This is a genomic window from Curtobacterium sp. MCBA15_012 (genome assembly GCF_001864935.2).
Taxonomy (GTDB): Bacteria; Actinomycetota; Actinomycetes; order Actinomycetales; family Microbacteriaceae; genus Curtobacterium.
On the sequence record NZ_CP126267.1, the window covers coordinates 1 to 230686 of the forward strand.

Sequence of the window (230686 nt, forward strand, 5' to 3'; positions counted from 1 at the left end):
ATGACGATGCCGGCCGATCCCGTCGAGGACCTCTGGTCCTCCGTCCTGGGCCTCCTGTCGGAGGACGACCGCATCACGCCGCAGCTGCACGGCTTCCTCAACCTGGTCGAACCGAAGGGCGTCCTCGCCGGCACCCTCTACCTCGAGGTCCCGAACGACCTGACCCGCGGCATGCTCGAACAGCGGATCCGGATCCCGATCACCGAGGCGGTCTCCCGGGTCGGCGACGACTCGGTCGCGAACTTCGCGATCACGGTCAACCCCGACATGGCCTCCGAGCCGCGGGTCGACCCGGTCGTCTCGTCGCACGTGCCCGAGTACGCCGAGCCCGTGCAGCAGCCCGTCGAGCAGAGCGCGGCACCGCGGCAGTACATCGAGGCGCCGTTCGTCCCGAGCCAGATCGACGCACCGGGCACGAGCGGGCGCCCGGAGTCCCGGCTCAACCCGAAGTACAACTTCGACAACTTCGTCATCGGGTCCTCGAACCGGTTCGCCCACGCCGCAGCCGTCGCGGTCGCCGAGGCCCCGGCCAAGGCCTACAACCCGCTCTTCATCTACGGCGACTCCGGGCTCGGCAAGACGCACCTGCTCCACGCGATCGGCCACTACGCCGAGAGCCTCTACCCGGGGATCCGCGTCCGGTACGTGTCGAGCGAGGAGTTCACCAACGACTTCATCAACTCGATCGCGAACAACCGCGCGAACCAGTTCCAGCAGCGGTACCGCGACATCGACATCCTGCTGATCGACGACATCCAGTTCCTGCAGGGGAAGGACTCCACGCAGGAGGCCTTCTTCCACACGTTCAACACGCTGCACGACCACAACAAGCAGGTCGTCATCACGTCGGACGTCGCGCCGAAGCACCTCACCGGCTTCGAGGACCGGATGCGCTCCCGCTTCGAGTGGGGCCTGATCACCGACGTGCAGGCACCCGACCTCGAGACCCGCATCGCGATCCTCCGCAAGAAGGCGCAGTCCGACCACCTGCAGGTGCCGGACGACATCCTCGAGTTCATGGCCTCGAAGGTGTCGAGCAACATCCGGGAGCTCGAGGGGACGCTCATCCGCGTCACGGCGTTCGCGAGCCTCAACCGGACGGCCGTCGACATGGCCCTGGTGCAGACGGTGCTCAAGGACCTGATCACCCTCGACGACGACAACGTGATCGCGCCGACGGACATCATCAACCACACCGCGGAGTACTTCAAGCTCTCCGTCGACGACCTCTACGGGTCCTCCCGGTCGCAGGCGATCGCCACCGCTCGGCAGATCGCGATGTACCTGTGCCGCGAGATGACGAGCCTGTCCCTGCCGAAGATCGGGCAGCTGTTCGGCAACCGCGACCACACCACGGTCATGTACGCGAACAAGAAGATCACCGAGCTGATGAAGGAGCGGCGGTCGATCTACAACCAGGTCACCGAGCTGACGAGCCGCATCAAGCAGGACCGCCGGTACCGCTGAGCCCGGCTCCACCACCAGGTCACCGAGACCGCACCCATCTCCGGCAGCCGCACCGAGCAGGACCGCGAGCCGCATCAAGCAGGACCGCCGCTCCCGCTGATCCGCGCGACGCGGTCCATCCGCTGCCCCCGGGACGTCCGACGCGCCCCCCGCCGACCCTGCGGGCTCGGTTCCGTCGTCGCGCCCCCAACCCGGCCTGGAGGCACGGATCACCTCCCCGGATCGGCCCGCCTCAGCGCCCATCCACCATCTGAGACGGTTCCATGGGCCGAGATTCCCACAGTGTGGAAAGCCTGTGGATAACTGTGGAGGACACGCGGTCCGGTTGTACACAGATCCACACCCACCTGTGGAGACTGGGGATGGAAGTGGATAGATGACTTTTGCTCATCCAGAAGCCGTCAACACCCCACTCACAACTCACACGTGTGTAGTTCCCTGTGGAGAACTGGGATGCACAGAGTTGTCCACAGTGTGCACAGGCGTTAAGACCATTACTCCTTGTCATCTAGATCACTCCAGGGGCCAACCTTGTGGAGGGCCGAACGACAAGAAATCCGGCGCTCCCTCCGCTGTGCCACAATGGGGCGGCCGGACAGTCAACCGATCGACAGGGGTCCCAGCTGTGAAGTTCGAGGTCAACCGGGACGTCTTCTCCGAAGCCGTCTCCTTCGCGGTGAAGCTCCTCCCACAGCGCACGACCCTCCCGATCCTCTCCGGCGTCCTGATCCACGCAGAGGGCGACCGGCTGACGCTCTCGTCGTTCGACTACGAAGTCTCGGCGCAGACGTCGATCACGGCCCAGGTCGACGAGTCCGGCACGGTGCTCGTCTCCGGCCGGCTCCTGAACGACATCGCCAGCCGCCTGCCGAACGCCCCGGTCACCTTCACGACCGAGGAGTCCCGGATCTCGGTCGCCTGCGGCCCGGCGCACTTCACGCTGCTGTCGATGCCGGTCGAGGAGTACCCGACCCTCCCCGAGATCGGCGAGCAGACCGGTGTCATCCCGGGCGACGCCTTCTCGGAGGCCGTGTCCCAGGTCGCCGTCGCCGCGAGTCGTGAAGACGTCACCCCGGTGATCACGGGCGTGCAGCTCGAGGTCGGCGACAACGACCTGTCGCTCACCGCGACCGACCGCTACCGCGTCGCGATCCGCACGATCGCGTGGGACTCCGGCCGCGTCGGCTCCGAGCCCCTGCACGCACTCGTCCCCGCCCGCACCCTGCAGGAGGTCGGCCGCACCTTCGGCTCGGCGTCCACGGTGTCGGTGTCGATCAGCGGCAGCTCGGACCGCGAGCTCATCGCGTTCCACGCCGACGACAAGACGGTGACGTCGCTGCTCATCAAGGGCAACTACCCGCCGGTCCGCCGGCTCTTCCCCGAGACGGTCCAGGACCACGCGGTGATCAACACCGCGGAACTGGTCGAGGCCGTCCGACGAGTCTCCCTCGTCCTGGAGCGCGAAGCCGCCCTCCGGTTCTCCTTCTCGGTCGACGGGCTCACGCTCGAGGCGATCGGTTCCGAACAAGCGCAGGCGTCAGAGTCGATCAGTGCGTTGCTGACCGGTGAGGAAACGGTGGTCTCGCTGAAGCCCGCCTTCCTCCTGGACGGGTTGAACGCGGTGCACTCCGAGTTCGTCCGGATCTCCTTCACCAAGACGGAGAACCCCAACAAGCCGGGCCCGGTGCTCATCACCGGCCAGACCTCCCAGGAGGCCCCGGCGACGGACGGATACCGGTACCTGCTGCAGCCCAATCTCCTGCTGCGGTAAGCGCAACAGCCGAACACTGCGCTGACGCGCCAACCGTGCATCAGCGCGACGACGAACAGAAGAGGAAATCATGCACATCGGTCTTGTCGGCCTCGGTCGCATGGGCAACAACATGCGTGCCCGTCTCCGCAACGCAGGCATCGAGGTCACCGGGTACGACGCGAACCCCGCCGTCTCCGACGTCGCCGACCTCGGCGCACTCGCCGCCGCACTGCCCGAGGGCAAGAAGCTCGTCTGGGTCATGGTCCCGCACGGCAAGATCACGGACGACGTGATCTCCGACCTGGCCGAGGTCCTCGGCGAGGGCGACCTGGTCATCGACGGCGGCAACTCGAAGTGGCTCGACGACGAGGTGCACGCCAAGCAGCTCGACGCCAAGGGCATCCGCTACATGGACGCCGGCGTCTCGGGCGGTGTCTGGGGCAAGGACAACGGCTACGGCCTCATGGTCGGCGGTGCCGCCGAGGACGTCGAGTTCGCGATGCCGGTCTTCGACGCGCTGCGTCCCGAGGGCCCCCGCGAGGAGGGCTTCTCGCACGCCGGCGGCGTCGGCGCGGGCCACTACGCGAAGATGGTCCACAACGGCATCGAGTACGCGATCATGCAGGCGTACGGCGAGGGCTACGAGCTCCTCGAGGCGAAGGACATCGTCCACGACGTGCCCGCCGTCTTCGCCGGGTGGCAGCGCGGGACGGTCGTCCGTTCCTGGCTGCTCGACCTGCTCGTCCTCGCGATCAACGAGGACCCGAAGCTCGACGAGCTCGAGGGCTACGTCGACGACTCGGGCGAGGGTCGCTGGACCCTCGAAGAGGCGATCGAGCTCGCGGTGCCGATGCCCGCGCTCTCGGCCGCGATGTTCGCCCGCTTCGTCTCGCGTCAGGGCAGCCAGTCCCCGACGATGAAGGCCGTCGCGGCGCTCCGCAACCAGTTCGGCGGCCACGCCGTCAAGAAGGCGTAGCCCGGGTACCCACCCGGACCCTCGGCCCGCGTGCACGTCGACCACCTGCAACTCACCGACTTCCGGAACTACCGGGAGGCGGAGGTGGTCCTCGCACGCGGGCCGAACCTGTTCGTCGGGCGCAACGGGCAGGGCAAGACCAACCTCGTCGAGGCGATCGGCTACCTGTCCACCCTCGGATCGCACCGCGTCCCGACCGATGCGGCACTCGTCCGCCAGGGCTGCGACGCCGCGATCGTCCGCGCACGTCTCGCCCACGACGACCGCAGCATCCTCGCCGAGGTCCAGATCAACCGGACCGGGTCGAACCGTGCGCAGGTGAACCGGGCGGCGATCAAGCCGCGCGAGCTCCCGCGCTACTGCACGAGCGTCCTGTTCGCACCCGAGGACCTCGCGCTGGTCCGCGGCGAACCGGCCGGCCGGCGCCGCATGCTCGACGAGCTGCTCGGCCAGATCGCGCCGCGGATGCAGGGCGTCCTCGCCGACTACGACCGCACGCTCCGCCAGCGGAACACCCTGCTGAAGTCGGCGCGCGCGACCGGGTCCCGCGCTGGCTCCCTCGCGACGCTCGACGTCTGGGACGAGCGACTCGTGGCCTTCGGGTCCGAGGTCATCGCCGCGCGCGACCACCTCACCCGCCGGTTGGCGCCCTTCGTCACCGAGGCGTACGCGACCGTCGCCGGTGAACGGCACGAGGCCACGATCACGGGTGTGCTCAGCGTGCGGGGCGGCGACCCCGAGGACGCCGCGGCGACCGACCCGGTGCTCGGCACCCCGGAGGAACCGGTCTCCGTGGCGGCCGCCGCCGATGCCTTCCGGGCCGCGCTCGAGCGCCGTCGCCGCGACGAGCTCGACCGTGGCCTGACGCTCGTCGGACCCCACCGGGACGACGTGCTCTTCCAGCTGAACGGGTTACCCGCCCGTGGGTACGCGAGTCACGGGGAGTCGTGGTCGTTCGCGCTCGCGGTCAAGCTCGCCAGTGCCGCTGTCCTGCGCGCGGAGTCGACCCTCGGCGACCCGATCATCATCCTCGACGACGTGTTCGCCGAGCTCGACGAGTCCCGCCGGGAACGCCTGGCCGGGGCGGTCGCCGACTACGAGCAGGTCCTCATCACCGCCGCCGTGCACGGGGACGTGCCGGCGCAGCTCGCGGCGCACACCGTGCGGATCGAGGCCGGGACGATCGTGACCGACGAGGCGGACGCGAGCAGCGCCTCCCGTCCGTCCGCCGACCGCGCGACCGGCGCGTCCGAAGCAACTGACCCGACCGACGCGACCGACCTGTCCGGCGAGACCGACCCGTCCGACGCGACCGTCACGGCCGCGGCGGCACCCGCCGCGACGACGACCGGGGCGGACGCCTGATGCCGAAGCCCTGGAAGCCCACCGAGCCGAGCCGGGTCTACCGCCACCTCCGCGCGGTGTACGGCGACCCCTCCCTCCGGACCGTCGACGCCCGTCGCCGTCGTGCCCGCGAACTCGACGCCGACTCGGTGCCGTACGGTCGCGGCCGCGAACCCCGGGGTCTCGGCGACGTCGTCGGCTCCCTCGCCGCCGAGCTCGGCTGGACGGAGCCGCTCGCGCGCTCCGAGCTGTTCGTCGACTGGCCCGCGGTGGTCGGCGAGGAGCTCGCGAAGCACTCGCGACCGATGACGATCGACGACGGTGCACTGGTCATCCGGTGCGACTCGACCGCGTGGGCGACGCAGCTCCGGCTGATGCGCGCCACGGTCACCACGACGATCGCCGAGCGGCACCCAGAGGCCGGGGTCCAGTCCATCCGGGTTTCCGGGCCGGACGTCCCCACCTGGAAACGCGGTCCCAGGACCGTCCAGGGGCGCGGCCCGCGCGACACCTACGGCTAGGCCGACGAAATCGTCCTACCGGACGAAAAAACCCCGTCTGTGGGCCGAACACGGCCTCGGATGCGGGGGTCCCTACGGTAGACTCGGGGTGCAGTGTGCGGCCGTTCCGCGCGCAGGCAGGAGCCACTTCGAGATGACAGCAGAATCTGACGACGACCAGACGATCCCGCAGGGCGAGACCGAGCAGGCCCCGCAGCCGGAACCATCGTACGGCGCAGACCAGATTCAGGTGCTGGAAGGGCTCGAAGCGGTCCGCAAGCGCCCCGGCATGTACATCGGCTCGACCGGTCCGCGCGGGCTCCACCACCTCGTGCAGGAGATCGTCGACAACTCCGTCGACGAAGCCCTCGCCGGCTACTGCGACACCATCGACGTCACCATCCGCGAGGACGGCGGCGTCCGCGTGGTCGACAACGGCCGTGGCATCCCGGTCGACGTGCACGCGGCCGAGGGCGTCTCGACGCTCCAGGTCGTCCTGACCGTCCTGCACGCCGGCGGCAAGTTCGGCGGTGGCGGCTACGCGGTCTCCGGTGGTCTGCACGGCGTCGGTTCCTCCGTCGTGAACGCCCTGAGCTCCGAGCTCGACGTCGAGGTCCGCCGTCAGGGACACGTCTGGCGCCAGAGCTACACCGACGGCGTCCCCGTCGCCCCGGTCGCCAAGGGCGAACCCACCGACGAGACCGGCACGACGATCACGTTCTGGCCGAACGCCGACATCTTCGAGAGCGTCGAGTTCGACTACGAGACCCTGCGCACGCGCTTCCAGCAGATGGCCTTCCTCAACAAGGGCCTGCGGATCACGCTGCGCGACGAGCGGACCCCCGACGAGGGCGAGGAGTCGCGCGGCGACTCCTTCCGCTACGACCGCGGCCTGCCCGACTACGTCGAGTACCTCAACGCGCAGAAGAAGGCCGACCTCGTCCACCCGGACGTCATCGCCATCGAGGCCGAGGACACCGAGCGCAAGATCGCGCTCGAGATCGCGATGCAGTGGAACACCTCGTACCAGGAGAGCGTCCACACCTTCGCGAACACGATCAACACGCACGAGGGCGGCACCCACGAAGAGGGCTTCCGCGCCGCGCTGACCTCCCTGGTGAACAAGTACGCCAAGGACACGAAGGTCCTCAAGGAGAAGGACGACAACCTCACGGGTGACGACATCCGCGAAGGGTTGACGGCCGTCATCTCCGTGAAGCTCGGCGAACCGCAGTTCGAGGGCCAGACGAAGACGAAGCTCGGCAACACCGAGGCGAAGGGCTTCGTGCAGCGCGTCGTCGGCAGCGAGCTCAGCCACTGGTTCGAGAGCAACCCGACGCAGGCGCGCGACGTCATCCGCAAGGCGATCCAGGCGTCGCAGGCCCGTCTCGCCGCCCGCAAGGCCCGCGAGACGACCCGTCGCAAGGGGCTGCTCGAGTCGGGTGGCATGCCCGGCAAGCTCAAGGACTGCCAGTCGAAGGACCCGACGCTCTCCGAGATCTTCATGGTCGAGGGCGACTCCGCCGGTGGCTCCGCCGTGCAGGGCCGCAACCCGATGACGCAGGCGATCCTGCCGCTGCGCGGCAAGATCCTCAACGTCGAGAAGGCCAGGCTCGACCGCGCGCTCGCCAACCAGGAGATCCAGTCGATGATCACGGCGTTCGGCGCCGGCATCGGCGAGGACTTCGACCCGGACAAGGCCCGGTACCACAAGATCGTGCTGATGGCCGATGCCGACGTCGACGGGCAGCACATCACGACCCTGCTCTTGACGCTGTTGTTCCGGTACATGCGCCCGCTCATCGAGCGCGGTTACGTGTACCTCGCACAGCCGCCGCTGTACCGCCTGAAGTGGTCGAACGCCGCACACGAGTACGTGTTCAGCGACCGGGAGCGCGACGCGATGATGACCGCGGGTCTCGCCTCCGGCAAGCGCATCCCGAAGGACAACGGCATCCAGCGCTACAAGGGCCTCGGCGAGATGGACTACAAGGAGCTCTGGGACACCACGATGAACCCGGACACCCGCACGCTCCTGCAGGTCACCCTCGAGGACGCCGCCGCGGTGGACAGCGTCTTCGCGACGCTGATGGGCGAGGACGTCGAGTCCCGTCGCCAGTTCATCCAGCAGAACGCCAAGGACGTCCGGTTCCTCGACATCTAGACCCGGTCTGGAGGCGCGGTGCCAGCCGCGTCGACCAGTCCCGACCACCTGTGGTCGCGCCCGGCGCGACGAACGGAACCCCTGCCTCCAGGCAGTGCAGAAAGGTGACCAGGCCACATGGCTGACGACAACGAGACGAACGACGAGCAGCCCGAGATCGTGCACGGCGACTCCGGCGACATCGTCGTCTCCGGAGACCGCATCTCGCAGGTCGACCTGCAGCTCGAGATGCAGCGCTCCTACCTGGACTACGCGATGTCGGTCATCGTCGGCCGCGCCCTGCCGGAGGTCCGGGACGGGCTGAAGCCGGTGCACCGTCGCGTCATCTACGCGATGTTCGACGGCGGCTACCGCCCGGACCGCGCGTTCTCGAAGTGCTCGCGCGTCGTCGGCGACGTCATGGGGCAGTTCCACCCGCACGGCGACAGCGCGATCTACGACGCACTCGTCCGCCTGGTGCAGCCGTGGTCGCTCCGGTACCCGCTCGCGCTCGGCCAGGGCAACTTCGGTTCGCCCGGCAACGACGGCGCCGCAGCCCCCCGGTACACCGAGACCAAGATGGCGCCGCTCGCCATGGAGATGGTCCGGGACATCGACGAGGACACCGTCGACTTCCAGGACAACTACGACGGCCGCACGCAGGAGCCCGCGATCCTGCCGGCCCGCTTCCCGAACCTGCTCGTGAACGGCTCCGTCGGCATCGCGGTCGGCATGGCGACGAACATCCCGCCGCACAACCTGCGCGAGGTCGCGGCCGGTGCGCAGTGGGCGCTCGAGCACCCGGACGCGACGCGTGAGGAGCTCCTCGGGGCGCTCATGCAGCGGATCAAGGGCCCGGACTTCCCGACCGGTGCGCAGATCCTCGGCACCAAGGGCATCCAGGACGCGTACCGCACGGGCCGCGGGTCGATCACGATGCGTGCCGTCGTGAACGTCGAGGAGATCCAGGGCCGCACGTGCCTGGTCGTCACCGAGCTGCCGTACCAGGTCAACCCGGACAACCTCGCGATCCGCATCGCCGAGGGCGTCAAGGACGGCAAGCTCGCCGGCATCGCGGACATCCGCGACGAGACCTCCGGCCGCACCGGCCAGCGCCTGGTCATCGTGCTGAAGCGCGACGCCGTGGCGAAGGTCGTGCTGAACAACCTGTACAAGCACACGCAGCTGCAGGAGAACTTCGGCGCGAACATGCTCGCGATCGTCGACGGCGTGCCGCGCACGCTCGCGCTCGACGGCTTCATCTCGGCGTGGGTCGACCACCAGATCGACGTCATCGTCCGCCGCACGCAGTACCGGCTGCGCGAGGCCGAGAAGCGCGCGCACATCCTGCGCGGCTACCTCGCGGCACTCGACGCCCTCGACGAGGTCATCGCGCTCATCCGTCGCTCGCCCGACGTGGAAGAAGCGCGCACGGGCCTCATGGACCTGCTCAGCGTCGACGAGATCCAGGCGCGCGCGATCCTCGAGCTGCAGCTCCGTCGCCTGGCCGCCCTCGAGCGGCAGAAGATCCACGACGAGGCCGACGAGCTCGAGCGCAAGATCGCCGACTTCCAGGACATCCTGGGCTCGGAGACCCGGCAGCGCAGCATCATCAGCGACGAGCTCGCCGAGATCGTCGACCGCTTCGGCGACGACCGCCGCAGCGAGATCCTGCTCGGCTACGACGGCGACATGTCCATCGAGGACCTCATCCCCGAGGAGGAGATGGTCGTCACCATCACCCGCGGCGGGTACGTCAAGCGCACGCGCAGCGACAACTACCGCTCGCAGCACCGCGGTGGCCGTGGCGTCAAGGGTGCCCAGCTCCGGGCCGACGACATCGTCGAGCACTTCTTCGTCACGACCACGCACCACTGGCTGCTGTTCCTCACCGACCAGGGCCGGGTCTACCGCGCCAAGGCGTACGAGCTCCAGGAAGCCAGCCGCGACGCCAAGGGCCAGCACGTCGCGAACCTCCTCGCGATGCAGCCCGACGAGCAGATCCAGCAGGTGCTCGACATCCGCGACTACGAGGCCGCACAGTACCTCGTGCTCGCCACCGAGCAGGGTCTCGTCAAGAAGACCGCGCTCACCGAGTACGACACGAACCGCACCGGTGGCATCATCGCGATCAACCTGCGCGAGGGCGACAAGCTCCGCCAGGCCCTGCTCGTCGACGAGACCGACGACCTGCTCCTCGTCTCGAAGCACGGCATGTCGCTGCGCTTCACCGCGACGAACGACAGCCTCCGTCCGATGGGGCGCTCGACCTCCGGCGTGAAGGGCATGTCGTTCCGCGGGGACGACTCGCTGCTCGCGGCGCGGGTCGTGTCCGACGACGGGTACGTCTGGGTGATGACCGAGGGCGGCTACGCCAAGCGGACCTCGGTCGACCAGTACCGGGTGCAGGGCCGTGGTGGTCTCGGCATCAAGGTCGCCAAGTTGGCGGCCGACCGGGGCGACCTCGTGGGAGCGCTCATCGTGGGCGGCGACGACGAGGTGCTCGTCGTGCTGCAATCGGGCAAGGTGGTAAGGTCTGCCGTGTCCGAGGTGCCCGCCAAGGGTCGCGACACGATGGGTGTGGTCTTCGCGAGGTTCGCGGAGAACGACCGGATCATCGCGGTGGCCCGGAACAGTGAGCGGAACCTGGACGACCAGGACGACGCCGAGATCGAGCCCGCAGGCCCGGTGGAGACGGTCAGCCCTGACGAAGCGGCCCCCGAACCGACCGAGCCCGTGGCCGGAGAGGACCAGTCAACCAATGAGTAGTGTCGCCGAGAAGCTCCAGAAGAAGGCGAAGCGGCCCGTCGGCACCCGTCAGGTGCGACTGCGGCTCGTGTACCTCGACTTCTGGTCGATGGTCAAGCTGTCCTTCCTGATCGCCCTGGCCGGCTCGATCGTGATCGTCGTGGCGACCGCCCTGGTGTGGATCATCCTCAACCAGACCGGTGTCTTCACGCAGATCGACGCCCTGCTCAAGGACGTGACCGGGCAGAGCGGGTACTCGATCATGGACCAGTTCTCACTGGGCCAGGTCCTCGGGTTCTCGGTCGTGGTGGGCATCCTCAACGTCGTCGTGGGCACCGTGCTCGGCGCGATCGTGAGCGTGCTCTACAACCTCAGTGTGCGGATCACCGGCGGCTTGCTCGTCGGGTTCACGAACAACTGACACACCCGGGCTGGGTGGGTCGATCCACTCGATTTCGTTCTGCGGGATCGGTGCGGTAGGCTTTCATCCGGTCTGAGGGGCTATAGCTCAGGCGGTTAGAGCGCTTCGCTGATAACGAAGAGGTCCAAGGTTCAAGTCCTTGTAGCCCCACCACGTACGACATCCGGTCGGTACCTCGGTACCGTACGGGGCCTTAGCTCAGTTGGTAGAGCGCCTGCTTTGCAAGCAGGATGTCGGGAGTTCGATTCTCCCAGGCTCCACTCCGAACAGCCCCTGGTCGCCTCTGGCGTCGCAGGGGCTTCGTCGTTCCCGGGTTTTCGTGCGTGTGCGTGTGCGTGTGCGCGTGCGCGGCGTTCGGGGGTGCGCGCCGAGGTGCCGGAATTCCGGCATCTCGCCGGCGCTGGGTGCGGTCCTCGACACCTCGACGTGCTGGGCGCGGGGAGTTCCGACACCTCGACGTGTGGCGCGAGGCGAGTCGTGTCACCTCGGTGTGGCGCACACGCCGGACTGCGGCCGGGCACAACGCGACGATCTACGACGTGACGGAACGGCGGGGCCGTCGCGTGAGCAGGGTGCGCACCGGACGGGAGGCGCGGGGCGGGCTGGCAGCGCGCCTCCAGTCCGCGCTGCCGACCAGCAGTACCGACGCACGCCGCTTGCCGACGGGCGCACGCCGCTTGCCGACGGGCGCACGCCGCTCGCCCATGGGCACGCCGCTTGCCCATGGGCGCGCCGGTCGCCCAGGGTCGCACGCCGCTCGCGCACCCCACCGGCGATCGGGCAGGACGCGCCGCGGGGAGGACGGCGGGTGGGCGGTGTTCGTCGCCGTGGGCCGCCGAGTGTGACTGATCGTGCGCGCTCAACGGGGCCCAGCGCCGTCGACCTCCCGTGCCAGGGACGACGAAGGGCCCCGGCGCAGTGCCGGGGCCCTTCGAACGAACCGGGAGGTCAGGCGGACTTCTTCTCCGCCGAGTCAGCGTCGTCGGCGACCCACAGGTCGTCGTCGGCGCGGAGCGTCTGGTACGCCGCGTAGGCAGCACCGGCGACGGCGACGACACCGACCACGATGAGGGCGACCCCACCGAAGCCGAGGCCCTTCTTCTGGTGACCGGGCGTGTACTTCGCCGCGGCCTTCTTCGCCTTGGCGCCCTTCTTCTGGGCGTCCTTCACGATCTTCTTGACGCGCGGGTCCTTCGCGAGGTCCTTGACGCTCAGGACCGAGCCAGCGGTGGCGACGAGCCCCGGGACGACCTCGGTCTGGAAGCGGTGCGAGGCGTTCTGCGCGGCCGAGGTGGCTGCGTGGACGCTCGTGGCGACAGCGGGACGGATCCCGTTGTCGATCGCGTTCTGCACGCGGGGTGCGATGTCCTTGCGAGCTGCGTCTGCGGCGTGCGAGCGAGCCTCGGCGAGGATCGCGTTCGCGTGCTCCAGGACCTTGCGCTGCTCGCCGAGGAGCGAGGCGGTCTTGCCCTTGAGCTTCTTGATCTGCTTCCGACGCTTGCGCGGGATCTCGATCGTCGTCATCTGGTACCTCCATCGGAACGGCGTGACCCCATCCTGCCACCGGGGCGGCTGACAGGTCACGGAGCCTCAGCTGTGCAATCCGTGTCTGCACCGGGAGTACATGCGAGAATCGGAACATGTCTCTGCACACCGCTGTCGCAACGATCCACACGAACAAGGGCGACGTCCGCGTCAACCTGTTCGGCAACCACGCTCCGAAGACCGTCAAGAACTTCGTCGACCTCGCGACCGGCAAGCAGGAGTGGACCCACCCGGGCACGGGCAAGGTCTCGACCGACAAGCTCTACGACGGCGTGATCTTCCACCGCATCATCAAGGACTTCATGATCCAGGGCGGCGACCCGCTCGGTCAGGGCATCGGTGGTCCGGGCTACCGCTTCGACGACGAGATCTCCCCCGAGCTCACCTTCCAGAAGCCGTACATCTTCGCCATGGCGAACGCCGGCATCCAGGGCGGCCGGGGCACGAACGGTTCGCAGTTCTTCATCACCACGGTCGCCACCCCCTGGCTCCAGGGCAAGCACACCATCTTCGGTGAGGTCGCGGACGACGAGTCGCGCGCGGTCGTCGACGCGATCGAGGCCGTCCCGACCGACGGTCGCGACAAGCCGCTCGAGGACGTCGTCATCCAGAGCATCGACGTCGAGGACGTCTGAGTCCAGGTGACGGACCACGCTGCGAACCCGGGCAACTTCTGCTACCGACACCCGGACCGGCAGAGCTTCATCCTCTGCCAGCGCTGCGGACGGACGATCTGCACCGAGTGCCAGACGCCGGCTGCCGTCGGGGTGCACTGCCCGGAGTGCGTCCGTGAACAGCGGGCACAGTTCGCGGCGAACCGGAAGGCATCCGGAGCGCCGAGCGGCCTGACCGTCGCTCGGCGCCGGTTCGCCATGCTCGACCAGAAGGGCACGTTCGTGCTCGTGGTCGTCTCGGTGGCGATCTGGCTGCTCGACCAGGTGACCGGCCGGTACCTGACGGCACTCCTGGCCTACAACTCGCTGCTGCTGCCCACCCAGCCGTGGCGGATCGTCACGTCGCTGTTCGTGCACTCGGGATTCTTCCACATCGCCTTCAACATGTGGGCGCTGTGGGTGTTCGGGCGCATGCTCGAGAACCTGCTCGGGACGTGGCGCTTCCTGGCGCTGTACTTCATCTCCGGGATCTTCGGCACCCTGGCGGTCACCGTCCTGGCGCCCGGCACCGGTGTGCTCGGTGCCTCGGGGGCGATCTTCGGGCTCTTCGCGGCGTTCTTCGTCATCCAGCGGAGCCTGGGGATCAACGCCGTGCAGCTCCTGGTGATCATCGGCCTCAACCTCGTGATCGGGTTCCTGCCCGGGACGAACATCTCGTGGCAGGCGCACGTCGGCGGCATCGTGGGCGGCTTCCTCACCGGCCTGGTGTTCGCCCAGACGCGGAACATCCGCCGTCGGCCGTTGCAGATCGCCCTGCTCGTGGCCGAAGCCGTCGCGGCGATCGCCCTGATCTACGTCGGGTACGCCGTCACGATCGGCTGATCGCGGCCTGCTTCGTCGGACGCCCCACCGCAGTGCGCGGTGGGGCGTTCGTCGTTCCTGCGCCCTCGGCGCGGATGTGACGGGCCCTCGACGCGGATGTGACGGGCCCTCGGAGCGAATGTGACGGGCCCGCGGAGCGCAGGACGTCGTCGTTCTCCACACCTCTGCACGGAGTTCTCCACAGCTGGGGACAACTCGGTGAGTTACACGCGTGTGATTATCCCCACTGTGGATGCACATGTGGATAACTCCGGGACGAGGGTGTGGATGACGCTGGGGAAAGTGTGGAGAACTGGGGAGAACTCCGCCCGTGGTGTGGAGAGCGGCGCCGACGGCCGGCCGAGCTTGTGGACAGACCGGAGTGCGTTCACGCAACCGAGCACCACGCTGCTCCGGGCAGCTTCGACCCCGGGTACACGACGACGCCCGCCGCACCGAGGGGTGCGACGGGCGTCGGAACAGCGGAGGTGGCTAGCGCCAGCGTGTGGTCATGAGGAAGCCGACGAACATGATGCCGAATCCGATGAGGATGTTCCACGACCCGAGCGACGGCACGGGCAGCGTCGTGTTCGAGATGTAGAAGACGATGACCCACGCCAGCCCGACCAGCATGAAGCCGAACATGACGGGCTTGAACCACACGGGGTTCGGCTGGTCGCCGGCCGTGTCGACCGAGTCGGCTCGGGTCCTCCGGGCGGGCTTGGTGCGGTCCTTGTCCTTGGCCATGGCCGGTATCCTACCGTGACCGCGTGTGCGGCACGGCCCCCAGGAGCCGCACACACCCCCACAGGTACGGTGATGCGACCATGACCAAGATCCTCGTCGTCGACAACTACGACAGCTTCGTCTACACGCTGAACGGGTACGTGCAGCAGCTCGGAGCCGAGACCGACGTCGTCCGCAACGACGCCTTCCCCGAGTCCGAGATCGCCGAGCGCCTCGCCGACTACGACGGCGTGCTGCTCTCCCCCGGCCCGGGGACGCCCGCCGACGCCGGGGTCTCCATCCCGACGGTGCGCGCCGCGATCCAGGCCGAGACGCCGCTGCTCGGGGTGTGCCTCGGCCACCAGGCCATCGCGGAGGCCCTCGGCGCGACCGTCACGCACGCCGAGGAACTCATGCACGGGAAGACCTCGCAGGTCGACCACGACGACAGCGTCCTGTTCACCGGCGTCCCGCACCCCTTCACCGCGACGCGCTACCACTCGCTGGCGATCGTCGACGGCACGGTGCCGGACGAGCTCACCGTCACCGCGCGGACCGGTGGCGGCGTCATCATGGGTGTCCAGCACCGCGACCACCCCGTGTACGGCGTGCAGTTCCACCCGGAGTCCGTCCTCACCGAGGGCGGGTACCGGATGGTCGGCAACTGGCTCGAGACGACCGGCCTGACCGGTGCGGCCGAGCGGGCCGCGGCGCTGAACCCGCTCATCGCCGCACAGCGCGGCTGAATCGACCGCGCGGACTGCCCGCCGCCGGCGGGGCGGCCGCGGGTGGCGGGCTCTGGAGCCAGCAATGTGGCCCGCCGAGCAGTCCGACGGACGTGGGGCGTGCCTCCAGACCGGTGCGAGGCGTCCCCGCGGGTCGCGACCGTCCCGTCGCTGGGGGATGCGCTGAACGCAACCCGACGCGACGCGTCGCGTCCGAACCGGCGAGGGAGTCGCCGGTCGCCCCCAGGCCGTGCCGATCGGGCGCTTGAGGGCCGCCCGCGTCGGCGGTTGCTACTGGCCGGGGGACGGCGGCGTGCCGCCCTGCTGCTGGCCACCGTTCGCCGGCGACGACGGCTGCTGCGTGGGCTTGTCCGAGGCGGCGCAGTAGACCAGCGTGACCGAGCTGCCCTGTGCGATGTCACCCTCCGGTGCGCTCTGCTGCACGACGAGGCCGCCGGTGCAGGAGTTCGAGGCCACGGGGACCACGGTCAGGCCGAGCGAGACGAGGGTCTGGTTCGCGGTCCCGAAGGGCTGCTGCGTGACGTTCGGCAGGCGGACCTTGCCGTTCGAGACCCGCAGGTTAACGACCGAGCCCTTGGTGAGCTGCGTCGTCGCTGCTGGGTCGGAGTCGATGACGGTGCCCTCGGGGATGTCGTTCGAGTAGTCGGAGTTGATCGCACCGACCTGGAAGCCGGCCGTCTTCAGTGCCTGTTGTGCGGCGTCCTGGGTCTGCCCCGCCAGGTCGGGGACCGCCACCTGCTCGGGGCCGAGCGACACGATGACCCGGATGCTCTGCTTGCGCGCGACGTTCGTGCCGGAACCGGGCTCGGTCCGGATGACGGAGTCCTTCGGGACGTCGTCGGAGTTCTCGCCGACCTCGACCGGGCTGAGGTCGCGCTGTTCGAGCGCGGACTTCGCCGAGTCCCACGTGCCGCCGACGACGTTCGGGACGGAGACCGAGGACGACACCGGCGCCTTGCCGGGCTGGAGGTTCGCGACGAAGAAGCCGACGCCGGCGATCACGGCGATGGTCAGGATGATGCCCACCCAGATCCACGCCACCGGCGGGCGGTTCTGGGTCCGCTGCGGGCGGTGCTCGGCGGTGTCGTCGTCGAGCTCGCGGAACGCGACCGCGGGGTTCGACGTCGTGCGCGGGTTGACCCCGAACAGCATCGTCGACGCGTCGTGCGCGGCGTTCTGTTGGAGCTTGCGGGTCGACACCGGCACCTTGCCCGCTGCGGCCTGCTGCAGGTCGGAGCGGAACTCGGCGGCGTTCTGGAAGCGTCGGGTGCGGTCCTTCACGAGCGCGTGCAGCGTCACGGCGTCGAGGGCAGGCGACACCGCGTGGGCGATCGTCGACGGGGCCACCGGCTGCTCGCTCACGTGCTGGTACGCGACCGCGACGGGCGAGTCACCGATGAACGGTGCGCGGCCGGTGAGGAGCTCGAAGAGCACGACGCCCGTGGAGTAGATGTCGGTGCGCGCGTCGACCGTCTCGCCGCGGGCCTGCTCCGGCGAGAAGTACGAGGCGGTCCCGAGGATCGACGTCGTCTGCGCGACGGTCGCCGAGGTGTCGGTGATGGCCCGGGCGATGCCGAAGTCCATGACCTTGACCTGGCCGTTGTGGGCGACCATCACGTTCGCGGGCTTGATGTCGCGGTGGACGACCCCGGCGCGGTGCGAGTACTCGAGCGCGGTGAGGATGCCCTCGGTGATGCGCACGGCCTCGGACGGGTCGAGCGGGCCCTCGGCGACGATGTCCGAGAGCGCACGGCCCTCGACGTACTCCATGACGATGTAGGGCACCTGCACCTCGGCGCCCGAGGTCTCGGTGACGGTCTCCTCGCCGGCGTCGTAGACGCGGACGATGGTGGGGTGCGCCATGCGCGCAGCCGCCTGGGCTTCCTGGCGGAAGCGGATGCGGAACGCAGGGTCGTTGGCGAGGCTCGGCTTGAGCAGCTTCACCGCGACCTTGCGTCCGAGTCTGGTGTCGGTGCCCACGTGCACCGTCGCCATCCCACCGCGACCGATGACGTCGCCGATCTCGTAGCGGTTGGCGAGGAGCGCGATCCCCGCGGTCACACCTTCAGGCACGTACTCCTCCGAATGTCCGTCCGGGACAGTGTACGGCAGCGTTCACTGGCAGCCGGCTGACGGCGGAGGCTCCCGACCAACCGTTACGCAACGGTGTCGGAAGCCCCCGTCCGGGTGACGCTCAGCCGGTCTTCGAGGTACCCGTACCGGTGCCCGTTCCCGCTCCGTTCGCCGGGGGCGTGGAGGTCGGCGAGGGGCTCGACGTCCAGGTGGCCGTGGCGGGGTCCGAGTCCTCGGAGGGCGCGAGCGAGCCGCACGTCACGTTGTAGCTGAACGACACCGGGGTGCCGGCGGCGTCGGCCTGGATCGTCACCGCGGTCGAGCTGGTGTCACCCGAGGTCGCACCGGAGGCGTCCTTCCCACCGGTGACCTTCCACGAGTACTTCGACACCGAGTAGCCGTCCGGGCAGGTGGCGGCCGACCAGCTGAAGGTGACCGACCCCGTGCTCGACACCGACGACGCGTTCGGGGTGTTCGGCTTGTTGGCCGTCGGCGGGGTCGTGTACTGCGTGACCGTGATGGTCGTGCCGTCCATGACGCTGCCCGTGGGGGTCAGGTCGGCGACGGTGTTCGCCTGTGCAGCGGTCGGCGCGGGGCTGCCGTCCTGCACGTCCACCTCGAAGCCGAGCTCCTGGAGGGCGTTGCGGACGTCGTCGGTGGCACGGCCGACGTACTGGCTCTTGTCGATGAACTGCCGGGCCGGCTGCGACGGGGTCGGGGACGGCGTGTTGCTCGGCCGCGCCGAGGCGCTGGGCGACTGGGACGCCGGGGTCTTCCCGCCGTCGCCGTTCCCACCGCCGTTGAGCGCGAACGCGACGACCGCGCCGATGATCGCCAGGAGGGCGACCCCACCGACGACCCACCAGATCCAGGCACGCTTCTTCGGCTCGTCCTCGTCGGGCGAGGCGGGCGATCCCGGCGTGGTCGGCGGACCGGCGAGGGCGCCGGCCTGGGTGCCGATGAGTGCGGTCGCCTGGTCGTCGCCGCGGTCCGCCGGAGGGTTGAACGCGACGGTGCCGGCACCGCCGACGGCGGGGACCGCGACGGTGGCGGCCGCGACGTCGCCACGGCGGAGCGCCTGGGCGGCACGCGCCAGGTTCGCCGCGGTCGCGGGACGGTCGGCGGGCTTCTTCGCGATGCAGGACAGCACGAGTGCGGCCACGGGCTCCGGCACGTCGGACGGCAGCGCGGGGGGCTGCTCGTTGATGTGCGCCATCGCGATCGCGACCTGCGACTCACCCGTGAACGGGCGCCGGCCGGCGAGGGCCTCGTACGCGACGATGCCGAGCGAGTAGACGTCGGTGGACGGCGAGGCCGGGTGACCGCTCGCCTGCTCGGGCGACAGGTACTGGACCGTGCCCATCACCTGCCCGGTCGCCGTGAGCGGCACCTGGTCGGCGATGCGCGCGATCCCGAAGTCGGTGATCTTGACGCGGCCGTCCGGGGTGATGAGCAGGTTGCCCGGCTTGATGTCGCGGTGCACGAGGCCCACGGCGTGCGCGGCCTGCAGTGCGTTCGCGGTCTGCGCGACGATGTCGAGCACCTTGTCGACCGGGAGCGTGTGCTCGCGTTCGATCATGGTCGACAGGGCCTCGCCGGGGACGAGCTCCATCACGAGGTAGGCGCTGCCGTCCTCCTCGCCGTAGTCGAAGACGTTGGCGATGCCCTCGTGGTTGACGAGCGCGGCGTGCCGGGCCTCGGCGCGGAAGCGCTCGAGGAAGCCCGGGTCGCCGAGGTACTCGTCCTTGAGGATCTTGAGTGCGACGGTCCGTCCGATGACGAGGTCGGTGGCCTGCCAGACCTCGCCCATGCCGCCGATCGCGACACGGGAGGAGAGCTGGTACCGCCCACCGAAGGTGAGTCCGCTGGTGGGTCTCATTTGTTCAGCACCGCCTCCATGACTTTCTTCGCGACCGGGGCCGCGACCGTGTTGCCGACGCCGGACTGTCCGCGTCCGCCACCGTTCCCGACGACGACCGCGACGGCCACCTCCGGGTCCTTGGCCGGGGCGAACCCCGTGAACCAGAGCGTGTACGGATCGCCCGTACCGCCTTCCGCCGTGCCGGTCTTGCCGGCGACGTCGACACCGTCGATCTTGGCATTGGTACCGGTGCCGTCGTTGACGACGCTCTGCATCGCCTCGGTCAGGTCGGCCGCCTCGGAGCCGGACAGCGGGTCGCTGTACTGGCGCGGCGAGAACGACTCGACGGTCTTCAGGTCGCTCGTCGTGATCGAGTCGACGAGCGACGGCTGCATGACCTTGCCACCGTTGGCGATACCGGCCGACACCATCGCGATCTGCAGCGGCGACACGCGCACGCTGGCCTGGCCGAAGGCGCTCAGCATGAGCTGGGCGGTCGAGTCGACGTCGGGGTACTGGCTCGCCGTGGCGCGCATCGGCACCTCGATGGCGTCGCCGAACCCGTACCCGTCGGCGACGGACTTGATCTCGTCGTACCCGAGCTTCTGGCCGAGCTCCGCGAACGGGATGTTGCACGAGTACTGGATCGCCGTGCGCAGCTTCACCGTCTCGCCACCGCCGCAGGACCCGCCCTCGGCGTTGTTGATGAACGTGTTCGTGCCGGGGAGCTGGAGCCGGGCCGGGTTCGGGAACTCGGAGTCGAGGTCGTACTTGCCGTCCTTGAGCGCGGCCGACGCGACGACGAGCTTGAAGACCGATCCCGGCGTGTAGAGGTCGCCGCCGATGGCGCGGTTCTGCAAGGGGGTGGGCTTCTGCGCGAGGAGGGCGTCGTACTCGGCCTTGACCTTCGCGGTGTCGTGCGAGGTGAGCGCGTTCGGGTCGTACTCGGGCTTGGACACCATCGCGAGGATCTTGCCGGTCTTCGGCTGGATCGCGACGACGGCGCCGGAGTTCGACCCGAGGGCGTCGTACGCGGCCTGCTGCACGTCGGGGTCGATCGTCAGGTTGACGTTGTCGCCCTGGATGTCCTGCCCGGTGAGGATCGCGTTGAGGTTCTGGAAGAACGAGGCGTCGGAGTTGCCCGACAGGACCGAGTTCTCGGCGCCCTCGATGCCGGTGTTGCCCTGGCCGATCGTGAAGTACCCCGTGACGGCCGAGTAGAGCGCACCGTTCGTGTAGGAGCGCTGGTACTGGTACTGGTCGTCCACCGGGGTCGACTCGGCGATCGGGCTGCCGTTGACGAGGATCGCGCCCCGCTTGGTGGAGTAGCTGTCCAGGATGGTCCGGGAGTTGCGCGAGTCGGCGCGCAGGGAGTCGGACGCGAAGAACTGGATCGAGGTCGTCGACACGAACAGTGCGACGAACATGAGCACGATGACGGTCGAGACACCGCGGAGCTGTCGGTTCACCGGCTGTGCTCCTTCCTGGTCGCGGCCTTCGTGCGCGGAGCCTTCCCGCGCGCGGCCGGGATCGCGCCCTGCTGGACGCGCTGTTCTGCGGGGATCGCGTCGGTCAGTCGCAGCAGCATCGCCGCGATGATCCAGTTGGCGATCAGGGAGGACCCACCGGCCGCCATGAAGGGCGTGGTCAGACCGGTCACCGGGATGATGCGGGTGATGCCGCCGACGACGACGAACACCTGCAGGGCGATCGTGAAGCCGAAGCCGACCCCGAGGAGCTTGCCGAAGTCGTCCTGGGCCATGAAGGCCACCCGCAGGCCGCGGGAGGCCAGCACGATGAACAGTGCCAGGATCGCGAAGACACCGATGAGCCCGAGTTCCTCACCGAGGGACGCGACGATGTAGTCGGCGTTCGCCACCGGGGTGATGTACGGCCGGCCCTGCCCGAGGCCGGTCCCGGTGATGCCGCCGTTCGCGAACCCGAACAGGCCCTGCACGAGCTGGTAGCTGCCCTGCGTCTGTCGCGAGAAGATCGCCTGGTCGAACGGGTCGAGCCACTGCTCGAACCGGCCGCGCACGTACACGAGGGCGGCCTGGGCGACGATCGCACCACCGATGAACAGCGTCAGGCCGATCGCGACCCAGCTGAGCCGTCCCGTGGCGACGTAGATCATCACGAGGAACAGGCCGAAGTACAGCAGCGCCGTGCCGAGGTCGCGCTGGAAGACGAGGACGGCCATCGCGGCGCCCCACATCACCAGGATCGGGCCGAGGTCACGTGCTCGCGGGAACGTCATGCCGAGGAACTTCTTGCCGACGATCGACAGCGAGTCGCGGGCGGTGACGAGGTACCCGGCGAAGAACAGCGCCATGGTGATCTTCGCGAGCTCACCCGGCTGGAACGAGAACGGGCCGATCCGGATCCAGACGCGTGCGCCGCCGATGTTCTCGCCGATCACCGGCAGCATCGGCATGAGGAGCAGGAAGATCGTCAGCGCCATGAAGATGTAGCGGTAGCGCTGCAGGAACCGGTGGTTGCGGACCACCACGACGGTGATCGTCGCGAGCACCATCGCGAGCATCGTCCAGACGATCTGCTTCACGCCGATCGCGTCCCAGCCGGTCAGGCCGTTGTGGACGTCGATGCGGTAGATCTCGGCGATCCCGATGCCGTTGAGCACGAGGGCGACCGGCAGGATGAACGGGTCGGCGTTCTTCGCGACGACCCGGAGCACGCAGTGCATGACGAGCGCGAGCCCGAGGATCCCGCCCCCGACCCACAGCACGCCCGTGTCGAACAGGCGGCCCTTGGTGCCGAGCTGGACGAGCACCATCGCCCCGGCGCAGATGCCGCAAGCGATGACGAGCAGCACGAGCTCGAGGTTGCGGGCGCGCGCGGGTTCGCGGAGCTTGATCGTGATCGCCTGGGTGAAGGACTGTGCGGTGGCGGTGCTCATCACAGCGCCTCCGCCCCGGGCGAGGGCGTTCCCGCTGCCGCCGGTGCCGCCGGTGCTGCCGGCGCCTCGGTCGGGGAGTCGGACGGGGTGGGCGTCGGCGAGGACGACGGGGACCCGTCGCCACCGGTCCCGGCCTGGTCCTGTCCGGTCTCCGCGGCCTTGCGCAGGCGGTCGACGATGTCCCGAGCGTCGGACAACGACGTCGCGTTGATCGTCGAGCGGACGTTCTCGCGGGTGTACTCCGGCAGCGACGCGGTGCTGATGTCGGTGTCCTCGTACACGTCGGACAGCGCGATCGGACCGATCGACTGCTGGACGCCCTTGTAGATCGCGACGGTGCCGCGGTCGGTGCCCACGTAGTAGTGGTCCTGCGTGATCCGCCAGCCCAGGAACACGGCGCCGACGAGCAGCCCGACCGCCGCGACGAGCGCGATCGTCCAACCGATCCGTCGGCGCACCCGGCGACGACGGTCCTCGGCGATGAGCTCGGCGAAGTACTGGTCCGACTCGGGCTCGAAGTGCGAGTCCTCGGGCGCGGCGCTGACCTTGAGGGGGTGCAGCAGGATCGTGGGGAGGCGGATCGGCTTGCGGCCGGTCGACGCCTCGAAGGTCAGGGGTGCTGCGGCGGACCCGACCGTGGTGGCGGCCTCGTCGTCGTCGACCACGTCGCCGTCGGTCACGTCCATCACGACGACGGTGACGTTGTCGGGGGCGCCGTGGTCGAGCGTCTCCTTGACCAGGCGCTGGGTGACCTGGTTGGCGTCCATCGTCGACGCCAGGGCGTGTCGGATGCGCTCCTCGGCGAGGTACGAGGACAGGCCGTCGGAGCACAGGAGCCAGCGGTCGCCGGCCTGGATGTCCATGACGGCGGTGTCGACCTCGGGTGCCGCGTCGACGTCGCCGAGCACCCGCATGAGCACCGAGCGGCGCGGGTGGACCGCTGCTTCCTCCGGTGTGATGCGACCGCTGTCGACGAGCCGCTGCACGAACGTGTGGTCGGACGTGATCTGCTGCAGCTCACCGTCGCGCATCCGGTAGATGCGCGAGTCGCCGATGTGGGCGATGGCGATCTGCTCGCCGACCCGGATGAGCGCGGACACCGTGGTGCCCATGCCGGTGAGTTCCTGGTGCTCGAAGACCGTCTCGGTGATGAGCTGGTTCGCGGCGATGAGGGCCGACTGCAGGGCGAACTCGGCGTCGTGCGCGGAGGGGAACTCGCGGTCCACCTCGCGGATCCGACGGATGGCGATCGCAGAGGCGACGTCGCCGCCCGCGTGGCCGCCCATGCCGTCGGCGACGGCGAAGAGGTGGGTGCCGGCGTAGCCGGAGTCCTGGTTGTTGGCGCGGATGCGCCCCACGTGGGACACAGCGGCGCTCAGCGTGCGAGCGGTCATGTCCGGGTTACCGCCGCAGCTCGAACGTCGTCGTCCCGATCGTGATCGGTGTCCGCTCCGCGATGGTCACGGGGGTGGTCACCTTCTGACCGTCGACGAAGGTGCCGTTCGTGGACTCGAGGTCGGTGAGGACCCACCCCGACGCCCGGAGTTCCAGGCGGGCGTGGTGGGTGGACGTGTAGTCGTCGCGGATCACGACGTTGGACTCGCTGGAGCGGCCGATGGTGATCGGTCCGCCGCCGAGCGGCATCTCGAGGCCCTCACGTGCGCCCTCGGTGATGACGAGCCGCGTCGGGACGCCGCTCGCGGTCTGCTGCGGCGTCGGTCCGGAGGACTGCCCGATCAGCTCGGTGAACGCGCCACCCGACGCGGCCGCCGGAGCCGCCGCAGCGGGGACCACGGGGGTCGTCGGGCCGGACGGTGCGGCCTTCGGATCGGTGGGGATCGTGCGCACGCGCTGGCCGAACAGGTCGCTCCGCAGGGCGAAGACGATCACGAACACGAACAGCCACAGCACCGCGAGGAACGCGAAGCGCAGGACGAGCAGGGTCAGCCCTGTGGTCATCGAGCACCTCCGTCGCTCTCGGGGATCACCCGGAACACCATACGGGTACGACCGATCTCGATCGTCGAGTCCGGCTCCACGATGGCCTGCTGGAAGCGCTGACCGTCGAGTTTCGAGCCGTTCGTGGACCCCAGGTCGTTGGCCTGGGCGTGCTTGCCGTCCCAGATCACCTCGACGTGCTTGCGGCTCGTGCCGGTGTCGGCGACGGTGATGTCGGCGTCCGTCCCGCGGCCGATCACGGTGCGTCCGCGCTGCAGCCGGTGACGCTGGGAGCCGATGTCGAGGACCGCGACCCACGCGACGTCGCGCTGCACGGTGCTCGAGTCCACCTGAAGGATCCCGGTCGAGAGCGTGCCGTCCTGCTGCAACCGGATCGTCACCGGGCCCGAGAACGAGTAGTTCTGCGCCACGGCGTGCTGCTGCACCATCGAGGTCAGCTCGTCGATGAGCGGCCGTCCCACGTCGTTCATGCGCGTGAAGTCCGGCGGTGCGAGCCGGACGGTGAACTCGTTCGGCACGAGGATGCGCTCCCGCGACACCACGGCGGCCTTGGTGTCGAGCTCGCGGCGCAGGGCGCTCGAGATCTCCACGGGCTGCACGCCGGAGCGGAAGGTCTTCGCGAACGCACCGTTGACGGCGCGCTCCAACCCTCGCTCGAAGCTGTCCAAGAGGCCCATGTGTCTCCAGTGTCGTCGGTCACGGACCACTGCATGGTAGTGGGTGGCACCCGGGCCCGTCTGACAGTGGTCACGGGGCCCCTCGGCGCCGTGCTAATGTTGCCGGGCTGGCGCGAGTGGCGGAATTGGTAGACGCGCACGGTTCAGGTCCGTGTGCTGGAAACGGCGTGGGGGTTCAAGTCCCCCCTCGCGCACCAGGTGAGGAACGGCCCCCGGAGGAATCCGGGGGCCGTTCCGCGTTTCCGGGAGTCTGCTGCCCCGGGACGTCCGCTGCCCCGGGACGTCCGCCGCCCCGGCCCGTCCGCTGCCCCGGCCCGTCAGCCCGCGAAGGCGGCGAGGGCGTCGTCGAGCATCCGGTGCCCCTGCTCCTCGAAGCCGGCGTCACCCACCTCGTGTGCCCACACCGCGGTGCCGACGGCCTCGCGGAGCTGGATCCAGCGCCACGCGTCCGGGGTCCGGGGATCGCCCCCGTACCCGTCGATGAAGGCGGTCTCGAGCGCCGGGTCGTGCTGCCAGTGCAGGACGGCGAGCCGTGTGAGGTCCGTCGCGGCCGGACGGAACGCGAAGCGTCCGAGGTCGATCGCGCGGAGGCGGCCGTCATCGACCACCCAGTTGCGGGGCTGCCAGTCGCCGTGCGTCGGCACGACGGTCACCGGGGTCGGACGGAACCGGGCGAGCACGGCGCGGACGGCCTCGACCCGCTCGGCCGGGATCCGGTGCCGCTGGTCGAGCTGACCCGTGGTCCTCGCCTGCTCTCGCTCGGCGTAGGTCGGGTCGGTCCACGCTGTCTGGTCGTGGAGGCGTCGGAGCAGGGCGCCCGCCTGCCGGTGCACCGCGGGGTCGTGTTCGTCCGGGGTGCCGAGCGCGAGACGGCCCGGGACCCGGTCGAGCACGAGGACCCGGGTGTCCTCGTCCGCCGCGACCAGGGCTCCGGCATCGCCGCGCGCGACGAGCACGTCGGTCCACCCGCGGTGCGCCGTGAGCTCGCGGGGGAAGTGGGTGTTCGCCGGTCCGCAGGCCTTGACGACGAGGTCGCGTCCGCCCGACCGCACGTGGAGCACGACGGTGTCGAGCAGCCCCCAGGAGTGGTCGGCGACGAGTTCGACGTCCGGCAGCACCGACCGGACGAACGTCTGCTGCGCCGGGGTCAAGCCGGCGCGCCCCCACGCGTCGGCAGCGACCTGGTGTTCCCCGTCCCCGTCCCCGTCCCCGTTCCCCACCCAGACACGGTAGCCCGGAGGTCGATCAGTGGGCCAGGCCGGTGAGCTCGCCCACGGCGATCGCGGCCGCCAGCGCCACGAAGGGTCCCAGGGCGACGACGCTCACCCACCGGTGCTCCACGAGCAGCGCGACGAACTCGCGCAGGAACGCGCTCGGGACGTAGTAGCGGGCGGTCCGGGAGCCGACGACCTGGGCGTCCGCGCCGAGTCGGCGGGCGAGGGAGGCGGTGCGGAGGACGTGGTAGTCGCTCGTCACGAGCAGCAGCGGTCCGGTCCGACCGGCGTCGCGCAGCAGCTCGACCGAGCGCTCGATGTTCTCGCGGGTCGTGGTCGACCGGTCCTCGGCGAGGACGTCCTCGGCGGGGACGCCCTGGTCGAGCAGGTACTCGCGCATCGCGGTCGCCTCGGCCCGGACCTCGTCCGACCCCTGTCCGCCGGACGGCACGAGGAGCGGGCGGTTGCCCCGCGCCACCTCGGCACGCCACGCCTGGACGCCCCGGTCGAGTCGGCCGCGCAGGAGCGGGGTCACCGTGCCGTCCGCGCGCAGGCCCGCCCCGTGCACGACGACCGCGGTCGGGGCGACGCCGTGGCGCATCCGCCCGTACACCACCGAGTAGAGGGCGAACGAGACGAAGGCGGCACTGGCGTACGCGGAGACGAGGGCGAGCAGTGCCGCGACGGTCACGCCCACGACGCCGAACCGGACGACGAGCACGACGGCGACGACCGGCAGGACGAGCACGGCGACACCGGCGAGCAGGGAGAGCTGGTTGCCGAGGCTCCGCCCTTCCTTGCGGAGCATGGTCACACTGTTGGCGACGAGGGCGACGCCGAACACCACGACGCTGATCGGGAGCGCGAGTGCGAGCAGCCCGAGGGCGACGACCGCGGGCAGCGACCAGTCGGCGGCGACGACCAGTCCGCCGAGCACGCCGAACACGACGGCGGTGGTGAGGAAGACGCCGTTCCGCAGCATCCTCGGGTCGCGACGGCGGCAGACCAGGTAGGCGATGAGGAAGACCGCGGCGACGACGAGCAGGAACACGAGTACAGAATACCGGGCGGTGTGCGCGGCCCGACGGTCAGGTCGCGGACCGGCCGCCCTCGCGGGTCCCGGCGAGTCCGTGGTCGTGGGCGTACACGACGAGCTGGACCCGGTCGCGGAGCGAGAGCTTGCCGAGGATGCTCGAGATCTGCGTCTTCACGGTCGACTCGGTGACGAACTCCTTCGCCGCGATCTCGGCGTTCGACAGCCCGCGCGAAGCCCACCCGAACACGATCCGCTCCCGGTCGGTCAGGGTCTGGAACGCGGCGGGCTGGGGCTTCGGCGCGCGCTCGACGTCGGCGCCGAACAGCTGCGAGACGTCGTTCGGCGCGATCACCGAGCTGCCCTCGTGCACGGCCCGGACCGCGGCGAACAGGAACGGCGGCGTGGTGTCCTTGAGCAGGAATCCGCTCGCGCCCAGGCGGATCGCGGTGGCCGCCGCGGGGTCGAGGCCGAACGTGGTCAGCACGACGACGCGGGGGAGCGGCTCGCCCACGGCACCGGAGTAGAGCTGTCGGACGGTCTCGACGCCGTCCATGCCGGCCATCCGCATGTCGAGCAGCACCACGTCGGGGCGCAGTTCGCGGATGCGGTCGAGGGCCTCGGCGCCGTCCGACGCCTCGCCGACGACCTGCATGTCGGGCTGGGCGTCGAGGACGACCCGCAGGCCGGCGCGGAACAGTGCCTGGTCGTCGGTGAGCAGGATGCGGATCGGGGCAGCGGTGGGGCCGGTCGGCGGCTCGGCACCCCGTTCGGTGCCGGTGTGTGCGCCGCTGTGTGGCTCGGTCATCGGTTCGTCCCCCCTCGGACGTCGTACGGGATGCGCGCGCGTGCGGTGAACACGTCGTCGAGCACGGCGGCGTCGAAGGACCCGCCGATCGTGGTGAGTCGGGTCTGCATGCCGGTGAGTCCGCGGCCGGATCCGCGCGGGTGGGCGGCGAGTTCGTCGATGCCGAGCTCCTCGCCGACCGGGAGCGAGGCGGAGCGCACGGCGTTCTCGACCTCGAGCACGAGGTCCGCCGACCGCCAGGTTTCGCGGACGTCGACGGCACCGCCGGGCACGCCGTGTCGGAGCGCGTTCGTCAGCATCTCCTGCAGCACCCGGCGGGCCGCCGTCCCGTGCACCGGGCCGAGCGGTCGGGAGGCACCCCGGACGGTGTGCTCGACCGTGACACCGGCGTCGCGGATGCCGCGGACGATCTCCTCGAAGGAGGCCGGGTCGACGGTGGCGTCGGACCCGTCGATGTGGCCGAGGACCTGGCGCACCTCGACCAGGGAGCTCCGGGCGGTGCTCGCGATGGTGGCGCTGACCTCGCGGACGCGTGCCTCGTCGTCGAGGAACGGCACGGAGTCGGCCTGCGCGATGATCACGGCGAGGGAGTGGCCGACGACGTCGTGCACGTCGCGGGCGATGTCGGCGCGGATGCGTTCGGACTCGGCTTCGTCCACGGCGCGGGTGGCGACGGCCTCGGCACGGTTCGCGACCGCCTCGGCGCGCGTGGCCGCGGCCTCGGCGTCGATGCGGCGGACGGCCTCGGCGTTCTGGGAGCGGACGGCCCGGGTGGCGAGCCCACCCGCCCAGACCGAGACGAGCGCGAGGGTCGGCGCCGCGAGGACGATCGCGACCTGCTCCGAGGGCCCGTTCAGCAGCAGTGCGTACCGGTAACCGGTCTTGGAGAGGTACAGGGAGGCGAGGACTCCGGCGCCGAGGGAGAGCAGACCGGCGAGGACGACCTCGATCTTCGTGCCGACGATCGCGACGCTGCCGACCACGACGAAGAGCGCGACGTCGACGAGTGAGGGACGCTCCCCGTTCCACACCTGGACGACGCCGAGGGCGACCGCGGCGAGCATCGCCCCGGACGGGCTGAGCCGACGGAGGGCGATCGCGACGGTCGCGGCCGTGACGGCGAGGGCGCTCGCCCGTTCGAGCTCGAGGTCGATCGGTGCGAGGAAGACGAGGCAGGCGAGCGCGGCCCACGTCAGGTCGACGACGAGGGATCGGCGAGGGAGGACCCTGGTGAACCCCTGACCGCCCCTCACGGATCGATCATCGCACGGCGCTCGGGCGTGGCGGGGTTCACGGGATCGGGGACATCGCGATCAGGGCGACCGCAGTGACGGCGATGATCGCGGCGCAGGTCGCGAGGGTTGCGATCACGTGCTTGGTCGAGGTCTCCATGCTGACGAGCCTCGCGGAGGAGGCGGCGCGGGGCATCGGGCGGAGGGACGAGCGCCGTCGTCCGGAAGGACGAACCCGGTCGTCCTGCGGTCCGGAGCCCGGGAGGGTCGGAGCGCCCACGCGGGTGCGCGGATGCGGCAGGATCAGCACGTGTCCCGTACCGAGCCCGCCGGGGGAGCCGGAACCGCCCCCACGGCCCCTGCACCCACCGTGCTCGGGCGCGTGCTGCGGCGCCGCCTGCGCGACCCGGTCTGCCGCGCCTGTGCACACCCGTGGGCGGGGCATCCCGGTGCGCCCTCGGACGGGAGCGGCACCGAGTGTGCCGCCTGCCGGTCCGAGCGGGACCACGCCGGTGCGCCCGAGGGTGCGGACCCGTGCTCCGCGACGGTACCGACCGCGCTCCTGGACCGAGCGACCGTGGTGCCGGACCGTCCGGAGCGCTGGTGGCACCGGGTGGCGGTCTTCCCGCTGCGGGTGATCCTCGTGGTCCTCGACGGACTGGGCTGAGCCGTCACCCTGGTCGTGACCGCGTGACCGCGTGACCGCGTGACCGCGTGACCGCGTGACCGCGTCACCGGACGACGGCCGACCGGTCGGCCCGGATCTCGGCCCGGGCCGGAACGGCTCGCGCACGGCGCACAGCGCGCGGAGACGGTGACCGACCGGCGGCCGGGAGGCGCGTGGCGGCGCCGCCACGCGCCTCCCGGCCGCCCGTCGCTCGCGTCTCAGATCGTGAGCTGCCCGAGCACGCGGTGTGCGATCGAGACGGACTCGCCGCTCACCGCGGACCGCGGTGAGGCGAGGAACGCGACGAGGTCCGCGATCTGCTGCGGGCTCGACTCGCCACCGGCGCCGCGCTGCACCTGCGCTGCCGGCTCGTCCGTCACCGTGCCCGGGTTCACGACGTTCACGGCCACACCGGTGCCCGCGACCTGGTCGGCGAGGTTCTTCGCGATGACGTTCGTCGCGGCGTTCCGGAGCGAGGTCGTGATGTTCCCCGCGAGGTAGGCGTTCTGCCCGCTCACCACGACGACGCGACCGAAGCCGGCGGCGCGCTGCGCGGGGAGCACGGCGTTCGCGACGCGGAGGAAGCCGAGCGCCTTGCCGTCGATCGCGGCGGCGACCTGCTCGGGGTCCGATGCCCGGTCGGGGTCGAGCGTGCCCGCCGCGGGCGCCGCGGTGACCACGAGGACGTCGATGCGTCCGTGCTGGTCGAGCACCCGCGCGACCGCGGCGTCGACCGACTCCTGCGACGCGGTGTCCATGCGGACGTCGTCGGGGCCGCCGGCGGTGCGGGAGGCGACGACGACGTGCGCGCCCTCGCGACGGAGGGTCTCGGCGACGACGCTGCCGATGTACCCGTGACCGCCGACGACGAGGGCGGTCCGGCCGGTGAGTTCGAGGTCCATGCGCGCCACGGTAGGCCGCGGTGCTGCGCGCCGTCCGGTGCGCTGTCCGGCGTGCTGACGGCTGCGGCGTCGGAGCACCGTCCCGCGTGGCCGGGGCGTCTCCCGCGCGATCCGGCCACCCGATCCGCGCGATCCGTCCACCTTGGACGGCTGCCCAGTCCGGCCCGCCGACCATCGCCCACGACGGCCCCGGTGGCGGACCGAACGGACGCCGCGGCCACCGCCGGACGTCGCGGACAGCACACGACGGCACCGGTGGACCGACACCGTCCGGACGACGACAGGGAGCGCGCATGACCGACCAGCAGCAGCCCGACCAGCAGCAGCCCGACCAGCAGCAGCCCGACCAGCAGCGGCCCCCGGGCAGTGACCGGGAGCTCACGCCGACCGCCGACCACGGCGAGCAGTCCTACCGTGGCTCGGGCAAGCTCACCGGGAAGCGCGCGGTGATCACCGGCGGCGACAGCGGCATCGGCAAGGCCGTCGCGATCGCCTTCGCCCGCGAGGGCGCCGACGTGCTCGTCAGCTACCTCCCCGAGGAGGAGGACGACGCGCAGGACACGAAGCGCTGGATCGAGGAGGCCGGTCGGAAGGCCGTCCTGTTCCCCGGCGACGTGAGCGACCCGTCGTACTGCCGGTCCGTCGTCGCGACCGCGGTCGACGAGCTCGGCGGCCTGGACGTCCTCGTGAACAACGCGGCGTACCAGATGACCCACGAGACGATCGAGGAGATCAGCGACGAGGAGTGGGACCACACCCTCGCGACGAACCTCAGCGCCTACTTCCACCTCGTGAAGGCCGCGCTGCCGCACCTCGGCCCGGGGTCGTCGATCATCGGGTCGAGCTCGGTGAACTCCGACAACCCGAAGCCCGACCTGGCGCCGTACGACGTCACGAAGGCCGGCGTCGCGAACCTGTCGGCAGCGCTCGCGCAGCTGCTCGGCCCGCGGGGCATCCGCGTCAACAGCGTCGCGCCCGGCCCGATCTGGACGCCGCTCATCCCCTCGACGATGCCGCCTGAGGAGGTCGAGCAGTTCGGCACGCAGACGCCGCTCGGCCGCGCGGGCCAGCCCGCCGAACTCGCCCCGGTGTACGTGCTGCTCGCCAGCGACGACGGCAGCTACGTCTCCGGTGCCCGGGTCGCCGTCACCGGCGGCACACCCATCCTCTGACCGACCGAACCCAGCACGCGAAGGAGCACGATTTGTACTTCCACAAGCAGGAACTCCAGTTCAAGGCCACCCCGGACAAGCCGGACGCCGTCTACGCGCGCAAGCTCCAGGAGGTGCTCGGCGGCCAGTACGGCGAGATCTCCGTCGCCCTGCAGTACCAGTTCCAGGCGTGGAACATGCACATCCCGGGCAAGTACCGGGACATGGTCTTCGGCATCGGTGCCGAGGAGATGGGGCACGTCGAGATGCTCGCGACGATGATCGCGCAGCTGCTCGAGAAGAGCCCGCTCGGCATCACCGAGGACGCGCTGCAGGACGACCCGACCGTCGCCGCGATCGTGGGCGGCACCGACGTGCAGCACGCCATCGTCGCCGGCGCCGGAGCGCGCCCGGTCGACAGCAACGGCAACCCGTGGCAGGGCTCGTACATCACGGCCTCGGGCAACCTGCTCGCCGACTTCACCGCGAACGAGAACGCCGAGATGCAGGGCCGCGTCCAGGCCGCACGGCTGTACCACATGACCGACGACCACGGCGTGCGGGACCTGCTCTCGTTCCTCATCGCCCGCGACACCATGCACCAGAACATGTGGGCGACCGCCGCGGCCGAGCTGCGCGAGAAGGGCGTGGAGGGCTTCCCCGTGCCGAGCAACTTCCCGCAGGCGAAGGAGGCGTCGGAGTTCAGCTACCAGTACCTCAACTTCTCCGACGGTGCCGCGGCTGCCGACGGGCCGTGGGCGAGCGGCCCCTCGTTCGACGGCAAGGGCGAGTACTCGTACCACGACGGCCCCACCTCGTCGGTGCCGATGCCCCCGCCCACGCACCCGGACGTGCGGCTGTACGGCACGACCGAGCTGCCGAACGTGGTCGAGAAGACCGCGGGGCTCGTGCAGGACACCCTGCACAAGGAGTAGTGGTCACGCCGGTCGCGGACGCGACCGGCAGACGGACGGGAGGCGCGGTGCCGGCTGGCACCGCGCCTCCCGTCCGTCGTCGTCTCAGCCCCGCAGGGTGGTGAGGGTCGTCGTGTCGTCCACCGGCTCGCTGCGCGCCGGTCGCGTGATCCCGGCGTAGGCGCGCGTCGCGCTCCACCCGGCGATCAGGGCGACCGTGCCGACGACGGCCGCGATCCACGGGAGCAGCCACCCGTCGGCCCACGCGCCCGGGGCGACCACCCAGACGAGGAAGTTCCCGACCGTGCCACCGGTCGCGCCGAGGAGCGCGGCGGTGCGGCGGTCGAGGCTCGTGGCCGTCAGGGCCGTGGTGGTGACGGCGACGGCGAACAGGGCGTTGATGAGTGCTGCCACCGTGCCTCCGTCAGGCGCTGGTCGTGCCGGCCGCACCGCTCGTCGTGCCGGCCGCACCGGTCGTGCTGGCTGCACCGGTCGGGCTGGTTGCGCCGGTCGTGCTGGTTGCGCCGGTCGTGCTGGTTGCACCGGTCGTGCTGGTTGCGCCGGTCGTGCTGGTTGCGCCGGTCAGGGCGCTCGTCGCCGAGCTGCCGCCGTCGGCGTCCGTGCCGCGGCCGTCGGAGCCGCCGACCGCGAGCTGCTGGGCGCCGCCGCCGGTGGTGACCGTGACCTTGCGCGGCTTCGACGACTCCTTGACCGGGATCGTGACGCTGAGCACGCCGTTGTCGTAGGCGGCGCTGATGCGTGCCGTGTCCAGGTGGTCGCCGAGGGTGAGCTGCCTGACGAACGTGCCGGGCTGACGCTCCCGGGTGATCCACTGCGATCCCTCGGGGGCGCCGAGCGTGCGCTCCGCGCGCAGGGTGAGGACGGACCCGTCGACGTCGACGTCCACCGACCCCGGGTCGATGCCCGGCAGGTCGACGTCGAGGACGTAGTGGTCGCCGCTGCGGTAGAGGTCCATCGGCATCGACCGGGGTGCGCCCGTGCCGGCTCCGAGCAGGGTGCCGGCGAGTCGGTCGAGCTCGCGGAACGGGTCGTACTGCATCGTCATCGAGATCAACTCCTTCGTGGTCCTCGTCGGGTCCCCGCGACCCGACGACCAGAGTTCTAGCACTCTCGCCTCAGGAGTGCCAAGAGCAGGCTCAGAGGTCGCTGGGAACGATCGGACCGGCCGGTCTCGTCACCTGCGGCCGTCGGGCCGGCCGCGGGGCCGTCAGTCCTCGGGGCGCCCGGCGACCTCGTGGTGCAGGCGTTCGAGGGCCGGGAGCGCCTGCGCGAGGGCGTGCCGGTCGGCGTCGGAGAGCCGGTCGAGGGCGTCGACGAGGACGGAGGTCGCGGCGTCGTCGTAGGTCCGGAGGCGGTCCGTCGCGAGCGGGGTCAGGTGCACGGTGGCACGGCGCCCGTCCCCGCCGACGACCCGGCGCTCGACGAGGCCGGACTGCTCCATCGCCGAGACGAGGTTGCTCACGGTGGGCCGGGCGAGGCCGAGGCGCGCGGCGAGGGCGGAGGGCGCCGTGCCGATCTGCGGGTCGGTGCCGAGCGCGCGGAGGACCTCGATCTGGGCCTCCGGGATGTCCGGCAGACCCGCCACCGCCCGCGAGGTACGGAGGAGTGTGCGCCGGAACGGTCCGACCCGGTCGCTGAGCCGGCGGGCGATGCGCGCCGTGTCGTCGTCCGTACCCGCCATGCTGGGCAACCTATCAGCCAGTTTTGTTTGCAACAAAACCATTCCGGGAGCAGGCTGGGGTCATGACCACCACCACCTCCGTCGAACACCCCGAACCGCCCCAGGACCTCTCCGGCATCGTCGGACACCGGTTCGTCTACACCTACGCCAACGGCTGGCAGTACGAGATGTACGTCAAGAACGCGACGACGATCGACTACCGCATCCACACCGGTCACGTCGGCGGCCGCTGGGTGAAGGACCAGACCGTCGACCTCGTGGCGCTCGCCGCGGGCGTCTACAAGGTGTCGTGGAACGAGCCGACCGGCACGAGCGTCGTCGTCAACGTCCTGCCCGAGCAGCGCGTCCTGCACGGCACGATCTTCTTCCCGCGCTGGATCGAGCTCGACGGGTCGAAGACGGTCCTGTTCCAGAACGACCACCTCGACGAGATGCAGCGCTTCCGCGACGAGGGACCGACCTACCCGATCTACGTCGTCCCCGAGTTCGCGCACATCACGCTGTTCGAGCACGTCGGCGCGGACGACGAGTCGGTGATCGACACCGCCCCGGGCGACCTGCCCGCCGGCTGGGCGGACCGGACCGACTGATGGGCGCCGTGCCGCTGCAGGCCGCCGACCCGCGGGTCTCGCCGACGACGCTCGACCACCACGGACGGACGATCCGCGGGTGGCAGTGGGAGCCGGCTGACCCTGCGTCCGGTGCGTCCGGTGCCGGCGCGTCCGGTGCCGGCGCGTCCGCTGCCGACGCGCCCGTCGTGCTGCTCGTGCACGGGTTCAGCGACAGCGCGACCGGTGGGCGACAGCTCTTCGTGCAGACCGCGCGGCACCTCGTCGCCCGCGGTGCCGTCGTCCGGAGCCACGACCGGCTCGGTCAGGGCGTGAGCGACGGCGAGTTCGCCGACATCACCATCCGCGACGAGGTCGACCAGGTCGTCGCGATGATCCGCGCGGCCGACCGGGGCCAGGGCGTGCACGTCGTCGCGCACAGCCTCGGCGCGGTCGAGTCGGCGCTGGCCGCGGCCCGCGCCCCCGAGCTGGTCCGGACGCTGACCCTGTGGTCGCCGGCCGGTGTGGTCGTGGACGACATCACGGTCGACGACGTCATCCAGGGACAGCCGCTCGCCCCGGTGCGGGAGCGTGGTTGGTTCGACTTCGGCGGCATGGTGCTCGGCGCCGCGTTCATCGAGGACGTCCGCGCCGACCTGGACGTCTACGGGCCGGTCGCCGGGTACACCGGTCCGGTCGACGTGGTGCACGGCACCGAGGACACGATCGTGCCGGTGTCGTACGGGCGCCGGTACGCCGAGCTCCTGCCGGGTGCGACGCTGACCGTCGTCGACGGCGCGGACCACGGCTGGTCGTCGGTGCCGTTCCGGGAGCGGTTGCTCGAGGTGCTCGACGCGAGGCTCGGGCTGGCCTGACGCCGTCAGGTGGGCGGTCGCCTGCAGCGGTACGTCGCCGCGGGCGACCGCCCACCTGCGTCTCGTCGGGTGGCGGTCAGCTCACCTGGCCGGAACGTGCGCCCGACCACAGGTCGACGTCGAGGACGCCGACCGAGTGCTCGTCGATCCGCGCGAGCTCGTCGTCGGTGAACGACAGGTTCCCGAGCGCGGCGACGTTCTGCTCGAGCTGCTCGACGCGTGAGGCACCGATCACGAGCGACGTGACCCGCTCGTCGCGCAGCGCCCACGCCAGGGCGAGCTGCGCCAGGCTCTGGCCGCGCTCCTCGGCGATGCCGTTCAGCGCGCGCAGGTGCTCGACGACCTCGGGGGTCAGGGAGCCGGCGTCGAGGGACTTGCCCGCCGCGGCACGGGAGTCCTCCGGGACGCCGTCGAGGTAGCGCCCGGTCAACAGGCCCTGTGCGAGCGCGGTGAACCCGATGACACCGAACCCGAGGTCGCCGGCCGCGTCGAGCAGCCCCTCGGTCTCGATCCAGCGGTTGAGCATCGAGTACGAGGGCTGGTGGATGAGGAGCGGCGTGCCGAGGTCCTGCAGGATCGCGGCGGCCTGGCGCGCACGGTCGGCGTCGTACGACGAGATCCCCACGTACAGCGCCTTGCCCTGCTGCACCGCGGTGTGCAGTGCGCCCATGGTCTCCTCGAGCGGGGTCGACGCGTCGAGACGGTGCGAGTAGAAGACGTCGACGTAGTCGAGGCCCGTGCGCTCGAGCGACTGGTCGAGCGAGGCGAGGACGTACTTGCGCGACCCGCCGCCCTGCCCGTACGGCCCGGGCCACATGTCCCAGCCCGCCTTGGTCGAGATGACCATCTCGTCGCGGTAGGGCCGGAAGTCCTCGCGCATGAGCCGGCCGAAGTTGACCTCGGCGGCACCGTACGGCGGGCCGTAGTTGTTCGCCAGGTCGTGGTGCGTGATGCCGAGGTCGAACGCGCGGCGGCTGATCGCCCGCTGCGTCTCGAACGGCTTGTCGTCGCCGAAGTTGTGCCAGTAGCCCAGCGAGAGCAGCGGCAGGTCGAGGCCGGAGCGGCCCGTCCGGCGGTAGGGCATCGAGTCGTAGCGGTCGTCCGCAGCGGTGTAGGCCATGGCTCCCATCCTGGCCCGACCCACCCTGGCGCAGCGTCCGGGACGGGCCGGTGCGCGAACCGTACAGAACGCGAACCGTTCGTTGCACGAACTGTTCACGCCGTGGAACAGTTCTGTCGTCCGACCAGGACACCACGACGCAGGAAGGCGGGATCGCTATGCACAGCACGTACACCGGGATGCCGCAGCGAGCGCGGATCGGCGCCTCGCACACCCGCGTGGGACTCACCGACCCGGCGGTCATCGACGCCTACGTCGAGCGCCGCGTCCAGGACCCGTCGCTCCTGTCCCGGCGCAGCGAACCGTCGTACGCTGACTTCTTCACGGCTGCGAGCGTCTGACCCCGACGCCCCGCCGAGCCCGTCGTACAGAGAGACCGTCGTACCCGATGCCGCTGACCGTCGTCCGCCGAGAGCACATGCACCTGTACGCCCGGGAGCCCCGGTCCCGAGCCGCGAAGGCCGCCGTGGACGCCCTCCTCCGACTGCAGCACGTCCAGGAGCAGCAGCTCGAGCAGGCCAGGACCGAGAGCAGCCTGACGAAGAACGAGTTCCTCGCCGTGCGGTACCTGCTCCAGGCGCACCGGGACGGGCGGGCGATGGGGCCGAAGGACCTCGCCGTCATGCTCAACGTGTCGAACGCCTCGGTGACGAAGATCGTCGACGGCCTCGTCGCGAAGGGCGACATCGTGCGGTCGCCGCACCCGACCGACCGACGCGCGCAGGTGCTCGAGCCGACCGTGCAGGCGGCCGAGAAGATCGACTCGTCGTACGCCCGCTTCCACGAGGCCGTGGTCGGGGTGATGGACCACCTGTCCACCGAGGACAACGCCGTGCTCGCGCGGTGCCTCGACCAGGTCACCGAGGCGCTCGTCGGCGGTGCGCCCACGCCCGTCGACGAGTACACGGTCGACCCGGAGGGGGCGTCGGAGCCGATCGACTCCTGATCGCGGGCTCACCGGGGGTGGCGCGAAAACCTTCCAGCGGTAAGTTGGGGGGATGACGAACGTGGTCGACGACGACGCGACCCCACCCCGGCGCGGTGGGTACCGCAAGGGTGCCGAACGCCGGGCGCAGATCCTCGACGAGATGATCCGCATGGTCGCCGCACAGGGGGTCGACGCGTCGTCGCTCCGGTCGGTCGCCGACTCGCTCGGCATCACGCACGCGGCGCTCCGGCACTACTTCCCGAGCCGCGACGAACTGCTGCTCGCCGTGTACCGCGAGCACGAGGTGCGTGAGCAGGGTGCACCGGACCGGATGAAGTCGGCGATCGGGGACATGCGGGAGAGCGCGACGCGCAACCGTGCGGTCCCCGGGCTCGTGCAGCTCTACACGACGCTCGCCGCCGACGCCGTGCAGGAGGGCCACCCGACCACGCGGGACTTCATGCGCGAGCGGTTCACGCGCCTGCGGGCCGACCTCGCCGAGCTCATCACCGCCGACCAGGCCGCCGAGCGCATCCGCGCGGACCTCGACCCGGCCGACCTGGCGAGCCTGTGCATCGCGGCGTCCGACGGTCTGCAGGTGCAGTGGCTGCTCGACCCCGACGCAGTGGACGGCGAGCGGGTCCTGCGGCTGCTCGAGTCGCTCGTCCCGCCGACGGCTTGACCAGAACTGTGAAATTCTGAATATCATGACTGGGTGCTGAGAACCAGACGGCGGACAGAACCACCGCGCATCTCCCGTCTGGACGACGCCGTGCTCGCAGTGGGCACCTTCGTCGTGGTGATGGCCTACTCCTTCGGATGGGGGCCGGACGGTGAACCTCGGATCGCCTACGTCGGCTGGGAGTGGGCTCTCCCGATCTCTGCGGTGCTCGCGCTCGGATTCCTGCGCCGAGCAGCGCCGTGGGCGACCCTGGTCGTCGTCCTCGCACTCGAGTTCGAGAGTCGGCGCACCGCCATCGCCGCCGAACCCTTCACCGCCGCGTTGGCGCTCTTCTCGCTGGCCGACCTCCGCGGTCGGCGGCAGGCGCTGTTCGCGCTCGCGGGGAGTGTTGCCGTGCTGGTGGCGTCCGTCCCCTTCGCCGGACGGACGCGGAGCGGTTTCGCGCTGTGCCTGATCGCGTACGGGCTCGCTACCTGGCTCGGCCTCAGGGCTCGTGGGCAGCGCGAGCGGTTGATCGAACTCGAGGCGCTCAAGACCTTCGAGCGTGATCGCCGCGAGGAGCTTCGGCTGGCAGAGCAGGCACGCGCAGCCGCCGAACACCGGGCCCGGATCGCTGCTGAGGTGCACGACGCACTGACGAACTCGGCGTGCTTGGCCGCTCGACTGTCGGACGCTGCTGGGGTCGCCGTCGACCTGGGCGACCTCGAAGGGGCTCGGCGCGCGATCGAGCAGACCGGGAAGTCCAGTCGTGCGGCACTGCAGGACATCCGGCACCTGCTCCGGACGATCCGAGGCGAAGAGACGTCCGCGCCGTCGATGTCGCTCAATGCTCGGGATCTCCTCGAGGGACTCGTGCGGTCGGGCATCACAGTCCGGTCCGAGATCGACGGCGGTCTGCTCGACCCAGGAGTCGAGCGGACCGTGCTCCGAGTCCTCCGTGAGGCAATCTCGAACATCTTGAAGCACGCCGAGCCCTCGTTGGTGTCCGTCGTACTCGGTCGAGAGGGCGACGACATCGTGCTCCGGATCAAGAACGACGGCATCGTCGACGGTCCCGACGATCGCAGACCCAGCTCGGGTTCGGCTCTCGGCCTGGCGAGCATGCAGACCCTGGTCGAGGAGCATGGAGGAACCTTCCACGCCGGTCTCGACGACGAGCGAGAGGTGTGGGCGCTCGACATCACCATCCCGCACCGGAACGGAGAACCGGATCGTGTCGTCCATCAGCGTGCTCGTCGTCGAGGACCAACCCCTGCTCCGCTCGGCGTTGGTGATGATGCTGCGCTCCGAACCTGACATCGCCGTCGTCGGTGATGCCCACGACGGCGCTTCGGCGATCGAACGGAGCGATCGACTCCGACCCGACGTGGTCCTGATGGACATTCGGATGCCCGGGATCGACGGCGTCGAGGCTACGGCCTCCCTCACCGCGCTCGAGGACGGGCCGAGCGTGATCCTGCTGACCTCCTACGAGACCGAGGAGAACATCGTGCGCGGTCTCGAGGCCGGAGCGAGCGGCTTCCTCGCGAAGGAGGCGGACCGCGACGAGATAGTCCGCGCGGTCCGGCAGGTGCACGCCGGCGGAGCCGTGGCGTCTCCGGCCGCCACGCGACTGCTGTTGTCCCGGATGCGAGAGACGAAAGCACTGCGCGTCGGCGACGACATGCCCTTCCCTGAGGTGTCCCCGCGGGCCCGGGAAGTGGCGCTCCTCGTCGCCGACGGCCTGAGCAACGCGGAGATCGCTCGGGCGCTGTGGATATCGGAGGCGACCGTCAAGACGCACCTGGCCGCGATCCTCCGTGCGTACGGACTTCGGACCCGCGTGCAGATCGCGGTGCTCGCCCATCGGGCTGGGTGGATGAGCGGTGCCACTTCGCGGTGAGTGACGTCTCGCCCGGTTCTGTCCAGGAGACTCGCGAGGCGGGTGCGCGCTTCGCGGCGCGTTCTCGGGTGGCTCCGGAGCGGTCAGACCGGCTGGAGCGGCTGCCGTTCGCCGACGGGCAGCTCGACCGTGATCCGGTCGCCGGCCCGGACGACCCCACCGGTCAGGACGACGCCCATCACGCCGCCCCTGCGCTCGACGCTGCCGTCCTCGGCGCGCCCGAGCACCTGCTTGAGCAGTCCCGGGTCGTGGTCGTTGATCTGCTGACACGGGTTGCGCAGTCCCGTGACCTGCACGCTGGCGTCGGCGCCGAGCCGCAGGACCGTGCCGACCGGCAGGGCCAGGAGGTCGACGCCCCGGGTCGTGACGTTCTCGCCGAGTTCGCCGGGCTCGACGTGGTGCCCGGTCGGCGCGAGCTCGTCGAAGAGCTCGGCGTGCACGAGGTGCACCTGCCGCAGGTTCGGCTGCGACGGGTCCCGCGCGACCCGGGAGCGGTGCTGCACGGTGGTGCCGGCGTGGGCGTCCCCGTCGACGCCCCACCCGGCGACGAGGCGCACCTCGTCCACCACGGGCTTGCTGAAGCGGTGTTCGTCGTCCCTGCTCACCGCGACGACGTGCGGCTGGTCGTGCTGGTCCCCGGTCACGGTCCCATCCTGGTGCACGTCCGCGCGGTCTGGCTCGATTGACGAGACCGGAGCGGAGATATATCGTCGTGTGGAACGTTGGATACGAAGGGGGAATGACGTGAAGTCGATCTCGGTGTTGGCCATCGCTGCGACACTCGTGGGCGGAGGGCTCGTCGCCGTCACGGTGCACGCAGAGCCCGCGGGCGCGGTGCCGTGTGTCAACAGGGTGACCACGTGGCAGGCCTACAACGAGTGCTCGGGCGTCCCGGCGCGCCACTGGGACGCGATCAGGAACGCGGCGTCGAAGTACGGCAACTGGGCCAACGCCCGTCAGTGGTCGAAGCAGTCCGCCTGCTGGGGCAACGTCGTGTCCTACGGCTACTCGCTCAGGGGCTGACGTGGAGCGCACGGTCCGCTCGGTCGTGATCGCGTTCCTCGTGTCCGGATCGGTCGTCGGGTGTTCCGCCACGGCCACACCGACCGACGCGGCCAGGGGAGGGCCCCGCGGTTTCGAGGGCCCGTGGGCAGCGCAGTTCGAGACCGCGTACGCGGGTGCCCACAGCGCGTACGAGCGTGACGTCCTCCGGGACGGCGCGGTGTCCGTCGCCGAGTACGAACAGACACGGTCGCACGTGGCGTCGTGCCTCGCCGATGCTGGGTACACGATCACCTACGACGCGACGGGCGGGTTCGAACTGGGCTCGGAGGACGGCTCGTACCCGGACGACTTCTTCGAGCACTCGGACCCGGTGCTGCAGACCTGCGAACGTCGTTGGGACGGCTCGATCCGCTTCCTGTACGAGCAGGTTCGCCGGAACCCGGAGCAGCTCGACGAAGCCGCCATCGCGGTGCGCTGCCTCCGCGCCGCTGGCCTCGTCGACGGGTCCTACACGGACGACCGTTGGAACGAGGAGAACGCGCGCGACGACTGGTCGTTCGACGCCCTCGACCCCGCGGCCGAGGCGTGCCGACTCGACCCGCTCGGCCGCTGGTACCGACGATGAGGCGCAGCGCGGTGTCGACGCACTGGTCCACCGGTGTGCTCGCCCTCGTGGCGGCCGGAGCGTTCGGGGCGTCGGCCGCGCTGCTGGGTGCCGCGTTGGACGAACCAGAGGCGCTTCGGTCCGCGCGTCCCGTCGATGCGGTGCCGGTCGAGGAACGCAGCGACGACGACGCTCGTCTCCTCCGACTCTCACTCGTCGCAGGCGGGCCACGAACGGTCGCGGCGCCTCGGTCCGGCGTGCTCACGAGCCTCTCGTGCGCCTCCGGAGAGCCCGTGCGCTCCGGGTCGGTCATCGCGACCGTGGACGGCGAGGTGGTCATCGCGCTGGCGACTGACGAGCCCCTGTGGCGCGACCTCGAGGTCGGTACGGAGGGTTCGGACGTCCGGGGCTTCCAACGGTCGCTGAGCGCGCTCGGTTTCCCCGTCGCCGACGACGGGAGGGTCGGGCCTCGGACGGTCCGTGCAGCACAACGCCTGCTCCGGTCAGCGGGCTCTGGTCTCCGGCTCACCGCCGGGGTCCCGCTCGACCGGTTCGCGTGGATCCCGGCGGATGCCGTCCCTGCCAGGGCGTGCGACGGGACGGTCGGCACTCCGACCGAGCGGGGAGCGCCTCTGGTGTCACTACCGGTCGACCTGGTCGGGGCCACGGTCGCGCCGCCGGCAGGTGCAACGCCGGGTGCACGCGAGGTGCGCGTCGGTCAGGTGACCGCGCCAGTCGATCCGGATGGGGTCGTCCGCGACCGCGCTGCGCTCGCTGCGATCGCGTCGACACCCGAGTACGCCTCCGCCACGGTCGAGGACGGGACTGCGAGCATCCCTGCCGACTGGCGTCTCCACGAGCCGGAGACCGTCCTCGTCGTACCACCCGCGGCGCTCTACGACCTCCGCGACGACCAGGCGTGTGTGCAGGTTCCTCGCCGCCGTGAGGCGGTGCTGGTCGCCGTCGTGGGATCCGAGCTCGGTCAGTCGTACGTGCGGGCACCGAGCGGGGGATTCTCCTCGGTCTTGCTGCACCCTGACGCGGGTCGACGGTGCCGGTGACGCTCCGCGGCGTCGGCCACCGGTTCCGCGACGGTCGCTGGCTGTTCCGTGGTGTCGACGCACGCCTGGAACGCGGTGTCGTGCACGCGCTCGTCGGCCCGAGCGGGAGCGGCAAGTCGACGCTCCTCGGCATCATCGCGGGCATGGTCGAGCCCACGTGTGGCCACGTGGAGCGTGACGACGGCATCAGGGTCGGATGGGTGTTCCAGAACCCGCACGGCGTCGCGCGTCGCAGCGTGGTCGACCACGTGGCCCTTCCGTACCTGGCCAGCGGTGCGCGCCGTCCCGAAGCGGAACTCCGAGCGGAGGCGCTCCTGCACCGGTTCGGGTTGGGCAGTCGGGTGGGTGCCCGCTTCCGCGACCTGTCCGGTGGCGAAGCGCAACGACTCATGCTCGCCCGGGCGGTCGCCTCCGCTCCGGACGTGCTCCTGGTCGACGAGCCGACCGCGCAGCTCGACCGCTCGACGGCGTCGCAGGTCGACCGTGCCGTGCGAGAACTCGCCGGGAACGGGTTCGCCGTGGTCGTCGCGACGCACGACCCGTCGACGCGAGCATCGTGCGACACCGTCCACGAGCTCGGTCAGGTGGGCTGAGGTGCGCTTGCGTTCGATCGTGGACGAGGCGTCCCGGGACGTTCGGAGTGGGGCGGGGGCGACGGCCGCAGCGGCCGCGGTGTTCGTCCTTCTCGTCGGTGGGCTCCTCGTCGCTGCTGCTGGGCAGCGGGCTGCTGACGTCCGGCAGGCAGAGCGCTTCGTCGCAGCTGGTGCAGCCACCTCGATCGAGCGATCGGACGGACGGATCGACGGCCGGTCGTGTTCCCGCCTGGTCGAGCTACCCAACGTCGTCGCCGCGGGAGCCGTCCGCCGGACCGAGGCCGAGCTCGTGCCCGCCGTTACCCCTCGGTCGCCGGTCCCGCTCTTCGAGGTGTCCCCGGGCTTCGAGCGCGTGCTCGGCGTCGCACCGGGACGCTCAGGGAGTCCTGGCGTGCTCCTCCCGCGCGGTCTCGCTGGTGCACTCGGGGTCGGCGCGGGCGAAGACCTCGCCACGGCGGATGCACCGGTGCCGGTCGCCGCCGTCTACGACCACCCCGAAGACGGACGTGTGAGTCCCCTGTCCTGGGCCGCGGTCGGCGTGGCGCCGCTCGACGGCCGTCCCTTCGACGAGTGCTGGGCCACGATCTGGCCCGAGGACGAAGCGTCGGTGGCTGCGCTCAGCGCCACACTGCTGCCGAAGGTCGGCGACGGCGAGCCGCCGACGCTCCGTCAACTCAACGGGACGTTCGGGGCCACCTTCTCGGCCACCCGACGAGCGGACGGAGTGGTTCCGTCGTCAGTCGAGTCCTTCGCCGCCGCCGTCGCCGCGGTCCTGGGATGCACGATCGTGCTCCGGCGCCGCCTCGCGCTCGCGAGCGACCGTCACGTCGGAGTGACCCGCAGCGCGCAGCTCGCGACGCAATTGGCACAGGGGGTCACCTGGATCCTCCCAGGCGCGGTGGTCATCGTGCTGGCCACGCTCCTCGTGACCGGTCCGCTGAGCGCGGGAGACCGGTGGCCGATCATCGCGGAGGTGGTCGTGCGGACCGCGGCTGCTGCGGCGGCCGCGCTGGGTGGCATCACCGTGGGGGTCTCGTGCGTGCGTGAGCGCTCGTTGCTGCGCTACTTCAAGGAGCGACGGTGACGGTGACGGTGCAGCACACACGAACGGCCGGCCCCGAGTGGGGCCGGCCGTTCCACGGTGGTGCGGTCGACTACGCGTCGACGCCCGCCGTGAGCACCGCGGCGGCGGGGTCGAAGTCCTCGGGCAGCGGGGCCACGCGCTCGACGGACGACTCGATCGTCACCGCCGAACCGGACTCGGCGGCGTCGCGGATGCCGAGCAGCACGTCGAGGACGTGCAGCGCGACCTCGCCCGAGGCGCGCTCCGGACGGTCCTCGGCGATGGCACGGGCCATCTCGACGACGCCGGTGCCGCGGCCCCAGGTGGACCCGACGGCCTCGAGGGTCTCGGGCTCCTCCTGGCCGTAGCGCCACAGCTGCGACGAGCCCTCGAACGTGTTCGGGTCGGGCAGCGAGATGGTGCCGAGCGTGCCGTTGATCTCGACGAAGCCCATGCGGGGGAGTGCGTGCTGGAACGAGAACGTCGACTGGGCGGACTGCCCGCCGGCGAACTCGATGAGCGCGGCGTGGTGCGTGGGGACCTCGACGGGGAAGGTCTCGCCGGCGCGGTCGCCCGAGGCGATGGTGCGGCGGTCGAGCGACTTCGACGACACGGCCTGTACGCGCGAGGCGGCACCGAACGCGTGGACGAGCGTCGTCACGTAGTACGGACCCATGTCGAACAGCGGGCCGGCACCGGTGGCGAACAGGAAGTCCGGGTTCGGGTGCCACGCCTCGGGCCCGGGCACGTGGAACAGCGTCGTCGCGGTGAGCGGTTCGCCGATGTCCCCGCGGGCGATGGCCCGGAGCGCGGTCTGGATGCCCGCGCCGAGCACGGTGTCCGGCGCCGTCGCGACGCGCAGGCCCTTCGCCTTCGCCGACGCGAGCACCGCGGCGGCCGACTCGTGGTCGGTCGCGATCGGCTTCTCGCTCCAGACGTGCTTGCCGGCGTCGATGATCTGCTGGTCGACCTCGGCGTGTGCGGCGGGGATCGTCAGGTTGATGACGATCGAGATGTCGTCGCGGGCGAGGAGCTCATCGACCGAACCGGACGCCGCGACCCCGTACTCGGCTGCCTGCGCGGCGGCGCGGTCCTGCAGGACGTCGGCGACGAAGCGGACCTCGACGTCGGCGAACTGCGTGAGGTTCGTCAGGTACTGGGTGGAGATGTTGCCGGCACCGATGATGCCGATCCCGACGCGGCTCACGCGGCGCTCCCGGCGGTGTCGTTGGCGCGGAGCCACGCGAGGGACTCGGTGATGCCCTGGAAGACGTCGCCCGAGTAGGCGTCGAACTCGACGACACGGATGGCCTGCGGTGCCGCGGCGAGGATCCCCGCCACGTCGACGTCGCCCTGGCCGGCCGGGGTCTGGTTCTCGAAGGCGCGCTGCAGGGCCTCGGGCACGACGAGGGCGCTCTCCGACGACGGCAGCGCGGTGAGGATGTCACCGTCGACCTTGCCGTCCTTGACGTGGATCGCGACGACGCGGTCACCGAGCGAGCGGAGCACGGCCGGGGCGTCCGCACCGCCGACGGTCGCCCAGAAGGTGTCGACCTCGAGGACGGTCTCGGGGGAGAGCTGCGACACGAAGTGCTCGTAGACGGTCTTGCCGTCCACCTTGTTCGTGAACTCCCACTGGTGGTTGTGGTACCCGAACTGCAGGCCGCGCGCGGCTGCCTCGGCGGTCAGGACGTTGACGCGCTCGGCGATCTTCGCGACGTCGTCGGCGGTCTGCCAGCGGTCGGTCGGGATGAACGGGTCGATGACCGTCCGGATGCCGAGGCGCTCGGCGGCGTCCCAGATCGGCGCGGTGTCCTCGGCGTCGATCACGGCGACGTGACCCGACGGGGCCTGCAGGCCGGTGGCCGCGAAGGCCTTCTCGAGGTCGGCTGCACGCTCGACGAACGCGTACGGTTCGACGTTCTCGTAGCCGATCTCCCGCACGCGGGCGATCGCCTTGTCGAGGTCTTCGGCGATGGCGTCGCGCAGTGAGTACAGCTGCACAGAGGTGGTGGGCATGGCAGAGGCTCCTTCGGTCCTGACTGGGTGTCGCGCCCGTCGAGGAGCGATGCTCCACGGCGAGATCGAAGACGACGCTACCGCAAAAACCACCCGCTGTGTAGTTTTCTGCGCCAGGCGACGTCCCGGCCGTTCCACCGTGCGTCGGGCACCGCTCCACACCACGACATGTGTCGCGCATCCCGGCGATCGATGTAGGCTCCCCACCAGAAACCAAGTACGACAAGGTTTCTGCATCGACTCGAGGAGGCGTCATGAGCACACCCGAACCCGGCGGTCCGGCCCTGCTGAACCCGGAAGAGGGGATCACCCAACCGGTCAGCACCATGCGGGTGGGGGTGGGCTACCAGGTCGCGCTCTTCCTCGGACAGTTCGGCCTCTTCGTGGCGCTCATGGCCCCGGTCTACGTGAGCATGCAGATCAAGGCGCAGGCGCTCGTGGGCGAGGACGCCGCCACCGTGATCGGCTCCGTGCTGCCGATCGGCGCGTTCGGCGCACTGCTCATGAACCCCCTCGCCGGCGCGCTCTCGGACCGGACCCGCACGCGGTGGGGTCGGCGGCGTCCCTGGCTGCTCGGCGGCGTCGTGGTCTTCCTCGTCGCCCTGGCCTGGATCGCCTCCGCACCGGACGTGTTCAACCTGACGCTCGCGTGGCTGCTCGCGCAGGTCGCCGCCAACGCGACGCTCGCGACGCTCCTCGCGAGCTTCGCGGACAACGTCCCGCAGGCACAGCGCGGCCGGTCGTCGAGCATCATCGCGCTCGCGCAGAACACCGCCGTGCTCGCCGGCACCTACCTGTCGGTGTTCTTCGTCGCGAACCTGCCGGTGCTGTTCATCGCCCCCGGCGTCCTGGCCGTGGTGCTCGTCGTCGTGTACGCGGTGGTCGCCCGCGACGACCTGCCGACGTACCCGCTCAAGAAGTTCACGTGGCGCAACCTGGTGTCGTCGTTCTGGACGAACCCGATCAAGAACCCCGACTTCGCGTTCGCGTGGTGGTCGCGCTTCCTCATCATCCTCGCGACCTTCATGTTCACGACCTAACGGCTGCTGTACATGCAGGAGCACCTGGGGATCGAGAAGCTCGCGGACGCCACCAAGGCCGTCGCGTTCGGTGTCCTGCTCTACACGATCGCGCTGCTCGTCAGCGCGGCGGTCTCCGGCTGGGCGTCCGACCGCCTCGGCCGCCGCAAGGTGTTCGTCGGCGGCTCGACCGCGCTGTTCGCCGTCGGTCTCGTCGTGCTCGCCCACGCCGACACCGTGACGGGCTTCTACGTCGCCGAGGTGGTCATGGGCTTCGCCTACGGCATCTACTCGGCGATCGACACCGCCCTGGTCGTCGACGTGCTGCCGAACGCGGACCGGCCGGGCAAGGACCTCGGGGTGATCAACATCGCGAACGCGCTGCCGCAGTCGCTCGCCCCCGCCATCTCGCTGTTCTTCCTGTCCGTCGGCAGCACGCACGCCGACAACTACGAGCTCATGTGCTGGGCCGCCGGAGCGGTCGCCCTGGTGGGCGCCCTGGTGGTCATCCCCATCAAGCGGGTCCGGTAGCGCCCGTCGCGACACGCGACCCGACGACGGACGGGAGGCGCGGTGCCGGCCCGCACCGCGCCTCCCGTCCGTCCCGGGGTCACGTCGGTACCGTGAGCCGGTGCCGACCCCCGCAACCCGTCCCTTCGACACCCCCGCCGGGACGGTCACCGCCGTCGTCGACGGCGCGGTGACCCGCGCCCTCGGCGTCCCGTACGCCCGTGCCGACCGCTTCGCGCCGCCGGAGCCGTACCCGGACTCCGCCGAGCCGTACCCGGCGACCACGCCGGCCCCCGTCGCGCCGCAGCGCACGTCGCCGGCGATGGAGCAGCTGCTGCCGCCGATGGACCTGCAGGTCGACGAGCACTGCCAGCGCCTCACCGTCACGCTGCCGAGCGACGTCCGCCCGGACGAACTCCTGCCCGTGATGGTGTGGGTGCACGGCGGGTCGTACGTCATCGGTGGTGGCGACCTGCCCATCCACGACGCCCGCGACCTGGTGACCGAGCAGCGGGTGGTCGTCGTGTCGGTGACCTACCGGCTCGGCGTCCTGGGGTTCCTCGGCGACGGCAGGACGGTGCCCGCGAACCTCGGGTTGCTCGACCTGCTCGAGGCGCTGCGCTGGGTGCAGCGGAACATCACCGCGTTCGGCGGCGACCCCGACACGGTGACGCTGTTCGGGCAGTCGGCCGGCGGTGATGCGATCGCGCACCTGCTGATCAGCGACGGCGCCCGCGGGCTGTTCCGTCGGGCGATCGTGCAGAGCGCGCCGCTCGGGCTCTCCCGCGGCCGCGCGCGGATGAGCCGCGCGCTGGTCCGGTCGGTCGGCGTGGTGCACCCCGACACGCCGCTCGACGAGGTCCTCGACCGTCAGGAGCGGGCCGAACGGGTCGCCCTCCGGTTCGGACTCGCCGGCGGCATGCCCTTCGGGACCCAGTACGGCCACGCACCGCTCCCCGCTGAGCGCGACACCGACCGGGCCTGGCGCGCCGCGGCACCCGAGGTGGACGTCCTGATCGGGTCGGGGTCCGACGAGACCGGCATGTACGTGCCGATGATCCCCGGGGTCCGGACCCTCGCCCGGTACCGGCCGACCCGGTCGCTCCTGCGCTGGCTCGTCGTGCGGCCGCTCTCCGAGGTGATCTACGGGCGCGACGTCCGCCGGTTCGTCGCGCGGCACCGGGCCGCCGGGGGGAACGCCGTCGGCTACCGGCTGCTGCGCGGGGCGACCGCGGCGCCGACCGGGGCCGTGCACATGAGCGACGTGCCGATGCTGCTCGGTGGGCGGGAGGCCTGGGTCGGCAGTCGCCTCGTGCCCGCGCGGGAGTGGCCGGCGGTCGAGCGGCGGGGGCGGGCGCTCCGTGCGGTGTGGGCGGGGTTCGCGCGGACCGGGCGGGTGTCCGTGCCGGACGACGAGACGATCGTGTTCGACCGGGGGTGAGGCGGGGGCCTCGCGGCCGGGTCCCTCCGGGCATGGGTCTCTCCGGGCCCGGGTCGGGGCCGGGCAGCGTCCGTCGTGGGGTGATGTGCCGTACATACCGAGAGCGTGACCGGAACGTGGAACATCAGTACGTTGCCTCCTGATGTGGACGACACCCTCCGTCGTCCACCGCGACAGGAGGTCCATGGACATGCGCAGGTCACCCATCGCCAGGGCTGCCGCGACGGCATCCGTGTCGTCCGTGGTGCTCGGTTTCGTGCTCGCGACCGCGGCACCCGTCGGTGCGGCGCAGTCCGCGACGGGGTCGGTACCGTCGGCGGCGCCCGGCGGGGCCGTCGACCTCGCCCTCGAGGTCGCCCAGGACGGCAACGGCCCGTTCACCCCGACCGAGGGTCCCGGCGCCGACGCGAGTGCGACGAACGGGATCGTCCGCACCCGCGACGCGATCACGTACCGCGTGACCATGACCTCCACGGGCGGAGCGAGCTCGAACGAGCGCTTCACGCTGACCGCTCCGACGGGGACGAGCTGGGCCGGGGTGCCGGGTCGGTGCACGGGCGCCGGGTCGGCCGTGACCGGTCAGGACCTCACGTGCAACCTCGGCACCGTCGACGAGGGCCGGGCCGTCGTCGTGCCCGTCGTGCTGCAGGTCTCCGCCGAGCGACGGGACGGGGACCGGCTCGAGGTCGCCGCCACCGGTACGGCCGACGCCGCGGCGAACGGGACCGTGACGGCCTCCTCGCCGGCGACGACGGTGTCGGCGGCGGCCCGCTACAACCTGAGCAAGGACGTGCAGGGCTCGGTCCTCCGCACCGGGGTCCCCGGTCCGGACGGCGTGACCCGGGGGATCCAGCTCGTCTACCCGATCGCGGTGGACTGGCAGCCGGTCGTCCCCGGGCAGGGGCTGCTCGGCTTCGCGGCGAGCACGGGTCCGATGACCTTCACGGACGACCTGTCGCAGATCCTCGGTGACCTGCCGTCGCAGGCGGTGCTCTGGAACGGGGGCGCTCCCGCGTGCGGGCCGAACGGCGCGGCGGAACCACGCCTGACCGGACTCCCCGGCGGCGCCGGCGGGGGCGAGCGTGCCGTCGCCGACTCGGGGGAGCTCTCCTGCTCGCAGGCGGGTCCCGGTCGCCCGGTCGACGTCCGCATCGACGGCACGGTCACGGACCCGGACCGCATCCCGACCAGGAACATCGCGGGCGGACCGATCGTCGGCGGCCAGAAGCCGTACGTCGTCAGCGGGTACCTCAGCCTGTGGATGCCGACCCCGCCGGCGGGCACGTCGGTGCAGTCGACCAACACCTACTCGGCGTTGCAGACGACGTCGGTGACCGGTGCCCCGAACTTCCCCGGCAGCACCGAACCGACGGCGGACAACGCCTCGCGCCGGACGATCGTCGAGTACGGCCCCGGCAACGCGTCGAAGCAGCTCTACCGCGTGCGCGACGGCGGCGCGGCGGTCGACATCGGTTCCGCGAAGCGCGGCGATCCGTGGGCGACGCCCGGGACCCTGCTCCGCAGCGATGTCTCCGCGAGCAACGCCGGGCTGACGACCCTCCGCGGTGTGGTGCTCTGCGACACCTTCGACCGTGCGACGCAGCGCCTGACCACGCTCGACCGGGTGACCGCCTGGACCACGCGGCTGGGTGGTGCCCGGGTGCAGTACGCCGCGTTCACCATGTCATCCCCGGAAGCCGGGCGGACAGCGACGTGCGACGACGGCGACGGGCCGTGGTACGACAATCCCGAGGACGTCCCCGGCGGCGCCGGAGCGGTCGGCGCCGTGCGGGCGACGGGTGACGTCCTCGGCGGCGAGCAGGCGTCCCTCCACTCGTACGTCACGACCGAGGACGCGCCGAACGGCACCCGCGCGCGTGACTTCGGGCACGTGTGGTTCGGCGACCGGGCGACGACGTGGGTGCACGACGCCTCGCCGGACCCGGGGCTCGCCGCCGGACCGCTCGCGGACAGCGTCGTCCTCACCGAGGACCTGGCACGGATCACGAAGAAGGTCGTCGACCCCGGGCACGACGCGTCCGACACCCCGGACGAGACGACCTCGACGACCGCCGGTGCCACGGTCGAGTACGCGCTCTACCCGACGTTCACGAACGGCAAGACCACGGGGCAGCCGGCCGAGGTGACGGTCCAGGACGTCCTGCCGCAGCACACCCGCTACGTCGACGGCAGTGCCTCGGCACCGCCCGTGGTGGACACCGTGACCGATGCGGGCGGCGAGGGACACCAGCGCCTGACGTGGACCCTGCCCGCCGTCCGGCCGAACGCCCCGATCGAGCCCCTGACCTACACCGCTGCCGTCGCCGACACGGCGCCGCCCGGCCCGGTCACGAACACAGCCTCGGCGTCCTCGCCCACCGACGCATCGGACGCGCAGTACCGACAGGCGTCGCGAGCGGTGCAGGTCGTGCGCGGCGGTGGCGTCAGCGTGCTGAAGGCCGCCGTCGACCCCGTCGTGGTCGTCGGGGACGACCTCCGGTGGGACCTCGTGTCCACGAACACCGACACCACCCCGGTCGAGGGCGTGGACGTGATCGACGTCCTGCCCCACCGCGGGGACGACCAGGGCTCGGCCTTCCACGGCTCGGTCGCGCTGGCCGGGCCCGTGCCGGTCGACACCGACGGCGGCGAGCAGGTCACCTACACCCGCGCTCGTCCGACGGACGTCGACCTCGACGGTGGCCACCCGTCGAACCGGCCGGGCGGTTCGACCACGTGGTGCGCCGAGACCGCGTTCGGGACCGACGGGTGCCCGGCGACCCTGACCGACGTGACCGCGGTCCGGATCCAGCGCACGGCACCGATCGGGGTCGGGGAGTCCGTCCGGCACCGGGTCGCCGTCCACGGCGTCGGAGCCCACGACGGTGACGCCTACACGAACCGCTTCGGGCTCCGGTCGTCGAGCCTCGCGCTGCCGGTGCGGTCGAACCCCGCGACGGTCCGGGTCGTGTCCGGTGCGGTCGGTGACCGCGTGTGGGACGACCATGACCACGACGGCGTGCAGGACCACGGCGAGCCGGGGGTCGCCGACGTCGCGGTGGCCCTGCGGGGGACCGACGATCGTGGGGCCGAGGTGACCGAGCTGACGACGTCCCGCGCGGACGGCACCTACCGGTTCGACGGTCTGCGCCCGGGCCGCTACACGGTGGTGTTCTCCGCGCCGGACGACTCGGCCTTCACGACACCGCGCGTCGGCGACGACCGGGCGGTCGACTCCGACGCGGGCCCGGACGGGCAGACCGACCCGGTCGAGCTCGGACGCGAGACCGACGCTGCCGGTGCCCTCACCGGGGTCCGTCGCGACGAGACGGTCGACGCGGGGCTGGTCGTCGACGAGCCCGGTGAGCCCGGTGGGCCCGGTGGACCCGACGGACCGGGAGAGCCCGGCGGCCCGGACGGTGGGTCCGGCTCCTCGAGTGGTGGCCGAGGAGCCGACGGCGGGTCCGGCGCTGGCGATCGTGCGGGTGCCGGGACGCCGGGCACCGGGGCGCTCGCCTGGACGGGAGCCGACGTGCGCCTACCGATCGTGCTCGCCGTGGTGCTCCTGGTGGTGGGGACGGCGCTCGCCGCGAGGACCCGGAGGCGGCGCGGTCGGTCCTGAGCGGCCGGGGATCGGTGCCGGCACCCGCGCACGAGGGCGCAGGTGCCGGCACGTCGGTCAGATCGGCCGGTCGCCGGCGACGGGATCAGGACGAGAAGTCGCGCACCAGGTGGTCCGGCGTCGCAGCGAGCACCGCCGCGACGAACCGTCGGCCCCGCCACCACTCCGCGGCCCGGATGTGGAACGAGTCACCCTGCGTGTCGACGATGGTCACGCCCTCGCTGCCGCGTCTGCCGACGACGGCCGCCTGCGCCAGGTCGACTTCGCGGGACTCCTCTCCACGCGGCCGGAGGACCAGGCGGTGGTCGACGATCTCGGCGTGCATCGTCGCCAGTCCGCTCAGGAGCCGGTCGCGGTGCGTGCTCCGGCCGCGTCCGGGGCGCGCCGGGAACCACACACGAGGGGGGACCGGCCTGCCGATCTTCGCGTCGTCGTGCTCCAGACCGTGCCGCCGCGCGAGTGCCGCGAAGTCGACGTCGGCGTCGCGGTCGACGCAGACGAGCAGCGTCGGGAACGCGTCCTCGAGGGCTTCCCGCAGCTGCGCGAGCTCGGCGGGGGAGACGGGGGAGTCGGCGCTCGGGGCCAGGCCGATCCCGCGGAGTCGTCGCAGCATCGTCGCCCAGATCGTCACGTCGGGGCCGGAGGAGGGATACAGCGCGTTGAGCGCTCGGGAGGCGTCGATCCTGGCGATCGTGGCGGCACTCGGTCCGTGCTCCGCCAGACGCCGGAACACCCCGACGACGGCGGCGGTGGTCTCCTCGACGTCGGAGTCGTCCCCGTCGGCCGTCACGGCGACGACGCTCGTGTCCGCGTCCAGGTCGAGCGTGTGCGAGCTGACGTCGTACGCGAGCGCCGCCTCGATGCGGAGCGCGTCGAACACCTCGTGTTCGATCACCGCGTCGGCCAGCGGCGCGACCTCCGCCGGGACGACGACCGAGGCGGCCGTGCCGCCGAGGGCCGACTCGACCAGGGCGCCGCGGCGCATCGGTCCGGTCCACCGCTCGATGCGGGTGCTCGGGCGGCCCGGACGGCCGGCGGGCAGCGGGAGGTCGATCACCTCGGGCGGAGCGGTGCCCCCACGGACGATCACCACCGCGTTCTCGGCGACGAAGCGCTCCGCGACCCAGTTCCGGACCTCCTCGGCGGTGATGCCCGCGACCGCGGCCGATCCCGCTCCCGAGCGACCAGGGCCGGCCGGTCCGAAGCGTGCCGTGTGCACCGAGGCGACCTGCTCGTGGAAGCGCAGCCGGTCTTCCTTCTCGAGCACCCTGCGTTCCCGCACGACCGTGTCGTCGGTGGTCTCGGCGAGGGCCGAGACCGAGGCCGCGAACCGCCCGAGGAGTGCCAATGCCTCGTCGGTGGTCTCGGTGGTGACCTCGAAGAAGGTGACGTGGTCGTGCGTGGTGGCGTTGTGCCACGTGGTGATCGGGAGCGCCCCACGGACCGCGAGGTGCTCCACGAGGTGGGTGATCCCGGCGAGGGTGACCGGCTCGTCACAGGAGCCCACGCCGAACGCCAGCCGTGCCTCGACGACGCCCGGTGCGGAGGCGTGGACGGTCGGGACGGGGCGGAGCTGTTCGGGCACAGGTCATGCTCACACGGAACCCGGCGGCGACCGCGCCCCAGTCCGAGGGCCGGTGAGTGGGCGGCTCGGGTGTCGGCCCGTGCCGGTCAGCGTCCCGGCGGTCCCTCGGTGCGGGACCCGTGCCGCCGCACCACGAGCAGCAGCACCGCCCCGCCGACGAGCCCGACCGCGACCACCACCGGCACGCGGAACGCCAGCGCCGTGACCGCACCGCCGAGCCCGCGCCCGGCCAGCAGCGCCGCGCCGCCGACAGCGACGGACAGCACCACGGCCGCACCGGCGACCACCACGGCGACACGACGCTCACCCGCGCTCGGCGTCCGCTCCGCCCGGGGTGCCGTGCGCCGCCACCACACCACGGCGGCCACGAGCAACGCGAGCAGCCCGAGCGCCGACGACGTGTCCTGCAGGAAGAACGGGAGCGGGTACCCGCCCACCGTGCCCTCGCGGAGCGCCGGCCAGGCCTGGACCACGAACCCGTGGCCGTGCGTGAAGCCGTCCCAGACGACGTGGGTCACGCTGCCGAGCACGCACCCGACCAGGACCGGCAGCACGCGCCGTACCGTGACCAGCAGTGCGCGCCGGATGCGGACCGGCAGTGCGTCGGGGTCCCCGACCCTCCGCGCCTGCGGGGAGCACATCCGGACGGGCCGCGGCGTCGCCCACGACAGCGGGACGCGCGCCCGGACACCCGGGACGACCGGAGCCCACGCCGGACGGACGAGCAGCCACCACACGGCGAGCACGACGAGCGAGACGGCGAGGTCGATCGTCGGGATGCCCCACCAGGAGTGCGCGTCCTCGTACCGGGGCAGGAACGGAGCGAACAGCACGGCGTCCGGGGCCATCGACCCGACGGCGACGGCGGCGACCGGCACGGGGAGTCGCCGCGCGCCGAGGGCGACGACGGCGTGGCTCACGGTGAAGGGCACGGTGTCAGCGCACGAGGTGGGTGCGGCGCATGAACCACTCCACGCCCTCGGCCAGGGCGACGCCGGCGGTGTGCCAGTCGTGCCCGCCGCCCTCGATCATCCGGACGGTCACGTCGGTCCCCGCCGCCCGTGCCGCGACGGCGATGACCGGGACGACCGGCCCGTACCGGCTGTCGTCGGCCCCCGCGGCGATGAAGGCCGCCGAGGACCGGTACGGCGCGTGGTCCTGGAGCAGTCGGACGGGCTGTGCGGCCTCGAACGCTGCCCGGTCACCGCGGAAACCCCGTTGGACGGTCTCATCCTGGTCACCGAGCGTCGGTCCGCGCTGCCCCGAGACGTCGATCCAGGACCCGAAGCGGTGCGGGAACGCGGCGCCGAGCTGCACCGCGCAGGTGCCGCCCTGCGAGAAGCCGCCGATCGCCCACCGGTCGGCGGACTCCGCGGCGTGGAGGTGTCGGTGCACCCACGCGGGGACGTCCTCGGTCAGGTAGGTCGCGCTGTTGCCGAGCGGACCGTCGACGCACATCGGGTTGTTCGTCGCGGCTCCGAGCTGGTCCGGCATCACGACGATCGGGGCGAGCCCGTGGTGTGCCGCCGCCAGGGCGTCGAGTCGTGCGACCATCCGGCCGGCCTCGACGATGTTGGCGGGCGCTGCTCCCGGCCCCTGCCCGGAGAGCATGACGACGACGGGCAGCACGGGGGCGTGCTCGACGAGCGCCGCGGGCGGCAGGTACACGATGGCGGGACGTGCCCGGAAGTGCGAGGTGTCGCCCGGGATCCGGACCGAGCCGTACCGTCCGTGCGTGGGCATGTCCGACGGCGGCTGCCACGCGGCGGCGTCCGCGGCCCGGGTGGACGGGGAGGGATCGTCCGGCAGCGCCAGGGCGGGCACGTGGGACTCACCCAGGGCGTCGGCGACGGTGGGGAACAGACCCGCGTCACGGTTGATCGCGAGCGCGCCGGACAGGACGGCGAGCGGCACGAGGACCGCGGCCACCACGCGGGTGCGCGTCCGTCCGCGCACGAGGCCGACGACCGCCACACCGAGGAGCGCGCAGACGACGCCCGTCCAGATCCGGTCGACCCACGTCGGGGCGATGCCGAGCACGTCGAGGACGTCGCCGAGGAACCAGGAGAGCAGCGCGCCGAGCACCGCACCGGCCACGAGCGCGACCGCGAGCGGTCGCCAGGCCCGCCGGACTGCGAGGACGACGCCGAGGGCCGCCACGACGGTGACCGCGTAGAGCGGGAGCAGGAGGTGGGCGGAGAGCAGGGGGAGGGTCGTCACGAGGGTCCTGGGGGTGTGGTGTCCGCGGAGCGCGGCTTCGGCGTGCTGTTCGGCACCGTAGCGAGCGGAGGTGTCCTGCGGGGGCCGGAACGGCCGTTCCGGGGTGCCTTCCATGCTGATCCTGAGTCATCCCGCACCGAGGTGGCCGGCCGACGGCCGGAGACTGTCCGGTCGGCTGATCGGAAGGGGTCGCGCGGCCGATGCGGCGGCAGGCGGTCGCAGGCGCCGCGCGGAGACCGGACGGGAGGCGCGGTGCGGCGGCAGGGGACGGCGGGCGCGGTGCTGCGGGACGGACGGGAGGCGCGGTGCCGGTCCGGCGGCGCGGCTCGCCTCCGCCCCCTGGTCACGGTGGCAGGGTCGGCGGATGGAGTACACGGACTACGACACCCGGCTCGCCGCCTACGGCGTCGTCACGGACGGCGACCGCGTGCTCCTCGCCCGCCTGCGCATCGCCGAGCGGGGCACGTGGACGCTGCCCGGCGGCGGGGTCGAGTTCGAGGAGAGCGTCGAGCAGGCCGTCGTGCGGGAGATCCGCGAGGAGACCGGCTACGAGGCGACCTGCGGCGCGCTCCTCGGGGTGCGGCACCACATCGTGCCCGTCGAGCGGCGACTGCACGCCACCGGTCGGCCCATGAAGGCCGTCCAGGTCGTGTTCCGGGCGTCGGTCACGGGCGGTTCGCTGCGCCACGAGGCGGACGGCACCACCGACGAGGCCGCCTGGGTCCCGATCGCCGAGCTGCCCCACCGACGGCACGGGCTGCTCGTGCCGATCGCCCTCGGGTGGGCGGGCGTGCTCGGACGCTGAGCCCGGCCCGTGCCGGTCCCGGCCGGTGGCGTCGTCGCTGTGGGGACACCCGGGCACGGACGGAGCGGGAAACCGGGCGGCGTCCACGGTCCGTCGGTAGCGTCGTGCCACGACGTCGAGCGAGAGGAGCGGACGTGCACGGCGAGGCGACCGACCTGTCCGCCCGGCTCTGGGACGAGCGGGCGGTGCTCGCGCAGCTCGTCGACGACGCCGACCGCGCGGACGTCGTCCCGGCGCTGTTCGAGCGGCTCCGTGCGCTGCGCCTGGAGCGGGACGTCCTGGTGCACGCCCTCGCGGCCCGGTGGGGCGCCGCACAGCCCGACCGGCGCGACGCCCTCGGTCACCCCGACGGCACACACCTGCCCGGCAGCGCGCTCGCAGCCGGCGTCACGGAAGCGCCCGGCAGCACCGACGATGCCGACCCGGACGCCCTGGCGGCGCTCGCCGCGTTCGCCCCACCGCCGTGGGACCTGCTCCTCCCCGGACACGTGGCCGCGCTCGACCGCCTCGCGGCCGAGGTGACCGCGGCGCTGCCCCCCGGACCCCTGCGGGACGAGTGGGAGCGCCTCGACGTCACTCCTCGACGACGCTGAGCACGTTGCCCGACGGGTCGGTGAACCACGCGATGAGCGGTCCGCCGTGCCGGTTCACCCCGCGCTCGTCGGTGAGGCCCTCGTAGCGGAGGAACGCGACGCCGGCGGCGGTGAGCTCGTCGACCGCGGCGTCCACGTCCGGCACCGAGAACCCGCTGAACGCCTTCGTCGCGTCGATCACCGCACCAGGCAACCACCGACGGCGCCCCGCCGCACACCGACGGCCCGGCCGCACACCGACCGGCCTCCCGGAGCCGGTCCGGCGGCTGCACGCCACGTCCGCACCGCCCGGTGGTAGGAACGTGCCATGGCAGCTGACGAGCACCGCGGCGACGGGCGCACCGCCGACGGACCGCACCAGAGCCGACGGTCGTTCCTCCGGCGGGCGGGCATCGGAGCCGCCGGTGCCGCGGTCGGTGCGGGTGCGGTCGGCGCGGGGGTCGCGGCGGCACGCGGGTCCGACGAGCGCTACGGCTTCGCGCCGCTCCCCGAACGCGCCGAGCCCGGGTTCGACCACGTCGTCGTGCTCATGTTCGAGAACCGCAGCTTCGACCACGTGTTCGGCCGGCTGTACACCGACGCCGAGCTCCGTCCCGGCCAGTCCTTCGCCGGGCTGCAGCGCGGCACGCACGAGAACACCGCCCCGGACGGCACGGTCGTCGCGGCACACGTCTACGAGGGCAGCACCGACCACGTGATGAGCCAGCCGGACCCCGACCCCGGCGAGTTCTACCCGCACGTCAACACGCAGTGGTTCGGCACGGTCGACCCGCCCGGCAACGCCGATCCCGGCCGGAACGGGTACGCGCCGCCGTACAACGCACCGGCCGACACGAGCCGCCCGACGATGTCCGGCTTCGTCCGGGACTACGTGGTGAACTACCGGCTCGAGCGCGGCGTCGAGCCCACGCGCGACGAGTACGAGCGCGTGATGGGGGGCTTCTCGCCCGCGATGCTCCCGGTCTTCTCGACCCTGGCGAAGTCGTTCGCGGTCTACGACCACTGGTTCTGCGCGGTGCCGTCGCAGACGTTCTGCAACCGGTCGTTCTTCCATGCCGGCACGTCGCACGGCTTCGTCACGAACGGTCAGCCGGACGGACCCGCCAAGTGGCTGGACGCCCCGGACGTCCCGACGCTCTTCACCCGGCTCGAGGAGGCCGGCAAGAGCTGGCGTGTCTACTTCGACGCCGACCAGGTCGTCTCGCTCACCGGCTTCCTGCACGCCCCCTCGATCGAGCGGTACTGGAAGACCAACTTCCGGAGCATGGCGCAGTTCCACGAGGACGCGGCGAACGGGAACCTGCCCGACTACGCGTTCGTCGAGCCCCGGATGATGTTCGACCACAACGACATGCACCCGCCGGTCTCCCGCCCGAAGGTGGTACCGGAGGCCGACGGCGCGACGTTCGACAGCGCGATGAGCGACGTCCGTGCCGCCGAGGCCCTGCTCGCCGAGGTGTACGGCGCGATCCGGGCCAGCCGCTCGACCACGGGCTCGAACGCCGTGAACACGGCGCTGGTCGTGACCTTCGACGAGCACGGCGGGATCTACGACCACGTCCCGCCGCCCACCGCCACCCCGCCGACGGGCACCGCGGAGCCGGGGGAGATGGGCTTCGGGTTCGACCGGCTCGGCGGCCGCGTCCCCACCTTCGTCGTGTCGGCGTACACCGAGCCCGGCACGATCGTGAACACCCCGATGCACCACGGCTCGATCGCGCACACGCTCTGCCAGCAGCACGGCCTCGAGCCGCTCACGCACCGGGACGCCGACGCCGAGGGCATCCACAACGTCCTGAACCGGCGCGTCCCGCGGCAGCCGCAGCTCTGGCCGGAGGTCACCGCGCCCTACGTCCCGACGAACCCCGAGGCCGCCGCCCGCCGCCGTCGTCCCCGCGGTGCCGAGCGCGACCGTCCGGTCACGGCACCGGGGAAGGGGCTGCTCGGCCTGCTCCTGGCCAAGTACGAGCCCGGCGCCCCCGTGCCCGAGACCTTCGGCGACGCCTACGACGTGCTGACCGAGCACGGACTCGGCCTGTTCGGCGACCGCGACTGACTCCGCCCGGGCCGTCCGACACCGCGTCTGCGAGGATGACCGCGTGACCGCCGAGAGCTCGACCGACGACGCCGTCGCCCGTGCCGTGGAGCTCGCCGGTGCCGGTGGCCGTGTCGTGCTCGGCATCGTCGGTGCCCCGGGTGCGGGCAAGTCGACCCTGGCCCGCCGGATCGTCGCCGCGGTCGACGCGCAGCACGGACCGGGCACCGCCGTCCAGGTGCCGATGGACGGGTTCCACCTGGCGAACCGCGCACTCGACGCCCTCGGACGCCGCGACCGCAAGGGTGCGGTGGACACCTTCGACGGCGCCGGCTACGTCGCGCTCGTCCGCCGCCTGGTCGCCGCAGACGAGCCCGTCGTCTGGGCGCCGGACTTCGACCGGACGGTCGACGAGCCGGTCGCCGGCAGCATCGCGGTGCCGCGGGCCACACGCCTGGTCGTCACCGAGGGCAACTACCTGCTCGACGAGGACGAGCCGTGGTCGACGCTGGCGACGCTGTTCACCGAGACGTGGGCGTGCGTCGTCGCCGACGACGTCCGCGTCGACCGACTGGTCGGCCGACACGTCCGGCACGGACGCGACCCGGAGTCGGCCCGTGCCTGGGCGGTCGAGGTCGACGGCGTGAACGCCGCGAGGGTCGTGGCGGGGCTGCACCGCGCCTCCAGGACGGTCCTGACGTGACCGGAACCGGCGCGACCGACCCGACCTGACCTGACCTGATCTGACCCGACCCGACCACCACCGCACCACACGACCGACGGGACCGACCATGACCATCGCCATCACCGGCGCGACCGGCAACATCGGCGGCGCCGTCGCCCGCGCGCTCGCCGCAGCCGGCACGCCCTTCCGGATGCTCGTGCGCGACCCCGCCCGCGCCCCGGAGCTGCCCGGGACCGAGGTCGCCGTCGCGTCGTTCGCCGACGTCGACGCGAGCCGGGCCGCCCTCGAGGGCGTCGACCTGCTGCTCATGGTCTCCGGCGCCGAGGCCGAGGACCGCCTCGCCCAGCACCGCGCCTTCGTCGGGGCCGCGGCGACCGCGGGCGTCCGGCACGTCGTGTACACGTCGTTCGTCGGGGCCGCGCCCGACGCGACCTTCACCCTCGGGCGCGATCACTGGGCGACCGAGGAGGCGATCCGCGCGACCTCGATGGCGCACACGTTCCTGCGGGACTCGTTCTACCTCGACTTCGTCGAGGACCTGGTCGGCGAGGACGGCGTGATCCGCGGTCCGGCTGCGGACGGTGCGATGGCCGCGGTCGCCCGGGCGGACGTCGCACGGGTCGCCACCGAGGTGCTGCTGCACCCGTCGGCGCACCTCGACCGCACGTACGAGCTGACCGGGCCGGCGGCGATCACCCTCGCGCAGGCGGCGGCGATCGTCGCCGAGGTGCGCGGGCGGGAGGTCTCGTACCACCCGGAGACGCTCGAGGAGGCCTACGCCTCCCGGGCGCGGTGGGAACCGGCTCCGTGGCAGGCGGACGCGTGGGTGAGCACGTACACGGCGATCGCCGAGGGCGCGCTCGCCCGGGTGTCGGGCGACGTCGAGCGGGTGACCGGGCGGCGGCCGATGACCCTGCGCGAGGTGCTGGCCGCAGGCTGACGCGGCGTGGGGGACGCGCGCGGGGTCGCCGCGCGTCCGCCGCCGGGCCGGGCACCGCGGATTGAGCAGAAGACGTCGGGTGGCGGGCCCCGACTCGACAGTTGCTGCTCCATCGGCGGCCGGGAGGCGCGGGGTGCGTCCGGCAGGCCGGGTGCGGCCCGCGACGGGGCGGCTGGGAGGCGCGGGGTGCGTCCGGCAGGCCGGGTGCGGTGCGGGTGCGGTCGCGTCGGGCTCAGGGCACCCGGCGGGCGGCCAGGGTCCCCGCGACGCCGAGCATCAGCACCGACGCGAGCACGACGAGCAGCGGCACCGTCCAGTCCCCGGTCGCCCCGTGCAGGGACCCGGCGACGAGCGGTCCCGCGGAGCCGATCAGGTACCCGCCGCCCTGCACGAACGCCGACATCCGGCGGGCGTCGTCGTCGCTCGTGACGATCCGCACGATGATGATGAACACGACCGTGATCCCACCGCCCTGGGCCGCCCCGCCGAGCACCGACCAGAGCAGCCACAGCTGCGGGGCGAACAGCAGCCCGAGCGGCATCGCGAGCCACAGGAACGCGACGAGGGCGATGATCGCCCGCGGCCGCCACCGGGACGCGAGCACCGGGACGCCGAGCGCACCGACGACCGCGAGGATCTGGAACACCGACGAGCTCGCGCCGGAGGACTCCGCCGAGAACCCGATCTCGTCGTGCAGCAGCGTCGGGATCCACGCCGTGAGCGCGTAGTACGAGAACGCCTGGCCACCGAAGGCCAGCGTGAGTCCCCACGTGATGAGCCGTCGGGCCGGCCGCACCGGCTCGGGCGTCGTCGTCCGCGGGGCCCGGGCGTCGACCGTGTGCACGCTCCCCGTGTCGGTCGTCACGGTCGAGAGCAGCTCGACCGGACCGGTCTCGACGACCGGCTCGACCCGCTCCGGACGGCGCCACGCGGCACGCGGTCCGACGGCGAACGACCACGCGACGCCGGCGACGAGCGCGAACCCGGCCCACACCGCGATCGCGACCGGCCAGCCCCACACGGCGGCGATCGGGGCGGTGCCGAGCGACGTCGTCATCGACCCGACGTTGAGCGCGGACGTGTACACCCCGGTGACCAGGCCCACGCGTTCCGGCGAGGTGTCCCGTCGGATCACGACCGGGACCACGACGTTGCCGATCGTGATGCCGATGCCGATCACCGCGGTGCCGACGAGCAGCGCCGTCGCCGAGGGCACCGAGCGCAGCACCGTGCCGACGAGCACGATGACGAGCGACAGCGAGACCGCCCGCTCCGGGTCGGCCTTGGCGATGAGCCAGCTCGCGAACGGCGTCGCGAGCGAGAAGCACAGCACCGGGATCGTCGTCAGCAGCCCCGCGACCGTCGCGGTCAGGCCGAGGTCGAGCCGGATCTCCCCGATCACGGGCGCGGGCGCGACGATCGGCCCGCGGAAGTTCAGGGCGATGAGGACGATCGCGGCGGGGAGTACCCATGCGGCCCCCTGCACCCCTCGACGGACGGCGGTGGTCATCGCGGTGCTCGGTCGTCCGGCAGCAGGATCGGCAGCAGGTCGAGCGGCGTCGCGGCCTGCGCGACGGTGCCGGCGGCCTCCTCCGGGGCGCCGTAGCCCCACGCGGCGAACACGACCGGGACGCCGTGCACCTGCGCGCCCTCGACGTCGTGCATCCGGTCGCCGACGAGCACCGGACGGCTGACGTCGTCGCCGCGGGCGGCCAGGCGGCGGAGGGCCTCCTCGACGACGTCGGCCTTGGCACTGCGCACCTCGTCGTCGCTCGCGCCGGTCACGACGTCGATCCAGGGGAGCAGGCCGTAGTGGTCGAGGATGAGCGTCGCCGGCGTCTCGGGCTTGCTCGTCGCGGTCGAGATCGGCAGGCCGGCCTCGTGCAGGGTGCGGAGGACGACGTCGACGTCCGGGAACATCGCGGAGTCGAGCGCACCGTGCGACAGGTAGTGCTCGCGGTACACGGCCAGCGTGTGGTCCGCCTGCTCCTCGTCCATGCCCATGGCGATGCGGAAGGTGTCCATGATCGGCGGTCCGACGAAGGACATCAGCGTCGCGGTGTCCGGGACGGGCACGCCGACCGTGCGGAAGGTGTGCGTCATGCTCTCGAGGATCCCCGGAGCGGAGTCGCTGATGGTGCCGTCGAGGTCGAACAGGATGGCGGTGTACGGGCGCGTCATGTCCTGCCCACCCTAGTCGCGGCGGTGGACGCGACCCGGAGCCGGGCCGCAGGGCGCGGTCGGAGCCGCGCCGCGCCTCCCGTCCGACCCGGTCGTGAGGCGACGTGCGCCCCTGCGCGGGGTGCGTCGCTCAGAACAGGCGGGTGTGCCCGCCCTCGATGCCGCGCATCGCGTCGTAGTCGAGCACCAGGACGCGGATGCCGCGGTCCTCGGCGAGGGTGCGGGCCTGCGGCGCGACGGTCTGCGCGGCGAGCACGCCCTGGACCGGCCGCAGGTGCGGGTCGCGGTTCATCAGCTCGAGGTAGCGCGTGAGCTGCTCGACGGCGTCGATGTTGGCGTTGCGCTTCATCTCGACCGCGACGCTCGCACCGGCGTCGTCCCGCGCCAGGATGTCGACCGGGCCGATCGCGGTCATGTACTCGCGGCGGACGAGGGTGTGCCCCTCGCCGAGGAGCTCGATCTGCTCGGCCAGGAGCTGCTGCAGGTGCGCCTCGACCCCGTCCTTGACCAGGCCCGGGTCGACGCCGAGGTCGTGGGTCTCGTCGGCGACGACCTCGTACAGGCTCACGATGAGCTGGTCCTGCGTCTTCTTCTGCGTGACGGTCCAGACCTGCGTGATGCCGGCCTCGGCCTGCTCCGCGGAGGGCTCGCCCATCTCGATCGAGCACGGCGGGCTCATCCAGTTGAGCGGCTTGTAGCTGCCGCCGTCGGAGTGCACGAGCAGGGAGCCGTCGGCCTTCAGCATGAGCAGCCGGGTCGCGAGCGGCAGGTGGGCCGAGAGGCGTCCGGCGTAGTCGACGGAGCAGCGGGCGATGACGAGACGCACCCGGTGATCCTAACGGGGGTCGCGCGTCGCGCTCTCCTGCTGCTCGGTCTGGAGGCGCGGCTCGCCCCCGGCGGTGCCCGTCCGGTCCGTCGGCTGGTCCCGCCCGGCACGGCGCTGCCGCATCGTCTCGGCCGCAGCGCCCGTCTCGCGCGCGGCACCCGAGGCCAGCCCCGCGGCGATGATGAACACGAACACCACGAGCAGGGCGCCGAGCAGGCCGACGTGCTCGCCCAGGAAGCCGATCAGCGGCGGGCCCGCGAGGAACGCCACGTACCCGATGGTGGCGACGGCGCTGACCTTGAGCGCGGCCGACCGGGGATCGTCCGCCGCGGCCGACATGCCCATCGGGAAGCCGAGGCTCGCGCCGAGGCCCCAGAGCACGACGCCGACGATCGCGATCGGGATGACGTCGACGAAGATGAGGAGCCCGAGCCCGACGACCGCGACGACGGCGCTGACCCGCAGCACCGGGACGCGGCCGAACCGGTCGATGAGCGGGCTGCCGGCGACGCGGCCGACGGTCATCGCGGCGAGGAACACCGTGAGCACCCCGGCGCCGGCGGCGTTGTCGAGCCCGTGTCCGTCGATCATCGCGAGCGGGAGCCAGTCGTTGGCGGAGCCCTCGGCCAGCGCCATGCCGAGCACGATCACGCCGATGAGCAGCGTGGACGGCTGCGTCCAGACCTGGCGACGGGTGAGCTGCGTCGGGACGGGGCTCGTGTCGGTGGCCTCGTGCTCCGCGAACCGGTGCTCGTCGCCGAAGCGCGACGCCGCGGCGAGCAGGACGAGGGCGACGACCACGCCGAGCACGGCGAAGTGCAGCACGACCGGGACCGCGAACCGTTCGGCGAGGGCGCCGAGGCCCGCACCGGCGAGGGTGCCGACGCTGAACGCGGCGTGGAACAGCGGCATGATGGTGCGCCCGCCGGCCTTCTCGGCCGCGGCCCCGGACACGTTCATCGAGACGTCGCAGAGCCCGTTGCCGAACCCGAAGGCGACCAGGGCGACCCAGATCGCCGCGAAGCCCCAGCCCGCGGTGACCGCGACGCCCGCGAGGACGACCCCGACGGCCAGGCAGACGGCCGCCACCTGGACGCCGCGCCTGGCGCCGACCTTGGCGACGACGTGCCCGGCGAACGTCAGGCCGCCGATCGAGCCGACCGCCATGCCGAGCACGAGCAGGCCCATCTCGAACGTCGACGCCCCGAGCGAGTCCCGCACGCTCGGGATGCGTCCGAGCCAGGTCGCGATCGCGAGCCCGGACACCGTGAAGGCCGCGAACACGGCGACGATCCAGGTCCGGGTCGTCGGGGCGGCGGTGGTCGTCATGGGTGGTTCCGATCGTGCTCGAACAGGCTCGGCGGCCTGCGTGTCGCGGCTGGTCGAATCGATTCGACCACGTTCGGTGGCTACGCTAACGGGCGATGGACGAACCGGCAACAGGAACCGGCGCGTCGCGACCGCCGCTGGCCCGCGGGCGCGACCGCGGTCTCGGCGACCCGGAGCGTCGGGCCGTGCGCCCGACCCTGGCCGCGGTGGCACGTGCCGCCGGGGTGGCGCCGTCCACCGCCTCGCTCGCGTTCAGCGGCGCCGGGCCGGTGTCCGAGGACGCCAAGGCCCGGGTGCTGGCCGCCGCTGCCGAGCTCGGCTACGGCGGACCCGACCCCCGGGCGCGTTCGCTCCGCCGCGGTCGCTCCGGCGTGCTCGGCGTCGTGATGGACGAACGGCTCAGCGACGCCTTCCGCGACCCGGTCAACGTCCTGACGCTGGACGGCATCGCGGCCGTCGCCGGTGAGGCCGGAGCGTCCCTCCTGCTCGTCCGCAGCCCGCTCGACGACGACCGCGGGACCGGGCCGATCGTCGACGCCCCGATGGACGCGGTCGTCCTGGTCGGGTGCAACGTGCGGATCGACCCGGCGGTCGCCGTGCTCCGGCGGCGGCAGATCCCCGTCGTCGCCATCGAGGCGGACGAGATCGAGGGTGCCGTCCCGATCCACCTGGACAACCGCGACGCCTCCCGCCGGGCCGCCGCGTACCTCCGCGACCTCGGGCACACGGCCGTGACCGTCGTCACCCTGCCGCTCGACGCCGCACGCCGTCGCGGCCCGGTCGACGCCGCGCGCGAGGCGGCCGGCGTCGCCCACACGACGCTCGAGCGGCTGCGCGGGGTCCGCGAGGTCTACCCGGATGCTCCCGCCCTCGAGGCCGCCGGGAGCGCGGTCGAGGAGGGCCGCATCGCGGGGGAGTCCCTGTTCGCCGCCGGTGCCGAGGCCCCGACCGCGGTCGTGGCGCAGAGCGACCTGCTCGCCGTCGGGGTGGTCTCGGCCGCGCTCGACGCCGGGCTCCGCGTGCCCGAGGACGTCAGCGTCGTGGGCTTCGACGGCATCACGGTCGACGACAGCCTGCTGCACCGCTCACCGATCCGGCAGCTGACCACCCTGGTGCAGCCGTTCGAGCAGAAGGGGCGGGCCGCTGCGCGCGCGGCGCTCGCGATGCTCGAGGGCGAGGAACCGCGTCCGGCGGCCTTCACCTCGGAGCTGCGCATCGGCGACACGACGGGTCCGGCGCGCTCCGGCTCGACGCCGCTCGACGCGGCACGCTGATCGGGTCGGGTGCGCCGGTGACCCGGGACCGGTCCCGGGCTCAGGCTGACCGGGTCGGGTGACCCGGGACCGTTCCCGGGCTCAGCCCCGCCGCAGTCCGAGCGCGACCACCGCGACCAGGTTCACGGCGCTCCCCACGAGGAACCCCGTCGTCCCGCCGGCGACCCCGACCGTCGGCGCGAGCACCACCATGAGCACCGCACCGACGACGAAGCCCGCGACCGAGGCGAGTGCGACCTGCCGCGACCGACCAGCAGCGAGCAGGAGCGCCGCGGGCACGAGCCCCACCGTGAACACCCACACGCCGACCATCAGGTACCGCAGGTCCGCGACGGCGGCCGCACCCTCGGCGGGGTAGACGAGCGGCAGGAACCACCCGGCGAGCAGCGCGACGAGCCCGAACACCACCGCGGTCGCGGCGGCGAACCCGCCCACGAGCGTCAGGGCCCCGCGCGACCGGAGCGAGCCGCCGTCGGTGCGGTGCGCGAACGCGGGGACGAGCACCTGCCCGAGGGCCTGGCCGAGCATCGACGCCGGCGTCGCCAGGGTGAAGGCCGCGGCGTACACCCCGGCCTCCCGCGCGGACGACGACACCTGCGCCGAGATCATCGTCAGCTGCAGCAGGCCGTTCGACGTGACGACCGCGAGCACGTTCCACGCGGCGAACCCGAGCACCCCGGTCGTGGGCTCGACGGGCTCGGTGAAGCCGTTCCCCCGTGGCCAGCAGGCGATCGCGAACACCGTGTACCCGACGGCGAGCGGCAGCAGCACCAGCGGCTCGAGGTCGCCGACGCAGGCGAGCACGAGCAGGACGAGCGCGAGGATGCTCGTGACGGTGTCCCAGAACGCGACCCGCGGCGCGCGGCCGTAGCCCAGCTGGGCGCCGCGGGCGGTGCAGTACAGGCCGTACCCGACGACCACGGCGACCCCGCCGACGACCGCGCCGGGTCCGTTGCCCCACGCGAGGGCGACCGGCACCGTGACCGCGGCGAGCACGACGCTCGAGACCACCGTGGTCGCGCCGAGCAGCCGGTTCACTGCCGCGTCCGACCGACGGCCGCGCAGGGCGATCGCGAGGTACCGCGAGGCGGTGTTGCCGGCCGCGTTCGGCCAGAGCAGCGCAGCGAAGACGGAGAGCGACAGCAGCGCCGTCACCTGCCCGAGGGTCTCGGTGCCGAACACCCGTCCGACCACGACGGTCACGAGCAGCTTCGCGACGCCCTGCACGCCGATGCCGACCGTGGCGAGCACCGCCGACGACGCGACCCCGGGCGTCGCCGCGCGTTCCTCGGTCCCGCTCACCGCGCCATCGCCTGGTCGACCCAGCCGGCCCGGTGCGCCCGGACCCCGAGCGTCACCGCCCGGATGCCGATGTACCCGAGGGCGAACGCCGCCCAGAGCCCCGCGAGCGTCCCCCCGACCCACCAGAGCAGCGGGAGGTACACGACGAGGTTCACCCCGCCGGCGACCGCGAGGTACCGGGCGTCACCGGCGCCGATGAGCACGCCGTCGAGCACGAAGACGTAGCCGGCGATCGGCATCCCGACCGCGACGAGGACGAGCACGGTGGGGAGCGCGTCCTGCACCGCGGGGGAGTCCGAGAACACCGGGCCGAGCAGCCCGCTGACGCCTGCGGTCAGGAGCCCGAGCAGCACGCCGCCCGCGATCCCGAGCAGCACCAGGCGCCGCGTGACGAGCCGGACCCGGTCGGGGTCCCGCGCGCCGAGGCCGTGCCCGACGAGTGCCTGCCCGGCGATCGCCAGCGCGTCGAGGGCGAAGGCCAGGGTCGAGAACACCGTCAGCCCGACCTGCGTCGTCGCGAGGCCCGTCGTCCCGAGGCCCGTCGCGGTCGCCACCGTCGCGAGCATCGCCACCCGCAGCGAGGCCGTGCGCAGGAACAGCCACGCGCCCGACCGCAGTGCGCGGGCGACCCCGGACGCACCGGGCCGCAGCGGTGCACCGGACGCCCGGGCGGCGCGGACCGCGATGCCGACGTAGACCGCGGCCATCGCCCACTGCACGATCACCGTGCCGGCTGCCGATCCCTCGACACCCCAGCCCGCGCCGTAGATGAGCACGGCGTTGAGCAGACCGTTCGCCACGAACCCGACCGTCGCGACGACGAGCGGGGTCCTGGTGTCCTGCAGCCCGCGGAGCAACCCGGTCGACGCGGTCACGACGAGGATCCCGGGCAGCCCGATCAGCGACACCGTCAGGTACGCGGTCGCCGCCGCCGACACCGCGGGCGAGGCCCCGAAGAGCCCGACGAGCGGTCCGGCGAGCGGCCACCCCACGAGCGCGAGCACGACGCCCAGCACGAGGGCCAGCCACATCCCGTCGATGCCGGCGTGCACCGCGGCGCGACGGTCGCCGCCGCCGAGGGCACGGGCCACCGCGGGCGTCGTCGAGTAGGCCAGGAAGACGAGCAGCCCGGTGACCGTCGTGAGCACGGCGCTCGCGATGCCGACGGCGGCGAGGGCGGTCGCGCCGAGGTGCCCGACGAGCGCGGTGTCGGTGAGCAGGAACAGCGGCTCGACCACCAGTGCGCCGAGCGCGGGGACCGCGAGCCGGACGATGTCCCGGTCGACGGCGCGCTGTTCGGCGCGCACGGGTGACACGGGAGGAGGGGGCACCGCACCATTGTGGCGGCGGTACGCTCCGAGCGTGGACCTGACCGCCCTCGTCCCCGGCGCCGTCGGGATCGCCCTGAGCCCGCTCCCGATCGCCGCGGTCGTGTTCCTGCTCGGGCACCGTCGGGGGTACGGCGCCGCGGTCGCGTGCCTTCTCGGGTGGGCCTCCGCGGTCCTCCTGGCGCTCGTGGCCGCCGTGCTCGTGGGTGAGCGGCTCCCGCTCGAGACCGCCGGCGGCTCGTCCGTCCAGGCGCTCGTGGCGCTCGCCGCCGCCGTGCTGCTCGCCGGCCTCGCGGTCTGGCAGTGGGTGACCCGGCGGCTCCCGGACGGGCGGCCGTCGAGTGTCCGGTGGTCCGAGGCGGTGGAGCGGCTCGGAGCCCGACACGGCTTCGGGCTCGGGGTGCTGCTGTTCTGCAACCCGAAGGCGCTCGTCCTGGCGCTGACAGCCGGGCTCGCGTTCGGCGACGCGGAGCCGTCCCCGGTGGAGGCCGTGCTCGCCGCGACCCTGTTCGTGGCGCTCGCGGCCTCGACGGTCGCGGTGCCCGTGCTGGTTGCGGTGGTCGCCGGCCCGCGGGCCTCCCGACCGCTGGCCGCCCTGCGGACGGGCATCGAGCGGTGGGGGAGTGTGGGACTCGTCGTGGTGCTGGTCGTGCTGGCGGCGGTCCAGCTCGTGGTCGGCCTCGCCGGCCTGCGCTGACGCGCGCCCGCCGCGAAGGATCGTCGCGCCCGCACCGTGGGCCGCGCGCGACGGTGGGGTGACGACGGACGGGAGGCGCGTGGCGGGGCCGCCACGCGCCTCCAGTCCGTCTCCTGGGCGCGTCAGCGCAGCGTCCCGGACGTCGTCTGCTGGCCGCATCGGGTGCGGGTGGTGTGGCTGACCAGCCCAGCGCTACGGTGCAGGCATGTCCCTCGCCCTCTCCGTCCGGATCCTGCGCCGCGCGCTGGACGGACGGGCCACGTTCCGCCGTGGCGAAGCGAGCCGACGGGCGATCGCGCTCTCTCGTTCATGGGATGAGCACTGGGCTGAGGAACCGCTCGGACATGTGCTGCGCGATGTTCACCGGGACCGGTGGGTCCGGTTCTGGAGCCTCCCGGGAGCGAAACGGTACGCCGACACCGAAGCCGAGTACGTCGAGGTCCTCCGCCGGCATTCGACGGTCCTCCGTACCCTCGCCGAGGACACACCCGTGTGGGTGATCGCCGAAGACTGGGACGGGCGCACCATCGAGAGCGGATGGACCCGCGACGCGATCCTCGGACGGTGGCCGTGGCGGCGAAGCCACGACTTCGCGGTCACGGACGAGCTGGCGGCGGTCGGCTCCTTCTACTGGGTCCGATCGTCCCCATTGCAGGACCTCGGCGGCCTGCTCCGCGACGTCGCAGATGGTGGTGCGAACGTCGTCATCGGAGGACACGACCTGTCCTGGGTCTACGCCCCCTACGACGGCGGCGCCGACGTGATCCTCCCGACGCGGGCCGAACGCGACGCCCTGGCCCGCCGCCACCGCCGGTGGAGATCAACACGACGCGACGGCCTCTGACCACCGCCGGCACCTGCAGCGCTCACGACGACGCGTCGTTCGAGTCGCCGTGGGGAGGGCTGCCATCGAGGTCGGCGCACTGCCCGGTCACCGCTGTCCGAGCGTCCGAAGCTGGTACATGCCCATGAGTCGGCAGGCAGAGGGACGTGGACGTCAGTTGATGATCTCGCCGCGTCGTTCGGGAGGGAGGCTCGTGAGGGTCTCGCGCCACCGTTGGAGGGCGTCGGGGGTGAGCCTGGTCCAGTCGGTGATCTCGTCGAGCACGCGGAGTGGCTCGGTGCTGCGGTAGGAGCGGGTCGGGTTGCCGGGGAACTTCTTGTCGGTGACGTTCGGGTCGTCTTCGTAGGCGCCGGTCGGTTCGACGCGGTAGACCCTGGGGGTGCGGCGGTCGGGTGCGAGCTCGGCGGCGAGTTCGGCTGCGAGTCCTGCGCCGTCGCGGAGTGCGGTGAAGTAGATGTGGTTCATGATCACGTCGGGTCGGTAGTTCGACCGGAACCCAGGGGAGAGCAGATCCCCGATGTGGAGGTCTGCGGTCGTGCCGTGGTAGAACGGCCCGGTTTCCTGCGCTGCGTTCACGGGCACAGCATAGGGCGGGCGGGGCGCGACCCCAGCGGGGAGCGGCGGAGCCTGATGCGGTGGTGCCTCGTCTCACCGATGTCCCGTCGGTGTTCCGGTTCGCCAGCGGCTACCGGGCGGTCAGACGTCAGACGCGTCGCCATGGACGCGGGAGGAGCGCGATGGGTGTGATGACGAGCGCGAGTCCTGTCAACGCGACGACGGTCAGCGCCCAATCGGTTTCGGGCAACGTCATGCGTTGGCCAGACGAGCTCGAAAGCGTGCAGTCAGTGCCGAGCGGCCAGTACGACGGGGTCACGCTGACCCGGATGTCCTCGGGGGACGTTGCGCCGACAGCAGTCGGGTTCGTGACACAGTCAGCTCCATCGTCGCCGCCGATGAGGCGCCCCTGGGCTGCGACCACTGCACCACCCAGGAGCGTCAGACCGACGACGAGAAGAACGCCAGCCAAGAACCAGAAGAACGCCCAGCTCCGTGGAGCCAGGCGACCATCGCTTCCACCCATGACGACGAGTCAAACGCATCGGTGGCGCGGTTGCGACAGCAGTTGCCGTCCGATGACCGAACGGCAACCGGTCGGCGCGCTTTCGGTCAGCAGGACGGGCGCCGTGGTGCGAGTAGCAAGACCGATCGTCAGTTCGGTGACGGATCAGGAGTGGCGTACACCCTCTCTCGCAGCAAGCACCGATCCGTACAGGGCCACGTCAGCCCGTTCCGGGCTGATCAGCCGAGCAGGAGTCCGAAGCCGAGGATGAAGGCGAACGGCGACAGCACGAAGAGGAACACGACGAGGGCGATGACGGCGGCCGTGACCGCGGCGACGCTCGTGGTGACGAGGGAGAGGAGGCTGACGAGGCCGACCGCCCGCCGCACGTCGCCGCCGGTCGCGACGGTGGTGGTTGCCTCCTCGAGGAGGTCACGCATCGGGTCGTCGGTCATGGTGCCAGGGTACGGAGAACATGGCGTGTTCCCTGATCCCGACATGGCGCGCAGCCGCGCGGCCTCGAGCGTCCGACAGCCGATGGCTCAGTGGGCAGCTTCGGTGACCGAGTAGCGACGCTGGATGCCGGCAGTGGCTCTGCCCCACGTGCCGGACCTGACGCGCTCCTGGTGGGCGTCGAACGCGACGCGGTCGTCGAATCGTTCCTCGACCGACCACCGCAGGGGATCCTCGGTGGGAACGACCTCGAAGGCGACGCATCCCGGCTCGCTCCGCGTGAGTCGGGTGTGCTCCGGCAGGTGCTCGCGAACTCGTTGCGCTTCCTCCTCGGTCACGCACACCAGCTGGCCCCTCAGACGGATCGCTCCCATCCGCTGACCGTACGGCGTCGGAGGACGTCCCGGTAGCCGCTCGGCCACCGGGCTGCCGGTCGCCGCCACGCGCCTCCCGTCCGTCGCCTGGGTGCGTCAGTCGACGCGCGGCTCTGCCGGGACCGCACCGGTCGCAGCGTGCGCCTCGTCCGACGCCTTCGGGGCGGCGGGCTCCGTGCCGCGTGCCCGTCCGATCAGGTCCATCACGTGGTAGACGACGATGGCCGCGACCGTGCCGACGATGATGCCGCCGAAGGTGGCTCCGCCGAACGCGAAGGTGAAGTCGGCGATGCCCATGATCAGGGCGATGCCGGCGGTGAGCTGGTTCTTCGGCTTGGCGAAGTCGACCTTGTTCTCGACCCAGATCCGGATGCCGATGACCCCGATGAGGCCGTACAGCGCCGTGGTCGCGCCGCCGAGCACCCCGGCGGGCACCGAGGAGATGACCATGCCGACCCTCGGCGACAGGCCGAGCAGGATCGCCACGATGCCGGCGACCCAGTACGCGGCGGTCGAGAAGACGCGCGTCGCGGCCATCACGCCGATGTTCTCGCCGTAGGTCGTCGTCGCGGAGCCGCCGCCGGCACCGGCGAGGACCGTCGAGAGCCCGTCCGCCATGAGGGCGCGTCCGGTCAGCGGGGTGAGGTCGCGTCCGGTGAGCTGCCCGACGCCCTTGACGTGCCCGACGTTCTCGGCGACGAGCGCGAGCACCACGGGGACGAACCCGAGGTAGACGGCGAACTGTCCGGGGTCGAACGACGGCGCCGTGAAGGTCGGCAGCCCGACCCACGGCGCGGCGGCGACGGCGGACAGGTCGACCTCGCCCGAGAGCATCGCCACGAGGTAGCCCACGACGACACCGATCACGATCGACAGCCGACCGACGAGCCCCTTGAACAGGACGGTCACGAGGATGATCGTCGCGAGCGTGATCACCGCGGTGAGGGGCGCCTTCGTGAAGTTGTCACGCGCGGCCGGCGCGAGGTTGAACCCGATGAGCGCCACGATCGCGCCGGACACCACGGGCGGCATGAGCCGGTCGATCCAGCCGGCGCCGGCCAGGTGCACGACCAGGCCGACGAGCGCGAGCAGGGCACCGACCAGGATGATCCCGGACAGCGCGAGCGGGATGCCCCCGATCTTCGTCGCGGCGGCGATCGGGGCGATGAACGCGAACGACGACCCGAGGTAGCTCGGCAGCCGGTTGCCGGTGATCAGCAGGAACAGGATCGTCCCGACACCGCTGAAGAGCAGCGTCGTCGACGGCGGGAACCCGGTCAGCAGCGGGACGAGGAACGTGGCGCCGAACATCGCGACGACGTGCTGCACACCGAGGCCGATCGTACGACCCCAGGTGAGGCGCTCGTCAGGCGCCACGATCGTCGATGCGGAGACGGTCGCGCCGTCCCCGTGCAGCTTCCAGCCCATTCCCATGCGATGACCGTACCGGCTGCGCGCCCTCCGCCACAGGTCGTGCGCGCACCTGTGGACAACCCCTCGACTCGTATATGGTGTGCCACGTACCAGTCAGGAGTCACCATGCCCCCTCGTCGCCCCACCCATCCCCGAGTCCCCGTCGCACGGCTGCGCCGCACCGCCGTCACCGCCCTGGTCGTGTCGGCAGCCGTCGTCGCCCCGGCCGCGGTCGTCGAGTCGGCGTCCGCCGCGCCGCGGTCGCACGGCTCGGCGGAAGTCGCAGCCCGGGCCACCGTCGGGGCTGTGCCCACCGCCGGGGCTGTGCCCACCGCGGGGTTCACAGCCGGCGTCGAGTCGATCAACCACGGCCTGCAGCGCGTGCGGATGGTCGGCACGGGGCCCGTCGGGGGCAGCGTGGCGATCACGGGCGAGGGGGTCGAGCCCACCTGGACCGAAGCCGACGCCTCCGGTACCTGGCGTGCGACCGTGCACGTCCCCCGCGCCGGGACCGTGCTCGTCGCGACCTCGCAGGTGACCGGCCAGCGCATCGAGGTCCCGGTCACGATCGACAACACGAACCTGCAGCCCGTCGGCAAGCTCGACACCGACCGGTTCCGTCGCACCACCCACGTCGAGATCAAGCCCGCGAAGCCCGGCGCGCGGTGGGAGTTCACGCGCGACGGCGAGCCCGCGGGCAGGGCCACGGCGGGAGCCGACGGCGTCGTCGCGTTCGACTTCACCGGGTTGGCCGCGGGGTCGCACCTGTTCACCGGGGCGCAGTACTACGACGGCGAGCACAACGGCTCGTGGTTCGGCGAGCAGACGATCGACGCGACGCCGGAGGTCACCACTGCCACGGCCTCGCGGCAGACCGGCACCGTGCTCCTGAGCGGACGTGCCCCGGTCGACACGACGCTCGCGTTCCGGGACCAGGACGGGCCCGTGACCGACGCCGACGGACGTCCGCTCCGCGTGACGACGGGCGACGACCCGTCCTGGCGCGTGGCGTTCCCGCTCGGCGACCGCGCCGGGACCCTGCCCGTCACGGTGACCGCGCTCGAGGACGACCGACCCGTCGGTTCGACGACCCGGGAGGTGACCGTCGTCGCACCGGTCACGGCCGAGGCGGCCACGTCGGCGGACGGCTCGGTGCGGATCGCCGGGACGGGGCAGACCGGGGGCACGGTTGCGCTGCTCGACGACGACGGCCGCACGCTCACCGACCCGGACGGGACGCCGTACTCGGCGCGGATCGGTCGCGCGTGGGAGCTCGTGGTGCCCCGGTCCGCCCTGCCCGCCGAAGCCGTCGTCGTGCAGCAGCGTGTGGACGACGTCGAGCAGGGTTCTCTGCGGCTGGTCCTGCCGCGCGTCCCCGGCCGGCCGTCGCCCGACCCCGGCGCGGTGGTGCCCGGTGGCCCGACCCCTGGGAAGGTGCACGGCGCGACGGAGCAGCTCCGGCACGGCGGGCGTCCGCTCGACGCCCTCGCGTGGACCGGAGCGGAGCCCGGCGTGCCCACCGCCCTGGCCGCAGCGCTCCTCGCGCTCGGGACCGGCGGACTCGTGGTCGCCCGCGCCCGCCGACGCCGGCCGGGGCGACGCTGACCCCGGCTGGCGGCCGGCCCCGGCGACCGACGCCCACCCCGCCGCCGACTCCGCGACCTCGCGCGGCCACGGCCCCCGGCGAGCGACACCCACCCCGCCGCCGACCCCGCGACCCCGCGCGAGCACGGCTCGCTCCGCACCCGTGGACGCACCGTGACTATCGTGGAACGCATGACCGACGTCGCACGTAGCTCCGGGATCCACACCGACGAACTCGACACCGCGGTCCGCCCGCAGGACGACCTCTACCGCCACGTCAACGGCTCGTGGATCGCCGCGACACCGATCCCCGACGACAAGGCCCGGTACGGCTCGTTCACGGTCCTCGCCGAGGCCGCCGAGGAAGCCGTCCGCGCGATCGTCGAGCGCTCGCAGCAGGCCGCCCCGGGCACCGAGGAGCGCAAGGTCGGCGACCTCTACACGTCCTTCATGGACGAGCACCGCCTCGAGGAGCTCGGCACCGGCCCGATCGACCCGCTGCTCGGCGAGGTCGACGCGGTCGAGACGCCCGACGACGTCATCCGCCTGGTGGGTCGCTTCGAGCGGCTCGGGCTGCCCGGCTTCGTGCAGCTCTTCGTCGACAACGACCCGGGCGACCCCGAGTCGTACGTCGTCTTCCTCGAGCAGTCCGGCCTCGGCCTGCCCGACGAGTCCTACTACCGCGAGGAGCGCTTCGCCGACATCCGCGCGAAGTACCGGGAGTTCGTCGCCGCGATGTTCCCGCTCGCCGGGTTCGCCGACGGCGCGGACCGCACCGACGACGTGATCGCGCTCGAGAAGGCGCTCGCCGCGGTGCACTGGGACAACGTCGCGACCCGGGACAGCCAGAAGACCTACAACAAGCTGCCGTGGCACGACGTCGCGGTGCTCGCCGAGGGCGCCGACCTGCACCTCTGGTGGGAGGCGATCGGCGCCCCGGCCGGCGCGTTCGAGACCGTCGTGGTCCGCGAGCCGTCCTTCGTGACCGGCCTCGCCGAGCTCCTGCGCTCGCAGCCGGTGTCGGCCTGGAAGAACTGGCTGCGCTGGCAGGTGATCCGCGGTTCCGCGGCCTACCTGACGACCGCCCTCTCGGCGACGAACTTCTCGTTCTACGGGACGGCCCTCACCGGCGCCCCGAAGCAGCGCGAGCGGTGGAAGCGCGGCGTCTCGCTCGTCGAGGGCGCGATGGGCGAGGCCGTCGGTCGGATCTACGTGCAGGAGCACTTCGACGAGACCTCGAAGGCGAAGATGGACGACCTCGTCGCCAACCTCGTCGAGGCCTACCGCCAGAGCATCACGGCCCTCGACTGGATGACCGACGAGACCCGTGCCCGTGCGCTCGACAAGCTCGACAAGTTCACGCCGAAGATCGGGTACCCCGTGCGGTGGCGCGACTACTCCGCCCTGACCGTCGACCCGGAGGACCTGCTCGGCAACGTCCGGGCGGTCGCGTCGTTCCAGGTGGACCGCGAGCTCGGCAAGATCGGCAAGCCGATCGACCGCGACGAGTGGTTCATGACGCCGCAGACGATCAACGCGTACTACAACCCGGGCTTCAACGAGATCGTGTTCCCCGCGGCGATCCTGCAGTTCCCGTTCTTCGACGCCGACCGCGACGCCGCCGCGAACTACGGGGCCATCGGTGCGGTCATCGGGCACGAGATCGGCCACGGCTTCGACGACCAGGGCTCGCAGTACGACGGCGACGGCCGGCTCGAGAACTGGTGGACCGAGGCCGACCGCGCCGCGTTCGAGGAGCGCACGAAGGCCCTGATCGCGCAGTACGACGCCCTCGTCCCGACCGAGGTGCCCGACGGTCACGTCAACGGTGCCCTGACGATCGGCGAGAACATCGGCGACCTCGGCGGCCTGTCGATCGCGTGGAAGGCGTACCTGCTCTCGCTCGACGGCCAGGAGCCGCCGGTCGTCGACGGCCTGAGCGGTGCCGAGCGCTTCTTCCTCAGCTGGGCGCAGGCCTGGCGCATGGCGATCCGTCCGGAGGAGGCCGCGCGCCTGCTCTCGATCGACCCGCACTCGCCGACGGAGTTCCGTTGCAACCAGGTCGTCCGCAACATCGACGGCTTCTACGAGGCCTTCGGCGTCACGGAGCAGGACGCGATGTACCTCGACCCCGCCGAGCGCGTCGCCATCTGGTGATGACCGAGCCCGACGGGCCGCCCGCCCCCGAGCACGCCGACGAGCCCGGACACCGGTCCGACCCCTCGGCCGCCCCGGGCCCGGTCGCACCACGCCGTCCGCGTCGCCGACACCAGCTCGGCGACGCGGACGGCGCGCGTGCGCGCGGCGGACGGCACCGCGGCGGCGTGGACGAGCGCTTCGGGGCCACCCTGGAGGCGCTGGGCACGATCGCACGTGAGGGGGCGTCCGTCAGCGCCTCCGTGATCGACACCTCGACGGGCCGCGCGCTGCTGGCGGTCGACGACACGCTCGTGCTGCCGGCGGCGAGCCTGGGCCGCGTGCTGCTGCTCATCGAGACCGCGGCGCAGCTCGAGGACGGCCGCCTGCACGGCGACCGGTTGCAGCGCATGGCCAGGGACACCGCGACCGGCGCCGGTCTGTGGCAGTTCCTGCAGGAGCCGACGATGCAGGTCCCGGACCTGGCGACCCTCGTCGGCGCGACGGCGGACTCGTGGGCGATGAACGCGCTGCTGTCCACCGTCGGCATCGACGCCGTCCGTCGTCGTGCCGAGGCGCTGGGCATCGAGCGGACCGCCCTGATCGACCGGGTCCGCGACCGCCGCGGACCGGACGACGCCCCGGACGCCTCGGTGGCCCCGACCGGTGAGCTGAGCTGGCTGATGCGGGGGCTGGCGCTCGGCGAGGTCGTCGACGAGGCGGTCTCGAACCGGGTGCTCGGGTGGCTGTCCCTCGCGAGCGACCTGTCACTCGTCGCGGGCTCCTTCGGACTCGACCCGCTGGCGCACCGCGCGCTCGACCACGGGCTGCAGGCGGTCGTGGTGACCGGTTCGTCGACCGGTGTCCGGGCGGAGGCGGGCATCCTCCGCGGGCCGGGGTCGTCGGTGAGCTACGCCGTCGCGGTCACGTTCGACGACGCCTCGCTGCAGCGGCGCCTCGCGGTGGTCGAGGCCCTGCGGACGATGGGCACCGAGGTGCTCGAGGCCGTGCACGCCCCGTCGTACCGCTGACGCGCTCCTCGGGACCACGCGGCGCGGGCCCGATGCGCCCACGCGGTGCCGCCCGGTGCGACCCCGTGACGCAGCGATCCGTCCGGCCGCCGGGGCCACCCGGGTCAGTCGGTCGCCTGCCCCTCGGGCACGAGCCCCTGCACCTGCAGCAGGGCCGCCGACGCCGACGCGCACGCCGTGTACCCGCTGGCCGGCACGAACAGCGACGCCGTCGACCCGGGCGGGTACACGCGGAACCCGTCTGCGGCGGTCGGCGTGCACTCCGACGGCGGGTAGTCCTGCGCGTTCGCGATCTTCAGCGGCGCCACGGCCGTCTGCCCGGCCTGCAGGGTGACCGTGGGGTGCGCCGAGGACCGGTCCTGTCCTGCGGCGGCACCGATCTGGGCGCCGTCGCCGTCCCCGACGAAGGAGACGCCCGGCCAGCCCTGCAGGGTGCACGCCGCGGAGCCGGTGTTCCGCAGGGTCAGGTGGATGATCGTGCTGCCCGCGGCCCCGCCGCTGCCCGCCGCGGTCCCGCCGGCGAGCGACGCGGTCGTGCACCGACCGTCCCCGGCGGCGCGGCCCCCGCCCGCCCCGCTCGCGGGCGTCGCGGCCGCGGAGCCCGCGTTCGCCGTGGGGACGGCGGACGACGGGTCACCCGAGGCCGAGGGGCTGCTCGACGGGCTGACCGTGCCGACCGGCGGCGTCGTGTCGGCCGAGCACCCGGCCAGACCGACGACGGCGAGCAGCCCCACGGCTGCGAGGGCGGTGTGCTGGACGATCCCGTGACGCATGGCCCCACGCAACACCCGCCCCGGGGGACACGTCTCGGTGAGCGTCCAGCCGCGCCGAGGATGCTCGCGGGGAACACCAGCCAGCACCACGAGCGACGGAGGTCGGACATGGCAGGCAAGCACGAGCAGGCACGCGGCGACGAGGGCCGGGCGGACGGGGTCGAGACCCACGCCGGCGCCTACACGGACAGCGTCATCCCGGGCGACGAGCACGTCACCTCGACGGAGCCCGCCGGCGAGTTCGTCTCGAGCGACATCCCCGGCGACGACCGTCCCGAGGGTGCGGGCGGCGCCGACGCGGGCGAGTACGTCGAGTCGGACATCCCCGGCGAGGCCGAGCCGACGCCGTCGGGCGAGACCGGCCACTACGTCGACAAGGACCAGTAGCAGCCGGACTCCTCGGACCGAGGAGTTCAGTCCACCAGGCCGGCGGCGACCAGCCGGCGGAGCGTCTCGACGCCCGCCGGCGGGCACCGGTCCGCGTCCGCCGAGGTGACCCACTCCACCTCGTCGACCTCTGCGGAGGCGACGGGCGAGGCGGCGTCGGTCGCGCCTCCGGGCCGGACCAGGAAGAGCGCCATCGCGACCATCGTGCCGGGCGCCTGCCCGTGCGCGGGTTCGGTGACGGTGCCGAACGGCTCGACGTCGGACGGCTCCAGGCGCAGGCCGGTCTCCTCGTGGGCCTCGCGCAGCGCGGCCTGCACGTCGCTCTCGTGCGGCTCCGCCTTGCCGCCGGGCAGGTAGAGCACGTCGCGCGCCCGCGCGCGCACCATGAGCACGCGTCGGTCGCGGACCAGCAGCACCGCGCTCACGCGCAGCGTGGGCGGACCGGCCTGGAGGCTCAGCTCGCGTCCGCCTCGTCGTTACGGTCCGACGCGGCCCGCTCGGGCGCGGTGCGCTCCGCGAGCGGCACGACGGGGGACGGCACCCCCGCCTCGGGCTCGGGGCGCACACCGTAGAGGGCGTCGAGCGCGCCGACGAACTCCTCGCCGCGTCCGGCGCGGCCGAGCTCTCGGGCGCGGACCGAGGGGCGGTGCAGCAGGACGCCGACGAGGTGCCGGAGCGCGCGCTCGGTCTGCTCGAGCGACTCCGGGTCGGTGTCCCGGCGCTTCGCCCGCTCGATCTCGTCGTCGAGGATGTCGAACACGTGCTTGCGGAAGGCCACGAGCGCGGGGGTGGTCGACTGTTCCAGGGCTTGGGCGCGGAAGCGGGACACGGCGTCGTCGACCATCGCGCGGGCCTCGGACTCGGCGTTCAGCTCGGCGATCGGCGCGTGGATGCTGATCGTCTCGAGGTCGAGGAGCTCGACGCCGTCGACGGCCGCGGCGTCGGGGTCGACGTTGCGGGGGAGCCCGAGGTCGATGACGATGCGGCGCACGCCGTCGTCGAGGTCGGCGGGTTCGACGACCGGGACCTCGCTGGACGTGCACGTGATGACGACGTCGCTCGCGGCGATCGCCTGGCGCAGGTCGGTCGCGGCGACGAGGTCGTGCTTCGCGGCGAACCACGGCGCGCGGCCCGACGGCGAGAAGACCTGGATGTGCACGGCGCCGCGGTCGCGCAGGGCGGCGATGGTCGTGGCGGCGTAGCTGCCGGTGCCGACGAGCAGCACCCGGGTGCGCGCCCAGTCGGTGATCCGGGACGAGGCGAGCTCGAGGCCGAGGCGCACGAGCGAGCGCCCGGCGGCACCGATGCGGGTGCGGGTCTTGACGCCCCGGGACGTGTGCGCGGCCTCCTGGAAGAGCCGCTCGAGCTCCGAGGTGGTGGTGCCGTTCGCGCGGGCGTCCTCGAGCGCGCGCCGGACCTGGCCGGAGATCTCGGTCTCGCCGACGACGACCGACTCGAGGCCGCTCGACACCGCGAACAGGTGCTGCACGAGGTCCTTGCCCCCGAGCACCTGGACGGAGCCCGCGACCTCGGCGGGCACGAGGTCGCTGGCGGTGGCGACGGCGTCGACGGTGGCCGACACGGCGGAGTCGCGGTCGTCCCCCGCGATGTCGAGGTAGGCCTCGAAGCGGTTGCAGGTGGCGAGGACGACGGCCCCGTCGAGCACGTCGGAGTCCGTCACGAGACGGCTCGCGGCGGTCGGTGCGCCGATGCTCAGTCGCTCCAGGAGGTCGAAGCTGGCGTTGCGGTGCGACGCCGTGAGACAGATGAGCACGTCTTCCATCGTAACCCGCGATCGCTCCACGGGCTGTTCGCTGACCGCGTGCTCATGGACACCCTCGCCTCCGATGGGAGAATCGTCCGGTGACCGACGCGCCGACCTCCGCCCTGCCCGACACCCACCCGCTCGTGACCGGTCGGACCGCGCAGTCGCCGCTCGTCCGGGCGCTGCGCGGGGACCGGCCGGAGACGCTGCCGGTGTGGTTCATGCGCCAGGCCGGTCGGTCGCTGCCGGAGTACCGCGACCTGCGCGTCGGCACCGCGATGCTCGACGCGTGCCTCGACCCGGCGCTGGCCTCCGAGATCACGCTCCAGCCGGTCCGGCGGCACGGGGTCGACGCGGGCATCTTCTTCAGCGACATCGTCGTGCCGATCAAGCTCGCGGGTGTCGACGTCGAGATCGTCCCCGGCCGCGGTCCGGTGCTCGGCTCCCCGATCCGCACGGCCGCCGACGTGGCCGCCCTCGCACCGCTCGAGCCGGACGCCCTCGCGCCGATCACCGAGGCCGTGCAGCGCACCGTCGAACAGCTCGGCGACACCCCGCTGATCGGCTTCGCGGGCGCGCCCTTCACCCTCGCCGCCTACCTCGTCGAGGGTGGCCCGTCGAAGGACCACATCCGCGCCCGCACGCTCATGCACGCCGACCCGGAGACCTGGGCGCGCCTGCTCGACTGGGCCGCCGGCGTCTCCGGGGCCTTCCTCCGCGCGCAGGTCACCGCCGGCGCCTCGGCCGCGCAGCTGTTCGACTCGTGGGTCGGGTCGCTCTCGCGCGCCGACTACGTCGCGTCGGTCGCCCCGCACTCGGCGACGGCCCTCGGGCACGTTGCCGACCTCGGCGTCCCGCGCATCCACTTCGGCGTCGGCAGCGGCGAGGTCCTGCACGAGATGACCACGCTCGGCGACCCGTCCGACACGGTCGCGGTGGACGCCGTCGGGGTCGACTGGCGCATCCCGCTCGACGACGCCGTCCGCCGCGTCGGCCCGGGCGTCACCCTGCAGGGCAACATCGACCCGGCGATGCTGTCGGCACCGTGGGCGGTGCTCGAGGCCCACGTGCGCGACGTCGTGCGCCGCGGCGGGGCGGCACGAGCGCACGTCGTCAACCTCGGGCACGGTGTGCCCCCGGAGACCGACCCGACCGTGCTCACGCGCGTCGTCGAGTTGCTGCACTCCCTCGGTGACGGCACGGGGCTGGACGACGGCACGGGGCTCGGCACCACGGAGGGGGCCGCAGCGTGACCGACGTCGTGGTGGTCGGCGGCGGGGTCGCCGGCCTCGTGGTCGCGAGGGACCTCGCGAAGGGCGGCGCGCACGTGGTGCTCGTCGAGGCCGGGGACCGGCTCGGCGGGATGCTCCGCCGGCACACCGTCGCGGGGCTCGACCTCGACATGGGCGCGGAGTCGTTCGCGACCCGGACCGACGCCGTCGCGCGGCTCGCGACCGAGCTCGGCCTCGGGAACGACGTCGTGTCGCCGGACCCGCGCGGTGCGTGGCTGATGACCCGCGACGGCCGGACCGCCCCGATCCCGCAGACCGGGTTCCTCGGCATCCCCGGCACCCCGATGGCCGCCGACGTGCTCGCCGTGGTCGGCCAGCGCGGGGGGCTGCGTGCCCAGATGGACGCGCTCCTGCCCTCGCCGGTCGGTGCGAAGGCGTCCTCGCTCGGCGAGCTCGTGCGCCGGCGGATGGGCGACCGCGTGCTCGACGACCTGGTCGTGCCCGTGGCCGGCGGGGTCTACTCGACGCACCCGGACCAGCTCGACCCCGACCGTGTCGCCCCCGGGCTCCGGTCCGCCCTGCAACGCGAGGGGTCGCTCGCCCGCGCCGTCCTCGCCATGCGGGCCAAGGCGACGGCGGGCTCGGCCGTGCAGGGCATCCGCGGCGGCATCGTCCGCCTGGTCGACGAGCTCGTGGCCGACACCGAGACGTACGGCATCGAGGTCCGTCTGCACACCCGGGCGGTCGCCGTCGAGCGGAACGCCGTCGAGGTGGTCGGGCCCGACGGCACCCGCGAGCGCCTCCCCGCGCAGCACGTGCTGTCCTCGACCGCCGACCCCGCGCGCACGGCCGCGCCGGACCGCACCGGGATCGAACTCGTCACGCTCGTGGTCGACCAGCCCGAGCTCGACGCCGGACCGCGCGGCACCGGGATGCTCGTCCACCCCGAGGCCCGCGACGTCGCCGCCAAGGCCCTCACCCACGCGACCGTGAAGTGGCCGTGGCTGGCCGAGGCCGCCGCCGGGCGCCACGTGCTCCGACTCAGCTACGCGACCGCTCCGGAGACCGCACCCGGTGCCCGTGGCGAGGAGACGGCGGGCGGGACCGGCGCGCCCGAGCCGGGGACGAGCCTCCCGGTCGACCCCACGGACGCGACCGGCACCCGCGCCACCCGCGACGCCACCGCCCTGCTCGGCGTGCCCGTCACGCCGGACCGCGTGCTCGGCGCAGCGCGCGTCCGCTGGTACGGACCGGACCTCACCGCGGCGGGCCTCGCCGAGGGGGTCGTCGGCATCGGCGAGACGACCTCCGGCCGCGGGCTCGCGGGCATCGTGCAGGCGGCCCGGGCGTCGGCTGCGCGCCTCCTGGATTCCTGAGCGGACCGGAGACCGGCCGAGGGCTACTGTGGTGGGACGCCGGACGTATTCCGATCGGCGCATGACACCGCACACCGAAACCTCGGAGGAACCGCACATGCGAGGCAAGCTCCTTTTCGTCGCCGGCGCCGCACTCGGGTACGTCCTGGGATCGCGAGCCGGACGGGCGCGGTACGAGCAGATCAAGACCGTCAGCGGCAAGGTCTGGAACAGCGACGGAGTCCAGAAGGGCGTGCACGTCGCCGAGGACTTCATCCAGGACAAGACCCCGGACGTCGCCGAGTTCGTCGGCGAGCAGACCAAGAAGGTCGTCCGCAAGGTCGCCCAGAAGAAGGACAGCAAGACCTCATGACCGACACCCGCGACCGCCGGTCGCGCTCGCTGTTCGGTCTGGTGGGGGACGTCCCGAAGCTGGTCAAGAACCTCGTCAAGGGCGAGATCGACCTGCTCAAGGCCGAGCTCATCGGCAAGGCGAAGATCATCGGGCTCGCAGCGGGTCTGCTCATCGGCGCACTCGTCATCGTCCTGTACGCGATCGGCGTGCTCCTGACCGCCGCCGTGATGGGTCTGGCGACCGTGATGCCCGCGTGGCTGGCGGCGCTGCTGCTCGCCGTCGTGATGCTGATCGTCGCCGGGATCCTCGGCTTCGTCGGCTGGAAGCGGTTCCAGAAGGCGCTGCCCCTGACGCCGAAGCGCACGATCGACAGCGTGAAGGACGACGTCAACGCGGTGAAGGGCCTCGGCAACAAGCCCGCGGCCGCCGACCGCAAGCGGTCCTGACCGCGGACCGCAGGCGCTCCCGCCCGCCGACCGCGACCGCGGTCTCCGACGCCGTCGACCGCACGCGGTCCCGAGCACCCCGACCAGCACCACCGACGGAGGAACCGTGACCGACCACCACGACGACCTGGAGCACCGCGTCGCCGCGACGCGAACCCAGCTCTTCGAGACGCTCGACGCCATCGAGGACAAGCTCAACGTCCCGAAGCAGCTCGGCATCGCCGCGTCGAAGGTCAAGCAGGGCATCGACGAGAAGCCGGTGCCCTACCTGGCCGGGCTCGCAGCCGGGGTGGCGGTGGTCGGGAGTATCGTCGCAGTGGTGCTCCGACGGCGGTAGACCGCCCATCGGTGGTCCTCCGTCCGCGGCAGCCCAGCCACGACCCAGGCAACCGACAGGACGAGGAACCATGAGCTCCGACGTGCACCAGTCGACGCAAGAGACCGCGTCGCACGAACCCGCGCACGAGACCGACCCCGCTTCGGGCATCGACCCGAACCTCCTCACGGCGTACGCCCTCTGGGCGGTGTTCCGCCGGCCGCTCGGTCCGGTGCACCGCGTCGGTGACGACGCCGTGGCCGAGCTGGACGCGGTCGTGGCCCGTGCCGCCGAGCGCGGGGTCACCGTCCGCGGCTTCTACGACGTCTCCGGCTTCCGCGCCGACGCCGACGTCATGGTGTGGCTGCACGGCGACGACGCCCAGGCGATCCAGGCCGTGCTGCGCGAGGTCCGCCGCACGGGGCTGTTCCAGGACGCCGAGCCGGTCTGGCACGTGATGGCCATGCACCGCGAGGCCGAGTTCAACAAGCGCCACACCCCCGCCTTCCTGCGCGGCAAGGACCCCGAGGCCTGGATCACGGTGTACCCGTTCGTCCGGTCCTTCGAGTGGTACCTCCTGCCGGAGGAAGAACGCTCGAAGATGCTCCGCGACCACGGCATCGCCGGCGCGAAGTACCGCCGCGTGCTGACGAACACCATCGCGACCTTCGCCCTGAGCGACTACGAGTGGATCCTGCCGCTCGAGAGCCCCGAACTCGTCGACCTCGTCGACCTCATGCGCGACCTGCGCTACACCGAGGCGCGCCTGCACGTGCGCGAGGAGGTCCCCTTCTTCACCGGTCGTCGCGTGACGACCGCCGAACTGCCGGAGGTGCTGTCGTGACCGACACCAGCCAGATCTCGAACGGGCGGGGCACGGTCCTCGCCGCGACGCCCGCCGCGGCCGACGGACCCGAGCACGTCGAGGTCCCGACCGCGTACGACGCCATCCTGCTCGCCGGCTTCGGCGGACCGGAGGGCCAGGACGACGTCATCCCGTTCCTGCGCAACGTCACCCGCGGCCGGGGCATCCCGGACGAGCGGCTGGAGGAGGTCGCGCACCACTACCGCCACTTCGGCGGCGTCAGCCCGATCAACGCGCAGAACCGTGCGCTGAAGGCGGCGCTCGAGGCCGAGCTGGCGAAGCGCGGCATCGACATGCCGGTGCTGTGGGGCAACCGCAACTGGGCGCCCTACCTCGAGGAGGCCTTCACCGAGGCCGCCGACAAGGGGTACACGAAGCTCGTCGCGATCGCCACGAGCGCGTACTCGTCGTTCTCGAGCTGCCGCCAGTACCGCGAGGACTACGCACGGGTGCTCACCGAGACCGGCCTGATCGACACGATCCAGGTCGACAAGGTCCGGCAGTTCTTCGACCACCCGGGCTTCGTCCGTCCGTTCGTCGACGGCGTGCGCGACGGCATGGCCCGCGCGATCGCCGAGAACGAGGGGCTCGACGTCGCGACCGAGCTCCGCATCCTGTTCTCGACGCACTCGATCCCGTCGACCGACGCCGCGAAGTCCGGCCCGGACCACCGCGGCTTCGACGAGCACGGCGCGTACGAGGCGCAGCACCTCGCGGTGGGCGAGGTCGTCCTCGAGCAGGCGTGGAACGAGCTGCTCGAGCAGCCCGAGCACGCCCACCTGCGCGGCACGTCCAAGCCCGGCTGGAAGCTCGTCTACCAGTCGCGTTCGGGCCCCCCGACGCAGCCGTGGCTCGAGCCGGACATCAACGACTACATGAACGAGGAGCTCAAGGGCGGCCCGACCCGCGCCGTGCTCATCGTCCCGCTCGGCTTCGTGAGCGACCACATGGAGGTCATGTGGGACCTCGACGAGGAAGCCACCGAGACCGCCGGCGAGCTCGGCTTCTGGTCGCTCCGCACCCAGACGCCCGGCGTCGACCCGGCGTACGTGTCGGGGCTCGTCGACCTGGTGCTCGAGCGCGTGAACGGGACGCCGAAGAGCGAGCGCCCGCACCTGACCGACATCGGCCCCTGGTACGACGTGTGCCGTCCGGGCTGCTGCGAGAACGTCCGCGCCGGGTTCAAGCCCGCCGCGGCCGGCGTCGCCCCGTGACGGACCCGGACCGCACAGCGCCCGAGCCCGCCGACGGCCCGGCGTCGGCGGCAGCGCCGACCGACGGCCCGGTGCCGATCCGGCTCGGCACCCGTGCCAGCCGGCTCGCGGTCGCGCAGTCGCAGGACGTCGCCGACCGCCTGGCGAAGGCGGCCGGCCGTCCGGTCGAGCTCGTGACCGTGACGAGCGAGGGCGACGTGAACCGTGCGTCGCTCGCGAGCCTCGGCGGGACGGGCGTGTTCGCCAGTGCCCTGCGCGAGGCGCTCGTCGCGGGCGAGGTCGACGTGCTCGTGCACTCGCTCAAGGACCTCCCGACCGCGCCGTACGACGGGCTGACGATCGCGTCGGTGCCGAAGCGCGCCGACGCCCGTGACGTCCTCGTCGCGCGGAACGCCGGGACGATCGACACGCTCCCCGAGGGCGCGAAGGTCGGCACCGGGTCCCCGCGTCGGGTCGCGCAGCTCAGGGCGAAGCGTCCCGACCTCGACGTCGTCGACATCCGCGGCAACATCGACACCCGGCTCGGTCGGGTGGACGACGACCTCGACGCGGTCGTGCTCGCCGCCGCCGGTCTCGGCCGGATCGACCGGCTCGACGCCGCGACCGAGCTGCTCGACCTGGGCTTCTGGCCGAGCGCCCCCGGTCAGGGCGCGCTCGCGGTCGAGATCCGCAGCGACGAGACCGACAAGGGGCTCCTCGCGGCGCTCCGGAAGCTCGACCACGCCCCGACGCGCCTCACGGTGACGGCCGAGCGCGAGGTCCTCGCCAAGCTCGAGGCGGGCTGCTCCGCTCCGATCGGTGCGACCGCGGTCGTGGACGCCGAGCTCCTGCTCGTCTCCGCGACGGTCTACCGCCCCGACGGCGCCGAGTACCGCACCGCGTCGCACGCCGCGCACCTCGACGGCTCCGCGCAGGACCGCCTCGACGAGGCCCTCGCCGTCGCCGGACGCGTGGCGGCCGAGCTGCTCGAGAACGGCGCCGCCGAGCTCGCGGACCTGGCATCCACGGTGTCCGACGCCCCCGCCGACGGCGAGCACTCGGCGGGCCCCGGCCTGGCGACACCCGCCGAGTAGGGGAGCACCACGGACGACACCGCTCGCGTCGCGGACGAGGCACGGCCACCGGTCGTCCTCGTCCCGCGCGGCGGTGCGTGGGGCGAGTCGGTGGCTCAGGCCGCCCGGTCCCGCGGACTCGAGCCGGTCGTCGTCCCGCTCATCACCGACGCACCGCCCGCCGACCCGGCAGCGCTCGACGCGGCGCTCGCCCGCCTCGGGGCAGTACCGGCCGCGCCCGCTGGCGAGGCCAGCGGACAGCGCGCTGACGGACCGCGCGACGACCCGGCCGGGAGGCGCGACGCGCCACCCACGGACCGCAGCGGACCCGACAGGGTCGCCACCGGTGCCCCCTGGCTCGTGGTGACCAGCGCGACGGCCGTGCGCGTGGTCGCCGGACGCGTGCCGCGCCTCCCGGCCGGGGTCCGCGTGGCCTGCGTCGGCGCGGCGACCGCACGGGCCGCCCGCGCGGCGGGCTGGCCCGTCGACCTGGTGCCCGAGGACGAGTCCGCGGCCGGCCTCGTCGCCGCGTTCCCCGCCGACGCCGGACCCGTCCTGACCCCCCGGTCGGAGATCGCCGCGCCGACGCTCGTCGACGGCCTGCGCGCCCGCGGCCTCGCCGTGTCGGAGGTGGTCGCGTACCGTACCGTGGGGACGGGGGACGACCCGCTCGTCCTCACCCCACCACCGGACGCCGTGCTCGTGACGAGCGGGAGCGTCGCCGACCAGGTCGTCCGCCGGATGACCCCCCTCGACCCGCGCACGCGCATCGCGTGCATCGGACCGTCCACCGCCGACGCCGCGCGTGCCGCCGGACTGCCCGTGCACGTCGTCGCCCGCAGCCGGTCCGCCGAAGCCCTCCTCGACGCCGTCGTCGAGACCCTCCACCCGAACCCCAGAACAGGAAGGTCATCGTGACCGGACGCTTCCCCCAGGTCCGCCCCCGTCGGCTCCGCGCCACCCCCGCCATGCGGCGGCTGGTCGCCGAGACGCGGCTCCACCCCGCGGAGCTCGTGCTGCCGATGTTCATCCGCGAGGGGGCGACCGACGCGATCGACATCTCGAGCATGCCGGGCGTGCAGCAGCACTCCCTCGACTCGTTCCGCCGAGCGCTCACCGAGGCCGCGGAGCAGGGCGTCGGTGGCGTGAACCTGTTCGGCGTGCCCACCGCGAAGGACGCAGTGGGCTCCGGCGCGACCGACCCGGACGGCATCCTCAACGTCGCGATCCGGATCGCGAAGGAAGAGGTCGGCGACGCCCTCGTCGTGCAGTCCGACCTGTGCCTCGACGAGTTCACCGACCACGGCCACTGCGGTGTCCTGGCGGCCGACGGCTCGGTCGACAACGACGGCACGCTCCTGCGCTACCGGGACATGGCCGTCGCCCAGGCCGAGGCCGGCGCCGAGCTCGTCTGCATGAGCGGCATGATGGACGGTCAGATCGCCGCCGCCCGCGACGCCCTCGACACCGCCGGGCACAGCGGCACCGCACTGCTCGCGTACTCCGCCAAGTACGCGTCGGCGTTCTACGGCCCCTTCCGCGAGGCCGTCGCGTCCACGCTGCAGGGCGACCGCCGCACGTACCAGATCGACGCCGCCGACGGACGGCAGGGTCTCCGCGAGGTCCTGCTCGACATCGAGGAGGGCGCCGACATCGTCATGGTGAAGCCCGCGATGAGCTACCTCGACGTGCTCGCCCGCACCGCCGACGTCTCCGAGGTCCCCGTGTGGGCGTACCAGATCTCGGGCGAGTACGCGATGATCACCGCGGCGGCGCAGAACGGCTGGATCGACCGCGACGCCGCGGCGATGGAGGCCCTCGTCGGCATCAAGCGTGCCGGTGCGGACGCGATCCTCACCTACTTCGCGGTGGACATCGCGCGGAAGCTCAACCAGGAGGCCGGCCTGCGCACGTCCGGCAGCACCGCGGCGGTGTCCGGCGTCGCCTCGACCGGGAAGGCCCCCGAATGACCACCAGCACCAGCACCAGCACCGCCACGACGAACGACGAGCTGTTCGGTCGCGCGAAGGCGAGCATCCCCGGGGGCGTGAACTCCCCGGTCCGCGCCTACGGCTCGGTCGGCGGGACCCCGCGGTTCCTCACCGCCGCGAAGGGCGCGTACGTGACCGACGCCGAGGGGCGCGAGTACGTCGACCTCGTCGCCTCGTGGGGCCCCGCGATCCTCGGGCACGCGCACCCGGGCACGGTCGAGGCCGTGCAGCAGGCCGCCGCCCGTGGTCTGTCGTTCGGGGCGTCCACCCCGGGCGAGACCGAGCTCGCCGAGCTCGTGCGGGAGCGCGTGCAGGTCGACGGCGACGGGCCGATCGAGAAGCTCCGCATGGTGTCGACCGGAACCGAGGCGACGATGACCGCGATCCGGCTGGCCCGCGGGTACACCGGTCGCGACCTGCTCGTGAAGTTCGCCGGGCACTACCACGGCCACTCCGACTCCCTGCTGGCCGAGGCCGGCTCGGGCGTCGCGACGCTCGCCCTCCCGGGCAGTGCCGGCATCACCGCCGAGACCGCGGCGCAGACCCTCGTGCTGCCGTACAACGACCTCGACGCCGTCCGTGCCGCGTTCGACGAGCACGCGGAGCGCATCGCCGCGGTGATCGTCGAGTCGGCCGCCGCGAACATGGGCGTGCTCGCGCCGGAGCCCGGCTTCAACCGTGCGCTCGCGGAGATCACGCGTGCGCAGGGTGCGCTGCTCATCGTCGACGAGGTCCTCACCGGCTTCCGCGTCGGCCCGGCCGGGTGGTGGGGGCTCGAGGCCGCCGGCACCGTCCCCGAGGGCACCGGGTGGAAGCCCGACCTCGTCACGTTCGGCAAGGTGATCGGCGGCGGCATGCCCCTCGCCGCGCTCGGCGGTCGCCGCGAGGTGATGGACTTCCTCGCCCCGCTCGGGCCGGTGTACCAGGCGGGCACGCTGTCCGGGAACCCGCTCGCCGTCGCCGCCGGCACCGCGACGCTCCGTGCGGCGACACCCGAGGTGTACGCGCGCCTCGACCGCACGGCGGCGACGATCGCCGAGGCGACCAGCGCAGCGCTGTCCGCCGAGGGGGTCGCCCACACCGTGCAGCACGCCGGGAACCTGTTCTCGTTCGCGTTCCTCGACGAGGCCCCGCGGAACTACGACGACGTCCGGGCGCAGGAGGCGTTCCGGTACGCGCCGTTCTTCCACGCCATGCTCGACGCCGGGGTCACCCTGCCGCCGAGCGTGTTCGAGGCGTGGTTCGTCACCGCGGCGCACGACGACGCGGCCGTGGGACGCGTGCTCGACGCGCTGCCCGCCGCCGCGAAGGCCGCGGCCGCCGCGACGGCGTAGCCCGCAGGCCGGGTCGGCCCGCTCGCCCCGTTCGGGCGGTCGGGCCGCTCGGGCCGCCGGCCCGGTCGGTCCGCGCGTCGCCGCGGCCGGCCCGTCCGTCCCGGTGTCCCCGGGGTCAGGACGAGGGATGGGAGGCGCGGGTCGCCCCCGGCGCCCGGCGTGCGTGCCAGCGCCCACCGACACGGTCGACGGTGAGCGGGAACGCGAAGGCTGCGGACACCGCGGACGACGTGACGACCGCGTCCGCGGGCCCCTGCGCCACGACGGCCCCGTCGCGGAGCAGCAGCGCGTGCGAGGTCGAGGCCGGCAGGTCCTCGAGGTGGTGGGTGACCATCACGCTCGACAGGTCGGGGCGTCGCGTGCGCAGGGCGTCGACGGTCTCGAGCAGGTGCTCCCGCGCGGCGACGTCGAGCCCGGTCGCGGGTTCGTCGAGCAGCAGCAGGTCGGGCTCCGCCACGAGGGCCCGGGCGATGAGTGCCCGTCCGCGTTCCCCCTGCGAGAGGACCGGCCAGCGCGCGTCGGTGCGTGCGACGAGCCCGACGTCGGCCACGAGCCGGTGTGCGGCGTCGAGCTGCTCGGCCGTGGGCTCCCAGCGCAGCATGAGGTCGGTCGTCCCGGTCAGGCCGGTGAGGACGACCTCGAGCACGGTCAGGGGCGAGAGGACCCGGTGCCGTGGGTCCACGTGCCCGATGTGCTCGCGGAGCGCGCGGACGTCGGTCCGGCCGAGTCGCCGACCGAGGACCTCGACGGTGCCCGCCGTCGGGTGGCTCGTGGCGCCGAGGACCGCGAGCATCGTGGACTTCCCGGCGCCGTTCGGGCCGAGCAGGGCCCAGTGCTCCCCGCTGCGGACGGTGAGGTCGACGTCGTGCAGCAGGTCCCGGCCGGAGCGGGTGACGCGGAGTCCGGCGGCGGCGATGCGTGGTTCGGTCACTGCTCCATGCTGCCGGACCCGCGCCCGTTCCCGGGTCAGGCCTTCGCGGCGCGGACCTCGGCGAGGTGCTCGGCCATCGCGCGGGACATGCCGCGGATCACGGCGCCCGCTGCCTCGCCGTCACGGGCCTTCGCGGCCGCACGGAACGAGTCGAGCCCGTGCTTGACGTCCCAGAACACGAACTCGGGCTGGCCGATCCGCACGAACTTCGCGCGGTTGACGATGCCCTCGGCGGTCTTCACGAGCAGTTCGTTCCCGGAGTGCGCGACGAGGAACGCGATCAGCGCGTCGATGTCGTCGTTGAGCTTGCGGTCCTCGGCGTCGGCGTGCGCCCGGGCTCCGTCGAGGAGCTTGCCGAGCTGCTTGAGCGCGGCGTCGTCGAGGGCCGGGACCGCCCAGCGCGCGGCGAGCTCGGCGAACCCGAAGAGCAGCTGGAAGGCGTCGTCGTACTGCTCGCGCGTGGGGGAGGCGACCCGGGTGTAGCGGTTGGCCTCCATCTCGACCAGGCCGAAGTCGACGAGCTTCGCGATCGCCTCGCGGATGGGCGTGCGACTCACCCCGAGCCAGGCGACCAGCTCGTCGTCGTTGAGGCGTTCACCGGCCTGGAGGGTGCCGTCCTGGATCGCGGCGAGCATCTTCTCGAGCACGACGTCGCGCAGCAGCTTGCGGGGCGAGTTCTCGACGGTCGACTTGGGCACGGGCATGCGCTGCTCCTCCAGTGGGTTCCGGGTGGTCCGCCGCCCAACCTAGCGTGAAATACGCAAACGTTTGTGAAAACACCAGTGATGTGAAAGATCAGCGCGGGGGTCGACCCGTGTGCGCGGTCAACGGCGGAGGTCGACCACCGTCCGGCCGTGCACCCGCCCAGCGACGACCTCGGCGCCGACCGTGACCGCGCGCTCGAGGTCCACCGTGCGCGTGACGTCGGCGAGCAGCGCCGGGTCGAGGTCGGTCGCGATGCGGTCCCACGCCCGCTGCCGGAGGGCGAGCGGGGCCTCGACCGAGTTGATGCCGAGCAGGGACACGGCACGCAGGATGAACGGCATCACGGTCGTCGGCAACGCCGAGTCCTGCGCCAGGCCACACGCCGTGACCGCACCGCCCCAGCGCGTCGACGCCAGCACGTTCGCGAGCGTGGCACCGCCGACGCTGTCGACCGCGCCCGCCCAGGTCGCCCGCTGCAGCGGCCTGCCGAGATCGGCGATGGTCGCACGGTCCACCACGTCGGTCGCCCCGAGGGTGCGCAGGGAGCGCTCGTGCTCGCGCCGACCGGTCGACGCGGTCACCCGGTAGCCGCGCGCCGCGAGCAGCGCGATCGCGACCGTGCCGACGCCGCCGGACGCACCCGTGACGAGCACCGGACCGTCGTCGGGCGACACCGACCGCTCGAGGGCCAGGACCGACAGCATCGCGGTGAAGCCCGCCGTGCCGACCGCCGCGGCGAACGAGTCCTGCAGGCCGTCCGGCAACACGACGAGCGACCCGCTCGGGACGACCGCCTGGTCCGCCCAGCCGCCGTGGCGCGTCTCGCCGAGCCCGGCGCCGTTGCACACGACCCGGTCGCCGATCGCCACGTCGTGCACGCCCGGTCCGAGCGCCGAGACGGTGCCGACGACGTCGATGCCCGGCACGAGCGGGTCGACGCGGGCGACGCCGGGGTTGCCGGCCAGGGCCAGGCCGTCCTTGTAGTTGACGCTCGAGCACGTCACGTCGACGAGGACCTCGCCCTCGGCGGGCTCGGGCAGGTCGACCTGCGTGACCGTGGGCGGGGCGGAACGGGAGACGAGGACTGCGCGCGTCATGCGTCGGACGCTACCCGCGCCTCCCGGCCGCCCGTCCACCAGCGGTGGACGACGTCACCACCGGGGGACGACGTGCCTAGCCGAACATGATGGCGGCCTCGTCGAACCGGGCCTGCGGCACGGTCTTCAGCTCGCCCAGCGCGTCCTCGAACGAGACGTGCACGATCTCGGTCCCCTTGAGTGCGACCATCCGGCCCCACCGCCCCTCGACCACCGAGTCGATGGCCGCGAGCCCGAGCCGTGTCGACAGCACCCGGTCGTAGGCGGTCGGGGTGCCGCCCCGCTGGATGTGCCCCAGCGTCGTCGCGCGCGTCTCGATGCCGGTCATCTCCTCGATCAGCGGAGCGAGCCGCTCGCCGATGCCGCCGAGCCGCGGTCGCCCGAACGCGTCGAGCCCCCGCTCCGTGTGCGCGGTGTCCTCGTGGTCCGGGACGAAGCCCTCGGCGACCACGACGAGCGGTGCGCGACCGCGGTCGTAGGCGGCACGCACCCACGTCGCGATCTGCTCCATGCTCGTCTTCTGCTCGGGGATGAGGATCGCGTGCGCGCCCGCAGCCATGCCGGAGTGCAGCGCGATCCAGCCGACGTGCCGGCCCATCACCTCGGCGACCATGCACCGCGAGTGCGACTCCCCGGTCGTGCGGAGGCGGTCCATCGCCTCGGTCGCGATCGCGACGGCGGTGTCGAAGCCGAACGTGTAGTCGGTGGCGCCGAGGTCGTTGTCGACGGTCTTCGGGACGCCGACGATCCGCAGGCCGGCGTCGGTGAGGCGCTTCGCGGCGGCCAGGGTGCCCTCGCCGCCGATCGCGACGATGGCGTCGATGCCGTGCCGCTCGAGGGTCTTCGTGATGTTCTCGACGCCGCCGTTCGGTCCCTCGAAGGGGTTCGTGCGGCTCGTGCCGAGGATCGTCCCGCCCTGCTTGGCGATGCCCTGGATGTCCTTGCGGCCGAGGGGCACGATGTCCCCGTCGACCACCCCGCGCCAGCCGTCCCGGAAGCCGACGAACTCGTGGCCGTGGATCGCGATGCCCTTGAGCACGATGGCGCGGATGACCGCGTTGAGTCCGGGGCAGTCGCCTCCGGAGGTGAGGATGCCGATGCGCACGGAGACTCCAACGTCGTCGGGTTGCGGGGACCTCCCCATCATGTCTGACGGTGATGGGGCATTACCATCCCCGTGTGTCCCTGCCGTCCCCCGTCGCCCCCGGCCCGTCCGACGGGCCCGCCGCGGCCGTGCGGGTCGACACGGTGTACCGGCCGGGAGGCGCGGTGGACGTCCGCGCGACCCTCCGGCCCCTGCAGCGCGGCTCCGGCGACCCCGCCTTCCGGGTGGTCGGGTCCGACACGTGGCTCGCGCTGCGCACGCCGGTCGGGGCGGCCTCGGTGCTCGTCCGCCGCGCGGGCAGCGACGCCGTCGCGGTGTCGGCGTGGGGCGACGGTGCCGCGTGGGCGGTGACCCACGCGCCGGACCTGCTCGGCCGCGGCGACGACTGGTCCGACCTCGACGTGGGCGCCCACGCCTTCCTGGCCGAGGCGCGGCACCGCCAACCGGGGCTGCGCCTGCTCCGGACGAACACCGTCGTGGCGATGCTCGTGCCGGCGATCATGGAGCAGAAGGTGACCTCGCGGCAGGCCTGGCGTGCGTGGCGGTACCTGCTGCGGCGCTTCGGTGAGCCGGCACCCGGTCCGGCACCCGCGGAGATGTTCGTCCCGCCGACCCCCGAGCAGTGGGCACGGATCCCGAGCTGGGAGTGGCACCGGGCCGGCATCGAGCCCGGCCGTTCGGCGACGGTGATGCGGGCGGTGAAGGTCGCGCCCGCACTCGAGCGGACGCTGGGGCTCGGTCGCGGCGGCGCGGTCGTCGCGCAGCGGCTCCAGTCGGTCCCCGGCATCGGGAGGTGGACCGCAGCGGAGACGGCGCAGCGCGCGCACGGCGACCCGGACGCGCCGAGCGTCGGGGACTACCACGTGCCCGCGCTCGTCGGGTGGGCGCTGGCGGGCGGTCCGGTGGACGACGACGGCATGCTCGAGCTGCTCGAGCCGTGGCGCGGGCACCGGGAGCGGGTCGTGCGCCTGATCGGGGGCTCGGGCTTCCGGAAGCCGGCGTTCGGGCCGCGCATGACGATCCAGGACCACCGCTGGCACTGACCCCGGCCGGTCCGTCGACCGGTGCTGTGCGCCTCATCAGGCGTCGACGCGGACAGTCCCGGTCCGCTCCCGTAGCCTTCTGTTGAGAACTGATCTCACGAAGGAGGAACCATGTCGAACCCGGACACCACCCCCGCCGCCGAGGCCGAGGAGCACCGCGTCGCCGAGCACGACGTCGCCGACCACGACCACGAGCAGGACGGCGGCGAGCACGAGACCGTCGAGCACGGCGACCACGTCGACTTCGTGCACGACGGCCACCGGCACGCTCGCCACGAGGACCACTACGACGAGCACTGAGCGTCGCTGAGCCGACCACCCGACGGACGGGAGGCGCGTGGCGGGCCCGCCACGGGCCTCCCGTCCGTCGTCGGGTCGCGCGGGCGCCCTACGGGTGCCGGACGCCCTCGCCGGCCAGCACCGCGCGGTAGCCCTCGCGGAAGGTCGGGTACCGGGGCTCCCACCCGGTCGACCGCAGCAGCGCGTTCGACAGGCGCTTGTCGCCGCCGGCCTGTCGCGCGTCGCCTTCGCCGACCGTCGGCTCCGGGAGTCCGAGCTCGGCGGCGAGGAACCGCAGGACGTCGTCCAGGCGGCTCGGTTCGTCGTCCGTGCCGAGGTACGTGGGCGCCGGATCCGGCACGGACGCCAGGTGCACGATCGCGGCGGCCGCGTCGTCCCGGTGGATCCGGTTCGTGTGCGGCGACGTGCCCGGCGCGAGCCGTGCCGCCCCCTCGCGCACCTGCGTGATCAGCCGCTCCCGCCCGGGCCCGTAGATGCCGGACAGACGGACGAGCACGGCACCGGGTGCGCGCTCGCGCAGGAGCGCCTCGGCCTCGACGAGGACGGCGGCCGTCGGGGTACCACCGCGCGCCGGGGTCGCCTCGGTCACGACGCTGCCGTCGGCGACGTCGTACACCGCCGTGGAGGACACGACGAGCAGGCGCGGGTCGGCGGCCGACGCGGCGATGCCGTCGAGCACGTTGCGGAGCCCGTCGACGTAGGTCGCGCGGTACTCGTCGACGTCGCGGGACCCGGCGGCGAAGGCCACGACGACCACGCCGGTGTCGTCCGGGATGGTCGGGACCTCGCGGCGGAGGTCGACCGCACGGCCGGTCAGCGGGGCGGGGACGCGGTCGGCGCTGCGGCGGAGGCCGACGACCGGGTGACCCTGCGCGGCGAAGCGCAGGCCGGTCTCGGTGCCGAGGTCGCCGCAGCCGGCGATGACGACGGTGGGGAGGGAGTGCACGGGTCGAGCGTGGCACGGGCGGCTGGGGAGGGCTCGAGCGGACGCGGGGCCGCACTCCTGGCCCGGGCATCCGCTGGGAGTACCGGTGCGGCGCGGAGGTAACGTCTGCCGGGCTACCCCGTAGACCCTGCTGCGGGGGCCCGGATCCCTGTTCCCGGGTCGGCCTCGTCCAGACCCTCAGCGTCGAACCCGACGGCGCCGTAGCGCGAGGGCGTCCGTCCCGGACCCGAACCCACGACGGCCGCCCTCGCACCCCCTCGGCTGTACAGGTGCTCACGTCCGGGGGACAGGAAGCGAACCGCGTCTGCGATCCCGGCAGCCACCCGCGCCTAGCGTGAAGTGGTCATGACAGCCGAACACCGCAAGTCCGCCGAGCCCGACGCGGCTCCCACCGTCGCGCACCACGACGCCCACCACGCAGCGGCCGCCGAGGTCGCCGGGCCTGCCCCCGACGCGCACCCGGCTCGCGAGCAGGACGCTCCGCCCGCTCGCGAGCAGCGGGTCGAGCACGGGGGCGACCAGCCCGACCCGAACCGGTGGAAGGCGCTCGTCATCTGCCTGCTCGGCGGGGGGATCGTGCTGCTCGACGTGTCGATCGTGAACGTCGCGCTGCAGTCGATCTCGAGCGGCCTCCCCGGTGCGTCGCCCGAGGCGGTGCAGTGGATCCTGTCCGGCTACGCGCTGTCGTTCGGTCTGCTCCTCGTGCCCGGCGGTCGACTCGGGGACGCCTCCGGCCGGCGCCGGATGTTCGTGATCGGCGTCGGGCTCTTCACGGTCGCGAGTGCGCTGTGCGGCTTCGCGCCGAACGGCATCGTCCTGGTGGTCGCCCGGCTCGTGCAGGGCCTGGCCGGTGGTCTCCTCACCCCGCAGGTGACCGCGCTCATCCAGCAGCTGTTCCGCGGCAAGGAGCGCGGTACCGCGTTCGGCCTCTTCGGCGCGACGGTCGGCATCGCCACGGCGATCGGCCCGCTCGTCGGCGGCCTGCTCATCACGGCGTTCGGCACCGAGAACGGGTGGCGGTTCGTCTTCTTCGTGAACCTGCCCGTCGGACTGGTCACGATCCTCCTGGCCTTCAAGTACCTGCCGCAGGCCGACGGGTCGACCCGAGGCCGGAAGCACGACTTCGACCCGGTGGGCATCGCCCTGCTCGGCGCCGCGGTCGTCGCGCTGCTGCTGCCGTTCGTGCAGTCCGAGCAGTGGAAGAGCAACGCGAAGTGGTGGCTCGTCGTGGCCGCCGTCGTCTTCGCGGTCCTGTTCGTCCTCTGGGAGCGGCGCTACGCCCGCACCAAGGAGCCGGTGATCGACCTCGCGCTCTTCCGCCGCCGGTCGTTCTCGCTCGGCGTCGGCCTCGCCACGGTGTACTTCGCGGGCTTCACGCCGCTGTTCTTCGTCCTGACGCTCGCGCTGCAGTCCGGGCTGCACTACTCGGCGCTGCTCGCGGGCCTGTCCTCGGTGGCGTTCGCGATCGGGTCCGGGGTGGCGTCGACGATCGGCGGGCGGATCGTGCACCGGTTCGGTCGGCAGTTGATCGTGATCGGGACGATCCTCGTGCTCATCGGACTGGGTGGCGTGATCTGGGTCGTCGCGAACCACTACGAGTCGGACCTCGGCTGGTGGCTCGTCGTGCCGCTCCTGGTCGCCGGCGTCGGGTCGGGGCTCACCATCTCGCCGAACCAGACCCTGACGTTGTCCGAGGTCCCGGTCGAGCAGGGTGGTTCGGCCGGCGGGCTGATCCAGGTCGGCGCGCGCGTCGGGTCGGCCATCGGCATCGCCGCGGTCGGCAGCGTCTTCTACTCGGCGCTCGCCGACTCCCGCGGGGACTACTCGACCGGGCTGCCGCTCGCGCTCGGGGTGTCCCTCGGCTTCGTGGCGGTCGCGCTCCTCGCGGGCATCGTCGACGTGGTCGTCGGCAAGGTGCGGGGGACCGAGGCGACGGTCTGACCACCTGGCAGCGGACCACTCCCGGGCCGCCGACGGGTGCCGCTGGCAGGCTGGGTCCGTGGACACGACGCTCGACTCCGCGACCGACATCGTCACCGGCATCCGGTTCCCCGAGGGCAACCGGTGGCACGGCGGACGGCTCTGGTACTCCGACATGCACACGGGCGAGGTCTTCTCGGTGGACCCCGCCTCGTCCGAGGCGCCCCGGGTCGAGGCCGTCGTCGAGGGGCAGTCCTCGGGGCTCGGCTGGCTGTCGGACGGCCGACTCGTCATCAGCTCGATGGAGTCACGGACCCTCGTCGCCGCCGCACCGGACGGCTCGACGTCGGTGTTCGCCGACCTGTCCGCCGTCGAGCCCTCGCTCCTCAACGACCTGGTGGTCGACGAGCAGACCGGCCGGACCTACGTCGGGGCGTTCGGCTACGACCTGTACGGCGGCGAGGAGCTGCGGCCCGGCCCGCTGTACGTCGTCGAGCCGGACGGCTCCGCCCGGCGCGCGGCCGACGGACTGGTCTTCCCGAACAGCGCGAACGTGCTGCCCGGCACGCGGACCCTCGTGGTGAGCGAGACCTGGGGCGGTCGGCTGACGGCGTTCGACATGGAGCCGGACGGCTCGTTGACCGGCCGGCGCGAGTGGGCCGCACTCCCGGAGGGCGTCACCCCCGACGGCAGCACGGTCGACGCCGAGGGTGCGGTCTGGGTCTGCTCGGTGGACACGGGCGAGTTCCTCCGCGTGGTCGAGGGCGGCACGGTCACCGACCGGATCGACGCCCCCGGGCGCTGCGCGATCGACTGCGCGCTCGGCGGGGAGGACGGCCGGACGCTGTACCTCGCCACGGCCGACAGCTACGACCCGGCCACGACCGCGACGACGCGTGCCGGGCGGATCAGCGCCGTCCGCGTCGCCGTTCCCGGCCCCTGAGCGTCCGCGTCACGGTCAGGGCCACCGTCACCGGTCCGTGAGCGCTCGACGCCGTGGTCCCGGCGTACGCCGTGCTCGAGGTCGTACGGCTCGTCGGACGGGTGAGCTGCGCGCCGGTCGTCGGGGTCGAGGTCTCGAGCCCGGGCCGGACGCCGGGCACGCAGCGGGTCGCCGTCCCCGCGGACGTGCGTGCGGGCGACCTGCTCTGCTTCCCCTGCGCGGTCGCCGTCCGGCACCGGGACGTGGTGGAGCCGGTCCGCGCCGCAGTCGGGACCGTCGCCCGCCCGTCCGTGTCCCCCGCGTGCGGGGCGCCGAGCGTGTCTCGACGCGCGGTGATCGGACCCTCGTCCCCCGGGTTTGTCACAGAACGGTAACGACCAGGAATCCGTCCAAACCGTTCGGTGGGGGGTGTCGAATCACCTGCACAAGCCGGGAAACACCCGGAGCGCTCACCAGCCGCAGGTAGCTGGTTCTCCACCCCTGTTCGGGGTGTGTTCGGCGCGCATCCAGGGATTCGCGCCGAGCGCGACAACGAAAGGAACGCAGACATGCGCAAGAGCCTCAAGACCTCCATCACCCTCGCCACCACGGGTGCGCTCGTGCTGGGCGGTGCCGCGTTCGGTGTCTCCGCCGCGCAGGCCGACGGCAGCATCCACACGGTCTCGTCCTCGTCGTCGAAGATCCCCGGCCCGGTCGCTTCGGTGCCCGAGGTCAAGGGTGGCAACACCGCGGTCGCGCTCGACAAGGGCTTCACCGACGCGCTGACCTCGCTGGGCCTGACCCCGGGTGTGTCGGGCAACGCGAAGCTCGAGAACGGGTCGGTGTCGTTCCCGATCACCGCCGGTTCGGTGACGTACTGGTCGCCGGACGGCAACTACCGCCCCTACGTGCAGGGCCTGCTGGACCACGACGACTCGGGGCTGACGCTCTCGGCCGGTGACACGACGGTGACGCTGGAGAACTTCGTCGTGAACCCGGGCTCGTCGAAGCTCTACGGTGACGTGTTGGTCAACGGTCAGGTCGCCGTGTCGAACGCGTACCTGTTCTCGCTGCACGGTGGCACCCTGAAGCCGCTCCAGCTCGAGGGTGACAACGCGATCCTGACCGGCACCACGGTCCACGTCTCCGACGACGCCGCGAAGCTGCTCAACAGCACCTTCAAGACCGACGCCGTCAAGGGTGGCCTGCTCGTCGGGACCGCCACGATCACCGCCCAGATCAAGTAACACCCCGCACCACCAGCACCACCAGCACGACACGCGAACGGCGCCGCCCCCGATCAGGGAGCGGCGCCGTTCCACGTCCACGCGATGCGGCCACGGAACGGCGCCCACCCTGGTCGCGACACGCTCGCGCACCCGCTCGTCGGGACGACGGTGAACGATCCGCCCACCCGTCTCGTCGTCTGGGTATGGGACTCCGCACACGCACGAAGGTCATCATCGGCATCGCCTCCGGTGTCGTCGTCATCGGCGCCGCCGCCGCCATCGCCGGCCCGGTCATCTACGCGAACACCGTCAACGGGCAGGCCGCGGCCGCGCCCACGCTCAGCGCCGCCGCCTCCGGGTCGGCCGGCTCCCTCGCGTCCGACCAGGCGGACGGCACCTGGAAGAGCCAGGGCTCGTCGTACGCCGGCTACCGGGTGCACGAGGTCCTGCAGGGGAATGATGTGAACGTGGTCGGTCGCACGAAGGACGTCGAGGGCACGGCGGAGGTCGCCGGTGGTTCGCTGACCAAGGCGACCGTCACGGTGCAGGTCGGCGAGATCAGCACCCCCGAGGCGGCCCGCGACGCGTACTTCCGCGACAAGGCGCTCGAGACGAGCAAGTTCCCCACCGCCACGTTCACGCTGACGAAGCCCGTCGACGTCTCGAAGGCGCTCGACGGCACCGCGCAGGACGTCACCCTGACCGGGACGATGGACCTGCACGGCGTCCAGCAGCCCGTCACGGCCGACGCGAAGGTCGCCGTCGCGAAGGGCGGGACGGTCCAGGTCGTCGGTTCCGTGCCGATCACCTTCGCCGACTACGGCGTCCAGGCCCCGTCGCTCGGGTTCGTGACCGTGGACGGGAAGGGCTCCGTCGAGTTCTCCCTCGACCTGGCGAAGTGACGATGACGAGCCGTTCCGCGGACGAGCTGCTGGCGACCCTGTACCGGGAGCACGGCGACGCGCTCACCCGGTACGTCCGGCACCTGACGCGGGACGGCTCGATCGTCGAGGACGTCGTCCAGGAGACGATGGTCCGAGCGTGGCAGCGGCCGGCGGTGCTCGAACGGGCGCCCGACAGCGCCCGCGCCTGGCTGTTCACGGTCGCGAGGAACCTCGTCGTCGACGACGCCCGGTCCGCCCGGAACCGCCGCGAGCACGGCACCGAGCACCCGGTCGACCGCGCCGAGGCCGACCGGACGGACGCCGTGCTCGACCGGATCGTGGTCGCGGACGCCCTCGCCTCGCTGACCCCGGACCACCGTCGCGTGGTGGTCGACGCCTACTGGCTGGGACACACCGTCCCCGAGATCGCACGACGGCACGACATCCCCGAGGGCACCGCGAAGTCGCGGCTGCACTACGGGCTGCGAGCACTCCGGCTCGCACTGCAGGAACGAGGAGTGACCCGATGAGCGTGGACCCGACCGCGCACGACCGCTACGCCGAGTGGGACGCCGCCTACGTGCTCGGCTCGCTGCCAGCCGACGAGCGGCTGGAGTACGAGCGGCACCTCGAGACGTGCGTGCGCTGCACCGCCGCCGTCGCCGAGTTGGTCGGCCTGCCCGGCCTCCTCGCCAAGCTCCCCGCCGACCAGGCGGTCGAGATCGCGGAGCCGGACGGGAGGCCCGACCCGCTCCCCGAGAGCAGCCTCGCCGCCGTCGCGCACCGCGTCCGCCACCGTCGGCGCCGTCGCCGGGTCTGGGTCGCCGCGACCGCGGGGCTCGCGGTCGTCGCCGCCGTGCTCGGCGGCCTCGCCGTCGGCACCGCCGGGGACCGCACCGGCTCGGTGCGCGCGGACGCGTCGCCCACCGCGACCGGACCGGGGGACCGGTACACGATGACCGGTTCGCAGGGGCTCGACGTCGACCTCGCGGTGAGCGGGGAGCAGTGGGGCACACGCTTCGACTGGGGCTGCTCGTACGGCGGCAAGGAGTGGTCGGCGGACGGCTCGGTCATGTACGACCTCGTGGTCGTGCGGTCCGACGGGACGACGCAGACCGTGGCGACGTGGTCCGCCGCCGGGGCCGAGGCACGCGGGCTGTCGGCGTCGACCGACATCCCGCGCGACGACATCAGGAGCGTCCAGGTCCGGCTGCGCGGGGAGCAGGGCGCCCTCGCCGGCGTCTCCCTCTGACCCGCGCGGACCGGACTCGCGGGCGGACCGGAGCCGCGCGTGGACCGGACTCGCGCGCGGAGCGCATCCTCGCGCTGACCGGTCGACCGGTCAGCCCGCGACGGCCTCGTGCTCGTCCGGGCCGATCGCGTCCTCGAGGCGCGCACTGACGGACCGCAGCGTGTCCGCGTCCGTCCCCACGGGCCTCCAGAACAGCTCCTCGAGCGCCTCGGTGTGCGCGCGGATGCCGGCGAGCACCGCGCGCCGGCCGTCCGGGGTCATCTCCACCCAGCTGCCGCGACCGTCGTGCGGGCAGTCGGCCCGGACGACGAGCCCGCGCGCGACCATGCGCGTGACCTGGTGGCTCACGCGCGACTTCTCCCAGCCGATGCCGCTCGAGATGTCGCGCACCCGTAGCTTGTGGTCGGGTGCGCGGTGCAGGCCGATCAGGATCTCGAACTCCGGGACCGAGATGCCGGCACCCTCCTGCACGGCGTGGTCGAGCGCCCGGTCGAGTCGTCGCCAAGCATCGTGGTACGCGTCCCAGGTGGCCCAGTCGTGGCCGCCGTTGCCCTCCGTCGACATGCCGTTCAGCGTATCCACCAGCCGAGCGGTGCTCACCAGGATCATCCGCTCGGACGACCCGGACGGCTCGTCCAGGAGCCTCCGAGGTGGGGTCGGAGGGGCGGCATACGATCAGGGGCATGCCGAGCGCGCGACTGCAGGACTGCACCGACGACGCCGTCGCCCTCGCGCGACGGTGGACTGCGGCGTCCGCTGCTCGCAAGACCGACCCGCGTGCCCTGCGCCTGGCCGAGGTCCTGCGTGACGAGCGCGGGCTGCACTTCACGCGGGCGTTCCTCGACCGCGTCGTCCGACCGGAGGACCCCCGGGTCGCCGCCCGGACGCTCGAGCAGCTCAGCCAGGACGTCCCGGAGCCGCTCGCCTGGTACCTGCGCGGTGCGGTGACGCTCGGCGGCGGCTTCGCGACGATGGCGCCGTGGGCCGTGGTGCCGACCGCGCGACGCATCCTCCGGCGTCTCGCGGGACACCTCGTCGTGGACGCGGCTCCCGCCAAGCTCGGGGGCGTGCTCGCGAAGGCAGCCGGGCCCGGTGCGCGACTCGACGTCACACCGCTCGGCGACGCCGTGCTCGGCACCGCGGAGAGCGACCGACGGCTCCAGGCGCTGTCGGAGCTGCTCGCCCGCGACGACGTCGACCAGGTCACCACGGCCGTCCGCGTCGTCGTGCCGCAGCTGTCGGCGTGGGCGTTCGACGAGACCGTGGCCCGCGCCGTCGACCGCCTCGTGCCGCTGTACCGCACCGCCGTGTCCACCACCTCGTCCGGCCGCCCGGGGTCCGGCGTGACGCTCGAGGTCGGCGAACACCGCGACCTCGCCCTCACCGTCGCGGTCTTCCGCGCCGTGCTCGACCGTGACGAGTTCGCCGGGCTCGGCGGGACCCTCGTGCTGCCGACCTCGCTGCCCGACTCGGCGGGCGCGCTCGACGCGGTCACCGCCTGGGCCCAGGGGCGTCGTGCTCGCGGGGGTGCGCCCGTCACCGTGCGGATCGTCCGGGGCGCGGACGGCCCGCGGGAGCACGTCGACGCCGTCCTCCACGACCAGCCGCAGGCGACCTGGAGCAGCGCGCGCGACACCGACGCGGCGTGGCTCCGCCTGGTCGACGCGGCGCTCGACCCCGAGCGGGTCGACGCCGTCCGGATCGGTCTCGGTGCCGACGACCCGCTGCTGACCGCCGCCGCGTGGGTCCTGGCCCAGCGCCGCGGGGTGACCGACGGGGTGCACGTGTCGACCCTCCTCGGCACCCCGGGCCCCGCCGTCGACGCCGTCCGGGCCGACGTCGGGGACGTCGTCGTCTGCGTCCCCGTGGTCGACCCCGAGCGGTTCGACGCCGCGGTCCCGACCCTCGCCCGACGCCTGCGCGACCTCGCGACGGCACCCGACGGTCACGGCGACGCCGACGCCGGTTCCGATGCCGATCGACTCCGGGACCTCGTCGCCGCCGCGGCCGCGACCGTCCCCGCGAGCCACCGGACGCAGGACCGCCGTGCCGACCCCGGGGCGCCCCGGTGGCAGGCGACCTTCGCGAACGTCCCCGACACCGATCCGTCGACCGCGGGCAACCGTGCGTGGGCGGCCGACCTGCTCGCCCGGGTGCCGCGGTCTCCGCTCGGCGTCCAGACGCTCCGCGCGGCCCGCACCGCCGATCGGTCGAAGCTCGAGCGGATCGTCGCCCGCACCGCGCTGGCCGGTGCGAACTGGGGTCGGCAGGACCCGTCCGACCGTGCCGAGCTGCTCGACCTCATCGCCCACGCGCTCGAGTCCCGGCGCACCGCGCTCGTCGAGGTCGCCGTCGCCGAGACCGCGGCCACCCTGGCCGAGGCCGACGCCGACGTCAGCCGCGCGGTCGACCTGGCACACCACCACGCCGACGGTGCCCGACGGCTCGCGGAGCTCGACGGCGACGGCGGACGGTTCGTCCCGCCCCGGCTGACCGTGGTCCTGCCGTCGTGGGAGTCGCCCGTCTCGTCGCCCGCCGGCGGCGTCCTCGCAGCGATCGCCGCGGGCAGCGGGGTCGTCCTCAAGCCGGCACCGCGCGCGGGTCGGACGGGCGCGGTGCTCGCCGACGTGCTGTGGGACGCGGGCGTCCCGCACTCGCTGCTCCAGCTCGTCGCCATCGACGAGGACCAGCTCGGACGCGACCTCGTCGCGCACCCCGCGGTCGACCGTGTGCTCCTCACCGGCACCACCGACACCGCGCGCTCCTTCCGCTGGTGGCGGGCCGGCCTGCCGCTGAGCGCCGAGACCACGGCGACGAGCAGCATCGTCGTCACACCGACGGCCGACCTCGACCAGGCCGTGCAGGACGTCGTCACGTCGGCCTTCGGTCGTGCCGGGCAGCGCCGGACGTCGGCGTCGCTCGTCGTCCTCGTCGGCTCGGTCGGCGACAGCGAGCGCTTCCGTCGTCAGCTCGTCGACGCGACCCGCACGCTCCGCGTGGCCTGGCCGACGGACCCGTCCGCCCAGGTCGGTCCGCTCGTGGCCGAACCCGACGGAGCGGCCCGTCGGCACCTCACCGAGCTCGGCCCGGGGGAGTCCTGGCTCGTCCAGCCCGCCCCGCTCGACGACACCGGGAGGCTCTGGTCGCCCGGCATCCGCGACGGCGTCCGCCCGGGCAGCGACCTGCACCAGACCGCGGCGCCGGTCCCCGTGCTCGGCATCGTGCGCACCGAGACCCTCGCCCAGGCGATCGCGGTGCAGAACGGCACCGACCACGGGCTCGCCGCCGGGCTGCAGGCCCTCGACCCGGACGAGATCGCCGAGTGGACCGCGAACGTCCAGGCCGGCGCGCTGTTCGTCAACCGACCGACCACCGGCGCCAAGGTGCGTCGGCAGCCGCTCGGCGGGTGGAAGGCCTCGGCGGTCGGCCCGGGCACGCCGCCCGACGGCCCCCTCGCCCTCGCCGCCCTCGGCCGGTGGGAGCCGACGCCCCGCACGGTGCACAAGAGCATCCAGCTCACCGGGCTGTCCTCGCGCGTGACGGCCGTCGTCGAGGCCTCCCGGAGCGGCCTGTCCTTCGAGGAGTTCGACCACGTCCGCGCCGGCGCCCGCAGCGACGTGCGCGCCCGCGAGGCCGTCTTCGGGACCTCCCGCGACACCGCCGGGCTGGTGGTGGAGCGCAACGTGATCCGGTGGCGCCCGCAGTCGGTGGTCGTCCGGCACGCCGAGGGGTCGCCGACCGGTGACCTGGTCCGCACGCTCGTGGCCGCGACCGCCGCGCACGCCCACGTCCTGCTGAGCACCGCACGGCCGCTGCCGGGTCCCCTGACGCAGCTGCTCGCCTCGGCGCGCTCACCGCTCGACGTCGTGGACCACCTCGTCGAGTCCGACGACGAGTTCCTGCGCCGCGCCGCGTCCGGTGCCGTGTTCCAGCGCGACTGGGACGGCGACGAGGCACCGCAGGACGCGATCGACCTCGTGCTCGCGTCGGGGCAGGACCGCCCGTCCTCGTCGGCGTTCGGTGGCCCGGGCGCGCGGATCCGGCTCGTCGGCGGTGACCCGCTCCCGCTCGAGGAAGCCCTCGGCGCGAGTGTCGACGTCACCGTGCACGACGGACCCGTGGTGGAGTCGGGCTTCGTCGAGATGCTGCCGTACCTGCGCGAGCAGACGGTGTCGATCACGGCGCACCGCTTCGGCGACCTCGACCCCGACGTCGCGGCGCTGCGGGTCTGACGTGGACCACGACGTGCCCGGCCCCGGCCCGTCGTCCGACCGGACGCGGGACATCGCCGTCGAGGGCCTGGTCAACGCCCGCGACCTCGGCGGGCTGCCCCGCCGCGACGGGTCCACGACGCCCTCGGGCCGCCTGTTCCGCTCGGAGAGCGTCGACCGGGTCACGTCGGACGGATGGCGGGCGGTGCACGACCTCGGCATCCGGACCGTGGTCGACCTGCGCGCGCCGTCCGAGACCGCGAAGGACAGCGGTGCCCGCCCGTCCTGGCTCACGACCGTGACGGTCGACCACGACGGCCTCGACGACGAGCCCGGTTTCTGGGAGCCGTTCTGGGAGTCCGGGATCGTGGGCACCCCGCTGTACTACGGGCAGCACCTGGCGCAGTTGCCCGAGCGGACCGGCGCCGTGCTCCGGGCGATCGTCGAGGCACCACCGGGCGGCGTGCTCTTCCACTGCGCCGGTGGTCGCGACCGCACGGGCATCGTCGCGCTCGTGCTGCTGTCCCTCGCCGACGTCGAGCCGGAGGCGATCGTCGCCGACCACCTCGCCACCGTCGCGAACGCGCCGGCCCTGTGGGCCAGCGTCGGCGTCCCCGACCCGGAGGGGCGCATCGAGGCGCTCTGCGCCGCCCACGGGACCACGGTCGAGGGCGCGTTCCGCGCCGCCCTCGACGGCTTCGACCTGCCTGCGTTCACCGCACGCTGCGGCGTGGACGACGCCGGACTGGAGGCCCTGCGCACGTTCCGTGCGCCGGTGACGTGAGTCGCGCCTCCCGTCCGGCGACCGGCGTCAGTCCTCGGTGGCCGCGCCGTCCTCGTCCTCGACCCCGGTCTCGTCCATGCGGTCGCGGAGGTGGTCGGCCATCGCCGCGGCGCCCTCGCCGCGGTGGTCGTGGTCGACCTGCTCGATGAGTCCGCGCAGCTTCTCGTGGTTCGTCGCCTCGTCGGCACCGTCCATGACGGGGCCGGTCTGGACGTTCTCGTCGTCGTTGCTCATGGCACGGACGCTACGCGGCGGGCGTGGGAGCGGACGGTGCCTGTGCGGTCTGCGCAGTTCCGTCCATCCCGAACCTTCCCACCCGGCGAACGAACCGGACCCCGTCAGTACTGAAGGGCGGCCCCACCTCGAAGTCGATCCAGGGCTACGTCGAAGGATTCGGTGCTGGCGACGGTGACCAGCAGGCGAAGATGCCAGCCTGCTCGACTCGGGTTCACCCGGTCGACTTGCGCTGTGATGATCTCTTCATCGAGCACGGGACCGACGAAGCGGGCGAGCCAGTCGGGCAGGTAACCCACTACGTGGTCGTCCTCGGTGAACACGAGCACTGCGCTCGGGTTGTAGCTGTTGCCGATCTCACGCCTGAGTCGAAGGTGGTCACCGGGCCGGATGCTGGCGAGCACCTTCTCGTGATCGGATGACGAGTACGGGTTCGTTCGCCCTTCTTGGGTCTGAACGGACTTCTTCTCGAAGTACCGCAGGCCGGACAGGAGCGTTCGACACGCCCAACCCTCTGCGGTTTCGTGCGGGATCGGCGTCACCTGGAGAGTGTCGCCCTCAGAACCGCCGCCGGAACGCGAAAGCTGTTCCCAGGGCGTAGCGCTGTCCGGGTCGAGGTCGAGTCCTTCGACGACTCTCCGAAAATCGTCGCGCGCCGGGTCCATCACGCGCTCGTGGAACAGCGGGAACAGTTCGTCACTCTCGTAGTGCTCGTCGAGGTCCCGGAACCCCATCAAGGGCCTGAAGCTCGCCTCGGTCTTCGCTGCGGGCAGATAGTCGAAGAAGTAGCGGTCCGCGTCGTACGAGAGCTTGGCCACCGGCACCATTGCCCTGTTCTCCGGTTTCTGCCAGAGGACGAGGAGCGTCGAAGTCGGAACACCGTCATGTCCACGGAGCATGGCTGATCCTCCCTCTGTTGGTGCTCAATACTGCCGAGGCAAACGTACGAGCTACCTCTGACATGCCGTCCAGGTCCAGAACCCCACTGTCGAGATCCATTGAAGCGATCGAATCGACCATGGCAAGAAGCCGGTCTCGGCCAGTGGAGGAGCAACGATGGGACGCACGGACGGCAAGATCCAGGAGTGTTGTTCTTCGGTCACCGTCGAATCGCCCGGCGCGTCCACGCTCGACGAACCGAGAGATGCCTTCGGGCGCGCTCAGTATCGAAGCTCGGCGCTCGTCGGTGAGCTGGAAACCCATCGATGCGCCGAGGTCGTAGAGGGCAGCCAAGTGATCTCGCCCAGAGGGGTCTCGATTCCTGAGCACGGACCAGTTGTGCTCGTGTCGGTCTGTGTTCCCGATCAACGCGTCGAGGAGCAAGTAGGCGACCATGACGTCCTGCGCTGAACAACCATCCCAGGAGACGGCGCCGGGTGGCACGTCGTACTCGGCGAGCGTCTCGATGACGTTGTCCAAACTGTGCCCTCGGGTTGCAGTCCGGTCGCGGTCGGAGCCCCGCGCAGTGACCCCAAGTGCGTCGAGCATGGCGAGCCGACCGGTGATCATGTCGAAGCCGATGGGCTGGACGTTCCGGACGATGACGCCGTCGACCCGATCACGACGTGCGAGTTCGGTCTCCGCGACGGGGAGGCCGAGATGCGATGCGACGCGCGCTGCGATGACCTCCGTGAAGTCCCCGGCCTGACGCGAACCATCCGCATGGTCGACGACTGCCTTGAAGAGCCAGTCGGATGCGGGATCATTGGAGCTCGCCTCCGGATGGCGGAGCCATTCCTTCTTCGTCGCGCCTCGCGGTTCGACGCGGACGTGCTCCCACCCGCTCACGTCGATGCGCCCCACCATCAGCCCATCATGTCGGATATCTGGGGGTCGGGCATCGATGACGTGGGCGTGCTGCGGCGCATCGCGCCGTTCGGGTCGGGTCAGCGACGCCCGCGACCCACCGCCGCCACCTCGGCGACCGCGAGCACCACGGCGAGCACGGCCTGGCCGACCGCGAAGCGGCGGTACCCGGGAGCGATCGCGAGCGGGACCATCGTCGCGCCGTGCAGCACGTCCACGACCGCGCTGGCGGTGTGGGCCTCGGGCGAGCCGACCCGCGCCACGACCGTCGCCTGGCCGAGCTGCCGGACCGCGAGGACGCCGTGCAGTCCGCGGTGGACGGCGCCGCGTCGCCCGGCCAGCACGAGGTGCACGAGGCCGACGGCGACCCGGACGGCCTCGACCCCGCGGCGGACCGTAGGGGCTGCCCGGCGGCTCACCGGCGTCGTCCCGCGGCGATCGCGACGGCACCGGCAGCACCGAGGACCGCGCCGATGATGCCGTTGCCGAGCCGGCGGTGCTCGACCCACCAGGTCTGCGGGGACCACGCGTGCGCCGAGTCGTCGAAGACGCCGTGCGCGCCGTGGTCGCCCGGCACCGGTTCGTACAGGTTGACGCCGAGCTGTTCGCCGTCCTTCTGCGGGGCCTGCTGGCCGGAGACGAGGGTCTTCGCGGCGTACCAGTCGGCGAAGCGTCCGCTGATCCGGTTGCCGAGGATCGTGTACACCGTGGACTCGCCGACCCAGGTGCGGCGTCGGGGGCGCTCCGCGGTGGCCGCGATCGCCCGGGCGCCGACCTCCGGCTGGTAGATCGGGGCGACGGGCTGCGCCATGTGCGGGAGCGTCGACTGCACCCACTGGAACTGGATCGTGTTGAGCGCCGGCATGTCGACGCGGGAGACCCGCACCTTGCTGCCCTGTTCGAGCAGCTCGGACACCACTGACTCGGTGAACCCGACGATCGCGTGCTTCGCGCCGCAGTAGGCGGCCTGCAGCGGGATGCCGCGGAAGCCGAGGGCCGAACCCACCTGGATCACGTGCCCGGAGTCGCGCGGGACCATGCGGGACAGGGCAGCGCGCGTGCCGTTCACGACGCCGAGGTAGGTGACGTCGAGGGCCCGTTCGAAGTCCTCGGGCGCGGTCTCCATGAACGTGCCGAACACGCCGACCATGACGCCGTTCACCCACAGGTCGATCGGGCCGAGCTCGGCCTCGACCCGGGTCGCCGCGTCCTCGACGGCCTGGCGGTCGGACACGTCGGCGACGAGCGCGAGGCCTCGGCGCCCGGCGGCCTCGACCTCGGCGACCGCGGCCTCGACGCCGTCCCGGCCGCGGGCGAGGACCGCGACGTCCCACCCCCGCGCCGCCAGCTCGCGGACGGTCGCCCGTCCCAGTCCAGCCGATCCACCGGTCACCACAGCCACGCGCGTCATGTCCCCCTTGTACGCACCGCGCGGCGTGCGGTCACCCAGCGGCCGTACCCCGGTCCCCGGGTGCCGTGGCGCGGGTCGCGGTCGCGAGGTGCGACCGGACGCGCAGGAGCGACGGCTGCTCGTCGGGTGCCTGCGGGATCGCCCCGAGGGAGAACGACTCGACGACACCGGGACCGAACAGCACGCAGACGCTCGACCCACCGAACTGGAACCACCCGAGCTCGTCGCCCTTGCCGATCCGGGCACCGGCCTCGACACCGTCGCCGATCACGCACGACGACACGTCGGACATCCCGACGAACACGACCGCCACGGTGCCGATCGCCGGGTCGTCCGCGTCGATCAGCACGATCGCCCGCGTCGCCACGTGCGCGAGGTACCCCTGCGACAGCTGGGGTTCGGCGGCGTCGGTGCCCTGCGAGTCCGCCTCGGAGTAGTAGGTGCCCGGTTCCACCCAGGCGCGCACGACGGTCCCCGCCACGGGGCTGTGCCAGCGGTGGTACTCGAGCGCGCTGAGGAACGCCTGCCACACCGTGCCGTCGACGAACAGGTCGACCGACTCGTCACCGGCGAGCAGGTCCTCGACCGAGTACGGCTCGGCCTTGATCCAGAAGTCGTCGCGGCGGTGCACGCCGCTGGCGATCCGGTACGGGGTCGCCTCGCACGGGCTGACGACCACGGCGTCGTCGTCCGGCGACGCCACGGGGCGCTCGCCGTCGCGGAACTCCCGGGTGAAGAACGCGTTCCACGACGTGAAGCCCCAGTGCTCGGCGTCCGGGTCGTGCACGAACTGGTCCATGCCGACGGCCCGACGTGCGCCGTCGCTCAACCAGCCCGAGGGCTCGTCGACCAGGACCATGAGGGAGTTCTCGCTGTCGAGGAACGTGCACCAGCCCTGCAGGATGCCTCGGATCGCCTCGTTGACCCGGGGGTCGCGGTAGAAGGCGAACCCGGCCGGCGTGGCCTTCGTCCAGTCGAGCACGCCGTCGAGCGGGGTCATCACCATCTGCTCGTCGCTGTACTCGGGGGCGGTCGTGACGACGTCGTCGACGAGCATGAGCAGCTCGTCGAAGCTCCGCAGGTGCCGTTCCTCGTACGCCCGGCCCTGCGGCACCTGCGCGATCATCTCGGCGGCCTGCATCCGCAGCAGGGGATCGCCCTCGACCAGGTCGCGGAGCGCTGCCACGGCGGGGTGCAGGACCCGGTCCGGGTCGCGCTCGTCGAGGCGCTCGCGGCGGCCGCGGAGCCACCCCTCGAGCCCGGACTGGTCCTGCGGGAGCCATCCCGCACGGCGTCGGACGTCCTGCTGGTGCGTGCTGTCGTTCACCGGTCGGACGCTACTCACGCCCGCCGGGCACGCCGCTCAGCGCGAGCGCGAGCGCGATCGCGAATGCTCGCGCCGTGCGCGCCGCGCGCCCGGCACCCGCGTCACCGCCCCCGCCCGAACCGCGTCGTCACCCCGGGTGAGTACAGCACCGAGTCCGGCTCCAGCCCCGCGAGCCCGAACGGCAGGCCCGCCGCGGCCACGAGGTCGTCCCGCAGCGTCCGGAGCGTCGCCCGGTGCAGCGGCCACGCTTCGTGCTCGTTCGGCCAGTACCGGGTCGCCCCCGCCCGACGCACGTGCATGCCCCAGCGCGCCGTCAGGAAGGTCTCGAGGGCGCTCGGCTCGTCGACGGCCGCGCCGACCTCCACCTCGAACGTCGACCGCAGGTGCGTCCCGTGCCGCCGCATCGCGTACCCGACACGGCCTCCGCCCGTGCGCACCTCGGCGTGCGCCCACCAGTAGGGGAGCGCGGTCGCCACCCGGGCGCCGATGGTCGGCAGGAGCTTCCCCGCGTCGAGCGACAGGAAGGCGACCCCGCGTCGACCCTGGTCGTCGCGCGTGTAGACCCGCACGTTCACCTCGACGAAGTCGCCGACGCTGCCGGCCCGGCCGAGCGGACCGAGTGGCGGGAACCGGGTGTCGGTGAACCGGAAGCCGATCAGCCCGACCCACGTCGTCACGCCGTCGTCGGTGCCGTCCGGGGCCATGGTGTCCGGTCGCGCCCCGGCCGGCAGCAGCGGCACGACCGCCGACACGTCGACCCGCCAGTGCACGAACACGACGTCGAGCCAGTCCTGCGAGATCCACGGTCGCCCCCGCAGCGGCGGCGCCACGGCGGCGACGGGCGGGAGGCCCGGCTCGGCCCCGGCGGACCGGCCGGCGGTCACGACGCGCTCCCGTCGTCGAGGTGGGTCGCCGCCGGTGCGTCGTCCCACCCCTGCTGCGGGGTGTCGCAGGTCCCGCGGAACACGTACTGCGACGGGCGCTTCCGTTCGCTCGACGTCCAGTCGATCGCGGGTCGGCGGCGCTCGGGCGGCAGGTACCCGATCCGGTACACGGCCATCAGCTCGAGGTCCTCCGGCACCCGGAGCAGCCCCTCGATCTCGGCCCAGGCGCCGGGGGTCTCCATCGGGAACGACACGAACTGGATGCCGAGCCCGAGCTCGGTGGTCGCGAGCCAGACGTTCTCCATCGCCGCACCCGTGCTGAACACCGAGTAGAAGCCGGACAGCTCCTCCTTGCGGTACTCGTGCCGGTCGAGCATCACGCCGAGCAGCAGCGGCGACCCGGCGACGAGCTTCCGGTTCTCCTCACCGAGGGTCTGCGGCACCCGGAGCGTGTTCATGAGCAGCTGGCCGCGCTTCGTGAACACCTGCTTCGTGAAGGGCTTGAGCGGCCCGGGGAGCTTGTCGAACAGCATCCCGTCGCGCCGCTCGTCCATCTCGGCCTGCGAGAACCGGAAGTACGGCTTGTACCGCTGGAAGAACGTGCCCTCGGCCATCGTCCGCGTCATCGACCGGCCGCTGATCTCGGCGACCCGGTCGATCGTGTCCCGCTCCTCGACGAGCACGAACCGCCACGGCTGGCTGTTCAGCTGCGAGGGCGCGCGACCGGCCAGTTCGACGAGCAAGCGCTGGTGCTCCTCGGAGACCGGGTCGGGCAGGAACGCCCCGTTCGTCGTGCGTCGGCGTCGGATCGCCTCGAACAGCTCCACGGATCACCCTCCTGGTCGCCCGCGTGCGAGCAGCGCCCCCAGGTAGGACGGTGCCGCGGCGACCGCGACTCTCCAGTGTGCTCGCGACCGCGGGTTCGTGCGCGGTGCGACCGCGAGCGGCACGAGCGCGGGGAGCAGGAACAGGGCGGACCGGTCGCGCGACCACACCGGGGTCGTCGCCGCGACGCCGGTCAGCGTCGCGGTCACGACGAACAGCCCGTGGTGCACGACCCGGAGCTTCTTCGTCCGGATGAGCCGCACCGCCACGGCGGTGCCCCAGAGGCAGTTGGCCAGGTAGGCGACGGCCGCTGCGGTGACCAGACGGCGGGCCGCGAGCGGCCGGACGGGAGGCTCCACGCGCCTCCCGGCTGTCGTCCTGCGTCCCACGGACGCGACCCTACGCGGATTCGCGCGAGACGAGCTTCGACAGCACGATCGCACTGCGGGTGTGGTCGACCTGGGGTGCGAGCCGCACCCGGTCGAGCGCGAGCTCGAGTGCGGGCAGGTCCCGCGACCGCATGTGCACGACCGCGTCGGCGCTGCCCGTGACGGTGCCGGCGTCGACCACCTCGGGGACGGTGTCGAGCAGCGCGCGGAGCTCGTCGGGCGAGACGGTGCCGCGGCAGTAGAGCTCGACCCAGGCCTCGGTGCCGCGGTCCTCGACGGCGGGGTCGACCTTGATCGTGAACCCCTGGATGACCCCGTCGGCGACGAGTCGGTCGACCCGGCGCTTGACCGCCGAGGCCGAGAGTCCGACCACCGACCCGATGTCGCCGTACCCGGCGCGGGCGTTCTCCCGGAGTTGGTCCAGGATGCGGTGGTCGAGCGTGTCCATGTACGACCATCGTACGCGCGGTTCCGTGCGAGTCCGATGGGTCCCACGCACGATTCCTGCGTGCCCAGAACGGGTGGCAGGGCGAGGCTCGTGACCGAACCGTTGCTGCACGGGGCGGACGGTTCCGGTCGGGACCGGCGTCGGAGCTCGTGGTGGTGCTGTTCCGCTGCGGGGCGCCCGTGACCGAACCGTTGCTGCGCGGTTGCTGCACTGGGTGGACGGTTCCGGTCGGGACCGGCGTCGGTGCTCGTGGTGGTGCCGTTCCGCTGTCGGGGGCTCGTGACCGAACTGTTGCTGCACGGGGCGGACGGTTCGTGCGAGGATCGAGCCGGCGTCGACCTGGTCCGCTGCGGTGAGTGAGCCTGCGTCTCGCCGGAGTGCTTCACCCGTGGTGGTTCCTGGCAGGCTCGGGCCCCGGTCCCAGGAGGACTGATGTCGAACACCGCAACCGAACCGACCGCAGCACCGGCGCGTGTCGCCACCAAGCGCTCGATCCTGATGTGCAACCCGACGTACTACACGGTGAGCTACCGGATCAACCCGTGGATGCACCCGGAGGAGCCGACCGACACCTCGAAGGCGGTCGAGCAGTGGCAGTCGCTCGTCGACGTCTACGAGCAGCTCGGCTTCGACATCGCGTACATCGAGCCGATCGAGGGCCTGCCGGACATGGTCTACGCGGCGAACGGCGGGTTCGTGCTCGACGGTGTCGCGTACGGCGCGAAGTTCCAGTACCCCGAGCGCCAGCCCGAGGGTCCCGCGTACATGGACTGGTTCCGCCAGGCCGGCCTGACCGTCGCCGAGCCGGAGGAGACCAACGAGGGCGAGGGCGACTTCCTGCTCGTCGGCGACACCATCTTCGCCGGGACCGGCTTCCGCTCCGACAGCACCTCGCACGAGGAGCTCGCGCGCATCACCGGCCGCGAGGTCGTCACCCTCAAGCTCATCAACCCGAGCTTCTACCACCTCGACACCGCGATCGCCGTGCTCGACCCGGAGCCCGCGGCCGACGGCACCTCGAACATCGCATACCTCGAGAGCGCCTTCGACGAGGCGTCGCTGACGATCCTGCGCGAGCGCTTCCCGGACGCGATCATCGCCACCGAGGAGGACGCCGCGATCCTCGGCCTGAACTCCTACTCCGACGGCTACAACGTCGTGATCGCGTCCCGCGCCGTCCGGTTCGCCGAGCAGCTGCGCGAGAAGGGCTACAACCCGATCGGCGTCGACCTGTCCGAGCTCCTGCTCGGCGGCGGCGGCGTGAAGTGCTGCACGCTCGACCTGCACCCCGTCGGCACCGGCACCTCGGTCGCGCGGTCCTGATGACCACCGCGACCGGAGCCGGTGCCCACACGGGAACCGGCGCGTCCGGCGACGCCACCGCCGCCGCGCTCGCCGTCGAGGACCGTTCCCTCGCCCACAACTACAGCCCGCTCCCGGTCGTCATCGCGTCCGGGGACGGTGCCTGGGTGACCGACGTCGAGGGCAAGCGCTACCTCGACGGGCTCGCCGCGTACTCCGCGGTGAACTTCGGCCACGGCAACCCCCGCCTGCTCGACGCCGCGCGTGCCCAGCTCGACCGGGTGACCCTGACGAGCCGCGCGTTCGTCAACGACCGGCTCGGCCCGTTCGCCGCGGCGCTCGCGTCCCTGACGGACACCGACCTCGTGCTCCCGATGAACACCGGTGCCGAGGCCGTCGAGTCCGCGATCAAGGTCTCCCGTGCCTGGGGCTACCGCGTGAAGGGCGTCCCGGCCGGCCGTGCCACGATCGTCGTCGCGTCCGGGAACTTCCACGGCCGCACCACGACGATCGTGTCGTTCTCCGACGACCCCTCCGCCCGCGAGGACTTCGGGCCGTACACGCCGGGCTTCCGCACGGTGCCGTACGGCGACGCCGAGGCCCTGCGCGCCGCGATGGACGACACCGTCGTGGCCGTGCTGCTCGAGCCGATCCAGGGCGAGGGCGGCGTGGTCATCCCGCCCGCCGACTACCTGCCGGCGGTCCGCGCGGTCTGCGACGAGTTCGGCGCGCTGTTCGTCGCCGACGAGATCCAGTCCGGGCTCGGCCGCACCGGCCACACCCTGGCGGTGCAGCGGGTCGGCGTGACGCCGGACCTCGTCACGCTCGGCAAGGCGCTCGGCGGCGGGATCGTCCCCGTCTCGGCCGTCGTCGGTCGTGCGGACGTGCTCGGCGTCCTGCGCCCGGGGGAGCACGGCTCCACGTTCGGCGGCAACCCGCTCGCGGCGGCCGTCGGGTCCGAGGTCGTGGCGATGCTCGCCGAGGGGACCTTCCAGGAGCGCTCCCTCGCCGGGGAGCCACTGCTGCGCGGGCTGCTCGACGGCCTCGTCGGTCGCGGGGTCGTCGCGCACCGCGTGGCCGGGCTCTGGGCGGGGATCGACATCGACCCGGCGCTCGGCACCGGCAAGGAGATCGCGCACGACCTGGCCGACCGGGGCGTGCTCGTGAAGGACACGCACGGGTCGACGATCCGCTTCGCGCCGCCGCTCGTCGTCACCGACGACGAGGTGCGCCTGGCGATCGGGACCCTCGGCGAGGTGCTCGCCGCGCGGTAGTCGCGACCACGGCCGGGAGGCGCGGTGCGGGTCGGACCCGCACCGCGCCTCCCGGCCGTCGCTGCGTGTGGCGGGCGTCGCGTCGCCTCGCCCTGCCCGCCTCGCCCTGCCCGCCTCGCCTCGCCCGCTTCGTCGTGCGTCCCGCACAAGGGAAAGCACGTCGCACCACGTGATTCCGTGGTGCGACGTGCCTCCGGTTGTGCGCGAGCGCGTCGCGCCGGCGCGCGCCGGCGCCCGCCGGCTCCCGCGACCGCACCTCCGCGCGGTGCCCCTGCGCTGCGTCAGCGCACGCGCCACCGCTCGACGAGCTGGTCCATCAGCCCGTCGAGCCGCTCGTCCACGACCTGCCGCGACGGGTCGGCGTCGAAACACGCGACGATCTCCCGCGCGCCCTGCCGGATCGACGTGGTCTGCGCGAACTCCGGCACGAGGGTCTGCACCTTCGTGTTGTCGAACACCGACGTGTTCGCCTTGTCCCCGAGCAGGCTCGCGCCCCACTCCGCGTCGAGGGCGTCGATCGCGTCGCTCGGCACGTGCACGATCTCGAGGTCCTCGACCCCGGCCGCCGCGGCGAGCTCGTGCGCGATCCGGTCCCAGGTCGGCGCCTCGTCGCCCGTGATGTGGAACGCCTCACCGATCGCCTCGGCACGGTCGAGCAGCCCGACGAACCCGACCGCGAAGTCCCGCGCGTGCGTGATCGTCCACAGCGAGCTGCCGTCGCCGCACACCACGACCGGCTTGCCAGCGCGCATCCGCCCGAGCACGGTCCACCCGCCGGAGAACGGCACCAGGGTCTCGTCGTACGTGTGCGAGGGCCGGATGATCGTCATCGGGAAGTCGTCCTCCCGGTAGGCCCGCACGAGCAGGTCCTCGCACGCGATCTTGTCCCGCGAGTACTGCCAGAACGGGTTCTTCAACGGCGTCGACTCGGTGATCGGCAGGTGGGTCGCGGGTGTCTGGTACGCCGAGGCCGACGAGATGAAGACGTACTGCCGCGTCCGTCCGGTGAACACCTCGACGTCGCGCTGCACCTGGTCGGGTGTGAACGCCACGAAGTCGACGACGACGTCCCAGCGTCCGTCCCCGAGCGCGCCTTCCAGCGCGGTCCGGTCCGACACGTCGGCCTGGAGGCGCGTCACGGCCTCCGGGATCGGCCGCTTGTCCGTCTCGCCCCGGTTGAGCACGGTCACGTCGAACCCCTGCTCGACGGCTTCGCGGACGCACGCGGCGCTGATGATGCCGCTGCCGCCGATGAACAGCACGCTCGGTCCCGACATGGATGCTCCTTCGCTCCCGGCGGTGCTCCCGTGCACCGCGCCCCTGCGATCCTGCCCCGCACGGGCTGGGGCCGTCGACAGTGCGCGCAGCCTGCACCCGGGTCGGGGCGGTCATCCCCGAGCGCCCGCGTCCGGGCGGGGCGGTCATCCCCGGCCACCCTCGCCGTCGGTTCCCGAGGCCCGACCGGCTCCGCACAGGTGCGCCACCGCCGTGGAGAGGGCGTCGCGCACCGCCGACTCGTCGACGTCCGATCCGGCCACGGCTGCACGCACGTCCGCTCCGCACCGCGGACTCGACCGTGCCGCCCGGGCCGACGCCAGTCCCGACACCAGCTCGGGGGTGATGCGGTCGAGCACCGGGCGGACCGTGGCACCCAGGTCGGGAGCCGTCGCCGGCGCCCGGTCGGGGTCCCGCGTCCACGACGCGAGCAGCGTGTACTGCGCGACCTTGTTCGCGGCGACCTGGTCGGCGAAGACGGCCTCGACCCAGTCCGGGTCGACCCCGGCCTGCTCGGCGGCCGACCGTGCGGCGTCGAGGACGACCCGCTCGCGTGCGGGATCGTCGACCGCCTGGCCGGAGTGGAACTTCGCCGCGGCGACCTGCGGAGCGGTGCCCAGTCGCTCGACGACCAGGGCGACGACCGACCGGATGGCCGCGGAGCGCGCGGTCCCACTCGGGGCCGACGGGGCGGTGGTGGCCGCGGTGGCCGAGGCGGACGTGTGCGCGGAGTCGCCGGGGCCCGAGCACGCGGTGAGCGACAGGAGCAGTGCGCAGCACGCGACGACGACGGACAACGGGTGGGATCGGTTCGGTGTCTGAGCGCTCATACCCCCTACTGATACACCACGTACCACCGCTGGATCGGCCCGTCCCGAGAACCTGTGGACTACCGTCCCGCTCGGAGCGCACCGCCGCGCTCCACGACAGGAGTGACACGCACATGGAGTACCGCTACCTCGGCGACTCGGGCCTCAAGGTCTCCGAGATCACCTACGGCAACTGGCTGACCCACGCCTCCCAGGTCGAGAACGACGCGGCGATCGCCTGCGTCCGGGCAGCGCTCGACGTCGGCATCTCGACGTTCGACACCGCCGACGTCTACGCGAACACCGGCGCCGAGACCGTCCTCGGCGAAGCCCTCAAGGGGGAGCGTCGGCAGTCGCTCGAGATCGCGACGAAGGTCTTCGGCCCGACCGGGCCGAAGGGCCACAACGACACCGGGCTGTCCCGGAAGCACATCCTCGAGTCGATCGACGGCTCGCTCGAGCGGCTGCAGACCGACTACGTCGACCTGTACCAGGCGCACCGCTACGACCACGAGACGCCCCTCGAGGAGACCATGCAGGCGTTCGCCGACGTGGTGCGTCAGGGCAAGGTCCTGTACGTCGGCGTCTCGGAGTGGACGGCCGACCAGCTCCGCGCCGGTCACGCGCTCGCGAAGGACCTCGGCTTCCAGCTCATCTCGAACCAGCCGCAGTACTCGGCGCTCTGGCGGGTGATCGAGGGTGAGGTCGTGCCGACGTCGCAGGAACTCGGCATCTCGCAGATCGTCTGGTCGCCGATCGCCCAGGGGGTGCTGACCGGCAAGTACAAGCCGGGCCAGCCGCTGCCCGAGGGGTCGCGTGCGACCGACGACAAGGGCGGCGCGGACATGATCAAGCGGTTCATGCGCGACGAGGTGTTGTCCGCCGTGCAGGAGCTCGAGCCGATCGCGAAGGAGCTCGACCTGTCCATGGCGCAGCTCGCCGTGGCGTGGGTGCTGCAGAACCCGAACGTCGCCTCGGCGATCATCGGTGCGTCGCGACCGGAGCAGGTGCACGACAACGCCGGCGCTGCGGGGGTCGCGATCCCCGCCGAGCTGATGTCCCGCATCGACGACGCCCTCGGGTCGGTCGTCGAGCGTGACCCGGCGAAGACGAATGACAGCAGCCCGAAGACCCGCGAGGCCTAGGCGCCCGTCGGGACGGCCGCGGGCTGATCGTCCGCGGCGACGAGCCGTCGTCCCCGACGACCGCGGTTCGCACAACGGGAAGCACCTCGCGCCACGCAACCTCGTGGCGCGAGGTGCTTCCCGTTGTGCGGGGACACGTCACACCACGGAAGCGCCCGGAGCAGGCAGCACCTGCCACACGCCCCGGGAACGGCGACCGCCCCCGGCAACGCAAAAGAGCCCCTCACTCTCGTGAGGGGCTCTTCACCGTGGCTGGACACGGCATCGATCCGTGGACCTTTCGATTTTCAGTCGAACGCTCTACCAACTGAGCTATCCAGCCGTGGCGACCCTGACGGGACTTGAACCCGCGACCTCCGCCGTGACAGGGCGGCACGCTAACCAACTGCGCTACAGGGCCATGTGTTGTTGTGGTTGTGCTGTTTCGGTGGTGCTCGGCTTGCTTGCTCACTCACGTGGAGTGACCCCAACGGGATTCGAACCCGTGCTGCCGCCGTGAAAGGGCGGTGTCCTAGGCCACTAAACGATAGGGCCGCAAGCTGCGCCGTGCGCTACCGGTTGACAAGCATACGGACGGGTGGGCGGTCCTGCAAATCGAGCGCTCGATCCGCGGATCTCCCGGCGTGTCGCACCCGGCGGGAACGCGAGACAGCGCCAGCGACGAAGGCCTTCCGCACCCACGAACCCCCGCATTCGAGCGTGCGCCGGGCCCCGACCCCTCACTCGGGGGTGTCCCGAGTGTTCGGCGTGTTGTTACTGTTGCACCTGTTGTCAGTGTTACTCGCGTGAGCCTCGCCACGCTGTTACGAGATCGAGACACTTTGCCCCACACCCTCCGGTTCGCCCTCCACCGCCGTCGCACCCTCGCCGCGGCGGTCGCCGTCGCCCTCGCGGGCGGGACCCTCGCGGCCCTCGCGCCGGTGACGAGCGCCTCGGCGGAGAGCTACCCGAGCTGGTCCGACGTGCAGCAGGCCAAGGCCTCGCAGGCCGCGCAGCAGGCGAAGGTGACCGAGATCAAGGGCCTGATCGCCGACCTCGGCACGAAGGCTTCCGCGGCCCAGCAGCAGGCCGACGCAGCGGGTGCGGCCTACCAGACGGCACAGACGAAGTACGACGAGGCGACCCTCGCCCAGCAGACGCTGCAGGCGCAGGCGGACGAAGCCGAGAAGACGGCGAAGCGCTCCGAGGCCCAGGCCGGCGCCCTCGCTGCGCAGCTCGGCCGCGCGAGCTCGCAGGACGTGACGACCGACATCCTCACCCACCCGTCGGGCTCGGGCGACCTGCTCTACGAGCTCGGCGCGATGTCGAAGCTCACCGAGCAGGCGGACGGCATCTACGCCGACGCCTCGCAGGACCGCGGGGTCGCCCAGGGCCTCGCGGACAAGGCGCAGTCGGCGAAGCAGGCGCTCGGCGCGCTCGCCCAGCAGGCGCAGTCGTCGATGCAGGCCGCGCAGCGTGCAGCCGACGACGCGCAGTCCGCCGTCCAGGCACAGAACGACAACGAGGCCCGCCTCCAGGCGCAGCTCGTGCTGCTCACCACGAACGAGCAGGGCGTCGAGGCCGACTACGAGAAGGGCGTCGCCGCCGAGAAGGCCCGCCAGGCAGCGGCCGCCGCGGCCGCGGCGAAGGCGGCGCAGGAGGCAGCGCAGGCCGCCGGGAACCAGGGCGGCGGCAACGGGAGCGGCGGCAGCGGTGGCGGTGCCCCGAGCAGCTCCGGGTGGGTCCGCCCCGCCGGCGGGTACCAGACGAGCCCGTTCGGCATGCGTGTCGACCCGTACACGCACCGTGAGGCACTCCACGCGGGTGTCGACCTGGCTCCCGCGTGCTCCGCGCCGATCTACGCAGCCCACGCGGGTCGGGTGACCTTCGCGGCGAACGGCGGCGGCTACGGCAACGAGGTGATCCTCGACAACGGCGGCGGTATCTCGACCGCGTACGGCCACATCGTCAACGGGGGCATCCTCGTGTCGGTCGGCCAGCAGGTCCAGGCCGGGCAGCAGATCGCGATGGTCGGGTCCACCGGCTGGTCGACGGGCTGCCACCTCCACTTCGAGACCCGGGTGAACGGCTCCGCCGTCGACCCGGTCCCCTTCATGGCAGCGCGGGGGATCTCGGTGTGAACGAGCGCGCCGTCGAGAGACACCGAGGAACCATGAAGCCCTCCACCCGGAAGCTGTCCGGCTGCACCGCGATGGTCGCCGTCCTCGGCGTCGGCCTGTCCGTCATGCTCGCCGGACCCGCACAGGCAGCCCCGTCCGCCCCCACGTGGGACGAGGTACGTCAGGCGAAGTCCGACGCCGCCGACGTGCAGCAGACCGTCGACGAGCTCTCGACGCGCATGCAGACGCTGCAGGACGCCGCCGACTCCGCCCAGGTGGCCGAGCTCGAGGCGGGCCAGGACTACGCGATGGCCGCGTCGTTGCAGCAGGAGGCGAAGAGCACGCTCGACGACCTCACGGCGCAGGCGAAGCGGGCACAGCAGCGCGCCGACGAGTCCGCGGCGCAGGTCGCCGGCCTCGTGGTCGAGCTGTCCCGCACGGGCGGCGGCGACCTGTCGACCTCGATGCTCGTCGACGCGTCGGACTCGAAGGACCTGCTCTACCGGGTCGGCACCATGTCGCACCTGTCCTCCCGTTCCGCGACGGTCCTCGCCACGGCCCAGGCCGACCAGAACACGGTCGACTCCCTCGCCGCGCAGCAGTCCGCCGCGACCAAGGCCCTCGCCGAGGCCACCGCGAAGTCCGAGCGTGCCCTCGAGCAGGCGAACGACGTCACCGCCGCTGCCCGCGACCGCGTCGACCGCGAGCAGGCGAAGCAGGCCGAGGTGCTCGAGCAGCTGGCGTTCCTCAAGGACACGAGCGTCGCGATCGAGACCGCCTACTGGAACGACCAGCAGGCCAAGCGTGCCGAGCAGCAGCTCGCCGCCCAGTCGAGCCGCGGCGACAGCACGCCGGCAGCCTCCTCCGGCGGCAACAAGGCATCCGGCAACCAGGCATCCGGCAACCAGGCACCCGCCAACCAGAACAGCTCCGGCGGCAACCAGGGCGGCACCGCACCGAGCACGGGTGGCGGCTCGAACCAGACGCCCGCGCAGTCGAAGCCCTCCACGAGCACCCCGTCGCAGCCCGCAGCCAACCCGGCTCCGGCTCCGGCACCCGCGCCCGCCCCGAAGCCGGCTCCCGCACCGGCACCGGCCCCGGCTCCCGTCCAGAGCAGCCCGTCGAAGGCCGCCGGCGCCATCGCCTTCGCGCGTGCGCAGATCGGGGACGCGTACGTCATGGGCGGCGCCGGCCCGAACACGTGGGACTGCTCCGGCCTGGTGATGATGGCCTACAACTCGCAGGGCATCGCGACCGGCGGGCACAACGTCGTCTGGCAGTACAACTACTTCCAGTCGATCGGCCGACTCGTCCCGATGTCGCAGCGCCAGCCCGGCGACATCCTGTTCTACTCGAAGACCGGCACGGCCAGCGGGGCGTACCACGACGCGATCTACACCGGCGGCGGTCGCATGGTCGAGGCGGCCAACCCGCAGCGCGGCGTGCTCGAGCGCGCGGTCTGGACGCCGGGCGAACTCCTGCCGTACGTCGCCCGCCCGAGCGGCTCGCTCTAGCCGAGCGAGCGGGGCGACGCGCTACGAGGGCGCAGCGCCCACGAGAACGGCGCCCGCCCTCCCCTCGGGGAGCGCGGGCGCCGTCGTGCGTGGTGCTGGCGGTCAGTGACCGGCGGGCACGTACGCTGCCTGGCCGGCCTGCACGATGGCCTCGGCCTCGGCGGCGTCACCCCAGCCCTCGGCCTTGACCCACTTGTTCGGCTCGAGGTCCTTGTAGCGCTCGAAGAAGTGCGCGATCTCGGCCTTCGTCTGGTCGTCGACGTCCGAGATGTCCTGGACGTGGGCCCAGCGCGGGTCCTTCGCCGGGACGACGAGCACCTTCGCGTCGTTGCCGGCCTCGTCGCTCATCTTGAAGACGCCGACCGGGCGGACCTTGACGCCCACGCCCGGGAAGGTCGGGTACTCGAGCAGGAGCAGCGCGTCCACCGGGTCACCGTCGTCGGCCAGGGTCTTCTCGAAGAAGCCGTAGTCGGTCGGGTAGACGAACGACGTGAACAGCACGCGGTCGAGGTAGACGCGACCGGTCTCGTGGTCGACCTCGTACTTGTTGCGGCTGCCCTTGGGGATCTCGACGACGACGTCGTACGCGGCCATGTCTGCACTCCTGGTTTGTCGATCGGGCTGTCGGTGGTTCCGAAAGCGCGGCTAACGTTACCGGGTGAACGCTCCGCGCCCCCGGCTCGACCCCGCCGTCGCCGAGACCCGTCGCGCCGTGCGCGGCCTGCTCGCGCAGGCCCTGGCCGACGCTGTCCTCCGACCGGGGGACCTGGTCACCGTCGCGCTGAGCGGCGGCGCGGACTCGCTCGCGCTCGCCGCAGTGACCGCGTTCGAGGCGCCGAAGCAGGACCTGCGGGCCGGCGCGGTGGTCGTCGACCACGCGCTCCAGTCGGGCAGCGAGGCGGTGGCGGGCCGCGCCTCCCGGCAGGCGTCCGCGCTGGGACTCGACCCGGTGACCGTCCGTCGGGTCGCGGTCGGCTCCGACGGCGGTCCGGAGGCGGCCGCACGGGAGGCGCGTCACGCGGCCGTCGCAGAGGTCGCCGCCGCCACCGGGTCACCCCTGGTGCTGTTCGGGCACACGCTGGACGACCAGGCCGAGACGGTCCTGCTCGGGCTGCTGCGGGGCAGCGGCCCGGACGCGCTGTCCGGCATGACGCCGCTGACGCGGCGGTCGTCGGGACCGGCCTACGGCCGGCCGCTGCTCGGCGTCCGCCGGCACACCACACGGCAGGCGTGCGTCGCCGCCGGGACCGCCCCGTGGGACGACCCGCAGAACGACGACCCGGCGTTCGCCCGCGTCCGGGTGCGCTCCGCGCTGCTGCCCGTGCTCGAGCGCGAGCTCGGTGCGGGGGTGCCCGAGGCGCTCGCCCGGACCGCCGAGCAGTTGCGGGAGGACGCCGAGGCGCTCGACCACTTCGCCGAGGAGCTGGCCGAGGACCTCGCCGAGCACTCGGAGGCCGGCATCTCGCTGTCGGTCGCGGGACTGCTGGCGAACCCGGCGGCCCTCCGGCAGCGGCTCGTCCGACTCGCGGTCGAGGGGGAGTTCGGCGTGACGCTGTCGCGCACCCAGACGCTCGAGGTGTGCCGGCTCGTCACCGACTGGCACGGTCAGGGGCCGATCGACCTGCCGGGCGTGACGGCCTCGCGGGACGGCGACCGGCTGGCGTTCAGCGCCGCGTCGTGACGGTTACCCTGGACCGGTGGAACTCTCCGACGTCCAGGCAGACCTGTCCGAAGTGCTCTTCACGCCCGAGCAGATCGACGAGAAGCTCGCCGACCTCGCCGCGGCGGTCGACCGCGACTACGCGGGCAGGGACCCGCTGCTCGTCGGTGTCCTGAAGGGTGCCGTCATGGTGATGGCCGACTTCTCGCGACACCTCAAGATGCAGGCGCGCATGGACTGGATGGCGGTGTCGTCCTACGGCTCCGGCACGAAGTCGTCGGGCGTGGTGCGGATCCTCAAGGACCTCGACACCGACCTGCACGGGCGCGACGTCATCATCGTCGAGGACATCATCGACTCCGGGCTGACGCTGTCGTGGCTCAAGCAGAACCTCGAGTCCCGCGGTGCCGCGAGCGTCGAGATCGTCGCCCTGCTCCGCAAGCCCGAGGCCGCCAAGGTCGAGGTCGACGTGAAGTACGCCGGCTTCGAGATCCCGGACGCCTTCGTGGTCGGCTACGGCCTGGACTTCGACGAGCGCTACCGCAACCTGCGCGGCATCGGCGTCCTGGCGCCGCACGTCTACTCCTGACGGAGTTCCCGGGACGACCGGCCGGGGGCTCCCGGTCGTCTCCGGGCGCGGGTGGAGTTCGCCCGCAGAGGACACCCATTCTCGCCACAGAGTCCCAGCCGTATGCTGACCCCACGCAACTCCGGCAGAGAAAGGTGTCGGGCCATCGCGCCCGGATCACATGAACTTCAAGCGCATCTTCCGCGGCCCGTACCTCTACGTGCTGATCGCGCTGGCGGGCATCTTCATCGGCTGGAGCGTGATCAGCCAGTCGGGCACGCAGCAGATCGACACCCAGAAGGGCCTCGAACAGCTCGCCGACGGCAAGGTCTCGTCGGTCGTGGTGAACTCGACCGAGCAGCGCGTCGACCTCACCCTCAAGGACGGCAACGCGAAGGAGCAGTTCTACTACTCCACGCCGCGCGGTGAAGAGGTCGTGCAGGCCGTCAACGACGCCAACCTGCCGAAGGGCTACAACGACACCGTCCAGCAGGGGAACTGGTTCCTCTCGCTGCTCAGCATCATCCTGCCGTTCCTCATCATCGGTGGCCTGTTCTGGTTCCTGATGTCGAGCGCCCAGGGCGGCGGCTCGAAGGTCATGCAGTTCGGCAAGTCGCGCGCGAAGATGAACAACAAGGAGAACCCGCAGGTCTCCTTCGCCGACGTCGCCGGCTCGGACGAGGCGATCGAGGAGCTCCACGAGATCAAGGAGTTCCTGCAGGAGCCCGCGAAGTTCCAGGCCGTCGGTGCGAAGATCCCGAAGGGCGTGCTGCTGTACGGCCCTCCCGGCACCGGCAAGACCCTGCTCGCCCGCGCCGTCGCCGGTGAGGCCGGCGTGCCGTTCTACTCGATCTCCGGTTCGGACTTCGTCGAGATGTTCGTCGGGGTCGGTGCGAGCCGTGTCCGCGACCTCTTCGAGCAGGCCAAGCAGAACGCCCCCGCGATCGTCTTCATCGACGAGATCGACGCCGTGGGTCGTCACCGCGGCGCCGGCATCGGTGGCGGCAACGACGAGCGCGAGCAGACGCTGAACCAGCTCCTCGTCGAGATGGACGGCTTCGACGGCAAGACGAACGTCATCCTCATCGCCGCGACGAACCGTCCCGACGTGCTCGACCCCGCGCTCCTGCGTCCGGGCCGCTTCGACCGCCAGATCGGCGTCGACGCCCCGGGCCTGCAGGGCCGCAAGCAGATCCTCGAGGTGCACGCGAAGGGCAAGCCGCTCGCCGCGAGCGTCGACCTCGAACTGCTGGCCCGCAAGACGCCGGGCTTCACCGGCGCGGACCTGGCGAACGTCCTCAACGAGGCCGCACTGCTCACCGCCCGCTCGAACGCACAGCTCATCGACAACCGCGCCCTGGACGAGGCCGTCGACCGCGTGATGGCGGGTCCGCAGCGCCGGACCCGGATCATGTCCGACCAGGAGAAGCTCATCACCGCGTACCACGAGGGCGGCCACGCCCTTGCGGCAGCGGCGATGCGGCACACCGACCCGGTCACGAAGATCACGATCCTGCCGCGCGGCCGCGCCCTCGGCTACACGATGGTGCTCCCGCTCGAGGACAAGTACTCGGTCACGCGCAACGAACTGCTCGACCAGCTCACCTACGCGATGGGTGGCCGCGTCGCCGAGGAGATCGTCTTCCACGACCCGACCACGGGTGCGTCGAACGACATCGAGAAGGCCACGTCGACCGCACGCAAGATGGTCACCGAGTACGGCATGAGCCGTGCGGTGGGGTCCGTCAAGCTCGGGTCGGGCTCGAGCGAGCCGTTCGTCGGCCGTGACATGAGCGGCGGCACCGGGCGCGACTACTCGGAGAACATCGCCGAGACGGTCGACGCCGAGACCCGCGCCCTGCTCGAGTCCGCGCACGACGAGGCCTACCAGGTCCTCAACGCGAACCGCGACATCCTCGACCGGCTGGCCGGCGAGCTCCTCGAGAAGGAGACGCTGGACGCCCCGGAGCTCGTCGAGATCTTCAAGGACGTCCGCAAGCTGCCCGAGCGCCCGCAGTGGCTCTCGAGCGACAAGCGGCCGGTCTCGAACCTGCCGGCGATCGAGTTCCCGGGCAAGGCCGCGTCGACCGCAGCGGAGCAGGGCGACCCCGAGTCGTCGTCGAAGCCCCGTCGTCGTCCGTTCGGCAACCCCGGTATCGCCCCCGCCTAGGCCGGCATGACCGACCTCCCGACGAGGCGCGAACGCCGGCTCGCCGAGGCCGACCGTGCCCGGGCCGCCGAGACCGAGGCCCGCACCGCCGCAGCGGAACCGCCGACGGTCGCGATCGACCTCCGTGCACCAGCACCGGTGCCGGAGATCGTGACCGGCCGCCGGCGTGACCGCTCGCCCGACCAGGGTGCGTCGCCCGAGCGGACCCGCGTGATGGGCATCCTCAACGTCACGCCCGACTCGTTCAGCGACGGCGGCCTGCACCAGGCCCACGACGCCGCGGTCGCGCACGCCCGGGCGCTCGTCGCGGCCGGCGCCGACCTGGTCGACGTCGGTGGCGAGTCCACCCGGCCGGGCGCCGACCGCGTGCCGCTCGCGGTCGAGCAGGAGCGCGTGCTGCCCGTGGTCCGGAGCCTCGTCGCCGAGGGCATCCCGGTGAGCGTCGACACCATGAACGCCGAGACCGCCGAGCGCGCGGTCGAGGCCGGTGCCGTGATCGTCAACGACGTGTCCGGTGGCCTGGCCGACCCGGACATGGCCCGCGTGGTCCGGGACACCGGGGCCGGCTTCGTCGTCATGCACTGGCGCGGGCACAGCGACCGGATGTACCGGAACGCCGAGTACACGCACGCCGTCGACGAGGTCCGCCGTGAGGTCGAGATGCGGGTCGCCGAGCTCATCGTGCTCGGGGTCCGCCAGGAACAGGTCGTCATCGACCCGGGCCTGGGCTTCGCCAAGCAGGGTGCCCAGAACTGGGAGATCCTGGCCGGGTACGAGCGCTTCGCCTCGCTCGGTCTGCCGGTGCTCGTCGCCGCCTCACGCAAGCGGTTCCTGGACGGGGTCGGCAGCGCAGCCGGCGCCCCGCCCGCCGACCGCGACCTCGCCACCGCCGCGATCAGCCTCCTCGCCGCCGAGCGCGGCGCGTGGGGCGTCCGCGTGCACGACCCGGCACCGACGCGTGCCGTGCTCGACGTCTGGGATGCCTGGAGGGCAGCGCGCACATGAACGACACCATCCGACTGACCGGGGTCCGTGCCCGGGGCCACCACGGCGTGTTCGACCACGAGCGCGAGGACGGCCAGGACTTCGTCGTCGACGTCGCGGTCGAGCTCGACGCCCGGACCGCCTCCGGCAGCGACGACCTGGCCGACACCGTGCACTACGGCGTGCTGGCCGAGCAGGTCGTCGCCGAGATCGAGCGGGACCCGGTGGACCTCATCGAGACCGTCGCCGAGCGCATCGCCGCGGCCGTCCTGACCCACCGTGCGGCCCGTGCGACCGAGGTGACCGTGCACAAGCCGCAGGCCCCGATCACGGTGCCGTTCTCCGACGTCTCGATCACGATCCGTCGCACCCGCGGTGCCGCCGCGGTGCACGAGGAAGAAGAGTGAGCCGGGCGGTCGTCGCCCTCGGTGCGAACCTCGGCGACCGGGGGAGCACCCTGCGCGCCGCGGCCCACGCGATCGCCGCGCTCCCCGGCGTGCGCCCGGTGGCGTCGAGCCGCGAGGTCGAGTCGGTCGCCCTGACCCTGGACGGGCTCGACGAGACGAAGCCGCGCTACCGCAACGGTGTCGTCGTCGTGGACACCGACCTGGCGCCGCAGGAGCTGCTCGAAGCGCTGCACGGCATCGAGGACGCCCACGGCCGCACCCGCGAGGTGCGGTGGGGCGACCGGACGCTCGACCTCGACGTCGTGGCGATCGACGACCTGCGGCTCGACACCGCGACCCTGACGGTGCCGCACCCGCGCGCGGGGGAGCGGGCGTTCGTGCTCGCGCCGTGGCTCGATGCCGACCCGGACGCCGTGCTGCCGGGTGCCGGACCGGTGGCCGACCTGCTGGCCGCGCTGGGCGACGACACCGAGCGCGTCGAGGAGCCGCGCCTGTTCGACGGGGTGACCCGCGCCTCCCGACCGGACCCGGAGCCCACCCGGGCGACCGAGCCGACACCGGCGACCGGAACGATCCCGGGGCCGACCCGGACGCTGACCCCGACGACCGGGTCGACCTCGACGAGCGGCCCGACCCCGACGACCGGGCCGACCTCGACGAGCGGCCCGACCCCGACGACCGGGCCGACCTCGTGAAGCCGACCCGCGCCTCCACCCTGGTCAGCGTCGCGTTCGTCGCCGCGGTGGCGGGCTTCGCCCTCGACGCCGTCCTGGCGTCCCGCCAGTCGCCGACGCTGTTCCTCTCCACGCCGCTCGGGGCGACCCTGGCCCTGATCGGCGTCGCGATCGTCGCGATGGCCCGTCCGGTGCGTCGGCACGCGCGGGACGGCGCGACCCGGCAGCGCCCGGTCGACCCGCTCTACGCGACCCGCGTGGTGGTGCTCGCGAAGGCCTCGAGCATCGCGGGGGCGCTGTTCGGTGGGTTCGGCGGGGGCCTGCTCGTGTACCTCCTGACCCGATCCGCCCTGCCGCCGCTAGGCTCGGTCCTGCCGAACGCCGTGGCGCTCGGGGGCGGTGCCGTGCTCGTGGTGTGCGCGATCGTCGCCGAGCGCATGTGCATCGCCCCGCCGCCCGGCGACGACGATGACGACCTGCCGAGGGGTGGCACGTCGGCGACCTGACCGACGACCGCAGGAGGCCGCGATGCCGCTGGAACGACTCGACGAGCCGGGCCTCGGCCTGACCGGGACCACGTGGACGCGGGTGTCGCCGAAGCTCGTCTGGACGGAGCTCGTGACGACCGTCGTGGTCGGCCTCGTCATCACCGCCGGGTGCGTGCTCTTCGCCGTGCTGAACGACGGGACGGGCAGCACCGCCGGCCTCGTCTGGGTCCTCGTGTCCGTCGTGGTGGCCGTCGCCGCGATCGTCACGGCCGTGCTCACCCCGCGTCGGGTGCGGGCGATCGGCTACGCCCTGCGTGACGACGACCTCGTGCTGCGGCGCGGGCTGATGTGGCAGCGGTTCACCGCGGTGCCGTACGGCCGCATGCAGCTCGTCGACGTGAACCGCGGGCCGCTCGACCGGGTCCTCGGGCTCAGCGAGCTGAAGTTCGTGACCGCCGCCGCCTCGACCAACGTGCGCATCCCCGGGATCGTCGCGGCGGACGCCGACGTGCTGCGCGACCGGCTCGTCGAGCTCGCCGAGTCCCGCCGCGCCGGGCTCTAGGGGGGACCGCGTGACGTTCCGCCCCGGACCACCGCCGCCCGCCCCGCCCACGAAGGGCGACGCCGCCGCAGCCGCTCCGCTCACCGACGGCGAGTGGCACCGTCTGCACCCGCTCACGCCGCTGCTCAAGGGCGGCATCGTGCTCATCGTGGTGCTCGGGTACGTGCTCAACAACCTGCGGGACCAGCTCGTCGAGTTCTTCATCCCCGGCACCGGCCCGCAGGACAGCGGCGACCCGGTGCGCTACGTGTGGGAGCACGGCGTGGTCGGCTGGGTGGTGCTCGGCGTGGTCGTGCTGCTCGTCGTGCTCACCGGGCTGTTCTGGCTGTCCTGGCGGATGCACGAGTTCCGCGTGACCGGCGAGATCGTCGAGGTGCGCTCGGGCGTGCTCTTCCGGACCAACCGTCGGGCGCGGCTCGACCGCATCCAGGGCATCAACATCTCGCGGCCCCTCGTCGCCCGGGTGCTCGGGACCGCGAAGCTCGAGATCGCGCAGGCCGGCAACGACGCGAACGTGCAGCTCGCGTACCTCGGGGCGCGTGCCGCCGACGACCTGCGGCAGCGCATCCTCGTGCTCGCGTCCGGCGCGAAGGACGACGACCCCCGTGCCGTGCGCCGGTCCGACGGCGTGCTGCAGGACCGCGTCGACGAGCTGTTCTCGCCCGAGCTCGACCCCGCCGCGGTGCACGCGACCCGGATCGTCAAGGTGCACCCGGGGCGGCTCATCGCCTCCATGCTGCTGTCCGGGACGACGGTGTTCATCCTGCTGGCCATCGCCGCGATGGTGGTCAGCGTGGCGCTCACCGGCGAGTCCGGGATCCTGTTCGGCCTGTTCCCGGCCGTGATCGGTGCCGGCGGCTACTACGTCCGCAAGTTCTCGCGCTCGCTGCAGTACACGATCGCCGACACCCGCGACGGCATCCGGATCGGCTTCGGACTCGTGTCCACGTCGAACGAGACGCTCCCGCCCGGGCGCATCCACGCGGTGAGCGTCGCGCAGCCGCTGCTGTGGCGCCCGTTCGGCTGGTGGGACGTCCGGATCAACCGTGCGACGAACGCCGGCAACGGGGCCTCGAGCAACCAGCAGGTGTCGTCGATCGTGCTGCCCGTCGGTCGCGCCGCCGACGTCCGCGAGGTCCTCGACATCATCCTGCCGGGCCTGGTCGGTTCGGCCGTCGCCGGCCCGGACGCCTCCCGCGAGGAGCTCCGCGAGGGGTCGTCCGAGGCGGTCGACGTGGTCGACGACAGCCTCACCACGACGGGTGACCGCGGCGGCTTCGTGCACTCGCCGGGTCGGGGTGCGTGGCTCCGCCCGCTGTCGTTCCGCCGTAACGGGTACCGCTTCGTGCAGGGGGCCGTGCTGCTGCGCCTCGGCGCGGTCTGGCGGTCGCTCGTCATCGTCCCGCTGCCCCGCGTGCAGAGCGTGCGGGTCGAGCAGGGTCCGGTCGAGCGCTGGCTGCGGGTGGCGTCGGTGCACGTGCACACCGTGTCGGGTCCCGTCTCGGCGCGCATCGGGGCGCTCGACGCGCAGGACGCGCAGCGCCTGTGGTCCGGGACCGCCCGGCGGGCGGTCGAGGCGGCCGCCGCGGACACGTCCCACCGGTGGCGCGAACGGGAGGCCCGGGACGCCGCCGCCACGCAGGCCGCGGTGCCGCAGCCGCTCGGGTCCACGGCGCCGTGCTCGCCGGCAGGTCCGCTCGGTGACGCGACCCGCGGACCGGCGCAGGCGGGTCCGTCCGGTGACGCGACCGGCAGACCGACGCAGGCCGACCCGCTCGGTGACGCGACCCGCGGACCGGCGCAGGCCGACGCGGGGACGCGAGCCGCGCCTCCAGGCCGGTGGCCCGACGTCCCCCCGACCGCCCCGTGGTCCGACGTCCCGCCGCCCGGAGCCGCACGGTGAGGGCGGGACGACTCGGCGTCGGCATCGTCGGCGCCGGACGGGTCGGACCCGTGCTCGGCGCCGCGCTGGCCAACGCGGAGCACGCCGTGGTCGGGGTGACCGCCGTGTCCGAGGCCGGCCGGGACCGAGCCGGCGCGATGCTGCCAGGAGCCCCCGTGCTGACGACGCCGGAGCTCGTCGAGCGGAGCGAACTGGTGCTGCTCGCGGTGCCCGACGACCAGCTCGCCGAACTCGTGCGGGGCCTCGCGGAGGCGGGCATCTGGCAGCCCGGACAGCTCGTCGTGCACACGAGCCCGGACCACGGCGTCGAGGTCCTCGCGCCCGCACGCGCGGCCGGGGCCATCCCGCTCGCGATCCACCCCGCGATGGCGTTCACCGGCACCAGTGTCGACCTGACACGCCTGCGCGACGCCTACTGCGCCGTGACCGCGCCGTCGCCGGTGCTGCCGATCGCGCAGGCGCTCGTCGTCGAGATGGGCGCGGAGCCGTTCGTGGTCGCCGAGGAGGACCGCCCCGCGTACGCCGACGCCGTGCGGGCCGCGGTGTCGTTCTCGACCGCGATCGTCGACCAGTCGGCGGGGACCCTCGCCGGCATCGGGGTCGAGCGGCCGGGGCGGGTGCTCGGTGCGCTCGTGCGCTCGGCGGTCGACAACGCGCTCGCGGCGGCGGACGGGCAGGCGGCGCTGTAGTCGGCGCGGCCACGGGACGTCGTCGGGCGGGCCGTCCCGGCCGGTACCATCGGTGCATCCCCCACGACCCCATCGGAGCCGCACCAGCATGACCGACGAGACCGCACCCGCCACGGAGCCCTCCGCCGCCGAACTCGAGGCCGCCGAGACCAGCGAGCAGCGACAGGTCCGGCTCGACAAGCGGGCGAAGCTCCTCGAGGCCGGGATCGACGCCTACCCCGCCGAGCTCCCGATCACGACGACGATCCCCGCCGTCCGCGCGCAGTACGAGCACCTCGGGACCGGCGAGGAGACCCAGGACGTCGTCGGCATCGCCGGCCGCATCGTGTTCTCGCGCAACACGGGCAAGCTCTGCTTCGCCTCGCTGCAGTCCGGCGACGGCTCCCGCATCCAGGCGATGGTGTCGTTGGCCGAGGTGGGCGACGAGTCGCTCGCCCGCTGGAAGGAGTTCGTCGACCTCGGCGACCACGTCTTCGTGCACGGCCGCGTGATCTCCTCGCGCCGCGGCGAGCTGTCGATCATGGTCGACGACTGGGCGATCGCGGCGAAGGCGATCCTGCCGCTGCCGAACCTGCACAACGAGCTCAACGAGGAGACCCGGGTCCGCCAGCGGTACCTCGACCTCATCGTCCGTGACCAGGCCCGCGCCACCGTCCGTGCCCGCGCGGCCGTGATGGCCTCGCTGCGCAGCACCTTCACCGGGCACGAGTACCTCGAGGTCGAGACCCCGATGCTGCAGACCCAGCACGGCGGCGCCTCGGCCCGTCCCTTCGTGACGCACTCGAACGCGTTCGACACCGAGCTGTACCTCCGCATCGCGCCCGAGCTCTTCCTCAAGCGCGCGGTCGTCGGCGGCATCGACCGCGTGTTCGAGATCAACCGCAACTTCCGGAACGAGGGCGCCGACTCGTCGCACTCGCCCGAGTTCGCGATGGTCGAGGCCTACCAGGCGTACGGCGACTACGAGCAGATGGCCGGCCTGACGCAGGAGCTCGTGCAGAACGCCACGCGCGCCGTGACCGGTGGCTCGCTCGTGGTCACGCTGCCGGACGGCACCGACTACGACCTCGGCGGCGAGTGGGCGCGCATGGACATGTACGAGTCGCTGTCCGAGGCGTCCGGCCACGAGATCACGCCGGAGACCCCGCTGTCCGAGCTGCAGGCGCTCGCCGACGCCGAGGGCGTCGAGGTCGCGCACGCGACGCACGGCAAGTACGTCGAGGAGCTCTGGGAGCACTTCAACTCGGACGAGCTGCACGCCCCGACGTTCGTGATGAACTTCCCGGTCGACACCTCGCCGCTCACCCGCCAGCACCGCACCCGCCCCGGTGTGGTCGAGAAGTGGGACCTGTACGTGCGCGGCTTCGAGCTCGCGACGGCGTACTCGGAGCTCGTCGACCCGGTCGTGCAGCGTGAGCGCTTCGTCGAGCAGGCGAAGCTCGCCGCGGGCGGCGACCCCGAGGCCATGCGGGTCGACGAGGAGTTCCTGCGGGCCCTCGAGCACGCCATGCCGCCGTCGGGCGGCATGGGCATGGGCGTCGACCGCCTGCTCATGGCGATCACCGGGCTCGGCATCCGCGAGACGATCCTGTTCCCGCTCGTCAAGTGACCACCCCGGGAGGCGCGGTGCGGGTCCGACCCGCACCGCGCCTCCCGTCCGTCCCCCGTCGGGACCGGCGGCCTGGAGGCACGGTGTGCGTCCGTCTCGCACCGTGCGTCCCGACGGAGCGAGGTACGATGCTCCGGTGCCTGATGGAGTCGTGACCGGGATCGTCTTCGCCGTGACGCCGACGGTCGTCGTCGGCCTGATCTTCTGGTTCGTGATGCGCGCGATCATGCGTGCCGACCGGACCGAGCGATCGGCGTACGCGAAGGTCGAAGCGGAGGAGCGCGCGCGCTTCGAGCGCGAGCACGGCCGACCCGCCCCCGCGCCGACCTCCGCGGAGTAGCCACCGCCGCAGGTCGCGGCTCCCGCGTCACCGTCCGTTCACCCCGGGCTGGTGGACTCGCCGTCGTGCACGCGCGACCGATCGACCCCGATCCGGCGGAGACCGACCCCGAGGACGCCTTCGGGCACTCCGCGCTGCCCGACCCCGTCCGGGACGCGGTGTGGACGGACGGCGACGAGGACGACCAGGACGTCTGAGCGCCCGGCGACGGTCACCCGCCGTTCACCGTTCCGTCCTCGTGTCGTCGCGCGACCGAGCGAGGGTGGTGCGCATGTCCATCACGAACCTCTTCACCGGCCGCAGCCTCGTCGGTGACATCGAGAGCGAGTACGACGAGTTCGACCGCGACGCCGACCTCGAGACCTCCAAGCGCCGGGAGGGCTGGCTCGAACCGTCCTGGTGACACCCACCTCGTCACCCGCAACGGGGTACGCCGACCGGATCGCGACGATCCGGATCGACGTACCCCGTTCTCGTGTCCAGGGAGCGCGGTCGACCGGGGTACACCCTCGGCGGGGGACCCGAAACACCCGTGAAACACCGGAAACTCGGCGCAATCCCCTTGTGTGCGGGTGTCGGGACGGACAATGCTGGCGACCGGGACGTACCCCACGGGGGACGTCCGGAGGGGTGAAGCACGAAGTCACCTGGGAATCGATCCCGCGGGTTTGTGGGGTACGCATCGTGACCGCTTTACTCATGAACACCCCCCTCACGAGGCCATCACCGTCGAACACAGGGAGCGTCACCATGACGATCACCACAGCAGCACCGAAGACGACGACCAGCGCCACCACCGCGCGCCGCACCAAGAAGCCCGCCTCCCTCAAGACCGTCGACCCGACGGTCGAGACCACCACGCTCGACACCGAGGTCGAAGCCGACGAGCAGCTCGCGGGTGTCCGTGGCGCCTCGGTCGACCAGGTCGGTGACTACCTCCGCCACATCGGTCGGCTGTCCCTCCTCACCGCCGAGGAAGAAGCCGACATCGCCCGCCGCATCGAGGTCGGTCTCTTCGCCGAGGAGAAGCTGAACACCGAGGCCGGGCTCGACAAGACCCTGCAGCGTGAACTCCGCTGGCTCGTCCGCGACGGTGAGCGCGCCAAGGAGCGCATGATCACGTCGAACCTCCGCCTGGTCGTGAGCATCGCGAAGCGCTACTCGCAGCGTGGCCTGCCGTTCATGGACGTCATCCAGGAGGGCAACCTCGGGCTCGTCCGCGCGGTCGAGAAGTTCGACTTCACGCAGGGCTACAAGTTCTCCACCTACGCGACCTGGTGGATCCGCCAGGCCATCTCGCGTGGGCTCGCCGACAAGGCACGCACGATCCGCATCCCGGTGCACACCGTCGAGCTGATCAACAAGATCTCGCGCACCGAGCGCGACCTGACCGTCGACCTCGGCCGTGCGCCGATGCCCGACGAGGTCGCCGCGGAGCTCAGCATGAGCGTCGACGAGCTGACCGACCTCAAGGGCCGTTCGCACGAGCCCGTGTCCATCCACACCGTCGTCGGTGACTCCGACGACAGCGAGCTGGGCGACTTCATCGAGGACGAGGACGCCGCCAGCCCGAACGAGCTGACCGAGACGACGCTGCTCCACCGCGACATCCGCTCCATCGTCGCCGAGCTGCCGAGCGACGAGGCCAACGTCATCCGCATGCGCTACGGCCTCGACGACGACAAGCCGATGACGCTCGACGAGATCTCGAAGATCGTGCACACCACGCGCCAGGCGGTCAGCCGCGTCGAGTCGCGTGCGAAGCTGCGCCTGTTCGCGAAGGCCGTGAGCCAGGACATGCAGCTGTACCTGACCGACTGAGGACAGCAGGCTTCGGCCGACGTGTGAGCGTCGGCACGGGGAACCGGGCCGTTCCGTGGGAAGGCGGTCCGGTGGGGTGATGGGACGGCCCGTCCAGGCACTGCCTGGGCGGGCCACTCGTCTGTCCGGGGCCGGGGCAGGGGCCGGGTCCGCTGCGCGGGTGGTGGTCCGTGCCGGTCGGTCGTCTCGTCGGCCCGGACGGCGGACCGCTCCGGTCAGTCCTCGACGTCGCGGTTCAGGCGCTGCCGCAGGTCGTGCGGGATGAGCTCGATCAGCTGGTCCGGACGGACCGGCAGGTCGAGCAGGCTGAGCTTCACGCGTCCGGTGCGCCCGTGCCGCTCGGCGTCGAGTCGCACCACGCTCCCGGCGTCCTTGCGCAGCCGGACGTCGATCTGCGCCCCGGTCGCGACCTCGCCGACGACGAGCCCGTCGACCTCGAGCGCGGCGCTCCGGGTGCCCTCGGCGATGTCGAGCCGGTAGCGCTCCCGCGCCGCGAGCACCACCGAGCGGTCGATGCCGGCCATCGGGGCGACCGGCGTCACGACGGAGCCCGACAGCGCGGGGGAGAGCACCGGTCCGCCCGCGGCGTAGTTGTACGCGGTGGAGCCCGCCGGCGTCGAGGCCACGATGGCGTCCGCGCGGTAGTAGCCGTAGCCGAGTCCGCCGACGCTGAGGTCCGCCGAGACCTGACCCGCGCCGGGACGCCGCACGACGGTCAGGTCGTTGAACGCGAGGTAGTCGGTGCGGGCCCCGCTCCAGGACAGTCGGGCCTCGAGCGCGTGGTGCGGTTCGAGCTGGTAGTCGCCGGCGGACAGTCGGTCGAGGGCGGCCTCGAGGTCCGGCGGCTCGATCTCCACGAGGAACCCGACGTTGCCGTAGTTCACGCCGAGCACCGGCACCGGGCGCTTCGCCACGAGCCGCATGGCGCCGAGCATCGTGCCGTCGCCGCCGAGTGCCACGACCAGGTCGACCCGCTCGGTGAAGTCGTCGTCGTCGAGCACCTCGACCTCGCCGCCGATGCGCTGCGCGTCCGCACGTCGGGCGATCAGCCGACCCTGCCCGGACCCCTTCCAGCGCTGCAGTGTCCGGACGGACTCCTGCACGTTCTTGGTCGGGTGGACCACGAGGCCGACGACGGGCTGCTCCATGCCCCGAGCGTACCCAGCGGCCGCCGGGAGGACCGGTCTGCGCACGGTGCGAAGCGAGGTCACGCCCACGGCGAACAGGGGCAGCCCTCCGGGGGTGCGCTGGTTAGTCTCGACGTACGTCACCGGGCCTCCACCGGTCCGGCAAGGGAGAGCACATGTTCGAGAGATTCACCGACCGAGCCCGTCGTGTTGTCGTCCTCGCTCAAGAAGAAGCGAAGATGCTCAACCACAACTACATCGGCACCGAGCACATCCTCCTCGGCCTCATCCACGAGGGCGAGGGCGTCGCCGCCAAGGCGCTGGAGTCGCTCGGCATCTCGCTCGATGCCGTCCGCGAGCAGGTCCAGGACATCATCGGGCAGGGGCAGCAGCAGCCGACCGGGCACATCCCGTTCACGCCGCGCGCCAAGAAGGTGCTCGAGCTGTCCCTGCGCGAGGCGCTGCAGCTCGGCCACAACTACATCGGGACCGAGCACATCCTGCTCGGCCTCATCCGCGAGGGCGAGGGCGTCGCCGCACAGGTGCTCGTCAAGCTCGGTGCGGACCTCAACCGCGTCCGCCAGCAGGTCATCCAGCTCCTGTCCGGCTACCAGGGCAAGGAAGCGGTCGCCGTCGGTGGCGAGACGCAGCAGAACGCCCAGCAGGGTTCGCAGGTCCTCGACCAGTTCGGTCGGAACCTCACCCAGGCCGCGCGTGACGGCAAGCTCGACCCGGTCATCGGGCGCGAGAAGGAGATGGAGCGGGTCATGCAGATCCTCTCCCGTCGTTCCAAGAACAACCCCGTCCTGATCGGTGAGCCCGGCGTCGGCAAGACCGCGGTCGTCGAGGGCCTCGCCCAGGCGATCGTCAAGGGCGACGTCCCGGAGACGCTCAAGGACAAGCAGCTCTACTCGCTCGACCTCGGTTCGCTCATCGCCGGTTCCCGCTACCGCGGCGACTTCGAGGAGCGCCTGAAGAAGGTCACGAAGGAGATCCGCACCCGCGGCGACATCATCGTCTTCATCGACGAGATCCACACCCTCGTGGGTGCCGGTGCCGCCGAGGGCGCTATCGACGCGGCCTCGATCCTCAAGCCGCTGCTCGCCCGCGGTGAGCTGCAGACCGTCGGCGCCACCACGCTCGACGAGTACCGCAAGCACTTCGAGAAGGACGCCGCACTCGAGCGCCGCTTCCAGCCGGTGCAGGTCAACGAGCCGTCGCTGCCGCACGCGATCAACATCCTCAAGGGCCTCCGCGACAAGTACGAGGCGTTCCACAAGGTGTCCATCACCGACGGCGCGATCGTCGCCGCGGCGAACCTGGCCGACCGCTACGTGCAGGACCGCTTCCTGCCGGACAAGGCCATCGACCTGATCGACGAGGCCGGCGCACGTCTCCGCCTGTCGATCCTGTCGGCGCCGCCGGAGCTCCGCGAGTTCGACGAGAAGATCTCGACGGTCCGCGGGTCGAAGGAAGCCGCGATCGAGGAGCAGGACTTCGAGAAGGCCGCGAGCCTGCGCGACGAGGAGAAGAAGCTCCTCGGCGAGCGTCTCCGCCTCGAGAAGCAGTGGCGTGCGGGTGACGTCGCCGCGTCCGGCACCGTCGACGAGGGCATCATCGCCGAGGTCCTGGCGCAGGCCACGGGCATCCCGGTCTTCAAGCTCACCGAGGAAGAGACCTCGCGTCTCGTCTTCATGGAGAAGGCCCTGCACGAGCGCGTCATCGGTCAAGAAGAAGCCATCTCGGCGCTCTCCAAGACCATCCGCCGCACCCGCGCCGGCCTGAAGGACCCGAACCGTCCCTCCGGCTCGTTCATCTTCGCCGGCCCCACGGGCGTCGGGAAGACCGAGCTCGCCAAGGCCCTGGCCGAGTTCCTGTTCGACGACGAGGGTGCACTGATCTCCCTCGACATGTCGGAGTTCGGCGAGAAGCACACGGTCTCGCGCCTGTTCGGTGCCCCTCCCGGGTTCGTCGGGTTCGAGGAGGGCGGCCAGCTCACCGAGAAGGTGCGCCGCAAGCCGTTCTCCGTGGTCCTGTTCGACGAGATCGAGAAGGCCCACCCGGACATCTTCAACTCGCTGCTGCAGGTCCTCGAAGAGGGTCGTCTGACCGATGGTCAGGGCCGCGTGGTCGACTTCAAGAACACCGTCATCATCATGACCACGAACCTCGGTTCGCAGGGCATCGCCGGTGGCCCGGTGGGCTTCCAGGTCGAGGGCGACTCGGCCGTCGGCTATGACCGCATGCGCTCGAAGGTGAACGAGGAGCTCAAGAAGCACTTCAAGCCCGAATTCCTGAACCGCGTCGACGACACGATCGTGTTCCCGCAGCTGTCGCAGTCCGAGCTGCTGCAGATCGTGGACCTGTTCGTGAAGCGTCTGGCCGACCGTCTGCTCGACCGCGACATGACCGTCGAGCTCACGCTCCCGGCCAAGGAGCAGCTCATCAAGGTCGGGTTCGACCCGGCACTCGGTGCACGCCCGCTGCGTCGCGCGATGCAGCACGAGGTCGAGGACCAGCTGTCCGAGCACATCCTGCAGGGTGAGCTCACGGCCGGCGACCACGTGAAGGTCGACTTCGCCGACGGTGCGTTCCAGTTCGAGACCGGGCGTCAGCCGGGTCGCGAGGAGGTCCTCGCCGGGGCCCCGTCGCTCGAGAAGGCACCCGAGACCCCGCAGGGCGAGATCGAGTCCTAGGCCCCTCCGGCCCAGGCCGACCCCCGGGTCCGGCACGGAAGGCGCAGCACCCCCGGGTGCTGCGCCTTCCGTCCGTCCGGAGTGCGGATACGGGATGACTTCGCGTCGGAGCCGGACCTGACCCTCGTCCGGGGGTACCGTTGTCCCTGTGCGAGGGGTTCCCCCCAACGCCTCGTACACGATGTCCGGCTGTTCCCCCCAACTGGCTGGACGTCAGTGGCCCCGGTCCCTTCGGATCGGGGCCACTTACGCGTTCGGGGGTCCCCCGCCGTCATGCACGCTCGGGGATGGAGCAGCAGACGTCGGGTCGGCCCGGTCCGGGCGACGTCGTCTGCTCCATCCGTGCGCGGGCCCGGCCCGGCGGCCCGGCGGCCCGGCGGCCCGGCGGCCCGGCGGCCCGGCGGCCCGGCGGGCCCGGTCCGGCGGCCCGGCGGGCCCGGCCCGGCGGCCCGGCCCGGTCCCGTCCAGGCGGGCTCAGGCGGGCTCAGGCGGGCAGGGCAGCGGCGAACGTGCGGACGGCCTGCTCCCAGCGCTCCGGGTCCTCGTTCCACTCGAGCGTGTGCCGCGCCGTGGCGAACGTCACGACCTCGGCCCCGTGCGCACGCCGGGTGGCGACGTCGTCCGGGTCGACGAGCGGGTCGGCCGCCGAGTGCAGCAGCAGGGTCGGCGTGCCCTCGTCCTGCCACCGGGTGACGCTGAGCGGGTACGGCACACCGGCGAGCCGGCTCAGGCCCGAGGTGGTCGCCACACGCACCGCCACGGTCCCGACGGCCGCGGGGAACCGGGACGCGGTCACGGCGCCGCGGAGGGCCGACCGGACGTCGAGCAGCGGTGCGACACCGACGATGCCGTCCACGGGCGTCCGTGCCGCGGCTGCGGACGCCGCGAGGGCCCCGGCGGACCAGCCTTGCAGCACGACCCGGCGGGCGCCCCGTGCCCGGGCAGCGTGTGCGGCGGCGGCGATCCGGTCGACCGCGGTCGGGTCGAGGGACCGCAGCGGCAGCCCCGACGTGTCCACGACCTGGTTCGAGGCGCCGAGCTCCCGCCACACCCGCAGCCCGCGGAGGACCTGCTGCGGCCCGATCGACTGCCCGTGGACGTGCACGACGTGCGTCTCGGCGATGCCGTCCGGTTCGGTGCCCGGGACCTCGTCGGCCGTCGTCCACACGAGCTCGGACTCCGGCGGCGTGAACGGCGCGGGGTGGAGCAGGCGTCGCGCGGCAGCGGCGCCGAGCGCGACGCTCCCCGCGGTGGCGATCGCGGTGCCGGTGAGTGCGGTGCGCAGGAGCTTCATGCCAGCCACTCTGCCAGCGTGCGATGTGCGCGGCGGTGCGGTCGGCGGTCTGCCGCGACCACACGACGGACGGGAGGCGCGGTGCCAGCTGGCACCGCGCCTCCCGTCTGTGGGTCCTTGCTTCAGGACGCCCGGGCGTCAGGCCTGGACGTCGCCGCGCCAACCCGGCTCGGTCGGGGCGTTCTCGACGCGCTCCTTGTAGTTCTGGAGGTCCTTCTTGACGGCGTGGCCGCCGACGCCGACGGCGGAACCGAGCTTCTCGAGGATGCCGGAGGGCTCCCAGTCGATCTGCACGGTGACGCGGGTCTCGGCGTCCGCGAGCTTGTGGAACGTGACGACGCCCGCGTGGTCGGTGTCGCCGTCCTTGACGGTCCACGCGACACGCTCGTCCGGGTGCTGCTCGGTGATGACGGCACGGAACTGACGCTCCTGGCCGGCCACCTTCACGGTCCAGTCGGTGGTGGTGTCGTCGACCTGGACGATCTTCTCGACCTCGTCGAGGAAGTGCGGGAACTCCTCGAACCGGGTCCACTGGTCGTAGGCCTGGCGGACGGGGACGTTGACGTCGACGGTCTCGATGATCTGGGGCACGGCCGCTCCTTCGTTTCGTCGTACTGGGGTGTTCGTGGCGTGTTGCCTGCACCTGGGACGGTAGGCGGGTGTAGCTGGACGGGGTCCAGGGCGGTGTCCCCCTCGGGCGGCGCGGAGCGTGGGTGCTGGCGCGTCGCGGCGGTGCACGCTCCGCCGTCCTATGCTCGGGAGGATGACTGCACACGGGAAGCACGCGTTCGACGAGCGGGACGAACACGGCATCCGCGTGCGACCCGCACTCGCGTCGGACGTGCCGCACATCCAGCGGCTCATCGCCCCGTACGTCGACCGGCGGATCCTGCTCGGCAAGGAGAACGTCGCCCTGTACGGCTCGATCCAGCAGTTCCGGATCGCCGAGGGGCCCGACGGCGTCCCGATCGGCTGCGGTGCGCTCGCGGTGTTCTGGGACGACATCGCCGAGGTGCGCACACTCGCCCTCGACGAGGCGTGGATCCACAAGCGCGTCGGCCACCGCATGCTCGAGGCGCTCGAGCACGACGCCCGCGAGCTCGGGGTCGCCCGGATCTTCTGCCTGACCTTCGAGGTCGACTTCTTCACGAAGCACGGCTACCTCGAGATCGGCGAGCAGGTCGTCGACCCCGACGTCTACGCCGAGCTCGTGCGGTCGTCCGACGAGGGGGTCGCGGAGTTCCTCGACCTCGCCCGGGTCAAGCCGAACACCCTCGGCAACACCCGCATGCTGAAGATCCTCTGACGCTTTCCGCGGTGCCCCGGCGTCGCTCCCCGGGGTGCGGCGCGTTCGCCCTACCCTGTGCGCATGTCCTCCCTGCGCCACCCCGTCGGACCCGAGTCCTCCCGTGTCTACTGGCGCCGCCGGGCGCTCGTGCTCGGGGTCCTGCTCCTCGTGGTCGTGGTGGTCGTGCTGATCGTCGTGGGCCGGGGGAGCGGAGCGACGTCGGCGACCGGTCCGTCGGCGTCACCGTCGGCGTCCGCGTCACCGTCGGCGTCCGCGTCGCCGGCCGCGTCATCGGCGAAGTCCGACGCAGGCGGCGCTGCTGACGCAGCGTCGCCGCCCCCCTCGGCGTCGGCATCGGCCGCGGCCGCCGGCGACGGGGACACCTGCACGAAGGACGACATCGCACTGAAGCCGGTCCTCGACAAGAGCTCGTACGGTCCCACCGAGGACCCGAAGATCGCCATGTCGATCACGAACACCGGATCGACCACGTGCCACATGGACCTCGGGTCGGCGCAGCAGGTGCTCACGATCAGCTCCGGCGACGAGCAGTACTGGTCGTCGAAGGACTGCCAGACCAACGGCACGAACCAGGACGTGACGATCAAGGCGGGGCAGACCCTCACGACGCCGTCGATCACCTGGGACCGGACGCGCTCGTCGACGACCACGTGCGACAGCTCGCGGCCGGCGGTCACCGGTGGCGGGGCGAGCTACCACCTGACCGTGGCGGTGGGGGAACTGCAGTCGGCGAAGGCGGCGCAGTTCGTCCTGAACTAGGGCGCGGGGGCGCGGGGGCGCGGGGGCGCGGGGGCGCGGGGTGCGGGGGCGCGACGTTGCGCTCCGGTCGCTCCCCGCAGACGCAGAACGGGCCCGCCGTCCGAAGACGACGAGCCCGTTCGAGCAGATGCGGTGATCAGCCGATGACGGTGATGTTCTCCGCCTGCGGGCCCTTGCGGCCCTCGGTGATCTCGAACTCCACCTTCTGGTTCTCCTCGAGCGACTTGTAGCCGTTGCCACCGATCGCGGAGAAGTGCGCGAAGACGTCGGCGCTGCCGTCGTCCGGAGCGATGAAGCCGAAGCCCTTTTCGTTGTTGAACCACTTGACGGTGCCAGTTGCCATGATGGCGTTTCCTTACTTTCTTGCCAGGCGAGATATCGCTGCCTGTCTTGCGAGGCGGCACGTACTGCCGCCGATCCACCGACGGATGTCGTAGATCGATGCGCCCCGCGGGCATGGGCCGGCGGAACGGGTTCGGGGCCAGGCGACCTGGGAAGGTCAGTGACCGTTGGCGCTCGAAGGTGCAGAGCACCAGAAGAACGATGGACTCCCGCCGGAGCGGTTGAGACCAACCTACAGTGCCGAGTGGCCTCTGCGGGAGTCCCCTGGCGAGATCCGTCCCGAGAATCTGACTTGCGTACCCTGTCCGACGTGGGAAGTGTGCTGCCGGGAGTGATCGCCTTCGTTGCGGGGACGGCCCTCGCGGTCGCCGCGCTCGTACCCTGGGCGGCGCTCGAGTACCGGCGCCACGGAGTCCTCGGGTTCCGGCGTGGCGTGGTCGCGTTCGGGACGCTCGTGTACGCGCTGGCCCTCGTGACGTACACCCTCCTGCCGCTCCCCGACGACCCCGCATCCCTGTGCCCGAGCCCGTCCCCGCAGCTCGTGCCGTTCACCTTCCTGCACGACATCGCCCGCGAGGGCGGCATCAGCGGCCCGCGGTCCCTGCTCGCCAACCCCGCCGCGGCACAGGTCCTGCTGAACGTGGTCCTGTTCGTGCCGCTCGGCGCGCTCGTCCGCCACGCGGTCCTGCGCCACCGCTGGTTCACCGGTCTCCTGGTCGGCGCCGCCGTCGGGTTCGTCGTGTCGCTGCTCGTCGAGACCACCCAGCTCACCGGCGACTGGTTCCTCTACGAGTGCGCCTACCGGCTGTTCGACGTCGACGACCTGCTCGCGAACACCACCGGAGCCGCCCTCGGGACGTTCGCCGCGCCCCTCGTCGCGGTGCTCGCCGGTTCGGACCGCCCGTCCGACGCGTCCGCGCCCAGACCGGTCACGATCCCCCGGCGTGCGTTCGGCATGCTGGCGGACCTCCTGGCCGTCGTGTTCACGACCGGCCTGCTCTCCTCGGGTGCCGCGATCACACTCGCGCTCCTGGAGGTGGACGAGCGGTCGCTCCTGGCGACCGGCACCGTCACCGCGGCGTCACTCGTCGCGCCCCTCGGCCAGCTCGTGGTCGTGCTGGTCACCGGCAGGACCCTCGGCGAACACGTCGTCCGGCTCCGACCGACCCCGGTGCCCGACCCCGGCCGCCGACTCGCGAGGTGGGCACTCGGATCCGGCGGCTGGTCGTTCGCCGGCGCCGTGACGTTCCCGTTCTCCGGCCTCGTCGGGACGGCCCTGGCCGTCGCCGCCGTCGTCGGCCTGATCGCGACGCGGGACCGCCGCGGCTTCGCGAACGCCGTCACCGGCCTCGGGGTCGAGGACGACCGCCTCCCGGCGCCCGGTCCGGCTGTCCACGCGGACCGGCGAGATCTGGTGGACTAGGGGCGATGGCAGACAAGGAACAGCGCTTCCGGAGCGAGCAGCTCGAGGAGGCCCTCGCGAAGCAGGACGTGGCCGCGGTCGCGTTCGCCCTGCGCAACGACATCGTGATCGTCCCCCGGCTCGTCACGGGGAAGAAGGACATGCAGGTCCGGGTGTTCGGCCGTGAGGGGTCGGACAAGCGCATCCTGCTGCTGTTCTCGTCGGCGGACGCCTACACGGCGATGGTGCCCGACGAGAAGATCCGGCAGGTCATGGTCTACGACGCGCCGCGGCTCGAGGAGTTCCTCGCCGCGCACCTCGATTCGCTCGAGGGTGTGTTCTTCGACATCGCGGGGCCGCACACGATGCAGTCGTCGCCCGCCGAGCTGTTGGCCGCGCTGCGCGCGTAGCCGGCCTGGAGGCGCGGCTCGCCTCCGCCCCGTGCGTCCGGCCCGCCACTGCGCGGATCGGGCCGGTCAGAACGCGCGGTCGAGTTCCCGCTCGCGCGCCGACTGGGTGAGCGAGAACGCGACGCGGAGCGCCTCGCGCAGGTGCTCGGAGCCCGCCCCGAGGACCGTCGTGAACCCGAGCCGAGCGGCCTCGCTCGCGCGTTGCTTCGCGCCGTTCGCGGGACGGATCTCGCCGGCGAGGCTGATCTCTCCGATCGCCGCGAGGGTGTGCGGGTACGGGCGGTCACGTGCCGCGCTGGCCAGCGCGAGGGCGATCGCGAGGTCGGCGCCGGGCTCGGTGAGCTTCATGCCGCCGACCGTCGAGACGTAGACGTCCGCGTCGGACAGCTTCAGGCCCGCACGTCGTTCGAGGACGGCGAGCAGCATCGCGACGCGCGAGGCATCGACACCGTTCACGACCCGGCGCGGCTGCGGCGCCGAGCTCGGCACGACGAGGGCCTGCACCTCGACGGGGAGCGCGCGTCGGCCCTCGAGCGCGACGGTCACGCACGTGCCGGACACGGGCGTGCCGTTGCGCGACATGAACAGCCCGCTGGGGTCGGGCACCTCGTGGATGCCGTCGCCGGCCATGTCGAAGCAGCCGACCTCGTCGGTCGGGCCGAAGCGGTTCTTCAACGCCCGGACGAAGCGGAGGGCGGTCTGCCGGTCACCCTCGAAGTGGCACACGACGTCGACGAGGTGTTCGAGCAGTCGGGGCCCGGCGATCGTGCCGTCCTTCGTCACGTGGCCGACGATTAGGACCGGCAGTCCGCGGTCCTTCGCCACCCGGATGAGCGTCGACGCGACCTCGCGGACCTGGGACGTGCCGCCCGCGATCCCGTCCACCGAACTCGACGAGATCGTCTGTACGGAGTCGGCGATCACGAGGTCGGGCTGTACCTGGTCGATCTGACCGAGGATGACGCCGAGGTCGACCTCGCTCGCGAGGTACAGCTGGTCGTGCATGGCGTTCGTGCGCTCGGCGCGGAGTCGCACCTGGTCGACGGACTCCTCGGCGCTGACGTAGAGGACGCGCTTGCCCGTCGCCGCGGCGCGCGAGGCGACCTCGAGCAGGAGGGTCGACTTGCCCACGCCGGGTTCGCCGGAGAGCAGCACGGCCGCGCCGGGGACGATGCCGCCGCCGAGCACGCGGTCGAACTCGCCGATGCCGGTGTTCCAGCGCTGGACCGCGGTGCCGCGCGCTTGGGTGATCGGACGGGCCGTACGGTCACCGGCGACCACGACCGCCGCCGTACCGCGCGAGCTCGCAGCCGCCGCCGTGGTGTCCTCGACGGTGCCCCACGCCTGGCACTCGCCGCAGCGGCCGACCCACTTGATGCTGGTCCACCCGCACTCGGTGCAGCGGTAGAGGGACTGGGTGCGGGCCATGCGACGAGGCTAGGCGTCCCCGCCGACATCACCGGGACGCCGGACCGTGGTGCTGCCGTCGGCGTCCTCGACGCGGGTCTGTTCGTCGACGTCGGTCTGTTCATCGTCGGTGGGTGCGGGTGCGACACCACCGTGGTGCGGCAGGGGGATCGATCCGGTCATGCGCTGCCGGAACCGTTCGGCACGGGTCGGACGGTCGGCGTGCTCGAGCGCCGCGGCGTGCTCCAACCCCGCCGCGTGCTCGTTGTCCTGGTCCGCGCGGGCGGCGGCGACCGCACCTGCCTCGGCGCCGAGGTCCTCGGCTTCCCGCGCGGAGAGGTAGTGCCGGATCGCTGCCACCGTGTCGACGCGCGCGTCCACCGCCGGCTCGAAGGCGCTCGCCCAGATCTCGTACCCGCGGTCGTTCGGGTGGAACAGGTCCCCGTAGCTGTTGAAGAACGTGCGCCGCAGGCCGACCCGCTTCGTGATCACGTGCAGGGGCGCCACGGTCAACCCGTACTCCGCGGCGACGCGGTGCACGATCTCGTTCGCGACCGCCACCTTGCGCTCCCGGTCCGGCACCCACATGCACGGCAGCTCCGCGACGATGGCGTGCGACGGCACCGCGCCGTAGATCGCCCGGATGTTCCGCTCGAACTTGTCCGGGTGGAAGTCCGCGATGTCGTTCGCGCCGATCGACACGGTGCAGACGTCGGGCGTGTAGTTCCGCAGCTTCGGCAGCTGGTCCCGCTTCGCGCCCCACGTCGTCGACCCGGACACGCTGAGGTTCACGACGCGGACCGACATGCGGGACCGGTGACGGATCCGTCGTGCGAGGAGCCCGACGTAGCCCCGTGCCGGAGCCGTCGCTCCGACTCCCTGGGCGGCGGAGTCACCGATCGCCAGGTAGGTCAGCTGACCCTCGTGCTGCAGCCGCTCGCGCCACCAGTCGGCGTGCACCGGGAGCATGTCGACGACCCGCTGCGAGGCCGCCCGTTGCCCGCGGACGCCCGCCCGCGCACCGAACGCGCCGCCGCCGATGACGACGGCGCCGCCGAGGACCGAGGTGAGCAGTGCGACGAGGGTGCGGTTCTTCATGCCGAGGACGGTACGCGGACCGGCTCGTGCTCGGCCCTGCCGCTGGCGGTCTGTGGAGGAGCGTGCCGACAGCACCACCTGTGGAGGGGAGGCCGAACCGCGGTGGTTCGACGTGCCTCCCGGATCGTGTAAACTCTTTCCCGGTACCGTGTCCGAGCGGCCGAAGGATCATGTCTCGAAAACATGTGTGGGGGCAACTCCACCGTGGGTTCAAATCCCACCGGTACCGCCAGCGGGCCGTTTGTGTTTCTGACCTCAACGGTTTGCGAAACTCGGCTCAAAAGAAGAACCCCCGGCTCCGGCCGGGGGTTCTTCTTGTTCTCGGGGTCTTCTGTCGGACGATAGGGGACGTCGGAGGGGCGGTCTGGGTCGTGTCGTGCCGCCGAAGGGCTCCGCGCTCGAGTTTTCTGGCGCGCTGAAGCACCCCGGGCGCCTCTGGTGCGTTTCTGGGCGCGGTGATGCGTCCGGGGTGCTGGTGGTGCTTGTTCGGTTCGGGGCGGGGTGTCGGCTTACGTGCGCTGCAGTGGGATGAGCTTCACGGGGTCGGGGTTGGCCTTGTAGTTGGAGCGCCCGAGCCGGTCGCGGCGACGCTGCAGGAGCTCGTGCTTCTGCTTGCGACGCTGGGGCGGACGACCTTCCCGGGTGCGCTTGTCGAGGATGTAGAGCTGGTGCTCGAACTCGATGATGCGTTTCATGTTCGTCGCGACCATGAGGAGCGCGAAGGCGAACTGCTGCGCGGCCATGCCGCGCATGGGGCGGTGGGAAGACTTGTCGAGCTCGATGTCGTCCTTGACAGTGTCGTTGAGGCTCTCCATGGTGTTTCGGCCGACCCGGTAGGTCCGCCACCATTCCTTGCTGTGCCAGCGGAGCTTCTGCCGGTTCTTGACGTTGTCGCTCGCCTTCACCGTGATGGTGCTCTGGCAGCAGACCCGGTTCTCCTCCACAAGCTGTGGCATGTCTCGCTTGTAGATGTTCGGCCGGTCGGCTTCCTCGGACGGTTTCGCCTTGGCGTGCAGTTCGCGCAGCGGGCAGTCGACCGTCGGTGACGGTCCCAGAGCAGGGCATGCGAACCGCATCTTCGAACCGTCCTTCGCGCGGTCGTGCAGGTGCAGCTCGTAGTCTTCGCGCTGAGCGAGTTCCTTCCGGTGCTGTTCTTCGGTGATGGTTCCTTCGTCGAAGTTCTTCCCGGTCTCGAGCAGGTTCTTCGGGGTGCCGGCGCAGAAGAAACGGTCGTCCGCGAAGGGCGCACCGCCGACGCCGTTGCTGATGCCGAGCTGCGAGCCGTGCTTGCCGCCCTTGTAGTCCTTGACGACGTCGATGTTGCGGTCGGCGAGGGGCTGGTGGAACTGCTCGGTCGTGAGCTGGCTGTAGCCACGGTCGAAGACGAGCCGGGTGATGTCGTACCCACGGTCGAGGAGTGAGTCGACGAGGGCGATCGTGTGCTCACCGATTCGCTTGTTCGGGGTGCTGAGGCTCGCCGCGCGGATGAGGGGCGGTGGAGCGCCTTCCTTGTCCGCGTCGGGGTCTTCGTGGACGTCCATGATGATGTTCCCCATGAACACCATCTCCCAGTCCGAAGCTTTGATGGTGTCGCCTTCGGCTGCGGGGTCGCGATTCTTCCGGCTCTTCTTCCGTGGGAAGAGGTCCGCTTCCAGTTCGAGGACTGGCCTGTCGACTTCCTTGCCGGTGTACTGGTTCTGCATCGGCAGTTCTTGCTTGGTGTAGCGGTCGCGTGCCCACCGGGACTGCTGGCTGCCGGCTCGCATGGTCGTCTGGTCGACGGAGAGCGCGGTCCGCTTCCGACGCCACTTCCGCGGCTGCTGCATGAGCGTCATCTCGATGAGCGCGTTGGTGAACCACTCGCCGCGGGCACGCATCTTGTCGACGTGGTCCAGGTCGAGGTTCTTCTCCCACTCGGTGCGCTCGGCGTACGTCATCGATGCCCAGTGCTTGCGGTTCCACCCGTCGAACGTGTCGATGAGGCGGTGCAGTGCGCGGAACGCCAGGAAGTACCAGTCGCGGTACTTGCCGTCATAGAGGTGGCTGATACCGAGTGCTTCGCGGGCTTCTGGGGTGAGACGCGACTCGAGCACGCGGCCCATGTCGCGGACACGGACGGTGGAGTTCTCGATGACGAGGATGAGTGCGATGGTGAGGATGACGGTGTCGTCGATGTGTGCTTTGCGCCCCCCGGGGGCGGCCCCGGAGGCGGCACGGTCTCCAGCACGCCATCCTTGGATGCGCGGAACCACCTTCGACATGTGCACCCGGCTGAGCCAGGTCAGCACCAAGTCCGCGTCGATGAGGGATTGCGCACCCGCACCGGCTTTCACCTCCCGGTCCGTGACCGAGTCGCCGGTGGATACCCGCTGCGGAGGCAAGCTCGCTGCGACCTGCGTGTCCCAAGCGTTCCCAGATTCGTAGGCGCTCATCGGGAGTCGCCTGCACTGCTGGTGGCCGACTGCGTGGTGTGGGTGCGCGCGCGGGCCGGTGACGTGTTCGATTCGGGTGTGTGGGTGGAGGCGTCTTGGGGTGGCGTGCGGAGGGCCGTCTCGTACTCGCCGACGTTGTCGAGGGACACCGCGTCGAGGTAGCGCTGCAGCGAACTGAGACCACCACCGGCGACAGCCAGAACGATGGGGAGAGGGAACCGGTTGATGACGTCCATCAGCCACGAGTCGCGGAGCCGCTGGAGGTTCGGTGCGGGGTGCCCTCCCATGTAGACGGTTTTGAAGGCGCTCGGGCGGCCTTTGCCGGTATTCGTCGGGTAGAGCAACAGTTCGTCGTCGGGGAACATGTGGACGTACTCGTCGAGGTAATGCGTCCAGTCGGCTCGGACGGGCACCGTCCGTTGGTGGGGCCCACTGGCGACGCGAACGGTGATGCCGCCTGCCACCTGGAGGACGTCTGCTCCGTGAAGGTTGAGGAGTTCACCCGTGGTCAGTCCGGCGCCTCCGGCGAAGGCGAGCGTGATGTGGGCTGCGCGCCGCTTCTGCGCGTTTCGAACGGTGCGTGCCCAGGACTCCAGTTCCGCGAGTTCCCGATGCGAATAGGGGGCGAGCTGCGTAGTGGGACGGCCACCCACACCACCGCGGTGACGTTCGACACCGGCGACAGCGTTCGCAACACGGTAGAGCCGCGAACGCAGCATCGTTCGCGTGCTCTCCGCGCCGGTTCGGCTGCGGATGAAGCGGTTCATCATCGACGGGTAGAACAGGTCATTTCTATCTAACGGAGCGTGCTGCTCGTTCGTCGCCCAGAGCACGTACTGTCCGACGGTAGAGACGAGCTCGATAGCGATGCGAGCATCGGTAGGGCCGTACGTGAGGACCGCGTCGATGACGAACTGCCGGACGGCGAGCCAGTCCGCGGGCGCGACGTGGACGGGGCGATATCGCATCAGAGCCTCCCACACCCGCGTGTCATGCTCGTTTCTTGGAGCAGAGTGTGCTACAGAAGTGGGCGCAAGGGAAGGGCTTGCTGCTGAGGTATCGGTCGGGTTCTGCATGACCGTTGTATGCGCGGACGTCGGAACCGGCTGGATCTTACGAAAGAAATGCCAGATCAGAGATCACTTCGGGGCATGCGGCTCGGGCGTGTCGTGTTGACGCGTGTCGTACCAACCTCTGACCTGACAGACCGGGATCCCCCACCTTTTCCGGCATGCGCGAGCGATCGATACGGCGGCGGCGTGCGCGCGTGGCAGACGTCGATGTCGGCACCGACGCTCAGCATCGTGTCCTTGGCGGGGTCAGGTCCCAGCGCCGTAGAGTCGTGGCCATGCAGAAGAAGTGCGGAATCCCCACCGCCACGGGTCCGTGCCGTAACGGTGTCCTCTGTCCAGTTCACCCTGGCAAGCAAGAGAACGCCGAGAGCTTGTGGCCTCCAGCGCTCCGGCCCGCGGAGTAGCGTCTTCGCCGCATATCGGTCGGTATGACCACACTGAGTCCTGTTGACGTGTCGCGCACATCGTGGCTGCGTACCAACGGCAACGAACTCATTGTCCAGCGCCGCCGATACGCGCATCCGAGCGGTGCCTCAATCGCGGTTCATGCAATTCCGGCGGTCGCGCCGGGAGGCGTCTGGTACGACCTCTGGCGACAGGTCTGCCGGGGTGCCGCTGGTCGTCCGGTCGCTGTCGCACTCGATGCCCGCGAGCCCGGGCCGGGGACGCTTTCGGCCGTACTGAGCAAAGTCCTCGAGCGTCGGTTGACGAGTGTGGGCTGGTACCGCGACTGGGCGATGGTTCCGGACCTGTTTGGCTCGGAGTTCATCCTTCCCACTGGCACCTGCACTCGTCTCGGCCTCCGAGAATTCCGGGCGTATCGAGATGTGCTTCGAGCGTGGGACTTCGGGCGCGACGGAGATCCGCTCGTGGCAGCGGGCCCCGTCCTCACGTCAAGCACGACCAACGCAGATTGGGCAGAGGACGTTCGATGGAGTTTCTACGGAGCTGTGATGGCTTCGCCGCGTCGAGCCGAGCAGATCCACGATCACCTGACGGGGTTGGGTTTCTCTTCTGACAGCTCGGACCATCTTGCCGTCGGGGGATGGCCCGGGGTCCCGCAGCTGGACGATCAACGAACGGCGTGATGCCAAAGTGTTGATCGTGGCTTCCAATCGATGACCAGAAGACGCCGGCGGTGAGGGTGGACGAGGCCTGACGCGCCGTAGGGTGTCGAAGGTCGCCGTACTTCGCGATCCATCTTGGCTCGCTTCGAACCCCCTGGGCGATGGGGAGTTCCATGACCGTGCCTCATCGTCTGTCACGGAAGACTTCGATCGCAGTGTGTTCCGGATACAGGACGATTGTCGCGTGTTGCAGTGTTCCCAATACGCCACAACAGTAGTACTCAACACGCGAGTAGAGACACTCCCATCCCGATGGACGTGCTTCGCGGTACTCGTCGACGGCGATGGGCGCGCTGTTTGGCAGGAGCTCCGGAATGAACTGGCACTGCTGCTTCGCTCACTCCTCCACGAACGGAAGCACTCGATCGAGTGCTTCCGCGGATCGTAGTCCGGCGACGCGGAGCAGTCGTTTCAGGGGCGTTCCGGCTTCGAGGTGGTGCGCGAGCCACGTCGCGCGCATCCGTCGCGCCTGGAGCTGGACCGTCGGGCCTTTCCGGGAGACGAAGTCGGTGATGAGGTTGGTGTTCCCACCTCGTTGTTCCGCGCGGAACACCCACCCGTCGGAGCCGATGAAGTCCGTCCGTTCCCGCATGCGGGTGGTCCACTCGTGGAGCAACGGCACGGTCCGCGAAGCGGCGCCGTGCACGCTGACGCTCGTCCCATCATCAGTGATGTCGGACGTGCGCGCTGCGATGATCTCCGCTCCGGTCAATCCGGCGCCGAGCCCTAACGCGAGCAGTGCACCCGCCGAGGTGCGCCGCTCCATCGTCCGCTGCTGCCATGCCCATGCGTCGAGGACGGCGAGTTCTGCCCGGACATACGGCCTGGAGGCGTCAGCCTTCCCGAGCGCCTTGAACTTTCCTGCGGCGCCGTCGCCGAGGAGCGTTTCGGAGACGCGACGGAGCCGTGCGCGGATGGTGTTCCGACTCGCCCGGTTGTAGGACGCAAGGTGGTGGTTGATGAACCGGCCGATGTGTACCGGGTCGAACACGACGTCGTCTTCGACCGGGGCTGATGAGGTGCGAGTGAAGTGCACGAGTTGTGTGACCGCCGGATACAGCTCTCGCGCGGAGTAAACGACCTCCGGTTCGACGCGGTGGATGACGCTGCGCACGTACTCCTCGATCGCTGCCCAGTCATCGGCGGGCAGCTTCGGCCGGTAGGCGGTCGCGGAGACTTCTCTCACCATCGCCGCTCCGTTTTGCAGGCCGTGACCTCATCGCACGAGCGGGAACGACGTGTCGTGGCGGTGGCGCCCAATACGCTGGGTCTATGGGACGTCCGATGCGGCAACTGCCGGTAGAGCTCGCCGGCGAGCCCTGGCCGGAAGTCCCCGCGACCGACCCACTCGCTGAGGTGGCGCGGCAGTTCGTCGTCAACCTCCGCGCGGCGATGAACGGCCGGAGCGTTCGGTCTGTCGCCGCCGAGGTCGGCATGGGTAACGTAACCCTGCTCACGGTGCTCGCGGGGAAGGCGTGGCCGGACCTGGCGACCATTGCGCGGCTCGAAGCTGGCCTGGACGCCGAACTGTGGCCGGGACGCGAGGCTCATTAGAGCCCCCAAACGACGGTGAGGAAGGCGCGGTTCACCCTGCGGATCTCCTCCGGCGTTCCGCCCAACGCTTCCGGCAACGACCAACGGGCAGCGGTCGTCGCGGCGAGTATCTGCATCGGGGACCACGTGGCAAGGTCGTTCGGATCCATCCGGGCCACAGGCTGCATCGACTGCCGACGCCGCGACGCATCGCGCAAGCGGTCCCGGGCAAGCTCCTCGAGAAGTCGATCGAGAGCGCCTCGCTCGACGAGGTCGCCGAAGAAGTCCGAAACGGATTCCCACGTCTTGAGGTCGACCACCCGAAACGCTGATGCACCAGGCCCGCGTCCGCTGATGGTCAACCGTCCGGCGTGCTCTCGCGCCCAGACTGAAACACCGGAGGGGATGGCTACGCTCGTCGGCCAAGAGACCCCTGCTGCGGAGCTTGCGTCTGTCCGTCTCGGGCCCGATCCCCGATTGCTCATAACAACGAGCATAGCCCCTCGGTCGGTTCAACGGCACCGGCTCGATGACCGGCGCCGGTCTCTCCGGTGCGAGAGATGCCCTCAGAGTGCGCAAGACCGGACGGTGAGCGGGAGTCCGCGTCCCACGCAGGAGCCGCTCCTTCACTGTGCGAAGGAGCGGCTCGAGAGCGCGGCATCCAATCAGATGCCGGGCATCTAGCAGAGCTTTCCGTCCATGATCGGCCAAGCGAACATCCTCGCGGTGGCCGAGCCGCCCGCTGTCACGCCGAGGTTGCGCAGGGCGTCGGAGGGCGGCCTTGATTGCCGCTCCGAACTGACCGTCGACAGTCATGTTGTGCACACTCTCGCGGCCAGTTTTGAGTTCCTGCTACAGCTGGGTCACGGCTCGGCTCTGTTTCCCACCTCGAGACGGCAGCCCCCTCCCCTGTGACCGGTGCCATGTACTTCTCAGAGGCCGGTGCTTTCTCGTCTGCCGCCGGTGTCAAAGTCTGTGATCCGCCCCGATATCTAAACTTCACCGGTGAGTGTGCCGTGTGCGCTTGGACCGAGGCTGATCAGACGGCGTCGACCATTCCGACGGAGTCGTCATCGGTAGCGGGCTTCGCGGCGTGGTTCGACGTGAGTCGCGCGCCTTCGACGTCCACGTCCGGCAGCAACCGACCGAACCACCGAGGGCACCACCATGCTGCGCGGCCGAGGAGGACAAGGACTGCGGGTACGAACACCATTCGTACGACGAACACGTCCAGGAGCACCCCGAGCGCGAGAGCGAATGCGATGGCCTGACTCGTCGGGTCGGTGTCGAACGCGCTCGAGCCGAACACTGTGATCATGATCGCGCCGGCTGCGATGACGACCCCAGCGGCGCTGGTGAATCCAGTGGTGAGCGCCGCCCTCGGTGCAGCACCGTGCCTGACCTCCTCGCGCATACCTGAGACGAGGAACATCTCGTAGTCCATGGAGAGTCCGAACAGGACCCCCGTCACGATGACGGGGAGGAAGCTCAGCAGCGGTCCGGGAGTGAGGTGAAAGAACGATCCGAGCCAGCCCCATTGGAACACCGCGGTGACCCCGCCAAGTGTCGCCACGAGGCTGAGAAGGAAGCCGACGGTGGCTTTCAAGGGGACGAGGATCGAGCGGAACACGAGCGTCAGGAGGACGAACGCGAAGGCGGCGATCAGGGCAAGGTAGGTGGGGAAGGCAGCGGAGACATGGTCAGAAATGTCGATGTCCACGGCCGTGAGCCCAGTGATGCGCAGGAGTGGGTCACCGGAGAGCCCTGATGCGGTCTCCGTACCGCGGAGGGTCGTGACGAGCTTTGCCGTTGCCTCGTCGCCCGGTCCCGATCGGGGGAGGATGGTGATCAGCGCATCGTGGCCGTGTTCGCCGGACGGAATGGCGGCCTCGACCGCGTTGACTGCGGTCAGACGGTCCGTCAGGGCGGTGATTTCCGCAGCGGAGGGTGTGCCGGGGAACGTTGCGAGCACTTCGATGGGCGCGTTGATGCCCTTGCCGAAGCCTTCGGCCTTCATATCGAATGCCTGTCTGGCTGCCGTCGACGTGGAGTACTCCCCGTCGTTTGGCAGCGTGGTTCGCATGCTGAGCGCGGGGGCAGCGATGATGCCGAGGACGACGACGGAGGCGATGACGAAGAACACAGGCCGCGCCGAGACGACGCCGATCCATCGCGATGCTATGCGGTTGCGTGGGCGGTTGTTCGTTGCCGTGAGCCGCTTTCGTGCCCGTCGACTGAGAACCCGTGGGCCGATGAGTCGCAGGAGCGCCGGAGTGAGGGTGAGTGACATGAGCAACGCGATGAGCACCGCGAAGGCTCCTGCCAGCCCCATTTGCGTCAGGAAGCCGATCCGGATGACCGCCAAACCGGCGAGGGCGATGATCACCGTGAGCGCCGCGGAGAGGACCGCCGATCCCGCGGTACCGGTGGCGACGCTGATCGAGTCTCGGACGTCCATACCGGCCTGCACCTGACGTCGATGGCGGTTGACAATGAACAGCGCGTAGTCGATGCCGACAGCTAGCCCGAGCAGCGTCGCGAGGACGGTCGCGATCGAGTTCAGCGACACCATGGACGTCACCAGGTAGACCGCTTCCAGGCTCACTCCGAGGCCGATGATCGCGGTGATCAGGGGGAGCCCTGCGGCGAGGAGGGAGCCGAACGTGATGAACAGGACCACGAAGCCGATGGCGAGCGCGATCCCCTCCGTGCTGGCCGTGCTGGGGACAGGCACGAGGTCCGCCGCGGCCGCGATGCGCAGATGAGGGTCTAGGCGATGTGTCGCGTCGATAGCCGACTGCACGTCGGCCGATGTCGTCTCTGTAGGTGCTTCGGTGCGGAGACTGACGGTGATGTACCCGACGCGCCCGTCTGGTGAGATCGTCGGCGTGCCGCTTCGGAACGGGTCTGCAGCGCTCGAGACGTCACGGATGTTGGAAAGCCTCGCGGCAAGATCGTGGACCGCGCGCTCGTCGGCGCCAGTCAGTTTCTTTCCGGCTGGTGCCGCGAAGACGATTTCACCGGCGTTGCCGGAGCTTCCGAACTCACGGTCCGCGGTCGACAACGTGGACAGTGAGGCGAGTCCCTTTACCGAGTAGGAGTTCGTTAGGGGTTTCGAGAAGGCATTCGCGCCGACCACTGCCGCCACGAGGATGAGGACCCAGGCGACGATCACGACCCAGGGGTGTTGGCTGCTCGAACGACCGATACCGCTCAACCATTTGGCCATTGATTTCCTTCTTTCTGCTGCTCGGCGCACCGATGAGCGCCATCGACAATCGTCGCCAGACTGAGAGCAGAGCAACACCACCCTGGGTGGGGTACTGGGTGGTGAATGCAAACAGTGGGGTGCCCCGACTCGCCACACGCGTCTCAAGCCGTGGATGGAGTCGCAACCACTCGCACTGAGCGTGAAGCGGCGGCAACAGGGTTCGTGATGAACCAGTGCAAGACGAACCTGAGCACCGATTGTGAGCGTGGCCACAAAGGTTCACCCGCACGGGAGGAACATGCGCAGCTCGATTGGCGCGCCGTCTTCACAGCCGTTCCTGTGGCCTGCACAAAATTCTCAATGCAGGCTCGCCTGACCGAAAACCCCCGTCAGGCCGGCAATTCCAAGATGGCCCTGGAGTCACCGCGCACTTATCGCTGACCAGCCTGCGCTACGGGGCCAGCCGATGAACGCACGAGAGACCGAAGGCCAGCAGCATCGGTGAGTGCCATGAGTATTGAACGTGCTCGTCGCTTGTCGTAGCTGCTCACTGTCGGGACGCCCTAGACGCAGGAAAGCGCGACATTGTGCTGAGCGTCAATTCGTCACCGACCAGTCATCGTCCGGAGAATGCAGGTCTGGAAACGTGCCAATTACATTCAGATAGGCTCGGCAGATATCCGCCAAGCGAACATGCAATATTGCAGTAGTTGACCTCTCGAAGCGCGCTTGCGGTGACGTAGCTTTCGCGTCGCTCCCGAATGTTGTCGCGGGCGAGGCGGGAATGTGACCACAAGCACCTGCGCCGCCCACTCAGAGGCCCTGCCCTGGAACCGCGGTCGCTTCGGCCTTACCGCACTCCGCAACAGCGACAACAAGAACATCTCCGTTCCGGAGATCGCAAATCTTTCTTTGCTTAGCCCGGGGTTTGATCAGCCGGGGGTCACGGACGGGAGGCGCGGTGCCAGCTGGCACCGCGCCTCCCGTCCGTGAGTGGTGACCGTCTCAGGCCGTGATGGGCGCCGCGTCGTCCTGCGCGTGACGGAGGTTGGACCGATTCAGTTCAAGCTGAGTGCGCAGCTGCGCCGGCACGCGGTGGCCGAATCGGTCGAATAGCCGGTCCAGCTGGTCGCACTCCTCGAGCCACGATGTCGGGTCGATCTCGAACAGCTGCTCAAGCTGTCGCCGTGAGACGTCGATGCCGTCGGTGTCGATCTGGTCCGGACGCGGCAGCAGGCCGATGGCGTCTACGACGCCGGCAACCTTCCCCTCGAGGCGTCGGATGATCCACTCGATGACCCGCGAGTTTTCGGCGAAGCCCGGCCATAGGAACTTGCCGCGCGCGTCCTTCCGGAACCAATTCACCTGGAAGACCTCGGGTGTGTTCCCGTTCAGGACATCCCGCATCTCGATCCAGTGCGCCCAGTAGTCGGCCATGTTGTACCCGCAGAACGGCAGCATCGCGAACGGGTCGTGGCGGAGCTCTCCGACCGTGCCCTCTGCGGCGGCGGTCTGCTCCGATGAGATCGTCGCACCCATGAAGACGCCGTGGTCCCAATCGCGGGCCTGCATTACGAGCGGCACGTTCGTTGCCCGACGCCCGCCGAAGAGGATCGCATCGACGGGCACGCCGTCTGCCGCGTCCCAGTCGTTCGTGATCGAGGGGCACTGGTCGGCTGCGACAGTGAACCGTGCGTTGGGGTGCGCCGCGGGGCGACCGGCGTTCGGCGTCCAGTCGTTGCCCTGCCAGTCGATCAGGTGCGCGGGCGCCTCATCGGTGAGACCCTCCCACCAGATGTCGCCGTCGTCTGTGAGTGCCACGTTGGTGAAGATCGCGTTCCCCCAGAGCGTGTGCACCGCGGTCGGGTTCGTGGTGTATCCGGTGCCGGGTGCGACGCCGAAGAATCCTCGTTCCGGGTTGATGGCGCGGAGGCGGCCGTCGGTTCCGGGACGCATCCACGCGATGTCGTCGCCGATGGTTTCGACCTTCCAGCCGGGGATCGACGGGGTCATCATCGCGAGGTTCGTCTTGCCGCAGGCGGACGGGAACGCTGCGGCGACGTGGAACACCGCGTCCTCGGGAGTGGTCACCTTGATCAGGAGCATGTGCTCGGCGAGCCAGCCGTCGTCGCGTGCCATCGCCGACGCGATGCGCAATGAGAAGCATTTCTTGCCGAGCAGCGCGTTCCCGCCGTACCCGGATCCGAACGACCAGATCTCGCGCGTCTCCGGGAAGTGCGAGATGTACTTCACCGGGTTGTGCGGCCAGGCGACGTCCGATCGGGCGATGCCACCTTCGGTCTCGAGCGGGTAGCCGACGCTGTGCAGGGCCGGGACCCACTCGGTGTCGTGGCCGATCGCCTCGAGCGCTTCGGATCCGGCGCGCGTCATCAGCGCCATACTGAGCACCGCGTATGGGGAGTCGGTGATTTGGATCCCGATCTGCGAGATCGCTCCCCCGACGGGGCCCATGGAGAACGGCACGACCCACATGGTCCGACCGCGCATGCTGCCGTCGAACAGGCTGCGGAGCTCGTCCTTCATCGCCGCGGGGGCTCGCCAGTTGTTCGTCGGGCCTGCGTCGTCCCGGTCCAAGGAGCAGATGAATGTCCGTTCCTCGACCCGTGCGACGTCCTCCGGTGCAGAGCGTGCGAGGAAGCTGTTCGGGCGGAGGTCCTCGTTCAGCCGGATGAGGGTGCCGGCGGCGACCATCTCGTCGGCGATAGCGGCTCGCTGCTGGTCGGAACCGTCGAACCATCGGATCTCGCTCGGCTGGGTGAGGCCCGCGACTTCGTTGACCCAGTCGGCGATATCGGCGCGGACGTCTGCCGGGGTGACGGTGTCGGAGGGCGGGGTGATGGTCATGGGGCAGTCCTTCCGTTACGGTGCCAGACCGGAGTGAGCTTGAGCGTGTCAGCGGTGGTGGCGATGGAGGCTTCGGCGCGAGCGGGGTCGGTGGTGAGGTCGTGGCGGTGCGAGGGGATGAGGGCGTCGAGTGTCGGCTGCCAGCCGTCCCAGCGCCCGGGGAAGCACCGTCGGAGCAGGTCGAGCATGATCGCGACTGCGGTCGACGCTCCAGGTGAGGCACCGAGCAGGCCGGCGATGCTGCCATTGCCGCCAACGACGACTTCGGTGCCGAATTGAAGGGATCCGCGGCCGCGTGAGTCGGGCTTGATGACTTGGACGCGTTGACCGGCGGTGATCAGCTCCCAGTCGTCGGCCTGCAGGTTCGGGACGAAGTCGCGGAGGGCACCGTCGCGTTTGCGCCGGCTGGCGAGGATCTCTCCTACGAGGTACTTGAGGAGGCCGGGGTTGCCGGCAGCGACGGAGAGCAGGGGGCCGAGGTTGTGTCCCCTGATCGAGCCGGGTAGGTCGGTGACGCGGCCGCCGATGAGGAACTTGGGACTGAATCCGGCGTACGGGCCGAACAGCAGGGAACGCTGGCCGTTGACGACGCGGGTGTCGAGGTGGGGAACGGACATCGGCGGGGCACCGACCGCGGCCTTGCCGTACACCTTCGCGTGGTGCTGTTCGACGATGGCGGGCGCCGTGGTCTTCAGGAACAGGCCTGAGATGGGGAATCCGCCGTACCCCCGGATCTCGGGAATTCCGGATTGCTGCAGAAGGCTGAGCGATGCCCCGCCCGCGCCGACGAACACGAACCGTGCTGAGACGCTCCGTGTGGCCTCGCCCGCCGCGCGGACCGTCACCGACCAGGGACCGTGCTGCGATCGCCGTAGACCGACAATTTTCGCGTTGGTTCGGACGACGCCGCCGCGGTGCTCGATGTCGGTCACGAGAGCCTCTGTGAGCCTCCCGAAGTCGACGTCCGTGCCGGCGGTCGACCGGGTCGCGGCGATCGGTTCGGTACCACGTTCTTGGGTGAGCAGCGGCGCCCACTCGGCGATCTGCGCGGTGTCGGTGGTGTGCTCCATCTCCGCGAAGAGTGGACGCGTCCGCAAGATCTCGAAGCGCCGGCGCAGGTAGTCGACGTCGTCGTCGCCGCGCACGAAGGTCATGTGGGGCACGGAGTTGATGAACGTGTGGGGTTCCGGCAGCGTCGCGTCCCGGACCAAGGTGGACCAGAACTCACGGCTCAGCTGGAACTCGGCGTTGATGGTGGTCGCCTTCGTGCCGTCGAGCTCGCCGTGCGGCCCCTCGGGCATGTAGTTGAGTTCGCAGAGGCCGCTGTGTCCTGTCCCGGCGTTCCGCCACGGTCCGCTGCTCTCCAGTGCGAGCTTCGGGCCGCTCTCGTAGATATGGATGGTCCAGGTCGGCTCGAGCCGACTCAGCATCGCGCCGAGGGTGGCGCTCATCACTCCGCCGCCGATCAGGACGACGTCTGCTGTCTCGCTCACGGGTGTTCCCTTTGTTGATGCCCTGGCCGGGTGGGTCACGACCCGGCCAGGGCGGTCGGTGCTCCCGGTCAGAAAGCCTTGAGCACGGTGCTGACGTGCTCGACCCGGGGCGGTTCTGCGAAGAAGGTGTGGACGAGTGCGCGCCACGCGGCGAATCCCTCGGACTGACGGAAGTCGATCGTGTGCGCCTCGACGCTGTCCCAGCCGACGAACAACCGATACCGGTTGGGGTGTTCGACCGATCGACGCAGCTCGAACGTGCGGCATCCTGGCGCGGACTGGAAGTGCGCGGCGGCTTCCGCAGCCGCGGCCTCGAATCGGTTCGTGGTGCCGTCGAGGATGTTGATCTCGGCGATCTCGGTGACACTCATGCTGACCGTCCCTCCGTGTCGAAGGCCTGCTCCGCATCGATCCGTCCGGTCTCGCCGGAAGCGATCAGCGTCCGGGTCGCGTCCAAGGAGGCGTAGGTCCAGAGGATCCGCATCCGGTTCGTGTCCGACGCGTTTTTGAACCGGTGGGGGATGTTCGCGGGAACGAACGTGGTGTCGTGCAACGTCAACGGCGCCTCCTCGCCGTTGATGTCAACGATTGCGTCACCCTCGATGATCATTACCGACTCCACACAGTTGTGCGTGTGCAGCCCGATGGTGGCGCCGGGCTCGAACGTCGTGACCCCGTTCAGGAACCCGGTGCCACCGCGTGCCGAGGTGACCATGGGCGTGGTGCGTGCACCGTTGCCGCGGTCGATGGTCGGGAGCTCGTCCGGTCGGAAGATGACCGGCTCCCACGAGCTGATCGACGTTGTGTCTCGCATGTCCATCACTCCGTGGCCTCGGTGACCGCAGCTGTGACCGGCTTCGGCGCTGCGGTCGTGCCGATCGACAAGGTCTTCACGTTGACGAACTCGCGGATGCCGTTGACGCCGAGTTCACGGCCGTACCCGGAACGCTTGATACCGCCGAACGGCAGACGCGGGTCCGACGCGACGACGCTGTTGACGAACACGGCGCCGGCGTCGATCTGCCGAGCCAGGTCCTCCGCCTTGGAGAGGTCGGCCGACCAGACCGCCGCGCCGAGCCCGAACTCGGTGTCGTTCGCCAGCTCGACGGCCTCGGTCGCGTCCTTCGCGCGGATGACGGCGGCGACCGGCCCGAAGGTCTCCTCCACGAATGCTGCGTGCTTCGGGGTGACGTGGTCGATGATCGTCGCCGGGTAGTAGAACCCGGGGCCCTCCACCGGTACGCCACCGGTGATGAGGACACCGCCTGCGTCGAGGGTGCGCGTGACCTGGTCGTGCAACTCGTCACGGAGGTTCCCCCGCGCCATCGGCCCGATGTTGGTGTCGCGTTCGAACGGGTCGCCGAGCTTGAGCGCCTCGACGTTCGCCTTGAACTCCGCAACGAACTCGTCCGCAATGGACTCCTCGACGATGAACCGCTTCGCGTTCACGCACGACTGCCCGTTGTTGGTGTAGCGCGCCTTCACCGCCGCCTTCGCAGCTGCGGGGACGTCCGCGTCGGCGAGGACGATGAACGGGTCCGAGCCGCCCAGCTCGAGTACCTGCTTCTTCAGCGCGGTCCCCGCCTGGCTGGCGACGATCGCCCCGACCTCGGTGGAACCGGTGAGCGTGACCGCCGCGATCCGGTCGTCAGCGATGAGTCCTGCGACCTCGGACGAGTTGATCAGCACGCTCTTGAAGAGTCCGGCGGGGGCGCCCGCCTCGCGAATGACCTCCTCGACCGCGAGCGCTGCGGCGGGGACGTTGTTGGCGTGCTTGAGGATCGCGCCGTTACCGGCGGCGAGTGCGGGAGCGATGAAGCGGAAGAACTGCCAGAACGGGTAGTTCCACGGCATGATCGCCAGCACCACTCCGAGCGGCTCGTAGAGCACGCGACTGTCCGCTGCGGACGACGCGACGGGGGTGTCGGCGAGGAACTCCGCCGCGTGGTCGGCGTAGAAGTCGAGAGTGAGCGCGCACTTCTCGATCTCCGCCTCCGCCTCGACGATCGGCTTGCCCATCTCCGCGGTGATGGTGTGGGCGAAGCGCGGCACGCCCGCACGGAGCACTGCCGCCGCGCGACGCAGCAGCGCGGACCGCTCGCCGATGGGGGTTCGTCGCCAAGCGCGCTGCGCGGTGACCGCGTCATCGAGGATGGTGTCGACCTCCGTCGCCGGAGTGTTGTCGTACGTGGCGAGCTGGGCCCCGTTGCGGGGATCCACCGAGGTGATCATGGTTCTCCTTCTAGTTCTCTGCGGACGCAGCCGTCAGAAGAGTGGGTAGGCGAGGGTCAGACCGCCGACGAGGAGCATCACGCCGGCGACGATGGCGCCGCGCCAGATGACCTTCTTGAAGTGGTCGGCGAGGTTGACGTTGGCGAGGCCGATGAGCAGCAGGAACGAGGCGACGAGAGGGCTGGACTGGTGCAGCGCCTGCCCGACCAGCGATGCGCGGGCCATCTCGACGCCGCCGATCCCGAAGTGTTCCGCGGTCTGGGCGAGGATCGGCAGGACGCCGAAGTAGAACGCGTCGTTCGTCATGATGAAGGTCAGCGGGACGGAGAGCGCGCCGGCGATGAGTGCCATGAACGGCCCCATCTGGTCGGGCACGATGCCTACGAGCCACTTCGCCATCGCGTCGACCATGCCGGTACCGTCAAGGACGCCGGTGAGCACGGATGCGGCGAAGACCATGCCGACGACGCTGATGACGCTGTCGGCGTGTGCTTTGAGCTGCTCGGACTGTTGCTTGATGCGCGGGAAGTTGATCACCAGCGCTACCGACGCGGCGATCATGAAGATCACGACCGGCTCGGTGACGTCGACCACGAGGGTAACCATGACGGCGAGCGTCAGGATCAGGTTGAACCAGATCAGCTTCGGCCGAGCGTTCGGGCGGTCGAGGATGCCCTTGACGCCGTCGAGCTCAGCGGCGAAGTTGTTGCTGATGACCACCGAGGAGCCAGTCCGCGGGGTGCCGATAGACCCGGTGGCGGTGCGCTCCGAGTAGACGGCACGGGTGAAACTGCGACCGTTGTCGGCGCCGATGATCTCCGGCTCACCGACGCGCGCCTTCCGGAGGAAGCCGGGAGAGGCCTGCAGTTCCAGCTTGCCGAGACGGTTCCGCTCCTGGATGCCCATGAAGTAGCCGAGCACGAGGACCGTCAGTAGACCAGCCGCGATGGCCGGCACCATCGGCACGAAGATGTCGATCGGCGAGACGTTCAGCGCCGCCGACGCGCGGGCGGTCGATCCGCCCCATGGGACGGTGTTGAGGACACCGTTCGACATCGCCGCGACCACCGTCAGGGTGACCGGGTTCATCCCAAGTCGCATGTAGATCGGCAGCAGCGCGGAGGTGACGATGATGAACGTCGTCGAACCGTCACCGTCCAGCGACACGATCGTGGTCAGCAGCGCCGTCCCGACGACCAGGCGCACCGGGTCGTCCTTGACGAACCGGAGGATGAGACGGATCAGCGGGTCGAACAGCCCAACATCGATCATGGTGCCGAAGAAGATGATGGCGAAGAACAGCAGACCGGCGGTCGGCGCCAGCTTCAGCAGCGACTCGATGACCATGTCACCCATGTCGAGGCCGTGGCCGGCGAAGAGTCCGAAGATGATCGGAACGATGATGAGCGCCGCGATTGGCGTCATCCGTTTGGCCATCACCAGGACCATGAAGACGGCGATCATGCAGAAGCCGAGTATCACGAGCATCGTTGCTCCCTTGCTCAGGACGAACCAGAACGCCGCCATGCGCGACGTGTGAACAGTATGCACACAGGTATACCTGACCGCAAACGTAGACTGTTGGTATGAGCGACATGCAGATGGTTCCGGCATCGCAAGCCGTCGAGTTGAACGGCGTCCGGATGGGCAAGACCGAGCGGGTCTACGAGCAGCTCAAGCACGACATCCAGAACGGCACCTTCCGACCCGGGCAGATCCTGCCCGAGGTGATGCTCGTGGAACACACGGGCATGTCGCGGACGCCGGTACGGGAGGCACTCCGACGCCTCGCCGCGGACGGCCTCGTCGAGATCCAGCCACGTCGCGCCCCGATGGTGACCAGGCTCTCGCTGGCGGGCGCACGGGCGCTGTTCGACTTCCGGCGGATCCTCGAACCGGCGGCGATGCGCGAGGTCGTAGGGCGTGCAACACGCGAGCCCCGCATCGGACATCTCTTCGCCGGCATCGCCGCGGACTTCGAGGACCTCAGCATCCAGGAGTACTCCGAGGCCTTCGCGGACCGGTTCTCGGAACTGACGGCACGGTTCGACGACAACGTGGTGGAGCTGACGCCGAACGAGTACCTCTCGCAGGCGATCCACGAACTTCGCCCGCACACCGCACGCCTGCGGCACATCGCGCATCAGGACATCGGCCGGCTGTCGGAGTCGATCCGGGAACACATCGAGATGTGCAGGGCGATTGAGTCGGGCGACGCCGAACGGGCGGCCGCCGCATGCACCCACCACCTCTTCCACGTCGACCAAGCCATCTTCAACGCGCTCCTGGCATCCTCTCGGATGGACCAAGCGATCGTCGACCTCTGACCTGAGCAACCAGCCGATCGGCCAGTCTTCGGTGGCGCCGGCGTCGGCGCTACCGCTCCGCGACGATCCGTGGGCCACGCGTGACGATCTGCGTGCCGGGGGCGATTGTCTCGTCGACCGCGCGTCGCCACGCGGCGTAGTGCGGCGCCGACCGATGCGCGACCGTGAACGCCTCCTCGTCGTCGTACACCTCGTAAAAGCCGTAGCGACGACCAGGCTCCAGCTCGACGACGTCGAACGACGAGCACCCGGGTTCGTCAGCAACGGTCGCGGCGGCGTTCGCCTTGATCGCCTCCAAGAACGCGTTCTCTCGCCCCGGAACGACCTCGACGGTGACCCAAACGCTGTACATACTTCCTCCTTAGTCCGAACGGGTATACCCTAAGGTGTACAGGACCGAGCGACGTCGCTCGTGATCGAAAGGCTTACACCCATGGTTGGACCAACCATCACCCGGAATCGTGTCAGCGCAGACGTACTCGAGGCGTTCGCGGCTGACGTCCTTCGCCGCTCCGACGTCGCAGCGGCCGACGCGGCGCTCATCGCGAACAGCTTGCTCCAGGCCGACCTGTGGGGGCACCAGTCGCACGGGCTGCTGCGCCTGCCGTGGTACGTGGCGCGGATCCGCTCCGGCGCGATGCGTGCCGACGCCCGACCGGAGACGCTGATCGACACGGGCTCCTTGCTCCTCCTCGACGGGCACGACGGCATCGGCCAGGTGCTCACGGAGCATGCTCGGGTCGAAGCCGTGCAGCGCGCTCGTGAGCACGGGATCGGCGCGGTCGGGGTGCGGAACTCGAACCACTTCGGTACCGCGATGTACTACACCCGCCGCGCCGCAGCGGACGGATGCGTCTCGATCCTCACCACGAATGCTTCCCCGGCGATGGCGCCGTGGGGTGGCCGCGAGAAGGCCGTGGGCACGAACCCGTGGTCGATCGCCGCCCCATGGGAGGACAAGGTCGTCGCGTTGGACATCGCGAACACCGCGGTCGCCCGCGGGAAGATCTACCTCGCCCGGCAGAAGGAGCAGCCGATCCCCGAGAACTGGGCGCTGACCGAGGACGGCCACTCCACGACGGACGCCGCCGAGGCCGTCCACGGTGTGATCCTGCCGATGGCCGGACACAAAGGGTATGCGATCAGCTTCATGATGGACGTCTTGTCCGGGGCGCTCACTGGATCGGCGGTCGGGAAGAGCGTCCACGGGCCGTATGAACCGACCGCTCGCAGTGGTGCCGGCCACCTGTTCCTCGCCATCGACGTGAACGCGCTCGGCGACGCCGATGGCTTCGCGGAGCGCGTTGGGCAGATGATCGACGAGGTCAAATCGACGCCGCTCGCAGTCGGGTACGACGAGATTTTCTATCCCGGCGAGATCGAGGATCGCACTGCGGCCGCGAACATCGCCGCCGGCGGTGTCGAGCTCCCGGAGAACACGTGGGAAGACCTCGAGAAGCTCGCGGCGGAGACCGGCGCCGCGCTGCCCTGACCCGACCTGTCGCGGCAACAGACGTTCAAAGGAGAACACAGTGAGCACCCAGGACCCAGGTCTGCACACCCGCCATTGGCGACGCGCGGAAGCCCTCGCCGAAAGCCTGATCCCGACGATCGGCGCGCTACACCGCGACCAGGGCGTGGTGCTGAACGTTCACGGCCGGTCGCTCGTGCACAAGTCCGCGATCGACATCCTCAAGGCGCACCGCTTCGCCCGTCACACCGACGAGCGTGTGCTGGCGCTGGCGGAGTCGATGCCGATCATCACCGCCGTCGCACAGCTGAAGCCCCGCCAGGTGTCGGTGGACGTCGGCCAGCTTGCTTACGACTACTACCGCCACCGCGCCGGCGGCGGCAAGAAGACCGCCGCCGAGTTCCTCCGCGACGACACCGACCTGCTGGCCGCACACGCCGAGGGGGGCGCCCGCGACATCGTCCTCTACGGCTTCGGTCGCATCGGTCGGCTCGTCGCGAGGCTGCTCATCGAGCACGACTCCGGCGCCCGTGGCTCCCGCTTACGTGCGATCGTGCTGCGCCCCGGCTCGGCCGGTGACCTCCGCAAGCGCGCCAGTCTGCTCCGTCGTGACTCCGTGCACGGCGCCTTCGATGGCACGATCTCGATCGACGAGGACGCGCAGACGATCACCGCCAACGGCACCGTCATCCAGGTGATCTACGCCAGCGACCCGGCGGAGATCGACTACACGGTGTTCGGCATCGACCGTGCGATCGTCATCGACAACACGGGGAAGTGGCGAGACCGGGACGGCCTCGAACAGCACCTCCGCGCGCAGGGCGTCGACCGTGTGATCCTCACCGCGCCCGGCAAGGGAGACCTGCAGAACGTCGTCTTCGGTATCAATCACCACGTCATCACCGACGGCGACCGGATTGTCACGGCTGCCTCGTGCACGACGAACGCCATCACCCCGGTCCTCAAGGTGCTCCACGACGAGTACGGGGTCGTGTCGGGTCACGTCGAGACGGTGCATTCGTTCACCAACGACCAGAACCTCACAGACAACTTCCACAAGGGCGACCGCCGTGGTCGAGCGGCGACGCTGAACATGGTGCTCACCGCGACCGGTGCCGCGAGCGCGGTCGCGAAGGCACTCCCAGAACTCGCCGGCAGACTGACCGGCAATGCCATCCGCGTGCCGACGCCCGATGTCTCCCTCGCGGTGCTGAACCTGCAGTTCGATCGGGACGTCACGCGCACGGCACTCAACCACCACCTTCGCATGGCCTCACTCGCGTCTCCGCTGCGCCGTCAGATCGACTACGTCGAGTCGCCGGAAGCCGTGTCTACCGACATGCTGGGCTCGCGGCACGCTGGCGTCGTCGACGGGCTGGCGACGATAGCCCCCGGCGGCCGCTCCGCCGTCGTGTACGTCTGGTACGACAACGAGTTCGGCTACAGCGCTCAGGTCGTCCGACTGGCCGAGTACATCGCCGGTTCGAACTTGCGCTCGGTCACCGTCAGCGTCGCTGCGGAGCCCGAAGTGGAGCTCACCACCGCGTGAGCGCGCGAGGTCAACACGAAGGCCGCGCGGGAACCGTGCGGCCTTCGCTAGGTCTTGTCAGTTGTGGCGGATCATGCTGTTCCGGACGTGACGTAGCACCCGCTGGGCCTTGACGATGTCTGACGCCGCCAACAGGCGTGCCGGGCGACCGACGGACGGGAGGCGCTGGTCGGGCCGGACCTTTTCCTCCCGTCCGCTGCATCTCTGGTATCCGCCGTCCTCGGACCGCGCCAGCAGGCGCTGACAGAGCGCGTCAGATGAAGCTGCCGGCAACTCGGATGGGTGTGGTGTTCACCGTATCGCTGTGCGACTCGGTGAAGTAGAGCGTTCCGGGGTCCGGCCGGTAGGCGACGCGTGTGGTGTGGTGATTTTGAGGACGAGATCGCCGAGCTTGTCGAAGATCCAGACGCAGACGCAGACGCAGACGCAGACGCAGACGTCGTGCGCTGGACGAGGCTGCCTCTGAGTTGAGGGTGATGCCGTCCGGGCCGCTCCCGCTCGTCATCTGCACGAACAGTCCCACCTTCGGCGCCCTGCGGTCCCGGTTGAACGGCGTTCGCCAGATCGCGTTCGCGCGGGTCGCCGATTTTCTCCGAGCTGTCTGTCAAGCCCTTTGAACCGAGTTCACTCGTTGCTTGCAGCGTGCCCGGTGCGAGCTCGGAATGCTGCGACCTTGGTTCGGTTCTGGCAGCTGACGGAGCAATAGCGTTGAGTGTGGTTGCGTGTTTCGTCCACCAGGACGCGATCGCACTGGTGTGCCGCGCAGCTCCGAAGCCGGTCGGTCATCCTTGTTCCGAACAGGCTTGCCACCGCGACGACGAGTTCAGCCGACCATTCCCGCCCTGGACCGCTCCCTGGAGGGGCGAAGTGGAGATGCCAGGGCTGCGTTCCATGCTGGGTCAAGTGAGGCTGGGTCGAGACTCTCGAGAGCATCTCGTTGACAAGTCCAGCCGCCGCGGGAAGGTCGCCTGCGGCCGCGATGAACATGGCACGCCAGAGGTGCTGGCCCGTACTGAGCAGTTGCTCGACGTCGGCGGGCGCCAGAGCGTGCTGGCTGGCGGGGATAAGGGCCAAGGCGTTCCCGACTGCTTTCTGCGCTGGCTTGCCCGTCGGCGCGCGGTGGGGGCGGCCCCAAGCCGATTCGGGACCAGCGGCGTTGGCGAGGTCGATGGCCGCGGCGACCAAACCGCCGAAGTGACCAGGTTCATCCACATCGATAGTGTCCCATAGCTTCGTAACTGTCTATCGGTATAACTTCAGTTACATGACTCCCTTCCGAGACCCTGTCTTCGTGCGGTTGTGGCTGGGCAACACGGCGGCCAGTACCGCGACGGCTGCGCTCCCGGTGCTTCTTGCGCTTGCTGTACTTGGTCGCGGTGGATCTGTGACGTTGCTCGGCTTGGCCATCGCGGCGCGCACCGTGGGATACGTCGCCCTGACGCCAGTCGCGGGCGTACTCGCCGACCGCCTACCACGACGACGAATGATCCAGGCGGCTTCGATGGCCGCGGCGACGGGCACGTTCGTTCTTGCTGTGACCGTCGACGGCGCCAGCTCGCTCGTGCTTGCTGCTGCACTCTTAGCTGGCGCCGGGCAGGGCTCATACCGGCCGACGTACCAAGCTGCACTCGCCGACGTCGTCGCGGAGGGTCAGCACCAGGCAGCAAATGCGCTCTCGACGCTCGGCGCACGCGGAAGCGCCGTTCTGGCACCCGCTATCGCCGCAGGCTTGACGGCTTGGATCGGTGCTCGACCAGTACTCGCCGCGAGCTCTGCCCTCTGGCTCATTGCTCTCGCTGCCCCCGCCATGACGCCCCCTGCCCTGACCGACCGACCGGAGGCCACCGTGCGACGGACCCGAATGTTCTCGGACTTCATCCTCGGAGTGCGAGAGGCACGGCGGCACCGCTGGTTCTTCCCGGTCCTTGCGGTGCTGGCCACGCAGCTCGCCACCGGCTATGCCGCAACGTCCGTACTGCTGCCGCTGATCAGCCGAGACCGATTCGGCGGTACCGGAATGCTTGCGACTGCGCTCACATCGTTCACTGTCGGTGCCCTCCTTGGAGCACTGCTCCTGGCCAAGTGGCGCCCTCGCCATCCCGGCTTGATCGCCATGCTCGGTCTGGCGCTATACGCCGGTGTGCCGCTGGCACTTGCGGTGTCGACTGAGCGTTTCCCAGTACTCGCCGCCTACGTGCTGGCCGGCATCGGCGTCGAACTGTTCAACGTCCCCTGGTACACGGCGATCCAACGAGAGGTCCCGCCACCACTTCGAGCACGTGTGTCCTCCCTCGACTTCTTGGTCTCGTACGGTCTGGCCCCGGTCGGGATCGCGCTGATCGGTCCAGCTGCCGAAGCAGTGGGACGAACACCGGTGCTCATCAGCTGCGCGGTTGTCTGCCTCGTCGGCCCGCTGGTCGCCGTCACCGACCGGAGGATCCGAAACTTTCGACGCAGCCCTCCCTCCAGACCCACGAGTCCGGATGGTGACAGGTTCTGAACTGCAGCCGCCCGCCTGCTGATCAGGGGCCAACGGCGAGGGGCGACGTCAAAGTCCCCCACAGGCATCGAGCCCACTTATCTGTCAGGGAATGTAAGTCAGCGACGAGAGGTCGATTTTGAGCAGTGCCGCTTCCCGGGCTGGCCGTGGTCACCGCCGGCCTTCATGCGGACAAGAGTCCGATGGGGCCCATTGCGGTCTCCAGCCAGCTCCTCTGCCTTCTCGAGGAGAGCGTCGATGGGCCCCTGCGGGCACGGCCACCTGCCAGACGTATCAAAGTCCACGCCGTGGTCGACGAGCTCGCGAAGGGGCACCGAAGAGCGGCGGCATCATCGCGGCTTCCTTCGCCTCAGCGGGTGCTTCCTGGTTTGTCGGCACACCCACCAGCTCCTAATGCCCTCCGTAGGAGCGGAGTCGGAGACTGTTCGAGACGACCAGCGTTGAGGACAGCGCCATCGCGGCGGCGGCGATGAGGGGGTTGAGAAGGCCAGCCGCGGCGAGTGGGATGGCGGCGATGTTGTAGCCGAACGCCCACACGAGGTTCATCCGGATAGTACGCAGGGTCGCACGGGAGAGCTGGACTGCGTCGACGACGGCGCGAAGGTCCTCGCGGACGATGATGACGTCGGCGGCTTTCATGGCGATGTCGGTGCCCTGCACGACGGCGACGCCGAGGGTGGCGGTCGCCAGCGCGGCGGAGTCGTTGACACCGTCGCCGACCATCGCGACGTGGTGTCCGGCTGCTTGGAGCTGGGCGATCCTTTCGGCCTTCTCGTCGGGCAGGACGCGGGCGATGACCTCGTCGACGCCGACTTCCGTACCGATTGCAGTGGCCGCGGACTCTGAGTCCCCGGAGAGCAGGACGGTGCGGAGACCGAGGGCGCGCAGCTGCGCGACTGCTTCGATCGCGCCGGGACGCAGCGTGTCCTGGACGGTGAGCACTGCGCCGACTTCCCCGTCAATGGCGAGCAGCACCACGGTCGCACCGAACGCTTCGCGCTGCTCGATGACCGCGGCCACACGCTCGTCAACGGCAACGCCTGATTGCTTGAGGAGCTCGCGGCGGCCGATCACACAGCGGCGGCGGCCGATCATGCCGGCGGCGCCGAGACCGGTGTGTGCGGTGAAGTCCGACACCCGTTCCAGCGAGCCGAACCGGGTGTGGGCTGCGGTGGTGATCGCCGTGCCGATTGGATGCTCAGACGCTGCTTCGAGGGCGCCAGCGAGTGTCAGGGCGGTGTCGGCGTCGGTGGTGAAGGTGTCGATGGCGGTGAGGGTCATCCGCCCAGTGGTGAGGGTGCCGGTCTTGTCGAGGACGACGGTGTCGATGCGGCCGCTTGCTTCGAGTGCGTCGGGTCCCTTGATGAGGACACCGAGCTGACCGCCGCGACCGACGCCGACCACGAGCGCTGTCGGAGTCGCCAAGCCGAGGGCGCAGGGACAGGCGATGATGAGCACGGCGACACCGTTCGCGATCGCGGTGCCTGCGGCGGCGCCGCTGATGAGCCAGACCGCGGCGACGAGGATCGCGACGCCGATCACGACAGGCACGAAGACGCTGGTAACGCGGTCGACGGTTCGCTGCACCGCGGCCTTGCGGCGTTGGGCGTCGTCGGCGACCGCGGCCATCTGCGCCAAGCGCGTGCGGGTGCCCACGGCGTCAGCGCGGATGATGAGCCGACCGCCCTGGACGAGGGTGCCGCCGATGACGGCGGCTCCAGCGGTGGCCTCGACGGGGACGGACTCTCCGGTCATCGCGGACATGTCGAGCGTGGCGGCGCCGTCGGTGACGGTGCCGTCGACGGGGATTCGGCCGCCGGGGCGGACGACGACAACGTTTCCGACGCGGACGGAACTGAGCGGAACAGTGCGCTCGGTACCGTCGGTGACGATCTGCGCTTCGGTGACGCCGAGGTCGCCGATGGCCTCGAGGACGTCGGCGGCGCGGCGCCGGCTGCGGCTTTCGAAGTAGCGTCCGGCGAGCTGGAAGGTGACCATGCCAGCGGCGACGTCGAGGTAGATCGAGTCCGCCCCGGCGGGGGTCTTTCCGAAGCCGAGCCAGTACCCGGGGGCGGTGGCGGGATCGACGAGAAGTGTCCAGAGCGCCCATCCGAAGGACACGACGACGCCGAGGGAGACGAGGGTGTCCATGCTGGTGCTGCGGTGTCGCAGCCCGCGGAGCGTGGCCTTGTGGAACGGCCACGCTGCCCAGGTGACGATGGGGAAGGCGAGGAGGACGCAGAGCGCCTGCCAGCCGGGGAACCGCCAGGCAGGAACAAGCGCCAGGATGATGGTGATGTCGCACAGCGGGATCGTGAGCAGTGCCGCGACGGCGAGGCGGCGGCGGAGGGTCGTGGTGCGGGTCTCGGCGGCGCGGGCACTCCAAGCATCATCGCCTGGAGTGTGGACGGCGGCAGTGTAGCCGGCTCGTTCGACCTGAGCGATGGCGGTCTCGGCGTCATCGGGTCCGAGACCTGCGACGGTGGCGCGTTCCGTGGCGAAGTTCACCGACGCGGTGACGCCGTCGAGCTTGCCGAGCTTGCGCTCGATGGCGTTCGCGCAGGCGGAACACGTCATCCCGCCGATGTCGAGCTCAAGCCGCTGCTCGAGCTGCGGCGTCGTGCGAGACGGTGTGGTGGTGGTCACAGTTGCTTCCGATGATCGGTGACGGTCAGGGTCGGCCGGTCGCCCACGCCTGCCCGATCGGTGGTCTGGTGCTCGCCCGGCGCGGATACTTCGCGCGGCTGCGCGATGGCCGTACCGGTGTCGCGGGTGGTGAGTTTGCCGAGCATGGCGTTGTACTGCTCGTAGTCGTCGTCGAGGCCCCGGTCTGCGTGCCGGTCGATGCGCTTCGCCTGACGGGAGTCCTGCTTCGCCCACTGGGTGACGAGGGCGATGACGACGACGATCAACGGCAGCTCTCCGGCGGCCCACGCGACGCCGCCGGCAACGTACTGGTCGTGTGCGAGGCTGCCGATCCACGGGATGTCGAGGTACTGGAAGTAGGTGCCCGCAAGCAGGTCGGTACTGGTCATGACGACGACGCCGAAGAACGCGTGGAAGGGCATCGCTGCGAGCACCAGCCCGAGCTTGCCGATGTGCGGCAACGGACGCGGCGGCGCATCGACGCCGATGATGAGGGCGTAGAAGACGTATCCGATGGCGAGGTAGTGCAGCGTCATCGCCTGGTGCGCCCAGTGGTACCGCATCGCCCAGTCGAAGAACGGAGTGAGGTAGATCGCGTAGTACGAACCCACGAACACGGCGAGGACGTACATCGGGTTATAGGTGACGCGCAACAGCTTCGAGTGGGTCAGCGCGGCAAGCCACTCATGGGGGCCAGCGAACCCGTCGCGGCGGTGCGCGGTGGTGGCGCGGAGGAACAGGGTGAGGGGACCACCGAGCACGAGCAGCAGCGGGCACAGCATGTTCAGGCTCATGTGCAGGCCCATGTGGACAGCGAACGACGCCGACGAGTACGGGCCGACCCCGGATGAGGTGGTGATGATCACGGAAGCCCAGCCGAGCATCCACGCGCTGGTGCGGCCGTTCGACCAGTGGTCTCCGCGTATCCGGAGCCGGACGACGGCAGCCGCGTACGAGGCGATCCCGGCGATCGCGATGACGAGGAACAGGATGTTCACCCGGCCCGCGGTCCAGAGGGTGATCGGGGTGAGTGGGGTGTTGACCTGGTAGCCGAGGAAGAGCTGCTGCCCGTCGGTGGGGACGAAGTACACCGGCGGCGGGATTCGGGCCATCACAACACCGATCCCTGCCGCGATCAGGAGCACTGACAGGAGCACAGACGGTGCAGTGCGGGTGGCGAACCAAGGCCGGCGGAGCAGGATCGGTCCAGCGACTGCGGCGACGAGGAGGATCTGAACGGCGAACAGGATCCCCGTCGGCGCTGCCCACAGCGTCGTGCCGGCGAGTTCAACGGCGGCGATGATGACCGACCCAAGGGTCCATGTGATCCAGGCAGCGAGCGCGAGAACGCGGTGCCGGCGGATGGTGGTGATGCCGGGCCGGCTTGCCCGCCACCGTCGGGCGAGGGCTGCGGTGGCGCCGATCCAGATGCCGAGGGCGGGGGTGGCGAATATGGCGGCGTCGCCGCCGAAGTCGTGGTTCGGGCCGACGAGGACCTGCGTCACCAGAACCGGTGCGAGTAGCCCGATGACGCCGATGCCAGCGAGGAGCAGCGTGCTGACCCAGCTGCGCACGAGGTAGGCGGCGACGAGGATCGTCACCGCGACACAGGAGACGACGATCCACGCACCGGGAAGGTAGCTGGCCTGCACCAGGTAGCCGATCGCGCCCGGGGTGAGGAGCTTCGTCAACGGCTGTCCATTGGCGTCGGCAGCGTCAACCGGGATGAGCAGCACCGCGGCGATCAGCCAAGCGGTGGCGGCGGGGCGGACGATGCTGAGGTCGCGGCGGTTGTCGATGAGTGTGCGGGAGCGGCGCGGCGTCAGGAATGCGGCGGCGGCAAGGCCACCGACGGTGAGGCCGCCGGTGATGTCGGCGGTGAGTCGGAGCAGGGCGCTCAGCATCGAGGTGAGCATGCCCGGGTAGCCGCGGCTCAGCCGGTCGTACGAGGAAGCGCCTAGCATCTCGACCGCGACCACGACGATGACGACTGCGACGACAGCGCCCGCCCACGGAAGCGCGCGCACCACTGCGCCCGAACGTTCCGCAGCGACAACTACTGCCGGCCGGTCGAGGGTGGCCCGGGTGGTGTCAGGCACTGGCGAGCTCGTAGCCTGCCTCGTCGACGGCTTCGGGGACCGCGGCCGCATCCGGCTGGGTCGGTGAGGTGATGATGACGAGGCCGGTTGCGGCGTCCGCGGTGACGGATTCGACGCCCGCGATCGCTTCGAGTTCACCCGTGACGCGGCGTTCGCAGTGCTCGCAGGTCATCCCGACGACGTGGTACTCGAATCGCTCCATACCCGCATTCTACAAAACGTAGAAGGAGATGCGAGCCATGCCGGAGAGGCTTGGTCAGCGGGACCGCAGGATCGGGGCCAGGTGGCGTCGGTGCGGCCAGCTCTTCACGGGAGAGGACGCCAGTCGCGCGGCTCGGAGCTCGAGGGCAGGGTTCGGGTCAACGTGGTCCATCAGGGTCAATGCATTGCAGACGGTTGCGGGCCCGCAAACGCGGGCGGCTGCGTCGTCTGCGACGAGCTCGATCAGCAGTGCGACCGTTCGGCGGAACTCCCGGGCGGTCCGAAGCCGCGGGAATGCAGCAGCGTTCAGTGCCGCGACGCGGCCGATGAAATCGTGCCGTCCGAGCACGTGCGCTCGTTCGTGCTCGATCACCGCCCGGACGCAGGCTGGCGGCATCGCGTCTTCGACGCCGGTCGAGATCAGCACACGACCGTCGGCGGTAGAGCAGGCAATGGGGTCCGCTGTCTGCAGATAGGCGACCTCTTGGCCGCCGATGTGTTCTGTCCGGGCGGTGGAGCGGGCGACAAGCAGTGTCACCGCGACGTCGGTGCGTCGCTTCGCGGCCGAGATCGGTTCCGCGTTTGCGGCGAGGAGCGCGGCGACACCGCCTGCGATGCCGAGCCCGCACCAGGCGAAGAGGCCGGCAGCGGGAGATCCGATCCCGTGCGCGTGCGTGTTCGTTGCGACGATGACTGCAGCGATGCCGACGCTCAGCAGCAGTGAGATCGCAGCGATCGTCAGCGCGCTGAGCCACAAGCGGAGGGCGAGCTGTGGGCGGTGCAGCCACCAGGTGCCGCGGGTGAGGATGACTGGCGCGAGCAGCGTGACGACGACCGCGAGCGCCACGAGGGCGAGAACGGTGATCACGCCACCGATTCTCCCGTCGTGCGGTCGATCCCGGACTCGTTGTTCCCGGAGCCGTCGAGGGCGGCGCGCAGCACGTGCAGGTCCTCCGCGCGGAGCGCGCCGGTGAAACGCTGCAGTACCGCCCTGCGATCGCTGGATCTACCGAGGACCTCCGCCATCGAATCGGCTGTCTCGGCAGGGTCGGCTTTCGTGGCGCAGTACGCCCTAGATACCGGGTCCCGCTCGACGAGGCCCTTTTTCTCGAGCCGGGCGAGGACGGTCAGCACTGTCGTGGAGGCCAGCGGGTCGCCGTTGTCGGCGAGGGCGTCGCGGATCTGTCGCCCGTTTTGCGCAGCGTCGCGCGCCCAGAGGAGTTGCAGCACGTTCGCCTCGAGGGACCCGTGCGCACGGCGCGGACTCATCGGCGTCCTCCGACTGTGTCGACCATGCGCTGACTCTACATCAAGTAGAAACCTGCTTCTACAACTTGTAGAGTGGCGCCGCCCGACCCGTTCTCGACGAGAGGTTCCCTTCGTGTCACACAGCCTGACGCTGTCCGTTCTCCTCACAGTGCTGTTCACCGTGACGGCCGCGGGGTACCTCGGCTTCGCGTTTCGACCCGGCAGCGACGGAGTGTCTCGGGTGAGTGATGTCTTTCATGTGCTGATGAGCGTCGCAATGCTGGCGATGCCGTGGGCCTGGGGGATGACCCTCGCGCCGCCGACGCTGCAGATCATCGTGTTCGCCGTCGCGACGCTGTTCTACCTCGTCCTCACGCTCGGTAGCGGTCGGTACGGCGGCCACGCGCACCACGGACCTGGCGGCTCCGGCCGGCTGGTGCTGGGCTACCACGTGGTGATGATGGCGGCGATGGTCGTCATGGGCGTGATGATGCTGCCGATGGCTGGTGGGGCTTCGATGTCGATGCCGGGGATGAACATGACCGGCAGCGGACACAGCATGCACGCCTCCTGGTCCGGGTGGACGTCAATCTCCTGGATCCTCGTCGTCGTGTTCGCGGCCGCGACCGTCTGGATGCTGGGGCGGCTGATCGCCTCCGCTCACGTCCGGCAACACCCCGTGGCGCGCCTGGATGGCGTGCTCCTGCTGCTGATGAGTGCCGGCATGGCGCTCGCATTCATTCCCACGAGCTGAGGGCCACCGTCATGACCGCAACCGACAACCGCCCCACCACTGCGCCCGCGGCCCAGCCGGCGACGGCACGGCCGCCGCGGAACACACAGCGTGGCTGGTTCGGACAGTTCCTGCTGCGACTGCACTTCTACGCCGGGCTCTTCATCGGACCGTTCATCCTCATCGCCGCGCTCTCCGGCGCCGTGTACGCGCTTGGTCCAACGATCGAGCAGGGCATGTACCGGCACGAACTCACCGCACCGTCCACCGCGGCCGCGAAGCCGTTGGCCGAGCAGATCGACGCCGCCCAGGCCTACGTGGACCAGCACCACCCCGAAGACACCCTCGCCGCCGTCCGCCCCGCACCCGAGCAGGGCTCCACGACACGGGTGATGTACTCCGAGGCTGGGCGGATGGAGTCGCAGAACCGTGCGGTGTTCATCGATCCTGGCACCGCCCAGGTCCGCGGCGACCTGCTCGTCTACGGCACGTCCGGGGCGCTGCCGTTCCGCACCTGGGTGGACACGTTCCACCGGTCCCTGTTCCTCGGCGACATCGGCCGGCTCTACAGTGAAACCGCTGCGTCCTGGCTCGGCGTCGTCGCACTCGCCGGTCTTGGCCTGTGGGTGATCCGGATCAGGAAGGCCCGTGCGAAGCGCGACATGGTCCGCCCCGCACGTGGCGTTCGCGGCTACCGGCGGATCTTCTCCTGGCACGCCTCCACCGGGGTGTGGCTGCTCCTCGGCGCGTTGTTCCTTTCCGCGACCGGAATCACCTGGTCCCATTACGGCGGCGGCAACGTCGACCAGCTGCGCTCCGCCCTCAGCTGGGGCACCCCCGCACTCGCCACCACCCTCACCGGCCCCGATGCCGCTCCTGACGGCGGCGAGCATGCTCTCCACCACGGGAGCCCCGCACCAGGGACCGATGCGGAACCAGCGACCATCACGCCTGCGCTGTTTGACGAAGTTCTCGGCGCGGCAAAGGCTGCGAACATCCACTCGTCGGAGCTGCAGATCAGCCCACCGGCGGCCGCGGATCAGGCCTGGACGGTCGCGGAGATCAAGCGGTCCTACCCGACGGCAGTGAACTCCGTCGCGATCGACCCACGTGACATGAGCGTGCTGTCCGAGACGAACTTCGACACCTTCTCGATCCCCGCCAAGCTCGCCCAATGGGGCATTGACACCCACATGGGCACGATGTGGGGGCTACCGAACCAGATCCTGCTCTTCATCACCGCGCTCGGGATCGCCGCAATGGTCGTCTTCGGCTATGCCATGTGGTGGAAGCGCCGCCCGACCGGCAAGCGCTTCGGGAAGTCACCGGCCGCAGGCGCGCTGACGCGCGCGCCGTGGTGGGGGTCCGGGCTCGTCGCGGTCGGCGCGATCGTCATTGGCGCGTTCCTGCCCGCGCTCGGCGTTTCCCTCCTCGCGTTCGTCGTCATCGACGTCCTCATCACCAATCGCACGGCCACACCGCACCCCCCGGCTCCACGCAGCAAGTAGGCCCCGCTCACGTCGTCGGCGTCTTGTCGGCGGCAGCATCACCACCTGTGAAGGACCGCCGCATACGGCAGATCGCCGGACGTCTCCTCTCCGGTACCGGAGCACAGGCTCGACCGTTTCAATGTCCGGCGCGCTTTGTTTCATCGACGCCGACTGCCCTGTCCTCGGCGACTCGTTCCGCACTCGTGGCATCGAGGCGCAGTGGCCGAAGACTCTCGTGAAGCTGCTCGCCGGGGCGGACCGGCGGTCAATGTCACAGCAACCGCTGCTTCGAACGCTGGCCACTTCCCGCCCGTCGGACACTCGGCTCAGCGGCACCCGAACAACCTGCTGAGGAACGAGCGTGGCTGATCGTTCGCTTCAGCCGCCGCTACCAGCGGCGCCGGTTGCACCGAGATCTCGACGTGGAGAGCTCGTTCCCTCAGATCAGGCATCGTTGTCGTCGGCCAGTGGACAGGGCTGAGGTACTCGGGGATGACCTAGGCCACCTGCGACGACGACCGTCCCTGCATGATCAATGGTCACTGTCTACACGAGCAGGGCAGGGTGACGTCGCTACCACGGGTGCGCGCGGACCATCACTTGAACGTGTCCAATGCGCCTGGTCCGCATGAAACCAAGTTCGTATTCAAGCCGGAGCTTCGGTCACCGTTCAGGCGACGAGAGCGGCGTAACGTCAATGCCGTGACTGATCTGCAACTAGCGGCCAATGGCGATGTCGAGCATCCTGCGATGCCGAAGACCGCCGAGGAGATCGCAGCAGACGCGGCGGCCTGTGTCGAGGCCGGGGCGACTCTGCTGCACCTGCATGCGTTCGACGAGCATGGTGAGGAGACTCTCGAAGCTGGGCCGGTGGGCCGTATGCTCACGGCGGTCCGCGCGGCGTGTCCGGGCGTCCCGATCAACGTGACGACCTTCGCTTCCATCATTTCCGACCCCGTTCATCGTCTTCGCCTCGTCGACGGATGGACGGTGCTGCCGGATCTCATCGCTGCGAATCAGGGGGAGGAGGGCATCGACGATGTGAGCGCGTTGCTCTCGGGGCGAGGCGTCGGGATCGAGGCGTGTGTCCTGAGCGTCGACGATGTCCGCACGTTTCTGCGCCGCGGGTCCTGGTCGCGCTTCGCTCGGCTGGTGGTCGAACCGCTGGAACCCGTCGCGGAAGACGCGGTGGCCCTCGCGGAACAGATGGAATCCGAACTCCGAGCGGCGGAAGTGCGCCTGCCCGAGCTGCATCACGGTGTCGGACTCGCGTCGTGGACGATCATGCGACGTGCGGTGAGCAATGGGCACAGCATCAGGACTGGACTTGAGGACACCCTCGTGCTCGAGGATGGTTCACCGGCGGCGTCCAATGCGCAGCTCGTCGCCGCCGCGTCCGCGATCGTCCACCCTTCGGACCGGTAGGGGAGCGATTGAGGAGGCGACGGGCCGGGAAGTGATGATGCGTTCGGATCACCAAGGAACGGACGGGAGAGAACTGAGCCCCGCTGTTGTCTGTGACGCTGAAAGTGGGTACGGCTGTCGATGAAGATGAGCGCGTCGCCCATGACGGGGTTCATGAACTCGTCGGAGACCCTCATCCGAGTGTCGGCCGGCAGCGCCACCAGCTTTCCCACTGAGCGATCGCTCGTCGCATTTTCAGACCTCAGGGCATCGGTGGTTCTCGCCATCGCCTGATAAGTGTTGCGGTCTACAGGCATCGGGGTTTCCGCTGGCTGCGCGACGCGACTCAGTGACCTGATCTGGAACCGCTCGTACTGGCAAGGCATCCGACAGGAGGATCTCGCTTGGGGGAGCGGCGGCGGTAGGGCGTCCTGGGGCGTGGCGAGAGGGTCAGGCAACGGCTCCTGGCATCTCGAGCGTGATGGGGTTTGCCGACTGAGCTCGATCTGAGGATGGAATTTCTCACCGGCCTGGGTTTGGCGTGGTAGACGCGCATCGATCGCGCACTACCACGAGGTCTTCTGTCGGTGGCGGAAGGACGTGACGTCTTTGGGTTCGATACCGGATTGAAGCCTCGGTCAGAGCTGCGTCGGAGCTCGTCGGGAAGAGATGACGAGGCAGGCAGCGATGATCACCGCGATGACGATCAGGATTGCGGACGTCGGCGCGATGACCGACGTCGAGGCGATGACGGTGGGGAGCACAAAGCCGCTGTACGCCAAGGAGTAGTAGACGCCGGTCAGCCCACCGAGGTCGTCCCCGTTCGCGAGCGACTGTATCCGGCTGAGGCCCGAGACCATCAAGATGCCGTAACCGATGCCGAGCACGGTCGCGGCGAAGGCGCCGAGCGCCACCGACGGCCGGGCGGCGACGAGTGCCGCGAGGAGCGTGCCGATGATGGTCACGGAGAGTCCCACGGTGGACTGATGACCGTGAGTCCACACGGCGAGACGGGGAACGACGGTTTGCGCGATCGCTCCGGAACCGAGCGTGATCACGGTCAGCGCTCCGGCGTACAAGATCGCGTCGGAGCCGACCTCGGCTTCAACGGTCGACGGGATCACCGCGTACGCGATTGCGGCTGCTCCGAAGACCCACGGAGCGACTGGCACGATCGAGCGCCAGAAGACGCGACGGCTCACGGCTGGGATGCGAAGGTCGGCGATCAGAGAACGGACCCCTGCGTCGTATGGCCGTGAGCGTGGCGCTCGGAGCAGCACTACGCTGGCGACGAGTGTGACCGCCAGGTGGGCGACGTACGGAAGAACCGAGGGGAGCGGCGCCCACTGCGCAAGCGCTGCCGACACCCCCGCTCCGACTCCAAGGCCGACGGTCAGCGTGAGTGTGGCTCGGCGGGCTGCGAGCCCGGGGGTGCCGGTCTCAGGTGACAGCTCCTTGATCCAGCTCGTCCCGACCACCATCGCGATCGCGACGCTGACACCGGCGAGGAAACGTCCGACAGCCATCAGAGCGAGGCTGCTCGGGAACGTCATCAGCACCAAGCTCGCCGCTGCACCGCACCCAAGGCCGAACGCGATGAGTCGCTTCCGGCCGTATCGGTCGGACACCGGGCCGGCGACGAGGAACCCCGGTATGAGCCCGAGCACGTACACGGCGAGCATCTCGTCCACAGCCTCAGCCGAATAGCCGAACTGGCGTTCGTACATCGGGAGCAACGGCGTGAAGTGGTTGCCTCCCCACGCCATCACCGCGATTGCGGGAACGCCAGAGCGCCATGTTCGAAGCGGTCGCGCGAGCGAATGCCGGCGCGCACCGTGGACTGTGATCGTGCGGCTCACCGGTGCGAGGCGGTGTCGCCCGCCATCAGCAGCCTCGGCGCGCGGTGCTCGTACACGGCGGAGATACCGGAGTCGTCGAGGAGCGTCCACCCCACAGCGCCGTCAGGCTGGTCGCCGATCAGGATGTGGGAGGGGCGTCGGCCGTCGATGGTCGGGATCCGCAGGACCCGGTCGTTCCCGAGGCTGCCGTTCCGCAGGATGGCGACGCAGTCTGCTTCGGAGCGGGCCGCAGTCCGGTCGTCGGACTGTGCAACCGCCTCGGCAGTACTCAGCATCAACTCGTCGTAGGAGAGCTTGGTGGTCGTCATGATGGTTCCTTCCGAGATGAGATTGTAGGATACAACTTGTATCCGAGTTGTTCAAGAGGTTCTGGGAAGATGGCCACGGAGGTGCTGCGGATGGACGAGTTCGCCGGGAAGGCCGAGAGTGCGGCTGATCGCGCTCATCGGGGAATCAGAGCTGCCATCGCGGGTGGCGAGTTCGAAGCAGGTGCGATGCTGAGTGAGTCAGACCTCGCGACGCGCCTGGCGATGAGTCGCACGCCTATTCGCACTGCACTTTCGCGCTTGCAGGACGAAGGCTGGATCACGGTGTACCCGAAGCGGGGAGCCCTGGTTCGAGAGATCGGAGCAAGAGAGGCGGAAGACTTGGCTGACGCTCGGCACGCGTTGGAAGCACTCGGAGCCCGACGGGCGGTCGATCTCCGCAGGCTGGCGGACAGCCTTGAGCCGGTGCTAGCTAATCAACGTGAAGCAGCTCTGACCGGTGACGTGGCGGCCTTCGTCGAATCGGACATCGCGTTTCACCGTGGCTTCGTCGATGCGGCCGGCAACCCCTTGCTGACAGGGTTCTACGACCGTCTTCGCGACCGGCAAGCGTTGCTCATCACTCGTGGTGTCGTTGCGGTCGCTGAACGCCTCGACGAGATCCTGAAGGAGCACGATGGACTCCTCGTCCTCCTGCGCAATGAGGACGCCGACAGCTTTGACACCGCCCTTCAGGCGCATCTGCAACGCTCTACTGAAGCCATGAGGAGCTGAGGTGCAGGGTCAGAGCGACAGTGCCGCCGCGGACGAGGAACGTCTTCAGACCGCTGCAGTCAGGTTGGTCGCCGAGCGTTGATGGCGGCGAGGCGCGATTCAGGGCGCAACAGGCGTGCGGTGAGCAATCGGCTACCGGCACGCACCGATGAAGGCCGTGCCGGTCGGCCGCTGACTGCGGGTAGTCAGTAAAGTCGTTCCGCTGCCCCGCCAGTGCGGCCTGTCAGATGCTCGACGTGTTCGGCCGACCTTCGGAAGCGCTTCGTGCCTGTTTTCTGAACTACCGGCACTGCTCTCGCTGTTCACTCTCGTTGCCCTCCGTCGCATGGGGAAGGGCATGGAGGTGACCGCATGAAGCGCAGCGAGCGTCGAACCCTGGTCCTCAATGCAAGCTACGAACCAATGGCGGTCGTCTCGTCTCGGCGAGCTCTTCTCCTGGTCCTCAACGAGAAGGCGTCTGTCCTCGTCGAGAGCGATCGGATCGTGCACAGCGTGGTGGGCAAGTACGCAGAGCCCGAGTTTGTGCTTCTGCGGCAGTTCATCCGGGTGCCTCGTCGATCCGTGCCGATGACCCGGCGCGCTGTGCTCGAGATGTACGACTACACGTGTGCCTACTGCTTCAAGCACGGCAACACCATCGACCACGTCATCCCTCGTGCTCGAGGAGGTACGAACACCTGGCCAGCTCGCTCTTCACGCTCGACGGGCGGCGAGGAGAAATGGGGTCTTGGCTCAGCTGATCTCCGCGATGTCCGCCACGAGGCCGACCAAGCCGTAAGCGGCGGGCAAGGCGATGTCGGGATAGCCGAAAGTCCGAGCGCCGCGACGTTCCGATCCTGGGATCAATAGAATTCGTTCCATCATTTCCGCCATGCGCAAATCTACTTCGAGGTCTATCGAAGCAGGAAAGGCAAGCTGGCTGGTCAGGTCGACGGATGCCAGAGCTTTCGGTACCGCGTCTTCGATGAGCGAACACGCCACTTCCGGATGGACGCTGTCCGCTGCCCTGACCCCGAGTGCTCGCTTCACCGTCACCGTTACCACACCAGGCAGAACGTCCGCGGCCTCCCTTGCTGCTCCGTCGTCGCCGGTCACGAGCGCCGTCGGCGCACCATACGATCTCGCCACTGCCGCGCTCAGCCCGATCTCACCCAGGACCATTCCGTTAATCCGAACAGAATCGATGGTGCGGCCGCTGAGGGTGTGCGGAAGTACGGCGTCCGTCAGGCCTGCTCGGCCGTGATATCCCAGCAGGAGCAGTGCGTCGAAACCACGATCCACGCCTGCGACCATGTCTAAGGGGCGAGGGGTGCCGCGAATCAGACGCGCACGCGGGTCCAGCCTTCCCGGAAGGATGTTCAATCCTTTTGCGTGAGAATCACACACCGTGACCTCGGCCCCACCGCCTTCAGCGAACACTCCACGCACTGCGGCAGATGCTTCGTCTGTCATGAATTCGCGTGCGCGTTCCCACCCGGGAGTGCCCGGGGTGATATCCGACCGGTCGACAACCCCGGCGGTACCTTCCATGTCGACTGATACCAATACCCGCATCCCTTCACCCTACCGGTCCGCGGAGGCGGCCCGGCGGTCGTTCTCACCGTCCGTCAAGTGGCTTCTGCGCGACTCGTCGACGCTGAGCTTCTCCACCGGCGATTTCGACGTGCGCCAGCCCGCCATCCCGGCCACGTTCGCGACTGCCGCGTTCCCTGGCACGACAGGAACCGAGGCGACGCTCTCGGTGAACAGGGGATCGGCTCATGAGACAGAGCCCGGTGGAGCGCCCCCAACGGCCCTAGCTGGACCCTGCCGTGACGTAGCAGCTGTGCAGTCGGCGTGGACACCACTGTCGCGAGGCGAGTTGCCGGACAGGCGCAAGACGCTCGGCACGGTGAGAACGGCCGCGCGAGACCGGCCATTCCTCTCAGGCGCAGCTCTCGAGGCATGGCGAGACCCCGTCCGACCAGCGTCGTCGACGGACAGATTCACCCCGTCAATCTGATCGGCGACGGAGTCCGCGAATGAACCATGCGCGGTCAGTCACAAGATCGACTGACACACACACCGTTCCTTTTCCACGGCGGCACCCTTTGAGCACGAAAGCAGCAAGAGGATCGTTACCCCGGCTCGGAGTATCGGAAGTAATGGCGGGGTCAGCGTTCGTGGGCGACCTTGTGCAGGACGTCGAGCGCGGCATCGATGGCGGCTTCTAGGGGCCAGGGTGATCTCTCCGGCTGGCTCAAGATGAGACCCCCTTGGAGGGCGGCGAGGATGGCGACGGCGATCCGTTGCGGGTCGGCATCGGATTCGACCTCGCCGGCGCTCTGCATCTTGGCAACCCCCGAGGCGAGCGACAGCCGCCAGTTCGTCATGCTGTCCGTGATGATCTGAGCCAATTCGGGATCTGTCATGGCTGCCTGTGTCGCCATTGAACCGATCGGGCAGGCCCACCGGCCAAGCCCGATGTAGTAATCGACCAAGGCATCGCGCCAGGCGTGCCACGACTCCCAGCTCGAGAGGTCGTCGATGTACGGCTTCTGGGCGGCCAGGAGCTCGCCGCCCTCCCAGATGGCGACTTCACGGACGAGTTCGGCCTTGCCGCCGGGGAAGTAATGGAAGAGCTGGCTCTTGCTCGTGAGCGTCGCCGCACGGACGGTGTCAAGAGTGGTGCCGCCGATGCCGGAAGCGAGGATCTCCCGACCCGTCGCCTCGATGATGCGCTGGCGAGTAGCTCGACCGCGTTCCGTGATGTTGGCCCCTTGCATGAGTTCAGCGTACGCCGCTGGACCATGCGGTCCAGTCCGTGGTAGGACTGGGCCATGCAGTCCAACGAAGAAGAACTCGTCTCTCTGGTATCCGATGACCGACTCTCCGGTCAGACCGCACTCGTCACCGGCTCGAGCAGCGGTATCGGGGAGGCGACCGCCCGAGTACTCGCCGCGTCCGGTGCCCATGTCATCGTCAACGGTCGCGATGCCGAGCGCACGCATGCTGTCGTCACCACGATCGAACGTGCGGGCGGCAAAGCGTCACCGCTCGTCGCCGATCTCGGTACATCGGCCTCCGATGTCCGCCGGTTCGCCGCTGAAGCCTCGGCCCTCGCCGGTGGCCAGATCGACATCCTGGTGAACAACGCCGGGATCTACCCGGCGACCGCCACCGCCGATCTCGCTGACGACGACCTCGACGCGGTCCTCGCCATCAACATCCGTGCCCCACACGTCCTCGTGGCGGCCCTCGCGCCAGCCATGGCGGAGCGCGGCCGCGGATCGATCGTCAACATCGGATCGTGGATGGCCCGAGTCGGCCTGCCCTTCGGAGCCATGTACACCGGGTCGAAGGCGGCACTCGAGCAGATGACGCGCACATGGGCGGCCGAATACGGGCCTCAAGGGGTTCACGTGAACACGATCGCTCCCGGGGCCACGAGCACTCCCGGCAACGCTGAGAGCGAAGACGTTCTCGCGGCGATGACTGCCGTGACAGTCGCAGGGCGCCCGGTACGGCCCGTCGATATCGCCTACGCCGTCCGGTTCGCTGTCTCGGACGAGGCCTCGTTCCTCCACGGCACGATCATCGACGTCGACGGCGGAATCGCCAACACGCGGCTCGGCTGATGCCCGACCTGCGAGAACCGTTCGGAGCCGAGTCGACCGCACTCGAAGTCATCGACGGAATCGACCTTCACCACAGAACAGCAGTCGTAACCGGTGCAGGATCCGGCATCGGTATTGAAACGGCCCGTGCCCTGGCTGCGGCCGGTGCAGCGGTCACCCTCGCCGTCCGCGACGTCGCGACAGGGGACCGAGTCGCGGCAGACATCCGTGCGAGCACTGGCAACGACGCCGTCCGTGCTGCGTTCGTCGACTTGGCCGATGTTGGATCCGTCCGATCGTTCGCGAGCTCGTGGTCGGGACCACTCCACCTGCTGGTGAACAACGCCGGCGTCATGGACCTACCCGAGCAGCGGACCCCCGAGGGCTGGGAGATGCATTTCGCCGTAAATCACCTCGGCCATTTCGCCCTCGCGCAAGGTCTGCACCCGGCGATGCGCTCGGCCGGTGGTGCGAAGATCGTGTCGCTGAGTTCCAGTGGACACGCATCCTCGGGCATCCGATTCGACGATCTGTTCTTCGACAGAGACCCCTACGACCCGGGTCTCGCCTACGGGCAATCCAAGACAGCGAATGTGCTCTTCGCCCTGGAGGCGACCCGACGGTGGGAGGGCGACGGAATCGCAGGATCAGCGGTCATGCCCGGCGGCATCTGGACCAACCTGCAACGCCACTGGGACCCTGCCGTGCTTGCAGGCATGAAGCGGCGGTACCGCACCAAAACCGTCCAGCAAGGTGCTGCGACGAGCGTCTACGTCGCAACGCGCGCTGAACTGGGGCCAGGGACTCCCGCCTACTACGAGGACTGCCATCCGGCCAAGGTCGTCGCAGCGATCCAGGGAGGAGTCCACGGAGTTCTCCCGCACGCACTGGACCCCGTTGCAGCAGATTGGCTCTGGGACGCATCGGAACGGCTGCTCGCACAGTCGCGGTAGCTGCCGAGGAATCGGCGGTTCCAAGGGGTCGTTGGAACGGGTAGTTGGTTCGAGTCCGAGAGCAACCGTTCGAAAGCTTCTGCCGGGGTCTGGCGGGCAGTGCGGTGCGGAGTAGTCCGTCGAGTTTCGGTCGGAGTGGTCGATCTGGGCCACGTTCACCGCGCGGCTGCGCCCGCATTCATCCGCTGCCGGGTCGCACGGCGGCGGCTCCGGCCCCCACGCGTGAGCGCTGGAGGACCGGAGCCGCCGGGAGTCGAATCAGGTCAGAACCCGCTGTTGCCGGACCCTCGCACCAGCGTGTACCCGGTTTCGTTCAGGAGCCCACCGGAGGTCGCACCAGTGACGCTGGTGTTCGACACTGCAGCGCTGCCGGCCGCGTTCAGGTCGAACCCGTACGTGCCCGCACCACTGATCGTGACCTTGTCGAAGGACAGGTTCGAAATCGTCTTCTGATAGCTGAGCAGCACCGCTTGGTAGGTGCTGTCGGTGATCGTCATGTCCGTCACGACGATAGGGGTGGTGATCTCCGCGGTGTCGGCGTAGATCCAGAGCGCGCCGAGGTTTGTGGCCCAGTTCGGTTCGCGGCTGCCGGTCCGGACGAGGGTGTTGCGGGCGATGGTGGTCGTGCCAGCGAGCGGCACCGGGTTGAATCGTGTGCCGACGGCGATGCCCGAGGCGCTCGTCACGGTGTCGCTGACGATCGAGTCCGTCGCCGAGTTCCGCGTGCCGCCGTAGATGCCGATGCCGTTGGCGAGCACGGGGACCTGGACGGTGTCGAACCGGAAGGCCGAGTCGGTGACGGGCGTTCCGTCGGAGAACATCGCGAGTGCGTCGTCGCCGGTGTTCCGGACGACGGTCTGCTCGACGACGGCGTTCACGACATTGGCGTGCAGGTTGACGCCGTCCGCGAAGGTGTCGCGGATGCGCAGTCCGACGACGTCGAGACCGTTCGTGCCCGAGTCTGCCCAGAGTCCGACCTTGGTGTGCTCGATCCAGATGTCCTGCAGGAGCGAGCCGGTTCCGAAGTTGCCTTCGAGGGCGGCGTCGAAGGCCGCGTCGTCGCGGTACCGGACGTCTCCGAGGATCGAGAGGTTCGCGATCGTGACGTTGCTGCCCGTGGCGAAGAACCCGCCCTTGCCGCTGGTGCCCTGAACGTTGGAGTACCACTCGCCTGCGCCAAGGATCGTGACGCCCTGAACGTTGATGCGCGAGGTGATCCGGAAGGTGCCAGCCGGGATCCACACTGGCATGCCCTGCGCCTTGGCAGCGGCGACGGCGTTCGTGATCGCGGTGGTCGAGTCTGATCCGTCCGACTTCGCGCCGTAGCTCGTGATGCTCAGGGCACCGGTCGGGGCGGTCAGCGCGTCGGGCACGGTCTCGGCGTCGATGAGGTCGATCGTGTACGAGGCGGCCGTGGATGACGCGTCTTTCTGCAGGGTGAGGACGGTGCCCTTCGGGAACGATCCGATCTGGACGCGGGTGTCGTCGTAGAAGCGGTGCGCTCCGCCGCCGGACGGGTTGTTGTTGTACGGGTAGGCGCCGTAGACCCAGCTGTAGACGGAGCTGAGGGTCACGTCCTTGACTTTGGTGCCGTTGGCGTAGAGGGCGAGCGGCGCGGTCTGTCCGGCGCCGTTAGCGGTGTCCGGGATCGAGGCGCGGATCGTGAGCGCGTTCGCCGGCTGCGTCAGGGTCACGGAGACCTTCTGCCCGGTCTGGTCGAGGCGCACTGCGCGACGGCCACTCGACTCGGCCTGGATGGTGCCGAACGTGCGATCGGCGGCGAGGACGGTACCGGTCGTGGTCCCAGCCTCCGCTTCGTACTCGGTGTACGGAATGGTGGCTCCGCGGACCGCGAGCGTACCGACTCCGGCGACGTCGAGGCTGTCGATCGCGACGTCGCTGCCGGCGGTGGTCGCGGCGAGCTGGACGGTGTTGATCCCGGCCGTGAACGGCAGGCTCGCGGTTGCGGTCCGCCATCCAGAGCCGGAGGTGAGGGCGATCGTGCCCGCCGCTCGGCCATTGACGGTCAGCGCGAGGGTACGTGTCGTGCCGCTGGTGTTCTGGAAACGGAGGGTGGTTGTGGCTGTCCCGGCCGTGGGCATCGTCAGGGTGCGGATGATCCGGGCGCCGGCGGTTCCGAAGCCGTTCACGGCGCCGGTGCCGGTGTACCCAGTGGTACTCGTGGTGACGGTGGCGCCGCCCGAGCGGAAGGCCGACTCGGCGTCGGCGGGCGACGCGGCCGACCCGCCAGATCCGGGTGAACCCGGATCTGTCGGCGTCGAGGTCGTCGCGACGGTGAGCGCGTCGATGTTCACATTCCCGGTGTCGGCGGTGCCGAAACGGTAGGCGATCGTGTGGTTGCCGGCCGCGAGTGACACGGCCGTGGTGATGGTGCCCCATGTGTTCCAGTCGGTCGTGGCGGGGAGGCTGATCTGCTGTGCGGCGCCTCCGTCAACGACGAGCGAGAGCGTCTTCGCGGACCCGGTGCCATTCGCGTACCGGAGCGTCAAATCCGTGCTCCCCGCGCCCGCCCTGGACACCGCGAACGCGACCTGCGCGGCGCCCTTGTTGCCGTCGGTGAACCCGCTGGCGAACCCGGAGCCGGTGAACCCGGTGTGGTCCGTGCCGACGACCACACCCCCGGTGAGCGTGGCGGACTCCGCCTCGAACTGCGGTCCGGTGGAAGAACCTGCGCCGGTCGTCGCCGGGGTGAGGTCGAGGGCGTCGAGGTTGACGTTGCCGGTGTCGCCGGACCCGAACGAGACCGTGATGGTGTGCGTCCCAGCGGTGAGCGTGCTCGTGAGCGTGGCTGCGGCCCAGGTGTTCCAGTTGGCGGTGGCAGGCAGGGACACCTGCTGCACGGCGCCGGAGTCAATCCGGAACGACAGGGTCTTTGCCGACCCATTGCCGTTCGCGTAGCGGATCGCGAACGTCTCGCTGCCCGCTGCTGCTGCAGTGACCCGGAATGCCGTGGCGGCGGAGCCCTTGTTGTCGTCGGTGTACCCACCAACGAACCCGGCACCGCTGTACCCGGTGTGGTCTGAGGTGGAGACGGCGCCGCCGGAAAGGCTCGCAGACTCGGCTTCGTAGCGAGTGGTGGTGGCGGCTGCCGCGGGGGCTGCGACGCCGAGACTCAGGGCCAACGCTGAGGCAGCGGCGACGGCTCCGGCGAGCGATCCGGCGAGTGCTCGGCCGACTGTGGTGGTGGGGGGTCTGCGCACGGTGCTTTTCCGTTCAATCAGGACCGCGTCGTTGCGGTTGAGCGCTAAACTAAACGGGCTGGAACCATTTCCGCAAGACCCACGCCAGAGCAGACCGCAGGGTCGGCAGCAACGCCCCGGATGTCAGGGCCGAGCGGTCGACTCTCGCACCACGAGCTCGACGGGGATCACGACCGGGTCTCCCGGGGCGCCGCCGCCGCGCACCTCGTCGAGCAGCATGCTCGCTGCGATCGACCCCTTGGCCGCGACGTCCTGCCGCACAGTGGTGAGCTTCGGCGTGACGTAGTGCGCCACGTCGATGTCGTCGAACCCGACAACCGAGACATCCCCCGGGACCGATCGTCCGCTCTGACGGATACCTTCCATGAACCCCACGGCCAGGATGTCCGCGGTCGCGAACACCGCTGTGACAGCCGGGTGCGACGTCGCGAGCGAGCGCCCGCCCTCGACCCCGAACTCCCACGTCGGGTCGACGGCGATCCGGTCGGCCGGGCCCCATTCCACGCCGGCGTCGGCGTGCGCCTGCAGGAACCCCTCGAAGCGCTGCCGGACCAGGCCGACGTCGGAGAACTTCGGGCCCGCGAACGCGATCCGCCGGTGCCCGAGCGACAGCAGGTGGGCGGCGGCCAGGCGTCCGCCCTCATGGTCGTCCGAGCGCACCCCGGTGGTCCGTGGGTTCGACGAGTAGCTGTCGAGCGCGAGGATCGGCGTGCCGTCGGTCGGCCGGAAATCGTCGACCTCCTCGTCGAGGAAACCGAGCACCACGGCGCCGTCGAGGTTCCAGGACCGGAGGGCGACGTCGACCTCCGCCTTCTCGCTCACCCCGCGGAACAGCAGGTGGTACCCGCGATCGCGCAGCTGACGCTCGAGGAACCCGAACACTGCGACGTTGTGCGGACTGAGTACGAGGATGTCGTGCTCGGACGACGGCACGAGCAGACCGATGAGCCGCGAGGACTTGGCGGCGAGGCTCCGTGCGGACGCGTTCGTCACGTATCCGCGGCGGTCAACAATTGCTCGAATACGTTCGATGGTGCCGGTGGACACCTTGTCGTGGTTGCCGTTGACGACGTTCGAGACCGTCATGAGGCTGACGCCGGCCTCGGCGGCGATGTCCTTCAGGGTGACGGGCACGGGCAGTTCGATCCTGTTTCGGGTGGGAGTTGACATCGAAGATCGGAGCACCATATTGTCACTCCAGCGCCAAGTATAGCGCTAAACCAAATCCGGTCGAGGCGACGTCGCCCGACCGTCGGAAGGACCGGACGATGACGCTCAGCCCGACCCGTGACTCCGAGGTCACGCCCGGTGGACCCGCCGCGGCCCGCACTGGCCTGGAGGCACGAGCCGCCTCCACGCCGGTCACGGACCGAGAGTGGTGGCGTACCGCTGCGATCTACCAGGTCTACGTCCGCAGCTTCGCCGATGGCAACGGCGACGGCATCGGTGATCTCGCCGGCGTCCGGTCCCGCCTCGGATACCTCGCGAGTCTCGGGATCGACGCGATCTGGTTCACCCCGTGGTACCGGTCGCCCCTTGCAGATGGAGGGTACGACGTCGAGGACTACCGTGCGATCCACCCCGACTTCGGGACGGTCGCCGAGGCCGAGGCGCTGATCAGCGAGGCCGCGGCGCTCGGCATCAGGTCCATCGTCGACGTCGTGCCGAACCACGTCTCCGACCAGCACGCGTGGTTCCGCGAGGCCCTCGCCAGCGAACCCGGCAGCGACGCTCGGGCGCGGTTCTGGTTCCGCGACGGCAAGGGGCCGAACGGTGACCTCCCCCCGGGGAACTGGCCGTCGAGCTTCTCGGGCAGCACGTGGACGCGCACCATGAACCCCGACGGGACTCCGGGGCAGTGGTACCTGCACCTCTTCACACCCGAGCAGCCCGACCTGAACTGGGGCCATCCCGATGTCCGCCGGGAACACGAGGACGTCCTGCGCTTCTGGTTCGACCGCGGCGTCGCCGGTGTCCGGATCGACTCGGCTGCCCTCGTGGCGAAGGACCCGGAGCTCCCGGAGATCGACGGTGAGTACGCCGCAGGGCAGCACCCGAACCTCGACCGCGACGACCTGCACGAGATCTACCGCGGGTGGCGCACCATCGCCGAGGACTACAGCGGTGTGCTCGTCGGGGAGATCTGGCTCGCGGACCTCGAGCGGTTCGCACTGTACCTCCGGCCCGACGAGATCCACATGGCGTTCAACTTCGACTTCATGTCGCGTCCCTGGGGCGCCGATGGGTTCCGTGCCGCGATCGCGGAGACGCTCGCCGCGCACGAGCCGGTCGGGGCCCCGGCGACCTGGGTTCTCTCGAACCATGACGTCACCCGCCCGGTGACCCGGTTCGGGCGGGCGGACAGCGCCTTCGCGTTCGATGCGAAGCGGTTCGGAACACTGAGCGACCTCGTCGTGGGCGCCCGCCGTGCACGTGCTGCTGCGATGCTCGTCGCCGCACTCCCTGGTGCGCTGTACGTCTACCAGGGGGACGAGCTCGGCCTGCCCGAAGTCGAGGACATTCCGCTCGACCGCCTCGAGGACCCGATGCACTTCCGGTCCGGCGGTGTCGACCCCGGCCGTGATGGCTGCCGGGTCCCGATTCCGTGGACGAACGATGCCGCCAATGCAGGGTTCAGCCCTGACGGAACAGATGCCGCGCCCTGGCTCCCGCAGCCCGCGGACTGGGCGAGGTACTCGGTGACCGCGCAGCAGGACGACCCGACGTCAACGCTCACGCTGTACCGCCGGATGCTCGAACTCCGCCGGGGCGACGACCTCCAGCACGGCGCGTTCTCTTGGCAGGATGACACGTCCGACGTGATCGCGTTCCGCCGGGGCGCACTGCTCCACCTCACGAACTGCGGGACGACCAATGTGCCGCTGCCCGACGACGCCGACGTCGTGCTCGCCAGCGGCCTCCTCACCGACCACACCCTCCCCCCGGACACGAGCGTCTGGCTCGCCGTCCACTCCGTCTGAACCCGAACACCCCGACACAAGAGGACCCGACGATGAAGTCACGTAGCAGGATCGCGTTTGCCGCGATCGCCACCACCGCAGCCATTGGCCTGCTCGCCGGGTGCAGCACCGGCTCGGACGCCAGCTCCGACGGGAAGACGAAGATCGTCGTCGCCGTCGACGCTGGCCTCGAGAAGCCCGCCAAGGTCGCCTTCCAAAACCAGGTGAAGGCGTTCGAGAAGGCGAACCCGAAGATCACGGTGACGAGCCGTGAGTACACGTGGACTGGTACGACGTTCGCCGCCGAGCTCGCCGGCGGCACTCTGCCGGACGTGTTCACTATCCCGTTCACGGACGGTAAGTCGCTCATCCAGCAGAACCAGATCGCGGACATCTCCGGCCTGGTCTCGAAGCTGCCGTACGCGGAGAAGTTCAACCCGAATGTCGTGAAGAACGGCGAGAACGCGGACGGCGACATCGAAGCCCTCCCGATCGCGGCGTACGGCCAGGCGCTGCACTACAACCGCGACCTGTTCACCCAGGCCGGACTGGACCCTGACTCCCCGCCGACCACGTGGGCCGAGGTGCGCGCCGACGCGAAGCAGATCGCGGACAAGACCGGCAAAGCCGGCTACGCGACGATGACGCAGGGCAACACGGGCGGCTGGATCCTCACGTCCCTCGCCTATGCGATGGGCGGCCGTGCGGAGACCGGAACCGGTGCGAAGACGAAGGCGACGGTGGACAGCGCAGCGTACGAGAAGGCCCTGACGCTGATGAAGGACATGCGGTGGAAGGACGACTCCATGGGCGGCAACTTCCTCTACGACTGGAACGCCATCAACCAGGCCTTCGCCTCCGGTCAGGTCGGCATGTACGTCTCCGGCGGCGGCAACTACGGCTCGCTCATCTCGCAGAACCAGATCGACCCCAAGTCGTACGGTGAGACGGTCGTGCCGCTCAGCGGGAAGGACGCCGGAGCCCTCGGCGGCGGGACCCTTGCCGCGGTCAGCGCCAAGTCGACCGCCGAGCAGCAGATGGCAGCGGTCAAGTGGATCGACTTCTACTACATGCAGAAGCTCTTCACGAAGGCTGACGCCCAGCGCGACGCGAAGACCCTCGCCGCCTCCGATCAGCCGGTCGGCGCCCCGCAGGTGCCGGTGTTCGACAAGGCGACCTACGACAAGACCCTCGAGTGGACGAAGGAGTGGATCAACGTCCCGCTCGACCAGATGAAGCCGTACACCGAGCAGCAGTTCGACCAGACGATCGTCCCGGAGCCGGCGAAGAACACGCAGGAGCTCTACGGCCTGCTCGACCCGGTGGTCCAGGCTGTCCTCACGGACAATTCCGCGGACCCGGCCAAGCTGCTGTCGGACGCGCAGACGCAGATCCAGGCCAAGCTCGATTCGGCCAAGTGAGATGACGACCAACGCAACCGGGTTGCGGGACCCGGGCCGAGCCTCCCGTCCGGACCGTGACGGTCCTCGGGACCGGCGGCGCACTCCTGCGACCTGGTTGCGTCGGGGTGGGCTCTCGACGCTCGTCTTCGCCCTCCCGCTGATCCTCGTCTTCGGACTGTTCTCATGGTGGCCCATCGTCCGCGCGACGGTGATGTCCTTCCAGCAGACGAACCTGGTGACCGCGCCGACGTTCGTCGGTTGGGACAACTTCGTCAACGTTTTGCACGACCCGCTTCTGCCGACGGCCATGGGCAACACCGTGTGGTTCGCGGTGCTGGCCCTGGTGTTCGGCTACCCGCTGCCGCTCGTGATGGCGGTGCTCATGAGCGAGCTCCGCCGGGCCAAGGGCTTCTTCAGCGCCCTGGTGTACCTGCCGGTGGTCGTGCCGCCGGTGGTCGCGGTGTTGCTCTGGAAGTTCTTCTATGACGGCTCCGCGACCGGGGTGTTCAACACGATCCTGGGGTTCGTCGGCATCCCGCCGCAGCCGTGGCTGCAGAACGCCGGGACGGCGATGCCGTCTTTGGTGCTCGAGGCGACGTGGGCAGCGGCTGGCGGCACCGTGATCATCTACTTGGCGGCGCTGCTGTCGGTACCGCCGGAGCTCTACGACGCCGCCGAGGTGGACGGCGCCCGTGTCTGGCGGAAGATCTGGCACGTCACGCTGCCGCAGTTGCGCGGCGTGTTGTTCGTGACGCTCATCCTGCAGGTGATCGGGACCGCGCAGGTGTTCCTTGAGCCTTACCTGTTCACTGGAGGCGGGCCGAACAACTCCACCACCACGATCCTGCTGATGATTTACGACTACGCGTTCGCCAACTCGACCGGCGGCGACTACGGTTCGGCGACGGCGCTCAGCATCATGCTCGCGGTCGTGCTCGCGGCGCTCAGCATCCTGTACTTCCGACTCACGAAGAAGTGGAGCGTCTGATGACCTCGACGGTTCCCTCCGCCCCGGTCCTCGGCTCCGACGACCCCGCCGGCGCGAGCGTCGCACCAGTGCGACGGAGCCCCCGGCGGCCCGTTCGCCTCTCGTCCGGGCAGATGGACAGCACAACGCGCGGGATCGTCGCCCGTGCCGACCGCGGTCGACGGTCGGTTCGGGCGTCGCTGTTCTCGCTGAACGGGCTCCTGCTCATCGGCCTGGTCGGTCTCGGACTCGGGCCGATGCTCTGGCTCGCGAAGTCCGCGATCACGCCGACCCAGGACACGCTCCGGACGCCGCTCGCGCTGTTCCCGAACGGGGTTGACTGGGCGAACGTCTCCGCGGCGTGGAACGACGTCCACATCAGCCTGTACTTCGGGAACACGCTCGTTCTGGCGGTCGGGGCCTGGGTGATGCAGATCCTGGTCGCCACGACCGGCGGCTACGTGCTCTCGATCCTGCGGCCGGCGTACTCCCGCGTGCTCGAGGGCATGGTGCTCTCAACCCTGTTCATCCCGTCCGTGGTGCTCCTGGTCCCCCTCTACCTGACGATCCTGCACCCGCCGGTGATCGGAACGTCGCTGATCAACACGTACTGGGCGGTCTGGCTGCCGGCCGGGGCGAACGCCTTCAACATCTTGCTCGTCAAGCGGTTCTTCGACGCCCTCCCGCGTGAGGTCTTCGAGGCCGCGTCGACCGACGGCGCCGGACCCTTCCGGATGTTCTGGTCGATGGTGCTCCCGATGTCGAAGCCGATCCTCGGAGTGGTGTCCGTATTCGCGGTCATCAACTCGTGGAAGGACTTCCTCTGGCCGTTGCTCGTCCTACCGAACCCGGCAATGCAGCCGCTGTCGGTGCGGTTGCCGAGCATCCAGTCCACGACCGAGCTCGACGTCTTCCTGGCGGCGCTGGCGATCTCAACGCTCATCCCGGTGGTGCTGTTCCTCGGGTTCCAGCGGATGTTCCTCAACTCGGCAGGGCTCGGCGGGGCGGTCAAGGGCTGACGCGACCGCCGAGCGTCGGATGCGGCCCGGTGACGGGCTGGAGGCGCGCAGCGGCGGGTTCCGCGCCTCCACGGTGGAACGAGGCGACCTTGGGGTCGCTGACGCCATCGATTGCTGACATGTGGACCGCCGCCGGTTCCTCACGTGCTGATAGCGGCACAAGCGGCACTGCAGCCGAGCTCAGGTTTCGTCTTTCGAGCGCTGGAAGGTCTCGGGGTGCGGTCAGGAGTGAGCGTCCGCGCGGGGACAAGTCGGGGCGGCCGGAGCGGAGCAATCCGCTCCGGCGCGCCAGGTCAGTATCTGTTTTTGGGTCAGGAGTGGGCGGTACCGAGAGCGATGTCGCGCGCGTCTCGGAGGACGGCGGCGCTGTGATGGAGTCCGGCGAGCTCCTCGTCGGTGAACCGGGGCAGGATCGTCCGCACAACGCCTCCGGCGCCGAGGATCGAGGGCAGTGCCAACGTGACGTCGTAGTCGGACTGGTAGGAAGCGACGGGGAAGACCGCGTTCTCGTCCGTGACGATCGCTTCGGCGAGGCGCCCAACGACGGCGCCGATGCCGTGTTGGCTCGCGCCGATGCCCTCGATGATGGTGATGTTGCCGAAACGGACATCGGACTCGATCTGGTTCTGGATCGCTTTCGGCACGCCCCCGAGCCGGCGGAATTCGTCCAAGACAGGTGCGCCGCCGACGGTTGCGGTGGACCACAGCACCACGCTTGAGGTGCCGTGCTCTCCCACGACGCTTGCCTGCACGTCCCGGGCATGTACCCCGAGGTGCAACGCGATGTGATGACGAAGGCGCAACGAGTCGATGACGGTTCCCGCAGACACGATGTTCGTCGTCGGCGCCAACGCCCGGGCAAGATCCGCCAGCGGGTCGGGCGGATCTGTCACGACGAGCAGCGTCGCCTCCGGGGCCGCATGCGTCGCGGCCGGGATCATTTCCCGATACGCCTTCGCGTTCACTGGAATCAGATTGAGCCGTCCCTTCGGGTCGTTGCGATCCGTCGCGCCCCCGTTCTTCTCGTTCACTCCTGCGGTCACGATCACCAGAGACGCACCCTCAAGTTGGTCGTAGCCGCCTGCCCGGACGCTCGACAGAGACGACAACGCTGCAACATAGGTCATGTCCTCCGCCAGACCCGCAGCTTTCTTCTCGTCCCGGTCGACGATCACGACGTCGGGGCTGACCCCGCCTGTTCGGACCAGAGCCGAGATGGTAGCGGCACCGACAGAGCCAGCCCCAATGACACCAATTTTCATCAAAATCTCCTCAACGCCTCGATGTTTCAAAAGATACGCGAATGCTGTTGCGCTGGTTCCTCCCGTGGTTCGGATGGTCGACCGGGAACGTCGTTGAGGCGGGGCACTTGCTCGGGGTGCACCGAGAGACGTGCTGTTCGAGAGAGGCCGGCGCCAGCCTGAACGTGTACACAAGCACCCGCTTCCAGACACTTGTTTGGGCCGGGAAGTGGTGGGTGGGGTGTACTTACGCAGCAGTCCGGCGGCAGGGGCGCGAACCAGGCCCGCTGCAGCCGCTGAACTAGGCGTAAAAGTACGCATGCTGGGCGCAGCTAGAGACGACGTTACCGGACGGACGTTGTCTGGTGGAAGCGCTTCAAGCCGCGGGTGTCGACGTTCCCGGCATCGACCACGCCAGCTCTCCAAGGCGTACTGCGCTCGTCACGGTTCACGGTTCACGGTTCACGGTTCACGGTTCACGGTAGAGGAGACGATCAGTTCGCCCTCGGCGCGAGCGCAAGCAACAATGTTGGATTCGACTTCTCATTCCCCATTCTCAGTTCGGCAGATTCCATCGGAGGTCGTACCCGGTGTCGGCCAAGAACCACAGCTGGCTCCGGACTTCTTCCAGCGCTTTCGTGTCGTCGTCGTTGCGCATGTCGGCGCGGAGGAGCGTGTTGGCGGTGATGATGTCGTCGGTTCGGTCGCTGTAGCCGGCGTGGGTGGCTGTGAGGCTGATGGTGGGGTCGGCGGGGAGGATCAGTTCGGTGCCGGAGTAGCCGACGGTGTCGGGTTCGAACCCGAGGGTCGCCATGTCGAGTTCGTGTTCGGTGAAGGCGACGAGCCGATACGGCATGTCCCGCTTGGTGATGAGCGGGTAGCCGGGCAGTTCCGAGATGGCGCGTCCGGAGATACGGCACCCGGCACTGATGAGCCGCTCTGCCTGTTCAGGAAGTGGCAGGTCGGATGTCCACTGGGTGCGGACGCCGCCTGGTCCGGGGTAGCAGGCGATGGCGAAGTCGACGAGGCCGCCGACCTTCCGTGATTCCCATCCGATGTCTGTGCGGTGAACGCGTTTCCCGAGGCGTGCGAGCGCGTCATCGACCTGCCCCGCGGTGAGTCCGGCGCGAACCATCTTGTCGAACGTGGCGCCGTTGACGGCGAGTATTCGTGCGACCGCGAAGGTGACGTAGATCGGCGCGGCGTCCTTCCACCGCTCGAGCACACCCAGGACCTGCTTTCCGTCGACCCACACCCGCCGCCGGTCCACGTCGACGAGCAGCACGGTCTCGGTCTGCTCCGCGAGAGCGATCTGCGTCGTCGTCACCGTCCGTGGCGCCAGCAGCAGCAATTCCACGGCTGCTTCTGCCTCGGCGCGTGGTCGTTGCGTCAGCGTTGGGAAACGTGCGCGGCGACCGTCGGCGAGGCGGATCGTGTCCTGCGACTCCACGACCGCGGGCAGGCCAGCAAGCTTCAGGACCGCGAGAGCGCCAGTGAGGTCGGTGGTGTCGCCGAGCCCGTACGGCATCGTGATCTGCGGCCGGCCGGCGTAGGCGGCAGTGACCCATTCGAGAGCGGGCCCCATCAGCTGCGTTCCTCCCGCGTGTCGGGTCGGATGAGCGCCATCAACCAACTGGCTTCGGTGAGGAACGGTTCCCACCCGTCCCGAGGGTCCCCGTGCGCGGGTTCGACCCGGTACGTGGCGGCGTCGCCTGAGCCGGACACGATGACCCGTCGCAGTTCAGCCTCGGATGTGTCGCGGAAAAAGAGATGCCCGTGGACGCCGTGCATGTCGAAGGCGACGCTGATGAGGAACAGGTCCGGCCGGCGGGTCACTGCCGCCACCGCCGTCCGCGGAACAGGGCGACGATCGTCGCGAGCGGCCGGCCCTGCAACATCCAGGTCAACGGTGTCAGCGGCTCATCCTCGATGGTGAGGAAGCGGCGGGGTGTGGTCATGAACTCGGTCATCGCCGCCGCGTCGAGCAGCGGCTGCGGTGCCGCCGCGTAGAGGACGTCGAGGCCTGGCAGCAGCGATGACGGGTCGCCGAACTCGGGGAGCACGGGCTTGACGAGTTGCCAGTCGGGGATGCGTTCTTCGCCCCCGAGGTCGAAGCTCGTCAGCCGGTTCGCCTCGAACAGCTCACCGACCTCCTCAATGCTCACCTGCAGCGCGGCGGCGACTTCTGGCTCGGTGAGAGTTGTGTTGAGGAGGTTCCGGCGGATGCGGGCCCGCGTGGTCTGCCACCAGTCCTCAGACACGTCCGCCGGACCAACAGCGCTGTGGTCGGGTTGGCGGGGGATCTGTCGGCCTTCGTCGGCGTACGCGGACAGCTGTTCGCGGGTGACTTCACCGCGGGCGTACATCCACAACTGCGACTGCCACGGCATGTCGTCCGGGAACCCTTCCAAGTAGCCGGAGTGGATCACCGCCCGGACGGCTTTCTCCCGCTTCGCGATCTCGGATGCGGGGATGAGGAGGGTCTGCACGATACGGTTCGCTTCCCGCACCGCCGGCACGTTTAGGTCCGACAGGACCGTGTTGGTTTTGTCGTAGAGCTCGTACCCGGGCTCGACGTCGATGGGGCGGACGAGGATCTGCGCCAGGTGCGCGTCCGGGTTCTCGGTGTCCTCGAGGAGCACGTGCCCCCAGAGGATCCGGTCGTTTGACAGGTGCATGGACACCAGACGCATCATCAGCAACTACCTCCAAAGGTCGGGCGTGAGCAGAGCGGATCAGAGCTGCGGAAAGTCAGTGGACGTGCGGCCGATACGTTCCGGTGTGTAGCGGAGGAGGAACCGCATGATCCGGTCCGCTTCGACCATCGCCGGCCACGTCGGGTCCTGACCGTCCGGGTCGACGTTGGTGAGCCGGAACCAGGGCGGCTCGTCGGCATGATCGATGAGCACCGTGGACGGTGGCGCGTCGGGGTGGTCGGGGTCGGTGAACATGACGGAGCCGAAGAACCGGGTGTCGTCGTACGCCAACGTCAGCGACAGCAGCTGCAGCATCAGCCCACCCCGCCCTTACCGCTACCGCTGCCGTTATCGCTGCCGGGGTGCCAGCGGAGGTCGTGGGCGAGGTCGGATCGGAAGTGCAGCAGCTGCCGCAGCCCGGTGACCGCGTCCGTGTTCGCGGTCACCCAGCTGTCCTCGTAGAGGACGTGCGCGGTGATGAAGTCGTCTGTGCAGCATCCCTCCGCGCCGGTGAGGATCGTGGTGTCCTGCGGGATGACGACCGACACCGTTGCGTCGTCTACTGTCGCGGGCTCATACCCGAGCGCGGCCATGTCGGGGTGCTGGGCGAAGAACGCGGTCAACCGGTCCGGCGGGACGAGGACGCCGGACTGCTGCGCCGCCCACCGGTCCGACATCACCCCACCCACCCCGATCAGCTGGTCAGCCTGCGCGTCGATGGTGTCGTCACGCCGCCAGCAGGTCCGGACCCCGCCATACCCCGGATACGCCGCGAGTGCCCAGTCGACCAGCGCGGGCCCATCCGTGGCTTCCCATCCGATGGGCGTATCGAACACGTGCGAACCGAGGGTCGGCAGCGCGGTGCGGACCTCGCCCATTGAGATGCCGGTGCGGTCCGCGATAGCGCGCGTGCCGCCGCCGTGCATGACGATGCTGCGGGCGATCGCGAACACAGTCTTCCAACCTGGGGTCGCTTCCCGCTGCATCGACGTGCCGTGCACCTGCCGGCCGTCCGCCCAGACCCACCCCCGTTTGCCGTTCACCACCACCAGGTCCGGGTATCGGCGCACCAGCGACAGCACTCCACCCTCGGACCCGCCAGGCAGCAGGATCACATCGTCAACACGCCCGCCAGCACCGCCGTCAATGACGGTGGTGGTCGGGTCCGGGGTGGCGAGGAACGCCGTCCGGCCGTCGTCGAATCGGAGCCGGTCGAACGCTTCGATGCGGGCCGGCATACCGGCAGCAGCGAGAGCTGTGAGCGTCTGGGTGACGTCAATCGTGTAGGCAAGCCCGAACGGCAACGACAGGATCGTCTGCTCGTGGCGGATGTTCTGCACCCATCGCCGGTCAGACATCAGCCGGCCCAACCGCTTCCGGTCCACGGCCCACGGCGCGCAGCTCGGAAAGCACCGCGAGCACCTGCGTCGCTGCTTCCAGGAGTGGGTCCGTAGGGTCCGTCAACGGTGCTCCGTTGAGCAGCGTGAACGCCGACCCGTCCTCTGTTGTGCGGACGTTGACGGTCCGTTGCAGGATCTCTGGTCCGGTGGAGTTCGTGAACGTCATCCCCGCCAACGTGGGCCAGATGACAGCGTCGAACTGCGCCGACAACGACAGCAGCCGCAACGGCACCGGCTCGAACTGCGGCGCCCCACGCTCACCCATCGCCAGCCAACTGTGGGTCGTCCTCCGACAGCCGCTCCAGCCCGAGCCCGGATGCGTCGAGGATCGCGTTCTCAGACTCCTCGGTAGCGACGAACGAACCGATCTGCGCATTGACCGCGACAAGAGTCCCTATCCGACTCCGCGCATCCAACGCCACCGCGGCGACCTCCTCAGCAGTGCAGTCGGACGTCAGCTCCGGCTTCGACGGGTGCAGCGCGGGGAACTCGAGCTGCTGCACGGGCGGATGCCACTTCACCCCGACGCGGAGGACTCGGCCGTCGGTGTTGTTGCGGTAGAACATTGATCCGAAGGGATGACCCTGGTCGAGAGTGAGGTCCGCGCCGTAGAGCGTCCAACCGTCGGCCGCATACGACGGGTCCCACCGCTGCACCGTGAGAGCGCCGACCCCCATCTTCAGACCTGCGATGAATGCTTCGTCGGCTTGGACCTCGACGAAGAATTCCCGAAGGTGCGGCGGAACTTCGTGCCGGAAAGATGACAGTGGCACGCGCTGGACTGTTCGTCCCGAGGTTCTCTGGCTCTCGGCGCCGGCAGGGTCAGCTTCATCGGTCATCGAAACGCCTCCTAACCACGAAGCGGCTGCGCCCACTGCATCTCGCCGCCAGACGCTCATAGTAACGAGCGCTCACGGGGGTGTCTAGAGGGAGTTGCGCGATTCTCGCCGTCGTCTCCAAGCCCCAGCGTCTTCCACTGAAACCGGATCGATCCGCGCATACGGTCGACGCCGCCGCACCCTGCTCCGGCAGAACGGACCGATGATGAACTCGACACGCTTTGCTTCCGCCGCGGACGAAACGGAGATCGCAACGATCACCGACGACCTCGAAGTGCGCATCAACGAACGACCCACCGTCACCATCGTCAGCTGCACCGGGACCGCCACACTCGACTACGACGACACCGTCGACGTTGTCGCCGCGCTCACCGAAGCGCTCACCATCCTCCATGATCGCGGAGCAGGCACGGCGTATCCGGACGATGAGACGCGACAGTAGACGCGGATCGCCACTGCCGTCCGCCGCATATGAATGAACCGTGACAAATCATCTCGCCCTCTTCGACGAGCGTCCCTCAACGCCCGACGCTGACCCGAGAGAACATGCGGCGCGCCTTCCAGCTCGTGATGCCAGGCCGCGCGCCGGTCGGTGCGCGGCGAGGGATCCCGGCTCGGCGCTGGTGGTGATGTGCGCGGTTCTGGTATCCCTGGCTCCGCTGGCCGCCATCGAAGCGATGCTTGCGGGGCTGCTTGTCGGCTCAGCCCGCGATCCGGAACTCGTTTGGTCTGCGATGCCGCTGACGTTCCTGCCCTGCGTCGCGGGGGCAGTCGCTCTCCGTTCCGGAGCCGGCGGATTGCGCTGGTGGTGGGTGCTGCCCTCGGTGATTCTAGGAGCGCTCGGGCTCACTTTGCTTTCACGGACGTTCTTCGGCTGACACAAGAGCGCCGCATCCTTTGAAAAGGCGGACGAAATCGGCTGGCTCTGCTTCCCCGACCGCTACCACATCGGTGCGCAAGCGAGGATCACCGTCGGGCGCGGAAGGGCGCCGCGAAACCCGGAGTGGAGGTCCTCGCCTGCGAGATCCAGCCGGCGCCCGCTGCGAGTCCGCCGAAGACAACTTGGTCGTGGTGATTCGAGGCCGACCTGTTAGGCCGCGCCGGCGCCACGGTCGTAGATGCGTTTGTCACGCAGGGCGCGCTGCACGTCCGAATCGGTCAGCGGGAGCAGGCCGTGATCCTTCGGCGCCTGCGATGAGCCCGGTTCCGGGCGCAGGCACAAGTAGATTTCTCGTATCTCGGGCCAGTCAGCTACTAACCCAAGCCGTGCTGCGCGGTGCAGCACGTGCAGCGTGCCCCTCGGTTTGAATCCGTGCTGACGAGCAAGGAGCTGACCTCCTCCGTCGTCGATGAGGACGATCACCCGCTCCCCGCGATTCCGCCGCGCCAGAGCGTGAGCGACGACCATCCGTTCGCCGATGTCCTTCGCGCGGGCTGGCTGGCGTTCGTGAGGCATTCCGAGGATCGCGGAGACGTAGCGGTCCACGTCAGGATCGACCCCTGAACGAGAGTCTAGTTCTGCGATGTGCCCGTTTCTCAGCGCCCAATCGAGTGCCCGATCCAACCCGCGGAATCGTCCGTCCTCCTCGGTTTTGTCCCGAATCTCCTGGACGACATCTGCCGGCATGGCCAGAGAAGCGGTGACGCTGCGCAACGTGTCCAGCACGTCGGCGGCCGCCTCGGAACGACGTTCTCCCACTCCGACGGCCTCGCCCTCTGGGAGAAAGCGCCCAACGCCAAGAACTTCCACGTCATCGACGGGGCGGGGCACTACGAGATGTACGACGAGCCCAAGTACGTCAACGAAGCCGTCGAGACCCTCGACGTCTTCTTCCGGGAGCACCTCGCCAGCTGAATCTCTCGACAGTGTGCGCTGTCGCTCATGACTCTCGTTAAGTAGCCGATCCGCTACCGGGCGGCGTCGTTCAGGAGGCGCGATCCAGTGCGGCCATGCTCGCTCGGTCAAGGACGACGTCGCTCACGGCGAGGTTTGCTTCGAGATGTGCGGGGTTCGCTGTGCCAGAGATCACGAAGGTGTTGGGTGCGTGATGCAGAAGCCACGCCAGGCCGATCTGAGCGGGTGACCATCCCGACGCCTCTGCGATAGCCCGTACAACCTGCTGGTCGGTGACTCGCGGTTGGCCTGGGTGGCGATTTCCGAGCGGGAAAAACGGCACCCATGCGACGCCTTCGTCGCGACAGAGTTCGAGCATCGGCTCGTCCCTACGTTCGAGCAGGCTGTAGGAGTTCTGAACGCAAGCAATACCGAGAGGGAGGGCGTGCTGCAACTCGTCGAACGTGACGTTGCTCAGTCCGATCGCACCGATCTTGCCAGCGTCCCGGAGATCGCGCAGTGCAGCAAGCTGCGCATCGAGATCCACTCGTTGTTCCGCGGGGACCTCCGGATTGACCCCAGGTCGGCGGAGGTTCATCACACCGATCTGCTCGACTCCCAACGTGGTGAGTTGTGTCTCCACGCTGGCCGTGATCTGGTTCGGCTGCTGCGCCAGCACCATTCCACCGGCGGGGTTCGGGTCGGCGCCGATCTTGCTGGCGATAAGGACACCGTCGGACGGACGGATGGCGTCGTGCAGGATCTGGTTCACGGCTCCGCCGCCGTAGAACTCCGCGGTGTCGACATGGTCGACGCCCAGCTCGATCGCACGCCGAACGAGCGCGACACCCTGGGCGCGATCTTCTGTAAGCCGGGCGAGTTCCATCGCGCCGTAACCGATCCGAGCAACAGCGCGGCCACCGAGGCTGCCGACCCCTCCCGGCCGCTTCGTTGCATCGCTGCGTGAGGGTGTGTTCGTGCCAGTCATGAAACGCCGCCTTCATCTACCATAGGGTTATCGGAGGGCACTCCGGTAACACGACCGTAGCACTACCGGAGGGACCTCCGTTATGGCCTTGTCACGTCCAGTCCGACGCCCTGTTGGTGGGTTGCCGGTGCGAGCGCACGCCATCCAGAACAGGGCACGGTTGATCACTGTCGCGCGGGCAGCCTTCACGGCAGGAGAGGTGGTGTCACTTGAGCGGATCGCCCGCGAGGCGAACGTCGGAATCGGCACGCTGTACCGACACTTTCCAACTCGGGAGGCTCTCGTCGTCGCTGTTTACAGCGAGGAACTGGACGCGGTCACCAGCTCAGCGGCCGGCCTCCTCGAGAAGAGTTCCGCCGCGGATGCTCTTGTGGCGTGGGCGCGACGATATGCCGATCTCGTCTTCGCCAAGAGGGAGATTCGGGACGTCCTCGTGGTCGCGGCGACCACTGAGGCTGGTGGCGTGCCGTCAGCGAGAGAACGAGTCACCGCCGTAATCGACGCCATCCTCACAGCAGGACGGGTCGACGGGACGCTCCGCGATGACGTTGACACCAGTGACGTCGTTGCGCTGCTGCTTGGCGCGGTACTCGCCTCAGCGGCGATTAGCTCTCCAGAACCCCTGCATCGGCGGTTCGTCCTGATTTGCGAAGCCGTCACAATCCATCGCGCATCGAGCGCCACCTCAGCACCCTGAAGCCCGCGCACCGCGGAGAGGGCCAGTCTCGATAGACGAACGTCTATCGAGACGTCCAAGAACACCGGGCGGCGCCTGTGATCTGCTCGGCCCATGGCCGAGCCCTCACCGGTCGCTCGGTTGAACGACGCGGGCGAGGGGCCTGTTCTGGATTGCTCTAGTGCCGATCGGCCGATGGGCGGACGGCGAGGTTGGAGGTGGTGTGCCCTCCGTCGACAGCCAGTGTCTGCCCGGTGATGAACGCGGCGGCCGAGCTCAGGAGGAACACCACTGCGTCGCCGACCTCGTCGCCGGTCCCGGTGCGGCCCAGGGGAACCGTTGCTCGGTACGTCTCGAACAGGACGCCGTCGCTGTGGGCGATTTCGGTCGCCTCGGTGCGGGTCAGACCGGGCCGGACACCGTTCACACGGATGTTGCGGGGGCCGAGCTCTGCTGCCAACGCGCGAGTGGCCGCGTCGAGTGCTCCCTTGGCTGCCGCGTAGAGCGCCGTTGCCGGGCTGCCGACAGCAGACAGTGTCGACGAGACGTTGACGATGCTCCCGCCGTCACGCATTACCGGCGCGGCCGCGCCGGACAGCAGCAGCGGTGCGCGGACGTCGAGTGACATCGTCGCGTCGATGTCACTCGCGCTGATCCGCTCGATCGGTGCGAAGTGCGCGGTGCCCGCGTTGTTGACCAACCCGTCGACCCGTCCGTGGCGTTCCAGGGTCTGTGCGAGGACCTCGGTCGGTGCCGCCGGGTCGTTCAGGTCTGCCTGGATCCAGCTGGCAGCCCGGCCCAGCGTCGCGGCGTGCTCACGCAGTGCCTGACCATTGCGGCCGACGAGGACGACGCGGGCTCCTGCTGCCGCGCAGTTGGCGCTGATCGCCGCGCCGAGGCCCTTGGAGCCTCCGGTGATGATGATGACCTGGTCGGTCAGCGGAGCGGCGGGAGACGAGTGGTGGGTGTGCATGCGTATGGCTGCTTCCTGTGCTTGGAACGCACGCCAGCCACCTCTCGCGAGGGTCAGTCGACGCAGAGTCAACGGGGCTGGATGCGAGGGTTTCCAGCCCCGGACCGCCCTTGCAGGACGACCGCTTCACGAAGGTGAACGCGTCGATCGTATCGCTGACGAAGTGGTCTCCAGGTGAGGCGGCCGGGTCGGATGTGGGATATTGTGGCGCTCTGACCGATTCCCATCGGTGTGGTCGACCTCGTGCATCAGCACAGGCGATCCGGGGCTGAAAACCTCCGGCGTTCCCAATCGAAGCCCGGAGGTCTTCCCATGTCGACGTCGTCGCGGACCGCGCTCAGCACATCCGCTTCTCCCCAGCGTTGGTGGGCGCTCGTCGTCCTTGCGCTCACCCAACTCGTCGTGGTGCTCGATGGCACGATCGTCACCATCGCGCTGCCGCAGGCGCAGCAGGAACTCGGCCTCACTGACCTGGAACGTCAGTGGGTCGTGACTGCCTACGCCCTGGCGTTCGGTGCCCTGTTGCTCCTGGGCGGTCGAGTCGCTGACTACTGGGGGCGCAAGCGCACCTTCTTGGTCGGCATGCTCGGCTTCGGTGCGGCCTCCGCGTTCGGCGGCCTCGCCCAGAACGGCACCGAGCTGATCGTCGCTCGCGGTCTGCAGGGTGTGTTCGCCGCGTTGCTGGCCCCGGCGGCACTGGCGCTGCTGACCGTGACGTTCCCGAGCGGCCGCGAGCGGAACACCGCCTTCGCGGTCTTCGGGGCGGTCGCAGGGGCTGGTGCCGCTGTGGGACTCGTGCTCGGAGGTGTGTTGACCGAGTTCGCCGACTGGCGGTGGTGCTTGCTCGTGAACGTGTTCTTCGTGGTCGTGGGACTCATCGGCGGGCTGCTGCTGGTGCAGGAGTCCAAGGCCGAGGGCAACAACCGCTACGACCTGGTCGGGGCTGTCACTGTCACGCTCGGACTGGGTTCGCTGGTGTACGGGTTCAGCCTCGCCGAGCACGGCTGGGGCCAGATCCAGACGGTCGGGTTCCTCGCACTCGGCGCCGGTCTGCTGGTGCTCTTCGTGGTGGTCGAGAGCCGCGTGGCGCAGCCGTTGCTGCCGCTCCGGGTCGTCACCGACCGGGTTCGAGGAGCAGCCTTCCTGGTCCAGATGATCGTCGGCAGCGTCATGATCGGGGCCATGCTCTACGTGTCGTTCCACCTGCAGATCGTGCTGGGGATGGACCCGCTGCTCGCCGGCTTGGCGACGCTGCCGATCACGCTGAGCATCATGGTCATGGTGCCGGTCGCGACGAAGCTGCTGTCAACGATCGGCCCGCGTCCCATGATGATCGGCGGACCCCTGGTCTCCGCGATCGGCCTGGCCTACCTCAGCCGCGTCACTGCCGATGGCTCGTACCTGGTGCAGGTGCTGCCGGCGTTGATCGTGCTGGGGCTCGGCATGGCGTTCGTGTTCGTCCCACTGCAGAACCTCGCGCTGACGGGTGTCGCGCCGCACGACGCCGGGGCGGCCTCGGCCACGCTGAACTCGGCGTTGCAGATCGGCGGGTCGATCGGTCTGTCGGTCTTCACCGCCCTCTACGCCGCACGCGTGGCCGACTTCGGCGCCGGCGGGTCACAACTTGACGCGTTCACCAGCGGGTACTCCGTCGCGTTCCTCGCTGCGGCGATCGGACTGGTGCTCGCATCGATCATCGCGGCCGTGTTCATCCGTGGTTCGAAGTCCGAGCTGCTGCCCCAGGTGTCCGACACCGAGGCAGCGGTGTACGTGCACTGAGCGCCGTGTCGCGACTCGAGACGGTCCACGACGTCGTCGGGCCCTGGTCGCTCGCCACCAGCAGGCGGTTCTGGGAGGGCTTCACCCCCGGCAGGCTCGCGTCCCAGACGCAGGCAGCGGGCATCCAGACCACCTTCCTGTGCGACACCGACTGGCAGCGGGTGGACGCCGTCATCACCCAAGACGGGCCGTCCGTCCGCATCGTGGTCGATGGCACCGGGGATCTGGATGCCGCGACCGACCAGGTCCGCCGGCTGCTGTCGATCGACATCGACGGACGCAGCTGGCCCGACGTCGCGATGCGCGACGGGGTCATCGCGGAGGCGCAGGCGCAGCTCCGTGGCTTCCGTCCGTGCGGCTTCTTCTCGCCCTACGAGGCCGCCGTCTGGTCGGTGCTGTCGCAACGCCTGCAAATCCGGCAGGCGGCCGCGATCAAGACACGGCTCACACAGCAGCTCGGCGACGACGGAGCCTTCCCGTCTCCTGCCGCGCTGTTCGCGGAATCACTGGTCCTGCCCGGACGCAAGGCGGAGTACCTGCACGCGATCGCCGAGGCCGCGCTCGACGGCAGACTCTCCGGCTCGTTCCTCCGATCGATGCCGTCGGCTGAGGCGTTCGTGCAGGTGCAGGGCATCCTGGGGATGGGACCGTTCTCGGCCGAGCTCGTGGTGATCCGCGGCGCGAACTTCCCCGACGTGCTGCCACACCACGAAGGCAAGCTGAGCGACGAAATCACGAGACGATACGGAACCGATCGCTCCTTCGATGAGATCACCGAGGCGTGGAAGCCGTATCGCTCCTGGGCCACGGTGCACCTGCGCGCGCTGCGAGCTGCAGAGGGCAGATGATCCTTCCGCTTAACCGCATCGGGATCGGCTACCGGACTGCTGACAGAGCCGCGATGTGTTTGACCAGACCGACCGCGTGAGCAGGCATCGCTTCAAAGAATCGGTAGAGAGTCTCGGATCGATCAACAGGACCTACGGCCCAGCACCGCTTGCCCAGGCCGAACGCAATCCCTGCTTCAGTATGCGCCGCTGCGCCAGCCGGAAGCACGAGCACAAAGTGCTCAGCCGCTCGAAGCGCGGCGAGGTCTTGCTCGAAGAGCTTCCGTACCTCCGTCGAGTCCAGCGCAGCGTTATCTGCTCCTCCTGGAGCGGCCAGTGCTGCCGCGTCCTCGTCGTACTCAGTCCGAACGAAGGAGTAGGACGACACCCCGATGCTCTCCAAGGCTTCCACGACGGTGAGGACCGCTGCTCGATTCCGCCAGCTGCCTGCGACGAAGAACTCGCTCATGATGCGACGCTAAACCACAAGGGTACTCATCGCGGAGGCGTTCCTCGAAGACTTGGCCCAGCGGCAGGATGCTCTTGCCAAGCGATTCGCGTTGCTCTTCAATCTGCGGAGGTCATGGGACCATGTGCGACGTGACCAGTCGAACACGCGCAGTCGCGCACACTCGACGGTTTAGCGACCGTCGGTCAGCGCCGCTCGGGATCGTCGTCGCTCTGTCTTGGCTGGCCGCGACGGTCCTGGGTAATCTCCTGCTCGTTCGCTACTGGCCCACGGAACAAGCATCCTGGTCGAACGCGGCTACACGAACTGCGTTCGCTTACTTCGGGTGGGGCTGGTTCGTGACGTTCGCGATCCTGATTGCCATCAGTCTTGCGGCGTGTCTTCTCCTGCATTGGTCGCGCCCGCCGGCGGCATGGCTGCCGTGGGCCCTCCCCCTGACTGCGTTACTCGTCACACTCTCGCTGGACATCTGCTTCAGGCTGTTCACCCGGACGCAGTACGTGACTGCTGCAGGTACTGCAGAAGCTGCGCGCCAGGCAAACGTCGCATCCCTCATGACACTCACGCTGGCCGTCCTCATCACCGCGCCGCTCGGCCTTCTTCTACGGAAGAAGGACTCCACACCGCATACGTGAGCACATATCCGGAGGGGCGTCCCGGTTGGGGGCCCAAGGATCGCCTACCGGACGGTGGCGGCCGCGATTGCCTCGGCGGTGGTTGCGATGGTCGCTGGGTCGCTCCTGGAAGTCGCGTCGATGACGAACGGGTCTTGCTCCACCGGTGCCTCGAAGCTCGCGCTGCGTTCTGCGAGCACCGCGTCTGTGACGTCGGGCCGCACCTGCTGTGCCCTGTTGGCTAGGACTCGTTGCTACCGCCTTCACCCACGCCAAGCGCCAGACCTCTCGGAGGCGAGCGGGCTGGAACGGAGCGATCTTCTCATGCACGGCAACGACCGTACCGATTACGACGCGAGTAGTTCGCACAACTCACCCCCGCTACCGCGCATAGGGCAGGTACCTCACATCAGAAGGAGCACCCGCCCATGCCCACCCACTCCCGGGACGTCCGTCTTCAAGCCTTCCTCGACGCTGCAACTGTCAGGCATGACGGAAGGTACGACTACGAGCAGGTGCCCGCCATGTTCGTCAACGCGCACACGAAGGTCACCATCGGCTGCCCCGACCACGGCGACTTCGACCAGGAGCCCAACGAGCACAAGCGCGGGCAGCGCTGCCCCGACTGCTCCGGCCGCCGCAACTCAAAGGCGACGGTGCGCGGTGCACGGTTCGAGACTCAAGCCGCCGCAATGCACGGCGACCGGTACGACTACTCGGCAGTCGAGTTCGTAGACCAGCACACGGAGGTCACCATCCTCTGCCGAACGCACGGCGCGTTCGCACAGCGGCCCACGAACCACCTCGACATGGGCAGCCCGAGCGGCTGCCCGGACTGCGCCAATCAATCGCGGCGGAGAGCGCTCAAGGACGCCTGGACCAGACGTACCCGTACTCAGCGGCGAAACGCCGACACGGGGGAGTACCTCGCAGCGTGAAAGAGAAACGACCGGGACGCCTTGGGGGGAGGCGACCCGGTCGTTCGGCTCGAGTATGGCGAGCCGGAACTCAGCGTAGCGGCGGCGGTCAGTTTGCCGCGGCGTACGCGTCGCGGACCTGCTGGCTGATGCGGCCGCGGGCGGCGACCTCGTGGCCGTTCGCTGCAGCCCACTCGCGGATCTTCGCCAGCTCGTCCGGGTTGCTGCGGTCCTTCGCGGACGTCGAACGGCCGCTTCGGCCGGTGACCTTGCGCGCCGCGGCGATGTAGTCGGAGAACGCCTCGCGGAGGTTATCGGCGTTGTCGTCGGTGAGATCGATTTCGTAATTGCTGCCGTCGAAAGCAAACTGGACAGTGCTTCCCTTGCCGGGTTCGATGACGTCGCCGGAGAGATCGTCGACGAGGTGGGTGGTGACCTTCTGTGCCATGATGGCTCCAATCTGTTGGGGACTCCTCCCAGCGTGGCATACGATGGCCTTCGTTGTCTTAACGAAGCACCCGCAGGGTGCGCGATCCTGGACCGGCGCTTCGGCAGTTATCGGAGATTCTCGAGGGTGTCGAGTGACGGCGCCTGCTGCTCCTTGTATTTGTGACACCAGCAGCTATTCTCCACGGCACCCGGCGCGCCGATCCGGGCAGGACCCGTACCGATCGTCGACTGGTGACCGAGCGGTCGATTCGTCTAATCAACTTGCCCATATCGGCCGCCGGTAGGAGCAGGGCCCACGTGCACGCGTTCTTACGCGACCAATCGAAAGGTCGCCGCCGGCTGTGATAGCCGGTGTTCAATCCGTCTCGCGCCGATAGCGGATGTTGGTGCGGCGTATGCAAGCGCTCGGAGGCTCGCTGGGAACGTTGGCGAGTTGACTAGGTGTTCGACGTTCTTTGCGCGCTTCCGGAGCTGCTCAAGCGCGCGATCATGCGCAATCTGAGGTGAGAGTTCGGCGAAAAGGTGTTGCATCTCATCCCACCCGTGACCCTGATGTGGGTTCGGAGTGTATCCGTGGGTGATGCGCAGTGCGTCTTGCCGTTCGGGGGTCCGCAAGAGCTCGAAGAGGTGCTGCGGAACTAAGCGCCCAATATTGGACGATGCTTGACGAATCGTGCTGAGGTTGCCCCGTCGACGTAGCGCGAGCACACCAACATCGTCCGGCGCGATGGCTGCTGCTTCTGCGGCCCTCCCAACGGATGTCACGACGTACACGTGCTCCGCTCGGGAGCGGTAGTCCCGCAACTGAGCCGGGAGTCGAGTGAAATCGTCGAGGTCAGTCTTCACCTCGTAAACAGTGGTCGTGCCATTGAGCACGACAACATCCGCGATGGAAGCCCCCATGGGCTGTTCGATCAGCGCCGAAGCTGTTCGAGGACTGTGCCTACCGAACACAGCGCGGGATACTATGTCGTTTTTGAACACGTACTCGCTGCGGTAGCCACGAGCAAGAAGGTCCCGCGCTGCGTCGAAGGCCTCAGCTAGCGTAGCTTCCGGACGCGACCGAACGAGTTCACCTAGGATTGCCAACCTTCGGGCGTGACCTCCGAATTGCTCACGGCTGAGTTCTCGCAGGGTGACCGGTGAGAACACGGACGCCAGGAGGGCACCCTGCGTTCGATTCGGAGTCCCATCCACGTCCGGGAGTGTAGTCGTGTAGCGAAGTTCGTTCATCAACCGCTGCTATGCGGCGATGGACACGACGGCCGCCGAGATGCTCGGGACGGTGCACTCGGCGAGCATCTCGGCGGCCGGATGGCTTAAGCGGATGCATGCAGCAAGCCGCAAGAGCCACGCGTCAGGGTGTCATGTTCGCGGCGACGCCCTCCACGTGGTGACCGATCTGCTGCCGCTTGCTGGTTCCAGGACTTGTGTAGGCTCCGCCGGCCTGGCCGAGGAACGCTCGAAGGCCCGCGGTGTCCTCAAACATGGTGGGATTTGTGGACACAACGGCCTGCAGATCTGGGAGGACGACAGCCCACTTTGGCGCATTTTGGCCGCGCGCTCCGGCGCCGGAAACGAAGTGTCGGACTCGCATCTGCTGCCCATCCATATAGGAGAGATGGATAGCGAGGGCCAATGCCGGACCGCCCGACGATGCGAACGACTCGGGCGGTAGGACCGTGAAGTCTGAGAAACCGGCCCAGCCAGCGCCTCGCCAAGTGATGAGTTCGTCGCTGAAGTACTCGTCGAGCGTCGCCGTGTAGTCGATGTTTCGCGTTCGACCCGGGAAGTTGTTGCTGATCACGATGCTTCGCCCTGCTGGTATCGAAGCGTTGTACGGCGCCGGGTCCATCTCCGGAGCGAAGAAAACAAGGTAGTCACTGCTGGCGAGCGCCGTTGCGAGCGCCGCGGGGGCGATGGCGTTGGACGTCAGCACGATGCCTACCGGTCGGTTCGGGTACTGGGTGAGGAACACCGCGAGTTCCGGGATTCCTTGCCCCGGGCTCTCTCGGAACACTGGACGCACGTGCGCGGCGTCTGCGAGATCCGGTGCAAGGCTTGTAAGGACTGCAGCAGCAGCGGCTGGGTTGGCAAGATCTCCGCGGGTCGGGTTCGCCACGATCATCATTTCAGCACCGACCCCGCGCGACTCCGCGATCTTTGAGTGCAGGAGCGACCGGTTCTCCGTGGGCTCAATCATCGGGATCACTCGGCCGTGTTGTGCCAATCCCGGCGCGAGGTCTGCCAATGCTCGGAGTTCCTCTTGGCGGCCATACAGATAGGGGACGTACATGGTGCCTCTTTCAGGGTTGCGAATAGTTGTGGGTGGTGCAGGAGGAGCGCGACGCTCTGAGCGAACTGTTTCCACGAAGAGGGCCCGTTCCGATGTTCCGGCGGGCGCCTCGACGTTCACCGTTCATGCCGACCCTTCCGGTCTGGTCCGGGTCGTGCTGCGATGCGTGACGAAGAGCGGTTGGTCAGTGCTCAGACCAGCTCGAGGGAAGGGGCTTTGCACGGGTGGGTCCTGCAACGCCTTGCGCTTCGAGCGCACCTGTCGCGTTCGAGGCCATCGCGCCGTCGGCGCTTGGCGATGCGGCCTCCCCCCCCCGACGCCAGTCCATCGCGGCCTTCCTTCGTCAGAGCATAGTTGTGTGAACGACCAACTTATGACGAAGCGTGTAGAGCGGGGCAACGGGAGGGCCAAGCGTGGAGTGAAGGGCGAATTTGGGTGCGTCTGGCTTGTCGTGAACTCTGGCCAGTGAGGCCTCCAGCTCGTGGCGGTCTTCTCGCAGAGGTGGCGAGGTGGTATCTCGCCGCCGTCTGCAGCTGTCTGTACGTCGGCATGCGACGTCGTGCGTGACGATCGTGAACAGACCCGTCTCGGAGGCGATAGAGCCGCGGTTATCCGACCGCGCCATGGCGTCCCGCTCGGCCTAGCGCGACGAATGACGGCATCGGAGGGGGGGTGCCCGCCCCGAGTCGCCGCGCTTGCCACAGCACCCTCGTCGCAAGTCCCATTCCTGGGTGTTTAACCAAGTTTAGAGCTGCCCTAAATTCAGGTGGTCGACCAACTAACGCTTGATCACCTGAAAGGCGCTCCCTTGTCACTTTTTGAATCCACGGTTCAGCACGTCGATGAGCCTCAGCGGGGGTTTGACGCCTACCTCGGTGCGGCTCATAACAGGTACCTGGGAAGCGGGCACCGTCGCGTGGCGCTTCAGATGTCCGAGCCCGCCCAGGAGCGAGCACTTGAGTTCACATGCACGGCGCGAATGACTTACCCCGAGGACTGGTCGCAGAAGGCGGGCGTTGAACGCACTCCGCACCTCAGTACTGTCGACGCGATCCGGATCGCCGGGAAGGTTCGCGCGTCTCTCACGAGGCACGGGTCGTTTGCGGAGTTCGCCGACGAACGGTCGCTGACAGTGCGTGCGGGTGCTCGGCCTTGGGAGCAGCTTGGCGCTGTCCCGGTGCACACGGCGGTCGCGCTCGATCCTGAGCACGACGAGCTTGTCCTGCAGCACAGTGTTGGGACGCTCAAGGTTGAGTCGCGGCTCGCGCGGGCGTCCGACGTGCCCATCGTTGACGAAGGTTGGGCGCCAGGCGAAGCCTCTGACATCCGTTTTGACGCGGACCGCCGAGTGCAGTGCACATACGACCGGCGCGCGACGGAGCCTTCGCTGATGTCGTTTCTCGAGGCGATGATGCTCGCGGCGCAGATGTCGCAAGTTGCGCTCTACGGTGGTGACCCGAAAGCGCGTGACCGCAGCGGCAACATGTGGATGCGCCGCGCACGGTTCGTCCGACACACTGCACGCCCACAGTCAGCCAGCGTCGTTGATTTGCAGTTGCAGAATCGCCGAAACGTCATGGTTGGTGGCCGCGCGATCGACACTGCAGATGTTCTTGCTGATGACGTCTTCGGAGTTCAGGTCTCCGCGTCCTTGGCTACCGAGTCATGAATACCGCTCGCAGCGCTGAAGGTTTCTCGAACGACAGCGTTGAGCCGGTCCTGGCTCGACGCCGCTGCAAGTCCATGCACCAAGACGGTCCACATCGTCTCCAGCGAGCTCATCAGATCTCGTCGCTCGGTGCGGACGTTCGATACCAGCTGCACGCCGGTAAAGGTTGCGACGACATTCGCACCGAGCCGCTCAGGAGAGAGAGCGGTATCCAACTCCCCGGCAGCATCGGCGGCAGCGAACGCATCAATGACGCCCTGAATCCACTGGTCGTAGAAGTCAGAAGTCGGATCGGCGAAGATTCCCTGCTCCAGCGACAACCTGATGCCGGCTCGGACGATGGCATCGTCCAGAAGCAACTGCCCGATGCCGCGCGACGCGCGGACCAGCATCGACAGTGGCGACTCGGCATCAGCATGCTCACGCATCACGGCGAAGGTTCGGGCGTTCTGCTCTTCGATGACGGCCAGCGCGATCGCTTCCTTGGTTCGGAAGTAAAAGTAGATCAGACCCTGACCGACGCGTGCATCATTAGCGATCTGGGACAAGCTGGCCGTGCCATAACCGACCCGGTCAAAAACCGACGCAGCAGAGTCCAGAATCGCGGCGCGACGCGCCAACGAGCGCTCCTGTTGCGGGGCTCGTTCGTCTGGCATCCGTGCATCCTTCCGCTGAACCGTTGTAGCGAGCGTATCGGTCCCACCGTCGTGGCCGCTGGGCTGCGCGCATGAGGGCACTTCTCACCGGCGCCAGCGGCTTCATCGGTGCACAGCTGCTTACTGCCCTTGAAGCGGCGGGACACGAAGTTACGCCGGTGCTCCGAAGGCGAAATCGGGCCATCCCGTCGGCTGTCGTCGCCGACCTCCGACACGATGATCTCAGGGGTCTCGAAGGGTACGAGGTCGTTGTGCACGCCGCGTCGACGACGGCGGGCTCGCTCGAGTCGCTGTGGGATGGCAACGTCCGTGCGACGCATCGGCTGACAGCGGCGGCGAACCGAACCGAGACGCCGGTTGTCTACATCAGCACCACCGGTGTGTACGGCCAAGCATCTGGAAGGTTCGGCAACCCGAACCGGATGACGCGAAACCCATCTTCGGCGTTGTCCGTCGCTCGGGCCGCCGCCGAGGACGTCGTCCTTGAGGCTGGCGGGACCGTCATTCGACCGCACGTGATTCACGGGCCGGGTGACCGGTGGGTTGTTCCACCGCTTGTGCAGTTCATGCTCGCGGAGAACGCCTGGCTTGGCGGCCCAGACATTGCCGTCGCTGCAATCAGCGTGCAGCGATTAGCGGTGGGGGTGACGGACCTCATCGGCAGGGGGCACCGGCCAGGTGTCGTCCACGCGGCTGAGATCGACCCCGAACCTGTTCTGAACCTCGTGCGGCAGCCCTTTCGTGCAGCGAGCCGGCCGCTCCCGACAGCGGTCAGGACCGTCGAGCAAGCATACGAGACACTCAAGTACAGAGGAGTGTCGCGAAACGCGCTCAGCATGCTTGGCGTCTCTAGCAGCATGGACACCGCCGACTTCTGGGGAATCGGTATCTCAAAGCAACCCGCGGCGCCGCGGAGTGGATCCATCCGGGCATGATTCCCGAACCCTTCGTAAGGCGCCTATTTTTGTCCTCGGTGCCGCCGGCGTCGAAACAGAGTCGACGGGGCGCTCCGCGCGGTGCTATTTGAGGATCGGCCCTGCGGCCGGTGCGAACTCATAGCGTTGCAGACGGCGGCGCGGTGAATGTCTGCTCGCGGGCAGCACAACCGACGCGCAACACTCGACACTCCGCCGTACCTGCGGCCACCGCGAACGTCGTCACGTAACTCCCGCTGCCGCACATTCATGGCCGGCTTCTCCGAAGCGGCCTTCTCGCAGCACACCGTCGAGCCCTTCTACCTGTCTGGCTGGGTGCGGATGCAAGCCGCTCCCTGAGGGTGACCGCGTTCCTCCGCTGACGTCAGACGGGTGTGTCGACCAGCCGCTCGCTCAGCGGAGGAAGGGGGCTGCTCACGTTCGGTCTCTCACGTGGTTGACACCTCGCGGAAGGATCACCAGACTGCTGTTGGGTGTTCGCCCAACTTTGGAACCAGAGGGGATTTCACATGGTCAAGACTCGAAATGTGCTTGCAGGGGTAGCGCTGGCAGGGATCCTTGTCGCGGGGGGTGCGACCGCGGCATCAGCTTCCACGTCGCAGACCGCGTTCGGCGGCATCATGAACTCGTATCAGCAGTCGCGGTACTTCGCGACGCAGACGAAGGCCAATACGGGTGCCAACGCGTCGATTCGCTTCAGTGGTCTGGGTGGCGGCTCGAGCGCCAACGTCAAGGCCCAGAACGTGACGACGGGCACGCAGTACACGGAAAAGAAGGGCCTCGGCGAGGACTACACCTACGCCATCGAGGACAAGACCAAGTCGGGACAGCGGACCCGGCTGATCGTCACGAACAACGCCTGGGTTGTCGTGGATGTCGCTATCTCCGGTTGGTTCAAGACCAACTGAGTCACCTTCACCGGGCCGCGACGCAGGATCGTCGCGGCCCGGTCTTGCCCAGGAGGCATGTCATGAGAAATGTTCTTGCCGCAGTCCTTGTCGCAGTGGTCATACTCGGTCTCACCCTTTGGAGTGGCGCGACAAGTATCGCCTCCAGCCAGGTGAGTAGCTTCGCCGGGCTCTATGGCCAGTTTGCCAACGGCCCCACTCGTCTTCTGCTTCCGATCGCAGCCTCCCTTCTTGGAGGGGGGCAAGTTGCTGCTGAGCTGCACGACCGTTGGATCGTGTCAAGCAGAACCCGACGATCAATCCGAACTCATCTTGCTCACCGTGCGCTCAGCGGTATCGGCGCCGCTGCGCTCGCGTTCTTCATCGTCGGCATCGTCTGGTTCGTCGTCGCTGAGTACGTCGCGCCGTCCGCCTGGCCACACGCAGTTGACCCGTCGGGATTCGGCCGTTCCACTGCGGAGGTGCAGACAGCGGTCCAGGCTTCGGACCCGCTCGCTCGTTTCCTCAGCAGCGGCCACTGGGTATTCGGCATGGCCGCCGCTTCGTGGCTTGCCATCAACGGTGCCGTCTTCGCCGCTTTGGCCTTCGTTAGCGTGTTATTGATCCGCCGCCGCGTGATTGCCCTGATGGTGCCGGTGGCGTTGTACCTCGGTCAGAGCGTTGTCGCGCAGATCGCTGGCCAATCACAGTATTCGTTCTTGGTGACCGCGGTGTACCCCACCGGACTTCAGCACCTCCCAATCGTTGCTGCATCCGCCGCGACCGTCGTTCTGGCGATCGGTGCGGTGGCGGCTGGGACAGTCCTCATAGCTCGATCGCCCACGAATCAACGGTTCGCATGATGCAGTCGTTCGGGAGGGCTCTGCTCTCCCCGGCCGTAGTCGGGCTAACAGGCGTTGCCGTGCTCATCGGGCTCGCAGGCGCAGCCGTGCGACCTCCCTCGCGTGGCACGAACATGTGGGACCTGTATTTCGTGGAAGCGTCGAACACGCAGATTGTCGGCATGGCGACGCTCGTTGTCTGGACCGTTGTCCTCCTTCGAGGATCTGCGACCGTTCGTCAGCCAGACGCACTGATGCGGTATGGGTCGCATGCTGCTGGAGCAGCGGCCCACCTGCGAGAGGTTGGGGGTGCGGCTGCCGCGGCGATCTTGCTTGCCAACATCGCCTACGTGGTGATCGCACTTCCCTCCGGAGTCAGCTGGTCGTGGAGTGCAGCGACTCTGCGGACCACGCTGCACGCAGAATCAATCCTCGTCATCGGCCCAACGACGTTGGCAGGCACGGTGTATTCGCCGCTTCTCGCGGCCATATTGCAGAGCGGATACCTGCTCATCGGGTTGCTCGTCATCGCGATCGCGCATCATGCGATCGCGATCAGGTCGCCACGGCTCGCAGGAGTCTTCCTGTTCGCTTTTGCCGGTCTCACCGCCATAGCAAGCTTCGGCGTTCTCACGAACGTTCCGCTGCTTGATCCGACACCGCTGTTCAACCTCGCATGGGCGCTTGGCTGGCAGAGGTTGATGGGCGCGGTCGTCGCAGCGGCTGTCATGGTCGGCGGCTCACTTCTCTTGGTACTCAAAGCTGACCGGAACACGACCGGACTCATCGGATGGCTGTCAACTGGCTGGGGCGTCGTCGTCGTGATTGGTTGCGCGCTGGTCGGCATGGCCCCCGCGCTCGCGGCGACGGGCGGGGTGAGCGCGATACTGCCGTCGCTGCTCCCCGGACGGTACGGCTCAGTCGATGGCTATGCGCGCACGTTGCTCCTACCGATCGGAACAGCGACAGTTTTCTATGCCTGGCTCACCGCCCGCACCAGCGAATACCTCACCTACGACCTCATCCGTCGAGGCACATATGGCCGGTGGGTGTCCAGCGCCGCCGTCCGCGGCCTCGCTCTCACAGGCGTCGCAACTGGCAGCGCAGCACTGATCCTTCTTATGCATCAGCAAGACCAGCGCTCACTCCGCGCGATCGGAGCAGTCGCGGCCCTCGTCGCCGCGCAGACGCTGTTCTACTGCGCTCTCGCCCTTGTACTGTTCTGGGTCACACCGGTCGACGTCGCCTGGCCGATCGCCGTTGGCGGGTCGCTCGTACTCGGTTACCCGTTCGTCATTGACCTCGGTCAACTCAACGTTTTCGCCGGCCTAAGCATCAACCCGGGTGTATCCGGAGTCCAGCTATCCGCAGCCACAGCGCCAGCCATTGCGGCCGTCGTTCTACTGGCGGTCACGCGCCTCATCGCCAGTTCGTCCACCCCCGCAGCCTTCCGCTGATTTAGGAGGAAAATCATCGTGTCTGTCATCAGCTTGACCAACGTCTCAAAGGCTTACCAAGGCCGACCGCTCTACACCGACGTCACCCTCGCCATCGAGCAGGGCCAAACACACGCGCTCGTCGGACCCAACGGATCAGGGAAGTCGGTGATGTTCCGACTGTTCTGTGGCTTCCTCCGCCCCGATTCCGGAACCGTAGAGATCGACCCCCGGTACCTGAACTCCGGGCGCACCTTCCCCGACAACTTCGGCGTCATCATCGACCGCCCCGGCGCGCTGGCCCACCTCTCCGGCATGGACAACCTGCGAGCCCTCGCGAGAATCCGTAAGCGGATCAGCGACGACGACATCGCGACCACCATGCGCTCGTTCGGGCTCGACCCCGAAGCCCGTCAACGGGTGCGGAACTACTCACTCGGCATGAAGCAGAAGCTTTCACTCTGCCAGGCCTTCATGGAGTCGCCAGAGGTACTCATCCTTGATGAACCCTTCAATGCCCTCGACGCCGAGTCCGCTGAGGCCCTTGCCGCCCGCCTCCAGGCGGCCGCGGAAGCGGGGACGACGATCGTGTTCACCAGTCACGAGCGCGAATACGTTGACCGGTTGGCTGACCGTGTCCTGACCATCGCGGACAGCCGCATCACGACAGCGGCCTAGGTCAACTCGCTAGCGCCGTCCCGGCGCAGGCGGGCGTCGCCGGACTGCAACCGCTTTTGCCGCACCGCTGGTAGGGCTCACATCCGTCCTCGTTGTTAGCCACCACCTTCGCGGAGTTCAAGATTCCCTCACCGCCGGTGACGTCAGCGGCCTGCACGTCCGGGACATCATTGGGAAGACTCTCTCGACAAAGTTGGCTGAACGACATAGTTTTGCCGATGGTGGAGGTTGCTTCCGCCGTGGAGGGTCGGGCGGGTCTGCCTCGGTGTTCGATGTGTCACGATCAGGCGGTACGTCATCGGTCGACGTACCGTGGCAGATCAGTACCGGAACGGGCCGGCCCGACCCCGTCGCCGTGGTCAAAGGCCCAACGGGAGGGGAGCGGCGGGTAGTGCCAGTTGCGGAGACCGTCACGATTGCATGTGATGAGTCGGGGGCGGAGGGCGAAAACCTCATGCGCGCGCGGCATCCGGTGTTCGTGCACGCCAGCGTGCATCTCGACACGGAGGAGGCCGCTGACGTCATGACACAGCTGCGGACCATCACCGGTTCGGCGCGGGACGAAGTGAAATCAGGCATCGTCCTCGACGTCCGCCATCGCGCGGACCTTCTTCGCGTGCTCGAGCCGCTCGCGCCACGGGTGAACATCAACCTCGTCGAGAAGGCCTACTACGTGTCGTCCAAGTTGGTTGCCCTGCTCACGGCCGCCGCCCAAGAAGCGCGGGGCATCGACATCGAACGCACCGGCTACGGACGATTCTACGCGTCCGTGCTATTCAACCTCGCTCCCGTCGATCTCGGAGCAACCTTCTGGCGGCAACTTCTGCGGCGCTACAACGACCTGATTCGGGTGTACGCGAGAGCGAACGCCGTCCCACCAAGCTCGGAAAAGTTCTTTTCCATCCTTGCCGAAGCGCGTGCACGCTCCAGGGACCCAAGCGTGCAGGAGGTGCTCAATGACTTGTGGTCGGCGCGCTTCTTCGCGTTCGACTACGAAGGAGCGCGCTTGGGGGAGCTGCGTGAGATGGACCCCATGTTCAGCACGCTCCGTGCCGTTGCGGCCAACTGGAGGATCCGCCTTGGCGACGTGCCGTTCGAGCTGCTCGTCGATAGGTACTCGACCCTGACTGAGTCGCTCATCGCGTCGATCATCTCAACCGCACGTGAGGACCTCACCGTGACCGGGCGGTTGCTGCCGGCCGCAGACCTGCAAGCGATCCGCCAAACTGATTCCCGAACCGATTCGCGGATTCAGGTCGCGGACATCATCGCCGGAGTCGGACAGCACTGTGCGGCGCTGGCGCTGGCGGGCACCTTTGACGATGACCTGCAACTCGCCACCAGTGAGATGCTGGACTTCCAAGGGATGTGGAGTGACGGGTCGCCCTTAGACGTCCTCTACGATCGCCGTCCCCCGCAGTACGCTGCCGCCGCAA

Annotated in this window: 222 protein-coding genes, 7 tRNA genes and 1 pseudogene (1 of these 230 cut by a window edge); 122 read left to right on the plus strand and 108 right to left on the minus strand. The window is 70.2% G+C overall.

Annotated features, from left to right (window positions below; translation table 11 throughout):
• The 10 genes from dnaA to QOL15_RS00050 all read left to right on the plus strand — a co-directional run bounded on the left by dnaA (position 1) and on the right by QOL15_RS00050 (position 11612).
• Positions 1–1467, plus strand: coding sequence for a chromosomal replication initiator protein DnaA (gene dnaA, locus QOL15_RS00005; RefSeq protein ID WP_065960460.1), 1467 nt, complete (start codon positions 1–3; stop codon positions 1465–1467).
• Between the two features lie 625 nt (positions 1468–2092).
• Positions 2093–3238, plus strand: a complete 1146-nt coding sequence (dnaN, locus tag QOL15_RS00010; RefSeq protein WP_071248053.1) for a DNA polymerase III subunit beta — start codon at positions 2093–2095, stop codon at positions 3236–3238.
• 70 nt (positions 3239–3308) lie between these two features.
• The gene (gene gnd, locus QOL15_RS00015; RefSeq protein WP_139197518.1) at positions 3309–4196 is read left to right on the plus strand and encodes a phosphogluconate dehydrogenase (NAD(+)-dependent, decarboxylating); all 888 of its coding nucleotides are present in this window, start codon (positions 3309–3311) and stop codon (positions 4194–4196) included.
• A gap of 30 nt (positions 4197–4226) precedes the next feature.
• Positions 4227–5561, plus strand: coding sequence for a DNA replication/repair protein RecF (gene recF, locus QOL15_RS00020; protein ID WP_071248050.1), 1335 nt, complete (start codon positions 4227–4229; stop codon positions 5559–5561).
• On the plus strand, positions 5561–6061 hold the full coding sequence (locus QOL15_RS00025; RefSeq protein ID WP_065960451.1) for a DUF721 domain-containing protein: 501 nt from the start codon (positions 5561–5563) through the stop codon (positions 6059–6061). The genes recF and QOL15_RS00025 overlap by 1 nt, the downstream gene beginning before the upstream one ends.
• 133 nt (positions 6062–6194) lie before the next feature.
• Positions 6195–8204 (plus strand): DNA topoisomerase (ATP-hydrolyzing) subunit B, encoded by a 2010-nt coding sequence (gyrB, locus tag QOL15_RS00030; RefSeq protein ID WP_071248047.1) that lies wholly within the window; start codon positions 6195–6197, stop codon positions 8202–8204.
• A 117-nt stretch (positions 8205–8321) separates the two neighbouring features.
• Entirely contained in the window at positions 8322–10952 is a 2631-nt protein-coding gene (gyrA, locus tag QOL15_RS00035) for a DNA gyrase subunit A (RefSeq protein ID WP_071248044.1), read from the plus strand.
• Positions 10945–11352: a DUF3566 domain-containing protein gene (locus QOL15_RS00040; RefSeq protein ID WP_065960445.1), complete on the plus strand. Its 408-nt coding sequence runs from the start codon at positions 10945–10947 to the stop codon at positions 11350–11352. The genes gyrA and QOL15_RS00040 overlap by 8 nt, the downstream gene beginning before the upstream one ends.
• Positions 11353–11428: 76 nt before the next feature.
• A tRNA-Ile gene (locus QOL15_RS00045) sits at positions 11429–11505 on the plus strand.
• A gap of 34 nt (positions 11506–11539) precedes the next feature.
• Positions 11540–11612, plus strand: a tRNA-Ala gene (locus QOL15_RS00050).
• Positions 11613–12300: 688 nt separating this feature from the next.
• Here the strand turns inward: QOL15_RS00050 and QOL15_RS00055 are convergent.
• Positions 12301–12876 (minus strand): hypothetical protein, encoded by a 576-nt coding sequence (locus QOL15_RS00055; protein WP_083230051.1) that lies wholly within the window; start codon positions 12874–12876, stop codon positions 12301–12303.
• Between the two features lie 116 nt (positions 12877–12992).
• Between QOL15_RS00055 and QOL15_RS00060 the strand changes: the two genes are divergently transcribed.
• Positions 12993–13532, plus strand: coding sequence for a peptidylprolyl isomerase (locus QOL15_RS00060; protein ID WP_065960438.1), 540 nt, complete (start codon positions 12993–12995; stop codon positions 13530–13532).
• A gap of 6 nt (positions 13533–13538) precedes the next feature.
• Complete coding sequence (locus tag QOL15_RS00065) at positions 13539–14393, plus strand: rhomboid family intramembrane serine protease (RefSeq protein WP_065960433.1); 855 nt, start codon at positions 13539–13541, stop codon at positions 14391–14393.
• 471 nt (positions 14394–14864) lie between these two features.
• Here QOL15_RS00065 and QOL15_RS00070 read toward each other — a convergent pair whose 3' ends face one another.
• Positions 14865–15119, minus strand: a complete 255-nt coding sequence (locus QOL15_RS00070) for a cell division protein CrgA (RefSeq protein ID WP_058741043.1) — start codon at positions 15117–15119, stop codon at positions 14865–14867.
• An 80-nt stretch (positions 15120–15199) separates the two neighbouring features.
• Here QOL15_RS00070 and QOL15_RS00075 point away from each other — a divergent pair, with 80 nt between their 5' ends.
• A complete protein-coding gene (locus QOL15_RS00075) occupies positions 15200–15844 on the plus strand; it encodes an aminodeoxychorismate/anthranilate synthase component II (RefSeq protein ID WP_065960429.1) in 645 nt (214 codons plus the stop codon).
• A gap of 270 nt (positions 15845–16114) precedes the next feature.
• On the opposite strand, the gene pknB is transcribed toward QOL15_RS00075, so the two are convergent.
• The 7 genes from pknB to QOL15_RS00110 form a co-directional block, all read right to left on the minus strand.
• Positions 16115–17917, minus strand: coding sequence for a Stk1 family PASTA domain-containing Ser/Thr kinase (gene pknB / locus QOL15_RS00080; protein ID WP_302847163.1), 1803 nt, complete (start codon positions 17915–17917; stop codon positions 16115–16117).
• A gap of 121 nt (positions 17918–18038) precedes the next feature.
• Positions 18039–19796 (minus strand): protein kinase, encoded by a 1758-nt coding sequence (locus QOL15_RS00085; protein WP_071248038.1) that lies wholly within the window; start codon positions 19794–19796, stop codon positions 18039–18041.
• Entirely contained in the window at positions 19793–21247 is a 1455-nt protein-coding gene (locus QOL15_RS00090) for a penicillin-binding protein 2 (RefSeq protein ID WP_071248034.1), read from the minus strand. Before QOL15_RS00090 ends, QOL15_RS00085 begins: the two co-directional genes overlap by 4 nt.
• Positions 21244–22695 (minus strand): FtsW/RodA/SpoVE family cell cycle protein, encoded by a 1452-nt coding sequence (locus tag QOL15_RS00095; protein WP_071248031.1) that lies wholly within the window; start codon positions 22693–22695, stop codon positions 21244–21246. Before QOL15_RS00095 ends, QOL15_RS00090 begins: the two co-directional genes overlap by 4 nt.
• Positions 22695–24089, minus strand: coding sequence for a Stp1/IreP family PP2C-type Ser/Thr phosphatase (locus QOL15_RS00100; RefSeq protein WP_083394036.1), 1395 nt, complete (start codon positions 24087–24089; stop codon positions 22695–22697). The genes QOL15_RS00095 and QOL15_RS00100 overlap by 1 nt, the downstream gene beginning before the upstream one ends.
• Before the next feature lie 7 nt (positions 24090–24096).
• On the minus strand, positions 24097–24654 hold the full coding sequence (locus QOL15_RS00105; protein ID WP_065960419.1) for an FHA domain-containing protein: 558 nt from the start codon (positions 24652–24654) through the stop codon (positions 24097–24099).
• Positions 24651–25331, minus strand: coding sequence for a DUF3662 and FHA domain-containing protein (locus tag QOL15_RS00110; protein WP_065960415.1), 681 nt, complete (start codon positions 25329–25331; stop codon positions 24651–24653). The genes QOL15_RS00105 and QOL15_RS00110 overlap by 4 nt, the downstream gene beginning before the upstream one ends.
• 110 nt (positions 25332–25441) lie before the next feature.
• On the opposite strand from QOL15_RS00110, the gene QOL15_RS00115 reads away from it, so the two are divergent.
• Positions 25442–25528: transfer RNA gene (locus QOL15_RS00115), tRNA-Leu, on the plus strand.
• Positions 25529–25648: 120 nt separating this feature from the next.
• Here the strand turns inward: QOL15_RS00115 and QOL15_RS00120 are convergent.
• From QOL15_RS00120 to QOL15_RS00140, 5 genes are all read right to left on the minus strand, one after another.
• Positions 25649–26551 (minus strand): aminoglycoside phosphotransferase family protein, encoded by a 903-nt coding sequence (locus QOL15_RS00120; protein ID WP_254784136.1) that lies wholly within the window; start codon positions 26549–26551, stop codon positions 25649–25651.
• A 25-nt stretch (positions 26552–26576) separates the two neighbouring features.
• Positions 26577–27596 (minus strand): YdcF family protein, encoded by a 1020-nt coding sequence (locus QOL15_RS00125; RefSeq protein ID WP_071248028.1) that lies wholly within the window; start codon positions 27594–27596, stop codon positions 26577–26579.
• Between the two features lie 37 nt (positions 27597–27633).
• Positions 27634–28386 (minus strand): response regulator transcription factor, encoded by a 753-nt coding sequence (locus QOL15_RS00130; protein ID WP_254784135.1) that lies wholly within the window; start codon positions 28384–28386, stop codon positions 27634–27636.
• Complete coding sequence (locus QOL15_RS00135; RefSeq protein ID WP_083394035.1) at positions 28383–29639, minus strand: sensor histidine kinase; 1257 nt, start codon at positions 29637–29639, stop codon at positions 28383–28385. Before QOL15_RS00135 ends, QOL15_RS00130 begins: the two co-directional genes overlap by 4 nt.
• 864 nt (positions 29640–30503) lie before the next feature.
• On the minus strand, positions 30504–31187 hold the full coding sequence (locus tag QOL15_RS00140; protein ID WP_071248206.1) for an SDR family NAD(P)-dependent oxidoreductase: 684 nt from the start codon (positions 31185–31187) through the stop codon (positions 30504–30506).
• Between the two features lie 293 nt (positions 31188–31480).
• Between QOL15_RS00140 and QOL15_RS00145 the strand changes: the two genes are divergently transcribed.
• Both QOL15_RS00145 and QOL15_RS00150 read left to right on the plus strand, forming a co-directional pair.
• Positions 31481–32359, plus strand: coding sequence for an SDR family oxidoreductase (locus QOL15_RS00145; RefSeq protein ID WP_071248209.1), 879 nt, complete (start codon positions 31481–31483; stop codon positions 32357–32359).
• Positions 32360–32391: 32 nt separating this feature from the next.
• Positions 32392–33273, plus strand: coding sequence for a manganese catalase family protein (locus QOL15_RS00150; protein ID WP_065963743.1), 882 nt, complete (start codon positions 32392–32394; stop codon positions 33271–33273).
• Between the two features lie 84 nt (positions 33274–33357).
• Here the strand turns inward: QOL15_RS00150 and QOL15_RS00155 are convergent, their stop codons facing one another.
• From QOL15_RS00155 to QOL15_RS00165, 3 genes and pseudogenes are all read right to left on the minus strand, one after another.
• On the minus strand, positions 33358–33666 hold the full coding sequence (locus QOL15_RS00155) for a hypothetical protein (RefSeq protein WP_071248212.1): 309 nt from the start codon (positions 33664–33666) through the stop codon (positions 33358–33360).
• Between the two features lie 202 nt (positions 33667–33868).
• A pseudogene (locus QOL15_RS00160) lies at positions 33869–34318 on the minus strand (Hsp20/alpha crystallin family protein); the annotation flags it as partial.
• Between the two features lie 162 nt (positions 34319–34480).
• Positions 34481–34954, minus strand: a complete 474-nt coding sequence (locus QOL15_RS00165) for a MarR family winged helix-turn-helix transcriptional regulator (protein WP_071248216.1) — start codon at positions 34952–34954, stop codon at positions 34481–34483.
• A gap of 62 nt (positions 34955–35016) precedes the next feature.
• On the opposite strand from QOL15_RS00165, the gene QOL15_RS00170 reads away from it, so the two are divergent.
• The gene (locus QOL15_RS00170) at positions 35017–35544 is read left to right on the plus strand and encodes a phenolic acid decarboxylase (RefSeq protein WP_071248219.1); all 528 of its coding nucleotides are present in this window, start codon (positions 35017–35019) and stop codon (positions 35542–35544) included.
• Positions 35544–36377, plus strand: coding sequence for an alpha/beta hydrolase (locus QOL15_RS00175; RefSeq protein WP_071248220.1), 834 nt, complete (start codon positions 35544–35546; stop codon positions 36375–36377). Before QOL15_RS00170 ends, QOL15_RS00175 begins: the two co-directional genes overlap by 1 nt.
• 76 nt (positions 36378–36453) lie before the next feature.
• Here QOL15_RS00175 and mgrA read toward each other — a convergent pair whose 3' ends face one another.
• Positions 36454–37497, minus strand: coding sequence for an L-glyceraldehyde 3-phosphate reductase (mgrA, locus tag QOL15_RS00180; protein WP_065963751.1), 1044 nt, complete (start codon positions 37495–37497; stop codon positions 36454–36456).
• 158 nt (positions 37498–37655) lie between these two features.
• Here mgrA and QOL15_RS00185 point away from each other — a divergent pair, with 158 nt between their 5' ends.
• The 5 genes from QOL15_RS00185 (at position 37656) to QOL15_RS00205 (ending at position 40989) form a co-directional block, all read left to right on the plus strand.
• Complete coding sequence (locus QOL15_RS00185; RefSeq protein ID WP_065963754.1) at positions 37656–37838, plus strand: hypothetical protein; 183 nt, start codon at positions 37656–37658, stop codon at positions 37836–37838.
• 47 nt (positions 37839–37885) lie between these two features.
• A complete protein-coding gene (locus tag QOL15_RS00190) occupies positions 37886–38443 on the plus strand; it encodes a MarR family winged helix-turn-helix transcriptional regulator (protein ID WP_071248223.1) in 558 nt (185 codons plus the stop codon).
• A gap of 52 nt (positions 38444–38495) precedes the next feature.
• Entirely contained in the window at positions 38496–39107 is a 612-nt protein-coding gene (locus tag QOL15_RS00195) for a TetR/AcrR family transcriptional regulator (RefSeq protein ID WP_071248226.1), read from the plus strand.
• A gap of 99 nt (positions 39108–39206) precedes the next feature.
• Positions 39207–40403 (plus strand): sensor histidine kinase, encoded by a 1197-nt coding sequence (locus QOL15_RS00200; protein ID WP_305404992.1) that lies wholly within the window; start codon positions 39207–39209, stop codon positions 40401–40403.
• A complete protein-coding gene (locus QOL15_RS00205; protein ID WP_216093139.1) occupies positions 40336–40989 on the plus strand; it encodes a response regulator transcription factor in 654 nt (217 codons plus the stop codon). Before QOL15_RS00200 ends, QOL15_RS00205 begins: the two co-directional genes overlap by 68 nt.
• Before the next feature lie 83 nt (positions 40990–41072).
• Here QOL15_RS00205 and QOL15_RS00210 read toward each other — a convergent pair whose 3' ends face one another.
• The gene (locus QOL15_RS00210; RefSeq protein ID WP_071248232.1) at positions 41073–41633 is read right to left on the minus strand and encodes an MOSC domain-containing protein; all 561 of its coding nucleotides are present in this window, start codon (positions 41631–41633) and stop codon (positions 41073–41075) included.
• A gap of 100 nt (positions 41634–41733) precedes the next feature.
• Here QOL15_RS00210 and QOL15_RS00215 point away from each other — a divergent pair, with 100 nt between their 5' ends.
• From QOL15_RS00215 to QOL15_RS00235, 5 genes are all read left to right on the plus strand, one after another.
• Positions 41734–42012: a hypothetical protein gene (locus QOL15_RS00215; protein ID WP_065963764.1), complete on the plus strand. Its 279-nt coding sequence runs from the start codon at positions 41734–41736 to the stop codon at positions 42010–42012.
• A gap of 1 nt (position 42013) precedes the next feature.
• The gene (locus QOL15_RS00220; protein ID WP_065963765.1) at positions 42014–42619 is read left to right on the plus strand and encodes a hypothetical protein; all 606 of its coding nucleotides are present in this window, start codon (positions 42014–42016) and stop codon (positions 42617–42619) included.
• Positions 42620–42630: 11 nt separating this feature from the next.
• On the plus strand, positions 42631–43659 hold the full coding sequence (locus tag QOL15_RS00225; protein ID WP_071248236.1) for a peptidoglycan-binding protein: 1029 nt from the start codon (positions 42631–42633) through the stop codon (positions 43657–43659).
• Positions 43656–44252: an ABC transporter ATP-binding protein gene (locus QOL15_RS00230; RefSeq protein ID WP_253181675.1), complete on the plus strand. Its 597-nt coding sequence runs from the start codon at positions 43656–43658 to the stop codon at positions 44250–44252. The genes QOL15_RS00225 and QOL15_RS00230 overlap by 4 nt, the downstream gene beginning before the upstream one ends.
• A gap of 79 nt (positions 44253–44331) precedes the next feature.
• Positions 44332–45336 (plus strand): hypothetical protein, encoded by a 1005-nt coding sequence (locus QOL15_RS00235; protein ID WP_139197528.1) that lies wholly within the window; start codon positions 44332–44334, stop codon positions 45334–45336.
• Between the two features lie 70 nt (positions 45337–45406).
• On the opposite strand, the gene QOL15_RS00240 is transcribed toward QOL15_RS00235, so the two are convergent.
• Positions 45407–46522 (minus strand): Gfo/Idh/MocA family protein, encoded by a 1116-nt coding sequence (locus tag QOL15_RS00240; RefSeq protein ID WP_071248242.1) that lies wholly within the window; start codon positions 46520–46522, stop codon positions 45407–45409.
• Positions 46519–47334 (minus strand): sugar phosphate isomerase/epimerase, encoded by an 816-nt coding sequence (locus QOL15_RS00245; RefSeq protein WP_175473158.1) that lies wholly within the window; start codon positions 47332–47334, stop codon positions 46519–46521. Before QOL15_RS00245 ends, QOL15_RS00240 begins: the two co-directional genes overlap by 4 nt.
• 254 nt (positions 47335–47588) lie before the next feature.
• Between QOL15_RS00245 and QOL15_RS00250 the strand changes: the two genes are divergently transcribed.
• The 4 genes from QOL15_RS00250 to QOL15_RS00265 all read left to right on the plus strand — a co-directional run bounded on the left by QOL15_RS00250 (position 47589) and on the right by QOL15_RS00265 (position 53926).
• Positions 47589–48374, plus strand: coding sequence for an MFS transporter (locus QOL15_RS00250; RefSeq protein WP_254784141.1), 786 nt, complete (start codon positions 47589–47591; stop codon positions 48372–48374).
• A 12-nt stretch (positions 48375–48386) separates the two neighbouring features.
• On the plus strand, positions 48387–48884 hold the full coding sequence (locus tag QOL15_RS00255) for an MFS transporter (RefSeq protein WP_254784142.1): 498 nt from the start codon (positions 48387–48389) through the stop codon (positions 48882–48884).
• A gap of 100 nt (positions 48885–48984) precedes the next feature.
• Positions 48985–50304: a carboxylesterase family protein gene (locus QOL15_RS00260; RefSeq protein WP_071248248.1), complete on the plus strand. Its 1320-nt coding sequence runs from the start codon at positions 48985–48987 to the stop codon at positions 50302–50304.
• A 190-nt stretch (positions 50305–50494) separates the two neighbouring features.
• Positions 50495–53926 (plus strand): SdrD B-like domain-containing protein, encoded by a 3432-nt coding sequence (locus QOL15_RS00265; RefSeq protein ID WP_139197529.1) that lies wholly within the window; start codon positions 50495–50497, stop codon positions 53924–53926.
• Between the two features lie 85 nt (positions 53927–54011).
• Here the strand turns inward: QOL15_RS00265 and QOL15_RS00270 are convergent, their stop codons facing one another.
• The 3 genes from QOL15_RS00270 to QOL15_RS00280 all read right to left on the minus strand — a co-directional run bounded on the left by QOL15_RS00270 (position 54012) and on the right by QOL15_RS00280 (position 57845).
• Positions 54012–55511 (minus strand): insulinase family protein, encoded by a 1500-nt coding sequence (locus QOL15_RS00270; protein WP_065963223.1) that lies wholly within the window; start codon positions 55509–55511, stop codon positions 54012–54014.
• An 86-nt stretch (positions 55512–55597) separates the two neighbouring features.
• Complete coding sequence (locus tag QOL15_RS00275; RefSeq protein WP_071248254.1) at positions 55598–56443, minus strand: DUF4184 family protein; 846 nt, start codon at positions 56441–56443, stop codon at positions 55598–55600.
• A 4-nt stretch (positions 56444–56447) separates the two neighbouring features.
• The gene (locus QOL15_RS00280; RefSeq protein ID WP_071248257.1) at positions 56448–57845 is read right to left on the minus strand and encodes an alpha/beta hydrolase-fold protein; all 1398 of its coding nucleotides are present in this window, start codon (positions 57843–57845) and stop codon (positions 56448–56450) included.
• A gap of 250 nt (positions 57846–58095) precedes the next feature.
• Between QOL15_RS00280 and QOL15_RS00285 the strand changes: the two genes are divergently transcribed.
• The gene (locus QOL15_RS00285; protein ID WP_065963228.1) at positions 58096–58536 is read left to right on the plus strand and encodes an NUDIX hydrolase; all 441 of its coding nucleotides are present in this window, start codon (positions 58096–58098) and stop codon (positions 58534–58536) included.
• 134 nt (positions 58537–58670) lie between these two features.
• Positions 58671–59129 carry a hypothetical protein gene (locus QOL15_RS00290; protein WP_071248260.1) on the plus strand — a complete coding sequence of 153 codons (459 nt, stop codon included), beginning with the start codon at positions 58671–58673 and terminating at the stop codon, positions 59127–59129.
• Here QOL15_RS00290 and QOL15_RS00295 read toward each other — a convergent pair.
• The gene (locus QOL15_RS00295) at positions 59110–59310 is read right to left on the minus strand and encodes a VOC family protein (protein ID WP_217641003.1); all 201 of its coding nucleotides are present in this window, start codon (positions 59308–59310) and stop codon (positions 59110–59112) included. The two genes, QOL15_RS00290 and QOL15_RS00295, sit on opposite strands and share 20 nt — an antisense overlap.
• 126 nt (positions 59311–59436) lie before the next feature.
• On the opposite strand from QOL15_RS00295, the gene QOL15_RS00300 reads away from it, so the two are divergent.
• The 3 genes from QOL15_RS00300 (at position 59437) to QOL15_RS00310 (ending at position 62789) form a co-directional block, all read left to right on the plus strand.
• Entirely contained in the window at positions 59437–61185 is a 1749-nt protein-coding gene (locus tag QOL15_RS00300; RefSeq protein WP_071248263.1) for an alkaline phosphatase family protein, read from the plus strand.
• Between the two features lie 43 nt (positions 61186–61228).
• Positions 61229–61867 (plus strand): nucleoside/nucleotide kinase family protein, encoded by a 639-nt coding sequence (locus tag QOL15_RS00305; RefSeq protein ID WP_071248266.1) that lies wholly within the window; start codon positions 61229–61231, stop codon positions 61865–61867.
• A gap of 88 nt (positions 61868–61955) precedes the next feature.
• Positions 61956–62789 (plus strand): NmrA family NAD(P)-binding protein, encoded by an 834-nt coding sequence (locus tag QOL15_RS00310; RefSeq protein ID WP_071248269.1) that lies wholly within the window; start codon positions 61956–61958, stop codon positions 62787–62789.
• 232 nt (positions 62790–63021) lie between these two features.
• Here the strand turns inward: QOL15_RS00310 and QOL15_RS00315 are convergent, their stop codons facing one another.
• From QOL15_RS00315 to QOL15_RS00330, 4 genes are all read right to left on the minus strand, one after another.
• The gene (locus QOL15_RS00315) at positions 63022–64299 is read right to left on the minus strand and encodes a CynX/NimT family MFS transporter (protein ID WP_065963240.1); all 1278 of its coding nucleotides are present in this window, start codon (positions 64297–64299) and stop codon (positions 63022–63024) included.
• Positions 64296–64970, minus strand: coding sequence for an HAD hydrolase-like protein (locus QOL15_RS00320; RefSeq protein ID WP_071248271.1), 675 nt, complete (start codon positions 64968–64970; stop codon positions 64296–64298). The genes QOL15_RS00315 and QOL15_RS00320 overlap by 4 nt, the downstream gene beginning before the upstream one ends.
• Before the next feature lie 130 nt (positions 64971–65100).
• On the minus strand, positions 65101–65796 hold the full coding sequence (nucS, locus tag QOL15_RS00325) for an endonuclease NucS (RefSeq protein ID WP_071248274.1): 696 nt from the start codon (positions 65794–65796) through the stop codon (positions 65101–65103).
• Positions 65797–65805: 9 nt separating this feature from the next.
• Positions 65806–67125 (minus strand): MFS transporter, encoded by a 1320-nt coding sequence (locus QOL15_RS00330; RefSeq protein WP_083394045.1) that lies wholly within the window; start codon positions 67123–67125, stop codon positions 65806–65808.
• Positions 67126–67220: 95 nt separating this feature from the next.
• Here QOL15_RS00330 and QOL15_RS00335 point away from each other — a divergent pair, with 95 nt between their 5' ends.
• Entirely contained in the window at positions 67221–68399 is a 1179-nt protein-coding gene (locus QOL15_RS00335; protein ID WP_083394046.1) for a substrate-binding domain-containing protein, read from the plus strand.
• 81 nt (positions 68400–68480) lie between these two features.
• Here the strand turns inward: QOL15_RS00335 and QOL15_RS00340 are convergent, their stop codons facing one another.
• Both QOL15_RS00340 and QOL15_RS00345 read right to left on the minus strand, forming a co-directional pair.
• Positions 68481–69701: a lipopolysaccharide biosynthesis protein gene (locus QOL15_RS00340; protein ID WP_071248277.1), complete on the minus strand. Its 1221-nt coding sequence runs from the start codon at positions 69699–69701 to the stop codon at positions 68481–68483.
• Positions 69698–71008, minus strand: a complete 1311-nt coding sequence (locus QOL15_RS00345; protein ID WP_071248335.1) for an MATE family efflux transporter — start codon at positions 71006–71008, stop codon at positions 69698–69700. Before QOL15_RS00345 ends, QOL15_RS00340 begins: the two co-directional genes overlap by 4 nt.
• A gap of 55 nt (positions 71009–71063) precedes the next feature.
• Between QOL15_RS00345 and QOL15_RS00350 the strand changes: the two genes are divergently transcribed.
• Positions 71064–71726: a GAP family protein gene (locus tag QOL15_RS00350; protein WP_071248280.1), complete on the plus strand. Its 663-nt coding sequence runs from the start codon at positions 71064–71066 to the stop codon at positions 71724–71726.
• A gap of 205 nt (positions 71727–71931) precedes the next feature.
• Positions 71932–72570 carry a hypothetical protein gene (locus QOL15_RS00355; protein ID WP_217637651.1) on the plus strand — a complete coding sequence of 213 codons (639 nt, stop codon included), beginning with the start codon at positions 71932–71934 and terminating at the stop codon, positions 72568–72570.
• A gap of 153 nt (positions 72571–72723) precedes the next feature.
• Here QOL15_RS00355 and arr read toward each other — a convergent pair whose 3' ends face one another.
• The 5 genes from arr to QOL15_RS00380 form a co-directional block, all read right to left on the minus strand.
• The gene (gene arr, locus QOL15_RS00360) at positions 72724–73146 is read right to left on the minus strand and encodes an NAD(+)--rifampin ADP-ribosyltransferase (protein WP_083230294.1); all 423 of its coding nucleotides are present in this window, start codon (positions 73144–73146) and stop codon (positions 72724–72726) included.
• Between the two features lie 127 nt (positions 73147–73273).
• Positions 73274–73651, minus strand: a complete 378-nt coding sequence (locus QOL15_RS00365) for a hypothetical protein (RefSeq protein ID WP_139197531.1) — start codon at positions 73649–73651, stop codon at positions 73274–73276.
• Between the two features lie 218 nt (positions 73652–73869).
• Positions 73870–74085, minus strand: a complete 216-nt coding sequence (locus QOL15_RS00370; protein WP_071248282.1) for a hypothetical protein — start codon at positions 74083–74085, stop codon at positions 73870–73872.
• Between the two features lie 87 nt (positions 74086–74172).
• Positions 74173–74457 (minus strand): putative quinol monooxygenase, encoded by a 285-nt coding sequence (locus QOL15_RS00375; protein WP_071248285.1) that lies wholly within the window; start codon positions 74455–74457, stop codon positions 74173–74175.
• Between the two features lie 96 nt (positions 74458–74553).
• Positions 74554–75891, minus strand: coding sequence for a uracil-xanthine permease family protein (locus QOL15_RS00380; protein ID WP_065963258.1), 1338 nt, complete (start codon positions 75889–75891; stop codon positions 74554–74556).
• Positions 75892–75996: 105 nt separating this feature from the next.
• Here QOL15_RS00380 and QOL15_RS00385 point away from each other — a divergent pair, with 105 nt between their 5' ends.
• The 3 genes from QOL15_RS00385 (at position 75997) to QOL15_RS00395 (ending at position 80621) form a co-directional block, all read left to right on the plus strand.
• A complete protein-coding gene (locus QOL15_RS00385; RefSeq protein ID WP_139197532.1) occupies positions 75997–77475 on the plus strand; it encodes a hypothetical protein in 1479 nt (492 codons plus the stop codon).
• Between the two features lie 171 nt (positions 77476–77646).
• Positions 77647–79611 (plus strand): M13 family metallopeptidase, encoded by a 1965-nt coding sequence (locus tag QOL15_RS00390; protein ID WP_071248291.1) that lies wholly within the window; start codon positions 77647–77649, stop codon positions 79609–79611.
• Positions 79611–80621 carry a serine hydrolase gene (locus tag QOL15_RS00395; RefSeq protein ID WP_083394048.1) on the plus strand — a complete coding sequence of 337 codons (1011 nt, stop codon included), beginning with the start codon at positions 79611–79613 and terminating at the stop codon, positions 80619–80621. Before QOL15_RS00390 ends, QOL15_RS00395 begins: the two co-directional genes overlap by 1 nt.
• 104 nt (positions 80622–80725) lie before the next feature.
• Here QOL15_RS00395 and QOL15_RS00400 read toward each other — a convergent pair whose 3' ends face one another.
• Positions 80726–81394 carry a DUF4232 domain-containing protein gene (locus tag QOL15_RS00400; RefSeq protein ID WP_071248295.1) on the minus strand — a complete coding sequence of 223 codons (669 nt, stop codon included), beginning with the start codon at positions 81392–81394 and terminating at the stop codon, positions 80726–80728.
• A 108-nt stretch (positions 81395–81502) separates the two neighbouring features.
• Between QOL15_RS00400 and QOL15_RS00405 the strand changes: the two genes are divergently transcribed.
• A complete protein-coding gene (locus QOL15_RS00405; RefSeq protein ID WP_065961514.1) occupies positions 81503–81781 on the plus strand; it encodes a hypothetical protein in 279 nt (92 codons plus the stop codon).
• 26 nt (positions 81782–81807) lie between these two features.
• On the opposite strand, the gene QOL15_RS00410 is transcribed toward QOL15_RS00405, so the two are convergent.
• Both QOL15_RS00410 and QOL15_RS00415 read right to left on the minus strand, forming a co-directional pair.
• Positions 81808–82206: an NUDIX domain-containing protein gene (locus QOL15_RS00410; RefSeq protein WP_217641004.1), complete on the minus strand. Its 399-nt coding sequence runs from the start codon at positions 82204–82206 to the stop codon at positions 81808–81810.
• Positions 82207–82235: 29 nt separating this feature from the next.
• Complete coding sequence (locus QOL15_RS00415; RefSeq protein WP_065961585.1) at positions 82236–83555, minus strand: glutamyl-tRNA reductase; 1320 nt, start codon at positions 83553–83555, stop codon at positions 82236–82238.
• Between the two features lie 89 nt (positions 83556–83644).
• On the opposite strand from QOL15_RS00415, the gene hemE reads away from it, so the two are divergent.
• The 11 genes from hemE to hemL all read left to right on the plus strand — a co-directional run bounded on the left by hemE (position 83645) and on the right by hemL (position 93706).
• Positions 83645–84799, plus strand: coding sequence for a uroporphyrinogen decarboxylase (gene hemE / locus QOL15_RS00420; RefSeq protein WP_217641005.1), 1155 nt, complete (start codon positions 83645–83647; stop codon positions 84797–84799).
• Positions 84796–86154 (plus strand): NAD(P)/FAD-dependent oxidoreductase, encoded by a 1359-nt coding sequence (locus tag QOL15_RS00425; RefSeq protein ID WP_253181610.1) that lies wholly within the window; start codon positions 84796–84798, stop codon positions 86152–86154. Before hemE ends, QOL15_RS00425 begins: the two co-directional genes overlap by 4 nt.
• A 97-nt stretch (positions 86155–86251) precedes the next feature.
• A complete protein-coding gene (locus QOL15_RS00430; RefSeq protein WP_065961589.1) occupies positions 86252–86506 on the plus strand; it encodes a hypothetical protein in 255 nt (84 codons plus the stop codon).
• A complete protein-coding gene (locus tag QOL15_RS00435) occupies positions 86503–86934 on the plus strand; it encodes a phage holin family protein (RefSeq protein ID WP_071248300.1) in 432 nt (143 codons plus the stop codon). Before QOL15_RS00430 ends, QOL15_RS00435 begins: the two co-directional genes overlap by 4 nt.
• A 106-nt stretch (positions 86935–87040) precedes the next feature.
• Positions 87041–87271, plus strand: a complete 231-nt coding sequence (locus QOL15_RS00440; protein WP_065961519.1) for a DUF3618 domain-containing protein — start codon at positions 87041–87043, stop codon at positions 87269–87271.
• Positions 87272–87341: 70 nt separating this feature from the next.
• Positions 87342–88094 carry a hydrogen peroxide-dependent heme synthase gene (gene hemQ, locus QOL15_RS00445; protein WP_083230149.1) on the plus strand — a complete coding sequence of 251 codons (753 nt, stop codon included), beginning with the start codon at positions 87342–87344 and terminating at the stop codon, positions 88092–88094.
• The gene (locus tag QOL15_RS00450; RefSeq protein ID WP_171898742.1) at positions 88091–89329 is read left to right on the plus strand and encodes a ferrochelatase; all 1239 of its coding nucleotides are present in this window, start codon (positions 88091–88093) and stop codon (positions 89327–89329) included. Before hemQ ends, QOL15_RS00450 begins: the two co-directional genes overlap by 4 nt.
• Complete coding sequence (gene hemC, locus QOL15_RS00455) at positions 89326–90402, plus strand: hydroxymethylbilane synthase (RefSeq protein WP_370692424.1); 1077 nt, start codon at positions 89326–89328, stop codon at positions 90400–90402. The genes QOL15_RS00450 and hemC overlap by 4 nt, the downstream gene beginning before the upstream one ends.
• A gap of 90 nt (positions 90403–90492) precedes the next feature.
• Positions 90493–91299, plus strand: coding sequence for a uroporphyrinogen-III synthase (locus QOL15_RS00460; protein ID WP_065961521.1), 807 nt, complete (start codon positions 90493–90495; stop codon positions 91297–91299).
• Positions 91296–92351, plus strand: a complete 1056-nt coding sequence (hemB, locus tag QOL15_RS00465) for a porphobilinogen synthase (RefSeq protein ID WP_290439175.1) — start codon at positions 91296–91298, stop codon at positions 92349–92351. The genes QOL15_RS00460 and hemB overlap by 4 nt, the downstream gene beginning before the upstream one ends.
• Positions 92348–93706 (plus strand): glutamate-1-semialdehyde 2,1-aminomutase, encoded by a 1359-nt coding sequence (gene hemL / locus QOL15_RS00470; RefSeq protein WP_071248303.1) that lies wholly within the window; start codon positions 92348–92350, stop codon positions 93704–93706. Before hemB ends, hemL begins: the two co-directional genes overlap by 4 nt.
• A gap of 115 nt (positions 93707–93821) precedes the next feature.
• Here the strand turns inward: hemL and QOL15_RS00475 are convergent, their stop codons facing one another.
• From QOL15_RS00475 to QOL15_RS00490, 4 genes are all read right to left on the minus strand, one after another.
• A complete protein-coding gene (locus tag QOL15_RS00475) occupies positions 93822–94637 on the minus strand; it encodes an ABC transporter ATP-binding protein (protein WP_071248306.1) in 816 nt (271 codons plus the stop codon).
• Positions 94638–94672: 35 nt separating this feature from the next.
• Positions 94673–95341 carry a GntR family transcriptional regulator gene (locus QOL15_RS00480; RefSeq protein WP_071248309.1) on the minus strand — a complete coding sequence of 223 codons (669 nt, stop codon included), beginning with the start codon at positions 95339–95341 and terminating at the stop codon, positions 94673–94675.
• A gap of 120 nt (positions 95342–95461) precedes the next feature.
• Positions 95462–96439, minus strand: a complete 978-nt coding sequence (locus QOL15_RS00485) for an MDR family oxidoreductase (protein WP_071248312.1) — start codon at positions 96437–96439, stop codon at positions 95462–95464.
• A gap of 76 nt (positions 96440–96515) precedes the next feature.
• Positions 96516–97544 (minus strand): 6-phosphofructokinase, encoded by a 1029-nt coding sequence (locus QOL15_RS00490; RefSeq protein WP_071248314.1) that lies wholly within the window; start codon positions 97542–97544, stop codon positions 96516–96518.
• Between the two features lie 80 nt (positions 97545–97624).
• Between QOL15_RS00490 and QOL15_RS00495 the strand changes: the two genes are divergently transcribed.
• Together QOL15_RS00495 and QOL15_RS00500 are read left to right on the plus strand one after the other, a co-directional pair.
• The gene (locus QOL15_RS00495) at positions 97625–98587 is read left to right on the plus strand and encodes a DNA-3-methyladenine glycosylase (protein WP_370692494.1); all 963 of its coding nucleotides are present in this window, start codon (positions 97625–97627) and stop codon (positions 98585–98587) included.
• A 111-nt stretch (positions 98588–98698) separates the two neighbouring features.
• Positions 98699–98887, plus strand: coding sequence for a zinc transporter permease (locus QOL15_RS00500; RefSeq protein WP_065961569.1), 189 nt, complete (start codon positions 98699–98701; stop codon positions 98885–98887).
• Positions 98888–98975: 88 nt separating this feature from the next.
• Here the strand turns inward: QOL15_RS00500 and QOL15_RS00505 are convergent, their stop codons facing one another.
• Positions 98976–99833, minus strand: coding sequence for an NAD(P)-dependent oxidoreductase (locus tag QOL15_RS00505; protein WP_071248320.1), 858 nt, complete (start codon positions 99831–99833; stop codon positions 98976–98978).
• A 345-nt stretch (positions 99834–100178) separates the two neighbouring features.
• Here QOL15_RS00505 and QOL15_RS00510 point away from each other — a divergent pair, with 345 nt between their 5' ends.
• The 6 genes from QOL15_RS00510 (at position 100179) to QOL15_RS00535 (ending at position 106040) form a co-directional block, all read left to right on the plus strand.
• A complete protein-coding gene (locus QOL15_RS00510) occupies positions 100179–101774 on the plus strand; it encodes an MFS transporter (RefSeq protein WP_083394051.1) in 1596 nt (531 codons plus the stop codon).
• Positions 101775–101832: 58 nt separating this feature from the next.
• Positions 101833–102696: an SMP-30/gluconolactonase/LRE family protein gene (locus QOL15_RS00515; RefSeq protein WP_071248323.1), complete on the plus strand. Its 864-nt coding sequence runs from the start codon at positions 101833–101835 to the stop codon at positions 102694–102696.
• A gap of 548 nt (positions 102697–103244) precedes the next feature.
• Positions 103245–103922 (plus strand): hypothetical protein, encoded by a 678-nt coding sequence (locus QOL15_RS00520; protein WP_071248329.1) that lies wholly within the window; start codon positions 103245–103247, stop codon positions 103920–103922.
• Between the two features lie 185 nt (positions 103923–104107).
• Positions 104108–104806, plus strand: coding sequence for a YceI family protein (locus tag QOL15_RS00525; protein ID WP_065961682.1), 699 nt, complete (start codon positions 104108–104110; stop codon positions 104804–104806).
• 2 nt (positions 104807–104808) lie between these two features.
• Positions 104809–105318 (plus strand): sigma-70 family RNA polymerase sigma factor, encoded by a 510-nt coding sequence (locus QOL15_RS00530; protein ID WP_065961683.1) that lies wholly within the window; start codon positions 104809–104811, stop codon positions 105316–105318.
• Entirely contained in the window at positions 105315–106040 is a 726-nt protein-coding gene (locus QOL15_RS00535) for an anti-sigma factor (protein WP_083394131.1), read from the plus strand. The genes QOL15_RS00530 and QOL15_RS00535 overlap by 4 nt, the downstream gene beginning before the upstream one ends.
• A 90-nt stretch (positions 106041–106130) precedes the next feature.
• Here the strand turns inward: QOL15_RS00535 and QOL15_RS00540 are convergent, their stop codons facing one another.
• A complete protein-coding gene (locus tag QOL15_RS00540) occupies positions 106131–106604 on the minus strand; it encodes a MarR family winged helix-turn-helix transcriptional regulator (RefSeq protein ID WP_071249392.1) in 474 nt (157 codons plus the stop codon).
• Positions 106605–106723: 119 nt separating this feature from the next.
• Between QOL15_RS00540 and QOL15_RS00545 the strand changes: the two genes are divergently transcribed.
• Positions 106724–110272 (plus strand): proline dehydrogenase family protein, encoded by a 3549-nt coding sequence (locus QOL15_RS00545; RefSeq protein ID WP_071249370.1) that lies wholly within the window; start codon positions 106724–106726, stop codon positions 110270–110272.
• Position 110273: 1 nt separating this feature from the next.
• Positions 110274–111035: a tyrosine-protein phosphatase gene (locus QOL15_RS00550; protein WP_139197595.1), complete on the plus strand. Its 762-nt coding sequence runs from the start codon at positions 110274–110276 to the stop codon at positions 111033–111035.
• 27 nt (positions 111036–111062) lie between these two features.
• Here the strand turns inward: QOL15_RS00550 and QOL15_RS00555 are convergent, their stop codons facing one another.
• From QOL15_RS00555 to QOL15_RS00600, 10 genes are all read right to left on the minus strand, one after another.
• Positions 111063–111269, minus strand: coding sequence for a hypothetical protein (locus QOL15_RS00555; RefSeq protein WP_065961690.1), 207 nt, complete (start codon positions 111267–111269; stop codon positions 111063–111065).
• Between the two features lie 104 nt (positions 111270–111373).
• Entirely contained in the window at positions 111374–112087 is a 714-nt protein-coding gene (locus QOL15_RS00560; protein ID WP_175473874.1) for an HIRAN domain-containing protein, read from the minus strand.
• Between the two features lie 64 nt (positions 112088–112151).
• Positions 112152–113075: a HipA domain-containing protein gene (locus tag QOL15_RS00565; protein WP_071249373.1), complete on the minus strand. Its 924-nt coding sequence runs from the start codon at positions 113073–113075 to the stop codon at positions 112152–112154.
• Positions 113076–113155: 80 nt separating this feature from the next.
• The gene (locus tag QOL15_RS00570; protein WP_071249374.1) at positions 113156–113494 is read right to left on the minus strand and encodes a hypothetical protein; all 339 of its coding nucleotides are present in this window, start codon (positions 113492–113494) and stop codon (positions 113156–113158) included.
• Complete coding sequence (locus QOL15_RS00575; RefSeq protein WP_071249375.1) at positions 113491–114486, minus strand: SDR family oxidoreductase; 996 nt, start codon at positions 114484–114486, stop codon at positions 113491–113493. Before QOL15_RS00575 ends, QOL15_RS00570 begins: the two co-directional genes overlap by 4 nt.
• A 31-nt stretch (positions 114487–114517) precedes the next feature.
• Entirely contained in the window at positions 114518–115813 is a 1296-nt protein-coding gene (locus tag QOL15_RS00580; protein ID WP_071249376.1) for a phosphatidylserine decarboxylase family protein, read from the minus strand.
• A 101-nt stretch (positions 115814–115914) separates the two neighbouring features.
• Positions 115915–116697 carry a YqjF family protein gene (locus QOL15_RS00585; RefSeq protein ID WP_071249378.1) on the minus strand — a complete coding sequence of 261 codons (783 nt, stop codon included), beginning with the start codon at positions 116695–116697 and terminating at the stop codon, positions 115915–115917.
• Complete coding sequence (locus QOL15_RS00590) at positions 116694–117524, minus strand: nitroreductase family protein (protein ID WP_071249380.1); 831 nt, start codon at positions 117522–117524, stop codon at positions 116694–116696. Before QOL15_RS00590 ends, QOL15_RS00585 begins: the two co-directional genes overlap by 4 nt.
• Positions 117525–117527: 3 nt before the next feature.
• Positions 117528–117881, minus strand: coding sequence for a hypothetical protein (locus QOL15_RS00595; RefSeq protein ID WP_065961702.1), 354 nt, complete (start codon positions 117879–117881; stop codon positions 117528–117530).
• Positions 117882–117921: 40 nt separating this feature from the next.
• Positions 117922–118359 (minus strand): Lrp/AsnC family transcriptional regulator, encoded by a 438-nt coding sequence (locus QOL15_RS00600; RefSeq protein WP_065961704.1) that lies wholly within the window; start codon positions 118357–118359, stop codon positions 117922–117924.
• A gap of 432 nt (positions 118360–118791) precedes the next feature.
• Between QOL15_RS00600 and ddaH the strand changes: the two genes are divergently transcribed.
• Together ddaH and rocD are read left to right on the plus strand one after the other, a co-directional pair.
• Positions 118792–119682, plus strand: a complete 891-nt coding sequence (ddaH, locus tag QOL15_RS00605) for a dimethylargininase (RefSeq protein ID WP_071249386.1) — start codon at positions 118792–118794, stop codon at positions 119680–119682.
• Positions 119682–120935 (plus strand): ornithine--oxo-acid transaminase, encoded by a 1254-nt coding sequence (rocD, locus tag QOL15_RS00610; RefSeq protein WP_071249396.1) that lies wholly within the window; start codon positions 119682–119684, stop codon positions 120933–120935. The genes ddaH and rocD overlap by 1 nt, the downstream gene beginning before the upstream one ends.
• Positions 120936–121216: 281 nt before the next feature.
• Here rocD and QOL15_RS00615 read toward each other — a convergent pair whose 3' ends face one another.
• Together QOL15_RS00615 and aroQ are read right to left on the minus strand one after the other, a co-directional pair.
• A complete protein-coding gene (locus QOL15_RS00615) occupies positions 121217–122212 on the minus strand; it encodes an SDR family oxidoreductase (RefSeq protein ID WP_071249388.1) in 996 nt (331 codons plus the stop codon).
• A gap of 144 nt (positions 122213–122356) precedes the next feature.
• On the minus strand, positions 122357–123040 hold the full coding sequence (gene aroQ, locus QOL15_RS00620) for a gamma subclass chorismate mutase AroQ (RefSeq protein WP_083394135.1): 684 nt from the start codon (positions 123038–123040) through the stop codon (positions 122357–122359).
• A 113-nt stretch (positions 123041–123153) separates the two neighbouring features.
• Between aroQ and QOL15_RS00625 the strand changes: the two genes are divergently transcribed.
• Positions 123154–124164 carry an aldo/keto reductase family protein gene (locus tag QOL15_RS00625; protein WP_071249390.1) on the plus strand — a complete coding sequence of 337 codons (1011 nt, stop codon included), beginning with the start codon at positions 123154–123156 and terminating at the stop codon, positions 124162–124164.
• Positions 124165–124413: 249 nt separating this feature from the next.
• Here QOL15_RS00625 and QOL15_RS00630 read toward each other — a convergent pair.
• From QOL15_RS00630 to QOL15_RS00640, 3 genes are all read right to left on the minus strand, one after another.
• Positions 124414–124486, minus strand: a tRNA-Phe gene (locus QOL15_RS00630).
• Position 124487: 1 nt separating this feature from the next.
• A tRNA-Asp gene (locus QOL15_RS00635) sits at positions 124488–124564 on the minus strand.
• Between the two features lie 61 nt (positions 124565–124625).
• Positions 124626–124698 (minus strand) — tRNA-Glu (locus tag QOL15_RS00640).
• A 287-nt stretch (positions 124699–124985) separates the two neighbouring features.
• On the opposite strand from QOL15_RS00640, the gene QOL15_RS00645 reads away from it, so the two are divergent.
• Positions 124986–126284, plus strand: coding sequence for a M23 family metallopeptidase (locus QOL15_RS00645; protein ID WP_083393942.1), 1299 nt, complete (start codon positions 124986–124988; stop codon positions 126282–126284).
• 32 nt (positions 126285–126316) lie between these two features.
• Entirely contained in the window at positions 126317–127777 is a 1461-nt protein-coding gene (locus QOL15_RS00650; protein ID WP_071246739.1) for an NlpC/P60 family protein, read from the plus strand.
• Between the two features lie 102 nt (positions 127778–127879).
• Here the strand turns inward: QOL15_RS00650 and QOL15_RS00655 are convergent, their stop codons facing one another.
• On the minus strand, positions 127880–128371 hold the full coding sequence (locus tag QOL15_RS00655) for an inorganic diphosphatase (protein WP_071246737.1): 492 nt from the start codon (positions 128369–128371) through the stop codon (positions 127880–127882).
• Positions 128372–128435: 64 nt separating this feature from the next.
• Here QOL15_RS00655 and tilS point away from each other — a divergent pair, with 64 nt between their 5' ends.
• From tilS to QOL15_RS00730, 15 genes are all read left to right on the plus strand, one after another.
• A complete protein-coding gene (gene tilS / locus QOL15_RS00660) occupies positions 128436–129458 on the plus strand; it encodes a tRNA lysidine(34) synthetase TilS (protein WP_071246735.1) in 1023 nt (340 codons plus the stop codon).
• Positions 129459–129474: 16 nt separating this feature from the next.
• Positions 129475–130026, plus strand: coding sequence for a hypoxanthine phosphoribosyltransferase (gene hpt, locus QOL15_RS00665; protein WP_065961717.1), 552 nt, complete (start codon positions 129475–129477; stop codon positions 130024–130026).
• A gap of 160 nt (positions 130027–130186) precedes the next feature.
• Complete coding sequence (ftsH, locus tag QOL15_RS00670; protein WP_065961719.1) at positions 130187–132175, plus strand: ATP-dependent zinc metalloprotease FtsH; 1989 nt, start codon at positions 130187–130189, stop codon at positions 132173–132175.
• A 6-nt stretch (positions 132176–132181) separates the two neighbouring features.
• Positions 132182–133180, plus strand: a complete 999-nt coding sequence (gene folP / locus QOL15_RS00675) for a dihydropteroate synthase (RefSeq protein WP_254780167.1) — start codon at positions 132182–132184, stop codon at positions 133178–133180.
• Entirely contained in the window at positions 133177–133566 is a 390-nt protein-coding gene (gene folB, locus QOL15_RS00680) for a dihydroneopterin aldolase (protein ID WP_071246733.1), read from the plus strand. Before folP ends, folB begins: the two co-directional genes overlap by 4 nt.
• A complete protein-coding gene (gene folK, locus QOL15_RS00685) occupies positions 133563–134261 on the plus strand; it encodes a 2-amino-4-hydroxy-6-hydroxymethyldihydropteridine diphosphokinase (protein ID WP_254784099.1) in 699 nt (232 codons plus the stop codon). Before folB ends, folK begins: the two co-directional genes overlap by 4 nt.
• Entirely contained in the window at positions 134258–134746 is a 489-nt protein-coding gene (locus tag QOL15_RS00690) for a DUF3180 domain-containing protein (RefSeq protein WP_071246731.1), read from the plus strand. Before folK ends, QOL15_RS00690 begins: the two co-directional genes overlap by 4 nt.
• 22 nt (positions 134747–134768) lie before the next feature.
• Positions 134769–135290, plus strand: a complete 522-nt coding sequence (locus QOL15_RS00695; RefSeq protein ID WP_065961724.1) for a PH domain-containing protein — start codon at positions 134769–134771, stop codon at positions 135288–135290.
• Between the two features lie 10 nt (positions 135291–135300).
• Positions 135301–137193, plus strand: a complete 1893-nt coding sequence (locus QOL15_RS00700) for a PH domain-containing protein (protein WP_071246729.1) — start codon at positions 135301–135303, stop codon at positions 137191–137193.
• Positions 137190–137882 carry a Rossmann-like and DUF2520 domain-containing protein gene (locus QOL15_RS00705; protein WP_253181619.1) on the plus strand — a complete coding sequence of 231 codons (693 nt, stop codon included), beginning with the start codon at positions 137190–137192 and terminating at the stop codon, positions 137880–137882. The genes QOL15_RS00700 and QOL15_RS00705 overlap by 4 nt, the downstream gene beginning before the upstream one ends.
• A gap of 88 nt (positions 137883–137970) precedes the next feature.
• Complete coding sequence (lysS, locus tag QOL15_RS00710; RefSeq protein WP_071246724.1) at positions 137971–139491, plus strand: lysine--tRNA ligase; 1521 nt, start codon at positions 137971–137973, stop codon at positions 139489–139491.
• A 136-nt stretch (positions 139492–139627) separates the two neighbouring features.
• Entirely contained in the window at positions 139628–139831 is a 204-nt protein-coding gene (locus tag QOL15_RS00715) for a hypothetical protein (protein WP_065961734.1), read from the plus strand.
• 65 nt (positions 139832–139896) lie between these two features.
• The gene (locus QOL15_RS00720; protein WP_302847150.1) at positions 139897–140028 is read left to right on the plus strand and encodes a hypothetical protein; all 132 of its coding nucleotides are present in this window, start codon (positions 139897–139899) and stop codon (positions 140026–140028) included.
• A gap of 74 nt (positions 140029–140102) precedes the next feature.
• Complete coding sequence (locus QOL15_RS00725; protein WP_290439177.1) at positions 140103–140234, plus strand: hypothetical protein; 132 nt, start codon at positions 140103–140105, stop codon at positions 140232–140234.
• A 347-nt stretch (positions 140235–140581) separates the two neighbouring features.
• Positions 140582–141652: a sigma-70 family RNA polymerase sigma factor gene (locus QOL15_RS00730; RefSeq protein ID WP_065961736.1), complete on the plus strand. Its 1071-nt coding sequence runs from the start codon at positions 140582–140584 to the stop codon at positions 141650–141652.
• 215 nt (positions 141653–141867) lie between these two features.
• Here the strand turns inward: QOL15_RS00730 and QOL15_RS00735 are convergent, their stop codons facing one another.
• On the minus strand, positions 141868–142800 hold the full coding sequence (locus QOL15_RS00735) for an NAD(+)/NADH kinase (protein WP_065961741.1): 933 nt from the start codon (positions 142798–142800) through the stop codon (positions 141868–141870).
• 155 nt (positions 142801–142955) lie between these two features.
• Here QOL15_RS00735 and QOL15_RS00740 point away from each other — a divergent pair, with 155 nt between their 5' ends.
• A complete protein-coding gene (locus QOL15_RS00740) occupies positions 142956–145475 on the plus strand; it encodes an ATP-dependent Clp protease ATP-binding subunit (RefSeq protein WP_065961743.1) in 2520 nt (839 codons plus the stop codon).
• Between the two features lie 484 nt (positions 145476–145959).
• Here the strand turns inward: QOL15_RS00740 and QOL15_RS00745 are convergent, their stop codons facing one another.
• Together QOL15_RS00745 and QOL15_RS00750 are read right to left on the minus strand one after the other, a co-directional pair.
• Positions 145960–146769, minus strand: coding sequence for a hypothetical protein (locus QOL15_RS00745; protein WP_139197400.1), 810 nt, complete (start codon positions 146767–146769; stop codon positions 145960–145962).
• Positions 146770–146907: 138 nt separating this feature from the next.
• The gene (locus tag QOL15_RS00750) at positions 146908–147360 is read right to left on the minus strand and encodes an SRPBCC family protein (RefSeq protein WP_065961749.1); all 453 of its coding nucleotides are present in this window, start codon (positions 147358–147360) and stop codon (positions 146908–146910) included.
• A 172-nt stretch (positions 147361–147532) separates the two neighbouring features.
• Between QOL15_RS00750 and QOL15_RS00755 the strand changes: the two genes are divergently transcribed.
• Positions 147533–148075 (plus strand): amino-acid N-acetyltransferase, encoded by a 543-nt coding sequence (locus QOL15_RS00755; RefSeq protein WP_065961751.1) that lies wholly within the window; start codon positions 147533–147535, stop codon positions 148073–148075.
• 63 nt (positions 148076–148138) lie between these two features.
• Positions 148139–148837 carry a hypothetical protein gene (locus QOL15_RS00760; RefSeq protein ID WP_071246440.1) on the plus strand — a complete coding sequence of 233 codons (699 nt, stop codon included), beginning with the start codon at positions 148139–148141 and terminating at the stop codon, positions 148835–148837.
• Positions 148838–148973: 136 nt separating this feature from the next.
• Here QOL15_RS00760 and QOL15_RS00765 read toward each other — a convergent pair whose 3' ends face one another.
• Positions 148974–149180: a cold-shock protein gene (locus tag QOL15_RS00765; protein WP_065963953.1), complete on the minus strand. Its 207-nt coding sequence runs from the start codon at positions 149178–149180 to the stop codon at positions 148974–148976.
• Between the two features lie 309 nt (positions 149181–149489).
• Between QOL15_RS00765 and QOL15_RS00770 the strand changes: the two genes are divergently transcribed.
• The gene (locus tag QOL15_RS00770) at positions 149490–150602 is read left to right on the plus strand and encodes a VanZ family protein (protein ID WP_175473816.1); all 1113 of its coding nucleotides are present in this window, start codon (positions 149490–149492) and stop codon (positions 150600–150602) included.
• Between the two features lie 5 nt (positions 150603–150607).
• Positions 150608–150991: an SseB family protein gene (locus QOL15_RS00775; RefSeq protein ID WP_065963950.1), complete on the plus strand. Its 384-nt coding sequence runs from the start codon at positions 150608–150610 to the stop codon at positions 150989–150991.
• 66 nt (positions 150992–151057) lie between these two features.
• Here the strand turns inward: QOL15_RS00775 and radA are convergent, their stop codons facing one another.
• Complete coding sequence (radA, locus tag QOL15_RS00780; RefSeq protein WP_065963948.1) at positions 151058–152419, minus strand: DNA repair protein RadA; 1362 nt, start codon at positions 152417–152419, stop codon at positions 151058–151060.
• A 9-nt stretch (positions 152420–152428) separates the two neighbouring features.
• Positions 152429–153496, minus strand: a complete 1068-nt coding sequence (locus QOL15_RS00785; protein ID WP_071246415.1) for an SGNH/GDSL hydrolase family protein — start codon at positions 153494–153496, stop codon at positions 152429–152431.
• A gap of 142 nt (positions 153497–153638) precedes the next feature.
• Here QOL15_RS00785 and QOL15_RS00790 point away from each other — a divergent pair.
• Positions 153639–153728 (plus strand) — tRNA-Ser (locus tag QOL15_RS00790).
• Between the two features lie 277 nt (positions 153729–154005).
• Here the strand turns inward: QOL15_RS00790 and QOL15_RS00795 are convergent.
• From QOL15_RS00795 to QOL15_RS00805, 3 genes are all read right to left on the minus strand, one after another.
• Positions 154006–155928 (minus strand): hypothetical protein, encoded by a 1923-nt coding sequence (locus tag QOL15_RS00795; RefSeq protein WP_175473815.1) that lies wholly within the window; start codon positions 155926–155928, stop codon positions 154006–154008.
• Positions 155925–156896 (minus strand): hypothetical protein, encoded by a 972-nt coding sequence (locus QOL15_RS00800; protein WP_139197398.1) that lies wholly within the window; start codon positions 156894–156896, stop codon positions 155925–155927. Before QOL15_RS00800 ends, QOL15_RS00795 begins: the two co-directional genes overlap by 4 nt.
• Before the next feature lie 1569 nt (positions 156897–158465).
• Positions 158466–159317, minus strand: coding sequence for a hypothetical protein (locus tag QOL15_RS00805; RefSeq protein WP_071246409.1), 852 nt, complete (start codon positions 159315–159317; stop codon positions 158466–158468).
• 83 nt (positions 159318–159400) lie between these two features.
• Between QOL15_RS00805 and QOL15_RS00810 the strand changes: the two genes are divergently transcribed.
• Positions 159401–159682: an XRE family transcriptional regulator gene (locus QOL15_RS00810; protein WP_139197397.1), complete on the plus strand. Its 282-nt coding sequence runs from the start codon at positions 159401–159403 to the stop codon at positions 159680–159682.
• On the opposite strand, the gene QOL15_RS00815 is transcribed toward QOL15_RS00810, so the two are convergent.
• Positions 159679–159981 carry a hypothetical protein gene (locus tag QOL15_RS00815; RefSeq protein WP_071246405.1) on the minus strand — a complete coding sequence of 101 codons (303 nt, stop codon included), beginning with the start codon at positions 159979–159981 and terminating at the stop codon, positions 159679–159681. The two genes, QOL15_RS00810 and QOL15_RS00815, sit on opposite strands and share 4 nt — an antisense overlap.
• Before the next feature lie 719 nt (positions 159982–160700).
• Positions 160701–162890, minus strand: a complete 2190-nt coding sequence (locus QOL15_RS00820) for an MMPL family transporter (protein ID WP_071246403.1) — start codon at positions 162888–162890, stop codon at positions 160701–160703.
• A gap of 207 nt (positions 162891–163097) precedes the next feature.
• On the opposite strand from QOL15_RS00820, the gene QOL15_RS00825 reads away from it, so the two are divergent.
• Positions 163098–163313: a hypothetical protein gene (locus QOL15_RS00825; RefSeq protein WP_139197396.1), complete on the plus strand. Its 216-nt coding sequence runs from the start codon at positions 163098–163100 to the stop codon at positions 163311–163313.
• Between the two features lie 564 nt (positions 163314–163877).
• Here the strand turns inward: QOL15_RS00825 and QOL15_RS00830 are convergent.
• From QOL15_RS00830 to QOL15_RS00855, 6 genes are all read right to left on the minus strand, one after another.
• Positions 163878–165737 (minus strand): phosphoenolpyruvate carboxykinase (GTP), encoded by a 1860-nt coding sequence (locus QOL15_RS00830; protein WP_071246400.1) that lies wholly within the window; start codon positions 165735–165737, stop codon positions 163878–163880.
• A complete protein-coding gene (gene mqo / locus QOL15_RS00835; RefSeq protein ID WP_302847148.1) occupies positions 165734–167230 on the minus strand; it encodes a malate dehydrogenase (quinone) in 1497 nt (498 codons plus the stop codon). The genes QOL15_RS00830 and mqo overlap by 4 nt, the downstream gene beginning before the upstream one ends.
• A 68-nt stretch (positions 167231–167298) precedes the next feature.
• Positions 167299–167601: an antibiotic biosynthesis monooxygenase gene (locus QOL15_RS00840; protein ID WP_071246398.1), complete on the minus strand. Its 303-nt coding sequence runs from the start codon at positions 167599–167601 to the stop codon at positions 167299–167301.
• Entirely contained in the window at positions 167598–168044 is a 447-nt protein-coding gene (locus tag QOL15_RS00845; protein ID WP_071246436.1) for a cupin domain-containing protein, read from the minus strand. Before QOL15_RS00845 ends, QOL15_RS00840 begins: the two co-directional genes overlap by 4 nt.
• A 5-nt stretch (positions 168045–168049) precedes the next feature.
• Positions 168050–169462 (minus strand): NAD-dependent succinate-semialdehyde dehydrogenase, encoded by a 1413-nt coding sequence (locus QOL15_RS00850; RefSeq protein ID WP_071246396.1) that lies wholly within the window; start codon positions 169460–169462, stop codon positions 168050–168052.
• A 33-nt stretch (positions 169463–169495) separates the two neighbouring features.
• A complete protein-coding gene (locus QOL15_RS00855) occupies positions 169496–170989 on the minus strand; it encodes a CitMHS family transporter (protein ID WP_254784089.1) in 1494 nt (497 codons plus the stop codon).
• Positions 170990–171048: 59 nt separating this feature from the next.
• Between QOL15_RS00855 and QOL15_RS00860 the strand changes: the two genes are divergently transcribed.
• Complete coding sequence (locus tag QOL15_RS00860; RefSeq protein WP_217637609.1) at positions 171049–171789, plus strand: GntR family transcriptional regulator; 741 nt, start codon at positions 171049–171051, stop codon at positions 171787–171789.
• A 49-nt stretch (positions 171790–171838) separates the two neighbouring features.
• On the opposite strand, the gene QOL15_RS00865 is transcribed toward QOL15_RS00860, so the two are convergent.
• The gene (locus QOL15_RS00865; protein WP_071246394.1) at positions 171839–172141 is read right to left on the minus strand and encodes a putative quinol monooxygenase; all 303 of its coding nucleotides are present in this window, start codon (positions 172139–172141) and stop codon (positions 171839–171841) included.
• Positions 172142–172222: 81 nt separating this feature from the next.
• Between QOL15_RS00865 and QOL15_RS00870 the strand changes: the two genes are divergently transcribed.
• On the plus strand, positions 172223–173281 hold the full coding sequence (locus tag QOL15_RS00870) for an Ldh family oxidoreductase (RefSeq protein ID WP_083393906.1): 1059 nt from the start codon (positions 172223–172225) through the stop codon (positions 173279–173281).
• Between the two features lie 40 nt (positions 173282–173321).
• The gene (locus tag QOL15_RS00875; RefSeq protein WP_254784088.1) at positions 173322–174809 is read left to right on the plus strand and encodes a glyceraldehyde-3-phosphate dehydrogenase; all 1488 of its coding nucleotides are present in this window, start codon (positions 173322–173324) and stop codon (positions 174807–174809) included.
• Between the two features lie 253 nt (positions 174810–175062).
• Here QOL15_RS00875 and QOL15_RS00880 read toward each other — a convergent pair whose 3' ends face one another.
• The gene (locus QOL15_RS00880; protein WP_139197395.1) at positions 175063–175332 is read right to left on the minus strand and encodes a hypothetical protein; all 270 of its coding nucleotides are present in this window, start codon (positions 175330–175332) and stop codon (positions 175063–175065) included.
• A 101-nt stretch (positions 175333–175433) separates the two neighbouring features.
• Positions 175434–176021, minus strand: coding sequence for a CGNR zinc finger domain-containing protein (locus tag QOL15_RS16635; protein ID WP_083394913.1), 588 nt, complete (start codon positions 176019–176021; stop codon positions 175434–175436).
• A gap of 52 nt (positions 176022–176073) precedes the next feature.
• On the opposite strand from QOL15_RS16635, the gene QOL15_RS00890 reads away from it, so the two are divergent.
• Positions 176074–177309: an MFS transporter gene (locus QOL15_RS00890; protein WP_071246426.1), complete on the plus strand. Its 1236-nt coding sequence runs from the start codon at positions 176074–176076 to the stop codon at positions 177307–177309.
• A 390-nt stretch (positions 177310–177699) separates the two neighbouring features.
• On the opposite strand, the gene QOL15_RS00895 is transcribed toward QOL15_RS00890, so the two are convergent.
• Genes QOL15_RS00895 through QOL15_RS00915 form a run of 5 tightly spaced genes read right to left on the minus strand, consistent with a single transcriptional unit; the run spans position 177700 to position 183524 of the window.
• A complete protein-coding gene (locus tag QOL15_RS00895; RefSeq protein WP_083393904.1) occupies positions 177700–179955 on the minus strand; it encodes a cation-translocating P-type ATPase in 2256 nt (751 codons plus the stop codon).
• Positions 179952–182054, minus strand: a complete 2103-nt coding sequence (locus QOL15_RS00900) for a cytochrome c oxidase assembly protein (protein ID WP_139197394.1) — start codon at positions 182052–182054, stop codon at positions 179952–179954. Before QOL15_RS00900 ends, QOL15_RS00895 begins: the two co-directional genes overlap by 4 nt.
• Positions 182047–182256, minus strand: coding sequence for a heavy-metal-associated domain-containing protein (locus QOL15_RS00905; RefSeq protein WP_071246388.1), 210 nt, complete (start codon positions 182254–182256; stop codon positions 182047–182049). Before QOL15_RS00905 ends, QOL15_RS00900 begins: the two co-directional genes overlap by 8 nt.
• A 54-nt stretch (positions 182257–182310) precedes the next feature.
• Positions 182311–183123, minus strand: coding sequence for a M56 family metallopeptidase (locus QOL15_RS00910; protein WP_071246386.1), 813 nt, complete (start codon positions 183121–183123; stop codon positions 182311–182313).
• The gene (locus QOL15_RS00915; RefSeq protein WP_071246384.1) at positions 183120–183524 is read right to left on the minus strand and encodes a BlaI/MecI/CopY family transcriptional regulator; all 405 of its coding nucleotides are present in this window, start codon (positions 183522–183524) and stop codon (positions 183120–183122) included. Before QOL15_RS00915 ends, QOL15_RS00910 begins: the two co-directional genes overlap by 4 nt.
• Before the next feature lie 112 nt (positions 183525–183636).
• On the opposite strand from QOL15_RS00915, the gene QOL15_RS00920 reads away from it, so the two are divergent.
• The 3 genes from QOL15_RS00920 to QOL15_RS00930 all read left to right on the plus strand — a co-directional run bounded on the left by QOL15_RS00920 (position 183637) and on the right by QOL15_RS00930 (position 187151).
• Entirely contained in the window at positions 183637–184257 is a 621-nt protein-coding gene (locus tag QOL15_RS00920; protein WP_071246382.1) for a DUF5134 domain-containing protein, read from the plus strand.
• An 11-nt stretch (positions 184258–184268) separates the two neighbouring features.
• Positions 184269–185744 (plus strand): PepSY domain-containing protein, encoded by a 1476-nt coding sequence (locus QOL15_RS00925; RefSeq protein WP_071246380.1) that lies wholly within the window; start codon positions 184269–184271, stop codon positions 185742–185744.
• Between the two features lie 510 nt (positions 185745–186254).
• Complete coding sequence (locus QOL15_RS00930; protein ID WP_217640985.1) at positions 186255–187151, plus strand: 3-keto-5-aminohexanoate cleavage protein; 897 nt, start codon at positions 186255–186257, stop codon at positions 187149–187151.
• Between the two features lie 617 nt (positions 187152–187768).
• On the opposite strand, the gene QOL15_RS00935 is transcribed toward QOL15_RS00930, so the two are convergent.
• Together QOL15_RS00935 and QOL15_RS00940 are read right to left on the minus strand one after the other, a co-directional pair.
• Positions 187769–188896 carry an MFS transporter gene (locus QOL15_RS00935; RefSeq protein ID WP_139197401.1) on the minus strand — a complete coding sequence of 376 codons (1128 nt, stop codon included), beginning with the start codon at positions 188894–188896 and terminating at the stop codon, positions 187769–187771.
• Positions 188897–188985: 89 nt separating this feature from the next.
• Entirely contained in the window at positions 188986–189297 is a 312-nt protein-coding gene (locus tag QOL15_RS00940; RefSeq protein ID WP_071246376.1) for a hypothetical protein, read from the minus strand.
• 69 nt (positions 189298–189366) lie between these two features.
• Here QOL15_RS00940 and QOL15_RS00945 point away from each other — a divergent pair, with 69 nt between their 5' ends.
• Entirely contained in the window at positions 189367–190029 is a 663-nt protein-coding gene (locus QOL15_RS00945; RefSeq protein ID WP_083393900.1) for a GntR family transcriptional regulator, read from the plus strand.
• A gap of 732 nt (positions 190030–190761) precedes the next feature.
• On the opposite strand, the gene QOL15_RS00950 is transcribed toward QOL15_RS00945, so the two are convergent.
• Together QOL15_RS00950 and QOL15_RS00955 are read right to left on the minus strand one after the other, a co-directional pair.
• Positions 190762–191583 (minus strand): M55 family metallopeptidase, encoded by an 822-nt coding sequence (locus QOL15_RS00950; protein ID WP_071246374.1) that lies wholly within the window; start codon positions 191581–191583, stop codon positions 190762–190764.
• Positions 191584–192182: 599 nt separating this feature from the next.
• Entirely contained in the window at positions 192183–192794 is a 612-nt protein-coding gene (locus QOL15_RS00955) for a TetR/AcrR family transcriptional regulator (RefSeq protein WP_071246372.1), read from the minus strand.
• A 54-nt stretch (positions 192795–192848) separates the two neighbouring features.
• Between QOL15_RS00955 and QOL15_RS00960 the strand changes: the two genes are divergently transcribed.
• Both QOL15_RS00960 and QOL15_RS00965 read left to right on the plus strand, forming a co-directional pair.
• A complete protein-coding gene (locus tag QOL15_RS00960) occupies positions 192849–193646 on the plus strand; it encodes an SDR family NAD(P)-dependent oxidoreductase (protein WP_071246370.1) in 798 nt (265 codons plus the stop codon).
• Positions 193646–194578, plus strand: a complete 933-nt coding sequence (locus QOL15_RS00965; RefSeq protein ID WP_071246368.1) for an SDR family NAD(P)-dependent oxidoreductase — start codon at positions 193646–193648, stop codon at positions 194576–194578. Before QOL15_RS00960 ends, QOL15_RS00965 begins: the two co-directional genes overlap by 1 nt.
• 263 nt (positions 194579–194841) lie before the next feature.
• Here the strand turns inward: QOL15_RS00965 and QOL15_RS00970 are convergent, their stop codons facing one another.
• Both QOL15_RS00970 and QOL15_RS00975 read right to left on the minus strand, forming a co-directional pair.
• Positions 194842–197799 carry a CBM35 domain-containing protein gene (locus QOL15_RS00970; RefSeq protein WP_217640984.1) on the minus strand — a complete coding sequence of 986 codons (2958 nt, stop codon included), beginning with the start codon at positions 197797–197799 and terminating at the stop codon, positions 194842–194844.
• A gap of 123 nt (positions 197800–197922) precedes the next feature.
• The gene (locus tag QOL15_RS00975) at positions 197923–198933 is read right to left on the minus strand and encodes a LacI family DNA-binding transcriptional regulator (protein WP_083393899.1); all 1011 of its coding nucleotides are present in this window, start codon (positions 198931–198933) and stop codon (positions 197923–197925) included.
• A gap of 134 nt (positions 198934–199067) precedes the next feature.
• On the opposite strand from QOL15_RS00975, the gene QOL15_RS00980 reads away from it, so the two are divergent.
• From QOL15_RS00980 to QOL15_RS00995, 4 genes are all read left to right on the plus strand, one after another.
• Positions 199068–200780, plus strand: a complete 1713-nt coding sequence (locus QOL15_RS00980; protein ID WP_071246364.1) for an alpha-amylase family glycosyl hydrolase — start codon at positions 199068–199070, stop codon at positions 200778–200780.
• A gap of 32 nt (positions 200781–200812) precedes the next feature.
• Positions 200813–202180 (plus strand): ABC transporter substrate-binding protein, encoded by a 1368-nt coding sequence (locus tag QOL15_RS00985; protein WP_071246363.1) that lies wholly within the window; start codon positions 200813–200815, stop codon positions 202178–202180.
• A gap of 1 nt (position 202181) precedes the next feature.
• Positions 202182–203150, plus strand: a complete 969-nt coding sequence (locus QOL15_RS00990) for a carbohydrate ABC transporter permease (RefSeq protein WP_175470240.1) — start codon at positions 202182–202184, stop codon at positions 203148–203150.
• Positions 203151–203263: 113 nt separating this feature from the next.
• Positions 203264–204148 (plus strand): carbohydrate ABC transporter permease, encoded by an 885-nt coding sequence (locus QOL15_RS00995; RefSeq protein ID WP_071246359.1) that lies wholly within the window; start codon positions 203264–203266, stop codon positions 204146–204148.
• A gap of 311 nt (positions 204149–204459) precedes the next feature.
• Here QOL15_RS00995 and QOL15_RS01000 read toward each other — a convergent pair whose 3' ends face one another.
• The 8 genes from QOL15_RS01000 to QOL15_RS01035 all read right to left on the minus strand — a co-directional run bounded on the left by QOL15_RS01000 (position 204460) and on the right by QOL15_RS01035 (position 210324).
• Positions 204460–205410 (minus strand): NAD(P)-binding domain-containing protein, encoded by a 951-nt coding sequence (locus QOL15_RS01000; RefSeq protein WP_071246357.1) that lies wholly within the window; start codon positions 205408–205410, stop codon positions 204460–204462.
• A gap of 535 nt (positions 205411–205945) precedes the next feature.
• Positions 205946–206974, minus strand: coding sequence for a hypothetical protein (locus QOL15_RS01005; RefSeq protein ID WP_071246355.1), 1029 nt, complete (start codon positions 206972–206974; stop codon positions 205946–205948).
• Positions 206974–207225, minus strand: coding sequence for a hypothetical protein (locus QOL15_RS01010; RefSeq protein ID WP_139197393.1), 252 nt, complete (start codon positions 207223–207225; stop codon positions 206974–206976). The genes QOL15_RS01005 and QOL15_RS01010 overlap by 1 nt, the downstream gene beginning before the upstream one ends.
• The gene (locus QOL15_RS01015) at positions 207222–208031 is read right to left on the minus strand and encodes an antitoxin VbhA family protein (RefSeq protein WP_139197392.1); all 810 of its coding nucleotides are present in this window, start codon (positions 208029–208031) and stop codon (positions 207222–207224) included. Before QOL15_RS01015 ends, QOL15_RS01010 begins: the two co-directional genes overlap by 4 nt.
• 93 nt (positions 208032–208124) lie before the next feature.
• On the minus strand, positions 208125–208400 hold the full coding sequence (locus QOL15_RS01020; protein WP_071246349.1) for a hypothetical protein: 276 nt from the start codon (positions 208398–208400) through the stop codon (positions 208125–208127).
• Positions 208400–209425: a hypothetical protein gene (locus tag QOL15_RS01025; RefSeq protein WP_071246347.1), complete on the minus strand. Its 1026-nt coding sequence runs from the start codon at positions 209423–209425 to the stop codon at positions 208400–208402. Before QOL15_RS01025 ends, QOL15_RS01020 begins: the two co-directional genes overlap by 1 nt.
• A gap of 10 nt (positions 209426–209435) precedes the next feature.
• Complete coding sequence (locus QOL15_RS01030; RefSeq protein WP_071246343.1) at positions 209436–209750, minus strand: hypothetical protein; 315 nt, start codon at positions 209748–209750, stop codon at positions 209436–209438.
• Positions 209743–210324: a hypothetical protein gene (locus tag QOL15_RS01035; RefSeq protein ID WP_139197391.1), complete on the minus strand. Its 582-nt coding sequence runs from the start codon at positions 210322–210324 to the stop codon at positions 209743–209745. The genes QOL15_RS01030 and QOL15_RS01035 overlap by 8 nt, the downstream gene beginning before the upstream one ends.
• Before the next feature lie 202 nt (positions 210325–210526).
• Between QOL15_RS01035 and QOL15_RS01040 the strand changes: the two genes are divergently transcribed.
• Both QOL15_RS01040 and QOL15_RS01045 read left to right on the plus strand, forming a co-directional pair.
• Positions 210527–210766, plus strand: coding sequence for a hypothetical protein (locus QOL15_RS01040; protein WP_071246339.1), 240 nt, complete (start codon positions 210527–210529; stop codon positions 210764–210766).
• A gap of 40 nt (positions 210767–210806) precedes the next feature.
• Positions 210807–211202: a hypothetical protein gene (locus tag QOL15_RS01045; protein WP_139195340.1), complete on the plus strand. Its 396-nt coding sequence runs from the start codon at positions 210807–210809 to the stop codon at positions 211200–211202.
• A gap of 212 nt (positions 211203–211414) precedes the next feature.
• On the opposite strand, the gene QOL15_RS01050 is transcribed toward QOL15_RS01045, so the two are convergent.
• Positions 211415–211810, minus strand: a complete 396-nt coding sequence (locus QOL15_RS01050) for a hypothetical protein (protein ID WP_139197390.1) — start codon at positions 211808–211810, stop codon at positions 211415–211417.
• A 39-nt stretch (positions 211811–211849) separates the two neighbouring features.
• Between QOL15_RS01050 and QOL15_RS01055 the strand changes: the two genes are divergently transcribed.
• Positions 211850–212179, plus strand: coding sequence for an alpha/beta hydrolase (locus QOL15_RS01055; RefSeq protein WP_071246333.1), 330 nt, complete (start codon positions 211850–211852; stop codon positions 212177–212179).
• A gap of 70 nt (positions 212180–212249) precedes the next feature.
• On the opposite strand, the gene QOL15_RS01060 is transcribed toward QOL15_RS01055, so the two are convergent.
• The gene (locus QOL15_RS01060) at positions 212250–213146 is read right to left on the minus strand and encodes an aldo/keto reductase (RefSeq protein WP_083393897.1); all 897 of its coding nucleotides are present in this window, start codon (positions 213144–213146) and stop codon (positions 212250–212252) included.
• A gap of 160 nt (positions 213147–213306) precedes the next feature.
• Between QOL15_RS01060 and QOL15_RS01065 the strand changes: the two genes are divergently transcribed.
• On the plus strand, positions 213307–213843 hold the full coding sequence (locus QOL15_RS01065) for a TetR/AcrR family transcriptional regulator (RefSeq protein ID WP_175473813.1): 537 nt from the start codon (positions 213307–213309) through the stop codon (positions 213841–213843).
• Between the two features lie 157 nt (positions 213844–214000).
• Here the strand turns inward: QOL15_RS01065 and QOL15_RS01070 are convergent, their stop codons facing one another.
• Positions 214001–214795 (minus strand): SDR family NAD(P)-dependent oxidoreductase, encoded by a 795-nt coding sequence (locus tag QOL15_RS01070; protein WP_071246329.1) that lies wholly within the window; start codon positions 214793–214795, stop codon positions 214001–214003.
• Positions 214796–215026: 231 nt separating this feature from the next.
• Between QOL15_RS01070 and QOL15_RS01075 the strand changes: the two genes are divergently transcribed.
• Together QOL15_RS01075 and QOL15_RS01080 are read left to right on the plus strand one after the other, a co-directional pair.
• A complete protein-coding gene (locus QOL15_RS01075; protein WP_305405096.1) occupies positions 215027–216574 on the plus strand; it encodes an MFS transporter in 1548 nt (515 codons plus the stop codon).
• A gap of 5 nt (positions 216575–216579) precedes the next feature.
• Positions 216580–217422: a DNA-3-methyladenine glycosylase gene (locus tag QOL15_RS01080; protein ID WP_071246326.1), complete on the plus strand. Its 843-nt coding sequence runs from the start codon at positions 216580–216582 to the stop codon at positions 217420–217422.
• A gap of 28 nt (positions 217423–217450) precedes the next feature.
• Here the strand turns inward: QOL15_RS01080 and QOL15_RS01085 are convergent, their stop codons facing one another.
• The gene (locus tag QOL15_RS01085) at positions 217451–217870 is read right to left on the minus strand and encodes a hypothetical protein (protein ID WP_139197389.1); all 420 of its coding nucleotides are present in this window, start codon (positions 217868–217870) and stop codon (positions 217451–217453) included.
• Between the two features lie 131 nt (positions 217871–218001).
• Between QOL15_RS01085 and QOL15_RS01090 the strand changes: the two genes are divergently transcribed.
• Together QOL15_RS01090 and QOL15_RS01095 are read left to right on the plus strand one after the other, a co-directional pair.
• On the plus strand, positions 218002–218505 hold the full coding sequence (locus QOL15_RS01090) for a hypothetical protein (RefSeq protein WP_139197388.1): 504 nt from the start codon (positions 218002–218004) through the stop codon (positions 218503–218505).
• A 407-nt stretch (positions 218506–218912) separates the two neighbouring features.
• Positions 218913–219422: a DUF723 domain-containing protein gene (locus QOL15_RS01095; protein WP_071246323.1), complete on the plus strand. Its 510-nt coding sequence runs from the start codon at positions 218913–218915 to the stop codon at positions 219420–219422.
• A gap of 88 nt (positions 219423–219510) precedes the next feature.
• Here the strand turns inward: QOL15_RS01095 and QOL15_RS01100 are convergent, their stop codons facing one another.
• From QOL15_RS01100 to QOL15_RS01110, 3 genes are all read right to left on the minus strand, one after another.
• Positions 219511–219849, minus strand: coding sequence for an Lsr2 family protein (locus QOL15_RS01100; protein WP_071246321.1), 339 nt, complete (start codon positions 219847–219849; stop codon positions 219511–219513).
• A gap of 311 nt (positions 219850–220160) precedes the next feature.
• Positions 220161–221084 (minus strand): sce7726 family protein, encoded by a 924-nt coding sequence (locus QOL15_RS01105; RefSeq protein ID WP_139197387.1) that lies wholly within the window; start codon positions 221082–221084, stop codon positions 220161–220163.
• 124 nt (positions 221085–221208) lie between these two features.
• Positions 221209–222147 carry a sce7725 family protein gene (locus tag QOL15_RS01110; RefSeq protein ID WP_139197386.1) on the minus strand — a complete coding sequence of 313 codons (939 nt, stop codon included), beginning with the start codon at positions 222145–222147 and terminating at the stop codon, positions 221209–221211.
• A gap of 766 nt (positions 222148–222913) precedes the next feature.
• On the opposite strand from QOL15_RS01110, the gene QOL15_RS01115 reads away from it, so the two are divergent.
• Positions 222914–223816: an AvrD family protein gene (locus QOL15_RS01115; RefSeq protein WP_175473812.1), complete on the plus strand. Its 903-nt coding sequence runs from the start codon at positions 222914–222916 to the stop codon at positions 223814–223816.
• Here QOL15_RS01115 and QOL15_RS01120 read toward each other — a convergent pair.
• Entirely contained in the window at positions 223783–224472 is a 690-nt protein-coding gene (locus tag QOL15_RS01120) for a ScbR family autoregulator-binding transcription factor (RefSeq protein ID WP_071246315.1), read from the minus strand. The genes QOL15_RS01115 and QOL15_RS01120 overlap by 34 nt on opposite strands.
• A 71-nt stretch (positions 224473–224543) precedes the next feature.
• On the opposite strand from QOL15_RS01120, the gene QOL15_RS01125 reads away from it, so the two are divergent.
• The 6 genes from QOL15_RS01125 to QOL15_RS01150 all read left to right on the plus strand — a co-directional run.
• Complete coding sequence (locus tag QOL15_RS01125; protein WP_083393896.1) at positions 224544–225407, plus strand: NAD(P)-dependent oxidoreductase; 864 nt, start codon at positions 224544–224546, stop codon at positions 225405–225407.
• 509 nt (positions 225408–225916) lie between these two features.
• Positions 225917–226315: a hypothetical protein gene (locus QOL15_RS01130; RefSeq protein ID WP_139197384.1), complete on the plus strand. Its 399-nt coding sequence runs from the start codon at positions 225917–225919 to the stop codon at positions 226313–226315.
• A gap of 275 nt (positions 226316–226590) precedes the next feature.
• Positions 226591–227157 carry a hypothetical protein gene (locus QOL15_RS01135; RefSeq protein ID WP_139197383.1) on the plus strand — a complete coding sequence of 189 codons (567 nt, stop codon included), beginning with the start codon at positions 226591–226593 and terminating at the stop codon, positions 227155–227157.
• Positions 227158–227216: 59 nt separating this feature from the next.
• Entirely contained in the window at positions 227217–228593 is a 1377-nt protein-coding gene (locus QOL15_RS01140) for a hypothetical protein (protein ID WP_139197382.1), read from the plus strand.
• 18 nt (positions 228594–228611) lie between these two features.
• A complete protein-coding gene (locus QOL15_RS01145) occupies positions 228612–229250 on the plus strand; it encodes an ABC transporter ATP-binding protein (protein WP_071246306.1) in 639 nt (212 codons plus the stop codon).
• A 391-nt stretch (positions 229251–229641) separates the two neighbouring features.
• On the plus strand, positions 229642–230686 hold the 5' portion of the coding sequence (locus QOL15_RS01150; RefSeq protein WP_139197381.1) for a DUF3800 domain-containing protein. The gene runs 8 nt beyond the window's last position; 1045 of the gene's 1053 nt are visible here — the first part of the coding sequence; the start codon lies at positions 229642–229644; the stop codon falls past the right edge of the window.

Coding starts and splice junctions, on each gene's coding strand:
- dnaA (WP_065960460.1), top strand. CDS start 1: ATGACGATGCCGGCCGATCCCGTCGAGGACCTCTGGTCCTCCGTCCTG.
- gnd (WP_139197518.1), top strand. CDS start 3,309: ATGCACATCGGTCTTGTCGGCCTCGGTCGCATGGGCAACAACATGCGT.
- QOL15_RS00025 (WP_065960451.1), top strand. CDS start 5,561: ATGCCGAAGCCCTGGAAGCCCACCGAGCCGAGCCGGGTCTACCGCCAC.
- gyrB (WP_071248047.1), top strand. CDS start 6,195: ATGACAGCAGAATCTGACGACGACCAGACGATCCCGCAGGGCGAGACC.
- gyrA (WP_071248044.1), top strand. CDS start 8,322: ATGGCTGACGACAACGAGACGAACGACGAGCAGCCCGAGATCGTGCAC.
- QOL15_RS00040 (WP_065960445.1), top strand. CDS start 10,945: ATGAGTAGTGTCGCCGAGAAGCTCCAGAAGAAGGCGAAGCGGCCCGTC.
- QOL15_RS00055 (WP_083230051.1), bottom strand. CDS start 12,876: ATGACGACGATCGAGATCCCGCGCAAGCGTCGGAAGCAGATCAAGAAG.
- QOL15_RS00060 (WP_065960438.1), top strand. CDS start 12,993: ATGTCTCTGCACACCGCTGTCGCAACGATCCACACGAACAAGGGCGAC.
- QOL15_RS00070 (WP_058741043.1), bottom strand. CDS start 15,119: ATGGCCAAGGACAAGGACCGCACCAAGCCCGCCCGGAGGACCCGAGCC.
- QOL15_RS00075 (WP_065960429.1), top strand. CDS start 15,200: ATGACCAAGATCCTCGTCGTCGACAACTACGACAGCTTCGTCTACACG.
- QOL15_RS00085 (WP_071248038.1), bottom strand. CDS start 19,796: ATGAGACCCACCAGCGGACTCACCTTCGGTGGGCGGTACCAGCTCTCC.
- QOL15_RS00095 (WP_071248031.1), bottom strand. CDS start 22,695: ATGAGCACCGCCACCGCACAGTCCTTCACCCAGGCGATCACGATCAAG.
- QOL15_RS00100 (WP_083394036.1), bottom strand. CDS start 24,089: ATGACCGCTCGCACGCTGAGCGCCGCTGTGTCCCACGTGGGGCGCATC.
- QOL15_RS00105 (WP_065960419.1), bottom strand. CDS start 24,654: ATGACCACAGGGCTGACCCTGCTCGTCCTGCGCTTCGCGTTCCTCGCG.
- QOL15_RS00110 (WP_065960415.1), bottom strand. CDS start 25,331: ATGGGCCTCTTGGACAGCTTCGAGCGAGGGTTGGAGCGCGCCGTCAAC.
- QOL15_RS00130 (WP_254784135.1), bottom strand. CDS start 28,386: ATGACCGAGCCACACAGCGGCGCACACACCGGCACCGAACGGGGTGCC.
- QOL15_RS00140 (WP_071248206.1), bottom strand. CDS start 31,187: ATGGACCTCGAACTCACCGGCCGGACCGCCCTCGTCGTCGGCGGTCAC.
- QOL15_RS00145 (WP_071248209.1), top strand. CDS start 31,481: ATGACCGACCAGCAGCAGCCCGACCAGCAGCAGCCCGACCAGCAGCAG.
- QOL15_RS00165 (WP_071248216.1), bottom strand. CDS start 34,954: ATGGCGGGTACGGACGACGACACGGCGCGCATCGCCCGCCGGCTCAGC.
- QOL15_RS00170 (WP_071248219.1), top strand. CDS start 35,017: ATGACCACCACCACCTCCGTCGAACACCCCGAACCGCCCCAGGACCTC.
- QOL15_RS00175 (WP_071248220.1), top strand. CDS start 35,544: ATGGGCGCCGTGCCGCTGCAGGCCGCCGACCCGCGGGTCTCGCCGACG.
- mgrA (WP_065963751.1), bottom strand. CDS start 37,497: ATGGCCTACACCGCTGCGGACGACCGCTACGACTCGATGCCCTACCGC.
- QOL15_RS00185 (WP_065963754.1), top strand. CDS start 37,656: ATGCACAGCACGTACACCGGGATGCCGCAGCGAGCGCGGATCGGCGCC.
- QOL15_RS00190 (WP_071248223.1), top strand. CDS start 37,886: ATGCCGCTGACCGTCGTCCGCCGAGAGCACATGCACCTGTACGCCCGG.
- QOL15_RS00195 (WP_071248226.1), top strand. CDS start 38,496: ATGACGAACGTGGTCGACGACGACGCGACCCCACCCCGGCGCGGTGGG.
- QOL15_RS00245 (WP_175473158.1), bottom strand. CDS start 47,334: ATGCCCACCACCTCTGTGCAGCTGTACTCACTGCGCGACGCCATCGCC.
- QOL15_RS00250 (WP_254784141.1), top strand. CDS start 47,589: ATGAGCACACCCGAACCCGGCGGTCCGGCCCTGCTGAACCCGGAAGAG.
- QOL15_RS00255 (WP_254784142.1), top strand. CDS start 48,387: ATGCAGGAGCACCTGGGGATCGAGAAGCTCGCGGACGCCACCAAGGCC.
- QOL15_RS00265 (WP_139197529.1), top strand. CDS start 50,495: ATGCGCAGGTCACCCATCGCCAGGGCTGCCGCGACGGCATCCGTGTCG.
- QOL15_RS00280 (WP_071248257.1), bottom strand. CDS start 57,845: ATGGAAGGCACCCCGGAACGGCCGTTCCGGCCCCCGCAGGACACCTCC.
- QOL15_RS00285 (WP_065963228.1), top strand. CDS start 58,096: ATGGAGTACACGGACTACGACACCCGGCTCGCCGCCTACGGCGTCGTC.
- QOL15_RS00300 (WP_071248263.1), top strand. CDS start 59,437: ATGGCAGCTGACGAGCACCGCGGCGACGGGCGCACCGCCGACGGACCG.
- QOL15_RS00310 (WP_071248269.1), top strand. CDS start 61,956: ATGACCATCGCCATCACCGGCGCGACCGGCAACATCGGCGGCGCCGTC.
- QOL15_RS00315 (WP_065963240.1), bottom strand. CDS start 64,299: ATGACCACCGCCGTCCGTCGAGGGGTGCAGGGGGCCGCATGGGTACTC.
- QOL15_RS00320 (WP_071248271.1), bottom strand. CDS start 64,970: ATGACGCGCCCGTACACCGCCATCCTGTTCGACCTCGACGGCACCATC.
- QOL15_RS00330 (WP_083394045.1), bottom strand. CDS start 67,125: ATGACGACCACCGCCGCCCCGACGACCCGGACCTGGATCGTCGCCGTG.
- QOL15_RS00335 (WP_083394046.1), top strand. CDS start 67,221: ATGGACGAACCGGCAACAGGAACCGGCGCGTCGCGACCGCCGCTGGCC.
- QOL15_RS00355 (WP_217637651.1), top strand. CDS start 71,932: ATGTCCCTCGCCCTCTCCGTCCGGATCCTGCGCCGCGCGCTGGACGGA.
- QOL15_RS00365 (WP_139197531.1), bottom strand. CDS start 73,651: ATGGGTGGAAGCGATGGTCGCCTGGCTCCACGGAGCTGGGCGTTCTTC.
- QOL15_RS00370 (WP_071248282.1), bottom strand. CDS start 74,085: ATGACCGACGACCCGATGCGTGACCTCCTCGAGGAGGCAACCACCACC.
- QOL15_RS00375 (WP_071248285.1), bottom strand. CDS start 74,457: ATGGGAGCGATCCGTCTGAGGGGCCAGCTGGTGTGCGTGACCGAGGAG.
- QOL15_RS00380 (WP_065963258.1), bottom strand. CDS start 75,891: ATGGGAATGGGCTGGAAGCTGCACGGGGACGGCGCGACCGTCTCCGCA.
- QOL15_RS00385 (WP_139197532.1), top strand. CDS start 75,997: ATGCCCCCTCGTCGCCCCACCCATCCCCGAGTCCCCGTCGCACGGCTG.
- QOL15_RS00390 (WP_071248291.1), top strand. CDS start 77,647: ATGACCGACGTCGCACGTAGCTCCGGGATCCACACCGACGAACTCGAC.
- QOL15_RS00395 (WP_083394048.1), top strand. CDS start 79,611: ATGACCGAGCCCGACGGGCCGCCCGCCCCCGAGCACGCCGACGAGCCC.
- QOL15_RS00400 (WP_071248295.1), bottom strand. CDS start 81,394: ATGCGTCACGGGATCGTCCAGCACACCGCCCTCGCAGCCGTGGGGCTG.
- QOL15_RS00405 (WP_065961514.1), top strand. CDS start 81,503: ATGGCAGGCAAGCACGAGCAGGCACGCGGCGACGAGGGCCGGGCGGAC.
- QOL15_RS00430 (WP_065961589.1), top strand. CDS start 86,252: ATGCGAGGCAAGCTCCTTTTCGTCGCCGGCGCCGCACTCGGGTACGTC.
- QOL15_RS00435 (WP_071248300.1), top strand. CDS start 86,503: ATGACCGACACCCGCGACCGCCGGTCGCGCTCGCTGTTCGGTCTGGTG.
- hemQ (WP_083230149.1), top strand. CDS start 87,342: ATGAGCTCCGACGTGCACCAGTCGACGCAAGAGACCGCGTCGCACGAA.
- hemL (WP_071248303.1), top strand. CDS start 92,348: ATGACCACCAGCACCAGCACCAGCACCGCCACGACGAACGACGAGCTG.
- QOL15_RS00480 (WP_071248309.1), bottom strand. CDS start 95,341: ATGCCCGTGCCCAAGTCGACCGTCGAGAACTCGCCCCGCAAGCTGCTG.
- QOL15_RS00485 (WP_071248312.1), bottom strand. CDS start 96,439: ATGACGCGCGCAGTCCTCGTCTCCCGTTCCGCCCCGCCCACGGTCACG.
- QOL15_RS00500 (WP_065961569.1), top strand. CDS start 98,699: ATGTCGAACCCGGACACCACCCCCGCCGCCGAGGCCGAGGAGCACCGC.
- QOL15_RS00510 (WP_083394051.1), top strand. CDS start 100,179: ATGACAGCCGAACACCGCAAGTCCGCCGAGCCCGACGCGGCTCCCACC.
- QOL15_RS00520 (WP_071248329.1), top strand. CDS start 103,245: ATGCGCAAGAGCCTCAAGACCTCCATCACCCTCGCCACCACGGGTGCG.
- QOL15_RS00525 (WP_065961682.1), top strand. CDS start 104,108: ATGGGACTCCGCACACGCACGAAGGTCATCATCGGCATCGCCTCCGGT.
- QOL15_RS00530 (WP_065961683.1), top strand. CDS start 104,809: ATGACGAGCCGTTCCGCGGACGAGCTGCTGGCGACCCTGTACCGGGAG.
- QOL15_RS00535 (WP_083394131.1), top strand. CDS start 105,315: ATGAGCGTGGACCCGACCGCGCACGACCGCTACGCCGAGTGGGACGCC.
- QOL15_RS00540 (WP_071249392.1), bottom strand. CDS start 106,604: ATGTCGACGGAGGGCAACGGCGGCCACGACTGGGCCACCTGGGACGCG.
- QOL15_RS00545 (WP_071249370.1), top strand. CDS start 106,724: ATGCCGAGCGCGCGACTGCAGGACTGCACCGACGACGCCGTCGCCCTC.
- QOL15_RS00555 (WP_065961690.1), bottom strand. CDS start 111,269: ATGAGCAACGACGACGAGAACGTCCAGACCGGCCCCGTCATGGACGGT.
- QOL15_RS00565 (WP_071249373.1), bottom strand. CDS start 113,075: ATGGTGGGGCGCATCGACGTGAGCGGGTGGGAGCACGTCCGCGTCGAA.
- QOL15_RS00575 (WP_071249375.1), bottom strand. CDS start 114,486: ATGACGCGCGTGGCTGTGGTGACCGGTGGATCGGCTGGACTGGGACGG.
- QOL15_RS00600 (WP_065961704.1), bottom strand. CDS start 118,359: ATGGACACGCTCGACCACCGCATCCTGGACCAACTCCGGGAGAACGCC.
- ddaH (WP_071249386.1), top strand. CDS start 118,792: ATGTCGAACACCGCAACCGAACCGACCGCAGCACCGGCGCGTGTCGCC.
- rocD (WP_071249396.1), top strand. CDS start 119,682: ATGACCACCGCGACCGGAGCCGGTGCCCACACGGGAACCGGCGCGTCC.
- QOL15_RS00615 (WP_071249388.1), bottom strand. CDS start 122,212: ATGTCGGGACCGAGCGTGCTGTTCATCGGCGGCAGCGGCATCATCAGC.
- aroQ (WP_083394135.1), bottom strand. CDS start 123,040: ATGAGCGCTCAGACACCGAACCGATCCCACCCGTTGTCCGTCGTCGTC.
- QOL15_RS00625 (WP_071249390.1), top strand. CDS start 123,154: ATGGAGTACCGCTACCTCGGCGACTCGGGCCTCAAGGTCTCCGAGATC.
- QOL15_RS00650 (WP_071246739.1), top strand. CDS start 126,317: ATGAAGCCCTCCACCCGGAAGCTGTCCGGCTGCACCGCGATGGTCGCC.
- QOL15_RS00655 (WP_071246737.1), bottom strand. CDS start 128,371: ATGGCCGCGTACGACGTCGTCGTCGAGATCCCCAAGGGCAGCCGCAAC.
- ftsH (WP_065961719.1), top strand. CDS start 130,187: ATGAACTTCAAGCGCATCTTCCGCGGCCCGTACCTCTACGTGCTGATC.
- folP (WP_254780167.1), top strand. CDS start 132,182: ATGACCGACCTCCCGACGAGGCGCGAACGCCGGCTCGCCGAGGCCGAC.
- folB (WP_071246733.1), top strand. CDS start 133,177: ATGAACGACACCATCCGACTGACCGGGGTCCGTGCCCGGGGCCACCAC.
- QOL15_RS00695 (WP_065961724.1), top strand. CDS start 134,769: ATGCCGCTGGAACGACTCGACGAGCCGGGCCTCGGCCTGACCGGGACC.
- lysS (WP_071246724.1), top strand. CDS start 137,971: ATGACCGACGAGACCGCACCCGCCACGGAGCCCTCCGCCGCCGAACTC.
- QOL15_RS00725 (WP_290439177.1), top strand. CDS start 140,103: ATGTCCATCACGAACCTCTTCACCGGCCGCAGCCTCGTCGGTGACATC.
- QOL15_RS00730 (WP_065961736.1), top strand. CDS start 140,582: ATGACGATCACCACAGCAGCACCGAAGACGACGACCAGCGCCACCACC.
- QOL15_RS00735 (WP_065961741.1), bottom strand. CDS start 142,800: ATGGAGCAGCCCGTCGTCGGCCTCGTGGTCCACCCGACCAAGAACGTG.
- QOL15_RS00740 (WP_065961743.1), top strand. CDS start 142,956: ATGTTCGAGAGATTCACCGACCGAGCCCGTCGTGTTGTCGTCCTCGCT.
- QOL15_RS00745 (WP_139197400.1), bottom strand. CDS start 146,769: ATGAAGCTCCTGCGCACCGCACTCACCGGCACCGCGATCGCCACCGCG.
- QOL15_RS00755 (WP_065961751.1), top strand. CDS start 147,533: ATGACTGCACACGGGAAGCACGCGTTCGACGAGCGGGACGAACACGGC.
- QOL15_RS00760 (WP_071246440.1), top strand. CDS start 148,139: ATGTCCTCCCTGCGCCACCCCGTCGGACCCGAGTCCTCCCGTGTCTAC.
- QOL15_RS00765 (WP_065963953.1), bottom strand. CDS start 149,180: ATGGCAACTGGCACCGTCAAGTGGTTCAACAACGAAAAGGGCTTCGGC.
- QOL15_RS00775 (WP_065963950.1), top strand. CDS start 150,608: ATGGCAGACAAGGAACAGCGCTTCCGGAGCGAGCAGCTCGAGGAGGCC.
- radA (WP_065963948.1), bottom strand. CDS start 152,419: ATGGCCCGCACCCAGTCCCTCTACCGCTGCACCGAGTGCGGGTGGACC.
- QOL15_RS00785 (WP_071246415.1), bottom strand. CDS start 153,496: ATGAAGAACCGCACCCTCGTCGCACTGCTCACCTCGGTCCTCGGCGGC.
- QOL15_RS00795 (WP_175473815.1), bottom strand. CDS start 155,928: ATGAGCGCCTACGAATCTGGGAACGCTTGGGACACGCAGGTCGCAGCG.
- QOL15_RS00800 (WP_139197398.1), bottom strand. CDS start 156,896: ATGCGATATCGCCCCGTCCACGTCGCGCCCGCGGACTGGCTCGCCGTC.
- QOL15_RS00805 (WP_071246409.1), bottom strand. CDS start 159,317: ATGGTGAGAGAAGTCTCCGCGACCGCCTACCGGCCGAAGCTGCCCGCC.
- QOL15_RS00810 (WP_139197397.1), top strand. CDS start 159,401: ATGGGACGTCCGATGCGGCAACTGCCGGTAGAGCTCGCCGGCGAGCCC.
- QOL15_RS00820 (WP_071246403.1), bottom strand. CDS start 162,890: ATGGCCAAATGGTTGAGCGGTATCGGTCGTTCGAGCAGCCAACACCCC.
- QOL15_RS00825 (WP_139197396.1), top strand. CDS start 163,098: ATGAACCAGTGCAAGACGAACCTGAGCACCGATTGTGAGCGTGGCCAC.
- QOL15_RS00830 (WP_071246400.1), bottom strand. CDS start 165,737: ATGACCATCACCCCGCCCTCCGACACCGTCACCCCGGCAGACGTCCGC.
- QOL15_RS00840 (WP_071246398.1), bottom strand. CDS start 167,601: ATGAGTGTCACCGAGATCGCCGAGATCAACATCCTCGACGGCACCACG.
- QOL15_RS00845 (WP_071246436.1), bottom strand. CDS start 168,044: ATGCGAGACACAACGTCGATCAGCTCGTGGGAGCCGGTCATCTTCCGA.
- QOL15_RS00850 (WP_071246396.1), bottom strand. CDS start 169,462: ATGATCACCTCGGTGGATCCCCGCAACGGGGCCCAGCTCGCCACGTAC.
- QOL15_RS00855 (WP_254784089.1), bottom strand. CDS start 170,989: ATGGCGGCGTTCTGGTTCGTCCTGAGCAAGGGAGCAACGATGCTCGTG.
- QOL15_RS00860 (WP_217637609.1), top strand. CDS start 171,049: ATGAGCGACATGCAGATGGTTCCGGCATCGCAAGCCGTCGAGTTGAAC.
- QOL15_RS00865 (WP_071246394.1), bottom strand. CDS start 172,141: ATGTACAGCGTTTGGGTCACCGTCGAGGTCGTTCCGGGGCGAGAGAAC.
- QOL15_RS00870 (WP_083393906.1), top strand. CDS start 172,223: ATGGTTGGACCAACCATCACCCGGAATCGTGTCAGCGCAGACGTACTC.
- QOL15_RS00890 (WP_071246426.1), top strand. CDS start 176,074: ATGACTCCCTTCCGAGACCCTGTCTTCGTGCGGTTGTGGCTGGGCAAC.
- QOL15_RS00905 (WP_071246388.1), bottom strand. CDS start 182,256: ATGGAGCGATTCGAGTACCACGTCGTCGGGATGACCTGCGAGCACTGC.
- QOL15_RS00915 (WP_071246384.1), bottom strand. CDS start 183,524: ATGAGTCCGCGCCGTGCGCACGGGTCCCTCGAGGCGAACGTGCTGCAA.
- QOL15_RS00925 (WP_071246380.1), top strand. CDS start 184,269: ATGACCGCAACCGACAACCGCCCCACCACTGCGCCCGCGGCCCAGCCG.
- QOL15_RS00930 (WP_217640985.1), top strand. CDS start 186,255: ATGATCAATGGTCACTGTCTACACGAGCAGGGCAGGGTGACGTCGCTA.
- QOL15_RS00935 (WP_139197401.1), bottom strand. CDS start 188,896: ATGGCGTGGGGAGGCAACCACTTCACGCCGTTGCTCCCGATGTACGAA.
- QOL15_RS00940 (WP_071246376.1), bottom strand. CDS start 189,297: ATGACGACCACCAAGCTCTCCTACGACGAGTTGATGCTGAGTACTGCC.
- QOL15_RS00945 (WP_083393900.1), top strand. CDS start 189,367: ATGGCCACGGAGGTGCTGCGGATGGACGAGTTCGCCGGGAAGGCCGAG.
- QOL15_RS00950 (WP_071246374.1), bottom strand. CDS start 191,583: ATGCGGGTATTGGTATCAGTCGACATGGAAGGTACCGCCGGGGTTGTC.
- QOL15_RS00955 (WP_071246372.1), bottom strand. CDS start 192,794: ATGCAAGGGGCCAACATCACGGAACGCGGTCGAGCTACTCGCCAGCGC.
- QOL15_RS00960 (WP_071246370.1), top strand. CDS start 192,849: ATGCAGTCCAACGAAGAAGAACTCGTCTCTCTGGTATCCGATGACCGA.
- QOL15_RS00965 (WP_071246368.1), top strand. CDS start 193,646: ATGCCCGACCTGCGAGAACCGTTCGGAGCCGAGTCGACCGCACTCGAA.
- QOL15_RS00980 (WP_071246364.1), top strand. CDS start 199,068: ATGACGCTCAGCCCGACCCGTGACTCCGAGGTCACGCCCGGTGGACCC.
- QOL15_RS00985 (WP_071246363.1), top strand. CDS start 200,813: ATGAAGTCACGTAGCAGGATCGCGTTTGCCGCGATCGCCACCACCGCA.
- QOL15_RS00990 (WP_175470240.1), top strand. CDS start 202,182: ATGACGACCAACGCAACCGGGTTGCGGGACCCGGGCCGAGCCTCCCGT.
- QOL15_RS00995 (WP_071246359.1), top strand. CDS start 203,264: ATGGACAGCACAACGCGCGGGATCGTCGCCCGTGCCGACCGCGGTCGA.
- QOL15_RS01000 (WP_071246357.1), bottom strand. CDS start 205,410: ATGAAAATTGGTGTCATTGGGGCTGGCTCTGTCGGTGCCGCTACCATC.
- QOL15_RS01005 (WP_071246355.1), bottom strand. CDS start 206,974: ATGGGGCCCGCTCTCGAATGGGTCACTGCCGCCTACGCCGGCCGGCCG.
- QOL15_RS01020 (WP_071246349.1), bottom strand. CDS start 208,400: ATGCTGCAGCTGCTGTCGCTGACGTTGGCGTACGACGACACCCGGTTC.
- QOL15_RS01030 (WP_071246343.1), bottom strand. CDS start 209,750: ATGGGTGAGCGTGGGGCGCCGCAGTTCGAGCCGGTGCCGTTGCGGCTG.
- QOL15_RS01035 (WP_139197391.1), bottom strand. CDS start 210,324: ATGACCGATGAAGCTGACCCTGCCGGCGCCGAGAGCCAGAGAACCTCG.
- QOL15_RS01040 (WP_071246339.1), top strand. CDS start 210,527: ATGATGAACTCGACACGCTTTGCTTCCGCCGCGGACGAAACGGAGATC.
- QOL15_RS01060 (WP_083393897.1), bottom strand. CDS start 213,146: ATGACTGGCACGAACACACCCTCACGCAGCGATGCAACGAAGCGGCCG.
- QOL15_RS01070 (WP_071246329.1), bottom strand. CDS start 214,795: ATGCACACCCACCACTCGTCTCCCGCCGCTCCGCTGACCGACCAGGTC.
- QOL15_RS01085 (WP_139197389.1), bottom strand. CDS start 217,870: ATGAGCGAGTTCTTCGTCGCAGGCAGCTGGCGGAATCGAGCAGCGGTC.
- QOL15_RS01095 (WP_071246323.1), top strand. CDS start 218,913: ATGCCCACCCACTCCCGGGACGTCCGTCTTCAAGCCTTCCTCGACGCT.
- QOL15_RS01100 (WP_071246321.1), bottom strand. CDS start 219,849: ATGGCACAGAAGGTCACCACCCACCTCGTCGACGATCTCTCCGGCGAC.
- QOL15_RS01105 (WP_139197387.1), bottom strand. CDS start 221,084: ATGAACGAACTTCGCTACACGACTACACTCCCGGACGTGGATGGGACT.
- QOL15_RS01110 (WP_139197386.1), bottom strand. CDS start 222,147: ATGTACGTCCCCTATCTGTATGGCCGCCAAGAGGAACTCCGAGCATTG.
- QOL15_RS01120 (WP_071246315.1), bottom strand. CDS start 224,472: ATGCCAGACGAACGAGCCCCGCAACAGGAGCGCTCGTTGGCGCGTCGC.
- QOL15_RS01125 (WP_083393896.1), top strand. CDS start 224,544: ATGAGGGCACTTCTCACCGGCGCCAGCGGCTTCATCGGTGCACAGCTG.
- QOL15_RS01130 (WP_139197384.1), top strand. CDS start 225,917: ATGGTCAAGACTCGAAATGTGCTTGCAGGGGTAGCGCTGGCAGGGATC.